General features: G+C 60.4%; 208 protein-coding genes (1 of these 208 cut by a window edge). 88 read left to right on the top strand and 120 right to left on the bottom strand.

What is annotated here, in order from left to right:
* The 12 genes in view from tssH to tssA are tightly spaced (at most 57 nt apart) and all read right to left on the bottom strand, a layout consistent with a single transcriptional unit that may run on beyond the window.
* On the bottom strand, window positions 1-1,514 hold the 5' portion of the coding sequence (gene tssH, locus N8H71_RS04830; protein ID WP_262193136.1) for a type VI secretion system ATPase TssH. It extends 1,144 nt beyond the left edge of the window; the window shows 1,514 of its 2,658 coding nt (coding positions 1-1,514); it begins with the start codon at window positions 1,512-1,514; its stop codon lies off the left edge, out of view.
* A gap of 11 nt (window positions 1,515-1,525) precedes the next feature.
* Window positions 1,526-2,533 carry a type VI secretion system baseplate subunit TssG gene (gene tssG, locus N8H71_RS04825; protein ID WP_007954381.1) on the bottom strand — a complete coding sequence of 336 codons (1,008 nt, stop codon included), beginning with the start codon at window positions 2,531-2,533 and terminating at the stop codon, window positions 1,526-1,528.
* A complete protein-coding gene (gene tssF, locus N8H71_RS04820) occupies window positions 2,497-4,284 on the bottom strand; it encodes a type VI secretion system baseplate subunit TssF (protein WP_007954380.1) in 1,788 nt (595 codons plus the stop codon). The genes tssG and tssF overlap by 37 nt, the downstream gene beginning before the upstream one ends.
* A gap of 27 nt (window positions 4,285-4,311) precedes the next feature.
* A complete protein-coding gene (locus N8H71_RS04815; RefSeq protein WP_279309524.1) occupies window positions 4,312-4,743 on the bottom strand; it encodes a hypothetical protein in 432 nt (143 codons plus the stop codon).
* Window positions 4,744-4,760: 17 nt separating this feature from the next.
* Complete coding sequence (locus N8H71_RS04810) at window positions 4,761-5,204, bottom strand: hypothetical protein (protein WP_262193134.1); 444 nt, start codon at window positions 5,202-5,204, stop codon at window positions 4,761-4,763.
* A 49-nt stretch (window positions 5,205-5,253) separates the two neighbouring features.
* Window positions 5,254-5,667, bottom strand: a complete 414-nt coding sequence (locus tag N8H71_RS04805) for a hypothetical protein (protein ID WP_262193133.1) — start codon at window positions 5,665-5,667, stop codon at window positions 5,254-5,256.
* Window positions 5,664-6,632 (bottom strand): DUF6402 family protein, encoded by a 969-nt coding sequence (locus tag N8H71_RS04800; protein ID WP_262193132.1) that lies wholly within the window; start codon window positions 6,630-6,632, stop codon window positions 5,664-5,666. The genes N8H71_RS04805 and N8H71_RS04800 overlap by 4 nt, the downstream gene beginning before the upstream one ends.
* Before the next feature lie 57 nt (window positions 6,633-6,689).
* Entirely contained in the window at window positions 6,690-7,214 is a 525-nt protein-coding gene (locus N8H71_RS04795; protein ID WP_074689934.1) for a PAAR domain-containing protein, read from the bottom strand.
* An 11-nt stretch (window positions 7,215-7,225) separates the two neighbouring features.
* Window positions 7,226-7,633 carry a type VI secretion system baseplate subunit TssE gene (gene tssE / locus N8H71_RS04790; RefSeq protein WP_262193131.1) on the bottom strand — a complete coding sequence of 136 codons (408 nt, stop codon included), beginning with the start codon at window positions 7,631-7,633 and terminating at the stop codon, window positions 7,226-7,228.
* A gap of 9 nt (window positions 7,634-7,642) precedes the next feature.
* A complete protein-coding gene (gene tssC / locus N8H71_RS04785; protein ID WP_085708829.1) occupies window positions 7,643-9,118 on the bottom strand; it encodes a type VI secretion system contractile sheath large subunit in 1,476 nt (491 codons plus the stop codon).
* Between the two features lie 28 nt (window positions 9,119-9,146).
* The gene (gene tssB, locus N8H71_RS04780) at window positions 9,147-9,650 is read right to left on the bottom strand and encodes a type VI secretion system contractile sheath small subunit (protein WP_003229587.1); all 504 of its coding nucleotides are present in this window, start codon (window positions 9,648-9,650) and stop codon (window positions 9,147-9,149) included.
* A 32-nt stretch (window positions 9,651-9,682) separates the two neighbouring features.
* Window positions 9,683-11,245 carry a type VI secretion system protein TssA gene (gene tssA / locus N8H71_RS04775; RefSeq protein WP_007954369.1) on the bottom strand — a complete coding sequence of 521 codons (1,563 nt, stop codon included), beginning with the start codon at window positions 11,243-11,245 and terminating at the stop codon, window positions 9,683-9,685.
* A 715-nt stretch (window positions 11,246-11,960) separates the two neighbouring features.
* Here tssA and tssI point away from each other — a divergent pair.
* From tssI to N8H71_RS04750, 5 genes are all read left to right on the top strand, one after another.
* Window positions 11,961-15,302, top strand: coding sequence for a type VI secretion system tip protein TssI/VgrG (gene tssI, locus N8H71_RS04770; RefSeq protein ID WP_262193130.1), 3,342 nt, complete (start codon window positions 11,961-11,963; stop codon window positions 15,300-15,302).
* A gap of 10 nt (window positions 15,303-15,312) precedes the next feature.
* On the top strand, window positions 15,313-15,984 hold the full coding sequence (locus tag N8H71_RS04765; protein WP_431768301.1) for a DUF2931 family protein: 672 nt from the start codon (window positions 15,313-15,315) through the stop codon (window positions 15,982-15,984).
* A gap of 80 nt (window positions 15,985-16,064) precedes the next feature.
* Window positions 16,065-16,697, top strand: coding sequence for a CDP-alcohol phosphatidyltransferase family protein (locus N8H71_RS04760; RefSeq protein ID WP_262193128.1), 633 nt, complete (start codon window positions 16,065-16,067; stop codon window positions 16,695-16,697).
* Window positions 16,684-17,283, top strand: coding sequence for a lysophospholipid acyltransferase family protein (locus N8H71_RS04755; protein WP_217894436.1), 600 nt, complete (start codon window positions 16,684-16,686; stop codon window positions 17,281-17,283). The genes N8H71_RS04760 and N8H71_RS04755 overlap by 14 nt, the downstream gene beginning before the upstream one ends.
* Window positions 17,280-18,224: a phosphatidate cytidylyltransferase gene (locus tag N8H71_RS04750; RefSeq protein ID WP_262193127.1), complete on the top strand. Its 945-nt coding sequence runs from the start codon at window positions 17,280-17,282 to the stop codon at window positions 18,222-18,224. Before N8H71_RS04755 ends, N8H71_RS04750 begins: the two co-directional genes overlap by 4 nt.
* Before the next feature lie 99 nt (window positions 18,225-18,323).
* Here the strand turns inward: N8H71_RS04750 and N8H71_RS04745 are convergent, their stop codons facing one another.
* From N8H71_RS04745 to N8H71_RS04735, 3 genes are all read right to left on the bottom strand, one after another.
* Entirely contained in the window at window positions 18,324-18,599 is a 276-nt protein-coding gene (locus N8H71_RS04745; protein WP_003213368.1) for an HU family DNA-binding protein, read from the bottom strand.
* A 190-nt stretch (window positions 18,600-18,789) separates the two neighbouring features.
* On the bottom strand, window positions 18,790-19,938 hold the full coding sequence (locus N8H71_RS04740; protein WP_262193126.1) for an NAD(P)/FAD-dependent oxidoreductase: 1,149 nt from the start codon (window positions 19,936-19,938) through the stop codon (window positions 18,790-18,792).
* Between the two features lie 21 nt (window positions 19,939-19,959).
* Window positions 19,960-20,127 (bottom strand): rubredoxin, encoded by a 168-nt coding sequence (locus tag N8H71_RS04735; RefSeq protein WP_007954349.1) that lies wholly within the window; start codon window positions 20,125-20,127, stop codon window positions 19,960-19,962.
* Between the two features lie 199 nt (window positions 20,128-20,326).
* Between N8H71_RS04735 and N8H71_RS04730 the strand changes: the two genes are divergently transcribed.
* Window positions 20,327-20,878 carry a chorismate--pyruvate lyase family protein gene (locus N8H71_RS04730; RefSeq protein ID WP_262193124.1) on the top strand — a complete coding sequence of 184 codons (552 nt, stop codon included), beginning with the start codon at window positions 20,327-20,329 and terminating at the stop codon, window positions 20,876-20,878.
* A complete protein-coding gene (gene ubiA, locus N8H71_RS04725) occupies window positions 20,878-21,768 on the top strand; it encodes a 4-hydroxybenzoate octaprenyltransferase (protein ID WP_262193123.1) in 891 nt (296 codons plus the stop codon). The genes N8H71_RS04730 and ubiA overlap by 1 nt, the downstream gene beginning before the upstream one ends.
* Before the next feature lie 127 nt (window positions 21,769-21,895).
* Here ubiA and N8H71_RS04720 read toward each other — a convergent pair whose 3' ends face one another.
* On the bottom strand, window positions 21,896-22,279 hold the full coding sequence (locus N8H71_RS04720; RefSeq protein ID WP_007954346.1) for a COG4315 family predicted lipoprotein: 384 nt from the start codon (window positions 22,277-22,279) through the stop codon (window positions 21,896-21,898).
* 151 nt (window positions 22,280-22,430) lie between these two features.
* Between N8H71_RS04720 and phoB the strand changes: the two genes are divergently transcribed.
* From phoB to N8H71_RS04705, 3 genes are all read left to right on the top strand, one after another.
* Window positions 22,431-23,120 (top strand): phosphate regulon transcriptional regulator PhoB, encoded by a 690-nt coding sequence (phoB, locus tag N8H71_RS04715; protein WP_003229608.1) that lies wholly within the window; start codon window positions 22,431-22,433, stop codon window positions 23,118-23,120.
* Window positions 23,121-23,194: 74 nt separating this feature from the next.
* On the top strand, window positions 23,195-24,481 hold the full coding sequence (gene phoR, locus N8H71_RS04710; protein ID WP_262193240.1) for a phosphate regulon sensor histidine kinase PhoR: 1,287 nt from the start codon (window positions 23,195-23,197) through the stop codon (window positions 24,479-24,481).
* Between the two features lie 111 nt (window positions 24,482-24,592).
* Window positions 24,593-25,933, top strand: coding sequence for a hemolysin family protein (locus N8H71_RS04705; protein ID WP_007954342.1), 1,341 nt, complete (start codon window positions 24,593-24,595; stop codon window positions 25,931-25,933).
* Between the two features lie 113 nt (window positions 25,934-26,046).
* Here N8H71_RS04705 and N8H71_RS04700 read toward each other — a convergent pair whose 3' ends face one another.
* From N8H71_RS04700 to N8H71_RS04665, 8 genes are all read right to left on the bottom strand, one after another.
* Window positions 26,047-26,943: a M23 family metallopeptidase gene (locus N8H71_RS04700; protein WP_262193121.1), complete on the bottom strand. Its 897-nt coding sequence runs from the start codon at window positions 26,941-26,943 to the stop codon at window positions 26,047-26,049.
* A 209-nt stretch (window positions 26,944-27,152) separates the two neighbouring features.
* On the bottom strand, window positions 27,153-28,106 hold the full coding sequence (locus tag N8H71_RS04695; RefSeq protein ID WP_262193120.1) for a response regulator: 954 nt from the start codon (window positions 28,104-28,106) through the stop codon (window positions 27,153-27,155).
* A 189-nt stretch (window positions 28,107-28,295) separates the two neighbouring features.
* Window positions 28,296-29,057: a phosphate signaling complex protein PhoU gene (phoU, locus tag N8H71_RS04690; RefSeq protein WP_007954334.1), complete on the bottom strand. Its 762-nt coding sequence runs from the start codon at window positions 29,055-29,057 to the stop codon at window positions 28,296-28,298.
* A gap of 71 nt (window positions 29,058-29,128) precedes the next feature.
* Window positions 29,129-29,962 carry a phosphate ABC transporter ATP-binding protein PstB gene (pstB, locus tag N8H71_RS04685; RefSeq protein ID WP_065258233.1) on the bottom strand — a complete coding sequence of 278 codons (834 nt, stop codon included), beginning with the start codon at window positions 29,960-29,962 and terminating at the stop codon, window positions 29,129-29,131.
* A 143-nt stretch (window positions 29,963-30,105) separates the two neighbouring features.
* On the bottom strand, window positions 30,106-31,776 hold the full coding sequence (gene pstA, locus N8H71_RS04680) for a phosphate ABC transporter permease PstA (RefSeq protein ID WP_074689923.1): 1,671 nt from the start codon (window positions 31,774-31,776) through the stop codon (window positions 30,106-30,108).
* Between the two features lie 16 nt (window positions 31,777-31,792).
* A complete protein-coding gene (locus tag N8H71_RS04675) occupies window positions 31,793-33,826 on the bottom strand; it encodes an ABC transporter permease subunit (RefSeq protein ID WP_262193239.1) in 2,034 nt (677 codons plus the stop codon).
* A 477-nt stretch (window positions 33,827-34,303) separates the two neighbouring features.
* Window positions 34,304-35,305, bottom strand: coding sequence for a phosphate ABC transporter substrate-binding protein PstS (locus N8H71_RS04670; RefSeq protein ID WP_007954316.1), 1,002 nt, complete (start codon window positions 35,303-35,305; stop codon window positions 34,304-34,306).
* 231 nt (window positions 35,306-35,536) lie between these two features.
* Window positions 35,537-36,835, bottom strand: coding sequence for an MFS transporter (locus tag N8H71_RS04665; RefSeq protein ID WP_262193117.1), 1,299 nt, complete (start codon window positions 36,833-36,835; stop codon window positions 35,537-35,539).
* A gap of 378 nt (window positions 36,836-37,213) precedes the next feature.
* Between N8H71_RS04665 and N8H71_RS04660 the strand changes: the two genes are divergently transcribed.
* Together N8H71_RS04660 and N8H71_RS04655 are read left to right on the top strand one after the other, a co-directional pair.
* On the top strand, window positions 37,214-37,618 hold the full coding sequence (locus N8H71_RS04660; protein WP_003229628.1) for an acyl-CoA thioesterase: 405 nt from the start codon (window positions 37,214-37,216) through the stop codon (window positions 37,616-37,618).
* A gap of 57 nt (window positions 37,619-37,675) precedes the next feature.
* Window positions 37,676-38,575 (top strand): D-hexose-6-phosphate mutarotase, encoded by a 900-nt coding sequence (locus N8H71_RS04655; RefSeq protein WP_262193116.1) that lies wholly within the window; start codon window positions 37,676-37,678, stop codon window positions 38,573-38,575.
* A gap of 126 nt (window positions 38,576-38,701) precedes the next feature.
* Here the strand turns inward: N8H71_RS04655 and N8H71_RS04650 are convergent, their stop codons facing one another.
* The 4 genes from N8H71_RS04650 to purE form a co-directional block, all read right to left on the bottom strand.
* The gene (locus N8H71_RS04650) at window positions 38,702-39,238 is read right to left on the bottom strand and encodes a DUF3299 domain-containing protein (protein ID WP_102357864.1); all 537 of its coding nucleotides are present in this window, start codon (window positions 39,236-39,238) and stop codon (window positions 38,702-38,704) included.
* Between the two features lie 103 nt (window positions 39,239-39,341).
* A complete protein-coding gene (locus N8H71_RS04645; protein WP_003229635.1) occupies window positions 39,342-39,587 on the bottom strand; it encodes a GlsB/YeaQ/YmgE family stress response membrane protein in 246 nt (81 codons plus the stop codon).
* A 113-nt stretch (window positions 39,588-39,700) separates the two neighbouring features.
* Window positions 39,701-40,783: a 5-(carboxyamino)imidazole ribonucleotide synthase gene (locus tag N8H71_RS04640; RefSeq protein ID WP_262193114.1), complete on the bottom strand. Its 1,083-nt coding sequence runs from the start codon at window positions 40,781-40,783 to the stop codon at window positions 39,701-39,703.
* Window positions 40,784-40,793: 10 nt separating this feature from the next.
* Window positions 40,794-41,285: a 5-(carboxyamino)imidazole ribonucleotide mutase gene (gene purE / locus N8H71_RS04635; protein WP_007954291.1), complete on the bottom strand. Its 492-nt coding sequence runs from the start codon at window positions 41,283-41,285 to the stop codon at window positions 40,794-40,796.
* 514 nt (window positions 41,286-41,799) lie between these two features.
* On the opposite strand from purE, the gene N8H71_RS04630 reads away from it, so the two are divergent.
* A complete protein-coding gene (locus N8H71_RS04630) occupies window positions 41,800-42,414 on the top strand; it encodes a hypothetical protein (protein WP_262193112.1) in 615 nt (204 codons plus the stop codon).
* A gap of 98 nt (window positions 42,415-42,512) precedes the next feature.
* Here the strand turns inward: N8H71_RS04630 and N8H71_RS04625 are convergent, their stop codons facing one another.
* On the bottom strand, window positions 42,513-43,424 hold the full coding sequence (locus N8H71_RS04625; protein WP_262193110.1) for a LysR substrate-binding domain-containing protein: 912 nt from the start codon (window positions 43,422-43,424) through the stop codon (window positions 42,513-42,515).
* A gap of 180 nt (window positions 43,425-43,604) precedes the next feature.
* Here N8H71_RS04625 and aspA point away from each other — a divergent pair, with 180 nt between their 5' ends.
* The 3 genes from aspA to N8H71_RS04610 all read left to right on the top strand — a co-directional run bounded on the left by aspA (window position 43,605) and on the right by N8H71_RS04610 (window position 48,163).
* Complete coding sequence (gene aspA / locus N8H71_RS04620) at window positions 43,605-45,029, top strand: aspartate ammonia-lyase (protein WP_085716175.1); 1,425 nt, start codon at window positions 43,605-43,607, stop codon at window positions 45,027-45,029.
* Window positions 45,030-45,528: 499 nt separating this feature from the next.
* Window positions 45,529-46,974, top strand: a complete 1,446-nt coding sequence (locus N8H71_RS04615) for an alanine/glycine:cation symporter family protein (protein WP_262193108.1) — start codon at window positions 45,529-45,531, stop codon at window positions 46,972-46,974.
* Window positions 46,975-47,155: 181 nt separating this feature from the next.
* Window positions 47,156-48,163: an asparaginase gene (locus N8H71_RS04610; RefSeq protein WP_262193107.1), complete on the top strand. Its 1,008-nt coding sequence runs from the start codon at window positions 47,156-47,158 to the stop codon at window positions 48,161-48,163.
* A 73-nt stretch (window positions 48,164-48,236) separates the two neighbouring features.
* On the opposite strand, the gene N8H71_RS04605 is transcribed toward N8H71_RS04610, so the two are convergent.
* On the bottom strand, window positions 48,237-48,713 hold the full coding sequence (locus tag N8H71_RS04605; protein WP_262193106.1) for a hypothetical protein: 477 nt from the start codon (window positions 48,711-48,713) through the stop codon (window positions 48,237-48,239).
* A gap of 328 nt (window positions 48,714-49,041) precedes the next feature.
* Here N8H71_RS04605 and N8H71_RS04600 point away from each other — a divergent pair, with 328 nt between their 5' ends.
* From N8H71_RS04600 to N8H71_RS04585, 4 genes are all read left to right on the top strand, one after another.
* Window positions 49,042-50,040, top strand: a complete 999-nt coding sequence (locus N8H71_RS04600; protein WP_262193105.1) for an AraC family transcriptional regulator — start codon at window positions 49,042-49,044, stop codon at window positions 50,038-50,040.
* Between the two features lie 132 nt (window positions 50,041-50,172).
* Window positions 50,173-51,198 carry a histone deacetylase family protein gene (locus N8H71_RS04595; RefSeq protein ID WP_007954279.1) on the top strand — a complete coding sequence of 342 codons (1,026 nt, stop codon included), beginning with the start codon at window positions 50,173-50,175 and terminating at the stop codon, window positions 51,196-51,198.
* Entirely contained in the window at window positions 51,195-52,295 is a 1,101-nt protein-coding gene (locus tag N8H71_RS04590; RefSeq protein ID WP_262193104.1) for a polyamine ABC transporter substrate-binding protein, read from the top strand. The genes N8H71_RS04595 and N8H71_RS04590 overlap by 4 nt, the downstream gene beginning before the upstream one ends.
* A 146-nt stretch (window positions 52,296-52,441) precedes the next feature.
* Window positions 52,442-57,028 carry a dermonecrotic toxin domain-containing protein gene (locus N8H71_RS04585; RefSeq protein ID WP_262193103.1) on the top strand — a complete coding sequence of 1,529 codons (4,587 nt, stop codon included), beginning with the start codon at window positions 52,442-52,444 and terminating at the stop codon, window positions 57,026-57,028.
* An 18-nt stretch (window positions 57,029-57,046) separates the two neighbouring features.
* On the opposite strand, the gene N8H71_RS04580 is transcribed toward N8H71_RS04585, so the two are convergent.
* A complete protein-coding gene (locus N8H71_RS04580) occupies window positions 57,047-58,600 on the bottom strand; it encodes a PLP-dependent aminotransferase family protein (protein ID WP_262193102.1) in 1,554 nt (517 codons plus the stop codon).
* Window positions 58,601-58,692: 92 nt separating this feature from the next.
* Between N8H71_RS04580 and N8H71_RS04575 the strand changes: the two genes are divergently transcribed.
* The 5 genes from N8H71_RS04575 (at window position 58,693) to N8H71_RS04555 (ending at window position 65,303) form a co-directional block, all read left to right on the top strand.
* Window positions 58,693-59,316, top strand: coding sequence for an FMN-binding negative transcriptional regulator (locus N8H71_RS04575; RefSeq protein ID WP_262193100.1), 624 nt, complete (start codon window positions 58,693-58,695; stop codon window positions 59,314-59,316).
* Between the two features lie 10 nt (window positions 59,317-59,326).
* Entirely contained in the window at window positions 59,327-59,773 is a 447-nt protein-coding gene (locus N8H71_RS04570) for a GNAT family N-acetyltransferase (RefSeq protein ID WP_262193098.1), read from the top strand.
* A 12-nt stretch (window positions 59,774-59,785) separates the two neighbouring features.
* Window positions 59,786-60,457, top strand: coding sequence for a GNAT family N-acetyltransferase (locus N8H71_RS04565; protein WP_262193096.1), 672 nt, complete (start codon window positions 59,786-59,788; stop codon window positions 60,455-60,457).
* Between the two features lie 221 nt (window positions 60,458-60,678).
* Window positions 60,679-63,636 (top strand): autotransporter outer membrane beta-barrel domain-containing protein, encoded by a 2,958-nt coding sequence (locus N8H71_RS04560; RefSeq protein WP_262193095.1) that lies wholly within the window; start codon window positions 60,679-60,681, stop codon window positions 63,634-63,636.
* Between the two features lie 311 nt (window positions 63,637-63,947).
* The gene (locus N8H71_RS04555) at window positions 63,948-65,303 is read left to right on the top strand and encodes an autotransporter outer membrane beta-barrel domain-containing protein (protein ID WP_347710518.1); all 1,356 of its coding nucleotides are present in this window, start codon (window positions 63,948-63,950) and stop codon (window positions 65,301-65,303) included.
* Window positions 65,304-65,407: 104 nt separating this feature from the next.
* Here the strand turns inward: N8H71_RS04555 and oadA are convergent, their stop codons facing one another.
* Window positions 65,408-67,216 (bottom strand): sodium-extruding oxaloacetate decarboxylase subunit alpha, encoded by a 1,809-nt coding sequence (gene oadA, locus N8H71_RS04550; RefSeq protein ID WP_115079749.1) that lies wholly within the window; start codon window positions 67,214-67,216, stop codon window positions 65,408-65,410.
* Between the two features lie 11 nt (window positions 67,217-67,227).
* Entirely contained in the window at window positions 67,228-68,643 is a 1,416-nt protein-coding gene (locus N8H71_RS04545; protein ID WP_007954255.1) for an acetyl-CoA carboxylase biotin carboxylase subunit, read from the bottom strand.
* Between the two features lie 190 nt (window positions 68,644-68,833).
* Here N8H71_RS04545 and N8H71_RS04540 point away from each other — a divergent pair, with 190 nt between their 5' ends.
* Window positions 68,834-69,796, top strand: coding sequence for a LysR family transcriptional regulator (locus N8H71_RS04540; RefSeq protein ID WP_007954252.1), 963 nt, complete (start codon window positions 68,834-68,836; stop codon window positions 69,794-69,796).
* Here N8H71_RS04540 and N8H71_RS04535 read toward each other — a convergent pair.
* The 3 genes from N8H71_RS04535 to N8H71_RS04525 form a co-directional block, all read right to left on the bottom strand.
* Window positions 69,738-69,944, bottom strand: coding sequence for a PA3496 family putative envelope integrity protein (locus N8H71_RS04535; RefSeq protein ID WP_007954251.1), 207 nt, complete (start codon window positions 69,942-69,944; stop codon window positions 69,738-69,740). The two genes, N8H71_RS04540 and N8H71_RS04535, sit on opposite strands and share 59 nt — an antisense overlap.
* A 241-nt stretch (window positions 69,945-70,185) precedes the next feature.
* Window positions 70,186-71,052, bottom strand: a complete 867-nt coding sequence (gene hexR / locus N8H71_RS04530; RefSeq protein WP_007954250.1) for a transcriptional regulator HexR — start codon at window positions 71,050-71,052, stop codon at window positions 70,186-70,188.
* Window positions 71,053-71,202: 150 nt separating this feature from the next.
* Window positions 71,203-74,076, bottom strand: a complete 2,874-nt coding sequence (locus N8H71_RS04525) for a putative bifunctional diguanylate cyclase/phosphodiesterase (protein ID WP_262193094.1) — start codon at window positions 74,074-74,076, stop codon at window positions 71,203-71,205.
* A 258-nt stretch (window positions 74,077-74,334) separates the two neighbouring features.
* On the opposite strand from N8H71_RS04525, the gene uvrD reads away from it, so the two are divergent.
* The 4 genes from uvrD to N8H71_RS04505 all read left to right on the top strand — a co-directional run bounded on the left by uvrD (window position 74,335) and on the right by N8H71_RS04505 (window position 78,701).
* The gene (uvrD, locus tag N8H71_RS04520; protein ID WP_085686040.1) at window positions 74,335-76,518 is read left to right on the top strand and encodes a DNA helicase II; all 2,184 of its coding nucleotides are present in this window, start codon (window positions 74,335-74,337) and stop codon (window positions 76,516-76,518) included.
* A 142-nt stretch (window positions 76,519-76,660) separates the two neighbouring features.
* Window positions 76,661-77,101 carry an EamA family transporter gene (locus tag N8H71_RS04515; RefSeq protein WP_262193093.1) on the top strand — a complete coding sequence of 147 codons (441 nt, stop codon included), beginning with the start codon at window positions 76,661-76,663 and terminating at the stop codon, window positions 77,099-77,101.
* 175 nt (window positions 77,102-77,276) lie between these two features.
* Window positions 77,277-78,155 carry a Tim44 domain-containing protein gene (locus tag N8H71_RS04510; RefSeq protein WP_262193092.1) on the top strand — a complete coding sequence of 293 codons (879 nt, stop codon included), beginning with the start codon at window positions 77,277-77,279 and terminating at the stop codon, window positions 78,153-78,155.
* Between the two features lie 138 nt (window positions 78,156-78,293).
* Window positions 78,294-78,701, top strand: coding sequence for an SMI1/KNR4 family protein (locus N8H71_RS04505; protein ID WP_192562898.1), 408 nt, complete (start codon window positions 78,294-78,296; stop codon window positions 78,699-78,701).
* A 21-nt stretch (window positions 78,702-78,722) separates the two neighbouring features.
* On the opposite strand, the gene N8H71_RS04500 is transcribed toward N8H71_RS04505, so the two are convergent.
* The gene (locus N8H71_RS04500; RefSeq protein WP_262193089.1) at window positions 78,723-80,486 is read right to left on the bottom strand and encodes a cation:proton antiporter; all 1,764 of its coding nucleotides are present in this window, start codon (window positions 80,484-80,486) and stop codon (window positions 78,723-78,725) included.
* A gap of 282 nt (window positions 80,487-80,768) precedes the next feature.
* On the opposite strand from N8H71_RS04500, the gene N8H71_RS04495 reads away from it, so the two are divergent.
* Window positions 80,769-81,251: an acyl-CoA thioesterase gene (locus N8H71_RS04495; RefSeq protein WP_003229693.1), complete on the top strand. Its 483-nt coding sequence runs from the start codon at window positions 80,769-80,771 to the stop codon at window positions 81,249-81,251.
* 103 nt (window positions 81,252-81,354) lie between these two features.
* On the opposite strand, the gene pdxY is transcribed toward N8H71_RS04495, so the two are convergent.
* Window positions 81,355-82,227: a pyridoxal kinase PdxY gene (gene pdxY, locus N8H71_RS04490; protein WP_085686046.1), complete on the bottom strand. Its 873-nt coding sequence runs from the start codon at window positions 82,225-82,227 to the stop codon at window positions 81,355-81,357.
* Window positions 82,228-82,344: 117 nt separating this feature from the next.
* Here pdxY and N8H71_RS04485 point away from each other — a divergent pair, with 117 nt between their 5' ends.
* Window positions 82,345-82,758, top strand: coding sequence for a DUF3301 domain-containing protein (locus N8H71_RS04485; RefSeq protein ID WP_007954242.1), 414 nt, complete (start codon window positions 82,345-82,347; stop codon window positions 82,756-82,758).
* Between the two features lies 1 nt (window position 82,759).
* Here N8H71_RS04485 and N8H71_RS04480 read toward each other — a convergent pair whose 3' ends face one another.
* Complete coding sequence (locus N8H71_RS04480) at window positions 82,760-83,731, bottom strand: CobW family GTP-binding protein (protein WP_262193086.1); 972 nt, start codon at window positions 83,729-83,731, stop codon at window positions 82,760-82,762.
* 25 nt (window positions 83,732-83,756) lie between these two features.
* Between N8H71_RS04480 and N8H71_RS04475 the strand changes: the two genes are divergently transcribed.
* Entirely contained in the window at window positions 83,757-84,113 is a 357-nt protein-coding gene (locus N8H71_RS04475) for an NADH:ubiquinone oxidoreductase (protein WP_262193085.1), read from the top strand.
* Between the two features lie 4 nt (window positions 84,114-84,117).
* On the opposite strand, the gene N8H71_RS04470 is transcribed toward N8H71_RS04475, so the two are convergent.
* Both N8H71_RS04470 and zigA read right to left on the bottom strand, forming a co-directional pair.
* Window positions 84,118-84,768, bottom strand: coding sequence for a DUF1826 domain-containing protein (locus tag N8H71_RS04470; RefSeq protein ID WP_262193084.1), 651 nt, complete (start codon window positions 84,766-84,768; stop codon window positions 84,118-84,120).
* On the bottom strand, window positions 84,768-85,973 hold the full coding sequence (zigA, locus tag N8H71_RS04465; protein ID WP_262193083.1) for a zinc metallochaperone GTPase ZigA: 1,206 nt from the start codon (window positions 85,971-85,973) through the stop codon (window positions 84,768-84,770). The genes N8H71_RS04470 and zigA overlap by 1 nt, the downstream gene beginning before the upstream one ends.
* Window positions 85,974-86,196: 223 nt before the next feature.
* Here zigA and N8H71_RS04460 point away from each other — a divergent pair, with 223 nt between their 5' ends.
* Window positions 86,197-86,571: a glutamine synthetase gene (locus tag N8H71_RS04460; protein ID WP_262193081.1), complete on the top strand. Its 375-nt coding sequence runs from the start codon at window positions 86,197-86,199 to the stop codon at window positions 86,569-86,571.
* On the opposite strand, the gene N8H71_RS04455 is transcribed toward N8H71_RS04460, so the two are convergent.
* The gene (locus N8H71_RS04455; RefSeq protein ID WP_262193079.1) at window positions 86,568-87,767 is read right to left on the bottom strand and encodes an N-acetylmuramoyl-L-alanine amidase; all 1,200 of its coding nucleotides are present in this window, start codon (window positions 87,765-87,767) and stop codon (window positions 86,568-86,570) included. The genes N8H71_RS04460 and N8H71_RS04455 overlap by 4 nt on opposite strands.
* Before the next feature lie 84 nt (window positions 87,768-87,851).
* Between N8H71_RS04455 and folE2 the strand changes: the two genes are divergently transcribed.
* The 6 genes from folE2 to N8H71_RS04425 are packed head-to-tail and all read left to right on the top strand — an operon-like array spanning window position 87,852 to window position 93,064.
* Entirely contained in the window at window positions 87,852-88,748 is an 897-nt protein-coding gene (gene folE2, locus N8H71_RS04450) for a GTP cyclohydrolase FolE2 (RefSeq protein ID WP_262193077.1), read from the top strand.
* Window positions 88,745-89,413 carry a metal ABC transporter ATP-binding protein gene (locus N8H71_RS04445; protein WP_262193076.1) on the top strand — a complete coding sequence of 223 codons (669 nt, stop codon included), beginning with the start codon at window positions 88,745-88,747 and terminating at the stop codon, window positions 89,411-89,413. The genes folE2 and N8H71_RS04445 overlap by 4 nt, the downstream gene beginning before the upstream one ends.
* A complete protein-coding gene (locus N8H71_RS04440; RefSeq protein WP_262193075.1) occupies window positions 89,413-90,279 on the top strand; it encodes a metal ABC transporter permease in 867 nt (288 codons plus the stop codon). Before N8H71_RS04445 ends, N8H71_RS04440 begins: the two co-directional genes overlap by 1 nt.
* Window positions 90,280-90,290: 11 nt before the next feature.
* Window positions 90,291-91,166: a metal ABC transporter substrate-binding protein gene (locus N8H71_RS04435; protein ID WP_262193074.1), complete on the top strand. Its 876-nt coding sequence runs from the start codon at window positions 90,291-90,293 to the stop codon at window positions 91,164-91,166.
* Window positions 91,163-91,723 (top strand): carbonate dehydratase, encoded by a 561-nt coding sequence (locus tag N8H71_RS04430; RefSeq protein ID WP_262193073.1) that lies wholly within the window; start codon window positions 91,163-91,165, stop codon window positions 91,721-91,723. Before N8H71_RS04435 ends, N8H71_RS04430 begins: the two co-directional genes overlap by 4 nt.
* A gap of 3 nt (window positions 91,724-91,726) precedes the next feature.
* On the top strand, window positions 91,727-93,064 hold the full coding sequence (locus N8H71_RS04425) for a dihydroorotase (protein ID WP_262193071.1): 1,338 nt from the start codon (window positions 91,727-91,729) through the stop codon (window positions 93,062-93,064).
* Window positions 93,065-93,111: 47 nt separating this feature from the next.
* On the opposite strand, the gene N8H71_RS04420 is transcribed toward N8H71_RS04425, so the two are convergent.
* Window positions 93,112-93,630, bottom strand: coding sequence for a DUF3617 domain-containing protein (locus tag N8H71_RS04420; RefSeq protein WP_007954220.1), 519 nt, complete (start codon window positions 93,628-93,630; stop codon window positions 93,112-93,114).
* A 146-nt stretch (window positions 93,631-93,776) separates the two neighbouring features.
* On the opposite strand from N8H71_RS04420, the gene cls reads away from it, so the two are divergent.
* Window positions 93,777-95,216: a cardiolipin synthase gene (gene cls, locus N8H71_RS04415; RefSeq protein WP_262193068.1), complete on the top strand. Its 1,440-nt coding sequence runs from the start codon at window positions 93,777-93,779 to the stop codon at window positions 95,214-95,216.
* A gap of 2 nt (window positions 95,217-95,218) precedes the next feature.
* On the opposite strand, the gene cfaB is transcribed toward cls, so the two are convergent.
* From cfaB to hflK (N8H71_RS04390), 5 genes are all read right to left on the bottom strand, one after another.
* Window positions 95,219-96,403 (bottom strand): C17 cyclopropane fatty acid synthase CfaB, encoded by a 1,185-nt coding sequence (gene cfaB / locus N8H71_RS04410; protein WP_262193067.1) that lies wholly within the window; start codon window positions 96,401-96,403, stop codon window positions 95,219-95,221.
* A 177-nt stretch (window positions 96,404-96,580) separates the two neighbouring features.
* Window positions 96,581-98,488: a heavy metal translocating P-type ATPase gene (locus N8H71_RS04405; RefSeq protein ID WP_262193065.1), complete on the bottom strand. Its 1,908-nt coding sequence runs from the start codon at window positions 98,486-98,488 to the stop codon at window positions 96,581-96,583.
* Window positions 98,485-99,543, bottom strand: coding sequence for a protease modulator HflK (hflK, locus tag N8H71_RS04400; RefSeq protein WP_064600576.1), 1,059 nt, complete (start codon window positions 99,541-99,543; stop codon window positions 98,485-98,487). Before hflK (N8H71_RS04400) ends, N8H71_RS04405 begins: the two co-directional genes overlap by 4 nt.
* Window positions 99,540-100,586: a protease modulator HflC gene (gene hflC, locus N8H71_RS04395; RefSeq protein ID WP_262193063.1), complete on the bottom strand. Its 1,047-nt coding sequence runs from the start codon at window positions 100,584-100,586 to the stop codon at window positions 99,540-99,542. The genes hflK (N8H71_RS04400) and hflC overlap by 4 nt, the downstream gene beginning before the upstream one ends.
* Entirely contained in the window at window positions 100,583-102,529 is a 1,947-nt protein-coding gene (gene hflK, locus N8H71_RS04390) for a protease modulator HflK (RefSeq protein ID WP_262193062.1), read from the bottom strand. Before hflK (N8H71_RS04390) ends, hflC begins: the two co-directional genes overlap by 4 nt.
* A 210-nt stretch (window positions 102,530-102,739) precedes the next feature.
* On the opposite strand from hflK (N8H71_RS04390), the gene lpdA reads away from it, so the two are divergent.
* On the top strand, window positions 102,740-104,140 hold the full coding sequence (lpdA, locus tag N8H71_RS04385; protein ID WP_262193060.1) for a dihydrolipoyl dehydrogenase: 1,401 nt from the start codon (window positions 102,740-102,742) through the stop codon (window positions 104,138-104,140).
* Window positions 104,141-104,177: 37 nt separating this feature from the next.
* Here lpdA and N8H71_RS04380 read toward each other — a convergent pair whose 3' ends face one another.
* Window positions 104,178-104,651 (bottom strand): Lrp/AsnC family transcriptional regulator, encoded by a 474-nt coding sequence (locus tag N8H71_RS04380; protein ID WP_262193059.1) that lies wholly within the window; start codon window positions 104,649-104,651, stop codon window positions 104,178-104,180.
* Window positions 104,652-104,795: 144 nt separating this feature from the next.
* Here N8H71_RS04380 and N8H71_RS04375 point away from each other — a divergent pair, with 144 nt between their 5' ends.
* On the top strand, window positions 104,796-105,425 hold the full coding sequence (locus N8H71_RS04375; RefSeq protein WP_262193058.1) for a LysE family translocator: 630 nt from the start codon (window positions 104,796-104,798) through the stop codon (window positions 105,423-105,425).
* Here the strand turns inward: N8H71_RS04375 and N8H71_RS04370 are convergent.
* From N8H71_RS04370 to N8H71_RS04340, 7 genes are read right to left on the bottom strand one after another with little or no spacing between them, the layout of a single operon-like run.
* Window positions 105,422-107,557 (bottom strand): hypothetical protein, encoded by a 2,136-nt coding sequence (locus tag N8H71_RS04370; protein WP_262193057.1) that lies wholly within the window; start codon window positions 107,555-107,557, stop codon window positions 105,422-105,424. The two genes, N8H71_RS04375 and N8H71_RS04370, sit on opposite strands and share 4 nt — an antisense overlap.
* Window positions 107,544-108,737, bottom strand: a complete 1,194-nt coding sequence (locus N8H71_RS04365; RefSeq protein WP_262193056.1) for a DUF3142 domain-containing protein — start codon at window positions 108,735-108,737, stop codon at window positions 107,544-107,546. Before N8H71_RS04365 ends, N8H71_RS04370 begins: the two co-directional genes overlap by 14 nt.
* Before the next feature lie 48 nt (window positions 108,738-108,785).
* The gene (locus tag N8H71_RS04360; RefSeq protein WP_262193055.1) at window positions 108,786-109,604 is read right to left on the bottom strand and encodes a class I SAM-dependent methyltransferase; all 819 of its coding nucleotides are present in this window, start codon (window positions 109,602-109,604) and stop codon (window positions 108,786-108,788) included.
* On the bottom strand, window positions 109,598-110,752 hold the full coding sequence (locus N8H71_RS04355; protein ID WP_262193054.1) for an acyltransferase family protein: 1,155 nt from the start codon (window positions 110,750-110,752) through the stop codon (window positions 109,598-109,600). Before N8H71_RS04355 ends, N8H71_RS04360 begins: the two co-directional genes overlap by 7 nt.
* Window positions 110,749-111,645 (bottom strand): class I SAM-dependent methyltransferase, encoded by an 897-nt coding sequence (locus N8H71_RS04350; protein WP_262193053.1) that lies wholly within the window; start codon window positions 111,643-111,645, stop codon window positions 110,749-110,751. The genes N8H71_RS04355 and N8H71_RS04350 overlap by 4 nt, the downstream gene beginning before the upstream one ends.
* Window positions 111,642-112,946 (bottom strand): glycosyltransferase, encoded by a 1,305-nt coding sequence (locus tag N8H71_RS04345; RefSeq protein ID WP_262193052.1) that lies wholly within the window; start codon window positions 112,944-112,946, stop codon window positions 111,642-111,644. The genes N8H71_RS04350 and N8H71_RS04345 overlap by 4 nt, the downstream gene beginning before the upstream one ends.
* The gene (locus N8H71_RS04340) at window positions 112,940-114,487 is read right to left on the bottom strand and encodes a glycosyltransferase (protein WP_262193051.1); all 1,548 of its coding nucleotides are present in this window, start codon (window positions 114,485-114,487) and stop codon (window positions 112,940-112,942) included. The genes N8H71_RS04345 and N8H71_RS04340 overlap by 7 nt, the downstream gene beginning before the upstream one ends.
* 426 nt (window positions 114,488-114,913) lie before the next feature.
* On the opposite strand from N8H71_RS04340, the gene N8H71_RS04335 reads away from it, so the two are divergent.
* Genes N8H71_RS04335 through N8H71_RS04300 form a run of 8 tightly spaced genes read left to right on the top strand, consistent with a single transcriptional unit; the run spans window position 114,914 to window position 123,899 of the window.
* The gene (locus N8H71_RS04335) at window positions 114,914-115,828 is read left to right on the top strand and encodes a GDP-mannose 4,6-dehydratase (RefSeq protein WP_262193050.1); all 915 of its coding nucleotides are present in this window, start codon (window positions 114,914-114,916) and stop codon (window positions 115,826-115,828) included.
* Window positions 115,825-116,796: a GDP-mannose 4,6-dehydratase gene (gmd, locus tag N8H71_RS04330; protein WP_007954189.1), complete on the top strand. Its 972-nt coding sequence runs from the start codon at window positions 115,825-115,827 to the stop codon at window positions 116,794-116,796. Before N8H71_RS04335 ends, gmd begins: the two co-directional genes overlap by 4 nt.
* Window positions 116,797-116,799: 3 nt before the next feature.
* Window positions 116,800-118,242, top strand: a complete 1,443-nt coding sequence (locus tag N8H71_RS04325) for a mannose-1-phosphate guanylyltransferase/mannose-6-phosphate isomerase (protein ID WP_262193048.1) — start codon at window positions 116,800-116,802, stop codon at window positions 118,240-118,242.
* On the top strand, window positions 118,243-119,040 hold the full coding sequence (locus N8H71_RS04320; protein ID WP_262193047.1) for an ABC transporter permease: 798 nt from the start codon (window positions 118,243-118,245) through the stop codon (window positions 119,038-119,040).
* Window positions 119,040-120,290: an ABC transporter ATP-binding protein gene (locus N8H71_RS04315; RefSeq protein WP_262193046.1), complete on the top strand. Its 1,251-nt coding sequence runs from the start codon at window positions 119,040-119,042 to the stop codon at window positions 120,288-120,290. Before N8H71_RS04320 ends, N8H71_RS04315 begins: the two co-directional genes overlap by 1 nt.
* The gene (locus N8H71_RS04310; RefSeq protein WP_262193044.1) at window positions 120,287-121,654 is read left to right on the top strand and encodes a glycosyltransferase family 4 protein; all 1,368 of its coding nucleotides are present in this window, start codon (window positions 120,287-120,289) and stop codon (window positions 121,652-121,654) included. Before N8H71_RS04315 ends, N8H71_RS04310 begins: the two co-directional genes overlap by 4 nt.
* A complete protein-coding gene (locus tag N8H71_RS04305; RefSeq protein ID WP_262193043.1) occupies window positions 121,638-122,768 on the top strand; it encodes a glycosyltransferase family 4 protein in 1,131 nt (376 codons plus the stop codon). The genes N8H71_RS04310 and N8H71_RS04305 overlap by 17 nt, the downstream gene beginning before the upstream one ends.
* Window positions 122,769-123,899, top strand: coding sequence for a glycosyltransferase family 4 protein (locus tag N8H71_RS04300; RefSeq protein WP_115079783.1), 1,131 nt, complete (start codon window positions 122,769-122,771; stop codon window positions 123,897-123,899). It abuts the gene before it with no gap.
* Between the two features lie 4 nt (window positions 123,900-123,903).
* On the opposite strand, the gene N8H71_RS04295 is transcribed toward N8H71_RS04300, so the two are convergent.
* The 24 genes from N8H71_RS04295 to rpmH form a co-directional block, all read right to left on the bottom strand.
* The gene (locus tag N8H71_RS04295; RefSeq protein WP_262193042.1) at window positions 123,904-125,934 is read right to left on the bottom strand and encodes a pyridoxamine 5'-phosphate oxidase family protein; all 2,031 of its coding nucleotides are present in this window, start codon (window positions 125,932-125,934) and stop codon (window positions 123,904-123,906) included.
* Between the two features lie 37 nt (window positions 125,935-125,971).
* Window positions 125,972-126,598: a glutathione S-transferase family protein gene (locus tag N8H71_RS04290; protein ID WP_262193041.1), complete on the bottom strand. Its 627-nt coding sequence runs from the start codon at window positions 126,596-126,598 to the stop codon at window positions 125,972-125,974.
* Between the two features lie 104 nt (window positions 126,599-126,702).
* On the bottom strand, window positions 126,703-127,629 hold the full coding sequence (locus N8H71_RS04285) for a LysR family transcriptional regulator (protein ID WP_262193040.1): 927 nt from the start codon (window positions 127,627-127,629) through the stop codon (window positions 126,703-126,705).
* A gap of 72 nt (window positions 127,630-127,701) precedes the next feature.
* Window positions 127,702-129,534, bottom strand: coding sequence for a glutamine--fructose-6-phosphate transaminase (isomerizing) (gene glmS / locus N8H71_RS04280; RefSeq protein WP_262193039.1), 1,833 nt, complete (start codon window positions 129,532-129,534; stop codon window positions 127,702-127,704).
* A gap of 2 nt (window positions 129,535-129,536) precedes the next feature.
* Window positions 129,537-130,313: a DeoR/GlpR family DNA-binding transcription regulator gene (locus N8H71_RS04275; protein ID WP_262193037.1), complete on the bottom strand. Its 777-nt coding sequence runs from the start codon at window positions 130,311-130,313 to the stop codon at window positions 129,537-129,539.
* A 129-nt stretch (window positions 130,314-130,442) separates the two neighbouring features.
* Entirely contained in the window at window positions 130,443-131,810 is a 1,368-nt protein-coding gene (glmU, locus tag N8H71_RS04270) for a bifunctional UDP-N-acetylglucosamine diphosphorylase/glucosamine-1-phosphate N-acetyltransferase GlmU (protein ID WP_085612472.1), read from the bottom strand.
* Between the two features lie 118 nt (window positions 131,811-131,928).
* The gene (locus tag N8H71_RS04265; RefSeq protein WP_007954164.1) at window positions 131,929-132,354 is read right to left on the bottom strand and encodes a F0F1 ATP synthase subunit epsilon; all 426 of its coding nucleotides are present in this window, start codon (window positions 132,352-132,354) and stop codon (window positions 131,929-131,931) included.
* A gap of 45 nt (window positions 132,355-132,399) precedes the next feature.
* Window positions 132,400-133,776, bottom strand: a complete 1,377-nt coding sequence (gene atpD, locus N8H71_RS04260) for a F0F1 ATP synthase subunit beta (RefSeq protein WP_007954162.1) — start codon at window positions 133,774-133,776, stop codon at window positions 132,400-132,402.
* A 27-nt stretch (window positions 133,777-133,803) separates the two neighbouring features.
* The gene (gene atpG, locus N8H71_RS04255) at window positions 133,804-134,664 is read right to left on the bottom strand and encodes a F0F1 ATP synthase subunit gamma (RefSeq protein WP_007954161.1); all 861 of its coding nucleotides are present in this window, start codon (window positions 134,662-134,664) and stop codon (window positions 133,804-133,806) included.
* Between the two features lie 50 nt (window positions 134,665-134,714).
* Window positions 134,715-136,259, bottom strand: a complete 1,545-nt coding sequence (gene atpA, locus N8H71_RS04250) for a F0F1 ATP synthase subunit alpha (protein ID WP_230734420.1) — start codon at window positions 136,257-136,259, stop codon at window positions 134,715-134,717.
* A gap of 21 nt (window positions 136,260-136,280) precedes the next feature.
* The gene (locus N8H71_RS04245; protein WP_007911956.1) at window positions 136,281-136,817 is read right to left on the bottom strand and encodes a F0F1 ATP synthase subunit delta; all 537 of its coding nucleotides are present in this window, start codon (window positions 136,815-136,817) and stop codon (window positions 136,281-136,283) included.
* Window positions 136,818-136,829: 12 nt separating this feature from the next.
* Complete coding sequence (locus N8H71_RS04240; RefSeq protein WP_007954149.1) at window positions 136,830-137,300, bottom strand: F0F1 ATP synthase subunit B; 471 nt, start codon at window positions 137,298-137,300, stop codon at window positions 136,830-136,832.
* Window positions 137,301-137,358: 58 nt separating this feature from the next.
* The gene (gene atpE, locus N8H71_RS04235; protein WP_003097235.1) at window positions 137,359-137,616 is read right to left on the bottom strand and encodes a F0F1 ATP synthase subunit C; all 258 of its coding nucleotides are present in this window, start codon (window positions 137,614-137,616) and stop codon (window positions 137,359-137,361) included.
* Window positions 137,617-137,750: 134 nt separating this feature from the next.
* A complete protein-coding gene (atpB, locus tag N8H71_RS04230) occupies window positions 137,751-138,620 on the bottom strand; it encodes a F0F1 ATP synthase subunit A (RefSeq protein WP_085686128.1) in 870 nt (289 codons plus the stop codon).
* A gap of 16 nt (window positions 138,621-138,636) precedes the next feature.
* A complete protein-coding gene (locus N8H71_RS04225; RefSeq protein ID WP_003229783.1) occupies window positions 138,637-139,044 on the bottom strand; it encodes a F0F1 ATP synthase subunit I in 408 nt (135 codons plus the stop codon).
* 148 nt (window positions 139,045-139,192) lie between these two features.
* A complete protein-coding gene (locus N8H71_RS04220; RefSeq protein ID WP_007954145.1) occupies window positions 139,193-140,065 on the bottom strand; it encodes a ParB/RepB/Spo0J family partition protein in 873 nt (290 codons plus the stop codon).
* Window positions 140,066-140,074: 9 nt separating this feature from the next.
* The gene (locus tag N8H71_RS04215) at window positions 140,075-140,872 is read right to left on the bottom strand and encodes a ParA family protein (RefSeq protein ID WP_007954142.1); all 798 of its coding nucleotides are present in this window, start codon (window positions 140,870-140,872) and stop codon (window positions 140,075-140,077) included.
* Window positions 140,873-140,890: 18 nt separating this feature from the next.
* Window positions 140,891-141,535, bottom strand: coding sequence for a 16S rRNA (guanine(527)-N(7))-methyltransferase RsmG (gene rsmG, locus N8H71_RS04210; protein WP_262193034.1), 645 nt, complete (start codon window positions 141,533-141,535; stop codon window positions 140,891-140,893).
* Complete coding sequence (gene mnmG / locus N8H71_RS04205; RefSeq protein ID WP_262193033.1) at window positions 141,532-143,430, bottom strand: tRNA uridine-5-carboxymethylaminomethyl(34) synthesis enzyme MnmG; 1,899 nt, start codon at window positions 143,428-143,430, stop codon at window positions 141,532-141,534. The genes rsmG and mnmG overlap by 4 nt, the downstream gene beginning before the upstream one ends.
* Window positions 143,431-143,982: 552 nt before the next feature.
* Complete coding sequence (mnmE, locus tag N8H71_RS04200; protein WP_262193031.1) at window positions 143,983-145,353, bottom strand: tRNA uridine-5-carboxymethylaminomethyl(34) synthesis GTPase MnmE; 1,371 nt, start codon at window positions 145,351-145,353, stop codon at window positions 143,983-143,985.
* An 81-nt stretch (window positions 145,354-145,434) separates the two neighbouring features.
* On the bottom strand, window positions 145,435-147,117 hold the full coding sequence (yidC, locus tag N8H71_RS04195; RefSeq protein WP_074689782.1) for a membrane protein insertase YidC: 1,683 nt from the start codon (window positions 147,115-147,117) through the stop codon (window positions 145,435-145,437).
* Between the two features lie 2 nt (window positions 147,118-147,119).
* Window positions 147,120-147,365 carry a membrane protein insertion efficiency factor YidD gene (yidD, locus tag N8H71_RS04190; RefSeq protein ID WP_010465488.1) on the bottom strand — a complete coding sequence of 82 codons (246 nt, stop codon included), beginning with the start codon at window positions 147,363-147,365 and terminating at the stop codon, window positions 147,120-147,122.
* Window positions 147,358-147,759: a ribonuclease P protein component gene (gene rnpA, locus N8H71_RS04185; protein WP_011336726.1), complete on the bottom strand. Its 402-nt coding sequence runs from the start codon at window positions 147,757-147,759 to the stop codon at window positions 147,358-147,360. The genes yidD and rnpA overlap by 8 nt, the downstream gene beginning before the upstream one ends.
* 16 nt (window positions 147,760-147,775) lie before the next feature.
* Entirely contained in the window at window positions 147,776-147,910 is a 135-nt protein-coding gene (rpmH, locus tag N8H71_RS04180) for a 50S ribosomal protein L34 (RefSeq protein ID WP_003213577.1), read from the bottom strand.
* Window positions 147,911-148,478: 568 nt separating this feature from the next.
* On the opposite strand from rpmH, the gene dnaA reads away from it, so the two are divergent.
* From dnaA to dinD, 5 genes are all read left to right on the top strand, one after another.
* Window positions 148,479-150,002 (top strand): chromosomal replication initiator protein DnaA, encoded by a 1,524-nt coding sequence (dnaA, locus tag N8H71_RS04175; protein WP_007954132.1) that lies wholly within the window; start codon window positions 148,479-148,481, stop codon window positions 150,000-150,002.
* A gap of 39 nt (window positions 150,003-150,041) precedes the next feature.
* A complete protein-coding gene (gene dnaN, locus N8H71_RS04170; protein WP_007954131.1) occupies window positions 150,042-151,145 on the top strand; it encodes a DNA polymerase III subunit beta in 1,104 nt (367 codons plus the stop codon).
* A 14-nt stretch (window positions 151,146-151,159) separates the two neighbouring features.
* Window positions 151,160-152,263, top strand: a complete 1,104-nt coding sequence (recF, locus tag N8H71_RS04165) for a DNA replication/repair protein RecF (protein ID WP_003220208.1) — start codon at window positions 151,160-151,162, stop codon at window positions 152,261-152,263.
* Between the two features lie 5 nt (window positions 152,264-152,268).
* A complete protein-coding gene (gene gyrB, locus N8H71_RS04160; protein WP_011331734.1) occupies window positions 152,269-154,686 on the top strand; it encodes a DNA topoisomerase (ATP-hydrolyzing) subunit B in 2,418 nt (805 codons plus the stop codon).
* Between the two features lie 155 nt (window positions 154,687-154,841).
* Window positions 154,842-155,678: a DNA damage-inducible protein D gene (dinD, locus tag N8H71_RS04155; RefSeq protein ID WP_262193029.1), complete on the top strand. Its 837-nt coding sequence runs from the start codon at window positions 154,842-154,844 to the stop codon at window positions 155,676-155,678.
* A 39-nt stretch (window positions 155,679-155,717) separates the two neighbouring features.
* Here dinD and N8H71_RS04150 read toward each other — a convergent pair whose 3' ends face one another.
* A complete protein-coding gene (locus N8H71_RS04150) occupies window positions 155,718-156,437 on the bottom strand; it encodes a response regulator transcription factor (protein WP_085606320.1) in 720 nt (239 codons plus the stop codon).
* Window positions 156,438-156,603: 166 nt separating this feature from the next.
* Here N8H71_RS04150 and N8H71_RS04145 point away from each other — a divergent pair, with 166 nt between their 5' ends.
* Window positions 156,604-158,145: a sensor histidine kinase gene (locus N8H71_RS04145; protein WP_262193023.1), complete on the top strand. Its 1,542-nt coding sequence runs from the start codon at window positions 156,604-156,606 to the stop codon at window positions 158,143-158,145.
* 157 nt (window positions 158,146-158,302) lie between these two features.
* Here the strand turns inward: N8H71_RS04145 and N8H71_RS04140 are convergent, their stop codons facing one another.
* From N8H71_RS04140 to glyQ, 4 genes are all read right to left on the bottom strand, one after another.
* On the bottom strand, window positions 158,303-159,082 hold the full coding sequence (locus tag N8H71_RS04140) for a lysophospholipid acyltransferase family protein (protein WP_262193022.1): 780 nt from the start codon (window positions 159,080-159,082) through the stop codon (window positions 158,303-158,305).
* Between the two features lie 82 nt (window positions 159,083-159,164).
* Entirely contained in the window at window positions 159,165-159,704 is a 540-nt protein-coding gene (gene gmhB, locus N8H71_RS04135) for a D-glycero-beta-D-manno-heptose 1,7-bisphosphate 7-phosphatase (protein WP_164872121.1), read from the bottom strand.
* A gap of 4 nt (window positions 159,705-159,708) precedes the next feature.
* Window positions 159,709-161,763 carry a glycine--tRNA ligase subunit beta gene (gene glyS / locus N8H71_RS04130; protein WP_262193020.1) on the bottom strand — a complete coding sequence of 685 codons (2,055 nt, stop codon included), beginning with the start codon at window positions 161,761-161,763 and terminating at the stop codon, window positions 159,709-159,711.
* On the bottom strand, window positions 161,760-162,713 hold the full coding sequence (gene glyQ, locus N8H71_RS04125; protein ID WP_003187265.1) for a glycine--tRNA ligase subunit alpha: 954 nt from the start codon (window positions 162,711-162,713) through the stop codon (window positions 161,760-161,762). The genes glyS and glyQ overlap by 4 nt, the downstream gene beginning before the upstream one ends.
* An 81-nt stretch (window positions 162,714-162,794) precedes the next feature.
* Here glyQ and tag point away from each other — a divergent pair, with 81 nt between their 5' ends.
* Both tag and N8H71_RS04115 read left to right on the top strand, forming a co-directional pair.
* Window positions 162,795-163,352, top strand: a complete 558-nt coding sequence (tag, locus tag N8H71_RS04120; RefSeq protein ID WP_262193019.1) for a DNA-3-methyladenine glycosylase I — start codon at window positions 162,795-162,797, stop codon at window positions 163,350-163,352.
* 40 nt (window positions 163,353-163,392) lie between these two features.
* A complete protein-coding gene (locus N8H71_RS04115) occupies window positions 163,393-164,280 on the top strand; it encodes a lysophospholipid acyltransferase (RefSeq protein ID WP_064379631.1) in 888 nt (295 codons plus the stop codon).
* 51 nt (window positions 164,281-164,331) lie between these two features.
* Here N8H71_RS04115 and N8H71_RS04110 read toward each other — a convergent pair whose 3' ends face one another.
* From N8H71_RS04110 to def, 5 genes are read right to left on the bottom strand one after another with little or no spacing between them, the layout of a single operon-like run.
* The gene (locus tag N8H71_RS04110; RefSeq protein ID WP_262193017.1) at window positions 164,332-164,646 is read right to left on the bottom strand and encodes a tetratricopeptide repeat protein; all 315 of its coding nucleotides are present in this window, start codon (window positions 164,644-164,646) and stop codon (window positions 164,332-164,334) included.
* Window positions 164,647-164,666: 20 nt separating this feature from the next.
* Window positions 164,667-166,043, bottom strand: coding sequence for a Trk system potassium transporter TrkA (gene trkA, locus N8H71_RS04105; protein WP_085686154.1), 1,377 nt, complete (start codon window positions 166,041-166,043; stop codon window positions 164,667-164,669).
* A 22-nt stretch (window positions 166,044-166,065) separates the two neighbouring features.
* Window positions 166,066-167,376 carry a 16S rRNA (cytosine(967)-C(5))-methyltransferase RsmB gene (gene rsmB / locus N8H71_RS04100; RefSeq protein ID WP_262193016.1) on the bottom strand — a complete coding sequence of 437 codons (1,311 nt, stop codon included), beginning with the start codon at window positions 167,374-167,376 and terminating at the stop codon, window positions 166,066-166,068.
* The gene (gene fmt / locus N8H71_RS04095) at window positions 167,373-168,332 is read right to left on the bottom strand and encodes a methionyl-tRNA formyltransferase (RefSeq protein ID WP_262193014.1); all 960 of its coding nucleotides are present in this window, start codon (window positions 168,330-168,332) and stop codon (window positions 167,373-167,375) included. The genes rsmB and fmt overlap by 4 nt, the downstream gene beginning before the upstream one ends.
* Window positions 168,333-168,388: 56 nt before the next feature.
* On the bottom strand, window positions 168,389-168,895 hold the full coding sequence (def, locus tag N8H71_RS04090) for a peptide deformylase (RefSeq protein ID WP_007954104.1): 507 nt from the start codon (window positions 168,893-168,895) through the stop codon (window positions 168,389-168,391).
* Between the two features lie 169 nt (window positions 168,896-169,064).
* Here def and N8H71_RS04085 point away from each other — a divergent pair, with 169 nt between their 5' ends.
* From N8H71_RS04085 to N8H71_RS04075, 3 genes are all read left to right on the top strand, one after another.
* Window positions 169,065-170,090, top strand: a complete 1,026-nt coding sequence (locus tag N8H71_RS04085) for a LysM peptidoglycan-binding domain-containing protein (protein WP_011331746.1) — start codon at window positions 169,065-169,067, stop codon at window positions 170,088-170,090.
* Window positions 170,091-170,169: 79 nt separating this feature from the next.
* A complete protein-coding gene (gene dprA, locus N8H71_RS04080) occupies window positions 170,170-171,270 on the top strand; it encodes a DNA-processing protein DprA (RefSeq protein ID WP_262193012.1) in 1,101 nt (366 codons plus the stop codon).
* 54 nt (window positions 171,271-171,324) lie between these two features.
* A complete protein-coding gene (locus tag N8H71_RS04075; RefSeq protein ID WP_085686163.1) occupies window positions 171,325-171,882 on the top strand; it encodes an L-threonylcarbamoyladenylate synthase in 558 nt (185 codons plus the stop codon).
* 104 nt (window positions 171,883-171,986) lie between these two features.
* Here N8H71_RS04075 and N8H71_RS04070 read toward each other — a convergent pair whose 3' ends face one another.
* Window positions 171,987-172,964 carry an NADPH:quinone reductase gene (locus N8H71_RS04070; RefSeq protein ID WP_262193011.1) on the bottom strand — a complete coding sequence of 326 codons (978 nt, stop codon included), beginning with the start codon at window positions 172,962-172,964 and terminating at the stop codon, window positions 171,987-171,989.
* 147 nt (window positions 172,965-173,111) lie between these two features.
* On the opposite strand from N8H71_RS04070, the gene hemF reads away from it, so the two are divergent.
* Window positions 173,112-174,026, top strand: coding sequence for an oxygen-dependent coproporphyrinogen oxidase (gene hemF / locus N8H71_RS04065; RefSeq protein WP_007954079.1), 915 nt, complete (start codon window positions 173,112-173,114; stop codon window positions 174,024-174,026).
* Window positions 174,027-174,035: 9 nt separating this feature from the next.
* The gene (gene aroE, locus N8H71_RS04060; RefSeq protein ID WP_262193010.1) at window positions 174,036-174,857 is read left to right on the top strand and encodes a shikimate dehydrogenase; all 822 of its coding nucleotides are present in this window, start codon (window positions 174,036-174,038) and stop codon (window positions 174,855-174,857) included.
* A gap of 105 nt (window positions 174,858-174,962) precedes the next feature.
* On the opposite strand, the gene N8H71_RS04055 is transcribed toward aroE, so the two are convergent.
* The 3 genes from N8H71_RS04055 to betC all read right to left on the bottom strand — a co-directional run bounded on the left by N8H71_RS04055 (window position 174,963) and on the right by betC (window position 179,082).
* Window positions 174,963-176,531, bottom strand: coding sequence for a SulP family inorganic anion transporter (locus N8H71_RS04055; protein ID WP_262193008.1), 1,569 nt, complete (start codon window positions 176,529-176,531; stop codon window positions 174,963-174,965).
* Between the two features lie 102 nt (window positions 176,532-176,633).
* Complete coding sequence (gene choX, locus N8H71_RS04050) at window positions 176,634-177,551, bottom strand: choline ABC transporter substrate-binding protein (protein ID WP_262193006.1); 918 nt, start codon at window positions 177,549-177,551, stop codon at window positions 176,634-176,636.
* Window positions 177,552-177,567: 16 nt separating this feature from the next.
* The gene (gene betC / locus N8H71_RS04045) at window positions 177,568-179,082 is read right to left on the bottom strand and encodes a choline-sulfatase (protein WP_262193005.1); all 1,515 of its coding nucleotides are present in this window, start codon (window positions 179,080-179,082) and stop codon (window positions 177,568-177,570) included.
* Between the two features lie 114 nt (window positions 179,083-179,196).
* Between betC and N8H71_RS04040 the strand changes: the two genes are divergently transcribed.
* A complete protein-coding gene (locus N8H71_RS04040; protein WP_262193004.1) occupies window positions 179,197-180,147 on the top strand; it encodes a choline sulfate utilization transcriptional regulator in 951 nt (316 codons plus the stop codon).
* 4 nt (window positions 180,148-180,151) lie between these two features.
* Here N8H71_RS04040 and N8H71_RS04035 read toward each other — a convergent pair whose 3' ends face one another.
* The gene (locus tag N8H71_RS04035) at window positions 180,152-180,811 is read right to left on the bottom strand and encodes an NAD(P)-dependent oxidoreductase (protein ID WP_127796488.1); all 660 of its coding nucleotides are present in this window, start codon (window positions 180,809-180,811) and stop codon (window positions 180,152-180,154) included.
* An 84-nt stretch (window positions 180,812-180,895) separates the two neighbouring features.
* Between N8H71_RS04035 and N8H71_RS04030 the strand changes: the two genes are divergently transcribed.
* A complete protein-coding gene (locus N8H71_RS04030; RefSeq protein ID WP_262193003.1) occupies window positions 180,896-181,222 on the top strand; it encodes a DOPA 4,5-dioxygenase family protein in 327 nt (108 codons plus the stop codon).
* Here the strand turns inward: N8H71_RS04030 and N8H71_RS04025 are convergent, their stop codons facing one another.
* A complete protein-coding gene (locus N8H71_RS04025) occupies window positions 181,223-181,624 on the bottom strand; it encodes a GFA family protein (RefSeq protein ID WP_262193002.1) in 402 nt (133 codons plus the stop codon).
* Between the two features lie 324 nt (window positions 181,625-181,948).
* On the opposite strand from N8H71_RS04025, the gene N8H71_RS04020 reads away from it, so the two are divergent.
* The 9 genes from N8H71_RS04020 (at window position 181,949) to N8H71_RS03980 (ending at window position 192,312) form a co-directional block, all read left to right on the top strand.
* Window positions 181,949-183,256 (top strand): CitMHS family transporter, encoded by a 1,308-nt coding sequence (locus N8H71_RS04020; RefSeq protein WP_007954069.1) that lies wholly within the window; start codon window positions 181,949-181,951, stop codon window positions 183,254-183,256.
* A 71-nt stretch (window positions 183,257-183,327) separates the two neighbouring features.
* A complete protein-coding gene (locus N8H71_RS04015) occupies window positions 183,328-184,095 on the top strand; it encodes a TerC family protein (protein ID WP_262193001.1) in 768 nt (255 codons plus the stop codon).
* A 214-nt stretch (window positions 184,096-184,309) separates the two neighbouring features.
* Window positions 184,310-185,968: a Na/Pi cotransporter family protein gene (locus N8H71_RS04010; protein WP_221534975.1), complete on the top strand. Its 1,659-nt coding sequence runs from the start codon at window positions 184,310-184,312 to the stop codon at window positions 185,966-185,968.
* A gap of 169 nt (window positions 185,969-186,137) precedes the next feature.
* Window positions 186,138-187,526: a M16 family metallopeptidase gene (locus N8H71_RS04005; RefSeq protein WP_262193000.1), complete on the top strand. Its 1,389-nt coding sequence runs from the start codon at window positions 186,138-186,140 to the stop codon at window positions 187,524-187,526.
* A gap of 194 nt (window positions 187,527-187,720) precedes the next feature.
* The gene (locus N8H71_RS04000) at window positions 187,721-188,749 is read left to right on the top strand and encodes a DUF2914 domain-containing protein (RefSeq protein WP_262192999.1); all 1,029 of its coding nucleotides are present in this window, start codon (window positions 187,721-187,723) and stop codon (window positions 188,747-188,749) included.
* 66 nt (window positions 188,750-188,815) lie between these two features.
* Window positions 188,816-189,949 (top strand): ABC transporter permease, encoded by a 1,134-nt coding sequence (locus tag N8H71_RS03995; RefSeq protein ID WP_262193238.1) that lies wholly within the window; start codon window positions 188,816-188,818, stop codon window positions 189,947-189,949.
* Complete coding sequence (locus N8H71_RS03990) at window positions 189,946-190,749, top strand: ABC transporter ATP-binding protein (protein WP_007954063.1); 804 nt, start codon at window positions 189,946-189,948, stop codon at window positions 190,747-190,749. Before N8H71_RS03995 ends, N8H71_RS03990 begins: the two co-directional genes overlap by 4 nt.
* A gap of 1 nt (window position 190,750) precedes the next feature.
* The gene (locus N8H71_RS03985) at window positions 190,751-191,689 is read left to right on the top strand and encodes an MlaD family protein (protein WP_262192998.1); all 939 of its coding nucleotides are present in this window, start codon (window positions 190,751-190,753) and stop codon (window positions 191,687-191,689) included.
* Window positions 191,686-192,312 carry an ABC-type transport auxiliary lipoprotein family protein gene (locus N8H71_RS03980; protein ID WP_262192996.1) on the top strand — a complete coding sequence of 209 codons (627 nt, stop codon included), beginning with the start codon at window positions 191,686-191,688 and terminating at the stop codon, window positions 192,310-192,312. The genes N8H71_RS03985 and N8H71_RS03980 overlap by 4 nt, the downstream gene beginning before the upstream one ends.
* A 117-nt stretch (window positions 192,313-192,429) precedes the next feature.
* Here the strand turns inward: N8H71_RS03980 and N8H71_RS03975 are convergent, their stop codons facing one another.
* From N8H71_RS03975 to N8H71_RS03955, 5 genes are all read right to left on the bottom strand, one after another.
* Window positions 192,430-193,659, bottom strand: a complete 1,230-nt coding sequence (locus N8H71_RS03975; RefSeq protein ID WP_262192995.1) for a nucleoside recognition domain-containing protein — start codon at window positions 193,657-193,659, stop codon at window positions 192,430-192,432.
* A 102-nt stretch (window positions 193,660-193,761) separates the two neighbouring features.
* Window positions 193,762-195,093, bottom strand: coding sequence for a glutamate/aspartate:proton symporter GltP (gene gltP / locus N8H71_RS03970; protein ID WP_007954055.1), 1,332 nt, complete (start codon window positions 195,091-195,093; stop codon window positions 193,762-193,764).
* Between the two features lie 696 nt (window positions 195,094-195,789).
* Window positions 195,790-196,254, bottom strand: a complete 465-nt coding sequence (locus N8H71_RS03965; protein ID WP_085690412.1) for an inhibitor of vertebrate lysozyme family protein — start codon at window positions 196,252-196,254, stop codon at window positions 195,790-195,792.
* 2 nt (window positions 196,255-196,256) lie between these two features.
* Complete coding sequence (locus N8H71_RS03960; RefSeq protein WP_003177151.1) at window positions 196,257-196,421, bottom strand: DUF1328 domain-containing protein; 165 nt, start codon at window positions 196,419-196,421, stop codon at window positions 196,257-196,259.
* Window positions 196,422-196,488: 67 nt separating this feature from the next.
* On the bottom strand, window positions 196,489-196,773 hold the full coding sequence (locus N8H71_RS03955) for a hypothetical protein (RefSeq protein WP_007954051.1): 285 nt from the start codon (window positions 196,771-196,773) through the stop codon (window positions 196,489-196,491).
* A gap of 427 nt (window positions 196,774-197,200) precedes the next feature.
* Between N8H71_RS03955 and algB the strand changes: the two genes are divergently transcribed.
* Both algB and N8H71_RS03945 read left to right on the top strand, forming a co-directional pair.
* On the top strand, window positions 197,201-198,547 hold the full coding sequence (gene algB / locus N8H71_RS03950; protein ID WP_025112294.1) for a sigma-54-dependent response regulator transcription factor AlgB: 1,347 nt from the start codon (window positions 197,201-197,203) through the stop codon (window positions 198,545-198,547).
* 10 nt (window positions 198,548-198,557) lie between these two features.
* Window positions 198,558-200,348, top strand: a complete 1,791-nt coding sequence (locus N8H71_RS03945; protein ID WP_262192993.1) for a KinB sensor domain-containing domain — start codon at window positions 198,558-198,560, stop codon at window positions 200,346-200,348.
* On the opposite strand, the gene N8H71_RS03940 is transcribed toward N8H71_RS03945, so the two are convergent.
* The 7 genes from N8H71_RS03940 to N8H71_RS03910 form a co-directional block, all read right to left on the bottom strand.
* Window positions 200,345-201,958, bottom strand: coding sequence for an EAL domain-containing protein (locus N8H71_RS03940; RefSeq protein ID WP_262192992.1), 1,614 nt, complete (start codon window positions 201,956-201,958; stop codon window positions 200,345-200,347). The genes N8H71_RS03945 and N8H71_RS03940 overlap by 4 nt on opposite strands.
* A 75-nt stretch (window positions 201,959-202,033) precedes the next feature.
* Window positions 202,034-202,813, bottom strand: a complete 780-nt coding sequence (locus N8H71_RS03935; protein ID WP_262192991.1) for an N-acetylmuramoyl-L-alanine amidase — start codon at window positions 202,811-202,813, stop codon at window positions 202,034-202,036.
* 101 nt (window positions 202,814-202,914) lie between these two features.
* On the bottom strand, window positions 202,915-205,005 hold the full coding sequence (locus N8H71_RS03930; protein ID WP_262192989.1) for a GGDEF domain-containing protein: 2,091 nt from the start codon (window positions 205,003-205,005) through the stop codon (window positions 202,915-202,917).
* Window positions 205,002-205,880, bottom strand: a complete 879-nt coding sequence (locus tag N8H71_RS03925; RefSeq protein ID WP_262192988.1) for an endonuclease/exonuclease/phosphatase family protein — start codon at window positions 205,878-205,880, stop codon at window positions 205,002-205,004. The genes N8H71_RS03930 and N8H71_RS03925 overlap by 4 nt, the downstream gene beginning before the upstream one ends.
* Window positions 205,881-205,894: 14 nt before the next feature.
* Window positions 205,895-206,536 (bottom strand): thiol:disulfide interchange protein DsbA/DsbL, encoded by a 642-nt coding sequence (locus tag N8H71_RS03920; RefSeq protein WP_007954043.1) that lies wholly within the window; start codon window positions 206,534-206,536, stop codon window positions 205,895-205,897.
* A 200-nt stretch (window positions 206,537-206,736) separates the two neighbouring features.
* Window positions 206,737-207,348: a c-type cytochrome gene (locus N8H71_RS03915; protein WP_262192987.1), complete on the bottom strand. Its 612-nt coding sequence runs from the start codon at window positions 207,346-207,348 to the stop codon at window positions 206,737-206,739.
* A 32-nt stretch (window positions 207,349-207,380) separates the two neighbouring features.
* Window positions 207,381-207,686: a c-type cytochrome gene (locus N8H71_RS03910; RefSeq protein WP_045121721.1), complete on the bottom strand. Its 306-nt coding sequence runs from the start codon at window positions 207,684-207,686 to the stop codon at window positions 207,381-207,383.
* A 191-nt stretch (window positions 207,687-207,877) separates the two neighbouring features.
* Here N8H71_RS03910 and yihA point away from each other — a divergent pair, with 191 nt between their 5' ends.
* The gene (gene yihA / locus N8H71_RS03905; RefSeq protein ID WP_039764859.1) at window positions 207,878-208,522 is read left to right on the top strand and encodes a ribosome biogenesis GTP-binding protein YihA/YsxC; all 645 of its coding nucleotides are present in this window, start codon (window positions 207,878-207,880) and stop codon (window positions 208,520-208,522) included.
* A 411-nt stretch (window positions 208,523-208,933) separates the two neighbouring features.
* On the opposite strand, the gene polA is transcribed toward yihA, so the two are convergent.
* Window positions 208,934-211,738 carry a DNA polymerase I gene (gene polA / locus N8H71_RS03900; RefSeq protein WP_262192986.1) on the bottom strand — a complete coding sequence of 935 codons (2,805 nt, stop codon included), beginning with the start codon at window positions 211,736-211,738 and terminating at the stop codon, window positions 208,934-208,936.
* A gap of 74 nt (window positions 211,739-211,812) precedes the next feature.
* On the opposite strand from polA, the gene N8H71_RS03895 reads away from it, so the two are divergent.
* Entirely contained in the window at window positions 211,813-212,109 is a 297-nt protein-coding gene (locus tag N8H71_RS03895; protein WP_011331780.1) for a DUF2782 domain-containing protein, read from the top strand.
* Between the two features lie 61 nt (window positions 212,110-212,170).
* Complete coding sequence (locus N8H71_RS03890) at window positions 212,171-213,124, top strand: homoserine kinase (protein WP_262192985.1); 954 nt, start codon at window positions 212,171-212,173, stop codon at window positions 213,122-213,124.
* A gap of 41 nt (window positions 213,125-213,165) precedes the next feature.
* On the opposite strand, the gene N8H71_RS03885 is transcribed toward N8H71_RS03890, so the two are convergent.
* Complete coding sequence (locus tag N8H71_RS03885; protein WP_201819634.1) at window positions 213,166-214,095, bottom strand: zinc ABC transporter substrate-binding protein; 930 nt, start codon at window positions 214,093-214,095, stop codon at window positions 213,166-213,168.
* Window positions 214,096-214,152: 57 nt separating this feature from the next.
* Here N8H71_RS03885 and zur point away from each other — a divergent pair, with 57 nt between their 5' ends.
* Genes zur through N8H71_RS03865 form a run of 4 tightly spaced genes read left to right on the top strand, consistent with a single transcriptional unit; the run spans window position 214,153 to window position 216,952 of the window.
* Complete coding sequence (gene zur, locus N8H71_RS03880; RefSeq protein ID WP_011331783.1) at window positions 214,153-214,635, top strand: zinc uptake transcriptional repressor Zur; 483 nt, start codon at window positions 214,153-214,155, stop codon at window positions 214,633-214,635.
* Window positions 214,635-215,420, top strand: a complete 786-nt coding sequence (gene znuC, locus N8H71_RS03875) for a zinc ABC transporter ATP-binding protein ZnuC (protein WP_085690422.1) — start codon at window positions 214,635-214,637, stop codon at window positions 215,418-215,420. The genes zur and znuC overlap by 1 nt, the downstream gene beginning before the upstream one ends.
* Entirely contained in the window at window positions 215,413-216,201 is a 789-nt protein-coding gene (znuB, locus tag N8H71_RS03870; RefSeq protein ID WP_007954005.1) for a zinc ABC transporter permease subunit ZnuB, read from the top strand. Before znuC ends, znuB begins: the two co-directional genes overlap by 8 nt.
* 37 nt (window positions 216,202-216,238) lie before the next feature.
* On the top strand, window positions 216,239-216,952 hold the full coding sequence (locus N8H71_RS03865) for a PA5502 family lipoprotein (protein ID WP_064592487.1): 714 nt from the start codon (window positions 216,239-216,241) through the stop codon (window positions 216,950-216,952).
* Between the two features lie 92 nt (window positions 216,953-217,044).
* Here N8H71_RS03865 and katE read toward each other — a convergent pair whose 3' ends face one another.
* Window positions 217,045-219,186: a catalase HPII gene (gene katE, locus N8H71_RS03860; protein WP_262192983.1), complete on the bottom strand. Its 2,142-nt coding sequence runs from the start codon at window positions 219,184-219,186 to the stop codon at window positions 217,045-217,047.
* Between the two features lie 259 nt (window positions 219,187-219,445).
* On the opposite strand from katE, the gene N8H71_RS03855 reads away from it, so the two are divergent.
* The 3 genes from N8H71_RS03855 to N8H71_RS03845 all read left to right on the top strand — a co-directional run bounded on the left by N8H71_RS03855 (window position 219,446) and on the right by N8H71_RS03845 (window position 221,975).
* Complete coding sequence (locus tag N8H71_RS03855) at window positions 219,446-220,453, top strand: methionine ABC transporter ATP-binding protein (RefSeq protein ID WP_207984536.1); 1,008 nt, start codon at window positions 219,446-219,448, stop codon at window positions 220,451-220,453.
* Window positions 220,453-221,127: a methionine ABC transporter permease gene (locus N8H71_RS03850; RefSeq protein WP_007953997.1), complete on the top strand. Its 675-nt coding sequence runs from the start codon at window positions 220,453-220,455 to the stop codon at window positions 221,125-221,127. The genes N8H71_RS03855 and N8H71_RS03850 overlap by 1 nt, the downstream gene beginning before the upstream one ends.
* 74 nt (window positions 221,128-221,201) lie before the next feature.
* On the top strand, window positions 221,202-221,975 hold the full coding sequence (locus N8H71_RS03845; protein ID WP_262192982.1) for a MetQ/NlpA family ABC transporter substrate-binding protein: 774 nt from the start codon (window positions 221,202-221,204) through the stop codon (window positions 221,973-221,975).
* A gap of 172 nt (window positions 221,976-222,147) precedes the next feature.
* Here N8H71_RS03845 and N8H71_RS03840 read toward each other — a convergent pair whose 3' ends face one another.
* From N8H71_RS03840 to N8H71_RS03820, 5 genes are read right to left on the bottom strand one after another with little or no spacing between them, the layout of a single operon-like run.
* On the bottom strand, window positions 222,148-222,783 hold the full coding sequence (locus N8H71_RS03840) for an SCO family protein (RefSeq protein WP_262192980.1): 636 nt from the start codon (window positions 222,781-222,783) through the stop codon (window positions 222,148-222,150).
* The gene (gene cyoE, locus N8H71_RS03835; protein WP_262192978.1) at window positions 222,780-223,679 is read right to left on the bottom strand and encodes a heme o synthase; all 900 of its coding nucleotides are present in this window, start codon (window positions 223,677-223,679) and stop codon (window positions 222,780-222,782) included. Before cyoE ends, N8H71_RS03840 begins: the two co-directional genes overlap by 4 nt.
* Window positions 223,667-224,746, bottom strand: a complete 1,080-nt coding sequence (locus N8H71_RS03830) for a COX15/CtaA family protein (RefSeq protein WP_262192976.1) — start codon at window positions 224,744-224,746, stop codon at window positions 223,667-223,669. Before N8H71_RS03830 ends, cyoE begins: the two co-directional genes overlap by 13 nt.
* A gap of 10 nt (window positions 224,747-224,756) precedes the next feature.
* Window positions 224,757-225,350 carry a hypothetical protein gene (locus tag N8H71_RS03825; protein ID WP_262192975.1) on the bottom strand — a complete coding sequence of 198 codons (594 nt, stop codon included), beginning with the start codon at window positions 225,348-225,350 and terminating at the stop codon, window positions 224,757-224,759.
* Window positions 225,316-226,056 (bottom strand): SURF1 family protein, encoded by a 741-nt coding sequence (locus N8H71_RS03820; protein ID WP_262192974.1) that lies wholly within the window; start codon window positions 226,054-226,056, stop codon window positions 225,316-225,318. Before N8H71_RS03820 ends, N8H71_RS03825 begins: the two co-directional genes overlap by 35 nt.
* A 72-nt stretch (window positions 226,057-226,128) precedes the next feature.
* On the opposite strand from N8H71_RS03820, the gene N8H71_RS03815 reads away from it, so the two are divergent.
* Window positions 226,129-226,332 (top strand): twin transmembrane helix small protein, encoded by a 204-nt coding sequence (locus tag N8H71_RS03815; RefSeq protein WP_064592503.1) that lies wholly within the window; start codon window positions 226,129-226,131, stop codon window positions 226,330-226,332.
* Between the two features lie 9 nt (window positions 226,333-226,341).
* Here the strand turns inward: N8H71_RS03815 and N8H71_RS03810 are convergent, their stop codons facing one another.
* From N8H71_RS03810 to coxB, 4 genes are all read right to left on the bottom strand, one after another.
* Window positions 226,342-227,229, bottom strand: a complete 888-nt coding sequence (locus N8H71_RS03810) for a cytochrome c oxidase subunit 3 (protein WP_011331798.1) — start codon at window positions 227,227-227,229, stop codon at window positions 226,342-226,344.
* Between the two features lie 25 nt (window positions 227,230-227,254).
* A complete protein-coding gene (locus N8H71_RS03805) occupies window positions 227,255-227,806 on the bottom strand; it encodes a cytochrome c oxidase assembly protein (protein ID WP_011331799.1) in 552 nt (183 codons plus the stop codon).
* A 126-nt stretch (window positions 227,807-227,932) separates the two neighbouring features.
* Entirely contained in the window at window positions 227,933-229,525 is a 1,593-nt protein-coding gene (gene ctaD, locus N8H71_RS03800) for a cytochrome c oxidase subunit I (RefSeq protein WP_007953983.1), read from the bottom strand.
* A gap of 82 nt (window positions 229,526-229,607) precedes the next feature.
* Window positions 229,608-230,686 (bottom strand): cytochrome c oxidase subunit II (gene coxB / locus N8H71_RS03795; protein WP_279309518.1); only part of this gene is annotated, 1,079 nt, incomplete at its 5' end.

Here is a 230,686-nt window from a genome sequence, read left to right as displayed (position 1 = left end):
TCTTCAACGGTGACCACCGGCTCGACCGCAGCCGCTTCACGGGCCTTGGCCAGTTGCTGACGCAGTTCCAGCAGGCGCTCGGCCAGTTGTTTCTGCTCGGTCCACAGGGTTTCCAGTGCGACCATTTCGGTTTCGGCTTCGTCCAGACGCGCTTCCAGTGCATCCAGCGCTTCGTGGTCGATCAGCAGACCGGCTTCGGCATCGCGGCGCAGGGCCTGACGCTGACGGCCACCTTCAGCCAGTTCGCCACGCAGGCGCTCCAGGCTTTCCGGGGCGGCGGCGAGGCTGATGCGAACGCGGGCGCACGCGGTGTCGAGCACATCGACAGCCTTGTCCGGCAGTTGGCGACCGGCCAGGTAACGGGCGGACAGTTCCGCCGCCGACACCACCGCGTCATCGCGCAGGTAGATGCCGTGGCTCTTCTCGTAGACCTGAGCCAGGCCACGCAGGATGGTCACCGCTTCGCTCACGGTCGGTTCGTGCAGCTGAACCGGCTGGAAACGACGGGCCAGCGCCGGGTCTTTCTCGAAGTATTTCTTGTACTCGGCCCAGGTGGTCGCGGCGATGGTGCGCAGTTCGCCGCGAGCCAGTGCCGGTTTCAGCAGGTTGGCCGCATCGGAACCGCCGGCATTGCCGCCTGCGCCGATCAGGGTGTGGGCTTCGTCGATGAACAGGATGATCGGCTTCGGCGAGGCTTTGACCTCGTCGATCACGCCTTTCAGACGACGCTCGAATTCACCTTTGACGCTGGCGCCGGCCTGCAACAGGCCCATGTCCAGCGACAGCAGCTCGACGCCCTTGAGTACTTGCGGCACTTCACCGGCAGCGATGCGCGAGGCCAGGCCTTCGACGATGGCGGTTTTACCGACACCGGCTTCACCGACCACGATCGGGTTGTTCTTGCGGCGACGGGCGAGGATGTCGACCATCTGGCGGATCGCGCCATCGCGGCACAGCACCGGGTCGAGTTTGCCGTCGCGGGCCTGTTGGGTCAGGTTGTGGGTGAAGCGCTCCAGCAGCGATTCGCCCTGGGCGGCCGGTTGGCCGTTGGCCGCTGCCTGAGGCTGTTGCGACAGGGCAAATTCCTTCAGGCGATCGATGTTCAGTTTGGCGAGCAACGGCTGGTAGCGGCTGCCGGCGTAGCGCATCGGGTTGCGCAGCAGCGCGAGGATCAGCGCCGCGTCTTCGACCGAGGTCTGGCCCAGTTCAAGGTTGGCCACCAGCAGCGCGTCTTGCAGCCATTGCACCAGCTCCGGGGCGAACACCGGGTTGCGCGAAGCGCTGTGCTCGACCCGCGATTGCAGGGCGGCGCTCAGTTCGCCGGCATCAACGTCGGCATCCTGCAGTGCGCGGGAGAGCAGACCGTTCGGACGCTCCAGCAGGCCGAGCAGCAAGTCTTCGACCAGAATCTTGCTGCCGCCACGGGCCACGCAGCGCTCGGCCGAACGCTCCAGATCGCGACGGGTTTCGGCGTCCAGCGCCTGGATGAGTTGTTGCAGGTCTACGTTGATCATGGCTCACGTCCTTAATGAATTTTGCTGCCCAGGGTCACCACGCCGTCTGCTTTTTCGCAGCCCAGCCAACTGGTCCACCCCAGGCGACAGTCGTTCTTCTCGCCAATGCGCAGTTCGCGGATTTCTTCCGGGCGCAGCACCAGGCGAATGTCGTAATCGAGCGGGTCACGCAAGGTGAACCGCACCAGCGCGCAGAGCGGCTGGTAACCGAAACCGATGGGCAGGAATTCGTGGAATCGCTCCCAGTCGAGTTCGGTGATGTGAATGCGGAACTTGCCGCTGCGGTCGCGCACGTGTTCGCCCAGCACCAGGTCTTCACCCAGCACGCTGTTGGCGAAGCCGAGGCGGTTGCGCTGTTCTTCGAGGATCTCCACGCGGCGCTCGATGCATTGCTCGATGACCAGGTCTTCGTGCTTGAAGTAGTAACGCAGTACCGCTTCGATCAACGCCGCCGAGTGCGCCCGCAGGCTGAGCAGGCCGAGGTACGGCAGCAGGCGCTTCCAGTTCAGCTCCTTGGCCTTGCGGATCTCGTCGCCGCCGAGGCCGATCAGGGCGAACAGCTGCGACGAGAACGGGTCGACCGCGCCGCTCTGGAAGCTCGCGCGATAGCGATACTTGCGCCAGATCGGCAGCATCAGCCGTTGCAGGCGATGGTGGAACAGGTCGAGGAAGTTTCGCGTCGGGTTGCCGTCTTCGCTGTCGCCCAGGGCTTGCTCGCCATAGAACGCCGGCAGCGGCGAGCCGGAACCGACCAGGCCGATCAGGTTGAACCGCAGGCGCGCGCGCATCTGCCCGTGCTCTTCGAAAAACTCCACGCGATCGACATCGCTGCGCGGAAATCCGAGGCTCGGGTTGGCCTGGAATTCCAGCTGGTCGTACAGGTCGTCTTCGCTCAGGTACGGGTGCGCATCGCGCAGCCGGTCGATCACCAGCAGCACGGCCTGAAACAGCGAGTACTCGCGTATTACCTTCGTCAGCCCGCTTAAAGCAGGGGCTGCAGGCCCATACGTGGTGTCCATTGGTACACCTCTCCCTGTGTGCTTTTTACCCGCAGCTCGTGGAATGAATTGAGACTGGCGTAAAGCGCGAAAAACTCGTTGAGAACCGAGGCGAAGACGAACAGGTCGCCCTCACCGATATACCCTTCCGGGTCGATGGTCAGTTCGGTGCGCAAACCGCGCACCGGCAGACCACGGTGCAACCGGTCCACGTGGTGATGTTTGATCAGTTTCAGACCGCCGAGCAGGCGTTTGCTGACCTTCTCCGCGTGCTGGTCGTAGTAGCGCGGCAGGTCGTAGGTTTCGAGAATCACCTTCAGTGCATTGACGTCGGCCAGCGACAGATAGTTAAGCGACATGTTGCTGATCAGCTTCCACAGGAAGTCACGGTTCAGCGGCGGCGCAAAACTGGAAGTGGCCGGGGTGATGTTGCGGAAACTCAGGAACTCCGGAGTCTCTTCGCAGGCCATGCAGATCTGCCCGAGCTTGAGTTTGCGCGGCAGGTTCTGGTTGGTGCAGACCAGTTCGATCGACAGCGTTTCGTGGGCTTCGGTGTGGCGGATGCCGAAGCTCAGATAAGTGTCGAGGCCGTCATGCAGCAGCGAGGAGCGCTGGCGGATGCTGTAATGCGGCCGGCTGTTGGGCACGTCGAAGCTCGGGTCGTGCTCGAAGGATTCGAACGGCACGTACTCCTGATAACCGAGGCCGCCGGGCTTCCAGCCGGTCACGGTTTCCACCGAGAACACGCCGCAGTTTTCCAGATCGAACTCCGCCGGCAGCAGCAGGTATTCGTCCTGCTTGCCGTCGAGGCGGATCGGCAGTGCGTCGTGCTTGAACAGGTTGACGATCGGCGTGCAGAACAGCTTCACGTTATCCGTCGTCGGACGCATGCGCATGATGCCGCTCTTGCGGATGTCGAAGCGCAATTCCAGGCCACGCATCTGCTTGAGGGTGTCTTCCGGCAGCGCCTTAAGAATGTCCAGGCCGTGGACGTCGACGAACAGGAACTTGTCCTGGAAAGCGAAGTATTCCTGCAGGTAGCGATAGCCCCGGAAGGTGTTCAGCGGATACGGGATCAACGCCTCTTCTTCGGCAAAGCCTACCGGTTTGACCCGGTCGCCCGGAATCTTGAACGCCATCGGCTTGCCGCTCACGCCATCGATCGGCTTGCCGGCGCCGTCGAGCGGGATCAGTTCGATGCCGTCGAGGTTGCGCAGCAGGCTCAGGTAGAGCATCTGACTGATGTAACGCTCGCCGGCAAAGTGCAGGCGCAGCTTGCTCAGCTCCAGCTCGCCGAGGTGACCGTCGGCACTCATCTCAAGACGCAGGCTGAGTAGCGAACCGTCGCCCTTCACCGAGTAGTTCAGCGCGGCCAGGTCCAGCGCCATGACTTCGGTCGGGTAGCAGGTGCGGAAACGGCAACGCACGTCTTCGATCGGCACGCTCTCGATCGGCGTATCACGCTCGACCTTCAGCGCAGGCCCCGAACGCTTGAGCGGATCGAACTGCAGAATGCTGAACGCCGGCAGCGGGCGCATGTAGTTCGGCCACAGCAGCTGCATCAGGGAATGGCTGAGCTCCGGCAGCTCGTCATCGAGCTTCTGGCGCAGCCGCCCGGTCAGAAACGCAAAGCCTTCCAGCAACCGCTCCACGTCCGGATCCCGCCCGGCCTGCCCCAGGAACGGCGCCAACGCCGGACTACGCTCGGCGAAACGGCGGCCCAGTTGGCGCAGTGCGGTGAGTTCGCTTTGGTAGTAGTGGTTAAAGGACACGGGTTACCTGCCTGGTAGTGGAACTCATCAAAAAAATATCCTGTAGAGCGCGACCGTCACGCCGGCACACACGTAACCGCCGATCAGGAGGTACGGCACGAGCAGGATCCAGCTGTAGGCCATGAAAGCACTGTAGAACGGCCCGGCGACCACACTGCACAGTCCATAAAGCATCCAGGGCACCGCGTAGAAAGGGATGAACTTCAACGGCGCCAGCCAGACCATCCGCAGCGCCTGCTGCACATTGCGGCTCTTCGCGGCCCGCGAGCCCCACAGCGCAAACAACAACAGTCCGGGCATGCCGAACCACAACAGATACACCCAGTGGGTCTCGGACGAATCGAATGTCGAATAATCGCCAATCCACAGGCCATAGGATGAAAACGCCAGCATGGCCAAGAATGGCGTCCACAAGGCACCCATGAAAAAACTCAGCTGCGCGCGGCTGAGGATGGGCATCTGGTTCGACACACCGATCACGGGCAGGTCCTCATCTTCGAAACCACGTCCTGCGAAGCAATCGCAGGCAATGCCTGCCGCATCAACGCGCGCTTTTCCAGGCGCAGCTCAATGACCTGCGTGGCCAGAATCGCCAGTAACGTCACCCCGCCCTGAGCCACGGTGTAGAACAGCGCCCGCAACGGGTTGTCGGGCACCATCATGAATAGAATCCAAGCGACCATCAGCGCGAGCAGGCCGAGTTTTGCCCATAGGTTCGGGAACACAGCAGCCAGTGCGTTCACCGCGAAAAAAATATAAATGAACATGTAATGTGCGATGCCGATGCCCACGCCACGGGTGGTGAAGCCGCCGTTGAATGCTTTGTAGGCAACGACCACTGCGTCGTTCAGGAAAGCGTACGCAACGCATCCAGCGGCATGGAAAGCCAGGTTCATGGCAACGCGGGCGTAGATGTTCATGCCGGCTTCACATTCCCGTACCAAATACCTGCACCATGAATTGCGACCTTCAATTTTCCAAAACCTTGTAAGGGGTATTGCTAATAAAGAAATCCATCCAGTGCTTTCGTGGATTGGACAATGCCAGCGTGAACTGCTTACTTTTCTTGCTGAGCGCTATGAAGATAACGCCCACCGTTTCTTCATCCTCATCCGCACTCATATCCAACGAAACATCTGAAAACAGAGGAGTACGATAAACACGACCAGGGTCATTTAAATCTGTGAAACGCAAATAAACTGAATCTCTTGGAGTTAAAATTGAACTCGCAGGAACAGACTCTATAAGGTACTGTCCGGACGGACTTTTTTTAGAGACATCAGACGCACGACTCAAAACACCATTTACAATGAAAGCAACAGAAATTACCAAACTAGCAAAAAGCGCTACAAAGCTTATAAAAGTATTACGCCATGAATTCATTTGGAAAGGACCTCAATAGGCGCGACTGATACAGCTTCGTACAAGATGTCCGAATAAACGCGAAAGTCTCCGCCTTTTTTATTTTTATCCCGATAATCACGAAAATCGCTATTTTGAACAAGCATGTAATGTTTGCCTTCCAGTTCTCTATAACGACGTATGGCTTCTTCTTTTTGCTGAGGGGATTGCTGCCCCGTTACCTGCTTGTACGTTGACTCGGCCACCACAGAATTCATTTCAGCGGCCAGCTTTGCGTTTGTTTTAAAACCGACGGCGGGATCAGTAATCAATTTATCAAAGTTCCAGTAGCCTAGAACCTGACTAAAAAGAGTAATTCCATCATTAAAGTCGTAAGCATCTTCAATATAAAAACCAATTTTTGATGGCGTAAAAACAATGCTCTTGCCTGTAACGACCACTGAGCCTTCGGCGATGACACGCAAATTAAAGTTAGCGAGTGCTGCTCGAAGCTCGTTTACGTCATCAGCACCGGTCTGCTCGAACTCGACAACTTTATTATTGGAGTAACCAAATTTTTCAGCAGCACTGGCCACTCCATTGAAAGCCAGTGGATAACAACCAGGAGCACTATTGGAAAAAGCCTTGCGCAATCTCTGCTTTATCAGATCGGTTCCAAGGGGACTATTCCAATTTGCCTTGAGTTGTTTGAATGCGGTATTTGCACGCTCAAACCCAAGGACCCAGCTCATTTTTACTATGGACTCTTCGATGTACTCTGCCGGTGCAAAAGCTTCATGCCTTTTAACAGCATCATCCATCCCACCACTTTCGTTTGGCCACGGTTTGCCATTGAACCAATGGGCCATCAGATCCGCTGCAACAGGCCAGTTGAGTTTTCTCATCGTATTCGGAATATCAGTAATCTTGAACTGACGTGCAGTAGCAGTCTGGCCGGACTTGTTACTCGCCGGAGTCATTGTCGTTGCTACTGTCGTTGCAGCCATCTTCACATCCCTCTGATATCACTTCACGCAAATTTCGCCAGTTTTAAAGTTCAACAATTAAGCGAGAACAACCCTACTCTGTGGCTCTATGATCAGCTCAACCGCTTCTGCAGTAGTGGAAAACACTTTTTGAGTTTTCCCGTCGGCACCTGTCACACCGTTTATGATTTTCCCCGAAGCTGTTTTAAGTGTGTATTCCACCCCAGCTAGCGGCTTGCCTGTCTCTTCGCAATTAATCACGAAGTGCTCGTTAAATGGCCATTTGAGTTCAACCGGCAACGGCGGCACAAACGGCGCTGGTGAATGCGAATTGCCGATAATCACCGTCCCGGAACCGGCGGTGACTTTGTTGCCGTGGGAGCCCACGGAATCAACGGTGACAGCAGACTTGCCGTTGATTTTCACCGTCGTGGCCAAACCGCCGACCATCGCACCACCACACGCGGAGGCATCGCCTTCGCGGGCGGCCGGGAGGCCGTCGAAGAACACGTCGCCGGAACCGGCGGCGATCGGGTTGGTGCCGTGGCCGGGGAGCGGGCAAGCGGTGGGGTCGGATACACGTGCTGCGGGTTTGCCAGACATCGGGGTTCTCCTTAGGTGACCTTCACTTGACCGCTGCCATCCAGGCGCGCGGCGAAACTGACCTGACGCTTGAATCCCTCGACTTCCAGCAGGCCTTCGATGCTGAAGGCCAGGCGGAGCTGGTCGTGGTCTCGCGGCAGGGAAATGACACGCACGTTGCTCAGGCGCGGTTCGTAGGCTTCGATAAAGCTTTCGATGGCCAGGCGGGCCTGACTCAGGGAGTCGTGCAGGCTCAGGCGCATGTCATTGAGATCGGGCAACCCGTAGTCGGACAGCGTTTGCACGCTGCCGGCCCGGGTGCTGAGCATTTTGGCCAGATGGGCAGCCACCGACGCCATGGCAGAAGCCTCGAGGCTCGTGCCCTTGCGTAGTTCCGCGTCGCCGTTGAGGCGTTCGAAGAGGCTGCCGTATCCGTCCATGAGTCGCTCTTACTCTTTGTCCAGCTTGCCAACCAGCGACAGGGTGAAATCGGCACCCATGTACTTGAAGTGCGGGCGCACGTTCAGGCTGACGCGGTACCAGCCCGGCTCGCCTTCAACGTCGCTGACGATCACTTGCGCAGCGCGCAGCGGACGACGGCCACGTACTTCGGCGCTCGGGTTTTCCTGGTCGGCCACGTACTGGCGGATCCACTTGTTCAGTTCCAGCTCGAGGTCGGTACGCTCTTTCCACGAACCGAGTTGCTCGCGCTGCAGCACTTTCAAGTAGTGAGCCAGACGGTTGACGATCATCATGTACGGCAGTTGGGTGCCGAGCTTGTAGTTCAGCTCTGCCGCCTTGCCTTCTGCGCTGATGCCGAAGAACTTCGGTTTCTGCACCGAGCTTGCGGAGAAGAACGCCGCGTTGTCGGAGCCTTTACGCATGGTCAGGGAGATGAAGCCTTCCTCGGCCAGTTCGTATTCACGACGGTCGGAAACCAGAACCTCGGTAGGAATCTTGGTTTCGATTTCGCCCATGCTTTCGAAGTGGTGCAGAGGCAGGTCTTCAACCGCGCCGCCGCTCTGTGGGCCGATGATGTTCGGGCACCAGCGGAACTTGGCGAAGCTGTCGGTCAGCTTGGTGCCGAACGCGTAAGCGGTGTTGCCCCACAGGTAGTGCTCGTGGCTGTTGGCAACGTTTTCCTTGTACACGAACGATTTGACCGGGTTTTCTTCCGGGTCGTACGGGTTACGCAGCAGGAAACGCGGAACGGTCAGACCAACGTAGCGGGAGTCTTCCGAGGTACGGAAGCTCTGCCATTTGGTGAACTGCGGGCCTTCGAAGTGATCTTTCAGATCCTTCAGGTCCGGCAGACCGGTGAAGCTTTCCAGACCGAAGAATTTCGGGCCGGCCGCGGCGATGAACGGCGCGTGGGACATGCAGGATACGCTGGCCACGTACTGCATCAGTTTCACGTCCGGCGAGCTTGGGGACAGGTAGTAGTTGGCGATGATCGCGCCAACCGGCTGACCACCGAACTGGCCGTATTCAGCGGTGTAGATGTGCTTGTACAGGCCCGACTGCATCACTTCCGGCGAATCTTCGAAATCGTCCAGCAGGTCGTCCTTCGAGACGTTGAGGATTTCGATCTTGATGTTTTCGCGGAAGTTGGTGCGGTCGACCAGCAGTTGCAGGCCACGCCACGACGATTCCAGCGCCTGGAAGTCCGGGTGGTGCAGGATTTCGTCCATCTGACGGCTGAGCTTGGCATCGATCTCGGCGATCATGCGGTCAACCATGGCTTTCTTGACCGGCTCACCGTTGTTCTGCGGCTTGAGCAGCTCTTCGATGAACGCCGACACACCGCGCTTGGCGATGTCGTAGGCTTCGTCGTCCGGCGTCAGGCGGGTTTCGGCGATGATGCTGTCGAGGATGCTGTACTCGCCGTTTTCTGCGGCGTTCTGTTGTGCTGCGCTAGTGCTCATTGTGTTGGCTTCCTTGGCTGCTGGAGTCTCAAGCGTCCGGGGCTGCGGCGTTCAGGCCCAGCTCACCGAGTACGCGACCGCGGGATTCGTCGTCGGCGAGCACGCCTTCGATGGCTTTACGGAACGCAGGTGCGTTACCCAGCGGGCCTTTGAGGGCCACCAGCGCGTCGCGCAGTTCCATCAGTTTTTTCAGCTCAGGCACTTGCTCGACCAGGCTGGCCGGGTTGAAGTCCTTCATGGAGTTGACGCGCAGTTGCACAGCCAGCTCGTCGGCCTCGCCATCTTCCTGCAGACGGTTCGGCACGCTCAGCGTCAGACCCAGCTCTTGCTTGGCCAGCACTTCGTCGAAGGTCATCTTGTCGATGCTGATCGGCTTGCGATCCTCGATCTTGCGATCGTCCTTGCGGTGGGTGTAGTCACCGATTGCCAGCAGCTTCAGCGGCAGTTCAATCTCTTCCTGAGCACCGCCGGTGGCGGGTTTGAAGGTGACGTTGATGCGTTCCTTGGGGGCTACCGAGCCTTCTTTGGCCATGGCTTTTCTCCTTGCGGTTGTGGCCCTGGGGCCTATTCGAGTACCACTTCGAGATCGAGGTGGCACAGCCTGCGATAAATCTCTTCCTTGCGTTCACGTACGGCATGGTTCTGCGGTAACAACTCGCAGCAACTGTGCAGCAGGTGCAGCACTTCCAATGCAAGATCGGGCTCCCAGGCGTGCAGGCCTGAGTCCTGTAATGTCTGATCGAGGGTTTCGAGCTGGTTCTTGGCGAGTTCGTATTTCTTGGCCAGGAAGCACAGCCGCGCGAGGGCGAACTGCCAGAAAAAGCGTTCGCGACCGCCGTGTGCCGATTGCAGGCCCTGCTTGAGGATCTGCACGGCAGGCTTGAGGCCTTCCTTGCGCAAGATCGGCTGGACTTCTTCCAGGGCCTTTTCCCAGGCCGGTTGGGTTTCGACGTTCTCGGTCTCGACCTTGCGCGGCGCGCTGGCGCTTTGCAGGTGCGGCATGACGTTGCCGGCGATCCACGCCCGGGTGGACGGATCGGCGAACGGTGCGCCGTCATGGAAACGCAGTTCGATGATGCCGGGCAGGCGCTGAATCAAAAGCGCGAAGTGGATTTCCACTTCGCGCATGGCCAGCTCGGCGTTGAGGTTCTGGAGACACTCCCAGACCATCCTCTGGCCATCGAACCAGAACGGCGCCTTCGCCAGGCTCGCCTCCAGTTCCACCAGCAGGTCGGCGTATTTGCCCTGATCGAAACGGTCCTGATACTGCTTCAGCTTGTCGACCGGCAACCCGCGCAGCACGGTGATCTGCTCGGCATTGCGCTCAGGCACAGCGTCGATCGTCATCCACAGCAAGGTGCGGTTGAGGCGCAGGGCGCGCAGGTCGGTGGCTTTCTGCTTGAGCCACCAGGCGCACAACGGGCGGGCGCTTTCCTGCTGGGCGCGCAGAGCCTTGTGGGCTTCTTTCTCGTTGTCGATCGGCGCGCCGGGCGCCAGCAACTGGCTGGCGGCCTGCTTGACCTGCGCCACAGCCGCGCCCACCACGCCGGGGGCCGGCTGGTTGTCGGCAGCGCGCTGGATCATGGTTTTCAGTCGGCGGGAGAGCGGCAGCAGCAGCGGCGCATCATCGCCCAGATGTTCAGTGCAGGCAGCGTCGAGACCGGACAGGTGCTCGGACAACTGCCGGAACATCGGCAGCTGTTCCTTGATCGCGATGTTTTCGGTGATGACCTGCTCAAGACGCGGCACCAGCCAGCCAATGGCGGCGGCTCGGGTGCGGGGTTTGAGCGGATGAACCTCGGCCCAGTTGTTTTCCGACAAGTGGTGCAGCAAACCGAGGCCGGCCAGCAGGCCGGGGAAGGATTCACGCTGGTAAAGCGACCAGGTCAGCCAGGCACCGACACGCAAATCCTTGGATTGGGTACGCAGGAGATTTTCGCTGTTTTCGCGAATTTTCAGCCAGTCGATCTGCCCGCTTTCGTGCATCGACGAGGCTTTGGCCAGCTCGCTTTCCAGGGCCTCGAATTCGCTCGAGAAACGAACGTCTTCGCCCGCAAAATTCTCTTTGGAAACAGAGACTTTAGCGAGTTCGAGGTAATGGGCGGAAAGTTTGCTTGAGTAGGACATCCATGGCCTTTATTTGGATTACGGTCGTGCGCCTATTGGAATTGCAGCGGCGCGGGACAGTATCGAAGAGCAGTGAGAAGACTCATCCAATTGAGTGTGTGCTCTTTCAAGTGGGCGCATCGTAATCACTATGATGGCCACTAGCAAGCATCTGATTAAACAACAAGACGAAGTGTTCATTGGGTTCTGTAGGAGATCGCCCTATATGTGACAAGGGTTTCCCTGATACCCGCTTATATTTCGCGCTCGTGCCACGCCACCCCAAAACCATTGGCCCAGAGCGGCTGGACAATCCAACCAAAAGCATTTGCACGACCGTCCCATAAGTAAGAGAAGAAAGCATGACAAAACCGGAAAAAAAATGAAGTAGGACGCTTCCGAAAATACACCGTCATCTATTAACAAATGACTGGCGACATCTGAGAACAATAAAAGTGCCATCAGATTGATGGCACCTTATATATTTAATTGTGTTTGAGCCCTTGCCGATCAGGATTATTGCACTGGTTCTTAATCACCATCAGTCACTTTCCCACAGCCATTTCCCACATTTTCGCGCAGTTTTACAACGCGGAACGATCTGACTTAAACAAGCGATTCTTCTTACATAAATCTGTTTCATGCCTTGTTAGCGTGCCGGCCAATGTTCGCGTGCGCTGACCAGGGAGGGTTTCGACATCACGCCGGTTTTCCCTCTCTGCTTAAGGACAAGCGTATGTCTGAAGCTGTCAGTTCTGCGCACTTTTCACTGCAGATACCTGCCATTCGACACACCTTCAAAGTACTGTTTTTCGAAGGCGCTGAAGTCATCAGCACCCTTTATGCCCTTCGCGTCGAGCTGGTCAGCGAAGACCCTGATCGCGACATGGAAAGTCTGCTCGGTCAGCCGGCCTTCCTGCGGTTTGGTCTGAAAGGCGAAGGCATTCACGGGCGCATCGAAGAAGTGCTGACCGGTGAATCGGGCAAGCGGTTGACCCGATATTGCCTGACGCTGGTGCCGAGCCTTCACTACTTGCAGTTCAGTCACGATCAGCGGATCTACCAGGGTCAGACCGTCCCGCAGATCGTCACGCAAATACTGAAGCGGCACGGCATCCTCGCCGATGCGTTCACCTTCCATGTCCAGTCCGTTGCGGTGCGCGACTACTGCACCCAATACGGCGAAAGCGATTTCGAATTCATTCAGCGTCTGTGTGGCGAAGAGGGGATCGCATGGCACCACCAGCACTCGGTACAAGGCCACTTGCTGGTGTTCACCGATGACGTGGTCTTCTTGCCGACATTGCGCTCCACGCCTTACCGACGAGACAGCGGGATGGTCCCGGAGCATCCGGTGGTCAACGGGTTTTTCCTGCGCGCCACCACCCGGACAAGCCAGGTCACACGACGTGCTTACGACCTGAAGCGACCGACGCTTCTGCTCGAAAGCCGCTTCAGCGCCGGGTTCACGCCGACGCTTGAGGACTATCGATACCCGTTACCGCTGGAAAACCAGAAGCGCGGCAAGCAACTGGTCCGTCAAGGCCTGGAACGACATCGTGCCGACTATGAACTGGCCGAGGGTCAAAGCAACCAGACGACCCTGCGCTGCGGCCACCTGTTCGAGCTGACCGAACACCCGCGCCAGAAATGCAACGCTCTGTGGCTGCTCCTCGGCGTCACCCATATCGGGCGCCAGCCCCAGGTGCTGGAGGAAGACGCCAGCCTCGAAATCAAATCCGCCGATGGCTTTACCCAGGGTTATCGCAACACCTTCCGGGCGATTCCGGCCGAGGTGGTTTTCCGTCCGCCATTGCCTGCGCGCCGGCCCCCGTTGGTCAGCCAGACGGCTCGTGTCACAGGGCCCAAAGGCGAAGAGATCTACTGCGATGAATTCGGTCGGGTAAAAGTCGAATTCCACTGGGATCGCGCAGAGTTCAACAGTGAACGCAGCAGTTGCTGGGTTCGGGTGTCGTCGAGTTGGGCCGGAAACGGCTTTGGTGCGGTCACCCTGCCCCGCGTCGGCATGGAAGTGGTGGTGACCTTTCTGGAAGGTGATCCGGACCAACCGCTGATTACCGGCTGCGCAATCAACAAGGTCACGCCCGCGCCTTACAAGCTGCCCGAGCACAAGACCCGAACCGTTTTGCGCAGCCGCAGTTCGCCCGACTCCGGCGGCTACAGCGAACTGACGATTGAGGACCGCGCCGGACTGGAACTGATCTACCTGCGCGCCCAGCGCGACATGGAGCGCCAGATTCTCCACGACAGCCGGCTGGAGGTCGGGCGCGACCGATGGGAAACCATCAACTGCAGCAGCCAGACGACTGCGGGAAAAGTCATCTCCGTCGAGGCGGGCCAACAGGTGCAGATCAAGGCCGGCGCCAGCGTAGTGCTGGATGCGGGCGCCAGTATCACGCTGAAAGCGGGCGGTCATCACATCGTGATCGACAGTGACGGGATCTTCAGCAGTACCGAGATTTTGCCGGGCGGCAAGTCATCCGCCAGCGGAGCCGCTGACCATCCAGAAGCCGCAATGGCGGGAACCTTGGCGGCCGGACTGACGGCTTCCTCCAATAAAGACCCGGAAGTCGCCGAACTCGAAGAAGAGGAGGAAGAGGTCGAACTGGAGGATGAAACGCCTGCCGGCATCACCTTGCGGATCGGCGTGTTTTTCGATGGGACGGGGAACAATTTGTTCAACAGCGAACAGGTGAAAGGTTGCTATGCGCGGGATGTGAATCTTGAGAAGGAAGCCGAGGACATTCAACGGTTCTGCCAGATGCATGGTTATGACGGACAGGGCAATGTGCCGGATAACAGTTACGGGAATGATGCGAGCAATATCGCGAGGTTGTATGGGTTGTATAAAGATGATCAGAACCGGCAACTGTCTGAGGACGAAACTATCGCATACATCCCGATCTACCTTGATGGCATCGGTACAAGCGGTAATCAGGACGACTCGGTTTTCTCGCAAATGACCGGCACAGGTGCACAAGGAGTATTGGCGAAAGTCAAACAGAGCCCAGCGCGCATCTTTGAAGGAATTGATATTTTCAAGTCGGAAAACCCAATCCGGAAGGTTAAGACAGTTCAGTTCGACATCTTCGGCTTCAGTCGCGGCGCGGCTGCCGCGAGGCATTTTGCCAATGAAGTGATGAAGGGCGAGCAAAGTCCACTGGCACAGTTAATACCGGCAAACTCGTCATTGTTCCTTGAGGGTTTCGCTTGGCGGACGAACATTGACGTTAGCATCAACTTCATCGGCATCTTCGACACCGCTGCCGCCATAGGCAGCATGGCTGACGGCGATTTCAGCGTCCATGACGCCAACAACCCCGGCGTCAATCTGTATCTGGCGCCGGACATTGCGAAGAAAGTTGTGCACCTGGTTGCCCGGGACGAACGCCGTCACAACTTTTCGCTCAACAGCGCCGGAAACGCCGACATTGTGTTGCCGGGCGTCCACTCCGACTTGGGCGGCGGGTACTTACCGAATCTTGTCGAACGGGTACTGCTTAGCAAGCCGCGCTGCAGTCGCGACGTGGACTTTAATACCCCTTCATCGTCGACCAACGCTTATCGATTGGCTGAGCAAGAACTCGGCAGGCTTCAGGACCAACTGCATCACTATGGGCTGACGCTTCAGGTTAAAACCTGGGCGGTGGAAACGGTCAGCAACGTCAAGGGCGATCGGCGCAAATCAAAAAATGTCTATGCAGCGGTCTACAGCGAACGAGTCGTGCGCAATGACCTGTCTCTGATTTACCTGCGAATCATGCGGGAGCTGGCGACCCGGCACGGGGTCGAGTTCCAGACAATTGATGAAGAAGATCAGAAATACGTGTTGCCAGAAGAGCTCAAAGGTATCGCCAAGAAATTGATGACATATGCGCTGGGCGAAACCCGCAGTATCGATCTGAGCCTGAACGAACAAGCGCTACTCGCTCAACGCTACATTCATCTGTCATCCAACTGGAATGCTGCAAAGGGATTCAACGAAACCGGGCTGAACATCCTGTTTATCAATCGCCCCGCCGACAAGTCTGCTCGTGTGGTGCACCCCAATGCGTGAGAACTCGTACATGCTAAAGATTTTCTTTGCGCTGACATTGGCTGTGTTGCTCGGCGGCTGCGCGTTCGCCGACAGAAAATCACTGCCTTACGACGGCTGGATGCTCAGATTTTTTGCTCCCGATTACATGGAGGTCTGGATCGAAACTGCCGACGTTGTGGACGTCAACAAGCACGTGTTTCGAGGCGCAGCCTTTGGAATTCCGGCCATTTCCTACCCTCGGCCACTCAGTAAAGGTGTACCCGCCAAGTTTCGGGGGAAACCGATAGGGTGGCCGGAAAGTGCGGCAGGTAAAGGCCGATATGTCACCGGCGCCGCACTGCCACGTCTGGTCTACGTGCGCTGGCAGTCCATGGCCGAGCCGCAAACCTACGAAGCCTACATAGAGATCCCGGAGTCGGCGCGCCAAGTCATGCTCAAGAGTGAAAAAGCTTTCTGTGGGGCAGACGGCAAATGGATTACGGATTACCGAAACATGGTGGTCATCGGCCTCGCGCCAGGCGGTATCGCCAAGGTCTGGTTACGCGGTCGATGTCTTCGGTCAACCGAAATCATGCGAGTCCAGGCCACGATCAACCCCAAAGGCCCCTACGATGGGAGGTCCAACGGAAGACATCGACCGCTCCATGAAGAATCCAAGGCCTACATCGAAAAATACGGCATCCCCTACGACTCCTGGTGACCTCGATTGCCGAGCATCGTCTACCGCCAGCGACCACAATACAACCCATTGCAACTCATCACTGATACGGACATTGGTAAATGGATGAAAACAGACGGCCCATCAAGACCCGCTCGGCGGGCTGGGCGAAACGCTTCACGGATGAACTGGTCAAGCGGGACATTTCTCCCAACCAGATCTCCGTCATCAGCATGCTCTTCGCGCTGTTCGGCGCGGTGACGCTGTACATCGACAACGGCGTGGCCGGTTCGATCTTGTGCATCGTCGGCATTCAACTGCGGCTGCTGTGCAATCTGTTCGACGGGATGGTGGCGATCGAAGGCGGCAAGCAATCGGCCGTTGGCAGCCTGTACAACGAGTTTCCGGATCGGGTCGCGGACAGCCTGCTGATCGTCGGCTTGGGTTTTGCCATCGGCCAGTCCGACCTTGGCTGGTTCGCAGCATTGGCCGCTGCGCTGACAGCGTATGTCCGTGTGTTCGGCGGCGCTCTAGGGCTCACGCAGAGCTTCATAGGGCCGATGGCCAAGCAGCACCGGATGGCGGTGATGACCGTGGCGCTGCTGTTGAACGTGTTCGAAACCATTTACTACGCGACCCACTACGCTTTGCTGATCGCGCTGGTGATCATCGCCCTTGGCTCCGTCGCCACCTGTGTGACGCGCACCCTGGCCATCGCCAGACAACTGAAGGGGAATGCCCATGTGGATCAGTAATGCGCTGATTTCGGTGCTGCGCTTCTTGATCGGCGTGACCGCCCGCTGGGAAAGCCCGCCGGACCTCACGCGCCAGCGTATCTACTACGCCAACCACACCAGCCACATGGACACGCTGGCGATCATCGCCGCATTGCCGCCGGAAGCCCGGTTGAACGTGAAACCGGTGGCGGCCGCCGACTACTGGGGCAAGAACCGCTTTCTGTCGTACATCTCGCAGAAAGGCCTGAACGCAGTACTGATCGAACGCAATCCGGCACCGGGCACCAATGTGCTGGAGCCGATCTTCGATGTGGTACGGGCCGGCCACTCGATCATCATTTTCCCCGAAGGCACCCGTTCCACCCAGGCGCTGCCGGGGGAATTCAAATCCGGAATCTTCCGCCTGGCCGAGACCTTTCCCGACGTCGATCTGGTGCCGATCTATCTGGAAAACCTGCATCGCTCGATGCCAAAAGGCAAACATGTGCCGCTGCCCATCATCTGCACAATCCGCATCGGCGATCCGCTGCAAAGGATAGAAGGCGAGGAAAAACAGGTGTTTCTGGAACGGGCGCGTGACGCCATCGTGAGGTTGTCGAAATGAGTCTGGAAACCAAGTTCCTGTGGTTCTTCGCGGCCATCGCCGGGTTGCTGGCGGTGGCTTCGCTCATTGGCGGCGTACTGGCCAGACGCGCCAAGAGCGAAAGCTCGATCGCGACCATCGAAAACCTCAACCAGCGCGTGAACGCGTGGTGGGGGATGGTGATTATCTTCTTCGTCTCCTGGCTGCTGGGCCCAAACGCGACGGTGGTGCTATTCGGCTTCATTTCACTGTTTGCGCTACGCGAGTTCATCACCCTGACACCCACGGCGCGCGGTGACCATAACGCGCTGTTTTCGGCGTTTTTCATTCTGATCCCGCTGCAATACCTGCTCATCGGCACCCATTGGTACTCGATGTTTACGCTGCTGGTGCCGGTCTATGCGTTCCTGCTGCTGCCGGCGATCGCCGTGCTGAGCCAGGACACCGAGGGCTTTCTGGAGCGCACGGCGAAGATTCAGTGGGGGGTGATGATCTGCATCTACTGCATCAGCCATGCGCCGGCGCTGTTGTTGCTGGATCTGCAGGGGTTCCAGGGTCAGAACGCCCTGCTGCTGTTCTACCTGGTGTTCGTGGTGCAGATGAGCGACGTGTTGCAGTACGTGTTCGGCAAGCTCTTCGGCAAACGCAAGGTTGCGCCGCTGGTGAGCCCGTCCAAGACCGTAGAAGGGCTGGTTGGCGGAGGGCTGTCCGCCACGCTGATCGGCGGCTGCATGTTCTGGATGACACCGTTCAACTTCTGGCAGTCACTGCTGATGTCGCTGGTCATCGTGGTGATGGGGTTCCTCGGCGGCCTGGTCATGTCGGCGATCAAACGCAGCCTGAGCGCCAAGGACTGGGGCACGATGATCAAGGGCCACGGCGGGATGCTCGACCGGATGGACTCGATCTGTTTCGCCGCGCCGATCTTCTTTCACCTGACACGTTACTTCTTCTCGGTCTGATCCAGCCCCAATCATCGGGCACAAAAAATGGGCATCCGACCGCAATCGGTATGCCCATTTTTTATACAGCGCACCCGGTTGACCGGGCATTCGCTGCAATTATGGATTGACGCTGTCTTTCAACGATTTGCCTGGCTTGAACGCAACGGTGTTGCTGGCCTTGATCTTCACCGGTTCACCGGTTTGCGGGTTTTTGCCGGTGCGGGCACCGCGGTGGCGTTGCAGGAAGGTGCCGAAACCGACGAGCGTGACGCTGTCCTTGCGGTGCAGGGCGCCGGTGATTTCTTCGAGAACGGCGTTGAGAACGCGGTTGGCCTGCTCTTTGGTCAGATCCGCTTTTTCAGCGATTGCAGCGGCGAGTTCTGGTTTACGCATTAGTGAAGCCCCTTTGACGGTTTTTTGTTGTTATGTCCGTGCTGTTCTCGTTGGAACAGCGCCCAAGGCGCCGCAGGCTCTACTCTGCGGCAGACGGGAGTGAGGATGGCACGCGGTTAAGGGCGGCGCCAGTCTCCCCGAGACCTTTGTGGGGGCAAAAGCGGGGTGATTCCGACAGAACGACCGGTATTTACGCCAGAAGGGCCGGAAGCTGTTTGTTCAACGCGAGTTTTTCCATCACCGCCGCGCCGGTCAGGGCATAACCGAGCAATTGCCCTTGCGCGTCGTGGCACAGCACCTTCACGTCGGCCCCCTGCCCTTCGACCGTCCAGACACCCTCGCGGCCCCGTGGCGGCGGGGAAACCACCAGCGGGCAGACCGGAGTTTTCACGGTGATCGGCATCGGCCCGTAGTTCACCACGGTCGGGTTGCCGGCCAGGGTTTGTGCCAGCGCTCGCGCACAACTCATGAGGGGCATGACGTACAGAAGATTCAGCCCGTCGACCTCGGCGCAGTCGCCCAGGGCGTAAATATTGGCGTGAGAGGTTTGCAGATGACGGTCAACCACCACGCCGCGATTGGTCTGGATACCGGCAGCCGCCGCCAGATCGATCCGCGGGCGCAAGCCGATGGCCGAGACCACCACATCGCAAGGGATAACCTGGCCGTCGGACAGGTGCGCTTCCAGCCCATCCACGACTTTTTGCAGGCGGGTCAGCACCGGGCCGAGGTGGAATCGCGCACCGAGGCTTTCCAGTCCGGCCTGCACCGCAGCGGCCGCAGCGGGATGCAGCAGGGTCGGCATCACCTGTTCGCAGGGTGCAACCAGTTGCACTTCGTAGCCGCCCAGAATCAGGTCATTGGCGAACTCGCAGCCGATCAGCCCGGCACCGAGCAGCAGCACCCGGCGCTTGCCGGCCGCAGCAGCGCGAAAGCGCGCGTAGTCTTCGAGATCGTTGATCGGGAACACCAGATCCCCGCCGTCGCCTTCGATCGGCACGCGCACGGTTTCGGCGCCCCAGGCGAGGATCAGGTCGCGATAGCTCACCGCTTCCTCGCCAATCCACAACCGCTTGTGGCCCGGATCGATGCCGCTGATGCGGGTGTGGGTGCGGACTTCGGCCTTCAACTGCTCGGCCATGGCGCCCGGCTCGGCCATGCTCAGGCCGTCGGCGTCCTTGTTCTTGCCGAAGCCGGTGGACAGCATCGGCTTGGAGTAGGAGCGACCGTCATCGGCAGTAATCAGCAGCAACGGGGTTTCGCCATCGAGTTTGCGAAACTCGCGGGCCAGGTTGTAACCCGCAAGCCCGGTGCCAACGATTACGACAGGTGCGCTCATGCCCTACTCCTCAGTGTTTTCTCAGTTGATTTCGATCATTTCGAAGTCCATCTTGCCGACACCGCAGTCCGGGCACAGCCAGTCTTCCGGCACGTCCTGCCACAGGGTGCCCGGCGCGATGCCGTCGTCCGGCCAGCCGTCGGCTTCGTTATAGATCAGGCCGCAGACCACACATTGCCACTTTTTCATTCAGGTACTTCCTCAGGGTTCAGGCTTTAGCCGGCGCGGACGGTCGATGGTGCAGCGCTGCCGTCCGGCTCAGGGCGTTTTGTACTGATCGGGCCGGGCAGATGCAAGCCTGTTCGGCGCAGCGGCGACCCGGATCAATCAAACTCGCGGCTCGCCATGGTAAGCTCGCCGCCTCATTTGCTGCCAATAATGACTCATTGTGCAACACACAAACGCTCCGCTGTGGCGCCCGCAAAGCGAACTGACACCCCTCCCCGACACATCCACGCTCGACTGGCTGTTCGACGAAGGCTCCCTGACCCGCCGGCTGACGCGCCTGTCCGATGACGGCTTCAGCGTGACGCCACTGTTCGAAGGCTGGCAGACCCTGCGCGACGACGAATGCTCAGCGCTGGACCTGGCCGAAGGCAGCGAAGGCTGGGTGCGCGAGGTGTACCTGCGCGGGCATGGCGAGGCCTGGGTGTTCGCCCGCAGCGTGGCGTCGCGCAGTGCCTTGCAGGGCGACGGCTTGCACATGGATGAACTGGGCAGCCGCTCGCTGGGTGAACTGCTGTTCTGCGATCATGCCTTCCAGCGACGCGCCATCGAAGTCTGCCATTACCCCGAACACTGGCTGCCAGAAGGTTCCCGGGCTGCTGGCCTGTGGGGACGGCGTTCGCGTTTCGACCGTGGTGCCTTGAGCGTACTGGTGGCGGAGATTTTCCTGCCTACGCTGTGGGAGGCCGTCCGCGCCCGTCCGGAGAACTGCTGATGTACCAAAGCCTGCTCAAATCCCTGAATCGCCTGAACCCGCGCGCCTGGGACTTCATCCAGCTGACCCGGATGGACAAGCCGATCGGCATTTACCTGCTGCTGTGGCCGACGCTCTGGGCGCTATGGATTGCCGGTAAAGGTTCGCCATCCCTGGCCAATATCGTGATTTTCGTCCTCGGCGTGGTGCTGACCCGTGCCGGTGGCTGTGTGATCAACGACTGGGCCGACCGCAAGGTTGACGGCCACGTCAAACGCACTGCGCAGCGGCCTATCGCTGCCGGCAGGATCAGTTCGAAAGAGGCGCTGGTGTTCTTCGCCCTGCTGATGGGCGTGAGTTTCCTGCTGGTGCTGTGCACCAACGCGGCGACGATCTGGCTGTCGCTGGGCGGTCTGGCGCTGGCGTTCACCTATCCGTTCATGAAGCGCTACACCTATTACCCGCAGGTGGTGCTGGGTGCGGCGTTTTCCTGGGGGATGCCGATGGCGTTCACCGCTGAAACCGGTGAGCTGCCGGCGACGGCGTGGCTGCTGTGGATCGCCAACCTGCTGTGGACGGTGGGCTACGACACTTATTACGCGATGACCGACCGCGACGATGACCTGAAGATCGGCGTGAAATCCACGGCGATCCTGTTCGGCGAAGCGGACCGAGTGATCATCCTGACCTTGCAGGTACTGTCGCTGGGCTGTCTGCTACTGGCGGGGTCGAAATTCGAGCTGGGGATCTGGTTCCACCTCGGCCTGCTGGTGGCGGCCGGGTGCTATGCGTGGGAATTCTGGTACACCCGCGACCGGGACCGGATGCGCTGCTTCAAGGCGTTTTTGCACAACCACTGGGCCGGGCTGGCGATTTTCGTCGGGATCGTGCTGGATTACGCGTTGCGCTGATCCACAGAACCTGTGGGAGCGAGCTTGCTCCGGGCGGCGATCCGACGAAAGCGTTGGGTCAGTTGCCACATAGGCTGACTGAAAAGACGTCTTCGCGAGCAGGCTCGCTCCCACAGGGGATTTGCGTTTATTTGTGCTCGTGAACCACGTGCCACACGTCCTTCATCTTGTCGCCGGTCATATCGCCCGGCTTGGCATCCTTCACAAAGGTGTACAGCGGCTTGCCGTCGTAGGCGTACTGCATCATGCCGTCATCACGTTTGATGACTGTCCATTTGCCTTCAGCCTTCGCGTCCGCCGGCGCCATCAGCGGTGGCCAGTTCTTGGCGCAATCGCCGTTGCACATCGACTTGCCGCCACTGTCCTTGTCGAACGTGTAGAGCGTCATGCCCTTGTGGTCGACCATCATGCCGTCTTTCATCATGGCCGGCTCGGCCGCCATCGCCAGTCCAGGCAGAGTCAGGGCGGCAGCCATCAACAGAGCTTTAAAGGAAGCAGTCATTTGAGTCATGGAAACCTTCTCTTGTGGTTGTCAGGATTCGGACTTAGAGCTTAGTTCAGGATTTGCACAATCGCCGCCGGACTAAAATACTGTCACACGACTGCAATAATTCCGTTATCTAATGCGGCGCAAGACAGTTAAATGACAAGAGGATTAAGGCATGGTTGGCAGGAGCATTCTGATCGTCGACGACGAAGCGCCCATTCGCGAAATGATCGCCGTTGCGTTGGAAATGGCCGGCTATGACTGCCTCGAGGCAGAGAACTCGCAGCAGGCGCACGCCATTATCGTCGACCGTAAACCGGACCTGATCCTGCTCGACTGGATGCTTCCCGGCACCTCCGGCATCGAGCTGGCCCGCCGCCTCAAACGTGACGAGCTGACCGGGGACATCCCGATCATCATGCTCACCGCCAAAGGCGAAGAGGACAACAAGATCCAGGGTCTGGAAGTCGGCGCCGACGACTACATCACCAAACCGTTTTCCCCACGCGAACTGGTGGCACGCCTCAAGGCCGTGCTGCGTCGCGCCGGCCCGACCGATGGCGAAGCGCCAATCGAAGTCGGCGGCCTGCTGCTCGACCCGATCAGCCACCGCGTGACCATCGATGGCCGCCCGGCCGAGATGGGCCCGACCGAATACCGTCTGCTGCAATTCTTCATGACCCACCAGGAACGCGCCTACACCCGTGGCCAGTTGCTGGACCAGGTCTGGGGCGGCAACGTCTATGTTGAAGAGCGCACCGTCGACGTGCACATCCGGCGCCTGCGCAAGGCTCTCGGCGACGCCTACGAAAATCTGGTACAAACCGTGCGCGGCACCGGCTACCGGTTTTCCACCAAAGCCTGAGCCGAGCGCCAGCCCCGCAGACAAGGACCGCATTTTCCGTGAACCAAAACTGGCATGGCACCCTGATTCGCCACATGCTGTTGCTGGTCACCGGCTGCCTGGTGATCGGCCTGATCACCGGCTACTACGGCTGGAGCCTCGCGGCAGGACTGGGCCTGTACCTGGCCTGGACGCTCAAGCAACTGCTGCGCCTGCACGAATGGCTGCGCCTGCACCAACCCGATGAAGCCCCGCCCGACGGCTACGGTCTGTGGGGTGAGGTGTTCGATAGCATCTACCACCTGCAACGCCGCGACCAACGGGTACGCGGGCGCCTGCAAGCGGTGATCGACCGCGTTCAGGAGTCCACCGCCGCGCTGAAAGACGCGGTGATCATGCTCGACAGCGACGGCAACCTGGAATGGTGGAACCGCGCCGCCGAAACCCTGCTCGGCCTCAAGACCCCGCAGGACAGCGGCCAACCGGTGACCAACCTGGTGCGTCATCCGCGTTTCAAGGAATACTTCGAGCAGGAAAGCTACGCCGAACCGCTGGAAATCCCCTCGCCGACCAACGATCGCGTACGCATCCAGCTGTACCTCACGCGCTACGGCAACAACGAACACTTGATGCTGGTGCGCGACGTCACGCGCATCCATCAGTTGGAACAGATGCGCAAAGACTTCATCGCCAACGTCTCCCATGAGCTGCGCACCCCGCTGACGGTGATCTGCGGCTACCTGGAAACCTTGCTCGACAACGTCGAGGAAGTGAACCCGCGCTGGAGCCGCGCCCTGCAGCAGATGCAGCAACAGGGCGGACGCATGCAGACCCTGCTCAACGATTTGCTGCTGCTGGCCAAGCTGGAAGCCACCGATTACCCGTCGGACAACCAGCCGGTGCACATCGACACTCTGCTGCAGTCGATCAAGAGCGACGCCCAGCAGTTGTCCGGCTCAAAGAATCAGCGCATCACCCTGGAAGCCGACACCAGCATCCTGCTCAAGGGCAGCGAGGCGGAACTGCGCAGTGCGTTTTCCAACCTGGTGTTCAACGCCGTCAAATACACCCCGGCAGAAGGCAATATCCGCATCCGCTGGTGGGGCGACGATCAGGGTGCGCACCTGAGCGTGCAGGATTCCGGGATCGGCATCGACAGCAAACACCTGCCGCGCCTGACCGAACGCTTCTACCGCGTCGACTCCAGCCGCAACTCCAACACCGGCGGTACGGGCCTGGGCCTGGCCATCGTCAAACACGTGTTGCTGCGCCATCGCGCGCGGATGGAGATCAGCAGCGTGCCCGGTCATGGCAGCACCTTCACCTGCCATTTCGCCCCGGCGCAGGTTGCTCAGGCACGGCTCATCAGCGCCGCTGAGTAATGCCGGACTAGGCAATCGCCAGGTCAGCCGCTACATTGGCTGACTTGCGCCTGCCTTTCAGGTGCGGATTTTTCTTTCCTTCGAATCACACGGAACCCGCAAAACTCCATCATGGACCCTTCCCCTGGCTTGTCCCTCGCAACAATATTCGCCGATTTCGGCATGATTCTTTTCGCTCTGATCCTGGTTTTGCTCAACGGCTTCTTCGTTGCGGCGGAATTCGCCATGGTCAAACTGCGCTCGACCCGGGTCGAAGCCATCGCTGAGCAGCACGGCTGGCGCGGGCACATCCTGCGCACGGTGCACAGTCAGCTCGATGCTTACCTCTCGGCGTGCCAGCTCGGTATCACCCTCGCCTCCCTCGGCCTGGGCTGGGTCGGCGAGCCGGCGTTCGCGCACATCCTCGAACCGCTGCTGAGCGCGGTCGGCGTGCAGTCGGCCGAGGTCGTCAAAGGCATCTCGTTCTTCACCGCGTTCTTCATCATTTCCTACCTGCACATCGTGGTCGGCGAGCTCGCACCCAAATCCTGGGCGATCCGCAAACCCGAATTGCTGTCGCTGTGGACGGCGGTGCCGCTGTATCTGTTCTACTGGGCCATGTACCCGGCGATCTACCTGCTCAACGCCAGCGCCAACACCATCCTGCGCATCGCGGGTCAAGGTGAACCCGGCCCGCACCACGAGCACCATTACAGCCGCGAAGAACTGAAACTGATCCTGCACTCCAGCCGTGGCCAGGACCCGAGCGACCAAGGCATGCGCGTGCTGGCCTCGGCGGTGGAAATGGGCGAACTGGAAGTGGTCGACTGGGCCAACTCCCGGGAAGACCTGATCACCCTCGAATTCAACGCCCCGCTGAAAGAAATCCTGGCGATGTTCCGTCGCCACAAGTTCAGCCGTTATCCGGTGTACGACAGCGAGCGCAAGGAGTTCGTCGGCCTGCTGCACATCAAGGATCTGCTGCTGGAACTGGCAGCGCTGGATCACATTCCCGAGTCGTTCAACCTCGCCGAACTGACCCGTCCGCTGGAGCGTGTGTCGCGGCACATGCCGCTGTCGCAGCTGCTGGAACAGTTCCGCAAGGGCGGCTCGCACTTCGCCGTGGTTGAAGAAGCCGACGGCAACATCATCGGCTACCTGACCATGGAAGACGTGCTGGAAGTGCTGGTCGGCGACATCCAGGACGAACACCGCAAGGCCGAGCGCGGCATCCTCGCCTACCAGCCGGGCAAACTGCTGGTACGGGGCGATACGCCGCTGTTCAAGGTCGAGCGCCTGCTGGGGATCGACCTGGACCACATCGAAGCCGAAACCCTCGCCGGGCTGATCTACGAAACCCTGAAACGGGTGCCGGAAGAGGAAGAAGTGCTGGAAGTCGAAGGCCTGCGGATCATCATCAAGAAGATGAAAGGTCCGAAGATCATTCTGGCCAAGGTGCTGATGCTGGATTGATTGGCTGATCCCAAACCCAGTCGATCCCTTCGCGAGCAAGCTCGCTCCCACTAGTACGATGCAAGACCTGTGGGAGCGAGCTTGCTCGCGAAGGCGTCAGATCAGACACCCCATCACTGCTTGCCCAACGCAAAGTTGGGCAACGCCCCCAGCGGCCGGTTGAACTGATACGGAATCGACACCAGCCCCATCCCGGTATTGCGCTGCACGACGAAGTGCAGGTGCGGGCCGCTGCTGTTGCCGGTGTTGCCGGACAGCGCCAGCGGGCTGCCCACCGCCACTCGCTGACCTTCCCGCACACTCACCGACCCTTGTTTGAGATGCAGGTACACGCCCATCGTGCCGTCGTCGTGCAGGATCCGCACGAAGTTGCCGGACGGATCGTTGCCGCGCCCGTTCTGGGAATTTTCGGTTTTCACCACCACCCCGGCCCGCGCCGCGATGATCGGCGTGCCGACCGGCATGGCGATGTCCATCGCGTATTTGTTCTTCGGCCCGAAGTGGCTGTAGTCGCCATTGGCGCCCTGACTGAGGCGAAACGGCCCGCCCCGCCACGGAAACGGATAGCGATAGCCCTGAGCCGCGCCAGCCGGGTCACCGAGGGAATAATGGAACTGCGGCGTGTACACCAGCGGCTTGCCACCGGACACCGCCGTCAGCAGCGCCAACCGCGTATTGCTGCGCGCCGGCAACACCCGGCGGATCGTTTGCGCTGGTGCGCCGCGCACGTTGCTCATCCCGGTAAACGCCAGTGCAACCTCGACCGGCGCGTACAGGTCGTTGCGCACGAACACGACGTCCGCGCCCTTCTGCTTCTTGATGTCGAGATAAACCTGGCGCTCGAGGCGCTCGACCATCCGGTCCTGAAACACGAACACCTGAGAGCCTTTGCTCGGACGGTCGCTGTACGAAACCACTCCGTTGGCATCGGTGGATTTGTAGATCGTCACGGCCACAGTCGAGGTGGAGGCCATGAACAGACCACAGAAAAACAGCAGGCGCAGGAGCATGGGCAAAAGTTCTGTCGAGTAAGGCCTGGGAATGAGCCTAGCAGCTGAAGCAGACCAGGCTAGTCGACAGATGTTTCAAATTGGGCAGACTGGAAATTGATGATGCAAGTGATGCCCCCTTCGCGAGCAAGCTCGCTCCCACAATTGGAACGCATTTCAAATGTGGGAGCGAGCTTGCTCGCGAAAGCGGTCTATCAGGCGATAGTAAATTACGCGCCCGGAACGAAGTGCTTCTGCGCCGTGCCGCGGGCGATCAGGCGGGAGATGTAGTCGAGCTTCTGCGCGTCCTGGTCGACGAAGCGGAAGGTCAGTTGCAGCCAGTCGCTGTCGGGTTTCGGCTCGTGGGCGACGACGGCGTGCAGGTAGCCGTTGAGGCGGGCGATTTCGGCGTTGTCGCCCTGCTCCAGGTCCAGCACGGCGCTGTCGAGGATCTGCGGCAGGGTGTCGGTGCGTTTCACCACCAGCAGCGCTTCCTTGATGCTCAGGGCCTTGATCACGCATTGCTGGGTGCCGCTCGGCAGGCGCAGTTGGCCCTGACCGCGACCACCGGCCGGAGCGCTGGAGGCTGGGGCTTTCACCGGCGGGCTGTTGAGCAGGCCACGCTGTGGCGCCGCGGCAGGTGCCGGGGCCGCAGCGGCAGGCTTGGCAAACGGATTGGCTGCCGCAGCGGTCGGTGCGGAACCGACGACCGCAGCCTTGCCACCGGTCAACGCGCTCAGGGAGTCGTTGCCGAACGCCGAGTTCATCTTGGTCGGGGCGCTGTTCATCAGGGTGTCGAGCTTGCCGACCTTGTTCAGGGCCTGCTTGACCTTGGTCAGCAGTTGCTCGTTGGTGAACGGCTTGCTGACGTAACCGGTGACGCCGGCCTGGATCGCCTGCACGACGTTTTCCTTGTCGCCCCGGCTGGTGACCATGATGAACGGCATGGTCTTGAGGTTGTCCTGCTCACGGCACCAGGTCAGCAGTTCGAGACCGGACATTTCCGGCATTTCCCAGTCGCACAGCACCAGATCGAAGGCTTCCTTGGCCAGCATGGCCTGGGCCTTCTTGCCGTTGATAGCGTCCTCGGTGCGGATCCCCGGGAAGTAATTACGCAGGCACTTTTTTACCAGGTCACGAATGAACGATGCATCGTCCACGACCAACACACTGATCTTGCTCATCCAACACCCCTATTAAAATCCCGGCAAGCATAACGCTGGCTGATGGCACATTGCCAAAACTCTTCAGTCACGCCGGGACTTTTCGTTCGCGGGTGCTGCTTTTTAATTCGCTTTCCAATTCGGATCTGCCCATGAAAAGCAGAAACAAAAACGCCCGGCCAAAGGGCCGGGCGCTTTTCTCAGGCAATCTTACTTATCGTCAGCATCGCCCGGAACATTAGCGGTTTCGCCACTTGTCCCTTCAACTTCTTCCTTCATGCGCTTGAGGCCCATGTGGCGCACATCGGTGCCGCGTACCAGGTAAATCACCAGCTCGGAGATGTTGCGCGCGTGGTCGCCGATCCGCTCCAGCGAACGCAGCACCCAGATAATGCTCAAGACCCGCGAAATAGAGCGCGGGTCTTCCATCATGTAGGTCGCCAGCTCGCGCAGGGCGGTCTTGTATTCGCGGTCGATGATCTTGTCGTACTGCGCCACCGACAGCGCCAGATCGGCGTCGAAGCGGGCAAAGGCGTCCAGCGCATCGCGGACCATGTTGCGCACCTGGTCACCGATATGACGCACTTCGACGTAACCGCGCGGCGCTTCACCTTCTTCGCATAGCTGGATCGCGCGGCGGGCGATCTTGGTCGCTTCGTCGCCGATGCGCTCAAGGTCGATCACCGACTTGGAGATGCTGATGATCAGACGCAGGTCGGAGGCCGCCGGCTGACGACGAGCCAGAATGCGCAGGCATTCTTCGTCGATGTTGCGTTCCATCTGGTTGATCTGGTCGTCGATCTCGCGCACTTGCTGGGCCAGGCCCGAGTCGGCCTCGATCAGCGCGGTGACCGCGTCGTTGACCTGTTTCTCGACCAGCCCGCCCATGGCCAGCAGGTGGCTGCGCACTTCTTCCAGTTCGGCGTTGAACTGCGCGGAAATGTGATGGGTAAGGCCTTCTTTACTAATCATGTTGGCGTCCTTGGAGCGTCCGGTAAGGTGCGGCGGGCCGCAGCGTCAATTCTGTGAATAACCCGCAACTGTCAGCCGTAACGACCGGTGATGTAGTCTTCGGTCTGCTTCTTGGCCGGATTGGTGAACAGGGTATCGGTGTCGCCGAATTCCACCAGTTTGCCCATGTACATGAACGCCGTGTAGTCGGACACCCGCGCCGCCTGCTGCATGTTGTGGGTCACGATGACGATGGTGAACTTGGATTTGAGTTCGTAGATCAGCTCTTCGACTTTCAGGGTCGAGATCGGGTCGAGGGCCGAGCACGGTTCGTCGAGCAGCAGTACTTCCGGTTCCACGGCGATGGTACGGGCGATCACCAGACGCTGTTGCTGACCGCCGGACAGGCCGAGGGCCGAGTCATGCAGACGGTCTTTCACTTCGTCCCACAGTGCCGCGCCTTTCAGTGCCCACTCGACGGCTTCGTCGAGGATGCGCTTCTTGTTGATGCCCTGGATGCGCAGGCCGTAGACCACGTTTTCGTAGATGGTTTTCGGGAACGGGTTAGGCTTCTGGAACACCATGCCGACCCGGCGACGCAGCTCGGCCACGTCTTCGCCCTTGCGGTAGATGTTGTTGCCGTACAGGTTGATCGCGCCTTCGACGCGGCAGCCGTCCACCAGATCGTTCATGCGGTTGAAGGTGCGCAGCAGCGTGGACTTGCCGCAGCCGGACGGGCCGATGAAGGCGGTCACGCGCTGTTTCGGGATGTTCATGCTGACGTCGTACAGCGCTTGTTTCTCGCCGTAGAACAGGCTCAGGCCCGGCACTTCGATGGCCACGGTTTCCTGTTCGAGGTTCAGGCTCTGCTTGTCGCGGCCCAGGGCAGACATGTTGATGCCGTGGGTATGTGTTTCGTGCTGCATGGGAGATCCCCTGTGCTAACAAATTCGGTTCGTTTTTTGTGGGAGCCAGCCTGCTGGCGATTCAGGCAACGCGGTGTCTCTGTGAATCCGCGGTGATGCCTTCGCGAGCAAGCTCGCTCCCACATAGAAATCAGTGCTGCAAATCAGCTGTCCAGCGCCTTGTACTTCTCGCGCAGGTGGTTACGGATGTACACCGCCGACAGGTTCAGGGTGGCGATCACCAGCACCAGCAACAGCGCCGTGGCGTACACCAGCGGCCGCGCAGCCTCGACGTTCGGGCTCTGGAAGCCGACATCGTAGATGTGGAAGCCCAGGTGCATGATCTTCTGATCCAGGTGCAGGTACGGGTAGTTGCCGTCCACCGGCAGCGATGGCGCCAGTTTCACTACACCCACCAGCATCAGCGGCGCCACTTCACCGGCGGCGCGAGCCACGGCGAGGATCATGCCGGTCATCATGGCCGGACTGGCCATCGGCAGAACGATCTTCCACAGGGTTTCAGCCTTGGTAGCGCCCAGAGCCAGCGAGCCTTCACGCACGGTGCGCGGGATACGCGCCAGACCTTCCTCGGTGGCCACGATCACCACCGGCACCGCCAGCAGCGCCAGGGTCAACGAAGCCCAGAGCAGACCCGGCGTACCGAAGGTCGGTGCCGGCAGCGCTTCAGGGAAGAACAGACGGTCGAGCGAGCCACCCAGTACGTAGACGAAGAAGCCCAGACCGAACACGCCGTAAACAATCGCCGGAACACCCGCCAGGTTGTTCACCGCGATCCGGATAACCCGGGTCAGGGTGTTCTGCTTGGCGTATTCACGCAGGTACACCGCTGCCAGCACGCCGAACGGGGTCACGATCATCGCCATGATCAGAGTCATCATCACGGTGCCGAAGATCGCCGGGAAAATCCCGCCTTCGGTGTTCGCTTCACGCGGGTCGTCGGACAGGAACTCCCAGACCTTGCTGAAGTAGAAACCGATCTTGGTGAACGTACCCATCGCGTTCGGCTGGTAGGCGTGAACCACTTTGCCCAGGCCGATTTCGATTTCCTTGCCGTTCGCATCACGAGCGGTCAAGGCGTCACGGTTGAACTGCGCGTGCAGGTCGGCCAGACGGGCTTCGATGTCCTGATAGCGGGCGTTCAGCTCGGCGCGCTCGGATTCCATGTCCGCTTGCGCGGTGGCGTCGAGCTTGCCTTCCAGCTCCAGCTTGCGACCGTGCAGACGGATGCGCTCGAGGCCGGCGTTGATCGCGCCGATGTCGGTTTTTTCCAGCGACTTGAGCTGCGAGGCGAGGCCGTTCACACGGTTGATCCGCGCTTGCAGCTCTGGCCAGGCGGCTTCGCCTTCGGCGATCACCTTGCCGTCCTGTTTGACGTTGACCAGGTAGCCGTAGAAGTTGCCCCACTCACGACGCTCCAGCGCCATCAGTTCCACCGGCGTGGTCTGGTTGGTCAGCCACTCGCCGACGATCCAGGTGAAGTCGTTGCCGTTCAGGTCACGGTTGCCGACCTTGATCAGCTCGCGGGTCATGAATTCCGGACCTTCGTCCGGCACCGGCAGGCCGGCGCTCTTCAGACGGGCGCGCGGTACTTCTTCTTTCTGCACCACTTCGCCCACGACCAGATGCTGGCCCTGGCCCGGTACGTCATAGCTGGCGTGGATCAGATCCGCCGGCCAGAAGTGACCCAGACCGCGCACGGCGATCACCGCCAGCAGGCCAATGGTCATGATGACCGCGATGGACACCGCGCCGCCGCTGATCCAGACGCCGGGGGCGCCGCTCTTGAACCATCCTTTCAGGGAGTTCTGTTTCACAGACTTCTACCTTTGCTTAAAGCGACGAGTATTTCTTGCGCAGACGCTGACGAATCAGTTCCGCGAGGGTGTTCATGACGAAGGTGAACAGCAGCAGCACCAGCGCCGAGAGGAACAGCACGCGGTAGTGGCTGCCGCCGACTTCCGACTCCGGCATTTCCACCGCGACGTTGGCGGCCAGGGTGCGCAGGCCTTCGAACAGGTTCATTTCCATGACCGGGGTGTTGCCGGTGGCCATCAGCACGATCATGGTTTCGCCGACCGCACGGCCCATGCCGATCATCAGCGCCGAGAAGATGCCCGGGCTGGCGGTCAGGATCACCACGCGAGTCATGGTCTGCCACGGCGTGGCACCGAGGGCCAGCGAGCCCAGGGTCAGGCCGCGCGGCACGCTGAACACGGCGTCTTCGGCGATCGAGTAGATGTTCGGGATCACCGCAAAACCCATGGCCAGACCGACCACCAGAGCGTTGCGCTGGTCGTAGGTGATGCCCAGGTCGTGGGAGATCCACATGCGCATGTCACCGCCGAAGAACCAGTTTTCCATGAACGGGCTCATGTACAGCGACAGCCAGCCCACGAACAGGATCACCGGGATCAGCAGCGCACTTTCCCAACCGTCCGGGACTTTCAGGCGGATCGACTCAGGCAGGCGGCTGAAGGTAAAACCGGCAATCAGAATGCCGATCGGCAGCAGCATCAGCAGGCTGAAGATGCCCGGCAGATGCCCCTCCACATACGGTGCGAGGAACAGGCCAGCGAAGAAGCCGAGGATCACCGTCGGCATCGCTTCCATCAGCTCGATCACCGGTTTGACCTTGCGGCGCATGCCCGGGGCCATGAAGTACGCGGTGTAGATCGCAGCGGCGACGGCCAGCGGTGCAGCCAGCAGCATCGCGTAGAACGCGGCTTTCAGGGTGCCGAAGGTCAGTGGCGACAGGCTCAGTTTCGGTTCGAAATCGGTGTTGGCCGCAGTCGATTGCCAGACGTATTTAGGCTCGTCGTAGTTCTCGTACCAGACCTTGCTCCACAGCGCGCTCCACGAGACTTCCGGGTGCGGGTTGTCGAGCAGCAGCGGTTGCAGCTTGCCGCCGGCTTCGACGATCACGCGGTTGGCCCGCGGCGACAGACCGAACAGGCCCTGGCCTTCGACGACCTGATCGACCAGCAAGGTGCGGTGCGCGGTGCTGTGGAACACGCCGAGCTTGCCGCTGGCATCCAGGGCCAGGAAGCCCTTGCGACGTTCTTCGGCGGAAATTTCAACGATCGGCGTAGTGCCCATCTGGAAGGTGCGGATCTGCTTCAGGCGCAGCTCGCCATCGGTATCGCGGGCCATGAACCACTGGGCCAGGCCACCTTTCGAATCACCGACGATCAGCGAAATGCCACCCACCAGTTGCGTGGCGGCGGTGACTTCGGCTTCGCCGTTTTCAAGCAGCTTGTATCGACCGTTGAGGCTCTTGTCGCGCAGGCTGAACACGTCGGCCTGGGCACGACCGTTAACCACGTACAGCCACTGCTGGCGCGGGTCGACGAAGATGTTTTTCACCGGCTCGGTCATCTGCGGCAGATCGATACGCTTCTGCTCGTTGGTGACTTCGCCGGTCATAATGTTTTCTTCGCTGGTCAGCGACAGCACATTGAGTTGCGAACCGGTGGAACCGACCAGCATCAGGGTCGAATCGGTAGCGTTGAGGCTGACGTGCTCCAGCGCACCGCCGCTTTCATTCAGCGCAATCGGTGCATCGCCATACGGATACTCGATGGCCGGGGTGATGGTTTTCTTGCCATCCGGGTAGCTGACTTTATAAGTGTGACGGAACACCAGCGCCTGACCGTTGGACAGGCCCACGGCCACCAGCGGATGGCCCGGCTGGTCTTCGCCGATGGAGGTCACACTGGCGCCTGCCGGCAAGGGCAGATCGACGCGCTTCAATTCAGCGCCACTGTCGATGTCGAAGAACAGCGCCTGGCCCTTGTCGGAAACGCGCATGGCCACCTGATTCTGCTCTTCGAGCGAAATCATCAGTGGCTTGCCGGCGTCCTGCATCCAGGCCGGGGTGATTGCATCTTTCGCGCTCAGGTCAGCACCTTTGAACAGCGGCGCGACCACGTAGGCGAGAAAGAAGAAGATCAGGGTGATGGCTGCCAGCACCGCCAGACCGCCGACGAGGACGTACCAGCGGGTGAAGCGATCCTTGAGCGCGCGAATGCGGCGCTTGCGTTGCAACTCAGGCGTATTGAAGTCAATGCGCTTGGGAGGGTTCGTAGTCATTTTGGAATTGGCCAGATCATTCATGCGCACACCCTAGCGATCCTGTATGACAGAAAGATGACAATGCAGTGACGCACCAAATCCGCCGCCAGCAGGGCACTGGCAGTGGATAGAAGAATTCGGGGAGTGTGGGGGCGAACTTGCTCGCGAAAGTGCTGGTTCAGTCAACGAAAGTGTTGATTCTGAAGGCCTCTTCGCGAGCAGGCTCGCTCCCACAGGAGTCAGGCGGGATTCACCCCCTGACTCAGTTTGTTACTTTTTTGCGACTTCAGCGCCGCCTTCCTGCAGACCCAGGTCAGCCAGTGCTTTTGCAGCAACCTTGGCTGGCAGCGGGATGTAGCCGTCTTTCACTACCACTTCCTGGCCCTGTTTCGACAGAACCAGTTTCACGAACTCGGCTTCCAGCGGGGCCAGAGGCTTGTTCGGGGCTTTGTTGACGTAAACGTACAGGAAACGCGACAGCGGGTACTTGCCGTTCAGGGCGTTTTCTTCGGTGTCTTCGATGAAGTCAGTGCTGCCCTTCTTCGACAGAGCAACGGTTTTCACGCTGGCGGTCTTGTAGCCGATGCCCGAGTAACCGATGCCGTTCAGCGAGGAGCTGATCGACTGCACGACCGAAGCCGAACCTGGTTGTTCGTTGACGTTAGGCTTGTAGTCGCCTTTGCACAGGGCTTCTTCCTTGAAGTAGCCGTAGGTGCCGGATACCGAGTTGCGGCCGAACAGTTGAACCGGCTTGTTGGCCAGGTCGCCGGTCACGCCCAGGTCACCCCAGGTTTTCACGTCGGTCTTGGCGCCGCACAGACGGGTGGACGAGAAGATCGCGTCAACCTGTTCCATGGTCAGGTGCTGGATCGGGTTGTCCTTGTGAACGAAAACAGCCAGGGCGTCCACGGCAACCGGGATAGCGGTTGGCTTGTAGCCGTATTTCTGTTCGAAGGCTGCCAGTTCGGTGTCCTTCATCTTGCGGCTCATCGGGCCCAGGTTGGAGGTGCCTTCAGTCAGCGCAGGTGGCGCAGTGGCGGAGCCAGCGGCCTGAATCTGGATGTTTACGTTCGGGTATTCTTTTTTGTAGTTCTCAGCCCAGAGGGTCATGAGGTTGGCCAGGGTATCGGAGCCGACGCTGGACAGGTTGCCCGACACACCAGTGGTCTTGGTGTAGCTCGGGATAGCAGGGTCAACAGCGGCAACCGCGTTGGCAGTCGCAACGCCAGCAGCGACAAAAGTCATTGCCGCCATCAAACGCTTCAGTTTCATGCCTTACTCCTAGCAGATAGGGTGTGTTAAGTCGGGGCCAAGTATCAGCAGGCCGTGTGAACACTCTATGGCTGAAATATGACAATTGGATGAAAGGCCAGCATTGAGGTTTTACTGAATGATTCGGGCGGCCCAAATCGCGAGCAGGCTCGCTCCCACAGTTGAAATGCATTCCAGTGTGGGAGCGAGCCTGCTCGCGATGCGGCCGGTATTAGCGAAAAGAATTACGGATCAGCGCCCCTTGCTCCACAGCCACGCGCCGACCAGGATCCCCATCCCGCACAGCACCGCCACGTAATAGGCAGGCCCCATCGCGCTTTCTTTCAGCAGCAGGCTGACCACCATCGGGGTCAGGCCGCCGAAGATCGCGTAAGCGACGTTATAAGAGAAGGACAGACCACTGAAGCGCACCACCGGCGGGAATGCTTTCACCATCACATAAGGCACCGCGCCGATGGTGCCGACCAGGAAACCGGTCAGCGCATACAGCGGGAACAGCCAGTTCGGGTGATCGCCGAGGCTGTGATAGAAAGTCCAGGAACTGGCCAGCAAGCCCAGGCAGCCGAACACGAACACTCGACCGGCACCGAAGCGATCCGCCAGCGCACCGGAAATGATGCAGCCGAAGCTCAGGAACACGATCGCCAGGCTGTTGGATTGCAGCGCGGTGGTCGGCGAGAAGTGATAGACCGTTTGCAGCACGGTCGGGGTCATCAGGATCACCACGACAATACCGGCAGACAGCAACCAGGTCAGCAGCATCGACACTGCGATCGCCCCGCGATGGTCACGCAGCACAGCGCGCAACGGCACTTCTTCGGCCAGCGCCTTACGCTGTTGCAGTTCAGCGAACACCGGAGTTTCGTGCAGCCAGCGACGCAGGTAGACCGAGAACAGGCCGAACACGCCACCCAGCAGGAACGGGATCCGCCAGGCGTAATCCGAAACTTCCGTTGGCGTGTAGATGCTGTTGATCGCCGTGGCGACCAGCGAGCCGAGCAGAATGCCCGCCGTCAGGCCGCTGGTCAGGGTGCCGCAGGCGTAGCCGATGTGCTTGCCGGGTACGTGTTCGGAAACGAAGACCCACGCCCCCGGTACTTCACCGCCAATTGCCGCGCCCTGGATGACGCGCATCAACAGCAGCAGGATCGGCGCCCACAGGCCGATCTGCGCGTAGGTCGGCAGCAAGCCCATGATCAGGGTCGGTACGGCCATCATGAAAATGCTCAGGGTGAACATTTTCTTGCGCCCCAGCAGGTCGCCGAAGTGCGCCATCACGATCCCGCCCAGCGGCCGTGCGAGGTAGCCGGCGGCGAAGATGCCGAAGGTCTGCATCAGGCGCAGCCACTCGGGCATGTCGGCCGGGAAGAACAATTTGCCGACCACGGTGGCAAAGAACACGAAGATGATGAAATCGTAGAACTCCAGCGCGCCCCCCAGGGCCGATAGCGACAGAGTCTTGTAGTCATTGCGGGTCAACGGTCGTGCGGGTTGGTCGGGCTGCGCGAGGCTCGAGGGCGCTGTGGTCATGGCAAGGTCTTCTCTTATAGTCGGATCTGCCGCCACAACAACGCTGGCTGCGGCTCGGGCAGGTCCGGCACCATAGCAAATTGTTCGAAAAAGCACATAGAGGCGCGTATTTGCCGGTCGAAATGAGAACCGGACGGTCGTCGCGGAGTCTACCGACCGATATACTCGCAACCTTGCTCCGGTTTGTAAGGGGTTGCTGTGCGAAAACGTCGTTGGCCCGACCCTTGCTCGGGATTAGCCGGTTTCGCAGAGTTTCTCCTTAGGCGCCTGATGGAAAACGTGACGAACGTAGTATGTTCGGTGCTGAATCGTTTTTCCCGAAGACGGCTACCACCAGCAATACCCAACGAAGAGTCACGGGTCAGAGGCACCCCCGGCATGATAGAGCTCGAACAAGAAGATCCGATCCCGCAAGGCGACCTGGCCCTGCAAATCACCGCGCTTCCCCGCGAAACCAACGGCTTCGGCGATATTTTCGGCGGCTGGCTGGTGGCGCAGATGGACCTGGCCGGCACTGCGATGGCCAGCCGTGTTGCCGGTGGCCGTGTCGCGACCGTCGCCATCGATCGTATGGCGTTTCTGGTGCCGGTGGCTGTCGGCGCGCAATTGTCCTTTTATACCCAGACCCTGGAAATCGGCCGCAGCTCGATCCAGATGATGGTCGAGGTGTGGAGCGACGATCCGCTGTCCAGCGAGTGGCGTAAAGTGACCGAAGCGGTGTTCGTATTCGTTGCCATCGATGGCAGTGGCCGCACCCGTTCGGTTCCGCCACGCGCACGTTAAACCTCGCGGCCGTTTCACGGTCGATAGTCGTCCAAGTTGCTGATCGAGAGTTGTCCCATGAACACGCCCAACGTTGAAGCCGTGAAACTGGATGAACTGAACTGCTGGCGCATCCGCCACGGTCAGGCCGAAGTGCTGGTGGCCCAGCAAGGCGCGCACATCCTCAGTTATCAGGTGGACGGCCAGCCGCCGCTGATCTGGCTGAACGACAAGGCCGCGTTCAAGACCGGCAAGAGCATCCGCGCCGGCGTGCCGGTGTGCTGGCCGTGGTTTGGCGTCTTCGCCCGCAACCCGCAGAGCGTGCAGGCGATGCGCGTCAGCGAAGAACCGGCCGCCGCCCACGGGTTTGTCCGGGCGATGGATTGGGAACTGGGCGGCATCGAAACCGAAGGCGAAAGCCTGAAAGTGGAATTCAAGCTGCCCTACCCCGAGGGCGGTTTTCCGGAATGGCCCCATCAGGTCGACCTGACCTTGACTCTGCGCCTCGACGATCAGTTACACATCAGCCTGACCAGCCACAACCGTGGTGCCGACACCGTCAGCATCAGCCAGGCGCTGCACAGCTATTTCGCGGTCAGCGATGTGCGCAACGTGCGGGTCGAAGGCGTGGATGGCCTGGATTACATCGAGACGCTGGATGACTGGAAGACTCACACCCAGCAAGGTGACCTGCGTTTTTCCGGGGAAACCGACCGCATCTACCTCGATACCCCGCCGCAACTGAGCATCGTCGATCCGGCCTGGGAACGGCGCATCGTGCTGACCGCTACCGGTTCACGCACGGCGGTGATCTGGAACCCTTGGATCGACCGCGCCGCTGCGTTCAGCGACATGGACAACGATGGTTGGCAGCGGATGCTGTGCATCGAGACGGCGAACGTGATGAACGACGTGGTGAACCTGGCGCCGAATGCCAGCCACACCATGGGCGTCAGCGTCGGCAGCAAGCCGCTTTAACCAATACCGCAAAACAAAATGTGGGAGCGAGCCTGCTCGCGAATGCGTTATGTCAGCCACCATTTAAGTATCTGATACACCGCTTTCGCGAGCAGGCTCGCTCCCACAGTTGTTTTGGGGTGACTATTAAAGATCGGACTCTTGCACCACCCGCACTTTGTCCGCCTCCAGCGCATACGCCGCATCGGCGAGGTCATTGCTGACTTTCTCGATCTTCAGCGTGCCGGTCACCCACAGCGGCGTGTAGATGTCATCCAGCTTCAAGCCTTTCGGATAACGCACCAGCACCAGTTGATTCGGCGGCGGTGGCGGCACGTGGATGCACGCGCCCGGGTACGGCACGAGGAAGAACAGCGTGCTACGGCCCTTGGCGTCGGATTCCAGCGGCACCGGATAACCACCGATGCGGATGTGCTTGTCGTTCATCGACGCCACGGTCTTGGTCGAATACATCACCGCCGGCAAACCCTTGGCCTGCTTCATCCCACCCTTCTCGGTGAAGGTGCCGGTGGCTTCCGGGGAGTTGTGGTCGATTTCAGGCATGGCCTCGAGGGCTTTCTGATCCGACTTGGGCATCAGCTCCAGCCAGTCGGTTTCCGGCAGATCGCCGGCGTGGGCCAGACCGCTGCCCAGCAAAAGGAGAGTCAACAGAAGACGGCGCATGAAGGTGCTCGGTAAAGGATGCTCGAATAAGGAGGGAACGCTGAATCGCCGAGCATTCTAGCCCTCCCCGCCGGATTGGCAGAGAGGGCTTTGTCGCTTTGGATCAGTTCTTTTTGATCAGGCCGTAGATCACCAGCAACACGATCGCGCCGACCAGCGCGCCGATGAAGCCGGCGCCCTGACCTGCCTGATAGATGCCCAGGGCCTGGCCGCCGTAGGTGGCTGCCAGCGAACCGCCGATACCGAGCAGGATGGTCATGATCCAGCCCATGCTGTCATCGCCCGGTTTCAGGAACCGCGCCAGCAGGCCGACGATCAGGCCGATAAAGATGGTTCCGATAATTCCCATGGCATTTCCCTCTGAATGGTAGATATGCGTTGAAGCCTAGTCAGACTTTCGCATCCTGCCATCAGAGAACGGCGGTCCCGCAATGGTTCCGCCGCTGCCAGATGAAACTGTCGTTACTCGGCGATCAGCGCTTCGACCTTGAGGATCTGCTCCTCGAGAGTCGCCTTGTCCTTGCAGCGCAGGTTGGCGTGACCGACCTTGCGCCCGGCCTTGAAGGCCTTGCCGTAGTGATGCAGGTGGCAATCGTCGATGGCAATGACCTTCTCGACCGGCGGAACCACACCGATGAAGTTGAGCATCGCGCTCTCGCCGACCTTGGCGGTCGAACCCAGCGGCAGACCGGCAACGGCCCGCAGGTGGTTTTCGAACTGGCTGCACTCGGCGCCTTCGGTGGTCCAGTGCCCGGAGTTGTGCACACGCGGGGCGATTTCGTTGGCCTTGAGGCCGCCGTCGACTTCAAAGAATTCGAACGCCATCACGCCGACGTAGTCCAGTTGCTTGAGCACGCGGCTGGAATAGTCTTCGGCCAGGGCCTGCAACGGGTGATCGGTGCTGGCGACCGACAGCTTGAGGATGCCGCTGTCGTGAGTGTTGTGCACCAATGGATAGAACTTCGTCTCGCCATCACGAGCGCGCACGGCGATCAGCGACACTTCGCCGGTGAACGGTACGAAGCCTTCCAGCAGGCAGGCAACGCTGCCCAGTTCGGCGAAAGTACCGACCACGTCTTCCGGCTTGCGCAGGACTTTCTGACCCTTGCCGTCGTAACCCAGGGTGCGGGTTTTCAGCACGGCCGGCAGACCGATCGACGCGACGGCGGCGTCCAGGTCGGCTTGCGACTGGATGTCGGCGAATGCCGGGGTCGGAATCCCCAGGTCCTTGAACATGCTCTTCTCGAACCAGCGGTCACGAGCGATACGCAGGGCTTCGGCGCTCGGGTAGACCGGCACGAATTGCGAAAGGAACGCCACGGTTTCAGCCGGGACGCTTTCGAACTCGAAGGTCACCAGATCGACTTCATCGGCCAATTGGCGCAGATGATCCTGATCGCCGTAATCGGCCCGCAGGTGTTCGCCCAGCGCAGCGGCGCAAGCGTCCGGCGCAGGGTCGAGGAAAGCGAAGTTCATGCCCAGCGGAGTGCCCGCCAGGGCCAACATGCGACCCAACTGGCCGCCACCGATTACACCGATCTTCATCTCAACAACCTCAGGCAATACGTGGGTCTGGATTGTCCAGGACGCTGTCTGTCTGCTCGGCACGGAAGGTTTTCAGTACCGCGTGGAATTGTGGATGCTTGGCGCCCAGGATGCTCGCTGACAGCAGGGCTGCGTTGATCGCACCCGCCTTGCCGATGGCCAGGGTGGCAACCGGAATGCCGGCCGGCATCTGCACGATCGACAGCAGCGAGTCGACGCCAGAAAGCATGGCCGACTGCACCGGTACGCCCAGCACCGGCAAGTGGGTCTTGGCCGCACACATGCCTGGCAGGTGGGCTGCGCCACCGGCACCGGCGATGATCACCTCGATGCCGCGGCCTTCAGCCTCTTCGGCGTACTGGAACAGCAGATCCGGGGTGCGGTGGGCGGAAACCACCTTGACCTCGTAAGGGATGCCGAGCTTTTCCAGCATATCGGCGGTGTGGCTAAGGGTGGACCAATCGGACTTGGAGCCCATGATCACGCCAACCAGTGCACTCATCGTCGCGCCTCTTCTCTCTGGGCGCCCGCAGGCGCGTCAAAAACAACAAGCCACGCAGGATGCGTGGCTTGTTGTAGGAAAAATGGCCGGACGAACCGGCCGAAGGCCGCGCAGTATACCGCAAAGAAAGCAATAAACAGCCCCCGTTGCGACCATCTGTCATCTGAACCTTGCCACACATTTTGCTGACTCGAGGTTCAAGAATATTGCTTCGTTTTTTTCACGCGGGAAACATGATCAACAGGTCGAATGGAGAGCGTGCTCAAATTTTCGCATGACTTCATGTAATAAAAATAAAAACATTCCCAAGAGCCAAAACAATACTTAGATGATATACAACCAAACATGAAATAAAAACAGAGCACCCACCAACAAATCAAAAACAAACAACTTATATTACACAGCAAAAAATCCATATTAAAAACACTTCCAAAACCGCAATGGCAGGACAGTCGGCACCATCACGCCTGCCCATCACTATCAAGTCAATTAAACTCATCCAAAGGATCCGAACATGGCCAAACAGCCTTTAACACTGAATGTCTTCATCCATGAGGACTTATCGGACGACAGCAGAAGAGGCTTGTACAGCACTTATTTTTCCTGGTTTACCGACGAAATCCAGGAACTCTCCGGCCGCAAGCTATCAGTCAATATGTTCAGCCCGTCAGAAGCAGAAACCTTGAGTAGCTTTGATTATAAAAAAATGTCTGCTTCCGGCTCTTTGGCTGCTTGGGCAGAAAAACTAAGAAACCATTTCGGCTCCCAGCTCCTGAAAGACTCACACACCAGATTCAACAAGTATCTACTGCTGACCCGCGACAATATAAATCAGAGCACAATGGGAATTGCACAAAAAAAGGGTTACGCAAGTTTAGCCTCGATAAGAAGCAACATGGTTCCTGCTCACGAAGCAGGCCACATGTTCGGCGCAACTCATGAAGACAGCGAAATCCTGTACAACGGCTGGTGGAGCGAAACAATCATGACGGATGATGACTTCTCACCACTTCGAAGCAATGCCAAGCGCTTCAGTGATAAAAATAGAGAAAACATTCGCAATTACCTGGACAAACCGATTGCACAGCGAGTCGTGCCGCGCCCCGTAGCCGACTGGGACGACAGTTGAGACTGATGCAAACCTGCCGCATCCCACGAGCTCCCGTATTTTAATCAAGCTCATCCGACTTGGCAGAGGCGAAACACAGGATTCGCCTCTGATTTCATTCAGTTATTGCCACTCGCCGCGCCACCCTCAAGCTTGCGCCACAGCAAGCGCACGTTGGCCTTGCGCACCAGTGCGCAGCGGTACAGGCGAATCTCCAGCGGCACATGCCATTGGGCACCACCGCAGACCACCAGCTCACCCCGGGCCAGCTCGGCCCGCACGCTCAGTTGCGGCACCCAGGCAATGCCGAGGCCTTCCAGAGCCATGCTTTTCAGGCTGTCGGCCATGGCGGTTTCATAGATCGTGGTGAAGCGCAGCTGACGCTGACGCAGCAAGCCATTCACAGACCGCCCTAGAAACGCCCCGGCGCTGTATGCCAGCAACGGCACACTGCCCTCGCCTTCCAGATCGAACAGCGGCTTGCCATTGGCATCTGCCGCACATACCGGAAGCATTTCGGTCTGGCCCAGGTGCAGCGACGGGAAGATCTCCGGGTCCATCTGCATCGCCGCGTCCGGGTCGTAGAACGCCAGCATCAGATCGCAGCCACCTTCACGCAGCGCGTGCACCGCGTCGCCGACGTTGGTCGCCACCAGCCGCGTGGCGATGTTCAGGCCTTCATTGCGCAGTTGCGCGATCCAGCGCGGGAAGAAACCGAGGGCCAGCGAGTGCGCCGCCGCGACCTGAATCACTTCGCCCTGTCCGCCTTCCAGATGATGAAGATGGCGCAGCACTTCGCCGAGCTGTTCGACCACGGTGCGCGCGGTCACCAGAAACAGTTGCCCCGCCGCCGTCAGCTCGATCGGTGTACGCGAGCGGTTGACCAGTGTCAGCCCGAGCGCAGCCTCCAGGCTACGAATCCGCCGGCTGAACGCCGGCTGAGTCACGAAGCGCCGTTCGGCCGCCTGAGAGAAGCTGCGGGTGGCAGCCAGAGCACTGAAGTCCTCGAGCCATTTGCTTTCCAGATTCATCACGTCCTCCCGGACACGCACCAAAACAGGTCACACGTCTGCCGCGCCCGCGGCGTCACACGGGCATTATGCCGAATGTGCATAGGGCAGTGTTTAACAGCATTGGCCCAAAAATTCCCACAAGCCTAGCATTCGCAGCGTTCCGGCACAGACCGGGTCCATATCGAGATGATTTCTATCATGTCCTCCGCTGCATCATTCCGCACAGAAAACGACCTGCTTGGCGCCCTCGAAGTCCCTGCTCAAGCGTATTACGGCATCCAGACCCTGCGAGCGGTGAACAACTTCCGCCTCTCGGGCGTTCCGATTTCGCACTACCCGAAACTGGTTGTCGGTCTGGCAATGGTCAAACAGGCCGCTGCTGACGCCAACCGCGAGCTGGGTCACCTGAGCGAAGCCAAGCACGCTGCCATCAGCGAAGCCTGTGCACGTCTGATCCGCGGCGATTTCCACGAAGAGTTCGTGGTGGACATGATTCAAGGCGGCGCTGGCACTTCGACCAACATGAATGCCAACGAAGTGATCGCCAACATTGCTCTGGAAGCAATGGGTCACCAGAAAGGCGAATACCAGTACCTGCACCCGAACGACGACGTGAACATGGCGCAGTCGACCAACGACGCCTACCCGACCGCAATCCGTTTGGGTCTGCTGCTGGGTCACGATGCGCTGCTGGCCAGCCTCGACAGCCTGATTCAGGCATTCGCGGCCAAGGGTGAAGAATTCAACCACGTCCTGAAGATGGGTCGTACCCAGCTGCAAGACGCCGTACCGATGACTCTGGGTCAAGAGTTCCGTGCTTTCGCCACCACCATGGGTGAAGACCTGGCCCGTCTGAAGACGCTGGCCCCGGAAGTCCTGACCGAAGTGAACCTGGGCGGCACCGCGATCGGCACCGGCATCAACGCCGACCCGCGCTACCAGGCCCTGGCCGTACAGCGTCTGGCCCTGATCAGCGGTCAACCGCTGGTTCCAGCTGCCGACCTGATCGAAGCCACCTCCGACATGGGCGCCTTCGTGCTGTTCTCCGGCATGCTCAAGCGCACCGCGGTCAAGCTGTCGAAGATCTGCAACGACCTGCGCCTGCTGTCCAGCGGCCCGCGCACCGGCATCAACGAAATCAACCTGCCGGCGCGTCAGCCAGGCAGCTCGATCATGCCAGGCAAGGTCAACCCGGTGATCCCGGAAGCCGTGAACCAGGTTGCGTTCCAGGTCATCGGTAACGATCTGGCGCTGACCATGGCAGCCGAAGGCGGCCAACTGCAACTGAACGTGATGGAGCCGCTGATCGCCTTCAAGATCCTCGACTCGATCCGCCTGCTGCAACGCGCCATGGACATGCTGCGCGAGCACTGCATCGTCGGCATCACCGCCAACGAAGCGCGCTGCCGCGAGCTGGTCGAACACTCGATCGGTCTGGTCACTGCACTGAACCCGTACATCGGCTACAAAAACGCCACCCGCATCGCCCGTATCGCCCTTGAAAGCGGCCGCGGCGTGCTGGAACTGGTGCGCGAAGAAGGTCTGCTCGACGAAGCCATGCTCGCCGACATCCTGCGCCCGGAAAACATGATTGCTCCGCGTCTGGTGCCTCTGAAGGCCTGATCCGACGCGTTACTTGTAGCACCGCTCACCAGGTCGAGGGACTAGACACCTCTCACCTTTTGAGGGCTTGGAGATCATTCTCCAAGCCCTTTTTTTTAACTATTGAGTAGCAAAATCGTCTTCTGTGGGAGCGAGCCTGCTCGCGATAAACGATTACGCGGTTTGCCTGTTGAACCGCAGCGTCTGCATCGCGAGCAGGCTCGCTCCCACAAGAGCCCGACGCCGGTAACGTCGGGTGTTTCAAAGCTTCGTTTCGTCGCTTGCACCACAACCGTGCAGACGGGCGCCGCACTGATCGGTATAGTGCCGCCCCTCTTCGCGTGAGCGGTCATCGGTAACGAGGCCATAACCCATGCGAAACCCGAACTAATAACAAACCCGCGATATGGATCCGGGACGAAACCCTCGCCTCGCCCGTTGTGCCGCGCGCACACCGGTGTAACGCGATGTTTCCGACCATCCAGCATTTGCTTACACAATAAACAGCGAGGAAAAATCCATGCTCGAAGTCATCAACGACTTCCTCTCAGGGAAAGTACTGATCGTGCTCATTGTCGGGCTCGGTAGCTACTTCACGATTCGCTCGCGTTTCGTTCAATTGCGCCACTTCTTCCACATGTTCGCGGTGTTCCGCGACAGCCTCAAAGGCAGCGCCGGTCAACTCAGCTCGTTCCAGGCCCTGATGCTCAGCCTCGCCGGCCGTGTCGGTGCAGGCAACATCGCCGGTGTCGGCATCGCCGTGACCCTCGGTGGTCCGGGTGCGGTGTTCTGGATGTGGGTGACCGCTCTGGTCGGCATGTCCAGCAGCTTCTTCGAATGTACCCTGGCCCAGGTCTACAAGCGCGCCGATGGCGACGGCCTGTACCGTGGTGGTCCGGCTTACTACATCCAGCACGGCCTGAAGCTCAAGGGCATGGCGGTGGTGTTCTCGATCCTGCTGCTGGTCACCTACGGCTTCGCCTTCATCGGCCTGCAGTCCTACACCGTGACCCACTCGCTGCAAAACGCCTTCGCTTTTGACCCGCAACACACCGGTATCGTCCTGGCAGTGCTGCTGGCCATTACCTTCATCGGCGGCATCAAGCGCATCGCGTCGGTGTCCGACCTGCTGGTACCGATCAAGACCCTGGCTTACATCGGCGTGACCCTGTACGTGATCGGCACCCAGATCGAACACGTGCCAGCCATGCTGGAAACCATCTTCAAGAGCGCCTTCGGTCTCGACCCGGCCTTCGGCGGCCTGCTCGGCAGCGCGATTGTCATGGGCGTGAAGCGTGGCGTGTTCGCCAACGAAGCGGGCCTGGGCAGTGCGCCGAACGTTGCCGCCGTGGCCGCCGTGAAGCACCCGGGCGCTCAGGGCGTGGTTCAGGCGTTCAGCGTGTTCCTCGATACCTTCGTGATCTGCACCTGCACCGCGCTGCTGATCCTGCTGTCGGGCTTCTACACCCCGGGCTTCGAAGGTGACGGCATCGTCCTGACCCAGAACTCGCTGGCCGCCGTGGTCGGTGACTGGGGCCGCATGTTCGTCAGCGTCGCGCTGTCGCTGTTCGTCTTCACTTGCATCCTCTACAACTACTACCTGGGCGAAAACAGCCTGCAGTTCCTCACCCGCAACCGCGCTGCGCTGATGACTTTCCGCGGCCTGGTGCTGGCGCTGGTGGTCTGGGGTTCGATGCAGGACCTGTCGACCGTGTTCGCCTTCGCCGACATCACCATGACCTGCCTGGCCTTCGTCAACCTGGTGGCCCTGGCGATGCTGTTCAAGGTCGGAATGCGCGTGATGCGCGACTACGACGCACAGCGCCGCGCCGGTGTTGACCAGCCAGTTTTCGACTCCAGCAAGTTCAGCGACCTGGACCTGGACCTGAAGGCTTGGCCTGCCAATCCGTCGGCCGGTACCCAGGTTGACTCTCAGCCGCAAGGCATCCCTGCAGCGCAACGCTGATGGATGAATGACGGGCGCATCCCCGCTCCCGTCAGTTACAGTTCGAAAAACTGTGGGAGCGAGCCTGCTCGCGAATGCAGTCGTTCAGTTGATACATATGCTGACTGACGCACCGCTTTCGTCGGATCGCCGCCCGGAGCAAGCTCGCTCCCACAGGACCTCATTGTTTCGGAGAATCCCCATGAATTCCTCGACCTACCCTGCCGCCCAGCACGTCATGGTGCTGTACACCGGTGGCACCATCGGCATGCAGGCCAGCGCCAACGGCCTGGCCCCGGCCTCCGGTTTCGAAGCGCGGATGCGCGATTACCTGCACAGCCAACCTGAGCTGGTGGTGCCACAGTGGCGCTTTCGCGAGATGTCGCCGCTGATCGACAGCGCCAATATGACCCCGGCCTACTGGCAGCAACTGCGTGAAGCAGTGGTCGACGCCGTCGATGTGCAAGGCTGCGACAGCGTGCTGATCCTGCACGGCACCGACACCCTGGCCTACAGCGCCGCCGCCATGAGCTTCCAGTTGCTCGGCCTGCATGCCCGCGTGTGTTTCACCGGTTCGATGCTGCCGGCCGGCGTCACCGACAGCGACGCCTGGGAAAACCTCAGCGGCGCACTGGTCGCCCTCGGCCACGGCCTGGCGCCGGGCGTGCATCTGTATTTCCACGGCGAACTGCTGGCGCCGACCCGTTGCGCGAAAGTGCGCAGCTTCGGCCGTCATCCGTTCAAACGCCTGGAGCGTCAGGGCGGCGGCGTGAAAGCCACTTCCCTGCCGGCCGCGTTGAACTACAACCAGCCCAAGCAACTGGCCAGGGTGGCGGTGTTGCCGCTGTTCCCGGGCATCGGCGCCGAGATCATCGACGGCTTGCTCGACAGCGGCATTCAGGGTTTGGTGCTGGAATGCTACGGCAGCGGCACCGGGCCGAGCGACAACCCGCAATTCCTCGCCAGCCTCGGCCGGGCGCGGGACAACGGCGTGGTCGTGGTTGCGGTCACGCAGTGCCATGAAGGTGGTGTGGAACTGGATGTGTATGAAGCCGGCAGCCGTTTGCGTGGTGTAGGCGTGCTGTCCGGTGGCGGCATGACTCGCGAGGCAGCGTTCGGCAAGTTGAATGCTTTGCTGGGCGCGGGACTTGAAATAACAAGCGTTCGGCAGTTCGTGGAACTGGATCTATGTGGAGAACTGTCTTTGTAAGTTGATCTGTTCTGCGGTCAACTCATCAATGAAGATAAAGACACCCCTCCTTACTGCAATGGAGGGGTATCGACTATTTTGCAGGCTTAACCACAAAGAGTTTCGCTTTTAATTTTGCCGTTTCCTGATTTTGGGGATCACCGCGGTAAAGAGTTGCGTCAACGTCGCACTGAAACCTTCCTGTGCTGGCATCAAAGGACACACCTGAAAACCTTGCTGTGTCCGCATGCCAACGGCTGGGATCATTATCAAAAACAGAATTAAAAAAATCGCCATAACCCATACGAAAATCATACATATCCGAGTATAAAGCTGATTGATTGACCTCCAGGTTAATACCGGAATCATTGCTTCTGAACAGGAGCAGCCACCTCTTTCCGTTTTTGTCTTCATGCTCCACCCATGAATCGGCCTCAGATTCAAAAGGCTGGTCATCCAGCGTCCCTTTCATGCTCCCCTCACCTACAGGATTCTTTCCTTTTCCGTATTTTTCCAATACGTTTTCAATATAAGTACGACGATCTTCGACTTCTTTGTTTTTCGAATTCATTTCTTCACTCCCCTTTATGAAACATTCCACACATTACGACTACAAACTGAGCGTAGACCCAGACAAACACAAATCAAACAAAAAGACTTAAATAAAGACAATTAGCAACTAATCGACAAACGGCGTCCATATACTTAAAAACCTGTTACTTCTGACAGTCGCCAAAACAACTATTTCGCATTAAGTTAAACAGGCGGGAGCCATGATCCTATATATGACAAACTAAAAAATGGCCGTCTCTATGAACATTAACTACCACAAACAATCGAGATCAACTTCTGGTATGTAATTTGCTTTCAAGGATATGTATTTCGCTCGGGACGCCTCTATGCTCCATTCCCACCTCACCACCCTCAACGCCGTCTCCCTGGTGCTCAACACCTTCCGGGATCAAGGCCTGTCCAGCGACGCACTGCTCGCCGGCAGCGGTATCAGCGCGGCGGATCTGAGCCGGGCCGACACCCGCATCACCACCAATCAGGAGATGCAGGTCTGCGCCAACGCGGTCGCGCTCAAGCATGACATCGGCCTGGAACTGGGCCGGCGCATGCACGTTTCCTGCTACGGCATTCTCGGTTACGCGCTACTGACCTGTGCCACCTTCGGTGACGCTTTGCGGCTGGCGATCCGTTATCCGGCGCTGCTGGGAACACTTTTCGAACTGAGCCTGGAGGACGACGGCGAGCGTGTCTGGTTCGTCGCCGCCGACTACCGCGAGAGTCCGTCAATGGCAGTGTTCAACGCAGAGTTCTGTCTGGTGTCGCTGAAAGTCATCTGCGACGACCTGCTCGGTCATCCACTGCCACTGCTCGCCACCCGCTTCGAACACTCCGCTCCGGATTACCGCGACAGCTACGCCGAACACTTCAAGGCGCCCCTGCAATTCGGCGCCAAGGACAACGCCTTCGCCTTCGACCCGCGCTGGCTCGATCAGCCGTTGCCGCTGGCCGACATCATTACCCACCAAGCCATGGCCGAACGCTGTCGCAAGCAGAACACCGAGTTCACCGGCCGTCAGGCGTGGCTCGGGCGCATCCGTCAATTGCTCAGCGCGCAACTCAATGCCGCGCCGGGGCTGGAAGGTCTGGCGCAACAAATGAACTGCTCGCCGCGCACCTTACGCCGGCATTTGAAGGACATGGGTTGCAGCTATCAGGAACTGCTCGACGAACTGCGTTTCGAACGGGCCAAGCAGATGCTTTGCGAAGATCAGCTGCCGATCTACCGCATCGCCGAAACCCTCGGTTTTAGTGAGACCGCGAGCTTCCGCCATGCCTTCGTGCGCTGGAGCGGCGTGGCTCCGAGTCAGTTCCGGCCACACGGTTAAACCGTCAAGGGGCGATATCAGGTCAGTATTTTTGGCCACATCGATCCCCTTTTGGCCTCTCTGGCCGTTCTCCGATTCGCCCCGCGCCGCAACACTGGAGCCAACCGAATCAGCCCCTGCGGAGAACAACAAATGCTGACGATCTACTCTGACGATCACCACCTGCACCATGGCCGCTGCGAATTGATCGACGGGCAACTCAAGCCTTGCTTCGAGATGCCTTCGCGCGCCGACCACGTGCTGCAACGGGTGAAAAATCAAAACCTCGGCCCGGTCGAGGCACCGAAGGATTTCGGCCTCGGGCCGATCGAGCGCATTCACAGCCGCGACTACCTCGACTTCTTCAAAGGCGCCTGGGCGCGCTGGACCGAATTCAATACCGACGGCGACTTGCTGCCTTACACGTGGCCGGCGCGCACGCTGCGTCAGGTCAAACCGACCAGCCTGCACGGCCAGCTCGGCTATTACAGCTTCGACGGCGGCGCACCGATCACCGCCGGCACCTGGCAAGCGGCGTACAGCGCAGCGCAAGTGGCGCTGACCGCACAAGCGGAAATCCAGCGCGGCGCCCGTGGTGCCTTCGCCCTGTGCCGTCCACCGGGACACCACGCGGCCGGCGATTTGATGGGCGGTTATTGCTACCTCAACAACGCCGCCATCGCCGCTCAGGCATTCCTCGATCAGGGCCACAAGAAGGTCGCGATCCTTGACGTCGACTACCACCACGGCAACGGCACCCAATCGATTTTCTACGAGCGCAGCGACGTGCTGTTCACCTCGATCCACGGCCACCCGGAAGCGGAATTCCCGTTCTTCCTCGGCTACGAAGACGAACGCGGCGAAGGCGCCGGTGAAGGCTTCAACTTCAACTACCCGCTGCCGGCCGGTTCCGGCTGGGATGTCTGGAGCGCGGCGCTGGATCAGGCCTGCCAGGAAATCGACAACTACGGCGCCGACATCATCGTCGTGTCGCTGGGTGTGGACACCTTCAAGGACGATCCGATCTCGCAATTCAAGCTCGACAGCCCGGACTACCTGGCCATGGGCAAGCGCATCGCGGCCCTCGGCAAACCGACCCTGTTCGTCATGGAAGGTGGCTACGCGGTGGAAGAAATCGGCATCAACGCGGTGAACGTGCTTGAAGGTTTCGAACAATGAGCAGACTCAAGCACCTCATCGCGCCAGCGTTGTGCGCGGCGCTGCTGAGCAGCGGCGCCCACGCGGAAGAACGCACCCTGCGCGTCTACAACTGGTTCGACTACATCACCCCCAAGGCACTGGAAAATTTCAAGGCGCAGAACAGCCAGACCAAACTGGTCTACGACATCTTCGACACCAACGAAGCACTGGAGGCCAAGCTGCTGACCGGCAACTCCGGCTATGACGTGGTGGTGCCGTCCAACGTGTTCCTCGCCAAGCAGATCGAGGCCGGGGTGTTCCAGCCGCTGGATCGCAGCCAGTTGCCGAACTGGAACCACCTCGACCCGAAACTGATGAAGCTGATCGAGGCCAATGATCCGGGCAACAAGTTCGCCGTGCCGTACATGTACGGCACCATCCTGATCGGCTTCAACCCGGCCAAGGTCAAGGCGGCGCTGGGCGACAACGCGCCGGTGGACAGCTGGGACCTGATCTTCAAGGAAGAGAACATCAGCAAGCTCAAGCAGTGCGGCGTCGCCCTGCTCGACTCGCCGTCGGAGATCCTACCGCTGGCCCTGCAACACCTAGGCCTGGATCCCAACAGCAAGAACCCGGCGGACTACGCCAAGGCTGAAGCGCTGCTGATGAAGATTCGCCCGTACGTGACCTACTTCCATTCGTCCAAGTACATGGCCGATATCGCCAACGGCGACATCTGCGTTGCGGTCGGCTATTCGGGCAGCTTCTCGCAAGCCGCCAACCGCGCCAAGGAAGCGAAGAACGGCGTGGTGGTCGACATGCGCCTGCCGAAGGAAGGTGCGCCGATCTGGTTCGACATGCTCGCGATCCCGAAAGGCGCGAAGAACCCGCAGGACGCCTACACCTTCGTCAATTACCTGCTGCAACCGCAGGTGATTGCGCCGGTCAGCGATTTTGTCGGTTATCCGAACCCGAACAAGGACGCCACCGCGCAGGTCGACCCGGCGATTCGCAACAACCCGAATCTGTACCCGACCGATGCGGCGATGAATACGCTGTACACCCTGCAACCGTTGCCACGGGATGCGGAGCGGGCACGGACCCGAGCGTGGACGAAGATCAAGTCCGGCACTTGAAACGAAAAACCTGAAACAACAGACCCGCACTCGCGGGTCTTTTTTTGCCTGCGGTAACTATGTATCGCCATCGTTTGTGCGGACCCGGATAGCGTGCGCTTATCCGAGGCGGGTTCCACCCCGTCCTTTCACGACGGGATCACGACATGACGCAAACAGCCGCCGGTGCGCCACCGACTGCCACACCTGCCCTGCTGAATCAAAGCCGACTGGTCGAGCTGTCCAGCCAGGGCACCACCTTGAATCAGGCTGCCTCGGCGCTGCTGAGGCAGGTACTGAATGAACGCTACCCCGATCTGCGACTTGATCCGGACCGGACGATGATCGCTACCCCGATCTGGACCGATGACGATCAATCACCCACTGCAGCAGGCCTGACATTTGAATCGTTGACCCATGCGCTCGTGCGCCACAGCTTCGACAAGACCAGGGCGGATCTGATCGAAGGCGAGCATTTCCTGACCGTGACACCGTATGCCAACCCGCCGACCCACCTGGCCGTTGGCATGGACGAAGTGACATCGCTACTGAACGATCACGGAGCCTTCTTCTTCCTCGCATTCGCGCAGCAGCAACTCGACTACTGGAATGAAACCGCCACGGACCGTCCTCGCTGGGAAGAACTGTCCGACGCCTTGAAAAACGCCCTGGATGTGCAATCAGCCACTGGCTGGAATACCGAAGAGTGCGCTCTGGCCCGGCAGGTCGCACAACAACCCGAACAAACCCTTCGGCAGACAACCCACGACGGTTTCAGCCACATCCGTGCATGCCTGCTGGACATCGATCTGGTCAATGGCACAGACGTTTCCCATCTGGTGATCTCCAGTGCGATTGTGCTGACCGCTACGTTTCAACAGCGCGAGCTGACCCTTATGTACACGATCGGCGCCAGCTACGAGTCCTTCCCGTCTCTGAAGGCATTGGGCGAATCCCTGCCGGAGCGTTTCGCGCTGCAATGGGGCACGCGAACACTCGAATGGCGACTGATCGAGCCACAGGAAAACATTTTCGACAGCTGCGCCTGGGCGTTGATCAACAGTCAGCTGGATGCCATCAAGGCGCTGGACCCGGCCACGCCTCCGATTGCCCTGCCTGAGAACACCAAGACCTCAGGAAATCGTCATTGGCACACAAGGGAGCGGGCCCGGCTCGACCGGCTCGAACAGGCCATTCCCGATTGGCTGCATGCCGGGTCGATCAGTGATTTCCAGACCTACAGCCGCCATATCGCCGAACTGGGTCGATTACGCGAAGAAGAAAAAGCGGACGGCGTGCAAGAAGCCGACCTGCCCGATATCAAGTCTTACGCTCAGCGCCAGATGCATGATGCGATTGTCGCCGACAAGGCGACACAGGGTGCCGCCTCTCTACCCTTGGACGACCTGTGGATCACAGTCACCAATAGCATTGAGGTGGCGGGGCTGGTGCTGCCGAATCCTCTGGATCAGGTACGCCAGAACCTCGGCGAATTCGCTCTGCAGAACACCCCGCCGTATCAAGCCAGCCTTGCGTTCGACGATGGCCGCACGGTGCCACCATGGCTGACAGTCGACTACCTGACCGGCATCGCCGAGCAGGTCGACATCGGGAAACATTATCCGAGAATGGTCAAAGACTCATTGATCGACGATCCGGAACAGTCCGCGCACCACCGGGCTCGCTACAGACTCCAGCTACCGGTTCTGCTGCCATTACTGGCACTTGAATGCAAACTCCGACATCGAGGGCGCGTCGATGAACGAGGCTATTCCTGTATCGCCCGGTTGATGGCATCGATCACCGGCGGGCAGCCCGACAGCGAACACCCGGTCACCCTGCGCCCGCTGGCATTCATGCCTCGGCATCGTCCGGGCCATTCGCCTGACACTGTCACCAACATGTACATCATCGGGACAAGCGATCCGGACGGGGGTCCTTGTCTGCTTTACCGGCCATTGCTCGAGCCGCCATTGATGCAATTCGCCTCTGCGCAAAACCTGCTGTACGCCATTTACCAGCCCGGAGAGCTGAGGGAGTCGGTACTGGCCTGGTTGCCCGGTCAGGCCCTGAGTTTCGAATATGCCCAGTACGTATTCTCCACAGGCATACCCTCACCCTGGATCATTCCCCAACTGGCGTTCGAGCCTTTCATTCACCTTGATTTGACCGGGCCGATCGAGCTGACGAACGCCCCCATGAGCGGCGATGTCCTGACGGCACTTTACGATGCCAACTGTCAGGCGCTGGCCGAGCTCGCCGACCGCCAATCCGTTTCCAACGCCGAACGCCGCCGAACCCTCCTGGCGGACAGTGGCTGGGCGCTGTTCGGTGTGGCGTCGAACTTTATCGGCGGTTCGGCGGGTACCGCGCTGTGGGTCTGGCAGACCCTTGATCAGATCCAGAACACCATCGATGCAAATGAACAGGGCAATACGCTCGTGGAATGGCGGTCGACGGGAGACATTCTGGTGGCTCTCGGAATTCTGCTTACCCAGCACGTCGCTGCCCGCCGCAACCGCTCGCCGCGTACTCTGCTGACGTCCCTTGCCACCCACCCCGAGCCGCCGGGAAAAATCCAGACCCTGACCACCGTCCAATTCTCGAAACCGCCCGCCCTCCCAACCATCAACTTCGATGCGAATACCGTCACCGATCAGATTCCCCTGCCACATTTGACAAGCGTCGAACCGCAGACACTGGCGCGACCAACGAGCGGTTCCGCCTTCATAGCCATGCTGGAACGCTTCCGGACTGCTGAACCGGATGCTTCCGCTCGTGCAATGTCCTCGCAAAGCCACCTCTATACCCTCGGAGAAAAATCCTTCGCTCAGGTCGGAGCACGCTGGTTTCAGGTTGCTGTCACTGAAGACGAGCCAGTCTGTATCGTCGATCCCGCCAACCCCTTGCGCACGGGCCTGGCCATCCGCTATGACGAGGCCTCCGCTCGATGGCACTGGGACCCGAGACTGCGCTTGCGCGGTGGTGGCCCCAAGGGCCGAATCAAGGCGCTGCAACGGGCCAAGGTGCAAAACAGGGAAAAAGCCTGGGCGGCACTGCACCAATTCATCGAAGGGGAAGCACAACGCAAACTCGAAGTACGCAAAGCGTTGCTCGATCTGCCGCTGCATGACACCGAGAGCGAGTTCGAAGTCCGGGCCCGGCTCTATCTGACCAAAGCTGGCGCGCTGGGCGAAGGTTACACCCAGGCCCTTGAGCAACTTGAAGCCTGGCGCGAGGCAGGAGGCGGAGGCGTATTCCATCAGTCGCAGTTGTTGCGCATGACGGCGGAGCAGCACCGTTGCCTGGGTGGGTCACTGCGTTTGCAGATGCGCGTATACGCGCAGATGACCGAAAAATTCGTCACCGGAGCCCATAACCCTGCTCCGGTACCACGCCAGGAACAGATCGATATTGCCACCCGGGCCACCGCATTGAGCGACGAGATGATCTCGCGACAGCAGTTGCTGCGTCACTCTATGGAAACACTGAGCCAGCACTCAGGTTTGGCGGCCAAAGTGGCCCGTAATCTGGAACGCTTGTTCCCGGCGTTCACCGAACTCGATCTCAAGGCCAACGAAATCAGCATGTCTTACGAACGATGTGTACGCGAACAACCCGGCGCGGCCATGGAGGATGCCCGGATAGCCATCAGCGCCCTCACCGACAGCGCCTCGAATGCGAGTCATGAACTGATCTCCCTGACAAAGCTCAAGCCCTCCGTCGATGCACAGGCCACCCGGATCGAGCGTCTGGAGCGCTTGAGCGACCGCTTCGCCAGCCTCGAACAAGAGCTGGAACAGCTTCCGTCAGCCTACCCCGGCCAACTTGTTCAGATCCGGCTTGACCGGGTACGCGATCTGGTCGGCGAATTCCGTGCACTGGCCGGCAGATGCCTGGTCGCTGAACTTCCAGAACGCGAGGAGCAGCCCGCCCACGTCAGTCCAGAGCCGAAACCATCCACTTCGCAGGCCAGAGTCAGGATCAGCAAAACTCGCCCCCGGCAAAGTGCAGGCGAAATCGCTAGCCCGGAGGAAACCAGCGACGCCATCGAGGAAATTCCCTTCATCAAATTGACGCCGGCGCGTCCGCGCAAGGTATCCGATGCCGTCGATGTTCTTGCGGCGGCGATGGAATCCAACCTGAAAGTTGACGAATTCAACAAAAAGACCCGAGACGACGCCAGGCGTGCCGGTCGAATCCCGGCGGACATTCGCGACATCTTCGAACAGCAATCGACCAGACTTCTGCAATTGGCCAGCGATGTCGACAAGACTCTGGAGGCACAACGCAAGGCCGGGCAGTCGCCCTCCCCCGTAGCCTCCCTTGCCCAGGAATTACGAGACGGCGCCAGACGAACCCAAGCCGAGGGCATCCAGTCCTATGCTGCGATGCTCAAGCTGCGCAAACCAAGGGAAACCTACCTGCGCTGGCTGCATGACCATGGGCAGATCGACGTGGTCAAGGATGAGCGTGGCCGCATTCGTACCCGGCAACGCGGGGACTATTTCCAGGAGTATCGGATTCTCGATAAATCCAGCGACAACAAAACGCTCTGGGTTGCGCATTTTCATTACGACAGCCGAACCGACCCCGACGAGCAGTACACGGCAGCACATCTCAAGTTCGAAGAAAGCTATCTGCAAACCTTCGATCCCAAGACACGTCAGGCGCTGAATACTTTCGACGCCGTTGATAACGCGCTACGGAAAATCGTCGACCCGGCGGTTCGGGATCTGTTCCTCAAACCTTGAGGCGCTGCGTCATGTTGCTCACTCTCGCCAGGCGAGTCGCAAGCGTGCCAGCGCCGACTCGATCGCTCGCTCCGGTACTGCGGCAAATCCCAGCACCAGGCCGGCGCGCTGATCGATCGGGGTCGTCGAGTGCGGCAGCCAGTATTTGCTCAAGCCATGGATCTCCACCTCCACGCTGGCGGCCTGCTCGATCAATTGTTGTTCGCGGCCCACACTGTCGACCGCCACGGTGAGATGGAGTCCGGCCGACACCGCCGGCAGCTCACCCACACCCGCCAATCCGCGCGGCCAACCGTTGATCAGGGCGTTACGCCGACTCAGCGCTGCCCGGCGCATGCGCCGGATATGCCGTTGAAAGTGCCCGGCCGCCATAAACTCGGCCATCACCGCTTGAGTACTCACTTCGGAATGCCGGACATCCACCGCACGCCTTTGCGCAAAGGCATCCACCAGTCCCGGCGGCAACACCAGATAACCCAGCCGCAGCGCCGGGAACGCGACTTTGCCGAAAGTGCCGACGTACAACACGCGACCCTGGCGGTCGAGCGCAGCCAACGGGGCCAAGGGCGCACCGGTGTAGCGATACTCGCCGTCATAGTCGTCCTCGACGATCCAGCCGCCGGTACGCTCGGCCCAGGCCAGCAGTTCCAGCCGTCGGGCCAGGCTCATCACCACCCCGGTCGGGTATTGATGAGACGGCGTGACATACGCCACCCGGCAATCTTCGGCGGCCGCCAGTGCCGCGCAGTCGATGCCCTCTTCATCCACGGCAATGCCATGCAATCGACCACCGGCCAGCGCGAACGCATGACCCGCTGCGCGATAGCCGGGATTCTCGATGCCCACCCCGGCGCCCGGCTCCACCAGCAACTGTGCACAAAGGCTGATTCCCTGTTGTGCGCCACTGGTGATCACAATTTGCTCAGCGGAGCACTGCATGCCGCGCGAACTGCGCAAATATGCGGCGATCAGGCCGCGCAGGCGCGCATCGCCCGCCGGGTCGCCATAACACAGTTGCTGCAAATCGGGTTTGCGCCAGAACGCCGCGTTCAGCTTGGCCCAGACGTCGAACGGGAACAAATCGAACGCCGGAACCCCGACCCGGAATGCTCGCGGCGGACCGCTCGGTGGCGTTGGTAAATGGTTCTGCTCAAGCCGCTGCAATGCACCACTGTGGATAACTTTGCTGGATAAATTCCCAGTGGAATTGGGCGAAATTGTGGATAAAGCTGTGGGTAAGCCTGTTGAAAACCCTGTGGATACTTTTGTGGATAATTTTTTCGCTGGTGTCACCGATTGCGGCAATTGCGCCACATAAGTGCCATCCCCGACCCGGCCTTCGATAAAACCTTCGGCATACAGCTGATCGTAGGCACGCACCACGCTGTTGCGTGAAATCGCCAGCGCCGCGGCCAGATCTCGACTCGCCGGCAAACGTGTTCCGCTGGCCAGACGTCCATCAAGCACCCGCAGGCGTAATGCCTGATAGAGCTGACGGCTCAGGCCTTTGCGGCGATCAAGTTCAATGCCAGCAGGGTTGAACGGCAGCGACAGCGTAGTCGAATCGGGCATGACAATGGACCTATGAAATTGGTCATCAATGGCTCTTACAACAGACCAATAGCCTGCCTACGATGCTGGTATTCGCCAAGGAAATTTTCTCCATGTACACGCCCCGCGCCTTTGCCATCGATGACTTGTCCCAACTGCACGAACTGATCCTCGCCACCCGTCTCGCCATCCTGGTAACCCATGGCGAACAAGGCTTGCAGGCCAGTCATGTGCCGGTGTTGCTGCATCGCGAACAAGGTCCGAACGGCACGCTGTACGGGCATCTGGCCAAGGCCAATCCGCAGTGGAAAGACCTGCGTGACGGCGCCGAAGCGATGGTGATTTTTCCCGGTGCCGATGCCTACGTCAGCCCGGGCTTTTACCCGAGCAAGGCCGAGCACGGCAAAGTCGTACCGACCTGGAACTACGTCGCCGTACACGCCTATGGCCACGCCGAAACCTTCAGCGATGGCGGTCGGCTGCTGGACATCGTCAGCACCCTGACTGATCGCCATGAAGCGGGCCGCGCCGAGCCCTGGTCCGTCGACGATGCTCCGCCCGATTACATCGACGGCATGCTCAAGGCCATCGTCGGGTTCGCCATTCCGATCGACCGGCTCGAAGGCAAGCGCAAGCTCAGCCAGAACCGCAGCGCCGAAGATATCGCCGGCGTGCGCGAAGGCCTGGCCGCCAGCCCCGACATCAACGATCAAACCCTCGCTCACTTGATGCGTTAAGGAAATCACCATGAGTCAGATCGACATCCGTCCGGTCAGCGCCGCCGATCACGCCGCCTGGCTGCCGCTGTGGCAGGCCTACCTGCGCTTCTACAACACTGAATTGCCGGACGCCGTCAGCCAAAGTACCTGGCAGCGCTTTCTCGACCCGAACGAACCAACCCACGCCTCTCTCGCCTGGGCCGACGGCAAAGCGGTGGGCATGGTGCATTTCATCTACCATCGTTCGAACTGGAGCATCGAAAACTCCTGCTACCTGCAAGACCTGCTGGTGGAGCCGCAAACCCGTGGCACCGGCGTCGGTCGCCTGCTGATCGAACACGTCTACGCCACGGCCAAGGCCGACGGTTGCTGCAAAGTGCACTGGCTGACCCACGAAACCAACACCACGGCGATTCAGCTCTACGAGCGCATCGCCGAGCGCCCGGGATTCATCCAGTTTCGCAAAGCCATTTAAGGACCCATGTGCATGACGATTTCTCTCGCTGACTGGAAAGGCGTGCCACCGCCTTCAACCACCCTGATCGAAGGTCGCTTCATCCGCCTCGAAAAACTCGACCCGGCGCGCCACGGCGACGACCTGTTCAATGCCCTGCAAGGCCCCGGCGCCGATCCTAAACTCTGGGATTACTTGCCCTACGGCCCGTTCCCGGAGCGCAGCGCTTTCAATGACTGGCTGAACAACCACGCGGCCCACAGCGATCCGTATTTCTTCAGCGTCATCGACAGCGTCAGCGGCCAGGTGCAAGGCATCCTCAGCCTGATGTCGATTGTCCCGGCCCAGGGCCGCATCGAAATCGGCCACGTCACCTTCGGTGCGCCGATGCAGCGCTCGCCGAAAAGCACCGAAGCGGTCTACCTGCTGGCCAAGGAATCCTTCGCCCTCGGCTATCGCCGCCTCGAATGGAAATGCAACAACGGCAACGCCCGGTCCAAATATGCGGCCGAGCGGCTGGGCTTCAGCTTCGAAGGCGTGTTTCGCCAGCACATGGTGGTCAAGGGCCAGAACCGCGACACCGCGTGGTACTCGATCCTGGACTCGGAATGGCCGGCGATTGCGGCGGGGTTCGAACGCTGGTTGAGCGATGAGAATCAGACGGCGGATGGGCAGGTGAAAGGGTTGGTTGAGTGCCGCGGTTGAGCCATTGAACTTAAAAGAGCGCAGCCTGTGGCATCTCATTCAAGCGATGTCCAAGGCTGCGATTTCGACTCTTCGCCACCGTCGAATCTGCAATGAATTGCAGATGAATGTCCAAATCTGAGGCCTGAACTGCAAAAGAATGCACATAGGCCAGACATCATTCTGTAAAAACCCTCCGCTATACAGGACGCCCCGCTTATAACAAAAAGGACGTTCACCTCATGCCCTTCCCGCCCCAGCGCCTGTCGCTTGCCATTGCCTTGCTGATCGCCACCAGCGCCGTCCACGGCAAGACCGTGCAGATCGACACCGCCACCACCGCGGCGCAGACACTGGGCGGCAGCGACACACTGACGATTTCGGCGCCGGGCAGCATTACCAACAGCGGCAAGGCTGTGAGCCTGAAGGACAAGACCAGCGGGGTCGGCGTGATTATCGATAACGCCGGCAAGATCATTTCCAGCGGCGGCCGGGCCATCGACAGCAGTGGCGACCTGACACAGGCGCGCAACTACGCCCTCTATAACCGCAGCGGCGGGCAGATTCTCGGCTCCAACGACGCGATTCGCATCGACAGCAATTTCGTCAGCGGCAGTCTGTTGATCGACAACAGCGGCACCATTCGCTCGACCACAGGCCAAGGGCTGGACCTGGACGCGTTGCGCAGCGACGGGGTGAAAACCACGATCATCAACCGTGCGGGCGGACTGATTCGTGGCGACGCCAGCGACGGCATGAAGACCGGTGCCAATGCGACTATCAGCAACTATGGCGAGATATCCACTGGCGACTCGCACAACGCCGATCAGAAGTTCGACGGCATCGATATCGACACCGCGACCGGCGTCAGCGTGACCAACCACGGCGTGATTTCCGGCGGCCGCCACGGCATCACCACCGACCTTGGCGCGACGCTGGTCAACTACGGGCAGATCACCGGGCGCAACGGCTCCGGTTTCGGTTCCGATGGTGACGGCACGGTGATTAACCACGGCACCATCACAGGCGCCTATTCCGGGTTGCAACCCAACGGCGACGGCGACGGCGTGGACATCGACAAGATCGCCCACATCGAAAACTACGGCACCATTCAGGGCGTCGGCGCCGGTGGTGTGGACAAAGGTGGTTTCGCCAATGGCAGCGAAGGCATTGCGCTGGGCGGCGGGTACATTCTCAACGCCAAGGATGCGCTGATCAGCGGCGCCAACAGCGCCATTCTGGTGGACGACGGCAGCGGCGGTTCGGGACTGGCGGCTACCACGCTGGAGAACTACGGCACCATTCAAGGGCTCGACGGTTTCGGGGTGAAGTTCGTCGGTGAGTTCGCCGACAACGTGATCAACGGCGGCACGATCAGCGGCAGCAACGGCCTGGCGCTGGACCTGGGCGGTGGCAACGACAGCCTGACCCTGCGCAACGGCAGCCGCTTTGTCGGCGTGGTCGATGGCGGCACCGGTTACGACCGGGTAGTGATGGACGACGCGGCGGGCGGCAGCTTCGGTGCCAGCCGCAATTTCGAATGGCTGGAGGTCAAACAAGGCGCCTGGACCCTCACCGGCAGCGGCGACTTCAGCGACGGCGGTGCCGTGCGCAACGGCGCCACACTGATCAATCAGGGCGGTATCGCCGGCAACCTGACCGTGGACGCCGGTGGTGTGTATGCGGGTGGTGGTTCGGTAGGCAACCTCAACGTCAATGGCACGTTGCGCACCGACACCCGCCTCGGCACCGCGACCGTCGTGCATGACTTGAACATGGGCAGCGCATCCACCCTCGCCTACGGCGTCAACGCCGACGGCAGCAGCGCGCCGGTCCAGGTCGGCGGCACGGCCAACCTCAATGGCGCGACGCTGGCAGTCAATCCCGGCAGCGGCACTTATCCGTGGCAGAGCCATTACACGGTGCTGCAGGCTGCGCGGGTCAACGGCACGTTCGGCGCGGTCACCAGCGACTACGCGTTCCTCACCCCGACCCTCGCTTACACACCGACTCAAGTCGACCTGACTTACACCCGCAATGACGTGGCGTTCAATGAGTTCGCCACCACCGGCAACGGCAGCAGCGCCGCCAACAGTCTGGCCTCGATCGGCAAGAACAATGCGCTGTACAACGCCTTGCTCAACACCACTCAAAGCAGTGCAGGCGCGGCCATCGAGCAATTGGCCGGCGCCAGCAACGCCAACCTTACCAGCGCCACCCTCGGCGCCAGCAGCCAGGTCGGCAGCAGCATGCTCTCGGCGATGCAGCAAATGGGCGGCAGCGCTGGCTTGATGGTCGGCCTCGATCAGCGTGAGACACCGATCCTCGCCACCAACGGCGTACCGTCCGAAGCGCGAAACCTGAATGACCCGAACGCCCGGGGCCGGCTCTGGCTGCAGGCCATCGGTGGCTACGGCAAGCTGGATGGCGAACACGGCAGCAGCGGTCTGGAACAACGCACCAAAGGCAGCGTGCTCGGTGCCGACTGGGCACTCAATCCACAATGGCGTCTGGGCGTGCTCGGCGGCTATTCGAAGACTGACCTGGACGCCACCGGCTTCGACGGCAATGTCGAGAGCTGGCACGCCGGCGTTTATGCGCTACATCAAAACGGCCCGATCGCCTTGCGCCTGGGTGCGGCGTACAGCGGCCATCAGGGCGAAAGCAAGCGCACCATCGCGTTCAATGGTTTCAGTGATCGTCCCAAAGGCGATTACGACGCCGACAGCCAGCAAGCCTTCGCCGAACTCGGCTATGCCATGGGCACTGGCCGAATGAGCGCCGAGCCGTTCGCCAGCTTCGGCTACCAGCGCTATCACCGCGACCGCTATCAGGAAAAGGGCGGCGCTGCGGCCTTGCAGGTCGACAGTCAGACCCAGGACAACTTCAGCAGTACCTTCGGCCTGCGCCTGGCGCACCTCAGCTCGCTGGACAATGGCATGAGCCTGACCCCGCGCATGGCCGCCGGCTGGAAGCACACCTACGGCGATGTCAGCAGCTCGACCCGTCAGGCCTTCGTCGTTGGCGGCACGGCGTTCAACGTCGATGGCAGTTCACTGGATCGTGACAGTCTGGTGCTGGAAGCGGGGCTGGATCTGGGCATTTCCGCGCGGCATACGCTGGGGCTGGGATACAGCGGCGAGATTGGCAGCAACAGCCGCAATCACGGGTTGATCGGGCAGTGGCAGATGAGTTTTTGAGATTTCGCCAATCCGGATTTCAGCGGGTGTTGTAGGTAAAGGCGTCTGGTCGATTGGGTAATCATGGCGTGTTCATTACTCGCCAGCGACCGGGCTACAAAAGCAGACGCCATCACCTGCATCCGACTCGGAATTGCCCGGCATCGGCGCACCCGCCTCGACTTTTACAGTTTGGCCTCATTTCACCTGAGACGAACTGAATGCCCATTCAATGCAAATACAAGCTCCAACATCTTGTCCTGGCGGTTGCGCTGGCAGTCGGTTGTGTAGAAATATCTCTGGCGGAGCAGTCGGAGCCCGACGCGCCCGTCATGGACGAAGTGAAACCCAAGCCTGCGCGCAAGAAGAAAGAAAAACCTGCTCCGCCCAGCCTCGCTCCAGAGCCACTGCTTGCAGAAAGTATTGCTCCCCCGCCAGAAACATTTCCGGTCAGCACCGAGATTCCAGCGGTACCCCTTCCTGCACCCGATGACATTCCCACCGAGAAAGTCGCCACGACAGAGAGCGGCAGCGCGCTCGAAGAAAGCCTGGAAAAACCAGCGCCCTTACCGGAACCCGTTCTGGCCGAAACGCCCGCAGCTAAACAAACTCAAGTGGTAGACCCGTCACCGTCAACGGACGCCCCTCCACCACCGGGCAACTCAGCCGTTGCGGCCCTGCTCGCTGCCGACGAAACCACGGCCGCCCTTGCCCTCGATCAACTGGCCGGCGGCAGCAACGCCAACCTCGCCAAGGCCACCTTGAGCAGCGTCACACCGGTCAGCGCCAGCCTGCTGTCGGCCATGCACCAACTCGACAACCTGCATGACACCCAACCAAACGCACCCCGCCATGCAGCCGGAAACGCCGAGAGCGGCAGGGTCTGGCTGCAGGCCCTCGGCCACAGCGGGAAACTGGATCGTGATGTGGAGCCCATGCAGCATTCCACCAAAGGGTTGCTACTCGGTGCGGACTGGCGCCTCAATGAAGCATGGCGCCTGGGCTTGATGGGCGGCACCTCCGACACGCGCATAGACAGCAAGGAGCTGGACGGCGACCTCGACAGTTGGCACCTCGGCGCCTACGCCTTGCGCCAGACCGGTCCGCTGTCACTTCGGTTAGGCGCAGCCTGGAGCCGTCATGAAGGCAGTACCCGTCGCAAAGTCGAGTTCGGTCGCTTCCACGACCGACTCAAGGGCAACTACCAGGCCAGCACCCAGCAAGCGTTCATCGAGTCGGGATATAACCTGGGTCGGGCCAACGTCAGCATCGAGCCATTTACCAGCCTCGGCTATCAACGCTACCAGCGCGACGGCTACACCGAAAAAGGCGGGGCGGCTGCGCTCAAGGTGGATGATCAATCCCAAGGCAACTTCAACACCACCGTCGGCCTGCGCATGGCGAAAGTCAGCACGCTGGATAACGGCATGCGCCTCACGCCACGATTCAGCGCAGGATGGAAGCACCTTTACGGCGAAATCTACACCAGCACCCGCCAACGTCTGGTTACCGGCGGCCGTGACTACACCGTTTATGGCGCAGAGCTGGATCGCAACAGCCTGACGCTCGACACCGGTCTTGATCTGGCCGTCTCGTCCAGCCACACACTCGGTGTTGGCTTGTCGGGTGAGATCGGTACGGACAGCCGAAACCACGGCGTATCCGGCCAGTGGCGAATGGCGTTCTGAGTCCAGACTGGGTGCTGCCGCACGTTGCGGCAGCAACCTGAAAGCAAAAAAAAGGGGAGCACATGCTCCCCCGAGGTTTAAAGCGTTGTATCGAGGCCGTTATCTCAGCCTTCGATCTCGATCAGGATTTCGCCCGGGTTCACCCGGTCGCCCTTGGCAACATGGATAGCGGTGACCTTACCGGCAATCGCGGCCTGAACTTCGGTCTCCATCTTCATCGCTTCGGTGATCAGCACGGCCTGGCCCGCCTTGACGGTGTCGCCTTCCTTGACCAGCACATCGACGATGTTGCCCGGCATGGTGGTGCTGACGTGGCCTGGTGCCGAAGCCTGCTTGCGCTTGCTGCTGCCGCCGCCGACGAATTCGTTGAGCGGTTCGAACACCACTTCTTCCGGCATGCCGTCGATGGACAGGTAGAAGTGACGCTTGCCCTCAGCCTTGACCCCGACACCGGTGATGTCCACGCGGTAGGTTTCGCCGTGGACGTCGATGACGAACTCGGTTGGTACGCCTTCGCCGCCGGCCGAAGCCACCTTGCCCGCTTCCGGGATCGGCAGCAGCACTTCCGGGGTGAGGGTGCCAGCGGCACGCTCTTCGAGGAACTTGCGACCGATGTCCGGGAACATGGCGAAGGTCAGCACGTCTTCTTCGGACTTGGCCAGAGCGCCGATATCGGCACGCAGCTTGGTCATTTCCGGCTTCAGCAGATCGGCGGGACGTACGTCGATCACCTCTTCGCTGCCGATGGCCTGACGACGAAGTTTTTCGTTTACGGTACCCGGCGCCTTGCCGTAGCCGCCCTGCAGGTAGAGCTTCACTTCGTTGGTAATGGTCTTGTAGCGCTCGCCGGCCAGCACGTTGAAGAACGCCTGGGTACCGACGATTTGCGAAGTCGGGGTCACCAGCGGCGGGAAACCGAGGTCTTCACGCACGCGCGGAATCTCCGCCAGCACTTCGGCCATACGGTTCAGAGCGCCCTGCTCTTTCAACTGGTTGGCCAGGTTGGAAATCATCCCGCCCGGCACCTGGTTGACTTGAACGCGGGTGTCGACGGCAGTGAATTCGCTTTCGAACTGGTGGTATTTCTTGCGCACAGCGTAGAAGTACAGGCCGATCTCTTGCAGCAGCTCCAGGTTCAGGCCGGTATCGAACTCGGTGCCTTTGAGCGCAGCTACCATCGACTCGGTGCCTGGGTGGCTGGTGCCCGAAGCGAAGCTGGAGATCGCGGTGTCGATGTGGTCGGCACCGTTTTCAATTGCCTTGAGCTGGCACATCGCTGCCAGGCCGGCGGTGTCGTGCGAGTGAATGAACACTGGCAGCGACTGCTCGGCTTTCAGTGCACGCACCAGTTCGCCGGTAGCGTATGGGGTCAGCAGACCGGCCATGTCCTTGATCGCCACCGAGTCGCAACCCATGGCTTCCATTTGCTTGGCCTGGGCGACGAACGCGTCGATGGTGTGCACCGGGCTGGTGGTGTAGGCGATGGTGCCCTGGGCGTGTTTGCCGGCAGCCTTCACCGCTTCGATGGCCACGCGCAGGTTACGCACGTCGTTCATCGCATCGAAGATACGGAACACGTCGATGCCGTTGACCGCGGCCTTGGCGACGAACGCCTTGACCACGTCATCGCTGTAGTGGCGGTAGCCCAGCAGGTTCTGGCCGCGCAGGAGCATTTGCAGACGGGTGTTGGGCAGCGCGGCGCGCAGTTGGCGCAGACGCTCCCATGGATCTTCCTTCAGGAAACGCACGCAGGCGTCGAAGGTCGCGCCGCCCCAGCACTCCAGCGACCAGTAACCGACCTTGTCGAGCTTGTCGCAGATCGGCAGCATGTCCTCGGTGCGCATGCGGGTGGCGAGCAGCGATTGGTGAGCGTCGCGCAGGATGGTGTCGGTTACAAAAATCTTTTTAGTCATTGTTCTATTCCTCACAGGCCTGCGTGGGCGGCGATGGCGGCGGCGATGGCCAGGGCCAGCTCTTCGGGTTTGCGCTTGATCGAGTAGTTGGTCAGTTCAGGGTGGCTTTCAACGAAGCTGGTATTGAACTGGCCGCTACGGAATTCCGGGTTGCGCAGGATTTCCTGGTAGTACGCGGCGGTGGTCTTCACGCCTTGCAGACGCATGTCGTCGAGGGCGCGCAGGCCACGATCCATGGCCTCTTCCCAGGTCAGCGCCCAGACCACCAGTTTCAGGCACATCGAGTCGTAGAACGGCGGGATGGTGTAGCCGGTGTAGATCGCCGTGTCGGTACGCACGCCAGGGCCGCCGGGGGCGTAGTAGCGCGTAATCTTCCCGAAGCTCGGCAGGAAGTTGTTTTTCGGGTCTTCGGCGTTGATCCGGAATTGCAGGGCAAAACCGCGATGCTGGATGTCTTCCTGCTTCACCGACAGCGGCAGGCCGGAGGCGATGCGGATCTGTTCGCGGACGATGTCGATCCCGGTGATTTCTTCGGTGATGGTGTGTTCCACCTGCACCCGGGTGTTCATCTCCATGAAGTAGACCTCGCCCTCGGCGAGCAGGAACTCCACGGTGCCGGCGTTCTCGTAACCCACGGCCTTGGCTGCGCGCACCGACAGGTCGCCGATGTAGGCCCGTTGTTCCGGGGTCAGCTGCGGGCTCGGGGCGATTTCGATCAGCTTCTGGTTGCGGCGCTGGATCGAGCAATCACGCTCGAACAGGTGCACGACGTTGCCGAAGCTGTCGCCGAGGATCTGCGCTTCGATGTGTTTCGGATTGACGATGCATTTTTCCAGGAACACTTCCGCCGAACCGAAGGCCTTGGTGGCTTCGGAAATCACGCGTGGGAAGTTCTGTTCGAGTTCTTCACGGCTGTTGCAGCGACGGATACCACGACCGCCGCCACCGGAAGTGGCCTTGAGCATCACTGGGTACCCGATGCGATCGCCCTCGCTCAACGCTTCTTCGATGCCCGAAACGTTGCCTTCGGTGCCCGGCGTGACCGGCACGCCAGCCTTGATCATGCTGCGGCGCGCTTCGGTCTTGTCGCCCATGCGGCGAATGACTTCCGCCGACGGGCCAATGAATTTGATGCCGCGTTCGGCGCAGATGTCTGCCAGTTCGGCGTTTTCCGAGAGGAAACCGTAGCCGGGGTGCAGCGCATCGCAGCCGGTTTCCACGGCCAGGTTCACCAGCTTGCGCGGGTTCAGGTAACCGGCCAGCGGCTCGGCACCAATGCTGTGGGCCTCGTCCGCACGCTTCACATGCAAGGCATGCCGGTCAGCGTCGGAATAGATCGCGACCGAGCGGATGCCCATCTCGGCGCAGGCACGCACGATTCGTACGGCAATCTCACCACGGTTGGCGATCAGGATCTTTGTTATCACTTGGAGGTTCCCTTGAGCCGGTGGCACCACGACCTGCTAGACCCAGGTCGGCACGTGACCAAATGTTTCAATCTGGTCTCGGCTCTACACTAGCGCTGCCAAGGGATTAACAAAAATGAATAAAAATTGGGTCAGGCATAAGTAAAGACTTATAGTCAACGCATCAGCCCGCGGCCAGAGTCGGTAGAAAATGCGTAAGTCCTTGATGCGTATGACATTGCGTCAATTGCAGATCTTCAACGAAGTGTGTGATTTGCGCTCCTACAGCCGCGCTGCCGAGGAAATGTCGCTCACACAACCGGCCGTCAGCCTACAGATTCGTCAGCTCGAAGAGCTGATCGGCCAGCCGTTATTCGATTATGTGGGCAAAAAACTCTACATGACCGAAGCGGCCGAAGCACTCCAGCGTGCCAGCCGGGACATCTTCGGCCGGCTGGAAAACCTCGACATGCAATTGTCGGACATGCAGGGTTCGCTGCAGGGCCAGTTGAAGCTGGCGGTGGAATCCAGCGCCAAATACTTCGTGCCACACCTGTTCGCAGCGTTCAAGCGCCAGCATCCGGAAGTGAATCTGCAACTGACGGTGGTCAACCGTGGCCAGGTGATTCGCCGACTCTCCGACAACCGCGACGATCTGGTGATCATGTCGATGGTGCCGCAGGACATGGGCCTGGAGTTCCTGCCGTTCCTCAACAACCCGATCGTCGCCGTGGCGCGGCCGGATCATCCGCTGGCACACATGGGCCCGCTGCGCTTGCAGGATCTGGAACCTTACACCTTGCTGATCCGCGAACCCGGTTCGGGCACGCGACTGGCCTGCGAGGAGTACTTCAAGGAGAAGCGCGTGCACTTCACCCAGACCCAGGAAGTGGCGTCGGCCGAAGCCCAGCGTGAATGCGTGGTGGCGGGTCTGGGCCTGGCGCTGTTGACGCGCCACGCCCTGAACCTGGAGCTGGCGACCGGCGGCCTGGTCGAGCTGCCGGTCGAAGAGTTGCCACTGTTTCGCAGCTGGTGCCTGGTGCAAGCCAAAGCCAAGCGGCTGTCACCGGTGGCGCACGCCTTCCTGGCGTTTATCCGCAGTGAACGGGTGCAGATCAGCGCGCTGGTTGAGCGCTTCGACGGGAAGCTGCCGGTGCTGCCTGCCAGTGATTGATGTCCTCGGGAAAATCGCCGATTTCGGCCTGAAGCTGGCGAAGTTCGAAGCGATCTTCGATGGCGCGGCGAAATTCCATGCGGCGCTGGTCTTCCTGCTGACGGCGGGTTTTCGCGGCGCTGTTGCGTTCTTCGTAAGGCTGAGCCATTTCGAGTCTCCCAAGGCGATTACGGGAGTTTCACGATAGGCCCGGGGGATGACGGTTTGGCTGCGAGGGGATGACAGTGCCATGAAACTTGCAAATGGCGAGGGTGTTTTTTGAGGCCGCCATCGCGAGCGGGCTCGCTCCCACATTTGATTTCGATATGACACAGAGTTTGTGTACGTAGAAAATCCCCTGTGAGAGCGAGCCTGCTCGCGATCAAGGTCGGAACGACCTTGCGATGACGTCAGTCATCCAGCGCTTTCACCGACTTTGGCGACAAGCGCAAGCTGCGCAGGCTGCGCTTGACGCTCTTGAGGTGGTTGACCAGGCTCGGCCCGCGCGCCATGGCCACGCCCATCGCCAGTACGTCGATCACCACCAGGTGAGCGATACGCGAAGTCAGCGGCGTGTAGATTTCGGTGTCTTCGTGAACGTCGATCGCCAGGTTGACGGTCGACAGCTCGGCCAGCGGTGTCTGGCTCGGGCACAAGGTGATCAGCGACGCACCGCTCTCGCGAACGAGGTTGGCGGTGATCAGCAGGTCTTTGGAGCGGCCGGACTGGGAAATGCAGATCGCCACGTCGGTGGGCTTCAGCGTCACCGCCGACATCGCCTGCATGTGCGGGTCGGAATACGCGGCCGCCGTCAGCAGCAGACGGAAGAACTTGTGCTGCGCATCCGCCGCCACCGCGCCCGACGCACCAAAACCATAGAACTCGACGCGCTGGGCCTGGGACATCAGCGTCACCGCCCGTTGCAGCTCCAGAGGATCGAGCTTTTCGCGAACCTCCATCAGCGTGTGCAACGTGGTGTCGAAAATCTTCAGGCTGTAGTCGGCGACAGAGTCGTCTTCATGGATCGCGAACTGACCAAAGCTGGCGCCGGCCGCGAGGCTTTGCGCGAGCTTGAGTTTCAGATCCTGGAAACCGGAACAACCGATGGCCCGGCAGAAGCGCACGATGGTCGGCTCGCTGATGCCGACGCTGTGGGCCAGGTCGGCCATGGAACTGTGCATCACTGCCGCAGGGTCAAGCAGCACGTGGTCGGCGACCTTGAGCTCCGACTTGCGTAACAGGTGACGTGACTGGGCGATGTGTTGCAGCAGATTCAAGGGGCTGGACTCTTGTTATGGAAAGATGAGTTATGGCCAGATGCCGGGGATGTAGCAAGCTTGTAGTTATACTACATGAATCGGCTTTTTGCCTGCTCAATGCATAACTCGATGCCCCTGTAACAGGCGATATGCACCTTATGTAGCCCTTTAAGACGGTTTTTCCTGTTGATGCAACAACGCTGCAAGACCTGCCGCCTCGACAGGCCGACTGATCAGGTACCCCTGCACTTCATCACAACCTTCAGCCTTCAGAAACTCCAGTTGCTCGGGCCGCTCGACACCTTCGGCGACCACCTTCAGCGACAACCCGTGAGCCATGGCGATAATCGCCCGGGTAATCGCCGCATCCTCAGTGCCCTCACCCAGTCCGCGAATGAATGCCTGATCGATCTTCACGTAATCCACCGGAATCCGCTTCAGATAACTCAGCGACGAGTACCCGGTTCCGAAATCGTCAATCGCCAGTTTCACGCCCAGATCCCGCAACTGTTGGAACGTGGCAATGATGTGTTCGACGCTGTCGAGCAACTGGCTTTCTGTCAGTTCCAGTTCGAGGCAGTGCGGCGCCAGTCCGGTTTCCTCCAGCACCTGACGTACCAGACTGACCAGTTTTCCCTGGCGCAGTTGATGAACCGACAGGTTCACCGAAACACGGATCGGCGTCAGTCCCTGAAGCTGCCACTCACAGGCCTGCAAACAAGCCTGGCGCAATACGAACTCACCGATGGGGCCGATCAATCCGGTTTCTTCGGCCAGACCAATAAAATCCCCCGGCGGCACGCGCCCCATGACTGGATGATCCCAGCGCACCAAGGCCTCGGCGGCATTCAGGCGGCCAGTCGCAAGACACAGCTTCGGCTGGTAGAAGACGTGCAGTTGCTTGTCCTCGATAGCTTTACGCAACTGGTTTTCCAGTTGCAGGCGCTCCAGCGTGCTGGCCTGCAGACTGTCGGTGTAGAACTGGAAGTTGTTGCCACCCAGGTGTTTGGCATGCTGCATGGCCATGTTCGACTGGCTGACCAGCGCGGAAATCTCCCGCGCATTGTCCGGCAGCATGCTGATACCCATCGAGGCACTGACGACCAGTTCATGCCCTTCCACGGTCAACGGCAGACGTAGCTTGGTCGACAGTCGCGTGGCGACCCGCGCCAGGCTCGACAGGTTGCCGTAGGCGTCGAACAGCACCGCAAACTCGTCGCCGGACAGCCGGGCGATGGTGTCGGCCTCCGGCAGGGCGTTGACCAGCCGTCTAGACATCTTTTGCAGCAACTGGTCGGCGATCTCGTGGCCGAGGCTGTCGTTGAGCAATTTGAAGCGATCCAGATTGATGTGCAGCAGCGCCAGACTCCTGCGCCCGCCCTGCCGCACGCGCTGATGAGCTTCGTGCAGGCGTTCGCGGAACAGCGAGCGATTGGCCAGCCCGGTGAGCTCGTCATAGTGGGTCAGGTAGCGCATGCGCTCTTCGGACTCACGGCGCGCCGACAGATCGGCGAAGAAGCCGACGATATGACTCACATTTCCCCGACTGTCGCGCACGGCATTCAATTGCAGCCACTGCGGATACAGCTCGCCGTTCTTGCGGGTTTCCACCAGTTCGCCCTGCCAGCTGCCGTGCTGTTCCAGCGCATGGCGGATCGCGACGTAGTGCCGGCGAGCGTCGCGGCTGCACGGCAGTTCGACGACGTTGCGCCCGAGCATGTCGTCGATGTCATACCCGGTGACCCGGCTGAAGGCCTGGTTGATAGCGATCAGCGAATAATTCGGGTCAAGGATCACGATGCCTTCGCTGGCGGCCTCGAATACTGTCGCCGCCAGTTGCTGTTGGGCTTCCAGGCTTTTGCTGACGCTGATGTCGCGCCGGGTACCGACCATGCGGATGACCCGCCCGCTATCGTCGCGCTCCACCGCGCGTCCGCGGTCTTCGATCCAGACCCAGTGGCCATCGCCGTGGCGCACGCGGTATTCGATCTGATAATCCTCGGTTCGCCCTTTCAAATGCTCGATCAACGCACGCTTGAGCGGCGGCACGTCCTCCGGGTGCAGCCGGGGTCGTAGATGCCTGAGCAGTCCGGTGACGTATTCCGGGTCAATGCCGAACAGTTCCTGAATCTGTGTGTGGTGAACTTCATCGGTCTGCAGATTCCAGTCCCACAACCCCAACTCGCTGGCCTTCAGCGCCAAGGCCAGGCGCGCTTCGCTTTTGCTGAGAGCCTGGTTGGCGACGTCCAGCTCTCGGCTGCGCTGGGCGACCCGGTCTTCCAGTTCGACCTGTGCTTCACGCAGCTTGCCCTCGGCGCAACGCCGGTGCTCGATTTCCTTCGCCAGCTCCTGATTGAGCTGTTCGCTGCGGGTTTGCGCTTGTTGCAGGTGTTCGATCAAGTGCTGATTCTGGAAGCGCCGCAGCAAACCACGATCAATCAGTCGATTGACCTGCCACGCCACGACGCTCAGAGAGCCGAGCAGGATCAGCCCGAGCCAGCCCCAACCGCGCGCCAACTCATCACCGCCCCAGAACAGGTAGCCGATGGCCGGCAGCAGGCATGGCAAGGTAAAGGAGAGAAAGGCCGGAATACTCACGGCGTAGGCCACGCTGGCCGACAGGGTCGCGGCGCCGATCAGGCCGAACACCCAGGCCTGCTGCATGAAGTTGTCGGCGGGGACCAGAGCGATGCCGGCGCCAGCGAGGGTCAGGCCGGTCATGGTCGAGCCAAGCAGGAACATCCGGCCCCAGATCGGCTGGGCCTGGCGATCTGGGATCGCCGAATCGAATGCCGCGACCTGAATCACTCGCAGCGCCACCAGAGACAGCAGCCACACCAGCCAGACGCTGACCACGAAGTAACGCTGCGGACTCCAGAGCAGGCCGGCGCAGACCAGACCATTGATCAACATGAACAGGGTGGGCAACAGCGAACCCTGATAAAGAAGGCGCGTGCGCTCGACCGCCATCTGGGTGGCGTAATGCTTGCGGATCACCCGGGGTTCCACGGAGGGGCCCGACAGGTCGAAGCTGAGGGTCATAGGCAACGTTCTTGTTCTTATAAGTGTGAGCATGCGCCCGGAAACGTTGACGGAGCATACACAAGCCGATCCCGTTGCCAAACTGCTCCAGATCATAATTTGAGCGAAACTTTCCCCGCCCGATCACCGGCAAAACTCGCAGAGCGAGGCGGGCCAAAGCCTGTAGCCAGTGACCGACCAGTCGTCATTGGCGGCACTTTCATCGGCTAATGCAAAGCTCGGTTTGCCCGGGCCTGCGGCGCACCCTAGAATGCCCCGATGCGCGATGATCTCTCCCTTCTGCTGAACTCCCTCAACGATGCCCAACGCCAGGCCGTAGCGGCTCCCGTTGGTCGTCAATTGGTCCTGGCCGGTGCCGGCTCCGGCAAAACCCGAGTGCTGGTGCACCGTATCGCCTGGTTGATCCAGGTCGAAAACGCCTCGCCCCACTCGATTCTGTCGGTGACCTTCACCAATAAGGCCGCTGCCGAGATGCGTCACCGCATCGAGCAATTGCTGGGCATCAACCCGGCCGGCATGTGGGTCGGCACCTTCCACGGCCTGGCACACCGCCTGTTGCGGGCGCACTGGCAGGAAGCCGGGCTGAGCCAGACCTTTCAGATTCTCGACAGCGACGACCAGCAACGCCTGGTCAAGCGGGTGATCCGCGAGCTGGGGCTGGACGAACAGCGCTGGCCGGCCCGTCAGGCCCAGTGGTTCATCAACGGGCAGAAAGACGAAGGTCTGCGTCCGCAACATATTCAAGCCAGCGGCGATCTGTTCCTGGCCACCATGCGCGGCATTTATGAAGCCTACGAGGCTGCGTGCCAGCGTGCCGGCGTTATCGATTTCTCCGAACTGCTGCTGCGTGCCCTGGACCTGTGGCGCGACCACCCGGGCCTGCTGGCGCACTATCAGAAGCGTTTCCGACACATTCTGGTGGACGAATTCCAGGACACCAACGCCGTGCAGTACGCCTGGTTGCGCCTGCTGGGCAAGGGCGGCGACAGCCTGATGGTGGTCGGCGATGACGACCAGTCGATCTACGGCTGGCGCGGCGCGAAAATCGAGAACATCCACCAGTACTCTTCGGACTTCCCGGACTCGGTGACCATCCGTCTGGAGCAGAACTACCGCTCCACGGCCGGCATCCTCAAGGCCGCCAACGCCCTGATCGCCAACAACACCGGACGTCTGGGCAAAGAACTGTGGACCGACGGCGGCGATGGCGAAGCGATCAACCTCTACGCCGCGTTCAACGAACACGATGAAGCACGCTACGTTGTCGAAACCATCGAAAGCGCGCTGAAAACCGGCCTGGCTCGCAGCGATATCGCGATTCTCTACCGCTCCAACGCCCAATCGCGCGTTCTGGAAGAAGCCTTGCTGCGCGAACGCATTCCGTACCGCATCTATGGCGGCCAGCGCTTCTTCGAACGGGCGGAAATCAAGAACGCCATGGCCTACCTGCGTTTGCTGGAAGGTCGCGGCAACGATGCGGCGCTGGAGCGGGTGATCAATGTCCCGGCTCGCGGCATCGGCGAGAAAACCGTCGAAGCGATCCGCGAACATGCCCGTCACAGCGACGTGTCGATGTGGGAAGCCATGCGCCAACTGGTGGCCAATAAAGGCCTGACCGGTCGCGCGGCCGGTGCGCTGGGCGCGTTTATCGAGCTGATCGAGAACCTCGCTGCCAAATGCGCCGAGATGCCGTTGCACCTGATGACCCAGACCGTCATCGAGCAATCCGGATTGATCGCCTACCACGAAGCGGAAAAAGGCGAAAAAGGCCAGGCCCGGGTGGAAAACCTTGAGGAACTGGTCAGCGCCGCGCGCAACTTCGAGAACACCGAAGAAGACGAGGAGCTGACGCCACTGGCGGCGTTCCTTGGTCACGCTTCGCTGGAGGCCGGTGACACTCAGGCCGACGAACACGAAGACAGCATTCAGTTGATGACCCTGCACAGCGCCAAGGGCCTGGAATTCCCTTACGTGTTTCTGGTGGGCATGGAGGAAGGCCTGTTCCCGCACAAGATGAGCCTGGAAGAGCCGGGACGCCTTGAGGAAGAGCGGCGTCTGGCTTATGTCGGCATTACCCGGGCGATGCAGAATCTGGTGATGACCTATGCTGAAACCCGACGCCTCTACGGCAGCGAAACCTACAACAAGGTGTCGCGTTTCGTACGGGAGGTACCGAAAGGCCTGATTCAGGAAGTGCGCCTGTCCAACAGCGTCAGCCGACCGTTCGGCGGCAACCAGTCGATGGGCGGCAGCAACCTGTTCAGCGGCAGCGAGATTCCGGAAACCGGCCTGAGCCTTGGCCAGGCTGTCCGTCACTCGATATTCGGCGACGGCGTGATCCTCAACTTCGAAGGCGCCGGCGCCCAGGCCCGGGTGCAGGTGAACTTCAGCGAAGGCAGTAAGTGGCTGATGCTCGGCTACGCGAAGCTGGAAGCGATCTAGACGCCGGTTCTGCTGTTCTGTGGGAGCGAGCCTGCTCGCGAATTGGAGCGCTGCGGTTTACCTGATAAACCACGGTGCAGCCATCGCGAGCAGGCTCGCTCCCGCATGGATTTATGCAACCCTTACCGACAGGACACCATGCATGGGCTCGGGCTTCTTTTCTTCCTGGACATTCTGGGCCCTGCTCTCGGCCACTTTCGCCGCGCTGACGGCCATCTTCGCCAAGATCGGCATCGAAAACGTCAACTCCGACTTCGCCACCCTGCTGCGCACAATCGTCGTATTGGTCAGTCTGGCCTTGATTTTGTACGCCACGGGCCAATATCAGTCCTTGGGATCGATCTCCGCCAAGAGCTATCTGTTCCTGCTGTTGTCGGGGCTGGGTACCGGCGCTTCGTGGCTGTGCTACTTCCGGGCGTTGAAAGTCGGCCCGGCATCGCTGGTCGCCCCGGTGGACAAGCTCAGCGTGGTCTTCGTGGCGGTGCTCGGTGTGATCCTGCTGGGCGAGAAACTCGACCTGCGCCAGTGGGGCGGTATCGGCCTGATCACTGCCGGCGTGGTGGTGCTGGCCTTACGGCGCTGATCCATTTCCTGCTGAACCTATCACCTTTTCCTACACACAAAAGTACATGGCCTTATTGCCCCGACCGAGCTGAACGTAACCTGTCAGGCAAAAGCCCGAAACACTCTCTCGCTAGCCAGTAACACTTCAGCTGTGCAACATGGCGCGCGTGTCTCCACAAACGGGAATTCCCTTTATGAAACGTTTTCTTAGCATCGCCATGGCGTTGTGCATCGGCCTGACGATGAGCCTCGACGCCAACGCCAAGCGCTTTGGTGGTGGCAAAAGCGCCGGCGCTGCGCCGACGCACCAGACCAGCCAGATGGCTCCTTCTTCCCCAGGCATGGGCGGCGCTGCAGCGACCGCCGGTGCTGCCGGCGCCGCTGGCGCCGCCGCTAAGGCCGGCGGTGCTTCGAAATGGCTCGGCCCTCTGGCCGGCATCGCGGCCGGTGGCCTGCTCGCTTCCATGCTCATGGGCGGCGGCTTCGAAGGCATGCAGATCTTCGACATCCTGATCATGGCCGTGATCGCGTTCGTGATCTTCCGCTTCATCGCCGCCCGTCGCCGCAAGCAGCAGGAGCAATTCGCTCCGGCGGGCGCGCCAATGCAGCGTGAAGTGTTCGAACAGAAGCCTGCCGCAATGGGTTCGATCTTCGGTGGTTCGGCCGCACCTGCTGCTGCCCGTCCGGTGATCAACGCACCGGCCTGGTTCAACGAACAGCGCTTCCTCGAAGCCGCCCGCAGTCACTTCCAGGCGCTGCAGCAGCACTGGGATGCCAACGAAATGGACAAGATCGCCGAGTTCGTTACCCCGCAAATGTTCGAGTTCCTCAAGCGTGAGCGCGCGGAACTGGGCGACGCCTTCCAGTCCACCTACATCGACAATCTCCAGGTGCAACTGGATGGCGTGGATGACCGTGCCGACAAGACCATCGCTACCCTGACCTTCAGCGGCGTGTCGAAAACCTCGCGTTTCGACCAGCAGGGCGAAGTGTTCAGCGAAAGCTGGAACATGGAACGTCCACAGGGCGATAACCAGCCTTGGTTCGTAGCCGGTATCCGCCAGAACGGCTGATCACCTCCGACGTTTTAGCTGCAGCATTAAAAACCCCGGCCTCGGCCGGGGTTTTCTATTTCGCGGTTGCATCTATAGCGAGCTACTGTATAAACCGGCCCATATAAACCGCGCCATTCAAGCAAGAGGATCCCGGACGTGGAAGAAATCATCGAACAACTGCGCGAAGCCAACGAACCCGTACCGGTTCCCCTGGAGTTGCCCGACGAAGACCAGTTGGTGGAAGTCGAAGAAGAGCTTTTCATCAACATCCCGTTCGTCTTCAAAGAGTTTCTGCTGACTGTCAGTGATGTGGTTTACGGCAGCCTGGAGCCGGTGACAGTCACCGACCCGCAATCCCACACCTACCTGCCGGACGTTGCCGCCAACGCCTGGGATGCCGGTGTGCCGCGCGACCTGATCCCGATCTGCCAGGACGGCGACGACTATTACTGCGTCGAAGAGGACGGCACTGTGGTGCTGTGGTCGGGCGAAGAAGAGCTGATCACCGAAGAGTCCTGGGAATCGGTCTGGCACTGGGCGCGGGACGTCTGGCTGGAAAGCTGAAACGCCCCACACCCTGGGCGGTCAGTGCCCCGACGGCTCCTTGTGGTTGTCGAGGGTTTCCAGCAAAGCCACCTGCATCCGCGTGTGCACCCGGATGAACCAGCGCCAGAGCAGCGCCGCCACGGCGGCCGCGACCACGGCGATCAGCACCAGCAACTTGTTGGTCGGCAGGATACTGGCCGACAAGGCTGCCAACAGCAGGAAAATCACCAGCAGCGAGATGATCGGGATCACTTCGGCGATCACCCGGCGTACTCGCTGTGTGTGACGCCCCGCCATCTCCGGCTTCACGCCCATCTCCGCCAGCAGCATCGACAGCGCCTTGAGCTTGCGATAGGCCGCGATCAGGAACGGCAACGACACCAGCAACGCCCCGCCCCAGATCAACGCTTTCTGCCAGCTTGGGTCGCTGATCCAGTCCTGCATCCAGATCGAGAGGCGTCCGGCAAAGAAAGCGCCGGCAAAGAAGATCGCGATCACCAGCGCCAGATTGACACCGACCTGCAGCAGGATTCGCCGGATCATCGACGCCAGCATCGCGCCCTCACCCTGCGGTTGAATGCTGCGCAACCACTCGCCGTACATCCCGAACACTCGACCGAGGCGCTGCGGCATCGCGGCGGACAGTTTGATCGACAGCGGATCGGCAGCCCGGATCAGGTACGGCGTCAGCAACGTGGTAATCACCGAAACCGCCACGGCCACCGGATACAGGAAGTTGCTGGTGACCTGCAGGGTCATCCCCAGCGCCGCGATGATGAAAGAAAATTCGCCAATCTGCGAAAGCCCCATCCCGACCCGCAGTGAGGTGCGTCCGTCATTGCCGGCGATAAAGGCACCGAGGCCGCAGGACAACATCTTGCCCAGCACCACGGCGACGGTAATCACCGCAATCGGCCACGCGTATTGCAGAAGGATCATCGGATCGAGCATCAGGCCGATGGCGACGAAGAAGATCGCACTGAACAGGTCACGAACCGGCTCGATCAGGCGCTCGATTTTCAGCAATTGCCGGGACTCCGCCATGATCGCGCCGATCAGGAACGCCCCGAGTACCATGCTGTACTCAAGTTTGACCACCAACAGGCAGAAGCCGAAACACAGGCCCAGTACGGTGATCAGCAGCATCTCGTTGCTTTCGAATTTCGCCACGTAGGACAACAGTCGCGGCACCAGCAGAATGCCGATTACCAGCGCGACGATCATGAACAGTGAGAGCTTGCCGACCGTGGAAAACACTTCGCCGGAACTTACCGTGCCGCTGACCGCAATGCTCGACAGCAAGGCGATGATGCCGATGCCGAGAATGTCCTCAACGATCAATACGCCGAAAATCAGCTGCGCGAAGCGCTCGTTTTTCATCTTCAGGTCGTTGAGCGCCTTGACGATGATGGTGGTCGAGGAAATCGCCAGGATCGCACCGAGGAACAGCGAGTCCATGGTGTTCCACTCGAACCAGCGACCGATTTCGTAGCCGATCCATATCATCAGCACAATTTCGAGAAACGCCGCGATGAATGCCGTGGCGCCGACCTTGAACAACTTGCGCAGGCTGAACTCCAGGCCCAGGCAGAACATCAGGAAAATCACCCCCAGCTCGGCAAGGGTCTTGATGGTTTCTTCGTCGTGGATCAGTCCGAACGGCGGTGTGTGCGGGCCGATAATGAAACCGGCGACGATGTAGCCGAGCACCACCGGCTGCTTGAAGCGGTGGAACAGCACGGTCACCACACCTGCGACCAACATGATCACCGCCAGATCCTGAATAAAGCTGATGGCATGCATGGTGTGGGCTCCTTGAATGACGAGGCTCACGCAGACATGGGAAATGTCTGGGCGAGCTGAGTAAAAATCCGCTTTGGGTGTAGGAATCGCCCTTGGGGAGGCGCTTTTGCAGGGTAACACCGCGACTTCCGGCTGAAAGGCGGTGCAATATATGGAAACAGATCGATTCGGGCGTGACGGCGGCCAGTTGCCTGGCGTCCCGATAACGGTGCTTTTGAAAAGCGACCAGGCACCCGCAGAGGTGTTTCTTCCAGCAACCCTGCCTTGACCCGTGAGAACGTTATGGAACCCGGAAACGCCCAGCTGTCGATGACGGTACTGATGACCCCCGACATGGCCAACTTCTCTGGCAATGTCCATGGCGGCACCCTGCTCAAATACCTCGACGAAGTAGCTTACGCCTGCGCCAGCCGTTATGCCGGCCGCTACGTGGTGACCCTGTCGGTGGATCAGGTGATTTTCCGCGAGCCGATTCATGTCGGCGAGCTGGTGACCTTCCTGGCGTCGGTGAACTACACCGGCAACACCTCGATGGAAGTCGGTATCAAAGTGGTCACCGAGAACATCCGCGAACGCTCGGTGCGTCACACCAACAGCTGCTTCTTCACCATGGTCGCGGTGGACGATCAGCGCAAACCCGCCGCCGTACCGCCGCTGCAACCGCAGAACAGCGAAGACAAGCGCCGCTACATGCAGGCGCAGCAACGTCGGCAGATCCGTCAGGAACTGGAAAAGCGCTATCAGGAAATCAAGGGCGACGCCTGAGATTTTTAGCGGTCTGACGACCGCTGTCGCGAGCAGGCTCGCTCCCACAGGTGATGTTTTATCCGTGGGAGCGAGCCTGCTCGCGATTGAAGCCGACGCGGTATCAGAGGCTGATCGGCGTAGCCTCGAACTTCACCCGCGGATGCGCAATCCGGTCCTGCGCCCGCACCAATTGCAGCTCATAACTGGCGCAGGCCTGGGTTTCCAGCAGCACTTCATGCACCGCTGCTGCGGTGAATTCAAAAGCCGCCACCAGGCTGTCGCCGAGCAGCACTCTCGCCAGGAACAGGCCGGACGTCAGATCGCCCACCCCCACCGGCTGACGCGGAAACGCCAGCAGCGGACGCCGCAGATGCCAGCTGCCCTCGGCCGTTACCAGCAACATTTCAAAGCCGTCCGCCGGTTTGCCCGGATAATCCAGATGTTTGACCAGCACCGCTTTCGGCCCACGTGCCAGCAGCGCCCGCGCCATCGCCAGGCAATCGAACAACGACTGCGGCTTGCGTCCGGAGAAGCTGTCCAGCTCCAACTGGTTCGGGCACATGAAATCCGCAACGGCAGCGGCCTCTTCCAGCAGGAAATCACTGACTTCAGCAGGAACGCTGCAGCCCTTTTCCGGATGCCCCATCACCGGGTCGCACAGATAAAGGGCTTTCGGGTTGACCGCCTTGATCCGCTCGATACCACTGAGAATCGCCCGGCCCTGCGCCGCGCTACCCAGATAGCCGGACAGCACTGCATCGCAATTGCCCAGCTCACCGATGGCGGCGATGCCTTCGACCAGTTCGGGGATGCGGTGCGGCGCCAGCACTTCTCCGGCCCACTGGCCGTACTGTGTGTGGTTGGAGAACTGCACCGTATTGAGCGGCCAGACATTCACCCCGACCCGCTGCATCGGAAAAACCGCAGCGCTGTTGCCGGCGTGGCCGAACACCACATGGGACTGGATGGCGAGCAGATGAGGCGTACGTTTCATTCGGGTTTTTCCGTAAAACGATTGAAATTCAAGCCGCGCAGTATGCGACGAAACGCAGCCTGTACGACAGACCGGCGACGCAGTTAAGCTGACGCCATCATTTGGAGTTTCGTGTTGATGCTCACCCTGGAAAACATTTTCGTGCTGATGCTGTTCGCCGTCGCCGGTGCGTGGCTTTGGCACAATCACGGCTTGCGCGAGCGGGCGCTGGAGCGGGTCAAACAGCATTGCGTGAATGTCGGCGTCGAGTTGCTCGACGGTAACGTGGCGCTGAAGAAGATCGGCTTGATCAAGGACGCCAGCGGTCGGCGACGTCTGGCCCGGGTCTACAATTTCGAATTCACCGTGACCGGCGAGACCCGGCACAACGGCACCATCACCCAATTCGGTGCGCACAGCGCGCAGATCGAACTGGCGCCCTACCCGGCGCCATTCGATGACACACCGCCCGTGGTGGAAGTGACCAAGCCGCGTGGTGAAGTGATCGAGCTGAGCCAGTGGCGTCAGGAACACACCAAGTGGAAGCCTTGAATCAGCCTGCCTGAAGCCGACACCGGGCCAGTCCGGCCTGTAACTCACCGACCATCTGCGGCTCGTCGAAAATCAGCTCGATCCGGGAATCCTTGCGCCATTCACTGGGCAGCCAGCTGAGCTCGGCATTGTCCAGCGCATTGGCTGACTGCCAGCCGCCCGGGCTGTGAATCACCAGTTTGGCCCGGCGCCAGTTCAGGCTTTTCAGCCATTGGGTTATCCCCGACACGTCGAACACCTGACTCGGATGCCAGCGCCAACCGATGCTCCAGCCACCCTCCTGGGCCTGACTCTGGCAGATCGGCAATGCCGGATCGCTCCAGATGGCCGGCATTTGCACCAGCCCCTGAGGCACGATCAACTTATCCACACCTGCTTGCGCCTGCACCGCCAGACCCGGCAATTCGCTCAGCGGCAACATCGCCTGTTGCGTCCAGATCAGTCGGACAGACGGCAACTGTCGGGTGATTCCCTCACACGTGGTCTCATCGAGATTTTCTGCCTTGTTCAACAGCAGCAGGCCCGCGCTGGACAAGGTTTCCTGCTGCGCATCCGGCAGCGGTTTTCCAGCGGCGAGGGCCTGGGCGTCCAGCACCAGTACGCAAGGTTGTACAGCGAGTACGCCTGACCACGGCGCCTCGTTCAGCTGCTTCAGCAACTGCGCCGGATGCCCCAGCCCGGAGGGCTCGATGAACAAGCGATCCGGCCGCGCCTTGCGCAACAAGCGCCCCAGACCAATCTGGAACGGCGCACCGTTCACGCAACATAAACAGCCCCCGGCCACTTCGCCCAGTGCGATACCATCGGCGTCGCGGGTCAACAGCGCAGCGTCGAGCCCGATCTGGCCGAACTCGTTGATCAGCACCGCCCAGCGCTCGCCCGTCGGTCTCTGGGACATGAGCTGGCGGATCAGACTGGTCTTGCCCGCGCCCAAAGGGCCGGCGATGACGTGGGTGGGAATGTTCTGCAACATGATCAAGGTTTTCTGGAGGTCGAAGATGCGGTGGACGGGATGGTCGTTGTTGCTGGCGCTGGTGTCGGGCGAGGCGTTGGCACAGGCCTGTGTGGTGCACAGTCAGGCGGAGCGGCTTGACGTGAAAGTCTGCCAGCTGAACCGCAACATCCCGGAAAAACTGTTCAGCGACGGCTTCTGCCAGCCGACCCTGGCCGGGCAGAAAGTCGAGGTTCAATACGTCGACCAGTGCCCCGCCGGCGCATTCGGCGTGTGCAGCAACGCGCAAGTCGCCAATATGCCTTATCGCCAGGATATCCACTATTACGGCGTGGCCACCGATGCGGCGTATTTGCAGCCCTATTGCGAGGCCCAGAGCCAGGGGAAATGGCTCAAGCCCTGAGGCGCTATCCGAGCCAGTCTAGGGTCAGCATCAGCCGCCGCTCGCCCGACGCCGGTTGTGGCGAGCGATGGATCAGCCCGAAACCTTCGTTGCCGTGCCATTTTTCGCCCTTGAGCAATGCCACCTCCCCTCGATTCAATTGCTGAATCCGTGACGCTTCCTGCGGTTCGGCTTGCGGCTGTCCCAGTTGCCGACGGTCCATCACCCCTTCCCTTAGCCATTCACTGCCAACACCTGCGTACGTGGTGATCAACCGCACCGGCACATGATCGACGTGAAAACGCGGACACATGGCCTTGTCCAGCACCCGCAGGCGCAGGCCGATCCGTCGCGCACCCAGCAGGCAGGCGAAGGCACTGACCAGCCATTTCAAGTCGGCGATAAACCCTTCGTAGCCTTCCAGATCGCGAAAGCCGCTGGCCAGTCCCGTGAGATCCGGCTCTGCGTCTTCGTCCGGCAATTCCAGGCACAGCGCCTCGGCGTAAGGCTCGTTCAGAGACAGCAACAAGTCCGCGAATTCGGCAATGTGCAGCGGAAGCTGTCGCTGCCAGACCGCGAGGTTGGTCTCGTCCTCAAGAATGCTCGCCAACGCCTGCGGGGTCTGGCCGAAAGACTGATGACGCGTGCTGCCTGACAGCGGTTTCAGGGCGAGCATCAGGCGACCTCATCGTGCCAGGAGCCAAACGGATCGCGCAGTTGTAGCCAGCCTTGAGTACCGAGCGCCATTTCGGCATCGGTCAGCAGGCAATCATCCAGTTCCGACGACAGCTGAGCGAAATCGATGTTCTGCCCGATAAACACCAGCTCCTGACGACAATCGCCTACGCTGGCGATCCAGTTTTCCATGATTGCGGCGGTACTTTCCTGATCCAGCGGCCACTGTTCCTTTGGCACGAAGCGCCACCAGCGCCCGGCGAAACCGTGGCGCATCAGGCCACCTGCCTGGGACCAGCTACCGGCATCCGTGGGTTTGCTGGCCAGCCAGAAAAAGCCTTTGGAGCGCAGCAGTTTGCCGTTTACCCAAGGGCGATCGATGAAGTCGAAAAAACGCTGTGGATGAAAGGGCCGGCGTGCCCGATAAGCCGTGGAAGCGATGCCGTACTCCTCGGTTTCCGGCACATGTTCCCCGCGCAACTCCTGCAACCAACCCGGGGCCTGGGCGGCCTTTTCGAAGTCGAAACGACCGGTATTGAGAATTTTCTCCAGCGGTACTTCACCCATGACCATCGGGATGATCTCGGCCTGAGCGTTGAGACGTCTGAGAATGGCCATCAGCTCTTCCCGCTCGCGGCTGCTGATCAGGTCGATCTTGCTGATCAAAAGGACGTCGGCGAACTCGATCTGTTCGATCAACAGGTCGGTAATCGAGCGCTCATCCTCCTCACCGAGGAATTCGCCACGAGAAGCGAGATTTTCAGCAGCCTGGTAGTCAGGCAGGAAGTTCATACCGTCGACTACAGTGACCATCGTGTCGAGGCGAGCGATGTCGGCGAGGCTTTGCCCCTGTTCATCACGGAAGGTGAATGTCTCGGCTACGGGTAACGGCTCGGAGATTCCCGTGGATTCAATCAGCAGGTAATCAAAGCGGCCTTCACGGGCCAACTGGCTGACCTCTTCAAGCAGGTCTTCACGTAACGTACAGCAGATACAGCCATTGCTCATTTCCACGAGCTTCTCTTCAGCACGGTTCAGGCTCACATCACGCTGGACTTCGCTGCCATCGATGTTGATCTCGCTCATATCGTTGACGATAACGGCGACGCGCAGATCATCTCTGTTACGTAGTACGTAATTCAAAAGTGTACTTTTTCCGGCACCGAGAAAGCCGGACAAAACGGTCACGGGAAGTCGGGAAGACATTGGATAAACCTCATCAGACGGTCGCTAAACAGCGCTGGAGGCTCTCGGGGCGAGCGTTCTTGGGCTTCGACGGAATCACCAGAGAAGCGGACGCTTGAAAAGGAAGCCACGGAAAGCCTTGTCCGATTAATGTTATAGTATAACAACAGAGTCAATCCACTCTCTTCTTGCCCAAAGTGACAAAGGGCCGGAAGCTGTAATCAGGTCGTCTCCGAGTTACGTCATGAAAACCGCGTTCAAATACTCGTTTATCTGTCTGGCATTGCTGACGCTGAATGCCGAAGCACAAGTGCCGGGGCTCGCCGATTGCACGCGCAGTGCGAACCTGTTGGCGTGCATTGATGCCGACGGCAACGCTTATAGCGTCAACACCGTCGGCAGCACGATTTACCTGCGCGGATTTGAAAAAGCGGGAAACCGCTATTGGGTACAAACCAACAGCCGCTACGGGCAACTGACATTCTTCACCGGCATCGCTTCTGATGGAGAAGCCTGGGTTGGCTACAACCGGCGAGTGGGCTGGACCACGATCAATCGCTTCTCCAGCTCCGGCGGCAGTAGCGCGAAGTTCACCTGCAGCCGGATCACTGGCTGCTAAACCTGTGATCCTTTCTGCTCCTGTTGCCAGGCCATGTAGCTGTCGACAGGCGGATTCTTCTGGAAGTAACGCTGCAAGCCCTCAAACAAACCGTCTGCCACGGCCTGCTGATGACGCGCGTTCACCAGACGCTGGCTGTCCCGCGCGTTGGAAATAAACCCGGTTTCCACGAGGATTGACGGCACATCCGGCGATTTCAGAACGGCAAATCCAGCCTGTTCCACACGCTTTTGGTGCAGCGTGGTGATGCCGGCCAGGCTGCCCAGCACTGTGCTTCCGAGCTGCAAACTGGCGGCGATGGTTGCGTTCATCGACATGTCGAGTATCACGCCAGCGAGCATCGGATCCTTGTCTTTCAGATTGAGCAAACTTGTAGCTCCGAGCAGATCCACACCATTTTCCCGCTGCGCCATAAACCGCGCGGTGGCGGACGTTGCGCCGCCTTCGGACAAGCAATATACCGACGCTCCCGAAGCCGTCAGACGCGGCGCCGCGTCGGCGTGCACCGAGATGAACATGTCCGCCTTGTGCTGACGCGCAATCTCCACACGCTTGCGCAACGGGACGAAGAAATCGTCGTTACGAACCAGCTTTACATCAAAGCCTTTCTCTCGTTTAAGCCGACGTGCGAGCAATTGCGCAATGGACAAAACCACATCCTTTTCCCGCTCGCCCTTGGCGCCGATTGCACCCGGATCCTTTCCGCCATGCCCGGGGTCGACCACCACCATGATGTCGCGCTTGGGGTGAGATTTTTCCTGGGGTGTTTCACGTGGAACGCTCGCCGGGAGCCCTGCTGAAGAGTTCATCAGGTCCAAAACCAGGCGATGTCCTTGCCCATCCTGAGGCGCCAACAAGAATGAATTGAGCTGAACCGGACTGCTTAGATCCAGCACGATCCGAGTATTCCCTTGGCCAAAATGGCCAGAGCGAATTGAGCGAATCGGGGTGCCGGATAACGCCAGCTGACCGAAATCACCCTCCAGGCTGGCCCCGCTCAAATCGATGATCAATCGCTCGGGTGTGCTCAAGGTGAATGTCTTGTAGCTCACGGGACCACTCAGATCGAACACCAGCCGAAGCTTGTCATCCGAACGCCAAAGCCGCGCATTGCGTATCTGCGTGGCGGACACCGAAAAAGGCAAAACAAAGGCCGCGCTGGCCAGCATCAGGTTGAGCAAGTGGCGTCTGTGCATATGAAAGCCTGTTCATGAAAAAGGCATCGTGGTTTGAATTGTTATAATGTAACATCAAATTCAATCACCATTATGGAACTGCTCATGAACGCGCTGACTTTGCCGGATGTCGCGGCTCAAGCCGCCCGCCAGGCCCTGCCTCTCGAATGGGTGGGAATGTGCGGCATTGCTTTACCTGTGTTTATCGAAGGCCAACGACTGGCTGCCAAAGCGGATGCGGGCGTCAGTCTTGATGATGGAGACGCCCGCGGCATTCACATGTCCCGGCTCTATCTGGGGCTGGAAGCGCTGGAGCAGCAGAACCTTTCTCCCGCCCTTTTGCGTCAAGTTTTGCAGCGTTTTCTCGACAGCCACGAAGATCTGTCCGAAGGCGCCTATCTGAATATCCATACTGATTTTCTGTTGAGAAGGCCGGCATTGGTCAGTCCGTTGGCAGGATGGAAAACCTATCCCGTCACCGTTTCAGCCCAGCTAAAAAACAAAGTGTTCCACGTGGAACTGAAAATCGACGTGGCATATTCCTCAACTTGCCCTTGTTCTGCGGCATTGGCGAGGCAGTTGATCCAGCAACAATTCGTCGACGATTTCGCCAACAAACCGCTGCAACACGCCGATGTGTTGGCGTGGCTGGGCTCGACCCAAGGCATCGTGGCCACACCTCACAGCCAACGCAGTACCGCCCAGTTGCATTTGCACCTGGACGAATTTGTCGACGAACTACCCCTGACGTCCATCATCAACGACGCCGAAGCAGCCCTCGGCACCGCCGTGCAAACCGCTGTGAAACGTGCCGACGAACAAGCCTTCGCCCTCGCCAATGGCCAAAACCTGATGTTCTGCGAAGACGCTGCACGACGCCTTAATCTGGCACTGCTTCGCTCACCCGGTGTCAGCGAATTCCACGTACGAGTCATCCACGCCGAAAGCCTTCATGCTCACGACGCCGTCGCCGAGAGTCATTGGCGCCGGGAGCAGCCATGATTCGCTGCCAAAACCTGAGCTGGGGAGCTCCCGGCCAGCCGCTCACCACACCGCTTAACATGAAGCTGGAAAGCGGCAGCCTGACAGCAATCATCGGCGTCAACGGCAGCGGCAAAAGCAGCCTGCTCAAAGTCATCGCCGGGTTACAGCGTCCACTGACCGGAAAGGTCGAGTTAGGTGTTCCACGCCAAAGCGGCTTGTCCTTCCTGCCTCAACAACAGCATCTGGATCGACAATTCCCGATCAGCCTCCAGGAATTGGTGGCAGCCGGTTTCTGGGGACGCCGACTGTCATCGCAACTCAGGGCCCAACGTCTCGAATCCGCACTGGAGAACTGGCACCTGAGCGGACTGGAACATCGTCCCCTGATGGCCCTCTCCGGCGGAGAACTGCAACGCGCCCTGCTCGCCCGTTTGAGCCTGTCCGACACACCGTTGCTGCTGCTCGACGAACCCCATGCCGCGCTCGACGAACTGGGTCAGACATTGTTGTGGCAACACCTGCACGCCTGGCATGAACGAGGACGAACCCTGGTCGTGGTTTGCCATGACCTCGCCGCCGTGCGCCTACACATTCCACAGACCCTGCTGATCAAACCGAGCGGCTGCGCATTCGGCAGCAGCGTCGATCTCATCCAGCAAACACCTCACACGCAGGTGGCCTGATGCTCACGCTGAGCCATTTATGGCAACCGTTCCACGAGTTCGTCTTCATGCGCCGGGCCCTGCTCGGCGGTCTGGTCCTGGCGTGCAGCACGGCACCACTGGGCGTGTTTCTGATCCTGCGCCGGATGAGCCTGATCGGCGACGCCGTTGCCCACGGCATCCTCCCCGGCGCCGCGTTGGGGTTCTGGTTCGCCGGGTTGAGTCTGCCGGCGCTGACCCTCGGCGGCCTCGGTGCCGGCCTGAGCATGGCCGGACTCGCCGCGTGGATCACCCGACGCACCGGCCTGCGCGAAGACGCCAGCCTCGCCGCGATCTATCCCATCTCGCTGGCCAGCGGCGTGCTGATTCTCGGCATCGCCGGCAAGCGACTCGATTTGCTGCACCTGCTGTTCGGCTCTGCCTTGGCGGTGGACGGGCCGACCCTCAACGGCATGTTGTGGGTATCGGCACTCAGCCTGATGGCCATGGCGCTGATCTACAAACCGTTGTTGCTCGACACCCTCGATCCGTTTTTCCTGCGCACGGTCAGTCGACTCGGCCCAGTCGCCCATGGCGTGTTCCTGACGCTGGTGGTGCTGAATCTGGTGATCGGCTTCCAGGCGATCGGCGCCCTGATGGTGGTCGGCCTGATGATGCTGCCCGCCGCCGCTTCACGCTTCTGGAGCCGGCGCCTGCCGATCCTGATCGCCATCGCCGCGCTCATCGGTTGCGCATCGGTATGGCTTGGTCTGTTGCTGTCGTTCTACTACTCGCTACCCAGCGGCCCGGCCATCGTGCTGGTCGCCGGTGTCGGTTACTTGCTGTCCGTGGTGTTCGGACCGGTTCACGGTCTGTTGCGCCGCCCGCCTTTGCTCACATCCCAATGAGGTGTTTCCCGATGCGCGCTCTACTCGTGCTGTTCAGCCTGATGCTGTCGATGTCGTTATCGGCGGCGGAAAAACTGCCGGTGGTCACCAGTTTCAGCATCCTTGCCGACATGGTGCATCAGGTCGGCGGCGAGCATATCCAGATCACCAACATGGTCGGCCCTGACGCCGATGCCCACACTTACGAACCGACACCGGATGACGCCAAGGCTCTGCTCAAGGCGAAACTGATCGTCAAGAACGGACTGGGGTTCGAACCCTGGCTGGATCGGCTGGTCGCCAGCACCGACACCAGAGCCCCGGTGATCAGCGCCAGTCGCGGCGTGATTCCGCGCTCGCTGGACGAGGACGGCGAAACCGTTCCCGACCCTCACGCCTGGCACAACCTGGCGAACGCCGAGTTGTATGTCGCCAACATCACCAAAGCATTGATCGCCGCTGACCCGGAAAACAAAACCGACTACGAGCGCAACAGCCAGGCTTACCTGAAACAGATCTACGCCCTCCTCGCCCAAGCGAAAGCCAAGCTCGGTTCATTGCCACCTGGCAACCGTAAGATCGTTACCAGCCACGACGCCTTCGGTTATCTCGGACAGGCCTACGGCATCGACTTCATGGCACCACAAGGTCTGTCCACCGAACGCGAACCTTCCGCTGCCGAAGTCGCCGCGCTGATCACCCAGATCCGCCAGGCGAAGGTCAAAGCGGTGTTCATGGAAAACATCAAGGACGCGCGCCTGCTGAAACAGATCGCCGACGAAAGCGGTGCCCACATCGGCGGCACGCTGTACTCCGATGCTCTTGCTGCCAGCGGCCCGGCCAGCACCTTCACGGGCCTGTTCGATTACAACCTCAACACTCTCTACCAAGCCCTGAGCCAACCATGATCCGTAAAAATCCTTCCGGTGATTTGCCGCAGATTGCCGAGTCTGCCTACGTCGATAAAACCGCGATCATCTGCGGCAAAGTGGTGGTCGGTGAAAACGTGTTCGTCGGCCCGTACGCGGTCATCCGCGCCGATGAAGTGGACGCCACGGGCGAGATGGAGCCGATCACCATCGGCGCCAATTCGAACATCCAGGACGGGGTGGTGATCCACTCCAAATCCGGCGCCGCGGTGACCATCGGCGAATTCAGCTCCATCGCCCACCGTTCGATCGTGCATGGCCCGTGCACGGTCGGCAACCGGGTGTTCATCGGCTTCAACAGCGTGTTGTTCAACTGCGTGGTCGGCAACGGTTGCGTGGTGCGGCACAACTCGGTGGTCGACGGCCGGGACCTGCCGGACGCGTTCTACGTGCCCTCCACCACCCGCATCGGGCCGGGCACCGACCTCTCGCAATTTCCGCCGGTGAGCGTCAGCGCTTCGGAGTTTTCCGAAGACGTGGCGCGCACCAACGTCGACCTGGTACGTGGCTACAAAGCCCTGCAGAACGAGTTTTGAATCATGAGCAGTGTGTTGATTCGCAATGCGCGGCTGGTGAACGAAGGGCGCGAGTTCGACGCCGATCTGTTGGTCAGCAACGGGCGCATCGTCAAGATCGCCGGCAGCATCGAAGGTGAAAACGCGACCCGTGAAATCGACGCCAACGGCCAATGGCTGCTTCCGGGAATGATTGACGACCAGGTGCATTTTCGCGAGCCGGGTGCGCCGGCCAAGGGCAGCCTCCACACCGAATCCCGTGCAGCCGTGGCCGGTGGCATCACCAGTTTCATGGACATGCCCAACACCAACCCTGCCACCCTGACCCTTGAGGCGCTGGCCGATAAAAAGCGCCGGGCAGCGATCAATTCGGTGGCCAACTACGGTTTTCATTTTGGCGTCAGTCACGACAATCTGGACACCGTCGCTGCACTCAATCCGAGCGAGGTGGCCGGTGTCAAAGTGTTCATGGGCGCGTCCACCGGCAACATGCTGGTGGACGACCCGCACACCCTCGAGCGGCTGTTCGCTGAAGTGCCGACGATTCTGCTGGCCCACTGTGAACACACGCCGACCATCGAGGCGAATGCCGCGAACCTGCGCGAACGCTTCGGCAACCAATTGCCACCCGACGCCCATGCGCTGATCCGCAATGCCGACACCTGCTTTCGCTCATCGTTTCTGGCGGTGGATCTGGCCCGACGTCACGGCACTCGTCTGCACGTCCTGCACCTGACCACGGCCCGCGAGCTGGCCCTGTTCGAAGACAAACCGCTGACGCAAAAACGCATCACCGCCGAAGTCTGCCTGCACCACTTGCTGTTCGATGACCGTGACTACCCGAACCTCGGCAACCTGATCAAATGCAATCCGGCGATCAAGTCCCAGAGCGATCGTGACGCCCTGCGCCATGCACTGCTGAGCAATCGACTGGATGTGATCGGCAGCGATCACGCACCGCACACCTGGGCGGAAAAACAGCAAGCGTATGAACAGGCACCATCCGGGCTACCACTGGTGCAGCACGCGCTGCCGGCGTTGTTGGAACTGGTGGCGGATGGCGTGCTGCCGATCACCACGCTGGTGGCCAAGACCAGCCACCGGGTGGCGGATCTGTTTGCCATTCCGGATCGCGGTTATTTGCGTGAGGGGTATTGGGCGGACCTGGTGTTGATTCAACCGGAGCCCAAAGGTGTCGCGGTGTCACGTCAGCCGGTTCTGTCGCAATGCGGCTGGACGCCCTTCGTTCAGTGCAGCTTCCGGCATCGGGTCAGCACAACGATGGTGTCGGGGCAGATTGCATGGCATGACCATCGCATCCATGACAACTGCCAGGGATTGCCGCTACGGTTCATGCGCTGAAAAGAAAACCGCCTCCACTCGAGGTGGAGGCGGTTTCGATTATGACGTTACGCTCTCGGTTTGACCGTACCGCAATCCTGACCCAGCCAGACTGCCCGGGTTTCCAGACTGCCCTTCTGGTTGATCCCGATGGCATTGAAGGTGCCATTGGCGACGGTGGTGAACTCACGGTCACTGAGGAACGTGGCGACGCCGGTGCCTTGGGCTTTCGGGCAACTGAAGCGGAATTTCCACTGGTTGCCGACACGCTCGGTGATCTGCTGTTTGCAGCCCGACTGCGGGTCCGCCAGCGGAATATCGTTGGTGGCCACCTGCTGCGGCGTCAGGCAGGCGCGGATGCCCTTGCCGCCGATGTTGATCCCCTGCTTCTCCAGTTCCGCCCGCTGTTGCGGGGTGATCTGGCCCTGAATCTGGCCGAGGATCGATTGCACATCCATCACCTGATCATCGACCTTCACATTGCTCGACGTCATTTCCCACAACCCCGGCTGCAGCATTTGCGCCTGAGCAACCACCGGCAAGGCCAAACCCAGGCCCAGCGCCAAACCCAGCAGACGAACGTTCATTGAAAAACTCCTGATCAGTAGTGGCCGTTAGACGCCGGCCACCAGTTTCGGTTCATGGCTGGCGTTCGTGACTTGAAAGTAATTAGCGACAATCACCATGGAACATGGTCTGTTAAGCATTGAATCTTCAGGAGCAAGGTTGCCCCATGGATTATTTCGGACCGCACATTTTCGGTTATCTGATCGCCCTGATACACACCCTCGGCTCGATCGCCGCGATCCATGCCGTATTGACCGTACGCACCGCCCAAGGCGCGATCGCCTGGGCGCTGTCGCTGATCTTCATTCCTTATCTGACGCTCATCCCCTATCTGGTGTTCGGCCGCAGCACTTTCGATGGTTACATCAAGGCCCGGCGCCAGGCCAACGAACAAATGCGCCAGGCCGTTTCCGAACTGAACTGGCGGCCCTGGGTGGAGGAAGCCCTCACTGCCCGCGCGTCGAACGCCTATGACTCACTACGAGCGATGCCGAAATTGGGTCGCATGCCGTGCCTGGCCAACAATGAAGTGCGATTGCTGATCAATGGAGCCGCCACCTTCGAGGCGATTTTCCACGCAATCGACCAGGCGCGGGAAGCGGTGCTGATCCAGTTTTTCATCATTCACGACGATCGTCTCGGTCAGCGCCTGCGTGACCTGCTGTTGAAGAAAGCCGCCGAAGGCGTAGTGATTCACTTGCTCTACGACCGCATCGGCAGTCACGCCCTGCCCCATAGCTACGTGCAAGCGCTGCGCGATGGCGGCGTCGAGGTCAAAGCGTTCGCCACCCGCAGCGGCTGGCTCAATCGTTTCCAGGTGAATTTTCGCAACCACCGCAAGATCGTGGTGGTCGACGGGCTGATCGGGTTTGTCGGCGGCCACAACGTCGGCGACGAATACATGGGTGAAAAACCACCGCTGGCACCGTGGCGCGACACTCACGTCCAGGTGCGTGGCCCCGTGGTGGCCTGCATGCAGGAGTCATTTGCCGAAGACTGGTTCTGGGCCGCGCGGTCATTGCCGCCGCTGATCCTGCCGGACGCGTACCCGGAGGACGGCGTGCTTTGCCAGTTGCTCGCCAGCGGTCCGGCGGATGCCTACGAAACCTGCTCGCTGTTCTTCGTCGAAGCCATCCACGCCGCCACCGAGCGCGTGTGGATCACCAGCCCCTACTTCATTCCCGACGAAGCCGTGTTCGCAGCATTACGCCTCGCAGTGTTGCGCGGAGTTGACGTGCGCCTGCTGCTGCCTTCGCGCCCAGACCATCGCATCGTCTACGCCGCCTCCAGCCTGTACGCTTTCGAAGCGGTGCGCGCCGGCGTGCGGGTATTCCGCTACGAGCCGGGTTTCCTGCATCAGAAAGTGGTGTTGATCGACAGCGAAATCAGCGCCATCGGCAGCGCCAATCTGGACAACCGTTCGTTCCGGCTGAATTTCGAGGTGATGCTGCTGACCGTCGACAGCGAATTCGCCGCCAGCGTGGAACAGATGCTGAACGATGACTTCGCTCAGGCCTACGAAGTCGCCAAAGAAGAAAGCCGGGAGATCCACCGCCTGCAACAGGTCGGCATGCGGATCGCCCGGCTGATTTCGCCGATTCTCTAGGTTCAAGGGTTGTAGATGTCGTCCCTCGTCCACGGCAGTTCATGGCTGCCGTCAGCATGGGCCTTCACGGCGAGGATCTGGTGCAGATTGATCCAGCCGCGGGCGAACGCGTAAGCGCAGCCCGCGAGGTACAGACGCCAGATGCGCAGCGCCTGGTCCGGGACGAGTTTCGCGGCGGCTTCAAGGTTGTCCTCCAGCCGTTCGCTCCAGTGATCCAGCGTACGCGCGTAGTGCAGGCGCAGACTCTCGACGTCGACGATCTCCAGACCCGCCTCACTGATCTCGGCCGAGATCATCGCCAGGTGCGGCAACTCGCCGTTGGGGAACACGTACTTCTCGATGAAATCCCCGGCGCCGCGTCCCACCGGACGGCCATCGGTGTGCTTGGCGGTGATGCCGTGGTTCATCACCAGGCCGCCCTCTTTCACCGCGCCGAACAGGATCCTTGCGTATTCGGCGAGGTTGGCGTGGCCGACGTGTTCGAACATTCCGACGCTCACGACTTTATCGAACCGACCGTCCTGCGGCAGATCGCGATAGTCGAGCAACTGTAGTTCGATCTGCTCCTCAAGACCTTCATCCTTTACCCGCTCTCGAGCCAATGCCAGTTGTTCCTTGCTCAGGGTGATGCCAAAAACCCTGGCGCCGAACTCCCGCGCGGCAAAACGCGCCAACCCGCCCCAACCACAGCCGACATCCAGCAGATACTCGCCGGGCTGCAAGCGCAACTTGCGGCACAAATGGCGAAACTTGGCTTCCTGAGCCTGCTCAAGCGATTCGCTACCGGTTTCAAAATACGCACAGGAATAGACCATGTTGCTGTCCAGCCACAGCTGATAGAACGCGTTGGACAGGTCGTAATGGTAGGAAATGGCTTTGGCGTCGGTTTCCTTGTCGTGCACGGTACGCACCGGCTGACTGTCCACGTCCCCAAGCAAGGCTGTGCTCAATTCATCGCAAACCCGGATGACCTCGCTGATAGAGCCTTCGAGTTCGAGTTTGCCCTCGACGAACGCCGCCCCCAGCGCGTCCAGGCTTGGATGGGTGAACTGGGTGACCATCTGCGGGTCCTTGACCACGATGGTGACGCTGGGCGTCGGGCCCAGATTGAATTCATGGCCGTCCCAGAGTCGCAGACGAAGCGGAAGCTGCAGATTCTGTAAGGCCGGTGGAAGTTGCGCGAGCATGGAATATCCCCCTGGTTTCAGACGTCTGATCTGAGGGTAGACCATCCTTGAAAATTAGCAGGCTATCGATTTGATAGCCGCCGACTATCAGCCGCAGAGGCTGTAATGACGCTGTCATCCTTGCTTCAGTGCGCCTTCTCAAAAGACTTCGAGAGCGGCGCACAGTTCGAAAAATGATCAGTCCGGCGCCTTCAGCTTCAACAGCGGCTCCTGAAAACGCAGCAGGCGACCGGCATTGCCCAGCACCAACAACGTGCTCAGGTTGTGCAGCAATGCAGCGATCATCGCGCCCGCCGCACCGAGCCAGCCGAAAGCCGCGAATACGACGATGGCCAGCGTCCAGCCCAGGCCGATGATCACGTTTACCTGCAAGGTCCGTCGGCACTGACGGCTGAGGCGCACGCAGGTGCCGAGCCGACGCAGGTCACTGCCGATCAGCACGATGTCGGCCGAGGCCAGCGCAATGTCGGCACCGCCCGCTCCCATCGCCACACCGACGACGCCCGCTTTGAGTGCCAGCGAATCGTTGATCCCGTCGCCGACCACCATCGGCCGGAAGCCGTTGTCGATTTCCTTGAGCACTCGGTTGAGTTTGTCTTCGGGCAACGCCTGGGCTTCGACTTCGTGCAGGCCGACTTCCTGGGCCAGGGTCTGCGCGACGCTTTGCCGGTCACCGGTCAACAGCAGTTGCCGCCCCAGCCCGAGGTCACGCAATTCACCCAGCGCAAATCGCGCTTCCGGTTTGACGGTGTCGGCCAGCAACAGCCAGGCAAGAAATTCGCCGTTCAGCGCCAGTCCGGCAATCGGGCCATCGTGTTCGGGGATCGCCGTGGTCGGGATGCCCAGCTGCGCGAACAGCTCCGGACGCCCGAGTGCTGCTTCGCCTTGCGCGGTTTTGGCCACTACGCCCAACCCCTGCCGCTCGTGAATGTCGGTCAGTACCAGCACCTCTTCCGCGCTGACCAATCCGGCCAGCGCGCGGCTGACCGGATGGCTGCTCGCCGCACCCAGACTTGCAGCCAGCGCCATCACCGCCCCGTGATCCGCTCGCGGGCTGTTGATCGACTGCAAGCGCAGCGTGCCGTAAGTGAGGGTGCCGGTCTTGTCGACCACCAGCGAAGTGAGGTCGGCCAGTTCCTCAAGGAATGCCGAACTGCGGATCAGTATCCCGTGCCGAGCCGCCACCGCCACCCCGGCAATCGCCGTGGCCGGTGCCGACAACACCAGCGCGCATGGGCATGCCGCCACCAGCACCGCGAGCATCGCCTGTGCATCGTTGGTGATGAACCAGGTCACCGCCGCGAGCAGCAACACCAGCACCATGTAGCTGCCGGCATAGCGTTCGAGCAAACGGGTGATCGGCGGCTTGGAGCGTTCGGCGTTCTGCATCAGCGCGATGACCTTGCCGAGGGTCGATTCATCCCCGGTACGGGTCACTTCAATTCGCAGCAACCCGTCGAGGTTGATCGTGCCGCCGAACACCGCCATGCCGACACCCGCCTCGACCGGCACCGACTCACCGGTGATCGACGCCGTATCGAGGCTGGCCTGGCCGGATAAAATCCGACCGTCCGCCGGCACCCGATCCCCGGCGCGCACTTCGACTTTGTCGCCAGCCTTGAGCGTGCCGTTGTCGACTTCGATGATCGAGCCGTCCGCCTGCACCTTGCGCGCATGGCTGCGCGTGAGTTGGCCGAGAGCATGAATCGCTTCCTGGGAACCGATCACACTGCGCTCCTCCAGCACATGGCCGAAGATCATGATGATCGGCAAAAGCGCGGCCGTGAGCAGATCGCCCGTGGCCCAGGCCCCGATCATCGCCAGGGCGATCAACTGATCGGTGATGCCGTGCAGGCTCGGATAACGCAGGCTGAACCACGCCGAGCGCATCACGGGCACCGCGACTAATAAAGAAGCGAATCCGAGCAGCAACTGACTGACGCCAGTTTGCTCCGGCATCAGCCAGCGCCAGATCAGCCCTAAACCGAGCAAGCCGAGGGCAAGCATCGCCAGGGTCAACTGGCGGGCGGCGCGGCGTTGTTCGGCCGAGGACAACAGGCTCGGAGTTGAGGTGGTGGCAGTCATTTGCTGGCTCCCTGAATGATCAGGCGTGAATCGTCTTTCGGATCGACCGTGGTCACCGAACCGGCCTGACCGAGAATCTTCGGCATCCGCTCGCGGTACAGACGCAACAGCATTTGCGGGTCAGTGCCCTGCTGTTGCGCCTTGGCCAGGCTCAACACCGTCGCCGTGTCGGCGGAGGCTTTGGCCAGCCGCTCACCGGCCTGGGCATGGGCGACTTGCAGCGTGCGGTCGGCCTGCTCGTTGGCGGACTGAGTGAGTTTTTCGGCCTCAGTGCGGGCATTGGCGACTGCTTTGTCGGCTTGCTGGCTGGCAGTGAGGACGGCGTTGAACGCACTGACCGCAGGTTCCGGCAGACTCGATTGCACATCAACCCGCGCCACTTCGATGCCGATGCCCTGCCCGCTCGCCTTCAACTCGGCGAGACGACGGTTGATGCCTTGCACCAGATCGCCACGCAGCCGTTCGCGACGTTCGGCGGCCTGATTATCAGCGCCGATCAACTCCGGCCGCGCCACCAGAATGGTGTCCAGATCTCGCGCCGCCGTCAGTGCCACTGCGCTACGCGTCACCAATCGATCCAGCGCCGGCAGCACATGTTCGCCTTGCAGCACGAAGTCATAGGGATCGGTGACCTTGTAGAACACCCGCACATCCAGCTGCACAACACCGGCGTCACCAGTAAGCAGATATCCGGAGCCAGCCAGCGCATCACTCAGCGGCGTGGCGAAGGTGGCGACGCGATCCGCCTGCAAGGCCTGATCGCTGCGCAGCAGATTTTCCACCCGCCGCTCGATGACCCGATCTGCCGCCGGCAACAAAACCACCTGTTCGAACGGCTGCGGCCAGGCCAATAACAAGCCGGCATTCTGAATGCGGTCCAGCGCTCCGAAATGCAAAACCACCGCGCGGTTTTGTGGGTCGATCTGCCGGACATTGGAAAACGCCCAAGCCAACGCCGCCAGCACTGTCACCGCGTACAGCGCGAAAAACGCCAGACGTCCCGCTTGAATCCACGGACTGTTCAGCGAATGTGTTCCACGTGGAACTTCATTCATGGCTGCGATCCGCTCTTGCTGTCGAGATTCGGTGGCCCGTCGACCAACACCCGGAATGGCGCGGCGTCGGTGCGCAGGATCAGTTTGGTGTCTGGCGAAACGATGGTGCCGAGGGTGTCCAGCGAGCGCAGCAAGTTGTATAGCTGCGGCGAACCGGCGTAAGCACGTCCGTAAATCTGCGCCGCTTCCACCCGCGATTGGGCTTCGATATCGGCGGCTTTCACCGTGGCATCGGCTTGTACGATTCGCGCATCGCGTTCGGCGGCGGAGCGGATTTGCGCCGCTTCACGTTTGCCGATGGCGGTGCGTTCGGTGGCGATGGTTTCACGCTCGGCACGCATCCGGTCGACCGTTGCGGTCAGGGTCACCGATGGCAATGTCAGACGCTCGATGCCCACCTGCACCACGCGCACGCCGTAAGTCGCGAGCAGTTGCTGATCGATTTGCTGACGCAACTGCGCTTCAAAATCGGCGATGCGAACCTGGCTTGCATCAGTATTCACCAGATTCGCCAGATCGAAACTGCTGGCCGTGGTTTCCAGCGCCGAGCCGACAAACGTCCGAATCTGGCGCGCCGCTTCGTCCGGCTGATTCTGCACGGCGCGCATGAAGCGTTGCACGTTGTCGGGATCGCCCTGCACCTGCCAGGCCACGTACGCCTGAACGATGATGCGCAAACCGTCGCGAGTGCCGACGTCCTGCAAACCGCTGGAAGTCGTGCGTAAACGCAGATCCACCGGAATCGCCGCTTCGAACGGTGCCGGCCAACGCCAGCTCAGACCCGGTTCCAGCAACACGCGGGACGGATTGCCGAAACGGGTGATGACCGTGGCTTCACCAGAGCGCACTTGCACCAGGCTCGCCGCCGCGATGGCGAACGCCACCAGCAACGCTGCCCAGCCCATACGTCTCCACGGAAAAGGCCCCGCCTCTTCCGGCGCACCGTGGTGATGGTGATGATGCCCGTGATGGTGATGACCGCCGCCATGAGCATGATCGTGGCCGCTGTGGTCATGGTGATCGTGAGTGTGCGACTGGCTCAATGGGTGGCTCCTGGCTGAGCGGTGGTGCGCGCCGGATCTGCCGGCAGCGTGAACGTACGCAGGTCGATGGTCGGTGCGTTACTGCTGCCGCCCAGGCGATGGTCGAGTACCAGCAGTTTGGCTTTGCTCAAACCCTGGCTGAGTTGGCTGAGGTATTGCTCCAGCACGAAGGCCTGGCCGGCGCTGGCGTAGGCCTTTTGTTCGGCGCTGAATTTCAGATCCGCCGCCCGGGCCGTGGCGTTGATTTCATGGGCGTTAGCACTGGCCTGATCCCGCGCGAGGCTGGCCTGCAACTGCGCCTGATTACTGGCTTCGGCAGCAGCACCGCGCTCACGGGAGATCAACGCCTGAGCGCCGATCTGCGCGGCTTGCACGCTGTGATAGGCATTGGCCGCCCCTGCCGGCGGGTGAATCGCTTCGACCACCGTGGCGAGAATTTCCACGCCGCTGTCGAGCTTCTGCAGATCGCTTTGCACGGCGCGTCCGATTTCTTCGGCGAGCCCGGTCCTGTCCTCGCCGAGCAATCCGTCGAGAGTGCGCGAGCCAAAGTCATGCACCAGAATCCGGCTGGCGGTACTGCGGATCAGAGTAGGCACATCGGCACTGTTGTAGGTCGCGGCCAGCGCGGCCTGATCCGTCAGGCCGATACGATAGACGAAGCGCACGTCCATGTTGACGATCTGAAAGCTCTGCTGATCGCCACGGCTGCTGGCGATAACCTGGGACTTGTCATTGACGTGGCTGGCGTCCCACAGACGGTTGGCGGTGAATGGCGCCGGGCCTTCTGCCGGGTCCAACTGCATGGGCGCCGGGTTTTCGCCGACGCTGGTCGCAAGCTCATGCACCACACCGTTTTCAACATTCAGCACACGCCCCAGCGGCCAGGGTAAACCGGCGTGTAAACCCGGCCCGAAAACCTGCACCGGCTTGCCGAAGCGTTCGTAGATGCCACGGCTTTGCATCGGTATTTCGTGAATACCGGTAAGCAGCCAGCCCACCGCCGCCACCAGCAACAGCACCGGCAAGAACGCGCGACGCATGTAACTGAAGGCCCAGATCTGACGCAGATCGATGCCGAAGCGGTTGTGCAATTCGTGCTGCAACGCGAGCAACGGTTGTGGCGGCCAGCGCAGCAGGTCGGCGACGAAACTGCGCGCAAGCAACGCCGGTTCGAGTTGTTCGCGGCGCGGGCTGAACAGCGACAGCAGCGCACGCAACAGTAATTCCAGAGCGACCAGACCCGGCAGAAGGCCCATCAACACCGCCAGACGTACCGGCCAGATTGCACTGTCACTGGCGAACAACAGACACAACGCGCCCAGCACCAGACTGATGAGTGCCACCCGCGTTAGTTGCGCCAGCACCCCGGCCTCGGGCCATTGCGCCGGGTTTTCCTGCGCCAGCTGTCGCTCCAGCACCAGCAGAGCGAACGCCAGCAGCAGAGCTATGGCCGCGCCGACCGTGGCGGACAACCCCACACCCGCCGCCGACAGCGTCAGATTCCACATTTGCTCGATGCTTAACAGCACCAGCACCGACCACCCGCCCAGCCACAATGTGGGCGCGCCGATCTGCCCGAGCAGGTGCAGACTGCGCTGGCTCATGCGATCCAGCAGCCGCTCGTACCAGCCTTCCGGCGCAGGTTCCTCAGCAGCCGAAACCGGCACGACGGGATTGATCACCTGCGCTCGCCATTGCGTCACCCACACCGCCGATTGCAGTCCGGCCACCAGCACCAGCAACGCCGCGCTCTGATTGACCAGCAACGCGGGCCAAAGCGATTGCGGCGCAAACAGCCCGACAAAAAACGCCAGCACCCACCCTGCCCCGGCCAATGCGCCCAGACCGATCGCCAGGCGACGCAAACGCCGGCCCTGCGTTGCCGCTTGCTGAAAGCGCGGCAACCCGGTCACCGGCGTGCCTTCATCCAGATCGACTTGCATATCCCCCCAAAACCCTTGGCTCACTGCACATATCGTTACGATATAACAAAAGTCGTGAAATATTTGTACTCATTTGCGCCATTCAAAGATGCGCAACCTGTCGCTTGCCTGAAGCCTTGACCGAAATGTCTGGAAACGCACATATTACGTTCATAATTTTCAGTGCGAACTACTTTTACCGATTCGCATCCTTCAGCCAGGAGTAAGAGCATGAGCAACTATGACGTGGTGATTCTGGGCGGCGGCCCCGGCGGTTATAACGCAGCGATCCGCGCTGGCCAGCTGGGCCTCAAGGCCGCTTGCGTCGAGGGCCGCGCCACGCTGGGTGGCACCTGCCTGAACGTCGGCTGCATGCCGTCCAAGGCGCTTTTGCATGCGTCAGAACTCTACGAAGCGGCGCTGGGCGCGGAGTTCGCCAACCTCGGCATCGAGGTCAAACCCACGCTCAACCTTGCGCAGATGATGAAGCAGAAAGATGAAAGCGTGAGCGGCCTGACCAAAGGCATCGAATTCCTGTTCCGCAAAAACAAGGTCGACTGGATCAAGGGCTGGGGCCATATCGACGGTCCCGGAAAAGTCAGCGTGACCGGTGATCAGGGCAGCCGGATCGAGCTCACCGCCAAGGACATCGTCATCGCCACCGGCTCCGAGCCCACTCCCCTGCCCGGCGTGGAAATCGACAATAAGCGCATCCTCGACTCGACCGGTGCGCTGTCCTTAAGCGAAGTGCCCAAGCATCTTGTTGTGATCGGCGCAGGCGTAATTGGCCTCGAACTCGGCTCGGTCTGGCGCCGGCTCGGCGCGCAGGTAACGGTGGTGGAATACCTCGACCGCATCTGCCCCGGTGTCGACGGCGAAGCCGGCAAAACTCTGCAACGCTCACTGACCAAGCAAGGCATCAGCTTCAAGCTGAGCTCGAAAGTGACCAGTGCCACTTCCTCGGCCACTGGCGTACAGCTCAGCGTCGAACCCGCCGCTGGCGGCAGCGCGGAAATCCTAGAAGCCGATTACGTGCTGGTGGCCATCGGACGTCGTCCGTACACCCAGGGCCTGGGCCTGGAAAACGTCGGCCTGAGCACCGACAAACGCGGCATGCTCGCCAACAAACAGCATCGCACCGAAGCGCCCGGCGTGTGGGTGATCGGCGACGTGACGTCCGGGCCAATGCTCGCGCACAAGGCCGAAGACGAAGCCATGGCCTGCATCGAACAGATCGTCGGCAAGGCCGGTGAGGTCAATTACGACCTGATTCCCAACGTGATCTACACCCGCCCGGAGCTGGCCAGCGTCGGCAAGACCGAGGAGCAGCTGAAGGCCGAAGGCCGGGCGTACAAAGTCGGCAAATTCCCGTTCACCGCCAACAGCCGGGCGAAGATCAATCACGAGACCGAAGGCTTTGCCAAAGTCATCGCCGATGAGCGCACCGACGAAGTCCTCGGCGTGCACCTGGTCGGCCCGAGCGTCAGCGAAATGATCGGCGAGTACTGCGTGGCCATGGAATTCAGCGCCTCGGCCGAAGACATCGCGCTGACCTGCCACCCGCATCCAACCCGCTCCGAAGCGTTGCGTCAGGCGGCGATGAATGTCGAAGGGATGGCGACGCAGATGTAAGCACTGTGCTAATACTTCCCGCGCAATGCGGGAAGTATCAGGTCGGCAGATGCCCCAGCGGCAACGCGCCGGGTGTCTTCACCGTGTGGATCGCAAAATTGCTGCGAATATCGCTCACCCCCGGCAGCTTCAACAGGCACCCGGTGAGAAAGCGGTCATAGGCGCGCAGATCCGGCACCACCACTTGCAGCAGAAAGTCCGATTCCCCGGACACCAGAAACGCCGAAATCACCTCAGGCAACGCCATCACCGCCCGATGAAACGCCTCGGCCTGTTCGTCGTTGTGGCGCTCGACCTTGACCCCGACAAACACCGTCAGCCCCAACCCCACTTCGTCGCGATCCAGATTGGCCTGATATCCGCGAATCACCCCGGCCTCCTCCAGCATGCGCACCCGACGCAGACACGGCGATGCCGACAGACCGATTTCGTCGGCCAGCTGCACATTGCTCAGACGCCCGTCCCGTTGCAGCGCGGCGAGAATCTTGCGGTCGAAGGCATCCAGTTTCATGGTTGGCAGATCCCGATGATTTAAGCGGTAAAAGATCGCAGATTATGCCAATTCAGCGGCCTTTAGAAGCTGACTACGCAACCACCTGCCCTGCTCTTCGGCCCTAGACTGAGGCGACCGAATCGACAACGAAAGGGGTGCGACATGGCGAGTCTCTGGCTGTTTTTCCTGGCATTGGCGGTGGTCTATCTGCTGCCCGGCCCGGACATGATCCTGCTGTTGCAGACCGGCGCCCGCCAGGGTCGCGGCGCAGCGCTGGCCACCGCAGCGGGCCTGGCGATTGCCCGAGGCTGTCATGTAGCGCTCGCGGCATTGGGGTTGGCGGCGCTGTTCAAGGCGGCGCCGTGGACGTTCGATGCCGTGCGGATTGCCGGGGCAGCGTACTTGCTGTGGATCGGCATTCAATGCCTGCGCACCACGCTGCTGCCGGATCTGAACGCCGGTACCGGAACGGACAGTCATGCGCAGTGGTACGCAGCCATCCGTCGCGGCCTGCTGACCAACCTGCTCAACCCGAAAGCACTGCTGTTCTGTTCGGTGCTGCTGCCGCAGTTCATCGTGGCAAATGGCGCACCGGTTCTGACCCAATTCGCTGTGCTCGGCGCGATGCTGGTGGGCGCAGGTCTGCTGTTCGACAGCGCCTACGCCCTGACCGGCGCCGCGCTGGGCCGCTGGCTGAAACACAGCCCGACAGCCCAGCGAGTGCAGCAGTGGTTGTTCGGCAGCCTATTGATTGGCTTTGCCGTGCGCCTGACCTTCGTTCAGCAGGCTTAAGTCTTGCGAGACTTACGCTGGCGGCGAGTAATCAGCAGCAATGCCACAGCAGTGAAGGCCACGATCGCACCGATCTGAACCGGCCACTTGTACGGCCGCAGTGTCGAACGCACCGAATCGGTCACCTGAGTGACGTAGCGCTTGTCGGCGTTTTCGAAATCCGGGTACGGGCACTGGTTGCCGAAATCGACTGCCCATGGAACGTACGGGCCTTCTTTGACGTAACGCTGATACAACGCGCTCTGTTCTTCCAGGCTGCTGTTCCAGCCGGCAGCGTTGCACAACACAGCGGCAAACGCCTGACTGCTGTGCGGCAGATTGTCGGCCGCACGACTGGCCAGCGCCGTGGCCACAAAGCGGTAGTGGAAACGCTGGTCAGGCTGCGCCTGGCTGGCCTTCTGGCGTTGCAGTTCGGCGTCGGCCACCAGCGGGCCGACTTGCAACTCGGCGCTTTCCAGGCTGAAGCCACCGCCGAACACCGCGTAATCCGGCGCCATCTCGTAACCGAGGATATCCATGCCCCACTCGCGCGCCGTCCACGCCGCGTTGTACAGCGCACCGGCGCGTCGGGTCGGCCACCAGGCGCTGTCGGCTTTCAGCCTTTGCTCGCCGTAGAGGCGGGCCTGATTCTGCAGACTTTCCTGGAAGTAACCGACCGCGTCCGCGTAATGCCCTTCGCGCAACAAACGTCGACCGAGCAGATTGCGCAGTTTTTGCGCCGAGCGATGTTGCTCGTAATGCTCCTGCCCTTCCTGCAGCGGTTCTGGCGGGGCCGGCACGTTCCCGTCAACGAAATGTTTGAGTTCATCGACGGTCAGCACGCGCTCGGCGACTGTCGCAGCGTCGAACCAATAGATGTCATTGCTGCGATACAACTGCACAAAGGCTTGCAGGTATTCGCCACGTTGCAGCGCAAGAATCGCGCTCTCGCCCTCGACGCGGCATTTCGGCTGGACGGGTTCATAGGCCCAGTCCGACGTGCGTCGGTAACCCCAGTCTTCGTTCTGCGGGAAGGCTTGCGCAGCTTTGGCATAGGCTGCGGCCGCAGCATTTTTGTCGCCGTCACGCACCGCCAGTTTGGCTCGCAACCACCACGCGAGCCCGCCGTCACCGGCGTTTTCGAGGAAGGCTTTGGCGCTGGCGTAATCGCCCCTTTGATAATTCATCGCCGCCAGCCGATCCGCGTTGTCGAGGCTGCCACGGGTGCTGTTTTGCAGGAGTCGGGTGAGTTTTTTCTCGTTCGGCGGCTCTTCGCCAAACGACCAGCCCACCCGGCTGACCAGCGAAGCCGTGACCAGTTGCTGCACCGCTTTGTGATCAAGCAACTTCGCCAGTTCTGCGTCGGGCAGCTCGGCCAGCTCATTCATCAATTGCCTGAGCGATGTATTGCCCACTGCTGAACCGTGCAGGTTTTGCGCTTCGTAAAGCTCGATGGCGCCGCTCCAGTCACCGGCGGAGCGCAGGATACGCGCCTCTTCGCCGAGGCTGGCGACACCCAGCTCCAGTGGATCGCTGAAACCGTCGATGCTCATCTGACGAGTCTGACGGAACGCCTCGCGCGAGTGCTCCAACGCGTCGATCGCGTCATCGACTTCACGGCTCATGGCAAACCAGGTGCGGCCCAGGGAGTACGCCGCCCAGGTGCTGCGCAATGGCCGCTGATCGACCGGCAGCGCCAGCAGCTTGTCAAAATACTCGACGGCCAACGGATGATCCCCGGTAGCAAACGCCACGGCGCCGGCCACATACAAACGGATCTCCGCCGGCAGGCTTGCGCCCTGCGCTTCGACCTGACGGGCATCGGTCAAACCACGCAATTGTTTGACCAGCGCCAGCTGCTCGGGAGTCAGACCAGCCTGCTCAGCCTTTTCCCGCGCTTGGGCCAACTCGTGCGATTCGCTGTAGTAGTCATCGGGATTGTGCGTCGCCGCCGTGACATTCTTCAGCCCGGCAATGGTTTTACCGAGGCGGCCGATCTCGAAGTTGAAGTTGCCCTCGGGCAAATCGGCCAGTGTCTGCCCGCGATTGTCGAGCAGACGCAACGGGAAATCCGGCCCGCAGGCGACAGCCGACCCCAGCGGCAGGCTGAGGCTCAGGCATAGCAGATGGCGGGGCCAGTTACGGGTCAACATGCGAACCTCCTTGATCAATATTTGCGCAACGTGCCCAACCGATCGCACGCTGCCCGCCCGCCAACAATCGGCCGTCGCGCAGGCGGGTGAAGGTAAGCAGATCCGCCGTCTGTTGCAACGCATAACCGGCGAGCGCATCGGCACCTTCGCAGCCCCGGGCCTTGATGGTGATGCGGGCGGGCCAGGCACTGTCGAGGTTACCGACGTTACGCAGGGCGATGTCTTGCAGGCCGTTCTGTTCGGTGAACGTCAGGCCGAGCTGGCTGCTCAGTGCATCGCCACGGGCAACCGCACGCAGAGTGCTCAGGCTCCAGGCTCTGCGGTCGTTGGCCAACGGCAGACGAAACCAGATCAGACCGGCCAGATGCGCCGGGCGATCCTTGCGTAATTCATTGGCCAGTAGACCCAGTTGTTGCGGATCGGCGAGCAATTCGCGTCGCTGACCACCGCGTTCGAGCGGCACTTCGCTTTCCACCAGCGGGGCGCCATCGGCATCCGCCAACAACGCCACGCCATAGGCCGGCAGCGCCAGATAAAACGGTTTGTCGGTCACTCGCCCCCAGGCCTTGACCCAGCGCTGTGCCTGCTCGGGATCGAACAGACCGCGACGCGGATCGCTGACGGCATGCACCTGCAACACACTGCTGTCGACGGTTGCCAGCAGTGCCGGCAATTGCGGACTGTCGAGCCAGGCAGGCAACGCGGTGATACTCAGAGGCAGGTTGGCCGGCAATGCGCCGCGCAGGTGAGCGAGGAATTCGGTGTAGGCCGATAGTCGGGCACTGCCGGCGTCATGGTCGATCTCGACCCCGGCCAGCGTGAGTCCCTGGCCTTTCCAGTCAGCGAGCACTTGAAGGATTTGCGCCATGACCGCTTGTGAGTCGAGTGCCTTGAGCTGACCATCGAGGCGAATTACCGCGATCAATGGCCGCGCATCGCGTTTCAGCAACGCAGAATCGACGCGTGCCCGACTCCATCCGGCATTCGGGAAAGCCTGCAACGCCAAGACCCGCAGAGTCGAAAAGTCGTTGCGACTGTCGTTCAGGGCGGGTTCATGGGCCGGCGTCCATTGCCGTTGCCAGACGTAAAGCTGCTGATCGAGCGGCACTGCGTCCTGTCGTTCACAAGCACACAGCAACAACACAGCCACCATGGCTGACCACCCGATGATAAAGCGCATACCTTGCAGATCCCTGAGACATCAGGCTGCAAGGTTACACAAAAGCACTCAGGGCTTGCGGGCAATGATGACCTGACTTTTTGCCACCACCGCATCCAGCGCCTGCTTGATCTGCGCGCCTCGCGGCGAGTCGAGCACCGCTTGCCAGGTATCGGCCCAATGGTTGAGCAGCGGATGATCCGGGTTGCTGAAATCGACCTTGGCCTCCCAGAACAACATCATCCACATCGACCAGTAAAAGCCGTACTGGCTATGGCTGATGATCTCGAGTCCCGCCTCGCTGACCATCGCCTTGAACTGCTCTTCGCTGATGATGCGAATGTGGTTGGGCTTCTGGAAATACTCCGGCGCGGCAATGTCCTTTTGCAGGTCTTCGGAGCTGGGGTGTGGCACGCTCAGCAAATACAGCGCGCCCGACTGACCGACACGCACCAGTTCGGCAAGGAACTGCGCCGGATCGTCAACGTGCTCGATGACTTCAGTGGACACCACGCGAGTGGCGGTGCCATCGGCGATCGGCAGCGGATTGCAGTCGGTCACATGGCATTCGACGCCACGCGCCGGCGTATCGCTCAGGCGCTGGCGGGTCGCTTCGACCTTGGCGCCGTCGATGTCGGCAATGATGATCTTCGCCCCACGCATGCCGCAGAAATGCACGTTGCCACCGTCGCCGCAGCCAACGTCCAGCAAGGTGTCATCGGCGGTCACCGGGAAGCCTTTGAACAGCTCACCGGTTTGCTGGTTGAACCAGCCGCTGAGCATCGCGTCGTGCAAGCCGAGCATATAAGGGTCCACCTTGTCGGCGACCGGTGCGACAGCTTGTGCAGGGGCCGGAGCCGCCGTGAGTTTTTTCAAAAGGCTCAGCATGAGGTGGCTCCAGAGGACGATACGACGGTTCGCGAGGTGGCGAGGCGTTTCACCAGCGTGGCGCCTCGATTGCGCATAGGCATTTCAATAAAGCGGTAATTGAGTTCGCTGAGCAGCACGATCAGGCCACCGGCAATCAGCAGCGTCACGATCGGATGCCCCGCCGGGCTCGGCAGACCGGCGCTCTGCAAACGAAAGGTCAATTCCCGCACCAGTTGATAGGCCGGAATGTGGATCAGGTAAATGCCGTAGGAGCGGCTGCCGATCCATGCCATCAGTCGTTGCAGGCCACCGGCCGGCAGCAGGTAATTGCGGTCGTATGAAGCAATCCACACCAGCATGGCGCTGAGCACGGCGATAGACCCGATGCGGTAACCGGCAAAGGTGAAACGGTCGGTGGCCATGAAGCTCAGCAGCGCTCCAAGACCGACCAGCGCGCACAATCCGGCCCATGGCCGACGCAGGAATACGGGCTCCCAACGGCGGTAACCCGGCTGCACGCTCCACATGGCCAACAGCACACCCAGCGCCAGCGCATCGGTACGAATCACCATCAGCAGCGGCGTGCGCACAGTGAACAATTGCACCGCCACCAGTGCCAGCAACGCCCACACCAGGTGTTTGCGGCAGACCATGATCAACAGCGGGAACAGCAGGTAGAACTGCTCCTCCAGCGCCAGACTCCAGTAGACGAAACTGCTGCCGTATTCGTAATGAAAGAACGCATCGGCAAAACGGAAATTGGCGTACTGCAGCACCCCTGCCAGGGTGGCCTGGACATTGGCCGACCACGTGCCGAACGCGCCTGATCGATTCAGAAACACACACGCCAGCAGCATCAACGCCAGCCACAGCCAGGCCGACGGCAACAGACGAAACACCCGACGCAGCCAGAAATTGCGCGTCTGCTCCCAGTATTCCTGGCGACTGCTGCAGCCACGCAGCGCCGGAATCAGGCTGCGGGCGATGACAAACCCGGATATCGCAAAAAACAGATCAACACCCCACCACGGCTGCGCCCAGGCATGGATCTTTTCAAGCAACGGCACCGGGTCGGTGAACAGGCTGCCCTGCAAGTGATGAAACAGCACCCCGAGTACTGCGATGGCGCGCAGCACTTCGATGTCCATGATCCGCTTGCCGCTCATGACACACGTCCTGCATCGAGCGGTTTGCGGGCGATGATCACCTGACTCTTGGGCATGAACCTGTCGAGCATCTGCTTGATCGCCAAGCCATCGGGCTGCGCCAGTAAGTCCTGCCAGGTTCTGGCCCAACTCTCCATCAACGGTGGATACGGTGCCTGGATCCGGTCGCGCACGGCACCGCCCAAGTCACGTCCGGCAGCCCGTTCGCTGGCCCAGAAAAAGATCATGCCCATGACCCAGAAAAAACCCGTGGCCTGACGATGCTCGATCACCAGGCCGGCATCCTCCACCAGTGCCGCGAAGCGTTCCGGGGTAAAGATCTGCACATGATTGGGTGACTGGTAATAACCCGCCGGGGCAATGCCTTGCTGCAAATGCTCACCGACCGGCGCCGGGACACTGAGCAGGTACAACGCACCGGGACGGCCCATGCGCACCAGCTCGGCCATGAACGGCTCGGGCTGATCGATGTGCTCCAGCACTTCCATGCACACGACCTTGCTCGCACAGCCGTCGCTCAGCGGCAGTGGCAGGCTGTTGCTGACCAGGCCGAGACTGGCCTTGCGGCTCTGCGCTTCGACTTGCCGGGCGAGGTCGCGCACCTTGTCGTGTTCGCTGTCGGTGAAGATCACCGAGGCGCCTTGGCGCACGGCAAAGAGCGTCGCCACGCCCTCACCGCACCCCACATCGAGCAGGGTGTCGTCCGCATCGATGGCAAAGCCCTTGAGCAACTCGCCACTGTCGCCGTGAAACCAGCCGTCGAGCATGGCGTCGTGCAGGCCTACGTCTCGCGGCGACACGCTGGCAGCCAGCGGTTCAGGCGCAGAAACCGGCAAAGAGACCGGCACCGATCGCGCAACCGGACGCAAACGCCTCAGCAATGCGCGGATCATGTGCCCGTGGCTTCCGTTGCAGCGACAGCGCGACACGCCTGCACTTGAGCGAGGAAATCACGCAAACGCTGCTCGGCCACCGCCTGACTGCAGAACGCCTGAAGACTGGCAACGGCCTGCGCCGACATTTGCGCATAACGCCCGGGATCGTTCTTCGCCACCTCATAGCTATCGCGATAGGCCACACAGACCGACGCCCAGTTGGTCATGTAGCGCAACGTGCGGAACGCCTTGCGCGGATCGTGAGGCCAGGCGGTGAGTTCATCAGTGGACTCGACCAGGAAAGCGTTGTCGGTGTTCAGGTAATCGATCATCGCCGTGGTGCGCGGCGCCACGGCCGGTTTGCCGCAAGACATGAATTCCATCAGCGGCAGGCACTGGCCCTCGCCGTAGGAAGTGTTCACCACGTAACGGGTGGCCTGCACCAGACGTTCATAGTCCGCGTCCGCGAGGTAGCCATAAATCAACACGATGCGGCAGCGGTAGGACTGGTTTTTATACAGATGATGAAGAATGTCGCTGAGCGCTTCTTCGGCATCGTGGTGCGTGAGCTTGAGCACCAGCGTCGCGTCCTCGATGTCGCGAAACGTCACGCAGAATGCGCTGAGCATGTCTTCCCAGTTCTTGCGTCCGTCACCGGGATTGAACACCGATGTGTAGACGACACCGTCCAGCAGCAGCTCTTGCTCGCGCACCGGCGCCTGGAAATCGATGCCTTGGCCACGGCGCAGGTGTTTCGGACCAAACGCATTGAGATCCAGCTGACGACTGTCAGCGACCAGCCCCTTGATCGTCAGGCGCACCGGCCCTGTCGAGGGCTGCCCCTGAAGCTGCGCGCCCCTGGCCGCGAAGCGATCCCATACCGGCGCCGGGACCGCGACAATCGGGTAATCGGCGCCCATGGCCTCGCGCACGGCATTGACCGTGTAGCTGGAATGGGTGATCGCCGCGCCGCAGGCCCGGAGCACCGTGCGCCAGTCATTGCGCGGCTCGTTGTCGAAGGGTTCGTTGGGGATGGTGCTGAACTCCCAGGCGAACACCGGCAGCGTCGGGCATGCCAGGTGGATCGGCGTGCGGTGCGGTGGCGAGAACGATAGAAACACGCACGGCTCGCCACGGGACAGGCATTCCAGATACAACGCATCGACTTCGCGCGCCGGATCGACGACTTCCACCACACGCCCAAGGCGTTCGAGTACCGGGCGGTATTCCTTGAGCACGAAGTAATAGCTGTACTCCGAACGCCCCAGGTTCTGCGCGATGGTGTGCTGGTTGGTTTCCGAGTGAATGATGATCAGCATGAGGCGTTGTCCGTCACGGGGGCGGCATCGGCAGCCAGCGGCACGAGGCCGAAAAAGTCCGCCATGCGCCGTTGCACCGGGGCGAACGCGCAGTAGTCATGCATGCGTTCGACAGCGGCGGCAGACATGCGCGCGTATTCCTGCGGCTGCACCTTGGCCATCCGGTAGCTGTTTTCGTAGGCGCTTTTGAGCGAGGCCCAGTCAGGTCGATAACGCAGCGTGCGGTAAATAATCCGCGAGTCCTGAGGCCAGATCGTCAGCTCCTCGCTGGAGCGGACGACAAAGGCCACCGTGTCATCGATGTAGTCTTCCATGGCTGTATGATCCGGAGCGATCACCGGTTTGCCGCTGGACATGAACTCCATCAACGGCAGGCACAGGCCCTCGCAGCGTGAGGCGTTCACGTAGAAACTGGCAGCCTGGTAGAGCCGCGCGTATTGCGCGTCGTCCAGATAACCATGCATCACCAGCACCCGGCAGGCGAAAGGTGTCAGTTGCGCGAGCAGAGTCATCAGTTCGCTGTAGTAGGACGCCAGATCGTTCTGGGTAATTTTCAGCACCAGCGTCGCGTCAGGCGTTTCGCGAAAGGCCCAGCAGAACGCAGTGATCAGGTGGTGCCAGTTCTTGCGGCCGTCTTTGGGGTTGAACACCGTGACGTAAATCACGCCTTCCACCGCGGTCTCGACCACCGAGGAGGTGTCCGGCAAATCCAGCGGGGGTGACTCGACCACAGCCACCGCATGCGGAGCGGCGATGGCCGGGAAACGTTTTTCAAGCCAGGCGTGTGCGCTGTCCGGCAGCAGATCCTGCACACCTTCCCAGTACCAGTGGTGCAGGTATTTCACCCGCTCTTCACCCGCACTCAGCATCCACAGGCGCAGATAATGACGGGCAATGACCAGGCGTCGTTTGAACGTCAGCGGCGGCGGGCGCAGTGCCTCGATTTCGGCCAGTTGCTCGGCAGTCAGCGGCTTGGGCAACAGGTCATCGGCGCAAAGGCCCAGCGTGCGGCTGTCGAAAATGCAGCCTTTGATCGCCAGGGTCGCGCCGGGATTGATCGGCGCACTGACGTGCTGCTCACGAATGGCGGCGAAGTTTTCCCACAAGGGCGTCGGCAGCACGAGGACCGGAAAGTCCTCGCCCATGGCGCGGCGAATCGCACGGGCGGTGTGGCTCGACAACGTGATGGCCCGTCCCTGTCGTGCGAGCATCTGCGTCCAGTCGTGGCGCGGATCATCGTCCCACGACTCGTCGGGGATCGAATCGAACTCCCATGCGATCACGCAGATCGTCGGGCACTCGAGGTCGGTCGGGGTATTTTGCGGCGGCGTAAAAGACAGAAACACAGAGGGCTCACCGGCGGCGAGCAGCTGCCGATGGAGTGGATCGACCTCGGCGCGGTCGGACACCACATGCACCCGACCCAGGCTTTCCAACACCGGGCGATAGGCCTTGAGCACGAAGTAGTAGCTGTATTCGGGACGCCCGAGACTCTGGCTGATGGAGCGGTCGTTGACGTCCGAGTAGAGAATGAAATTCATGGCATCCCACGGTGAATCCGCCATCCCGGCAGCTTCACGCTATGACGGCCGGGCGTCGGATCGAACCGGTATCAGCGGTGTTCGTCCTGCGTCATCGGGCACGTCTCTGTTCTTGTTTTAATGTTCGGTTTTACCCTGTCGCACGATCCTTGCGAAAAGCCGCCGGGGATCGCGACGAGGGGCATTCTAAACACATCCGCCAAGGATTCGGGAACCGCCCGGCGAGAAAAACCCGGCTACTCTGACGAGAACTGACCAGTCACGATTTGCCCGGTTGAAATTGCTGCGCAATTGGCACAGATTGGCAGCCAAACAACTACAACAACGACTTCACCCGTTGTCTCGACCGGATTTTCTCTCGGTCTGACAGACATTCCCTTAAAGCCTGTGGGAAGAGGTGAAAGTTAAAGACCAAGGGGTCGCTGTTTGAAAAAAAGTCTGTTCATCACGGGCCTCAGCGGGTTCGTAGGACAACACATCCAGTCACGTCTGCAAGGGGAAGACGCGTCGTGGCAACTGCTGCCTGCCGCTTCACCTTACGACCTGACAAAACCGGACAGCCTCACCGATCTGTGGCCGCAACTGCCCGATGCGGTCATTCACCTGGCTGGCCAGACCTTTGTCCCCGAAGCTTTCCGCGACCCAGCACGTACCCTCGACATCAACCTGCTTGGCACCTTGAACCTGCTGCAGGCCCTCAAGGCCCGCGGCTTCAAGGGCACGCTCCTGTATGTCAGCTCGGGCGACGTCTACGGCCAGGTCGAAGAATCCGCGCTGCCGATCACCGAACAACAACCGCCCTGCCCGCGCAATCCTTATGCCGTGAGCAAACTGTCGGCCGAATTCCTCAGCCTGCAATGGGGGTTGAGCGAAGGCTGGCCGGTGCTGGTGGCGCGCCCGTTCAACCACATCGGCACCGGGCAGAAGGACAGTTTCGTCATTGCCAGCGCCGCGCGACAGATCAACCGCATCAAACAAGGCCTGCAGGCGCCGCAACTGGAAGTCGGTGACATCGATGTCACCCGCGATTTCCTTGACGTCGGCGATGTGGTCTCGGCCTATTTCGCGCTGCTGGAAAAAGGCACGCCGGGACAGGTCTACAACATTTGCTCAGGCCATGAGCAAAGTATCCGCCGTCTTATTGAAGAACTGGCCGATCTGGCTGAAGTCGAGCTGCAACTGGTTCAGGATCCGGCACGCATGCGGCGCGCCGATCAGCGTCGCGTCTGCGGCAGCCATCAACGGCTGGCCCGGACCACAGGATGGACGCCGCAAATCACTACACAACAATCCCTGCAGGCGATCCTGTCCGACTGGGAGACGCGAGTACGACAAGAATGACAAAAAGTGCATTGATCACAGGGATCACCGGCCAGGACGGCGCCTATCTGGCCAGACTGCTGCTCGACAAGGGTTACAAGGTTCACGGCCTGGTGGCGCGACGCAGCAGCGATTCGCGCTGGCGCCTGCGCGAGATGGGCGTTGAAGCCGACATCGTTTACCTGGACGGCGACATGGCCGACGCCTGCTCGGTGCAGCGCGCGGTGATCAAGTCCGCACCGGACGAGGTGTATAACCTGGCGGCCCAAAGCTTCGTCGCCGCCTCATGGGATCAACCGGTGACGACCGGCATCGTCGATGGCCTGGGCGTGACTCATCTGCTCGAAGCGATCCGCCAGTTTAGTCCGCACACGCGCTTTTATCAGGCGTCCACCAGCGAAATGTTTGGTCTGATCCAGGCCGAGCAACAGGACGAGAACACCCCGTTCTACCCGCGCAGTCCTTACGGCGTGGCCAAACTCTATGGCCACTGGATCACCGTCAACTACCGCGAAAGCTTCAACCTGCACGCCAGCAGCGGCATCCTGTTCAACCATGAATCGCCACTGCGTGGCATCGAGTTCGTGACCCGCAAGGTCACCGACGCGGCAGCCCGGATCAAACAGGGCAAACAGCAGGAGCTGGCCCTGGGCAACATCGACGCCAAGCGCGACTGGGGCTTCGCCGGCGATTACGTCGAAGCCATGTGGCTGATGCTGCAACAGGACAAACCCGACGATTTCGTGGTCGCCACCGGCGTCACCACCACCGTACGCGAAATGTGCCGCATCGCCTTCGATCACGTCGGCCTGAACTACCGGGATTACGTGAAGATCGACCCGGCGTTCTTCCGCCCGGCCGAAGTCGAAGTGCTGCTCGGCAACCCGGCCAAGGCCCAACGTGTGCTGGGCTGGAAACCCAAGACCGACCTCGACACCCTGATCCGCATGATGATGGATGCGGACATGAAACGCGTCGCCAAGGAGTAGGCCATGCTGATCCCCGTGATTCTGTCCGGCGGTGCCGGCACCCGTTTGTGGCCGGTGTCCCGCGAGGGCCATCCCAAGCCGTTCATGACCCTGCCCGACGGCCAGTCGCTGCTGGGCAAGACCTATCGGCGCGCCGCCGCGCTGCTGGACGGCTGGGGCGACATCGTCACGGTGACCAACCGCGAGTACTACTTCCAGAGCAAGGATCACTACCAGGCCGCACGTCTGTCCCGGCATCGCGGGCATTTCCTGCTCGAGCCTACCGGGCGCAACACCGCGCCGGCCATCGCGGCGGCGGCGCTGTCGCTGCAGGCACTGCACGGCGATGCGGCAATCATGGTGGTCATGCCGGCCGACCATTTGATCGTCAATGAAGACGCGCTAAAAAGTGCCGTCGAGCACGCGGTCAATCTGGCAAAGGATGGTTATCTGGTGACCTTCGGCGTGGTGCCGACCGCCCCGGAAACCGGCTTCGGCTACATCGAGACCGGGGCGCCGCTGGATGACCGGGGTGCTGCCAAAGTACAGCGTTTCGTGGAAAAACCCGACCTGCAAACCGCCACCCACTACCTGGAAAGCGGCAACTTCCTGTGGAACTCGGGAATGTTCTGCTTCTCCACCGCGACCCTGATCGCCGAGCTGGAGCTGCATGCACCCGAGCTGCTGGCACAGACCCGCGCCTGCATGGCTGCCAGCGAACCGGTGGAAACCGCCGGCTGCCTGCAACAGGAACTGTCCGCGCAGCTGTTCGCCGAGATCACCGACATTTCCATCGACTACGCGTTGATGGAGCGCTCCGAGAAAGTCGTGGTGGTACCCGCCGGTTTCGACTGGAGCGACATCGGTTCGTGGGGCGCTGTCGCCGCACTGGTGCCGGCGGACGCGGATAACAACCGTGCGAGCGGCGAAGCGATCTTCATCGACAGCCGCAACAACTTCGTTCAAAGCGAAGGCCGGCTGGTGGCCGCCGTGGGTGTTGAAGACCTGATCGTCATCGACACCGCCGACGCCGTGCTGGTGGCCCATGCCGACCGTGCGCAGGATGTGCGACGGGTGGCCAAGCAGCTCAAGGATAAATCCCACGAAGCCTATCGCCTGCATCGTACGGTCAGCCGTCCGTGGGGCACCTACACCGTGCTCGAAGAAGGCCCGCGTTTCAAGATCAAGCGCATCGTGGTCAAACCCGGTGGCAAGTTGTCACTGCAGATGCACCATCACCGCAATGAACACTGGGTGGTGGTCGAAGGCATGGCCAAGGTCACCAACAACGGCAGCGGCACGACCCTGGTGGCGAAGAACGAATCGACGTTCATCGCCGCCGGTCACAAGCATCGTCTGGAGAACCCCGGCGTGATCGATCTGGTAATCATCGAAGTGCAAAGTGGCGAATACCTGGGAGAGGACGACATCGTCCGCTTCGAAGACCAATACGGCAGGACGGTGTGAATGCTGCTTTCCCTGTACCGCTCGCTGCACGACTATCGGGGTTTCATCCTCGGTAGCGTCAAGCGGGAGTTTCAAGCGCGGTATCGCAATTCGCTGTTCGGCGCGCTGTGGACGGTACTCAACCCGCTGTCGATGATCATCGTGTACACGGTGATCTTTTCCCACATCATGCGCGCCCGTCTGCCCGGCGTGGACGACGGCATGGCCTACAGCGTCTACCTGTGCGCCGGGCTGCTGACCTGGGGCCTGTTCTCGGAAATCACCCTGCGCAGCCAGAACATGTTTCTGGAGAACGCCAACCTGCTGAAGAAAATCAGCTTCCCGCGCCTCTGCCTGCCGGTGATCGTGCTGCTCAATGCCGGCATCAACTTCGCGATCATCATCGGCCTGTTCCTCGGTTTTCTGTTGATCACCGGACGCTGGCCGGGCATGGCCCTGTTGGCACTGGCGCCGCTGCTGGCGCTGCAAGTGCTGTTCTGCGCCGGGCTGGGGATGATCCTCGGCGTGCTCAACGTGTTCTTTCGCGATGTCGGGCAATTGTTCGGCATCTGCCTGCAATTCTGGTTCTGGCTGACGCCGATCGTGTACCCGCTGAGCATCCTGCCCGAGTGGGTGCAGCGCCTGTTGCAGCTCAATCCGCTGACCAACCTGATCGGCAGTTACCAGAACCTGTTTCTCTACGGTCAGTGGCCGGTGTGGAGTTCGCTGCTGCCGATCTTCGTGATCGGCCTGCTGTTATGCGCGGTCGGCCTGCGACTGTTCCGCCGCCGGGTCGGTGAAATGGTGGATGAACTCTGATGGGGCACATACGCGTCACCGGTCTGGGCAAGGCCTACAAGCAGTACCCCACTCGCTGGAGTCGCCTGGCCGAATGGCTGATTCCGTTTTCACCGATCCGCCATCGCCAGCACTGGGTGCTGCAGGACGTCAATTTCGAAATCGCCCCCGGTGAAGCGGTGGGCATTGTCGGAGTCAACGGCGCCGGCAAAAGCACCCTGCTGAAAATGATCACCGGCACCACTCAACCGACCTGCGGCCAGATTCAGCTCGAGGGTCGGGTCGCGGCGCTGCTGGAACTGGGCATGGGCTTTCACCCGGACTTCACCGGTCGGCAGAATGCGGTGATGGCCGGGCAACTGCTGGGCATGCAGGTCGAAGATATTGAAGCACTGATGCCGGACATCGAACGCTTCGCGGAAATCGGCGAGGCCATCGATCACCCGGTGCGCACCTATTCCAGCGGCATGCAGATGCGCCTGGCTTTCAGCGTTGCCACCGCGCGCCGTCCGGACATTCTGATCGTCGACGAAGCGTTGTCGGTGGGCGATGCCTACTTCCAGCACAAAAGCTTCGACCGCATCCGCAGCTTCCGCAAGGCCGGTACCACGCTGTTGATCGTGTCCCACGACCGCTCGGCGATCCAGTCGATCTGCGACTCGGCGATCCTGCTCGAAGGCGGCCACATGGTCATGCACGACAAGCCCGAAGCGGTCATGGATTACTACAACGCCTTGCTCGCCGAACGCGAAGGCCAGACCGTGCGCCAGGAGCTGCTCGACGGCGGCCAGGTGCGCACCGTGTCCGGCACTGGTGAGGCCGGGATACTCAGCGTGCGCCTGCTCGATGAACGCGAGCGCTCGATCGACGCCGCCGAAGTCGGTCAGCCGGTGACACTGGTAGTCGAGGTAGAGATCCGCCAGGACATCGAACGGCTGGTGCTCGGCTTCATGATCAAGGATCGCCTGGGCCAGGCCATGTACGGCATCAATACCCACCGCCAGAATCAGGCGCTGGAAGACCTGCGTGCGGGCGAGCGCATCACCTATCGCTTCGCGTTCGTCATGGGCCTGGGCAAGGGCAACTATTCAGTCGCCCTGAGCCTGTCGCGGCTGGACTCGCACCTGGATCGCAACTTCGAATGGCGTGACTACGGTCTCGTGTTTCACGTGATCAACAACCGCGAGGAAGATTTTGTCGGCTGTTCCTGGCTGGGCGCCCGCACCTCGATCACTCGCCATTCGGACAGCCTCGCGGAGCGCGCACCATGACTCGCCTGCTGGTCGAATGCACCCACGTGTTCAAACACCCGAAGGTCAATTCGGGGATTCAGCGGGTGGTGCGCAACGTCATCAAACAGCTTGCGCCAAGTGCTGAAGGGGTCGAATGCGTGCCGGTGGTCTTGCTCAAGGGCCAGCTATACCGTGTGAAGCGTCTGGCACCGCTGGATTCGCCGCTGTTCAATGCCATCGTCACGTTTGGCGAACGCCTGGAACGGCTGGCTCATCGCTTCTGGCAACTGCATCAGCGACTGGACACGCGTTGCCGCACAAAACTGGCACGACGCCTGTTGTACGTCGGCTATCGCCTGACCTCGTTCGGTGCATTCGGAATACCGTTACGGCTGGTCGGGCAGATCAATCGCTATCAATTGCCTCAACGCTGCGAGCCGCTGCAACACCAGCCGGGCGATCAACTGGTGCTGCTGGATTCGTCCTGGCACTCGGACTTTTTCCTTCATGCCGAGCGACTCAAGCAGGAAGGTCTGGGCATCGTTGCGGTGGTCTACGACCTGATTCCCCTGTCCCATCCGCAGTTTTACGACACGCGGCTGGTCGAGGTGTACAGCGAGTGGTTCGACTGGATCGCCCGCAATGCCGACGGCTTCATGGCGATTTCCGCCACGGTGCGCGATCAGGTGCGTGCAGAACTGCAACGTCGCCTCGGATCGGCACAAGTCGGCAAACGCTGGTTCGACTACTTTCACCTCGGTTCTGAGCTGGATCTGCGGAGCGTCGAAGCCGCCGTCGAACCGCGTTTGCAACGGATGTTCGCAACACAGGAGCCGGTGTTCCTGATGGTCAGCACCATCGAGCCGCGCAAGAACCACGACTATCTGCTGGATGCCTTCGACCATGCCTGGGCGAACGGCTCGAACGCCCGGTTGTGCATCGCGGGGCGCATTGGCTGGAAGTGCGATGCGCTGCTTGCCCGGATCCGCAATCATCCAGAACTGAACCGGCGCCTGTTCATGTTCAACGACTTGAGCGACACCAGCCTCGAACACGCCTACGCCCATGCCAGCGCGCTGGTGTTTCCTTCGTTCGTCGAAGGTTTCGGCCTGCCGCTGGTGGAAGCCATGCAGCGCGGGCTGCCCGCGATGGGCAGCGACATCCCGGTGTTCCGCGAGATCGGTGGCGAGTTCATGGCGTATTTCGATCTGCAATCGCCGCAAAGTCTCGCCGAGCTGGTGCAGACCTTTGAACGCAGCGGTCAATTCCCGGCCGCCCGCGATGTCAGCGACTGGCAATGGATCGGCTGGCGCGAAGCCAGCGCGCAACTGGCCGAGCGTACCGCGCGCCATGTGCTGGAGACACCTGAGGTGTCAGCGAGGCAACATGCGCATAGCCCTTAACGCCCGTATTCTCCAGGCACCGCGCACCGGCATCGGCCATTACGTGGCTGAGCTGGTGAATGCCTTGCACGCTGAAACCGATATCGAGGTGGCGCTGTTCCATGGCTGGGGCTGGAGCTCGCAACTGCCGGAAGCGGCGATGCCCGGTTATTCGCGCCTGACGCCGCTGCTGCGGCAGATCCCCGGCGCCTATCAGGCACGCCGCTGGCTGGAGCAGAAACGCTTTGATCAGGGCCCTGCGCAACCGGTCGATCTGTATCACGAACCGAGCCTGTGGCCGCTGGCCTTCGACGGCCCGACCGTGATTACCCTGCACGATCTCACGCACCTGCATTTCCCCGAAACCCAGCCGCCGGCACGGCTGCGGGAAATCGAAAGGAGGCTCGCCGACGGCGTACGCCAGGCGCGGATCATTCTGACCGACTCACAAGCCATCGCTGACGAGGCTCGGGACTATTTCGGATTGCCCGCCGAGCGCTTCGTGGTCGCGCCGCTGGGTGTCGCCGAGCGTTTCCATCCGCGCGAGCCGAAAGCCATCGACACGGTACTCAAGGCCCACGCGGTCGATTACCGGGAATATTTCCTCTGCGTCGGCACCCTGGAGCCGCGCAAGAACCTGAACCTGGCCCTGCGTGCCCACGCGCTGTTGCCTGATCTGGTGCGCCAGCGTTTCCCGCTGCTGATCGTCGGCATGGCCGGCTGGCAGCGCGACCAGTTCAGTGAAGAATTGCAGCAGGCGCTGGCTTGCGGGCACGTGTGTCTGCTCGGCTACTTGCCCGACGAGCAAGTCGCGCAATTGCTGGCCGGCGCCCGGGCGCTGATTTTTCCGTCGCTATATGAAGGATTCGGCCTGCCGGTGCTGGAAGCGATGGCCAGCGGCACGCCGGTGGTGCTCACCCGCTCTTCGGCCATGCCGGAGGTCGCGGGGGACGCCGGCAACTATATTGAAGCTGACGATCCAGACGGCTTGCGTAACGCGATGAGCCGACTGATCGATGATCAAGCGCACTGGCAGGCATGCCGGGAAGCCGGATTGCAGCAGGCACGGCTTTTTTCCTGGAAGCGTTGCGCGCAGGCCACGGCCGGCGCCTACCACCAGGCCATGGGAGGTTGAATGCGAGTTCTCCATTTTTTCAAGACGTACCTGCCTGACTCGGTCGGCGGTATCGAGCAAGTCATCTTTCAACTCTGCGAGAGTGGCGCCCAGCACGGCATCGAAGGCCAGGTACTGACTCTCAGCGCCAACCCCGAGCCAGCCGTGGTGCGTCTCGGTCAACACGAAGTGCATCGCGCCAGACTCGACATCCAGTTCGCCTCCACGGGGTTTTCCTGGAGCGTGTTCAAGCAGTTTCGCGAACTGGCCGCCGAAGCCGATGTGATCAACTACCACTTCCCGTGGCCGTTCATGGATCTGGTGCATTTCGCCAGCGGCGTGAACAAACCGACGGTGGTGACGTACCACTCGGACATCATTCGCCAGAAGCACCTGCTCAAACTCTATCGCCCGCTGATGAACCGCTTTCTCGCAAGCGCCGACCGGATTGTCGCGGCTTCACCGAACTACCTGCACACCAGCGATGTGTTGCAGCAATTCCAGGACAAGACCCGCGTCATCCCTTATGGCTTGAACAAGGCGGGTTATCCACAGCCGGACGTTGAGCGCATGAACCGCTGGCGTCAGCAGCTTGGGGATAAGTTTTTCCTGTTTGTCGGGGTGATGCGCTATTACAAAGGCCTGCACATCCTGCTCGACGCCTTGAAAGACGTGGACTACCCGGTGGTGATCGTCGGCGCCGGCCCGCTGGAGCAGGAACTGCATGCCCAGGCTGCTGCGCTGGGTTTGCGCAACATTCATTTCCTCGGACGTCTGAGCGATGAAGACAAGGTCGCGCTGCTGCAACTGAGCTACGCCATTGTCTTCCCGTCGCACCTGCGTTCGGAAGCGTTCGGCATTTCGCTGCTGGAAGGCGCGATGTACGGCAAGCCGATGATCTCCAGCGAGATCGGCACCGGCACCAGCTACATCAATATCCACAACGAGACGGGACTGGTGGTGCCACCGAGTCATCCACAGGCGTTTCGCGAAGCGATGCGCACCCTGTGGGAAAACCCGGCCCGCGCAGCGGAAATGGGCCTCAAGGCTGAGGCCCGCTACCGGCAGTTATTCACAGCCGATGAAATGGGCCGAAAGTGGACCGAGTTGTATCAAGAGCTGCTGGAGGAAAAGGCGTTGTCCTACGCCTGATCCGTTACAGATCCAGCACCAGCGGCTGGGCACTCTGTGCCGGTACCGCACAGCAGATCAGCACATGTCCATCCTCCGGCATATCCGCCGGAGGCTGTGGATAATTCACCGCGCCGCTGACCAGTCTCGTCTTGCAAGTACCGCATGAACCACCACGGCAACTGAATTCAGGACGCAAGCCACGGCTTTCCGCCAGCTCCAACAGACTGCCGCCATCAGGCTGCCAGCGTGCTTCCTTGGCTGAGCGTTCGAAGACTACCGGCACCGACGTCGTAGCGGCCGGCAACTGCTCGATCACGATTGCATCCGGATCAGCTTGGCGCTTGAGCGTCGAAGGACCGAAGGTTTCTGCGTGGATTTGCGAATCGCGCACATCCAGTTCGCGCAGAGTGTCGTAGATTCCCTGGGTAAAACCGCCTGGACCACAAAGAACGAAGTCGACCTGATCGAAGTCCTCGTCAGTCAGCAGGTTCTTCAGCAGATCACCATCGATGCGGCCGCGAATATCAAAATCCTCGCCTTCCACCAGATCATCTTCCGGCTGACTGAGAACCCGAACCACTTTCACGGCATCACCAGCGTCCTCAAGCAACCGGTCCAGCTCCGCGCGAAACGGTTGATCGGCGAGACTGCGGGAACTCTGCACAAACAGGGTCGGACGAATCCGCCGCGTGCGCAGGCCCTGATACACCACCTCGCGCAGCATCGACAGCAACGGCGTGATACCAACCCCGGCGGCCAGCAGCACCAACGGCCGGCGCTCCAGTGCCGCCACGGTGAAATGCCCCTGAGGCAGTCGCGCCTCCAGCACATCACCGACTTGAATCTGCTCGTGCAGGTGCGTCGATACACGGCCCTCGCGCTTCACGCTGATACGGAAGAAGTCGTCCGACGGCGCCCCCGACAAACTGTAGGTACGGATATGTGTCTCACCCTCGAGGTTGAAACGCAGCGGTAGATGCTGCCCGGCGAGAAACACCGGCAGCCCCGCTCCATCATTCGGCTCCAGATAGATCGAGCGAATGTGGCGGCTTTCCATCTCGATCCGCGCGACACGCAACGGGCGCCACGCATCCCCCAGCGCCTTGGCCTGCAAACGTGCATCGGCCTGGGCCCAGTTGCCGGTCAGCAGGCTGGTGGGCGACATACCGTCGAAACGCCAGCGCAGAGCCAGTGCCGCAGGGCGTCGAACCAGTTTCTCAACCTCAAATGCCCATAGCCGTTCGGCGCCCTGGAACGCTTCAATCTGCGGCCCTTCGAGAATGACCTCGGTACGACCGCTGAGCTGCAACACATCGCCTGTGGAAAAGTCGATGAACAGCAAGCCGGCCCGGGGATTGAGCAACAAGTTGCCGAGGGTGTTGAAGTGCAGGTTGCCGGCAAAATCCGGGATGGTCAGGCGATTGCCCTCCACCCGCACGAAACCAGCCTGACCACCACGATGGGAGACATCCACCGAGCGCTCGCCATCGACATCGACGTAACTGGCGACAAAAAAGGTATCGGCACTTTCGATCAACGCAATGGCCGCATCATCCAGACCGTCATGGCGTTCGGCAGGCCGCGTGGCGGGATCCGTCAGCACTACCCGCTGAAACTGGCGCAATTGAATGTACTGCGGGCAGTTGCCGAATGCCTGATCCACCTTCAATTCGAAACCGCTGGCGTCAAAGCTGCCAATATGACCATTGATCCGGTTACGCCGACGGGTATGCAGTTCGATTCCGAGCAGACCGATCGCGTCCCCGGCGTGCAACTGCGCCGGGTCATCGCCAGCGGGCAGGCTATCGAACCGTAATTGTGTCGGCTCCGGAGAATGGGCGAAACCCGGCTCACCTTCCAGCACGCTGGCCCATGGACGACCTTCTGCATCCACCGCGCCGTACAGCATGAAGGGCAATTGCTGATAGAACTGACGGTGCTGATCCGGCATCCAGGTGCGAATCACCTTACGACCGAACTCCTCCATGCGTTCGGCAACGCCGACATGGGCCTGCAATTGTTGCTCGCCAGCGTGCCACGGTGAACGTTCCATCACGGTCTCCCCCTGCGCCGTCGGCACAGATTGAATATCAGGCGGTGGTTTGCAGGCCGGCAATGGTGCGCGGCATGCCGACAAAACCGGGCAATGCCTCAATGCGCGTCAGCCAGGCGCGAACGTTAGCGTAGTCGTCCAGCGAAACATTGCCTTCCGGCGCATGGGCGATATAGCTGTAGGCAGCCACATCGGCAATGGTTGGCTCAGTGCCGGCCAGATAAGGGGTTTCAGCCAGTTCCTGATCCATCACCTTGAGAAAGTTGTGCGCACGGGTAATAACTTCCTCGGCATTGAATTTCGCCCCGAATACTGTGATCAGGCGTGCGGCGGCGGGTCCGAAGGCAATCGGCCCGGCGGCGGCCGACAACCAACGCTGCACGTGAGCAGCACCGACCGGATCGTTTGGCAGCCAGCGGCCATTGCCGTATTTCTGTGCCAGATAAACGAGAATCGCGTTGGAGTCCGCCAGAATCACGCCATTGTCATCAATGGCCGGCACCTGGCCAAAGCTGTTGATGGCCAGATAGGCCGGTTGTTTGTGCTCACCTTTGGCGAGGTCGACGAAGATCAGTTCAGTGGGCAATTGCAGCAGGGACAGCATCAGCTCGACGCGATGGGCATGGCCGGAACGCGGGAAGTTGTAGAGTTTGATCGCTTGCATGGTCGACTCCGCTGAACGAATGCGCCGTTCAGGATGGACGGCGGCCGTGGCAGCCATCTTCCACCTATCGCGAAAACAACAGAATCACCAACAAATGCAATCCATTATTTCTTTGAGTGAAATAAAGCCGCATTTTTCAACGCCGGATGATCACGCAATGCATTCACGATGAAGTCGACAAAACTGCGTACCCTCGCGGGCGCCTTGCGCCCGCCCTGATACACCACGTGGATCGGCAGCGCAGGCAGTTCGAACTCGGCGAGGACGATTTCCAGCTCGCCCGATGCAACCTTGCTGGCCACCTGATAAGACAGCACCCGGGTCAGCCCCAGACCCAGCGACGCTGCCGTAATCGCAGCCTGATTGGCGGTGACCACCAGACGCGGCTCCGGTTTTACGCCAATGAGTTCACCGTGTTCCATGAACGGCCAACTGCGCTGCTGGCCGATGGCCGACGTCGCCACCACCGGTGCCCCGGCCAAGGCCTGTGGATGAGTCGGTCGGCCATGAACTGCAAAGTATTGCGGCGAGCCACAAATCACCCGCCGCACCTCACCGACCCGGATCGCATGCTGATTGCTGTCCGGCAATTCGCCGATACGTACCGCGACGTCGACACCCTCCTCAACCATGCTCACCACCCGGTCGAGCAACAGGGCGTTGATGGAAACGTCCGGGTATTGCGTCAGATAACGCGTCATTACCGGTGTGACAAACTGCTCACCGAATAAAACCGGCGCCGTCACCGTCAACTGCCCACGGGGCTGGGTATGACTGCCGGCAGCGGAGTCCTCCGCTTCCTGCACCTCGGCGAGAATTCTCCGACAGTCCTCCAGATAACGCAGACCCGCTTCGCTCAAATGCACGCTGCGGGTGGTACGGATCAACAACTGCGTACCGATCCGCTGCTCCAGTGCCGCCACCGCCCGGGTCACGCTGGCCGCCGACAGACCCAGACGCCGCGCAGCAGCGGAAAAGCCCTGCTCCTGGGCGACGATGGCGAAAACCTGCATTTCCTGGAAACGATCCATGGTGTCCTCGATCCGGATAAAAAAATCGCAGCCGAAGCTGCGATTTTATTGGGGTGACCCACTGTGGATAACTTATTCCACCGTCACCGACTTCGCCAGGTTACGCGGCTGATCCACGTCAGTGCCCTTGAGCACGGCGACGTAGTACGACAGCAGTTGCAGCGGAATGGTGTAGAGGATCGGCGACAGGATGTCGTGGATGTGCGGCATCTGCACCACGTGGGTGCCTTCACCGTTGGTCATCCCGGCTTTTTCGTCGGCGAACACGATCAGTTCGCCGCCGCGGGCGCGGACTTCCTGCAGGTTGGACTTGAGCTTTTCCAGCAGCTCGTTGTTCGGTGCGACGGTCACGACTGGCATGTCGTTATCCACAAGCGCCAGCGGGCCGTGTTTCAGTTCGCCGGCCGGGTAGGCTTCGGCGTGGATGTAAGAGATTTCCTTGAGCTTCAAGGCACCCTCCATCGCCACCGGGAATTGCGCGCCACGGCCCAGGAACAACGTGTGGTTCTTCTCGGCGAACAGCTCTGCGATTTTTTCCACGGTACTGTCCATCGCCAGGGCTTCGCCCAGGCGAGTTGGCAGGCGACGCAGCTCTTCGACCAGAGTGGCTTCAACGCCTTTGCCCAAAGTACCGCGCACTTGGCCCAGGGAAAGAGTCAGCAACAACAGACCGACCAGTTGCGTAGTAAAGGCTTTGGTCGAGGCCACGCCGATTTCGCGACCGGCCTGGGTCAGCAGGGTCAGGTCGGATTCGCGTACCAGCGAACTGATGCCGACGTTGCAGATCGCCAGGCTTCCCAGAAAACCCAGTTCCTTGGCATTGCGCAGGGCGGCCAGGGTGTCGGCGGTTTCACCGGACTGGGAGATGGTGACGAACAGGGTGTCCGGCTGCACCACCACCTTACGGTAGCGGAACTCACTGGCGACCTCGACCTGGCAAGGAATGCCGGCCAGTTCTTCGAGCCAGTAACGGGCAACCATGCCGGCGTGGTAACTGGTGCCGCACGCCACGATCTGCACGTTGCGCACTTTGGCGAACAGTTCGGCCGCTTGCGGGCCGAACGCCTGCACCAGCACCTGATCCGAGCTCAATCGACCTTCCAGGGTGCGCTGCACCACGGATGGCTGCTCGTGGATTTCCTTGAGCATGTAGTGGCGGAACTCGCCTTTGTCGGCGGCTTCGGCGCCATCGGTGTACTGGACGGTCTGGCGCTCGACGGCTTTGCCGGTCACGTCCCAGATCTGCACCTTGTCACGCTGGATTTCGGCGATATCGCCCTCTTCCAGGTACATGAAACGATCGGTGACCTGACGTAGGGCCAGCTGGTCGGAAGCAAGGAAGTTTTCGCCCAGACCCAGGCCGATGACCAATGGGCTGCCGCTGCGAGCTGCGACCAAACGATCCGGTTGCAGCGCGTGGATGACCGCCAGACCGTAGGCGCCATGCAGTTCCTTGACCGCAGCCTTCAGAGCATCGGTCAGGTCCGGCAGCGTCTTGAGTTTTTCAGTCAGCAGGTGAGCGATGACTTCGGTGTCGGTATCGGAGCTGAAGACGTAGCCCTGCGCCTTGAGTTGTTCACGCAGCGCCTCATGGTTTTCGATGATGCCGTTGTGCACGACGGCAACGTCACCGGAGAAATGCGGGTGGGCATTGCGTTCGCTCGGTGCACCATGGGTGGCCCAGCGGGTGTGGGCAATACCGAGACGGCCGACCAGCGGATGTTCGGCGAGCGCCGCGTCTAGTTCGCTGACCTTGCCCACACGACGGGTGCGTTCCAGCGTGCCGTCATTGGTGTACACCGCCACACCGGCACTGTCATAACCCCGGTATTCCAGGCGCTTGAGGCCTTCGACCAGAATGGCGGTGATATTACGTTCAGCTACCGCGCCGACAATTCCACACATGCTTATTTCTCCTGACTGACAGTCGCGCAAATCAAGTTGATACCGCGAGCCTGAATCTGGTCGCGTGCCTCAAGGGGCAGGCGATCATCGGTAATTAGGGTATGGACGCTGCTCCATGGCAGCTCCAGGTTGGGAATTTTGCGGCCGATCTTGTCGGCCTCGACCATCACGATGACTTCCCGCGCCACTTCCGCCATCACCCGGCTCAGGCCGAGCAATTCATTGAATGTGGTGGTACCACGCACCAGGTCGATGCCATCGGCACCGATAAACAACTGGTCGAAGTCGTAAGAGCGTAGTACCTGCTCGGCGACCTGGCCCTGAAAGGATTCCGAGTGCGGATCCCAGGTGCCCCCGGTCATCAGCAGCACAGGCTCGTGTTCGAGTTCGCTCAGGGCGTTGGCCACGTGCAGGGAGTTGGTCATCACCACCAGTCCCGGCTGTTGGCCAAGCTCGGGGATCATGGCGGCAGTGGTGCTGCCGCTGTCGATGATGATGCGGGCGTGCTCGCGGATGCGTGAGACGGCAGCGCGGGCGATCGCCTGTTTGTATTTGGAAACGTTGAGGCTGGTGTCTGCCACGAGTTCATGCGGCATGGTGATTGCACCGCCGTAGCGACGCAGCAGCAATCCATGACTTTCCAGAGCAGCGAGATCCTTGCGAATCGTAACTTCCGAAGTTTCGAAGCGCTTGGCCAGTTCATCCACACTCACTTCGCCCTGCTCACTGAGCAAAGCCAGAATGTTATGACGGCGCTGAGGTGTGTTGCGTTTCGACATGGCTGATTAAGTTTCGATTCGAAAGATAACGGAAGCAATCAAAACCTATCAGCTGCAAATCGTCAAGCCGACGCCCATAAAAAAAGACCGCTGGCGGCGGTCTTTTTTGATTCGAGCATTGTGGATAACTCAGCTCTTCTTGATTTTCTCTGGCCGCTTCCAGCCATCGATGTTCTTCTGCCGGGCCCGGCCAACCGCCAACTGGGCGTTATCCACATTCTGGGTGATGGTCGAACCGGCCGCAGTGGTTGCACCGGCGGAGATATCCACAGGCGCGACCAGCGAGTTGTTGGAGCCGATGAACACATCTTCGCCCAACACGGTTTTCCACTTGTTGGCGCCATCGTAGTTGCAGGTGATGGTGCCGGCGCCAATGTTAGTACGGGCGCCGATCTCGGCGTCGCCCAGGTAAGTCAGGTGTCCAGCCTTGGCGCCCTCGCCCATGCGGGCGTTTTTCAGTTCGACGAAGTTACCCACATGGGCGCGGGCCTCCAGCACAGTACCCGGACGCAGACGGGCAAACGGGCCGGCATCGCTGCCTTCGCCCAGCACCGCACCTTCGATGTGGCTGTTGGCCTTAACCACCACGCCTTTGCGCAGGGTACTGTCCTTGATTACGCAGTTCGGGCCGATCACTACGTCGTCCTCGATGACGACCTTGCCTTCGAGAATCACGTTGATGTCGATCAGCACATCGCGACCCACGGTCACTTCGCCACGCACATCAAAGCGGGCCGGATCGCGCAGGGTCACGCCCTGAGCCATCAGGCGACGGCCGGCGCGCAACTGATAGTGGCGCTCCAGTTCGGACAACTGTTTGCGATCATTGGCGCCCTGCACTTCCATCGGGTCGTGCGGTTGTTCTGTGGCGACGGTCAGGCCGTCGCTGACTGCCATCTCGATCACATCGGTCAGGTAGTATTCGCCCTGAGCATTGTTGTTCGACAGACGACTCATCCAGTCCGCCAGACGATTGGCCGGCACTGCCAGGATGCCGGTATTGCCTTCAGTAATCGCCCGTTGTGCTTCGCTGGCGTCCTTGTGCTCAACGATGGCGGCAACCTTGCCGTCGGCGTCACGCACGATGCGGCCATAACCGGTCGGATCGTCCAGCTCGACAGTGAGCAAACCCATCTGCCCGGGCACAACATGCTTGAGCAGACGTTGCAGGGTTTCGACTTCGATCAACGGCACATCACCGTAGAGAATCAGTACGGTATCGGCCGTGATGAAAGGAACAGCTTGTGCCGTAGCGTGGCCGGTCCCCAGTTGCTTGTCCTGCAACACGAAATTCAGATCGTCGGCAGCCAGTCGCTCGCGCACCACATCGGCACCATGGCCAATGACTACGTGAATGCGCTGTGGATCAAGTTGGCGGGCGCTGTGGATAACATGACCAAGCATGGAGTCGCCGGCAATCGGGTGCAGCACCTTTGGCAGCGCAGAACGCATACGGGTGCCTTGACCGGCCGCGAGAATAACGATTTCGAGTGACATGACTGGCTACCAATCCTGGGTGGTCAGCAACTGCGACCGGGTTTGTAGAATTCTGAAAAGAAAAAAGGGTAGCCGAGGCTACCCTTTTTTATCAATCGCACAACAAGTGGCTGACGGATTAACCGCCAAACTTCTTGCGGATCTGCTGGACGGTGCGCAGCTGAGCTGCAGCCTCGGCCAGACGTGCGGACGCAGCTCCGTAGTCGAAATCTGCGCTCTTCTCGTGCAGAGCAGCTTCGGCAGCCTTGAGAGCTGCTTGAGCCTGAGCTTCATCCAGGTCGGCGGCACGTTGCACGGTATCGGCAAGCACCTTGACCATGTTCGGCTGAACCTCGAGGAAACCACCGGAGATGTAGAACACCTCGGCTTCCCCGCCTTGCTTGATCAGGCGGATCGGACCTGGCTTCAGATTAGTGATCAGCGGCGCGTGGCCCAGAGCGATACCAAGATCACCCAGAGCACCGTGCGCAATCACCATCTCGACCAGGCCGGAAAAGATTTCTCCTTCCGCGCTGACGATGTCGCAATGGACTGTCATAGCCATCTGATTGCCTCAACCTAAATTAGCGCCCGTTGCCGGGCGCCTGGATTACAGTTTCTTGGCTTTCTCGATCGCTTCTTCGATGCCGCCGACCATGTAGAACGCTTGTTCTGGCAGGTGGTCGTAGTCACCGTTGAGGATGCCTTTGAAGCCAGCAATGGTGTCTTTCAGGGAAACGTATTTACCCGAAGCACCGGTGAAGACTTCAGCCACGAAGAACGGCTGCGACAAGAAGCGCTGGATCTTACGAGCACGGTTTACCAACTGCTTGTCGGCTTCCGACAGCTCGTCCATACCCAGGATCGCGATGATGTCCTTCAGCTCTTTGTAACGCTGCAGCACGTACTGAACACCACGAGCGGTCTCGTAGTGATCGTTACCGATCACGTTCGGGTCCAGCTGACGCGAGGTCGAGTCCAGTGGGTCTACCGCCGGGTAGATACCCAGGGAAGCGATGTCACGGGACAGAACGACGGTGGCGTCCAGGTGAGCAAACGTGGTCGCTGGCGACGGGTCAGTCAAGTCGTCCGCTGGTACGTATACGGCCTGGATCGAAGTAATCGAACCTTGCTTGGTCGAAGTGATGCGCTCTTGCAGCACGCCCATCTCTTCAGCCAGGGTTGGCTGGTAACCTACTGCCGAAGGCATACGGCCCAGCAGTGCGGATACTTCGGTACCGGCCAGGGTGTAACGATAGATGTTGTCGACGAACAGCAGAACGTCGTTACCTTCGTCACGGAACTTCTCGGCCATGGTCAGACCGGTCAGCGCTACGCGCAGACGGTTTCCCGGTGGCTCGTTCATCTGACCGTAGACCAGGGCTACCTTGTCGAGAACGTTGGAGTCCTTCATCTCGTGGTAGAAGTCGTTACCCTCACGAGTACGCTCACCCACACCGGCGAACACGGAATAACCGCTGTGCTCGATGGCGATGTTACGGATCAGTTCCATCATGTTTACGGTCTTGCCTACACCGGCACCACCGAACAGACCGACTTTACCGCCCTTGGCGAACGGGCAAACCAGGTCGATAACCTTGATGCCTGTTTCCAGCAGCTCGTTGCCACCAGCCTGTTCAGCGAAGGAAGGAGCGGCGCGGTGGATACCCCAGCGCTCTTCTTCGCCGATCGGGCCAGCTTCGTCGATCGGGTTGCCCAGTACGTCCATGATCCGGCCCAGAGTCGCTTTACCGACCGGTACGGAGATGGCTGCGCCAGTGTTGTTGACGTCCAGACCGCGCTTCAAGCCTTCGGTGGAGCCCATCGCAATGGTACGAACCACGCCGTCGCCCAGCTGCTGCTGAACTTCCAGAGTGGTTTCGGCGCCTTGAACCTTCAAGGCGTCGTAGATGCTCGGTACGCTGTCGCGTGGAAATTCCACGTCGATAACGGCGCCGATGATTTGAACGATACGTCCGCTACTCATAGCTGGATCCTCTGAATATTTGAACCGTTAAACCGCGGCAGCGCCGCCGACGATTTCCGAGATCTCTTGGGTGATCGCAGCCTGACGCGCCTTGTTGTAGATCAGCTGCAAATCGCTGATCAAATCACCGGCGTTGTCGGTAGCGTTCTTCATCGCGATCATCCGCGCAGCCTGTTCAGCCGCGTTGTTCTCGACCACCGCCTGGTACACCTGCGACTCCACGTAACGCACCATCAAGCCGTCAAGCAGCTCTTTGGCGTCTGGTTCGTAGAGGTAGTCCCAGTGGTGCTTGAGTTCTTGATCCGGGGTCGCCACCAGTGGAATCAACTGCTCCACGGTAGGCTGTTGCGTCATGGTGTTGATGAACTTGTTGGATACCACGGACAGGCGGTCAATACGGCCGTCCAGATACGCATCCAGCATCACCTTGACGCTGCCGATCAGATCATTGATCGACGGCTCTTCCCCCAGGTGGCTGATAGCTGCAACGACGTTACCGCCGAAGTTGCGGAAAAAGGCCGCACCCTTGCTACCAACGACACACAGATCGATCTCGACGCCGTTTTCGCGGTTTACCGCCATGTCCTTGACCAGGGCCTTGAACAGGTTGGTGTTCAAGCCGCCGCACAGACCGCGGTCACTGCTCACGACGACATAACCGACGCGTTTTACTTCGCGATCGATCATGAACGGGTGGCGGTATTCCGGGTTGGCGTTGGCCAGATGCCCAATTACCTGGCGGATACGCTCCGCATAAGGACGGCTAGCAGCCATGCGCATTTGTGCCTTGCGCATTTTGCTGACCGCCACTTTTTCCATGGCGCTGGTAATTTTTTGCGTGCTTTTGATGCTCGCAATCTTACTGCGAATCTCTTTTGCGCCTGCCATGTAACACCTATCAGGTTAGCAAGCGGGAGCCTTGCGGCTCCCGCTGCGGCTTACCAGGTTTGGGTGGCCTTGAACTTCTCGATACCAGCCTTCAGGCCAGCGTCGATTTCGTCATTGAAGTCACCTTTAACGTTGATCTTGGCCATCAAATCGGCGTGATCGCGGTTGAAGAAAGCGATCAGCGCTTGTTCGAAGCTGCCGATCTTGGTGATTTCGATGTCGGTCAGGAACCCACGCTCAGCGGCATACAGCGACAGCGACATGTCGGCGATCGACATTGGCGCGTATTGCTTCTGCTTCATCAGCTCGGTAACGCGCTGACCATGTTCAAGTTGCTTGCGGGTCGCTTCGTCCAGGTCAGAAGCGAACTGGGCGAATGCCGCCAGTTCACGGTACTGAGCCAGAGCGGTACGGATACCACCGGACAGCTTCTTGATGATCTTGGTCTGAGCGGCACCACCCACACGGGATACCGAAACACCGGCGTTCACTGCTGGGCGGATGCCCGAGTTGAACATGGCCGATTCCAGGAAGATCTGACCGTCGGTGATGGAAATCACGTTGGTCGGAACGAACGCGGAAACGTCGCCAGCCTGGGTTTCGATGATCGGCAGTGCGGTCAGGGAACCGGTTTTGCCGGTCACTGCGCCGTTGGTGAACTTCTCTACGTATTCTTCCGAAACGCGGGATGCGCGCTCCAGCAGACGGGAGTGGAGATAGAACACGTCGCCTGGGTAAGCTTCACGGCCTGGTGGACGGCGCAGCAGCAGGGAAATCTGGCGGTAAGCCACTGCTTGCTTGGACAGATCGTCATAAACGATCAGCGCGTCTTCACCGCGGTCGCGGAAGAATTCACCCATGGTGCAACCGGAGTACGGAGCCAGGAATTGCAGTGCTGCAGATTCCGAAGCGCTCGCTGCAACGATGATGGTGTTAGCCAGTGCACCGTTTTCTTCCAGCTTGCGAACCACGTTGGCGATGGTCGATTGCTTCTGACCGATTGCCACGTAGACGCAGAAAATGCCGCTGTCTTTCTGGTTGATGATCGCGTCGATCGCCAGAGCGGTCTTACCGATCTGACGGTCACCGATGATCAGCTCACGCTGGCCACGGCCGACAGGGATCATGGCATCGACAGCCTTGTAGCCAGTCTGTACAGGCTGGTCTACCGACTTACGCCAGATCACGCCCGGAGCAACTTTCTCGACCGCGTCGGTCTCGGTGTTGCCCAGTGGACCTTTGCCGTCAACAGGGTTACCCAGTGCGTCGACAACGCGACCCAGCAGTTCCTTACCAACCGGAACTTCGAGGATGCGGCCGGTGCACTTGGCGCTCATGCCTTCAGCCAGACTGGTGTATGCGCCCAGTACAACGGCACCTACGGAGTCTTGCTCCAGGTTGAGGGCCATACCGTAGACGCCGCCCGGAAACTCGATCATCTCGCCGTACATGACGTCGGCCAGACCGTGAATCCGCACGATACCGTCAGATACGCTGACGACAGTGCCTTCGTTACGGGCTTGGGAGGTCACATCGAGCTTTTCGATGCGGCCCTTGATAATTTCACTTATTTCGGAAGGATTGAGTTGCTGCATTGCTCTGCTGCCCCTTCAAACTCAAGATTTCAATGCTTCGGCAAGTTTCGCGATTTTGCCGCGAATCGAGCCATCGATAACCAGGTCGCCGGCGCGGATCACGACACCACCTATAAGGGCAGCATCCTCCGCAACTTGCAGGCGCACTTCCCGGTTGAGTCGTGCACTGAGAACCTTGGCGAGTTTGTCTTGCTGTTCTTGGTTCAATGCAAAAGCACTGGTCACTTCAACGTCTACCGATTTCTCTTGTTCGGCCTTGTACAGGTCGAAAAGAGCGGCGATCTCCGGCAGAAGCGGGAGACGGTCGTTTTCGGCAACGACATTGATGAAGTTCTGTGCCTTGGCATCAAACTTGTCGCCGCACACGTCAATGAACGTGGCGGCCTTTTCTGCGCTCGTCAGTCGCGGGGCCTTGAGCACGCGCTGCATGGTGTCATCTTGTGACACCGCTGCAGCCAGGCCGAGCATGGCTGACCAATTGGCCAGTTGCTGGTGGGCCTGAGCGTGCTCGAAGGCCGCCTTAGCGTAAGGTCGGGCCAACGTGGTCAGTTCTGCCATGATCGCCCTCGCTTAGATTTCAGCAGCCAGTTGGTTAACCAGCTCTGCGTGCGCGTTTTGATCGATTGTGGCACCCAGGATCTTCTCGGCGCCGCCGACAGCCAGCAAGCCCACTTGGGCGCGCAGCTTGTCTTTGACACTGTTCAGTTCCTGTTCGATCTCGGCTTGAGCCTGAACCTTCACACGGTCAGCGTCGACGCGGGCCTTTTCAACGGCCTCTTCGACAATCTGGTTACCGCGTTTCTTGGCTTGCTCGATGATTTCAGCTGCCTGAGCTTTCGCTTCGCGCAGTTGCTGACCCGCTTTTTCTTGGGCCAACTCCAGGTCGCGAGCTGCACGGCTGGCAGCGTCCAGACCATCAGCGATCTTCTTTTGACGTTCGTGCAGAGCCGCGATGACCGGAGGCCATACGAACTTCATGCAGAACAGTACAAAAATCAGGAACGCAACGGACTGGCCAATCAGGGTCGCATTAATGTTCACGCCAACACCTCGCAGTTACGTTGTCCATCACACCAAATCACTCGGAAAATCCGAATGATTAGCCAGCGATTTGACCAACGAACGGGTTCGCAAAGGTGAAGAACAGAGCGATACCAACACCGATCATGGTTACGGCGTCGAGCAGACCGGCAACGATGAACATTTTAACTTGCAGCATTGGAACCATTTCTGGTTGACGCGCTGCGCCTTCCAGGAACTTGCCGCCCAGCAGGCCGAAACCAATTGCGGTACCCAGTGCGCCCAGGCCGATCAACAGTGCAACAGCGATAGCAGTTAGACCAACTACAGTTTCCATCTTTCCTCCCGACTTTTACGTCGTATGGTTTAGGTTTTTTAGATTAAAGCGGTAAAACAAATCGTTTCATGGTGCCCCGTGAGGAGCCCCTTCCCGTTTGACCGGGAAGGACATCAGACTAGTCGAGACTGGTCTTAATGGTTTTCTTCGTGCGCCATCGACAGGTAGACGATGGTCAGCATCATGAAGATGAACGCCTGCAGGGTGATGATCAGGATGTGGAACACAGCCCACGCCCACTGCAGGACAACGCCCAGGCCGCTCAGCCAGAGCAGGCCGCTGCCGAACATCACAGCGATCAGGATGAACACCAGCTCGCCGGCATACATGTTGCCGAACAGACGCAGAGCCAGAGAGATCGGTTTGGCGATCAGGGTCACGAATTCCAGCAGGAAGTTCACCGGGATCAGCAGGGCCTGAACGAAGATGTTCTTGCTGCCGAACGGGTGCAGGGTCAGCTCGCCGATGAAGCCGCCGAGGCCCTTGACCTTGATGCTATAGAAAATGATCAGTGCGAAAACCGAGAACGCCATGCCCAGGGTCGCGTTCGGGTCGGTAGTCGACACGGCGCGGAACGGGATGTGGTGGTCGCCGGAGATCAGGATGGCCAGCTGAGGAATCCAGTCGACCGGTACCAGGTCGACGGCGTTCATCAGGAACACCCAGACGAAGATGGTCAGTGCCAGCGGTGCAATCACCGGGCTACGGCCATGGAAGCTGTCTTTCACGCTGCCATCGACGAATTCGACCAGGACTTCAACGAAGTTCTGCAGTGCACCCGGCTGACCGGAAGTCGCCTTCTTGGCCGCCATGCGGAAAAGAATGACAAAGATCAGACCCAGCGCGACCGACCAGCCGAGAGTATCGACGTGGAAAGCCCAGAAGCCCATTTCCTTGGCTTCTGCTGCGGTGTGGGCAAAGCCCCAGCCGCCGTTGGGTAGCTGACCGAAGGTCAGGTTCTGCAAGTGGTGCTGGATATAGCCCGAAGCGGTTGTTTCTGCCATGGTTGCCTCAAACGCCCTAAGGTCTCGAAAGTCTTGTTCTCATCAGCAGGGGAGCGAACCAGCTGACCGACTGAGTCAGCACGAAGGCGCCGAATACAGCGATCGGCGCCAGTGGCTTCACACCTGCAAACACCAGTGCAAACAGCACTGCCGTCAAAATCAGTTTGCCTGCCTCGCCGGCATAGAAAGACCGGACGATGGACTGGGCTGCTCGGGCGCCGGAAAACCGAAATGCCTTGTGAGCGAAATATACATTGGGCAGCAAGGCTATCAGGCCTCCGCAAAGTCCCGAGTATCCGGCAACGACTCCGTGCCATTGCCAGAGCGCCAAAGCGGCGATCAGCAAAATGACAAATTGAGCCATCAACACCGGAAAAACCGCCAGGCGATGGAACGGCAGGCGGTTTGGCTTGCGGGTTTCCATCACTATTGCTCTCCAATGGTCGGCTGCCGAAATTCAATAACTTGGCATAATTTGTGCCGACAAAATGCGCGCAGAGTATAGGGGCGGTTCTGCCCCTATTCAACTGTCAGGTAGTGATTTCCGACTGCGCGCTACAAGAGCAATTGTTTCAGCGGATGTGTGCGAGCACACCTTGGAGCTCGTCGAGGGAGTTGTAACCGATCACCAACTGGCCTTTACCCTTCTTGCCGTGGCGAATCTGCACCGCAGAGCCTAGGCGCTCGGCCAGACGTTGCTCGAGGCGAGCGATATCCGGGTCGGGTTTGGACGGTTCGACCGGCTCCGGTTTGCCACTCAACCACTGACGAACCAGTGCCTCGGTTTGGCGCACGGTGAGGCCGCGTGCGACAACATGTCGCGCCCCTTCCACCTGCTGATTGTCCGGCAGACCGAGCAATGCACGGGCATGACCCATTTCCAGGTCACCGTGGGACAGCATGGTCTTGATGACTTCCGGCAGGGCAATCAGGCGCAAAAGGTTGGCCACGGTGACGCGGGACTTACCCACAGCCTCGGCCACTTGCTGCTGGGTGAGCTGAAATTCCTGTTGCAAGCGCTGCAGGGCCACCGCTTCTTCAATCGGGTTCAGGTCTTCGCGCTGGATGTTTTCGATCAACGCAATGGCGATCGCGGTTTCATCCGGCACGTCGCGGACCATCGCAGGAATGGTTTCCTGGCCGGCCTGCTGACTTGCGCGCCAGCGACGTTCGCCGGCGATGATTTCAAAACGACCACCGCCAATCGGGCGAACCACGATCGGCTGCATCACACCCTGGGCCTTGATCGACTGCGCCAGCTCTTCCAGCGCCTGCGGATCCATGTCCCGGCGTGGCTGATACTTGCCGCGTTGCAGCAGGTCCAGTGGCAGGTGCTGCAACTCACGGCTGTCAGCCTGTGCCGCCTGTTCTTCCAGCGCGCTGACAGTCGGACCGCTCAGCAGTGCATCCAGTCCTCGTCCGAGACCTCGTTTCTTGACGGCCATGGGGATTCCTTAAGTTGGCTGGGCAGCGGCGATGCGTGAATTTTTGCGTTGACGGCGAACCATCTCGCCCGCCAGGGCCAGATAGGCCAGCGCGCCACGCGATTGCTTGTCGTAGGCCAGCGCCGGCATGCCGTAGCTAGGGGCTTCAGCCAGACGGATGTTGCGCGGGATCACCGTGTCGTACAGCTGATCGCCAAAGTGTTCCTTGAGCTGGGCCGAAACGTCGTTCATCAGGCTCAGGCGCGGGTCATACATGGTCCGCAGCAGGCCTTCGACTTTCAGGTTCGGGTTCAGCAGCTCGGCGATGCGCTTGATGTTATCCACAAGGTCGCTCAGACCTTCGAGCGCAAAGTACTCGCACTGCATGGGGATAATCACCCCATCAGCGGCAACCAGTGCATTCAACGTGAGCATCGACAGCGACGGCGGGCAATCGATCAGGATGTAATCGTAGTTTTCACGGATCGGCGCCAGCGCGCTGCGCAGACGGCTTTCCTTCATCTGCATTTCCAGCAGAACGACTTCGGCCGCCGTCAGGTCGCGGTTGGCCGGCAGCAGTTGATAACCGCCGTGTTCCGAATAGTGCATGGCCTGGGCCAGATCGCATTCGCCGATCAGCAGGTCGTAGACCGAGTTTTCCAGGCCATGTTTATCCACACCGCTACCCATGGTGGCGTTGCCCTGTGGATCGAGATCGATCAACAGCACCCGGCGCTTGGTCGCGACCAGGGATGCTGCGAGGTTGATGCAGGTGGTGGTCTTGCCCACACCACCCTTCTGGTTCGCTATCGCGAATACCTTAGCCATTCTTGCTTGTGTTCCCAATCATGCCGTGCGGCGCAGTATCAGCAGATGGCGTTGGCCTTGGCAACCGGGTACGGCCAGGGCGTGTTCGCTATCGAGTTTGAAGTCTGCCGGCAATGCTACCAGCTCATCGGCCGGATGAACGCCCTTCATTGCCAGCCAGCGCGTATCGGCGTCACCGAGGTGGCGAGTCCAGTTGGTGAAGTTCTCCATGCTGCTGAACGCCCGGGAAATGATCCCGTTGAGTGGCTGTGCAGGCTGGAACGCTTCGACGCGACTGTGGATAACTTGCAGGTTATCCAGTTTGAGTTCGAGTTTGACCTGGGTCAGGAAGCGGGTTTTCTTGCCGTTGCTATCCAGGCAGGTCACTTGCGAGTCCGGATACAGGATCGCCAAAGGGATCCCCGGCATGCCGCCGCCGCTGCCGACATCCAGCCAGCGGCCGTTTTCGATGAACGACATCACGCTGAGGCTATCGAGCAGGTGACGGGAAACCATTTCGTCCGGATCGCGAACGGCGGTCAGGTTGTAGGCCTGGTTCCATTTGATCAACAGGGCCAGATAACCCAGCAGCAATTCGTGCTGGGCTTCAGTGAGATTGACACCGAGCGCGCGGGCTCCTGTGGATAACTCTTCGGCGTGTTGCGAAGTGACCTTAGAACTCAAGCGCTTTGCTCCAACTGACGGCCCGCGCCGCGTTTTTTCAAATGAATCATCAACAGCGAAATCGCTGCCGGGGTCACACCCGGGATCCGCGAAGCCTGGCCCAGCGTCTCGGGACGAGTCGCGCCAAGCTTGCTCTGGATCTCCTTGGAGAGACCGGAAATGTTGGTGTAATCGATATCCACAGGCAATTTCGTGTCTTCACTGGCGCGCAGACGGGCGATTTCGTCCTGTTGACGGTCGATGTAACCGGCGTATTTGGTCTTGATTTCGACCTGTTCGGCGACCTGTGGATCTTCGGCGCCCTGCCCGGTCACTTCGACCAGACCAGCGTAGTCGATTTCCGGACGGCTCAAGAGATTGAGCAAGTTGTATTCGTGAGTCAGCGGCGTGCCGAATTTTTCAGCAATCGCATCCCCCTGCGCAGTGCCCGGGCGAACCCAGGTACTTTTCAGGCGTTGCTCTTCGAGTTCGATGTTTTCGCGTTTCTTGCAGAACGCCGCCCAACGCGCGTCATCGACCAGACCCAGTTCGCGACCTTTTTCGGTCAGACGCAGGTCCGCGTTGTCCTCACGCAGGATCAGGCGATACTCGGCACGGGAAGTGAACATGCGGTACGGCTCTTGGGTGCCTAGGGTAATCAGGTCGTCGACCAATACCCCGATGTACGCTTCATCGCGACGCGGGCACCAGGCTTCTTTGCCTTTCGCACGCAGTGCCGCGTTCGCGCCAGCCAGCAAACCCTGGGCGCCGGCTTCTTCGTAACCGGTGGTGCCGTTGATCTGGCCAGCGAAGAACAGACCGCCGATGACTTTGGTTTCCAGGCTGTACTTCAGATCACGCGGATCGAAGTAGTCGTACTCGATCGCATAACCCGGACGCACGATGTGTGCGTTTTCCATGCCGCGGATCGATTGCACGATCTGCAATTGCACGTCGAACGGCAGGCTTGTGGATATCCCGTTCGGGTACAGCTCATGGGTGGTCAGGCCTTCCGGCTCGATGAACACCTGATGGCTTTCCTTGTCGGCAAAGCGGTGGATCTTGTCTTCGATCGACGGGCAATAGCGCGGACCGATACCTTCGATCTCGCCTGCTGCGGAATACATCGGCGAACGGTCGAGGTTCGCCGCGATGATTTCGTGGGTGCGGGCGTTGGTGTGGGTAATCCAGCAACTGACTTGCCGTGGATGCTGTTCCTTGTTGCCCATGAACGACATCACCGGGATCGGCGTATCGCCTGGCTGCTCGGTCATCACCGAGAAATCCACAGACTTGCCGTCGATACGTGGTGGCGTACCGGTTTTCAGTCGACCAACACGCAGCGGCAGGTCACGCAGACGGTGTGCCAGGGCAATCGATGGTGGATCACCGGCACGACCGCCGGAAAAATTCTGCAAACCGATGTGGATAAGTCCGCCCAGGAATGTACCAGTGGTCAACACCACGGAATCCGCGAAGAAACGCAGACCCATTTGTGTAACGACACCGCGTACTTGTTCTTGCTCGACGATCAGATCGTCGGCGGCTTGCTGAAATATCCACAGGTTCGGCTGGTTTTCCAGAATTTCGCGGACAGCAGCCTTGTACAAAATCCGGTCGGCTTGCGCACGGGTCGCACGTACGGCCGGGCCTTTGCGGCTGTTCAACACGCGAAACTGGATGCCACCCAGATCGGTAGCGATGGCCATCGCGCCGCCGAGGGCGTCGATTTCCTTGACCAGATGGCTTTTGCCAATGCCACCGATGGCCGGGTTGCAACTCATGGCACCGAGGGTTTCCACGTTGTGCGTCAGCAGAAGGGTTTTTGCACCCATGCGTGCTGAGGCCAGTGCTGCCTCGGTACCGGCATGACCGCCGCCGATGACGATCACTTCAAAACGGGAAGGGAAATCCACCACGCACCTCGTGCCTGCTTAAGTAGGTAATTCAGGAATAGTTTGAGATCAGGTTTCTGGACCTGGTCGGCAAGTATAGGGACTTCGCCCTTCCTAAAGAACCCTTTGCACAAAATTTAACCAGCTGTGGAGAACTCGCGGTTAAAAGAATAAAAAAGAGAGAAATTTATAAAACCTTTGTTTTAAAGCTTATTCTTACTGCCCATGATTTCTGTGGATAGATTTCTACAGGCCTTTAATTTCAATGTGTACAGGGATTCAAAACTCTGTGTTCATGTGGCCATGAGGCCCTTGGATAACCGGTGTAAGCCTGTGGATGAATGAGGCTGTTATCCACAGAGGCAGTTATGTTCAGTTTTCAGGCCCTGTTATCAACTGGCCTCAGCGGCAGTTATTCACAGGGCTTAATCCACAGAAATCGGACGAATGAAGGAACCGCGGATACGGAAAATCCGCTCAGGAACAGAAAATCTGTCCGGCACTGGAGGAAGGGAATTCAAAGAGGAAGGACAGACAGGTCTCGAACGGACCTGTCTGTGGACAACGGAAGGATTATTTACCGATGCAAAAGCTGGAAAAGATCCGTCCCAACAGATCATCGGAGCTGAAGGCTCCGGTGATTTCCCCAAGAGACTGCTGGGCCTGACGCAGGTCTTCGGCCAGCAATTCACCAGCACCCGCCAACGTCAGTTGGGCCCGTCCATGTTCCAGGGCATCACTGGCATGACGCAGGGCTTCCAGGTGCCGGCGGCGCGCGCTGAAGCTGCTTTCCGATGTTTGTTCATAGCCCATGCAGGCCTTGAGGTGATCACGTAGCAGATCCAGGCCCTCACCAGCGGATTTGGCGCTCAGACTGATCGTTACATGGCCATCGTCACTGACTTCCAGGGCAATAGGCTCACCGGTGAGATCGGCCTTGTTGCGGATCAAGGTGACCTTCGCTGGATCTGGCCGGGTTTCAAGGAATTCTGGCCACAGCGCGAACGGATCGGCGGCCTCAGGCGCAGTGGCATCAACGACCAGCAGCACTCGGTCAGCTTCGCCGATGGCTTTCAACGCTCGTTCAACACCGATCTTTTCCACATGGTCATCGGTATCGCGCAGACCAGCGGTATCCACAACGTGCAGCGGCATGCCGTCGATGTGGATATGTTCACGCAGAATATCCCGGGTAGTGCCGGCGATCTCCGTCACGATCGCAGCTTCTCGACCGGCCAATGCATTCAGCAAGCTGGATTTTCCGGCATTCGGACGACCGGCAATCACCACAGTCATGCCGTCACGCAACAACGCTCCCTGCCCGGCTTCACGCAACACAGTGGATAACTCGCTACGAACCTTGTCGAGCATGCTGAGGACGTGGCCATCGGCGAGGAAGTCGATTTCTTCTTCCGGGAAGTCGATAGCCGCCTCGACATAGATCCGCAAGCCGATCAGCTGTTCGGTGAGATTATGCACACGCTGTGAAAAGGCTCCCTGCAGAGAGCGCAAGGCATTGCGCGCAGCCTGTGCAGAACTTGCCTCGATCAGATCGGCAATCGCTTCAGCCTGAGCCAGATCCAGCTTGTCATTGAGGAAGGCCCGTTCGCTGAATTCGCCGGGACGGGCCAGGCGGCAACCCAGTTCCAGACAACGCTTGAGCAACATGTCGAGGACGATCGGGCCGCCGTGGCCCTGCAGTTCCAGAACGTCTTCGCCGGTGAACGAGTTCGGCCCGGGGAAATACAGCGCCAGACCTTCATCCAGCACCTGTTGATCGTCACTGAAGAACGGGCCGTAGTGGGCAAACCGTGGTTTCAGTTCACGGCCGCTGATGGCTTTGGCCGCAACGCTGGCCAGCGGCCCGGAAATTCGAACGATGCCCACGCCGCCACGGCCCTGGGCGGTAGCGACGGCGGCGATGGTTTCACGAGGTGCGCTCATAAACCGGTATCCAGACAAAAATGGCAGATAGCAAAACGCCCCACTAGGGGGCGTTTTGAGTGGTGTTATCCACAGAGTAAGTTACGCCTCGGCTTTTTTCGTCGCCGCTTCGATCTTACGCGTGATGTACCACTGTTGGGCAATCGACAGGCAGTTGTTCACAACCCAGTACAGCACCAGACCCGCCGGGAACCACAGGAAGAAGAAGGTGAAAATGATTGGCATCATTTTCATTACCTTGGCCTGCATCGGATCCGGAGGTGTAGGGTTCAGACGCTGCTGGATGAACATGGTCGCACCCATGATGATCGGCAGGATGAAGAACGGATCCTTGATCGACAGGTCGGTAATCCACAGCATGAACGGCGCTTGACGCATTTCCACGCTTTCTAGCAGAACCCAGTACAGGGAAAGGAAAACCGGCATCTGCACCAGGATCGGCAAGCAACCACCCAGCGGATTGATCTTCTCTTTCTTGTACAGCTCCATCATGGCTTGCGACATTTTCTGCCGGTCATCGCCATGTTGCTCTTTCAGTGCAGCCAGTTTCGGAGCCACGGCGCGCATGCGGGCCATCGACTTGTAGCTGGCGGCCGACAGAGGGAAGAAGATCCCTTTGATCAGCATGGTCAGGAAGATGATCGACCAGCCCCAGTTGCCGACGATGCTGTGGATATGTTGCAGCAACCAGAAGATTGGCTGGGCAATGAACCACAGAATGCCGTAGTCGACAGTCAGTTCCAGACCTGGGGACAACTCTTTCAGCACAGCCTGGCTTTTCGGACCGGCGTAAAGAACAGCGCTGGTTTCTACTTTCGCACCCGGCGCAGCGGTCAGCGAAGGACCGGTGTACCCGATGATGTAGTTGCCTTTGCTGTCTTTACGGGTCTGGACGATGTTGTTTTCGCCCTTCGGAGCAACCCATGCAGTCACGAAGTAGTGTTGCAGCCAGGCTACCCAACCACCAGTGACAGTTTCCTTGAGCTGAGCTTTGTCCATGTCCTTCATGGACACTTTTTTGTACGGTTCGGAACTTGTCCACAGGGCGGCGCCCAGATAAGTCGCAGTACCGGTAGCAGTAGTCGACGAAGGATCGGCGCTTGCATCGCGTTTCAGCTGGGCAAACATCGAACCGGACCAAGGCTGAGCGCTCTGGTTGTCGATCAGATAGGTCACGGTCACGTCATACAGGCCACGTTTCAGAGTGAAACGCTTGATGTAATTGACGCCGTCCTTGCTGAATTTCAGGTCGACGACCAGTTGGTCCTGACCGTCAGCCAGTTGATAAGTCTTCTTCTCCGAGGAGTAGATCGGACGACCGGCCGGGTTTGCATCTGGACCGTTGGTGCCAATCAGACCGCTTTGTGCCAGATAAGTACGTTCGCCGCCGTTGTCGAACAGCTGGAACGGAACGTCCGGACGATCCTGACGACGTGGATACAGCGGCAAGGTCAACTGAGCAACATCGCCACCTTGTGGATCGATCGCGAGATCGAGCACGTCGGTCTTGATCTGGATCAGATCCTTGCTGACGGCGACCGGCGTTTCGGCAGGTGCGCTGGTATCGCTTGCGGCGCGCGGAATATCGTCACTGGCAGCAGCATTATTGCCAGTGGCGGTGTCCGGCAAACCGGATGTAGTCGTACTGGAAGCAACATTCTGAGTCGGCAGGGCAGCCTGACCATAGTCCTGGTTCCATTTAAGGACCATGACGTAGGACACGATTGCCAGGGCGACGATCAGGATCGTGCGTTTGATATCCATGATTACTCGGCCATCGAAGAAGAACGGGAGGTAGGGATAGGTGGAACCGGGTCATAACCACCGGGATTCCACGGATGACAGCGACCTAAACGACGAAAGGTCAGCCAGCCACCGCGCAGAAGGCCATGATTTTCGATGGCTTCATACGCGTAGCAAGAACAACTGGGGTAGAAACGACAGTGACTGGCCATCAGGGGACTAATGGCGTAGCGATAAAACTGGATCGGAACGAGTGCCAGTTTACGCATCTGGACTGTCTACCCCTACAGTTTCGGTTTTGACTGCCGGTACTGGCTTGTTGCGCGCCAGACGCTTCCAGAGTTTGCCGAAATGCTGAATCAATTCGGGGTTTTCTACATCGCCCAAACCTTTGCGCGCGACGATAACGATGTCCCAGCCGACCAGTGAATCCTGGTGCAGGCGAAACGATTCGCGCATAAGACGTTTGAGGCGATTGCGCTCGACGGAGAGCTTGACGCTCTTTTTCCCGATAACCAGCCCGAGACGGGGGTGATCGAGATCGTTGTTGCGCGCAAGGAGCAGGAGATTTTTCCCCGGAACCTTGCCGGTAGGGGAGTCAAAGACTGCCTTGAAATGCCGGGGTGTAAGCAGACGCTTTTCCCGACTGAAGTCCTGACTCACCTCCAGTGCCGGATTATCAAACTGCCAGACGTGCGCGGCCTTTGGCGCGACGACGCGACAGTACGGCACGACCGTTCTTGGTAGCCATGCGAGCACGGAAACCGTGGGTACGAGCGCGTTTGATAGTGCTTGGTTGGAAAGTACGTTTCATGTCGTGTTACCTGGTTCGTCCACAACGGGCCGGAATGGCCCCCGTTTTAAGAGACCGGGGATTCTAGAGAAAGCAAGCCAATAGGTCAATTTCCAACCAACGTTTCCTTATAAATAGATCTTCGGAGCTGCCAGGACCTGATTACCCGGTTTGCCAAAGATAAAAATAAAGAAGGGAATTATTTAAAGCTTTTCTGTAAAGCTTGTAAAAGCTAGGCACCCCCTTCTCTGTGGATAACTGGCTTGAGGCCTTGCTTCAAGCGGTGTACAGAGAATGACAACTACAGTGGAAAACCGTGTTCAGCCTGTGCTTCGCTGTCGGATAACCTGTGTGTGGAATAGGTGGTTATCCACAGGCTGGTTATCCACCGACTTTCGCCCCCAGTTGTCCAGTGTGCTCAGATAGGGTTATCCACAGAGCTTATGCACACACCGTCGGTCGCCTTTTTCGCGTTTAACGCATTGATAAATCATGTCCACCGGGCAACCTGCATGTGGATAAGTGGACGACTGGCCGCTACAATGGCCGCTTGTTTTTGCCTCACCGGCTTTCAACTTAGGGGATATCCGTGTCAGTGGAACTTTGGCAGCAGTGCGTGGAGCTTTTGCGCGAAGAGCTGCCTGCCCAACAATTCAACACCTGGATCCGTCCACTACAGGTCGAAGCCGAAGGCGACGAGTTGCGCGTCTACGCACCGAACCGTTTTGTTCTGGACTGGGTCAACGAAAAGTACCTGGGACGCGTCCTTGAACTGCTGGATGAGCATGGCAACGGTCTGGCACCGTCGCTCTCCTTATTAATAGGCAGCAAACGCAGTTCGGCGCCGCGTGCCGCACCGAATGCGCCATTGGCTGCTGCGCAAGTGTCCCAGGCTCAGGCCAATACCGCGCCGGCCAGTGCGCCAGCACCAGCTCCGACGCCTGCGCCGACCAAGCGCTCGACGCAGAAAACCGAAGAAATCAGTGAAGAGCCGTCACGCGACAGCTTTGATCCGATGGCCGGTGCCGCTTCGCAACAGGCCCCGGTGCGCGCCGAACAGCGCACCGTGCAGGTCGAAGGCGCGCTCAAGCACACCAGCTACCTCAACCGCACCTTCACCTTCGAGAATTTCGTCGAAGGTAAATCCAACCAGCTCGCCCGTGCGGCGGCCTGGCAGGTGGCAGACAACCCGAAGCACGGCTACAACCCGCTCTTCCTTTATGGTGGCGTGGGTCTGGGTAAGACGCACTTGATGCACGCGGTGGGTAACCATCTATTAAAGAAGAACCCGAATGCAAAGGTCGTGTACCTGCATTCCGAGCGTTTCGTGGCCGATATGGTCAAGGCGCTGCAACTGAACGCGATCAACGAGTTCAAGCGTTTCTACCGTTCGGTGGACGCCCTTCTGATCGACGATATTCAGTTCTTCGCCCGCAAGGAACGTTCCCAGGAAGAGTTTTTCCACACCTTCAACGCACTGCTTGAAGGTGGCCAGCAGGTCATTCTTACCAGTGACCGCTACCCGAAAGAGATCGAAGGCCTTGAAGAGCGCCTCAAATCCCGCTTCGGCTGGGGCCTGACGGTTGCCGTCGAGCCGCCGGAACTGGAAACCCGCGTCGCGATCTTGATGAAGAAGGCCGACCAGGCCAAAGTCGAGTTGCCACACGATGCGGCGTTCTTCATTGCCCAACGCATTCGCTCCAACGTCCGTGAGCTGGAAGGCGCGCTGAAACGCGTGATCGCCCACTCGCACTTCATGGGTCGCGACATCACCATCGAGTTGATTCGCGAATCCCTGAAAGACCTGTTGGCGTTGCAGGACAAACTGGTCTCTGTGGATAACATTCAGCGCACCGTCGCCGAGTACTACAAGATCAAGATCTCCGACTTGCTGTCCAAGCGCCGTTCGCGTTCGGTCGCTCGTCCGCGTCAGGTGGCCATGGCATTGTCCAAGGAACTGACCAACCACAGCCTGCCGGAAATCGGCGATGTGTTTGGCGGCCGCGACCACACGACCGTGTTGCACGCCTGCCGCAAGATCAACGAACTTAAGGAATCCGACGCGGACATCCGCGAGGACTACAAGAACCTGCTGCGTACTCTGACCACTTGATGAACACCAGCGCAGCTTATTAAGGCAAGGGACTAGACCATGCATTTCACCATTCAACGCGAAGCCCTGTTGAAACCCCTGCAACTGGTCGCAGGCGTCGTCGAGCGCCGACAGACCTTGCCGGTACTGTCCAACGTGCTGCTGGTTGTCGATGGCCAGCAACTGTCGCTGACCGGTACCGACCTGGAAGTCGAGCTGGTCGGTCGCGTGCAACTCGAGGAGCCGGCTGAAACAGGTTCCATCACTGTGCCTGCGCGCAAGCTGATGGACATCTGCAAGAGCCTGCCGAACGATGCGCTGATCGACATCAAGGTCGACGAGCAGAAGCTGGTGGTGAAAGCCGGCCGTAGCCGTTTCACCCTGTCGACCCTGCCGGCCAATGACTTCCCGACTGTGGAAGAAGGCCCGGGTTCGCTGACCACCAGCCTGGAACAGAGCAAGCTGCGTCGCCTGATCGAACGCACCAGTTTCGCCATGGCTCAACAGGACGTGCGTTACTACCTCAACGGTATGTTGCTGGAAGTGTCGACTGGTGTGATCCGTGCCGTGGCTACTGACGGTCACCGTCTGGCCATGTGCTCGATGCAGGCCGACATCGGTCAGCAGGAACGCCATCAGGTGATCGTGCCGCGTAAAGGCATTCTCGAACTGGCACGTCTGCTCACTGAGCCGGACGGCAATGTCAGCATCGTCCTGGGACAGCATCACATCCGTGCGACCACCGGCGAATTCACATTTACTTCGAAACTGGTCGACGGCAAGTTTCCGGACTACGAGCGCGTTCTGCCGAAGGGCGGCGACAAACTGGTACTCGGCGATCGTCAGGCGCTGCGTGAGGCATTCAGCCGTACCGCGATTCTGTCCAACGAGAAGTACCGCGGTATCCGTCTGCAACTGGCAAGCGGTCAGCTGAAGATCCAGGCCAACAACCCGGAGCAGGAAGAAGCGGAAGAAGAAGTCGGCGTGGAATACAACGGCGGTTCCCTGGAGATCGGCTTCAACGTCAGCTATCTGCTGGACGTGCTGGGCGTGATGACCACTGAGCAGGTTCGTCTGATCCTGTCCGACTCCAACAGCAGTGCGCTGGTGCAAGAGTCCGACAATGACGATTCGGCTTACGTTGTCATGCCGATGCGTCTGTAATCAGCTGACTCTGGATGTCGCTAAGTCGCGTCTCGGTCACCGCGGTGCGCAATCTGCACCCGGTGACCTTCTCCCCCTCCCCCCGAATCAACATTCTTTACGGCGCCAACGGCAGCGGCAAAACCAGTGTTCTGGAAGCCATTCACCTGCTGGGGCTTGCCCGTTCGTTTCGTAGCACGCGGCTGTTGCCGGTCATTCAGTATGAACAGCTTGCCTGTACCGTATTCGGTCAGGTGGAGCTCGCCGAAGGTGGCCATAGTGCATTGGGCATATCCCGCGACCGTCAGGGCGAATTCCAGATCCGCATCGACGGTCAGAATGCCCGCAGCGCTGCGCAACTGGCGGAGATCCTGCCGCTGCAGTTGATCAACCCCGACAGCTTCCGCCTGCTGGAAGGCGCGCCGAAGATTCGCCGGCAGTTCCTCGACTGGGGCGTGTTCCACGTCGAGCCGCGGTTCATGGCCACCTGGCAGCGTTTGCAGAAGGCCTTGCGCCAGAGAAACTCCTGGCTGCGGCATGGTACACTTGACGCCGTTTCGCAAGCGGTTTGGGACAGGGAACTGTGCCAGGCCAGCGCTGAAATCGATGAATACCGCCGCGCTTACATCAAAGCCTTGAAACCAGTCTTTGAACAAACCTTGAGCGAACTGGTTGAGCTCGAAGGTTTGACGCTCAGCTATTACCGAGGCTGGGACAAGGATCGGGAATTAAGCGCCGTACTTGCCGGATCCGTGCAACGGGACCAGCAAATGGGTCATACCCAGGCCGGGCCACAACGGGCTGACTTGCGTCTTAGATTGGGCGCACACAACGCCGCGGACATCTTGTCCCGGGGGCAGCAGAAGTTGGTGGTCTGTGCGTTGCGGATTGCCCAAGGGCATCTGGTGAGTCAGGCCCGACGCGGCCAGTGTATTTATCTGGTGGATGACTTGCCGTCCGAGCTGGACGAGAGCCACCGTCGCGCGCTGTGCCGCTTGCTGGAAGACTTACGCTGCCAGGTCTTTATCACCTGTGTAGATCACGAATTATTGAGGGAAGGCTGGCAGACGGAAACGCCAGTCGCTCTGTTCCACGTGGAACAGGGCCGTATCACCCAGACCCACGACCATCGGGAGTGAAGGCATTGAGCGAAGAAAATACGTACGACTCATCGAGCATTAAAGTGCTGAAAGGCCTGGATGCCGTGCGCAAACGTCCCGGTATGTACATTGGTGACACCGACGATGGCAGCGGTCTGCACCACATGGTGTTCGAGGTGGTCGACAACTCGATCGACGAAGCCCTCGCCGGCCACTGCGACGACATCAGCATCATCATCCACCCGGATGAGTCCATCACCGTTAAAGACAACGGCCGTGGCATCCCGGTAGACGTGCACAAAGAGGAAGGCGTTTCCGCCGCCGAGGTCATCATGACCGTGCTCCACGCTGGCGGTAAGTTCGACGATAACTCCTACAAGGTATCCGGCGGTCTGCACGGTGTAGGTGTTTCGGTTGTGAACGCGCTGTCCGAAGAACTGGTCCTGACCGTTCGCCGTAGCGGCAAGATCTGGGAACAGACCTACGTCCATGGCGTGCCTCAGGCACCGATGGCGATCGTTGGCGACAGCGAAACCACAGGTACCCAGATTCACTTCAAGGCTTCCAGCGAAACCTTCAAGAACATTCACTTCAGCTGGGACATCCTGGCCAAGCGCATTCGTGAACTGTCCTTCCTCAACTCCGGTGTCGGTATCGTCCTCAAGGATGAGCGCAGCGGCAAGGAAGAGTTGTTCAAATACGAAGGCGGCCTGCGTGCGTTCGTTGAATACCTGAACACCAACAAGACTGCGGTCAACCAGGTGTTCCACTTCAACATCCAGCGTGAAGACGGCATCGGCGTGGAAATCGCCCTGCAGTGGAACGACAGCTTCAACGAGAACCTGTTGTGCTTCACCAACAACATTCCGCAGCGCGACGGCGGCACCCACCTGGTGGGCTTCCGTTCTGCACTGACGCGTAACCTGAACAACTACATCGAGCAGGAAGGTCTGGCGAAGAAGCACAAAGTCGCCACCACCGGTGACGATGCCCGTGAAGGCCTGACCGCGATCATCTCGGTGAAGGTGCCGGATCCGAAGTTCAGCTCCCAGACCAAAGACAAGCTGGTGTCTTCCGAAGTGAAGACCGCCGTCGAACAGGAGATGGGCAAGTACTTCTCCGACTTCCTGCTGGAAAACCCGAACGAAGCCAAACTGGTCGTCGGCAAGATGATCGACGCTGCCCGTGCCCGTGAAGCGGCGCGCAAGGCCCGTGAGATGACCCGCCGCAAAGGCGCGCTGGACATCGCCGGCCTGCCGGGCAAGCTCGCTGACTGCCAGGAAAAAGACCCTGCGCTGTCCGAACTGTACCTCGTGGAAGGTGACTCCGCGGGCGGCTCTGCCAAGCAGGGACGTAACCGCAAGACCCAGGCCATCCTGCCGCTGAAGGGCAAGATCCTCAACGTCGAGAAAGCACGTTTCGACAAGATGATCTCGTCCCAGGAAGTGGGTACCCTGATCACCGCGCTGGGCTGCGGTATCGGTCGCGAAGAGTACAACATCGACAAACTGCGCTATCACAACATCATCATCATGACCGATGCTGACGTCGACGGTTCGCACATCCGTACCCTGCTGCTGACCTTCTTCTTCCGTCAGTTGCCGGAGCTGATCGAGCGCGGCTACATCTACATCGCCCAGCCGCCGCTGTACAAGGTCAAGAAAGGCAAGCAAGAGCAATACATCAAAGACGACGACGCCATGGAAGAGTACATGACGCAGTCGGCCCTCGAAGATGCGAGCCTGCACCTGAACGAAGACGCCCCGGGCATTTCCGGCGAAGCGCTGGAACGCCTGGTGAACGACTTCCGCATGGTGATGAAGACCCTCAAGCGTCTGTCGCGCCTGTACCCGCAGGAGCTGACCGAGCACTTCATCTACCTGCCGGCCGTCAGCCTGGAAATGCTCGGCGACCACGCCAAGATGCAAGACTGGCTGGCCCAGTACGAAGTCCGTCTGCGCACCGTCGAGAAATCGGGTCTGGTCTACAAGGCCAGCCTGCGTGAAGACCGTGAACGTGGCGTGTGGCTGCCAGAGGTCGAACTGATCTCCCACGGCCTGTCGAACTACGTAACCTTCAACCGCGACTTCTTCGGCAGCAACGACTACAAGACCGTCGTCACCCTCGGCGCTCAACTGAGCACCCTGCTCGACGAAGGCGCGTACATCCAGCGTGGCGAGCGCAAGAAAGCGGTCACCGAGTTCAAGGAAGCCCTGGACTGGCTGATGGCCGAAAGCACCAAGCGCCACACGATCCAGCGATACAAAGGTCTGGGCGAAATGAACCCGGATCAGCTGTGGGAAACCACCATGGACCCAAGCGTGCGCCGCATGCTGAAAGTCACCATCGAAGACGCCATTGGCGCAGACCAGATCTTCAACACCCTGATGGGTGATGCGGTCGAACCTCGCCGTGACTTCATCGAGAGCAATGCTCTGGCGGTGTCCAACCTGGATTTCTGATCCCTTTCAGATTTCGGATGGAACTGAAGCCCCTGCTGACAGAGCGTCAACAGGGGCTTTTTGTTAGCAGATAAGTCCCTGCTGGCTGTGCAAAAGCAAAACGGTAACTATTGGAGTTGCACTCAGTACTTAAAGGCCAGCTGGGAGATTTTGAGATGAATGAGCGACACGAGTCATTTGAAGAGCTGAAAATGACTGATAACCAAGGTGCGGAATATTGGTCTGCACGACGCTTGGCCAAGCTGCTTGAGTACTCGGAATATCGGCATTTTTTACCGGTTCTGGCTCGAGCTAAAGAAGCTTGTCAAAACAGTGGTCAGGAAGCCGAAAACCATTTCGAGGATTCGCTCGGAATGGTTTCTATTGGTTCTGGTGCTCAAAGGGAGTTACAGGATGTAAAGCTTTCGCGCTATGCCTGCTATCTGGTGGTCCAGAACGGAGATCCCTCCAAACCGGTAATCGCTGCAGGGCAAACGTACTTCGCCGTTCAAACTCGTCGCCAGGAATTAGCTAACGATGGTTCGTTCCAGCAGTTGCGGGAAGACCAGAAACGGATTTTTCTACGTAATGAGCTGAGAGAACACAATAAACAGCTCGTGGAGGTCGCGCAGCAAGCAGGTGTCGAGTCGGGTCTGGATTTCGCCATCTTCCAGAACCACGGTTATAAAGGCCTTTATGGTGGACTCGATCAGAAAGCGATCCACCAGCGCAAGGGTTTGAAGAAAACACAGAAAATTCTTGATCACATGGGATCTACGGAGCTCGCCGCCAATCTATTCCGAGCAACACAAGCTGAAGATAAATTGGTTCGTGACAACGTTCAGGGAAAAGGAAATGCCAACCAAGTTCACTTTGAGGTTGGCAGGAAAGTCAGGGAAACCATCGTTGAGCTGGGGGGCACCATGCCTGAGGACCTCCCAGTCCCAGAAAGCAGCATCAAACAAATTGAATCAGCAGCGAAGAGGCTTAGAGATCCATCTTTGGATGAATGATTTAAAAATGAGAAGGTAAGCGTCCCGGCGCCTCCCTACTTATTCGGAGACTGCCGCAACACTCTCCAACCGATAGCCATACCCATAAATCGTCAGCAACTGCCAACCCCGATCCGCCGTCAGCCCGAGCTTGTTGCGCAGGCGATAGATATGGGTGTCCAGCGGTCGCGATGTCGACATCTCTTCATGGGGCCAGAATCGTTCGTACAGATAGTCCCGTGACAGCGGTCGTCCAAGGTTGCTGAACAAGCAATGGGCGAGACGATATTCACGTTCAGTCATGACGATCGGTTTCCCGTCGCGGGTGACGGTGAGTTCGGCGTCGTCGAACACCAGGTCGTTGAAACGCAGGACTTCGGCCGGGGCGCTTCGTTGCAGGCTGTGCCGGCGCAATACTGCCGCCACGCGGGCCTTCAGTTCATTGGGCCGAAACGGCTTGCTGACATAGTCGTCGGCCCCGGCATTCAGGGCCTGGACGATGTCGCTTTCACCGTCGCGGCTGGTGAGCATGATGGCCGCCGGCGGGGCTTCCATGTGTTCGCGGGTCCAGCGCAGCAGCGCCAGGCCAGTGAGGTCGGGAAGTTGCCAGTCGAGGATCAGCAAGTCGAAGGTTTCCCGGCGCAACTGTCGCAGCAGGTCTTCACCGCTTTCGAAGCTGTGCAGTGACCAGGGCTGTCCTCCGGCCTCGGCCATTTGTTGCAGGGTCTGCTCGACCCGGCGCAGTTCAGCGGGTTCATCGTCCAGTATCGCAACGCGCATACGCGGTGGTTCCTTGTCGCTCGGGCAATGGGTGCCGGTCTGATCGGCTGACTCCATGCAGTGAAAGTAAGCGGCACGCCGTGGGGTGAGCCGCTATGATTCTTCGGGTCTACGTCCTCAGACCGGCTGCCTATGAAACCATTCAACCCGCCCTGCCCTGTTTCCCATGAATAACCAACGCCGACACGAAAGCCGCGTACCCAGCCAGGTTCAGCGATTGTTCCGGCAACTGGTGCGCGAGTGGATGTGGATAAGTCTAGTGCTGTTGCCGCTGACTGCACTGCTTTCCTGGCGTGCGCAGATCAATTTGCATGACCCGGCCCCGTTGATGGGTGCAGGACTCTCGGTAGCGATGGTCGCGTGCGTACTTGGGTTGCTGCTGTGGCGTCCGCGTCTGGCGCTCTGGCTGACATTGGGCGGGATTGCCTGCGTGCTGTTGACCAGTGCAGGCCTGGCGGAAATGAGGCGTTGGTGGTCGCCGACGCCTGCGGCGCTGGGCATGCTGTTCGGCTATCTGATCTGGAACTGGCGGCGCCTGAGTGTGGTGCTGACCTACTTCGGCTGGGAGCTGGCGCGGCTGGACAGTGAACCGAAAGTCTTTCCCGAACGACGCCGGGCACAGTTCCCCAGCGCCGACCGCTTGCAGGGGCAGATCATGGCGCTTGAGCAAGCCATGAGCCGCACCCGCGATACCCGCCGATTCATTGCCGACGGGCTGGAGTATCTGCCGGTTGCGACCCTGATCAGCGATCCTCGGGGGCAAGTCTTGTTGGGCAACCGCAAGGCCCGAAGCCTGTTCGATCACAATCTGGTGGGCGAGGATGTGCTCGATCAACTGGCGAGCCTGGGCTATCCGGAGTTGTCCACAGAGGCGCGCCCGCCGCTATCCGAGCTGCCTCTGCTGGAGTTTCGTGACCACAAGGAACGTAGCCTGCGGCTGGAACGCGCCGCGTTGTTGCCGGTTGATGGAGACCTGCCGATCGGCTGGCTCCTGAGTCTCACTGACCTGAGCGCCGAACGGGCCGCCGAGGAACAGCGTGGCGTGTTGCTGCGCTTCTTGTCCCATGACCTGCGCGCTCCCCATTCGGCGATTCTTGCCCTGCTCGAGGTGCACCGACATCAGACGGGAACGGATTCACCGCTGTTCGAACAGATTGAGCGCCAGGTTCGTCGGGCACTGGAACTCACCGACGGCTTCGTTCTGTTGGCCCGGGCCGAATCGGAGGCCTATCAGTTTCAACCGAGCCTGTTCGGGATGCTGGTCATGGACGTGTTGGATCAGGCGTTGCCCCTCGCCCAGCAAAAGTGCATCGAGCTTTTGAGTGACATGGACGAACAATCCCAGGAGCGCCTGATCCTGGCCGATCAGGGCTTGTTGACCCGCGCGCTGTTCAACCTGCTGGAAAACGCAATCAAGTACAGCCCGGCCGGATCCACCGTCGAGATGCATGTCAGCTGCCACGATGACTGGCTGCGTTGTGAACTGACCGATCAAGGCAAAGGCATCGCTGCAGAGGAACTGCCCGACCTGTTCAGCCAGTACCGGCGCTTTTCTTCTGCACAAGGTATCGACGGCGTGGGCCTGGGGTTGTCGATGGTCAAAGCCGTGGTGGATCACCATGGCGGCCGGATCGAATGTGTGAGCGTGGTCGATCAAGGCACGGCGTTCCGCCTGGAACTGCCGCTGATTGCCGAAGAGCGGGCATAAAAAAACCGGCTATATGAACCGGTTTCCTTACTTCCGAAAAAAACTTATGCACCATTTACGGTGTTTTATCAGTTTCAGAAATATATAAATAAATCAGTCACTTAATTTGGTAATCCGGGATTTTGCGAACAAGCCGTACACAGGTTATCCACAAATCTCAGACAGCGATCTGATCGTTCGCAGCCGGTGCCTCAGGGGCGGGAGGCAGCGAGCCCATCTCCCGTTGGGTCTTCTCGTTCCACGCCTGCACCCGATCATTCAAATCGGCGATGGCGCGAGGGCCACTGCCCTCGGCGTACATCGGCTCACCAATCACCACAGTGATTACGCCGGACTTTTTGCCCCAACCGATTTTCGGCCAGAACTTGCCGGCATTGTGCGCAATCGGCAGTACCGGAAGCGAAGCATTCACCGCCAACGCGCTGCCACTGCGGGAGAACTTGCCGATGGTGCCGTGGGGAACGCGAGTGCCTTCAGGGAAGATCAGCACCCAGACATTGTCCTTAAGCAGCTCGTCACCTTTCGCCGCGACCTGTTTGAGGGCGGCTTTCGGGTTGTCGCGGTCAATCGCGATCGGTCGCAGCATGGCCATCGCCCAGCCGAAGAACGGCACATACAGCAATTCGCGCTTGAGCACCTGGCTCAAGGGCGAGAAATAAGCGGAGAGAAAGAACGTCTCCCAGGTGCTCTGGTGGTTCGATTGAATCACGCAGGGCTGGTCAGGCACGTTTTCCGCGCCTTTGATTTCGTAACGGATACCGAGGAACACCTGGGTCAACCACAAGGCGCAACGGCACCAGTACACGTTGATGAAGCGATAGCGCGCCTTGAACGGCAGAAAGGGCGCGATAAAAAAGCTCAGGCTGCACCACAGCAGAGCGGTGGTGCCCAGCAGCAGGTAAAAGAGGAAGATTCTGATGGCCTGCAGTATCGACATGGCGACGTTTACCGTTACGGGCAATGCCCGACTGTTCAAGCGCACTCCCGATCAATCCCTGGTCAGGAACTTCAGAAGTACTCTAGTTGTGGATAAGTTCTGCGGCAATCGCCGCGAGATCGTCAAAAATCAGGGTGCCCACCGGCAAGGTCTTGGCCTGAGTCTTTTCGCCTTTCCCGGTCTTTACCAAAACGGGCTGTGAATCGACGGCTTTGGCGGCCTCCAGGTCACCAAGGCTGTCGCCGACGAACCAGACATTCGTCAGCGCGACGTTGTAATGCTGCGCGATGGTTTTCAGCATGCCGGGTTTCGGCTTGCGGCAATCGCAACCTTCGTCCGGCCCATGCGGGCAATACACGATCAGCCCGACTTCACCGCCCTGCTCCGCCACCAGTTCGCGCAGGCGCGCGTGCATGGCGTCGAGGGTGGCGAGGTCGTAGTAGCCGCGAGCAATGCCCGACTGGTTGGTGGCGACCGCCACCGTCCAGCCGGCCTTGCTCAACTGCGCAATCGCTTCGATCGAGCCGGGCAGCGGAATCCACTCCTCCACCGACTTGATGTAAGCGTCGGAGTCGTAATTGATCACTCCGTCCCGATCGAGAATCAGCAGTTTCAACAGCAATCCCTCAACCCAGCAGCGAAATGTCGGCAACACCCAGGAACAGGCCACGCAGACGCGCCAGCAGCGCGTAACGGTTGGCCCGCACATTGGCGTCTTCGGCATTGACCATCACCGCGTCGAAGAACGCGTCCACCGGCTCGCGCAGGGCGGCCAGGCGTGCCAGCGATTCGTTGTACTGACGCGCCGCGGCCATTGGCTGTACAGCCTGGTCCGCTTGCTGGATCGCCGAGTACAGCGAGAACTCGTTGGCGTTGTCGAAGTACTTGGCCTGGACCTCGGTCGGCACCGAGCCTTCCACCTTGCTCAGCAGGTTCGACACACGCTTGTTCACCGCCGCCAGCGCTGCCGCTTCCGGCAGTTTGCGGAAGGCCTGAACTGCTTGCACACGCTGGTCGAAGTCCAGCGCCGAACCCGGCTTCAGGGCACGTACCGACAGGTAGGTGGCGACATCCACGCCTTCGTCTTCATAACGGGCACGCAGACGGTCGAAGATGAACTCCAGCACCGCGTCGTTCAGGCCGGCAGCCTTGACCTTGGCGCCGAACGCATTCACGGCGAACGCCACGGCGTCGTTCAGGTCCAGATCCAGTTGTTTCTCGATCAGGATCCGCAGCACGCCCAGTGCCGCACGGCGCAGGGCATACGGGTCTTTGCTGCCGGTCGGCAGCATGCCGATGCCGAAGATGCCGACCAGGGTGTCGAGCTTGTCGGCGATGGCCACGGCTGCACCGGTCAGGGTGGCAGGCAGTTCAGCGCCGGCACCGCGCGGCATGTACTGCTCGTTCAGCGCCAGGGCGACGTCTTCCGGCTCGCCGTCATTGAGGGCGTAGTAGTAGCCGGCGACACCTTGCATCTCCGGGAACTCGCCAACCATTTCGGTGGCCAGGTCGCACTTGGACAGCAGGCCTGCACGGGCAGCCCACGAAGCGTTGCCGCCGATGCGTGCGGCGATGTACGCGGCCAGTTTCGACACGCGCTCGGCCTTGTCGTAGACACTGCCGAGTTTTTCCTGGAACACCACGTTCTGCAGGCGATCGTTGAACGCTTCGAGCTTCTGCTTCTTGTCCTGCTTGAAGAAGAACTCGGCGTCGGTCAGACGTGGGCGAACCACCTTCTCGTTACCGGCGATGATCTGCTGCGGGTCTTTGGATTCGATGTTGGCCACAGTGATGAAACGCGGCAGCAACTTGCCGTCGGCATCCAGCAGGCAGAAGTACTTCTGGTTGTCCTGCATCGTGGTGATCAGCGCTTCCTGCGGCACGTCGAGGAAACGTTCCTCGAACGAGCACACCAGCGGCACTGGCCACTCGACCAGCGCAGTCACTTCGTCGAGCAGTTCCGGTGGCACGATCGCGGTGCCTTCCTGACGGGTCGCCAGCTCTTCGGTGCGCTTGCTGATGATCTCGCGACGCTCGTTGGCGTCGGCCAGCACGTAAGCGGCGCGCAGGTCGGCCAGGTAGCTCGACGGCGAACCGATGCGCACGCTTTCCGGGTGGTGGAAACGGTGGCCACGGGATTCACGGCCAGCCTTCTGCGCGAGGATCGTGCAGTCGATGACCTGGTCGCCGAGCAGCATCACCAGCCACTGGGTCGGACGCACGAACTCTTCCTTGCGCGCACCCCAACGCATGCGTTTCGGGATTGGCAGGTCGTTCAGCGAGTCTTCGACGATGGTCGGCAGCAGGCTGGCGGTCGGCTTGCCGGCGATGTTCTGGCTGTAGCGCAGTTTCGGACCGCTCTGGTCGATTTCGCTCAGCTCGACGCCGCACTTCTTGGCGAAACCCAGTGCCGCTTGAGTCGGGTTGCCTTCAGCATCGAACGCGGCCTGACGTGGCGGGCCGTCGAGGTTGATGCTGCGATCCGGCTGCTGGGTGGCCAGCGCGGTGATCAGCACAGCCAGACGACGCGGCGCGGCGTAGACGGTTTTGGTCTCGTAATTCAGGCCGGCAGCTTGCAGGCCTTTGTCGATACCGGCCAGGAACGCTTCGGCCAGGGTGTTCAGGGCTTTGGGTGGCAGTTCTTCGGTGCCCAGTTCAACCAGAAAATCTTGAGCACTCATTGTGCAGCCTCCAGCTTGGCCAGTACTTCGTCACGCAGGTCCGGGGTTGCCATCGGGAAGCCCAGCTTGGCGCGGGCCAGCAGGTAGGCTTGGGCGACGGAACGCGCCAGGGTGCGAACGCGCAGAATGTATTGCTGACGCGCAGTCACCGAGATCGCCCGGCGTGCGTCCAGCAGGTTGAAGGTGTGCGAGGCCTTCAGGACCATTTCGTAGCTTGGCAACGGCAGCGGCTGGTCGAGTTCGATCAGGCGCTTGGCTTCGCTTTCATAGAAGTCGAACAGTTCGAACAGTTTGTCGACGTTGGCGTGTTCGAAGTTGTAGGTGGACTGCTCCACTTCGTTCTGGTGGAACACGTCGCCGTAGGTCACTTTGCCGAACGGACCGTCAGCCCAGACCAGGTCGTAGACCGAATCCACGCCTTGCAGGTACATGGCCAGACGCTCCAGACCGTAGGTAATCTCGCCGGTCACCGGGTAGCACTCGATGCCGCCCGCCTGCTGGAAGTAAGTGAACTGGGTCACTTCCATGCCGTTCAGCCAGACTTCCCAGCCCAGACCCCAGGCGCCGAGGGTCGGCGATTCCCAGTTGTCTTCGACGAAGCGGATGTCGTGGACCAGCGGGTCCAGGCCGACATGCTTGAGGGAGCCCAGGTACAGTTCCTGGAAGTTGTCCGGGTTTGGCTTCAGGACTACCTGGAACTGGTAGTAGTGCTGCAGACGGTTCGGGTTTTCGCCGTAACGGCCGTCAGTCGGACGGCGGCTTGGCTGCACGTAAGCGGCGTTCCAGGTTTCCGGGCCGATGGCGCGCAGGAATGTCGCGGTGTGGAAAGTGCCGGCGCCTACTTCCATATCGTAGGGCTGAAGTACCACACAACCTTGCTCGGCCCAGTATTGCTGGAGCGCGAGGATCAAGTCTTGGAAGGTACGCACGGCTGGCGTAGGCTGGCTCACGAAATTCACCTGTTTCTTGGGCTGCGATTTAAAGAGCGGGAGTATACCCGATTCAGTCGCACCTCCACCCCCTGGAGCCTTATGCCACGCTGCTTTTGGTGCAACGAAGATCCGCTGTACATGGCTTACCACGATCAGGAGTGGGGCACGCCGCTACGCGATGCGCAGGGTTTGTTCGAGTTGCTTTTGCTCGAAGGGTTCCAGGCCGGGCTTTCGTGGATCACCGTGCTGCGCAAGCGCGAGCGATATCGCGAGGTGTTGTTCGGCTTCGACGTACAGCGCGTGGCGCAGATGAGCGACGCGGAAATCGACGAATTGATGCTCGATCCGGGGATCATCCGCAACCGCCTCAAGCTCAATGCCGCCCGGCGCAACGCCCAGGCCTGGCTGGCGCTGGAAGATCCGGTGGCCTTCCTCTGGTCGTTTGTGGATAACCGCCCGGTGATCAATCATTTCAAGGATCGCAGCGAAGTCCCGGCCATTACCCCGCAAGCCGTGGCCATGAGCAAAGGCCTGAAAAAAGCCGGTTTCACCTTCGTCGGCCCGACCATCTGCTACGCGCTGATGCAGGCCTCGGGGATGGTCATGGATCACACTCGGGACTGCGACCGCTACGCGCAGTTGGTCAACGCCGGTTAGAATGGCCGCCTCGCGCACAGCACAAGATCAGGAGTGACCTGTGGAAAAGTTTAAAGGCGCCATGCTGGTCGGCGCTCTGCGGCTGTTTGCCCTGCTTCCGTGGCGGGCCGTGCAGGCCGTGGGTTCGGCGATCGGCTGGATCATGTGGAAAACCCCCAACCGCTCCCGCGACGTGGTGCGGATCAACCTCGCCAAATGTTTTCCACAGATGGACCCGGCCGAACGTGAGCGTCTGGTCGGCCAGACCCTGAAAGACATCGGCAAGTCCCTGACCGAAAGCGCCTGCGCCTGGATCTGGCCGGCCCAACGTTCCATCGATCTGGTGCGCGAAGTCGAAGGGCTCGAGGTGCTGAAAGAAGCGCTGGCCTCGGGCAAGGGCGTGGTCGGCATCACCAGCCACCTGGGCAACTGGGAAGTGCTCAACCACTTCTATTGCAGTCAGTGCAAACCGATCATTTTCTACCGGCCGCCGAAGCTCAAGGCTGTGGATGAATTGCTGCGCAAACAACGTGTGCAACTGGGCAACAAAGTCGCCGCGTCGACCAAGGAAGGCATCCTCAGCGTCATCAAGGAAGTGCGCAAAGGCGGTCAGGTGGGGATTCCAGCGGACCCGGAGCCAGCCGAATCCGCCGGGATCTTCGTGCCGTTCTTCGCCACCCAGGCCCTGACCAGCAAGTTCGTGCCGAACATGCTCGCTGGCGGCAAAGCCGTCGGGGTGTTCCTGCATGCACTGCGCCTGCCGGATGGTTCCGGCTACAAGGTGATCCTCGAAGCGGCGCCGGAAGCCATGTACAGCACCGACACCGAGACATCCTGCGCGGCAATGAGTCAGGTGGTCGAGCGCTATGTAGCGGCTTATCCGAGCCAGTACATGTGGAGCATGAAACGCTTCAAGAAGCGTCCGCCGGGCGAGGCGCGCTGGTACTGATCGGCGAGGGGCGTTTGTGGATAACCTGACAATACGGGTTATCCACAGCTGTCACGGCTTCTGCCGATCGAGCTTCTTCAGAAACACCGTCATTTCCTTCTCGGCCTGCTTGTCGCCATGGGCCCGGGCCGCTTCCAGCCCCTGCTCCCACGCCTGCCGTGCAGCAGCCAGATCACCCAGCGCCAACTGCGCCTTGCCCAACAATTTCCACGCCGCCGAATACTTCGGATCGAAGCCGACACACCGCTGCAAATGCTCGGCTGCCTTCGCGTTCTCCCCCTGATCCAGATAACCCTTGCCGAGGCCGAAGCGCAGCAGCGAGTTATCCACACCCTTGGCGAGCATTTTTTCCAGGGAATCGATCATCGGTCTCGCCTCTTGGTCGGTCAGAAGAAACTCAGGCCCACGTGGAACAGCTTCTCCACATCGCGAATATGCTTTTTATCCACAAGGAACAGGATCACATGGTCGCCCGCTGCGATCACCGTGTCGTCGTGGGCGATGATCACTTCTTCATCGCGGATGATCGCGCCGATGGTGGTTCCCGGCGGCAGCGCGATGTTTTCGATGGCCTTGCCGATGACCTTGCTCGACTTCGAATCGCCATGGGCCACCGCTTCAATGGCTTCAGCCGCGCCCCGGCGCAATGAGTGCACGCTGACGATATCGCCACGCCGCACGTGGGCCAGCAAGGTGCCGATGGTCGCCAGTTGCGGGCTGATGGCGATGTCGATGTCGCCGCCCTGGATCAGGTCGACGTAGGCCGGGTTGTTGATGATCGTCATCACCTTCTTCGCGCCCAGACGCTTGGCCAGCAGCGACGACATGATGTTGGCTTCGTCATCGTTGGTCAGCGCAAGGAAGATGTCCGCGTCGGCGATGTTCTCTTCCAGCAGCAGGTCGCGATCCGACGCGCTGCCCTGCAGCACCACGGTGCTGTCGAGGGTGTCGGAGAGATAGCGGCAGCGCGCCGGGTTCATCTCGATGATCTTCACCTGGTAACGGCTTTCGATGGCCTCGGCCAGTCGTTCGCCGATCTGCCCGCCGCCGGCGATGACGATGCGTTTGTAGGTTTCGTCGAGACGACGCATTTCGCTCATCACGGCGCGAATGTTCTCACGGGCGGCGATGAAGAAGACTTCGTCATCCGCCTCGATCACCGTGTTGCCCTGAGGAAGAATCGGCCGGTCGCGGCGGAAAATGGCCGCCACCCGCGTTTCCACATTCGGCATGTGTTCGCGCAACTGGCGCAGTTGCTGACCCACCAGCGGCCCGCCGTAATAGGCGCGCACCGCCACCAGTTGCGCCTGGCCTTCGGCGAAATCGATCACCTGCAAGGCGCCGGGGTGCTGGATCAGGCGCTTGATGTAGTTGGTGACGACCTGCTCGGGACTGATCAGCACATCGACCGGAATCGCCTCGTTCTGGAACAGTTGCTCCTCGCGGGTCAGGTACGACGCTTCGCGCACCCGGGCAATTTTGGTCGGGGTGTGGAACAGGGTGTGGGCGACCTGGCAGGCGACCATGTTGGTTTCGTCGCTGTTGGTCACCGCGACCAGCATGTCGGCGTCGTCGGCACCGGCCTGACGCAGAATGTTCGGCAACGATCCACGGCCCTGTACGGTACGGATGTCGAGGCGATCGCCAAGATCGCGCAGGCGGTCGCCGTCAGTGTCGACCACGGTGATGTCGTTGGCCTCGCTGGCCAGATGTTCAGCCAGCGAACCGCCGACCTGTCCCGCACCGAGGATGATGATTTTCATCCAGTCACTCCATTGAATCCGTTTAGCCGCGCGCGGCAGCGATCTTGATCAGCTTGGCGTAGTAGAACCCGTCATGCCCGCCCTGCCGGGCCAGCAATTGGCGACCATGGGGCTGCTTGATCCCGGCGGCGGTGGCCAGATCCAGCTCCCGTGCGCCCGGCGTACGCTCAAGGAACGCGGCGATCACTTCGGTGTTCTCGGTCGGCAACGTCGAGCAGGTGGCGTAGAGCAGGATGCCGCCCACTTCGAGGGTTTTCCACATTGCGTCGAGCAGTTCGCCTTGCAGTTGCGCGAGGGCGGCGATGTCGTCGGCCTGACGGGTCAGCTTGATGTCTGGATGGCGGCGGATCACGCCAGTGGCCGAGCACGGCGCGTCGAGCAGGATGCGCTGGAACGGCTTGCCGTCCCACCACGCTGCCGTGTCGCGACCGTCGGCGGCGATCAGTTCGGCGTTCAGACCGAGGCGTTCGAGGTTTTCCTTAACTCGCACCAGACGCTTGGCTTCCAGATCCACCGCCACCACGCCGGCCAGTGCCGGTTCGGCTTCGAGGATGTGGCAGGTCTTGCCGCCGGGCGCACAGCAGGCGTCCAGTACTCGCTGGCCCGGTGCGAGGTCGAGCAGGTCGGCGGCCAGTTGCGCGGCCTCGTCCTGCACGCTGATCCAGCCTTCGGCGAAACCCGGCAGGCTGCGCACGTCGGCAGCAGCGTCGAGGACGATACCGTCGCGGCTGAAAGTGCACGGCTGCGCGGCGATCCCGGCTTCAGTCAGCAGACCCAGGTACGCGTCACGGCTGTGATGACGGCGGTTGACCCGCAGGATCATCGGCGGATGCGCGTTGTTGGCTTCGCAGATGGCTTCCCACTGTTCAGGCCAGAAGGCCTTGAGGGATTTTTGCAGCCAGCGCGGGTGGGCGGTGCGCACCACCGGATCGCGTTCCAGTTCGGCGAAGATCGCCTCGTGTTCGCGCTGGGCATTGCGCAGTACGGCGTTGAGCAAGCCTTTGGCCCACGGCTTTTTCAGCTTGTCGGCGCAACCAACGGTTTCGCCGATGGCGGCGTGAGCCGGAACGCGGGTGTAGAGCAACTGATAGAGACCGACCAGCAGCAGCGCCTCGACATCGGCGTCCGCCGCCTTGAACGGTTTCTGCAGCAGTTTTTCCGCCAGCGCCGACAGCCGTGGCTGCCAGCGGGCGGTGCCGAACGCCAGATCCTGAGTGAAACCGCGATCGCGATCCTCGACCTTGTCCAGTTGCGTCGGCAGGGAGCTGTTGAGCGAAGCCTTGCCGCTGAGGACAGCAGCGAGTGCCTTGGCGGCGGCCAAACGCGGGTTCATTGCGCGTCCACCACTGCGCCCAGCACGGTGCCGGTGGCGAATTTCTCACGACGGCTGTTGAACAGGTCGCTGAAGTTCAGTGCCTTGCCGCCGGGCAATTGCAGACGGGTGAGGCACAGCGCCTGTTCGCCGCACGCGACGAGCAGACCGTCCTTGCTGGCGCCGAGAATCGTGCCCGGTACGCCTTTGCCTTCAGCCAGCGTCGCCGATAGCACTTTCAGCGCTTCGCCGTTGAGCGTGCTGTGGGTGATCGGCCATGGATTGAAGGCGCGGACCAGACGTTCCAGCTCGATGGCCGGACGGCTCCAGTCGATGCGCGCTTCATCCTTGTTCAGTTTGTGCGCGTAGGTGGCGAGCTCGTCGTTCTGCACTTCGCCTTCGAGGGTGCCAGCGGCCAGACCGGCAATCGCTTGTACGACGGCTGGCGGGCCCATCTCGGCGAGGCGGTCGTGAAGGCTGCCACCGGTGTCTTCGGCGCTGATAGGGGTCACGACCTTGAGCAGCATCGGCCCGGTATCGAGGCCGGCTTCCATGCGCATCACGGTCACGCCGCTTTCGGCATCGCCCGCTTCCACGGCGCGCTGGATCGGCGCCGCACCGCGCCAGCGCGGCAGCAGCGAGGCGTGACTGTTGATGCAGCCCAGGCGCGGAATATCCAGCACCGCTTGCGGCAGGATCAGGCCGTAGGCCACTACCACCATCAAATCCGGCTTGAGCGCAGCGAGCTCGGCCTGAGCGTCAGTGTTGCGCAGGGTCGGCGGCTGCAACACCTGAATATTGTTTTCCAACGCTAACTGTTTGACCGGGCTCGGCATCAGTTTTTGCCCACGACCGGCCGGGCGATCCGGTTGGGTGTAGACCGCAACGATCTCGTAAGGGCTGTCCAGCAGGGCCTTGAGGTGTTCGGCGGCGAATTCCGGGGTGCCGGCAAAAACGATGCGCAGTGGCTCAGTCATGGGGGAATCTCATAAAAAGAAAAAGGCTTGCCGCAGCAAGCCTTTGGAGAGGGGCATCAAGCGTTCTGGCGGTGCTGCTTTTCCAGTTTCTTCTTGATCCGGTCGCGTTTGAGCGTGGACAGGTAATCGACGAACAACTTGCCGTTGAGGTGGTCGCATTCGTGCTGGATGCACACCGCGAGCAGGCCCTCGGCGATCAGTTCGTAGGGCTTGCCATCACGGTCCAGCGCCTTGATTTTGACCTTTTGCGGGCGGTCGACGTTTTCGTAGAAGCCCGGCACCGAGAGGCAGCCTTCCTGGTACTGCTCCATTTCGTCGGTCAGCGATTCGAACTCGGGGTTGATGAACACCCGCGGTTCGGTGCGGTCTTCGGAAAGGTCCATCACGACGATACGTTTGTGCACGTTGACCTGGGTCGCGGCAAGGCCGATGCCCGGCGCTTCATACATTGTTTCAAACATGTCATCGACCAGCTGACGCACTTCGTCGTCCACTACAGCCACAGGTTTGGCGATAGTGCGCAGACGCGGGTCCGGAAATTCGAGGATGTTCAAAATGGCCATAAGCTTGATTGCTGCACGTGTGAGGTAAAGTCGGGCGATGGCCTGGCGGGTCCGAAGATGCAGGCTACCGTTGTGAAACGTAGCTCCTTGCTTTTAAGCATAGAGCAGGGAGCGAGCCACGGGGGCTCTGGCGTTTCACGCGAACGCACATAATAAAGGGATTCACCGCATGAGGAAATCACTACTCGCCCTGCTGTTTCTGGCCTCGGCCGGTGCCGCGCACGGGCAAGTGCAACTCAAGGAAGGTTTTCCACAGCAATACACGGTGGTTTCGGGGGATACGCTCTGGGACATCTCCGGTAAATATTTGCGCGAACCCTGGCAGTGGCCACAGCTGTGGCGGGCCAATCCGCAGATCGAAAACCCCAACCTGATCTACCCAGGCGACACGCTGACCCTCAGTTACGTCAACGGCCAGCCGCGTCTGACCGTCAATCGCGGCGAGTCGCGCGGCACCATCAAGTTGTCGCCGCGCATCCGTACCAGTCCGGTAGCGGAGGCAATTCCGAGCATCCCGCTCAAATCGATCAACAGCTTTCTGCTGAGCAACCGCATCGTCGACAAGGTCGAGGACTTCGACAAGGCGCCGTACATCGTCGCGGGCGATGCCGAACGGGTGCTCAGCGGCACCGGCGACCGGATCTTCGCCCGTGGCCATTTCGACCCGAATCAGCCGGTCTACGGGATCTTCCGTCAGGGCAAGGTCTACACCGATCCCCAGACCAAGGAGTTTCTGGGGATCAACGCCGACGACATCGGCGGTGGTGAAATCGTCGCCACCGAAGGCGACGTCGCCACCCTCGCCCTGCAACGCACGACCCAGGAAGTGCGCCTCGGCGACCGCTTGTTCAGCGGCGAAGAGCGTTCGATCAACTCGACCTTCATGCCCAGCGCCCCCACCACTGACATCAACGGCCTGATCATCGATGTGCCGCGTGGCGTCACGCAGATCGGCGCAATGGACGTGGTGACCCTGAACAAAGGCAAACGCGACGGCCTGGCCGAGGGTAACGTGCTGGTGGTGATGAAAACCGGGGAAACCGTGCGTGACCGGATCACCGGCCAACCGCTGAAAATTCCGGATGAACGCGCTGGACTGCTGATGGTGTTCCGCACCTACGACAAACTCAGTTACGGCCTCGTGCTGAACGCATCGCGCTCGCTGGCGGTGCTGGACAAGGTGCGAAATCCTTAGCTGGCTTCACAAGTTACCAACAGAGTTATCCACAGCTTGTTCCGAAAGGTTCGGGCCTTATAACGATCAAGGATGATCCATGATGATGCCTGTATCTCCGTCGGTTTCCCCGGCGGAACTGGAAGCGCGCCTGCGCCTGCACCGCTTGCCGGAAGTCGGTCCCAAGCGTTTCACCAAACTGCTCGAAGCCTTCGGCTCTGCCTCGAAGGCGATCAGCGCACCGGCCAGCGCGTGGCGCTCGCTGGGTTTGCCGGCGGCTTGCGCCGAGGCCCGACGCTGCCCCGAGGTTCGAGACGGCGCAAGCCATGCATTGCGCTGGCTAGAGCGTCCGGATCAACATTTACTGATGTGGGATCAGCCGGATTACCCGGCCTTGCTGGCGCAAATTCCTGATCCACCGCCGCTGTTGTTTGTCGCCGGGGATCCCCTGGTTCTGGAAAAACCGCAACTGGCGATGGTCGGCAGTCGCCGCGCTTCCCGTCCGGGCATGGACACTGCCATGGCGTTTTCCCGCAGCCTGGCGAGTGCAGGTTTTGTCATCACCAGCGGTCTGGCACTGGGCATCGATGCAGCGGCACATCAAGCAGCGGTGGATGTTGGCGGTAAAACCGTGGGCGTGCTCGGTACCGGCCTGGAAAACTTTTATCCACAGCGCAACCGGCGGTTGGCGGACGCGATGATTGCGTCCGGCAGTGCGGTGCTTTCGGAATTCCCTCTGGACACCGGGCCGACGGCGAGCAACTTCCCGAGACGCAATCGGATCATCAGCGGTTTGTCTCTTGGCGTGCTGGTGGTCGAGGCCAGTGTCGCCAGTGGTTCGCTGATCACAGCGCGGCTGGCGGCAGAACAGGGGCGCGAGGTATATGCGATTCCGGGTTCGATCCATCACCCCGGCGCCCGGGGCTGTCATCAACTGATCCGTGACGGCGCCGTGCTGGTGGAAACCATCGAGCACATTCTCGAAGCCCTGCGCGGCTGGCAGCATTTGCCCGTATCCACAGCCGCAGCGAATCCGGACAACCCGTTGTTGTGTCTGCTTCACGCCGCGCCGCAGACCAGCGAGGGCCTGGCCGACAGCAGTGGCTGGGCGCTGCCCAAAGTGCTGGCGGCACTCACCGAACTGGAGATGGATGGCCGCGCGGTGTGCGAAAACGGTCGCTGGTTTGCACGCCTAAGCTAGGTTTTACATTGAAGATCGGTAAACTGCGCGAAACCTGTTTGCGGAGAGTTTTTCATGGTCAACAGTTGGCGTGTGCAACAAGCCGCACGAGAGATTCGCGCCGGGGCGGTGATTGCCTATCCAACCGAAGCCGTCTGGGGGCTGGGGTGCGATCCATGGAATGAAGAAGCGGTGGATCGCCTGTTGGCGATCAAGAACCGTTCGGTGGACAAGGGGTTGATCCTGGTCGCCGACAACATTCGTCAGTTCGATTTTCTGTTCGAGGATTTCCCCCAGGACTGGATCGACCGCATGGCCAGCACCTGGCCGGGCCCGAACACCTGGCTGGTGCCGCATCAGAACCTGTTGCCGGAGTGGGTGACCGGGGTGCATGACACCGTGGCGCTGCGGGTCAGCGATCATCCCCAGGTGCGGGATCTGTGCTCGCTGGTGGGGCCGTTGATTTCGACGTCGGCCAATCCGCAGGGGCGGCCGGCGGCGAAGAGTCGCTTGCGGGTCGAACAGTATTTCCGTGGTCAGGTCGATCTGGTGTTGGGCGGAGCCCTCGGCGGGCGCAAGAACCCGAGCCTGATCCGGGATCTGGCTACCGGCAATGTGGTGCGCCCGGCTTGAAACCGAGGTGCATCCATCGCGAGCAAGCTCGCTCCCACAGGAGTAATGCATGCCAAATGTGGGGGCGACGGTGCGACGATTCGACCTGCTCGCGATGGGGCGCGTTATGGCAACAGAACAGTCGAGCCCGTCGTACGCCGCGCTGACAACTCAGTCTGCGCCTTCGCTGCATCCGCCAGTGAATAGCGCTGGCTGATATCCACTTTCAGCTTGCCGCTGGTGATCATCCCGAACAGCTCGTCGGCCATGCGCTGCAGGTTTTCGGCGTTGTTGGCGTAGGTCGCCAGGGTCGGCCGGGTCACGTACAGCGAACCTTTCGCCGCCAGAATTCCCAGGTTCACGCCGTCCACCGCCCCCGACGCATTGCCGAAGCTCACCAGCAGGCCACGGGGCGCCACGCTGTCCAGCGAAGCCGGCCAGGTGTCCTTGCCGACGCCGTCGTAGACCACCGGGACTTTTTTCCCGTCGGTCAATTCCAGCACCCGCTGGGCAACGTTTTCGTGGCTGTAATCGATGGTTTCCCAGGCGCCATGGGCCTTGGCCAGATCGGCTTTGGCTTTCGAGCTGACGGTGCCGATCAGTTTCACGCCCAGGGCCTTGGCCCATTGGCAGGCAAGCAGGCCGACACCGCCGGCCGCTGCGTGGAACAGAATGGTTTCGCCACCCTTGAGTTCGTAGGTCTGGCGCAGCAGGTACTGTACGGTCAGGCCCTTGAGCATCACGCCGGCGGCAGTTTCGAAGCTGATGGCGTCCGGCAGGTGCACCAGATTCGCTTCCGGCAGGACGTGGACGTCGCTGTACGCGCCCAACGGACCGCTGCCATACGCCACGCGGTCACCGACCTTGAACCGGGTGACCTCGCTGCCCACGGCCTCGACGATACCGGCGCCTTCCGCACCCACGCCCGACGGCAAGGCCGGTGGTGCGTACAGGCCGCTGCGGTAGTAGGTGTCGATGAAGTTCAGGCCGATGGCCTTGTTGCTCACGCGAACCTGCTGCGGACCGGGTTCGGCGGGTTGATAGTCAACGTACTCGAGCACTTCGGGGCCGCCGTGGGCGCGGAACTGGATTCGCTTGGCCATCTGCCTACTCCTTGGGTCATTTGGGAAGGTCCCTATCGAACGCTCATGCTTGATCTTCGTCAACTGCGGCGTGCCGGTTTGCGATGGTATGCTACGCGCCCATTTGCGCGGGGCGCCGCGCAGTTCCGCCCGATCCAAGGTGAAGCCATGACGACCCGCACCGACGCCGTAAAGGCCTATCTGCTCGACCTGCAAGACCGCATCTGCGCCGCGCTGGAAACTGAAGACGGCGGCACGCGCTTCGTCGAAGACGCCTGGACCCGTCCGGCCGGCGGTGGCGGTCGGACCCGGGTGATCGAGAACGGCACGGTGATCGAAAAGGGCGGCGTCAACTTTTCCCACGTCTTCGGCAGCGGTTTGCCACCGTCTGCCAGTGCCCATCGGCCGGAGCTGGCCGGGCGTGGCTTCGAAGCCCTCGGCGTGTCGCTGGTGATTCACCCGCACAACCCGCATGTGCCGACGTCCCACGCCAACGTGCGTTTTTTCATCGCCGAGAAGGAAGGTGAAGAACCGGTCTGGTGGTTCGGCGGTGGCTTCGACCTGACTCCGTACTACGGCAACGAAGAAGACTGCATCCATTGGCATCGCGTTGCCGAACAGGCCTGCGCGCCGTTCGGTCCGGACGTCTACCCGCGCTACAAGGCCTGGTGCGACACCTATTTCCACATCAAGCATCGCCACGAGCCGCGCGGCATCGGCGGGCTGTTCTTCGATGACCTGAACGAGTGGGACTTCGACACCAGTTTCGCTTTCATGCGCGCCATCGGCGATGCGTACATCGACGCTTACCTGCCGATCGTGCAGCGTCGCAAGAACGATGCGTTCACTGCCAAGCAGCGTGAGTTTCAGGAATTCCGTCGCGGCCGCTATGTCGAGTTCAACCTGGTTTACGACCGTGGCACCCTGTTCGGCCTGCAATCGGGCGGGCGTACCGAGTCGATCCTGATGTCGCTGCCGCCGCAAGTGCGCTGGGCCTACGACTGGAAAGCCGAGCCGGGCAGCGAAGAAGCGCGCCTGACCGAGTACTTCCTGCAAGATCGCGACTGGCTGGCCCAGGCCTGAGGATTTCTGATGGATCGTTACGTCGTTTTCGGTAACCCGATCGGCCACAGCAAGTCGCCGATGATTCATAAACTGTTCGCCGAACAGACCGGGCAAGGCCTCGACTACAGCACGCTGCTGGCGCCGCTCGACGATTTTTCCGGCTGTGCCACGGCGTTTTTCCAGGAAGGTCGCGGCGCCAACGTGACCGTGCCGTTCAAGGAAGATGCTTATCGCCTGGCCAACAGCCTGACCGCCCGTGCTCAACGCGCGGGTGCGGTGAACACCCTGAGCAAACTGGTCGACGGCAGCCTGCTCGGCGATAACACCGACGGCGCCGGTCTGGTGCGGGATTTGACGGTCAACGCCGGGTTCAGCCTCACCGGCAAACGCATTCTGTTGCTCGGCGCCGGTGGCGCGGTGCGCGGTGCGCTGGAGCCGTTGCTGGCGGAAAAACCAGCCTCGGTGATCATCGCCAACCGCACGGTGGACAAGGCCGAGCTGCTGGCCGAACTGTTCTGCGACCTCGGGCCGGTGTCGGCCAGTGGTTACGACTGGTTGCGCGAGCCGGTGGACGTGATCATCAACGCCACCTCCGCCAGCCTTACCGGCGACGTTCCGCCGATTGCCCCAAGCCTGATCGAACCTGGCAAGACCCTGTGCTACGACATGATGTACGGCAAGGAGCCGACTGCATTCTGCCGCTGGGCCAGCGAGCACGGTGCGGGCGTGGTGATGGACGGCTTGGGCATGTTGGCCGAGCAGGCTGCCGAAGCGTTCTTCCTGTGGCGCGGTGTGCGTCCGGACACTGCGCCGGTTCTGGCGGAATTGCGTCGGCAGTTGGCGGAATAATCCCTGTGGGAGCGAGCTTGCTCGCGATGACGTCGCCAGATCCAGCATCAATGTGACAGACAGACCGCCATCGCGAGCAAGCTCGCTCCCACAATGGGTTCTTCTTCAATCTTCAAAGCGGATCGGGCATTTCTCCGGCCCTTCGAGTTTGCGCAACTCCTCCACCACCTGTGGTCGCGCCTGACGCAAGGTCAGGCTGCGATCCTGGCGCAGCAGGCGCCGGGCTTCCTGATGGAGCATTTCCACGCCTGAATAGTCGATGAAGTTGATCTGCTGCGCCTCGATCACCACCCGCGCGCCATGCATCCGCTGCAGGCGCACTTGCAGGTAGTGGCTGGCGCCGAAAAAGATCGACCCGCCAACCCGCAACACATCGTCTTCGCCATCGCGCCAATGCTGCACTCTCGGCTGCGAGGTGCGCTTGAGGTAGAAAAACAGCGAGGCCAGCACGCCGGCATAGATCGCCGTCTGCAATTCCAGCAGCAACGTGGCAACGCAGGTCAGGCTCATTACCACGAACTCCGCACGGCTGACCCGCAGCAACGCGCGAATCCCGCGATGATCCACCAGGCCCCAGGCGATCAACAGAATGCTGCCGGCCATGGCCGGGATCGGAATGTGCGCGATCAGCCCGGCACCGAAGATCGCGAACAACGCCACCCACAACGCCGAAAACACCCCGGCCAGCGGCGAACAGGCCCCGGCCTCATAGCTCAGCCCGGAACGGGTGAACGAGCCGGCGGACAAGGATCCTGAAAAGAACGCCCCGACAATGTTCGAAAGACCCTGTGCGCGGACTTCCTGGTTGGCATCGAGCAGCTGTTGCGAGCGCGCGGAAATTGATCGGGCAATCGACAGGCTGGTGACCAACCCGAGCATGCCCACCGCCACGGCACTGGGCAGCAGGCGCAGAATCAGGTCCATATCCAGCGGTAACCCACTGAGCGGTGGCAAGCGCCCGACAAACGCACTGACCAGTTGAACGTGGCCGAACATTGCGGGCCATAACCACACCACCAGACTGCCAAGCACCAAGGTCATCAACAGCGTCGGCCAGCGTGGCAGCCATTGCTTGAGCAAAGCACCGACTACCACCGTGGACACACCGAGGGCCAGCGACGGTTTATCCACAGCCCCGAGATGGCGCAGCAAGTCCATCAGACTGGCGAGTGCAGTGGCTTTTCCTTGCAGATCCAGCCCCAACAGGTTCGGCAATTGACCAATGGCAATCACCACCGCCGCGCCGAGGGTGAAACCCAGAACCACGGAATGCGAGACGAAATTTACCAGCGCGCCGAAGCGCAGCAGGCCGAGCAGCCACTGGAAAATCCCGGCGAGGAAGGTCAGCAGCAGGATCAGGGTGATGTAGTCCTGTGATGCAGGCACCGCCAGCGGACTGACACTGGCGAACAGCACAATCGAAATCGCCGCCGTCGGGCCGCAGATCAGATGCCACGACGAGCCCCACAAACAGGCGATCAACACCGGAACGATGGCGGCATAGAGGCCGTATTCGGGTGGGAGACCGGCGATCAGCGCGTAGGCAATTGACTGTGGCAACGCGAGAATTGCCCCGCTGAGGCCGACGACCAGGTCCCGCCCGACACTGGCGCGGGACTGCCGGGGCAGCCAGGTCAGGAAGGGGAAAAGTGAGTGACGGCTGGGGAGGGCCATGGATCCTCTCGGGTGAAATTTTGCGCATTGTACGCAGCCCGGGACGCGGAGCGTCCATTGCGGCATTCCCACGCCGAGCGTGGGAACGATCGGCCCGCGCAGTTACAGTTTGGCTTTAACGGCTGGCAACGCATCCTTGCCGTCCACGGTCTTCACGCCATCGAGCCACTTGTCCAGCACCGCCGGATTCGCCTTGATCCACGCTTTCGCCGCATCGGCGTTGCTGACTTTTTTGTTCACCACCTCGGCCATGATGCTGTTCTCCATCTCCTGGGTGAACGAAAGATTGGTCAGCAATTTACCCACATTCGGACAGGCCTCGGCGTAGCCCTTGCGTGTCAGGGTATGGACGCTGCCGGTGTCGCCGAAGTACTTCTCGCCGCCCTTGAGGTAGTGCATTTTCAGCTGCACGTTCATCGGGTGCGGGGTCCAGCCGAGGAAGGTGACGAACTTCTGCTTCTTCACCGCCCGCGAGACTTCGGCGAGCATCGCCTGTTCGCTGGACTCGATCAGCTTCCACTGGCCCAGGTCGAAGTCGTTCTTCTTGATGATCTCTTGCAGCGAAATGTTCGCTGGCGCTCCGGAGCCGATGCCATAGATCTTCTTCTCGAATTTATCGGCGTATTTATTCAGGTCGGCAAAGTTATGCACACCCGCGTCCCACACGTAATCCGGCACGGCCAGGGTGAATTCGGTGCCGTCGAGATTCTTCGCCAGTTGCGTGACGTCACCGGTGGCGACGAATTTGTCGTAGAAGCCCTGCTGCGCCGGCATCCAGTTGCCGAGGAACACATCGACCTGGCCGTCCTTCAAGCCGCCGAAAGTGATCGGCACCGCGAGGGTGTCGACCTTGGCCTTGTAGCCCATGCCATCCAGCAGAAACCCGGTGATGGCGTTGGTCGCGGCGATGTCGCTCCAGCCGGGATCGGCCATCTTCACCGTATCGCAGCTCTCGGCGAACGCGGATGTGCTGCCCAGTGCCAGCAGACTGACCGTCACGACTGTGGATAACTTGACCATGGACTTCCCCTTAACATTATTGGTTTTGGCAGGGTTGTGGATAACGGGCCTTGCGCTCCAGGTCATCGAGGTCGATGTGGTTGCGCATGTACTGCTGACTGGCGTCCACCAGCGGCTGGTGATCCCAGCTCTTCAGCTTGCCGACGGTCAGCGCCTCGGCAACGAAGCGCCGACGACGTTGGCTTTCAAGTACATCACGGTGGATCGCCGGGATGTCCCACTTGGCACGTGCTTCGGCGAGAAAATCGTCGAACAGCTGGCGATGTTGCGGTGATTGGCTGAGTTCTTCCTGCTCGCGTGGATCGTTATCCACATCGAAGAGTAGGCAAGGGTCGGTTTCGCTGTAGATAAATTTGAAGGCGCCACGCCGAATCATCATCAGCGGGCTGACGGTGCCCTCGGCCATGTATTCGCCGAACACCTCGTCGTGACCGCCCTGCCCTTGCAGGTGCGGAACCAGCGAGCGGCCGTCCAGCGGCAGATTCGGTTCCAGGTTGCCCCCGGCCAGTTCGACAAAGGTCGGCAACAGGTCGGCGGTGGAGACGGCAGAGCTGACACGGCCCGATTTGAACTGACCGGGTGCACTTATCAACAGGGGCACCCGCGCGGCCATTTCGTACCAGTGCATTTTGTACCAAAGGCCCTTCTCGCCGAGCATGTCGCCATGGTCACCGGAAAATACGATGACGGTGTCGTCCATCAGCCCACAATCTTCAAGGGTTTGCAGAAGTTTGCCGACGTTGGCATCGATATAGCTGCAAGCACCGAAGTAGGCACGGCGGGCATCGCGAATCTTATCCACAGGCAGTGGGTTGTCCCACAGGTCGTAAACCTTGAGCAAACGCTGGGAGTGCGGGTCGAGTGAATGCTGATCCGGCGTCGTCGGAAGCGGGATATCCGCATCGTCGTACAAATCCCAGAACGCCTTGGGAATCGTGTACGGGTCGTGAGGGTGAGTCATCGACACGGTCAGGCAGAACGGCTGGTCGCCGTCCTCGCGAATGTGATCGAACAGGTATTGCTGCGCCTTGAACACCACCTCTTCGTCGAAATCGAGCTGGTTGGTGCGCACGCACGGGCCGGCCTGCAGCACCGAAGACATGTTGTGATACCAGCTCGGCCGCACATCGGGTTCATCCCAATTCACGGCCCAGCCATAGTCGGCCGGATAGATGTCACTGGTCAGGCGCTCTTCGTAACCGTGCAGTTGATCGGGGCCGCAGAAATGCATCTTGCCCGACAGTGCGGTTCGATAACCGAGACGGCGCAGGTAATGGGCGTAGGTGGGAATGTCGGCGGGGAAATCGGCGGCGTTGTCGTAGGCGCCGATCTTGCTCGGCAATTGGCCGCTGACCAGGGTGAAACGCGACGGTGCGCACAGCGGGCTGTTGCAGTACGCGGCATCGAACACCACGCCTTGTTCGGCGAGGCGGCTGAGATTCGGCAGTTTGATCGGCGACGGGCCGTAGAACGGCAACATTGGCGCGGCCATTTGATCGGCCATGATGAAAAGAATGTTCTTGCGCTTCATGTGATCGCGGCATTCCATAGTGAATATTTATGCGACATTGCTGCGATCGAGCATGGATTCCACGCAATATCCGGTAAAGCCCGCGCCGGACAATGACTAGGATAAGCACAGCTTATGTATGAAGCCCTCGGTGATTTGTCGCTCGACCTGCTGCGCTCCTTCGAGTCAGCAGCCCGTCATCGCAGCTTTACCGCTGCGGCGGTGGAGCTTGGTACGACCCAACCGGCCATCAGTCAGCAAATCAAACGGCTGGAAGAACAACTTGGCACACGGCTGTTCGATCGCATTTACCGGGGTATCGAACTGACCGAGGTCGGTTCGATCCTGTTCGAGCAGGTTACCCTCGGATTGCAGAATATAGACGCAGGATTGAGCGCGATCAGCGCACAACAGCAACATGAAGTGCTGCAGGTTGCTACCGATTTCGCCTTCGCCGCTTATTGGCTGATGCCGCGTCTGCATCGCTTTCACCAAGCTTATCCACAGGTGGACGTGAGCCTGGTCACCAGCGAGCGCAATCACAACATGCTGCGTCCGGATATCGACGTTGCCGTGCTGTTCGGCGACGGTCGCTTCAAACAGGGCGAAAGTCACTGGTTGTTCAGCGAAGAAGTGTTTCCGGTGTGCAGTCCGCAATTGCTCAAGGATCGCCCCCTGCCCTTGCCGGCCCAAGCACTTATGGAATTTCCGCTGCTGCACCTGCGGGGGGAAAACAGCAGCAACTGGTTCGACTGGAGCGGTCTGTTCCGCGCGCTGAACATCAGCACCCCGCCAGCCCCGGGCCAGCTGCGCTTCGACAATTACACGTTGCTGATTCAAGCGGCGATTGGCGGTCAGGGTGTGGCCATCGGCTGGCGGCACCTTGTGGATAACTTGCTCACCCAGGGTCTGCTGTGTCGGCCGATCGCCGAAACCACTCTTTCGCGCCTCGGTTATTACGTGGTGCTGCCGCAGCGCAAGCGCCGGGGCGCGCTGATCCAGACCTTCGTGGATTGGCTGATGGCCGAACAGGCCAGCAGCGCTGAATCTCTGGCCGGGCTGCCGTTGCCTTCGATTGCCGTGTAACGGATCAGGAGGCCGCGACAAAATCCACGTGCTGACGCAGATGCAGATTCAGCCGCAGCTCATCGGCAATCCCCACCGCCACCCGGTTCAGGCGTTCCAGCGGTTCGGCCAGACCCGGTTCAAGCGTGCGGCCGACCTGACTGAAATGCTCGATCGTCAGCCCGGCGACGCTGCGCGGTGCGTTCACCAGCGTCCAGTGCAGCGGGCTGCTTTGCAGGGCTTCGCGCACTTCCTCGGCGGCGTGGCGTTGCAGCGGGTCGGCATTTTCCGGATCGTCCAGAGCTTCGAATTCGCCGATGACAAACAGCCGCGAAACGTTCGCCGCGTGCAGTCCATCGATCAGCGCATCCACCGCCAGCACCTGTTCCACCGGCCCCAGCACCACGGATTTCTCGACATGATCGCTGCTCAGCGGCAAGCCCGGTGCATTCAGCAGGCAGATCACCGCCGAGCTGCCGGCCACGCTCTGATTGACTCGCTCGGCATCGAGCAAGTCGCCGCTTTTGGTGCGCAGCCCCGGCCGTGGCGCAAGCGCCGTCAGATCGTCGAGGATGGCGATGACTTCGTGCTGGCGACGCAGCAGTTCAGCCATCAACGCACTGCCCAGGCTACTCATGGCACCATAGAGCACCACTTTCACCGCCGGGGTTTCGGCATTTTTCATGGCTGAGGTCCCTTTTGTTTTCCCTTGTATGGCGTGTGACATACGGGCAACGCCGAGGGTTCGAACCGATTCAGAGGGTTTGCGATGCACACGATCAAGGGTTATCACGCCCACGTCTATTACGACGCCAGCACGATCGAACAGGCGCGGGCGCTGTGTGAGCAAGCGGCAGCGCTGTTTCCATTGAAGATGGGCCGCGTGCATGAACGCCCGGTCGGCCCGCACCCGGACTGGAGCTGCCAACTGGCCTTCGGCCCGGAGTTGATCGGCGACGTGCTGCCGTGGCTGGCACTCAATCGCAAGGGGTTGGTGGTGTTCCTGCACCCGGACACGGGCGATGATTTGCTGGACCACACCGAGCACGCAATCTGGATGGGTGCGATGCGGCCGTTGGATCTGTCTATTTTTTAATCAGATGGTTTCTTCGGGCTCGCCCGGCAAATGCTCGTCCAGGTGCAGCCATGGCAACTGGCTGTCGGTCCAGATATGCCGCTCGGCGGCGGCCTGCTCCGGGTGATCCAGCGTGGCAATCGTCAGATCGATGCTCTCGGTGCTGAGCAACGTCACCAGCGCCAGTTGTGCGCCGCAGTTCGGACAGAAGAACCGTGCACAACTGGTCGACGAGTCATAGCGCGAAGGCGTCCCCGCCAGCCACTGGAAGTTCGCCGCCGGCAGCGTGATCCAAGTGGTGACGATGCCACCGCTGACCTTTCGACAGATTGAACAATGACAGTGGGCAATGTCGTGCAACGCTCCGCTGAACTGATAGCGGATATGTCCGCAATGGCAGCCACCGCTGTGCAAATCAGTCATCGCCCTGCCCTCCGCTTCCCGTGTTCATTGACTCTAGCCCGCATCCGACGGCCGGTTGGCCGTTCGCCCAAAGCTTTCTTGCGCGAAAGGTAGCTGAAAGGTTCCCCGATTAGGATCGCCCCCACTGCCGGCAACAGACCGGTTGGCCAACGCGTGTGATTGCTCGCACGACAGGCCCAATTAACAACAACAATGGTGATTCTGATGTCCTCTGCAACCCGCCTCCTCGCTCCAACTCCGCCCGTACGTCTCGTGCTTCCCGTTCTGCGCTGATCCCGCCCGATCCGCTCACTTACCTAGCCGCGCTACGCCTGGAGTATTCCCATGCTGACTTTCCTTGGCTTCGCCATGGTCATCACGTTCATGTTCCTGATCATGACCAAGCGCCTGTCTGCGCTGATCGCTCTGATCATCATCCCGATCCTGTTCGCCCTGTTCGGTGGCTTTGCCCCGAAGATCGGCCCGATGATGCTCGAAGGTATTACCAAGCTTGCGCCGACCGGCGTGATGCTGATGTTCGCGATTCTGTATTTCGCCCTGATGATCGACTCCGGCCTGTTCGACCCGGCCGTGCGCAAGATCCTCAAACTGGTCAAGGGCGACCCGTTGAAGGTTTCGGTCGGCACCGCCGTACTGGCGCTCGTCGTTTCCCTCGATGGTGACGGCGCGACCACTTATATGATTTGCGTGGCCGCCATGCTGCCGCTCTACAGCCGCATCGGCATGAGCCCGCGAATCATGGCCGGTCTGATCATCCTCGCCGGCGGCGTGATGAACATGACCCCATGGGGCGGCCCGACCGCCCGTGCCGCCAGTGCGCTGCACGTGGACCCGTCGGACATCTTCGTGCCGATGATCCCGGCGATGGCTGCCGGTGTGGTGGCGATCCTGATCATTGCCTACTTCTACGGCAAACGTGAGCGTGCGCGTCTGGGTGAGCTGCACCTGATCGGCGACGAAATCGATCACAGCGAAATCAGCGTCTCGCAATTCCCGGATGCCCGCCGTCCGAAACTGATCTGGTTCAACGGCCTGCTGACCCTGGCCCTGATGTGCACCCTGATCGCCGGCCTGCTGCCGCTGCCGGTGCTGTTCATGGTGGCGTTCAGTATTGCAATGATCGTCAACTACCCTTGCCTGCAGATGCAGAAGGATCGCGTCGCAGCCCACGCCGGCAGCGTGCTGTCGGTGGTCAGTCTGATCTTCGCGGCGGGCATTTTCACCGGTATCCTGTCGGGCACCGGCATGGTCGATGCCATGTCGAAAAGCCTGCTGGCGGTGATCCCGGATTTCCTCGGCCCGTACCTGGCGGTGATCACGGCGCTGGTGAGCATGCCGTTCACGTTCTTCATGTCGAACGACGCGTTCTACTACGGTGTGTTGCCGGTGCTGTCCGAAGCGGCCAGCCATTACGGCATCACCGCAGTGGAAATGGCCCGAGCCTCCATCGTCGGCCAGCCGGTTCACCTGCTGAGCCCACTGGTGCCGTCGACGTACCTGCTGGTGGCACTGGCGGGCATCGAGTTCGGCGATCACCAGCGTTTCACCCTGAAGTGGGCAGTGCTGGTCTGCCTGTGCATACTGGTCGCAGCCTTGCTGTTGGGGACTTTCCCGCTGTTCAGCACGTTGTAACGGCACCAAACTCACCAGGACGCCAGCTGATTGCTGGCGTCCTGGTTTAACACTCGCTCAAAGGAATACACATGGAATGGCTGACCAACCCTGAGATCTGGGTTGCCTTCTTCACCCTGACCGCCCTGGAAATCGTTCTGGGCATCGATAACATCATCATGATTTCGATCCTGGTCAGCCGCATGCCCAAACACATGCAGCAGCGCACCCGGATCTTCGGTCTTGGCCTGGCCATGATCACCCGGATCCTGTTGCTGCTGTCGATCACCTGGGTCATGCGCCTCACCGCCGACCTGTTCGAAGTGTTCGGCCAGGGCATTTCCGGTCGCGACCTGATCCTGTTCTTCGGTGGCCTGTTCCTGCTGTGGAAAAGCTCCCAGGAGATGTACCACGCACTGGAAGGTGAAGACGAAAGCGACGAAACACCCGGTGGCAAGGGCGGCAATTTCCTCTACACCATCATCCAGATCGCGATCATCGACATCGTGTTCTCGCTGGACTCGGTGATCACGGCCGTCGGCATGGTGTCCCACGTTCCGGTCATGGTCGCGGCGATCATCGTTGCGGTACTGGTGATGATGCTGGCTTCGGGCAAGATCAGCGAGTTCATCGACAAGCACCCGTCGCTGAAAATGCTCGCGCTGTCGTTCCTGCTGGTGGTCGGCACCGTGCTGATTGCCGAATCGTTCGACGTGCACGTACCGAAAGGCTACGTCTACTTCGCCATGGCGTTCTCGCTGGCGGTCGAAGCGATCAACATCAAGATGCGCGGCGCAATCGCCCGCAAGAAGAAACAGCAGGATCCGGTGAAACTGCGCAAGGATATTCCGGGTCAGTAACCCGAACGCTGCGCAACAGATCAAAGGGCCTTCGGGCCCTTTTTTCATGGCTGCATGAACCTGTTTTCATGACACTTTTGTTTCAATCCCCGCTTTAGCTGTGCAATGCTGGCGCCCAGACCGTTAGCCAACTACAGCTTAAGTATCAGAACGTAGAAATTGCGCGGTACCGTCCACTTGCCCCTCTGGGGCGCTGCTATTACAGGGGGTCTGCATGCTCACCCTGCTCAATCTGCTCTCTGCCGTGGCCCTGCTGATCTGGGGCACGCACATCGTTCGAACCGGCATCCTGCGGGTGTACGGTACCAATCTGCGCCACGTGATCGGCCAGAACATGTCCAAACGCTGGCTGGCCTTTGTTGCCGGCATCCTCGTGACCGCGATGGTGCAGAGCAGCAATGCCACCGCGATGCTCGTGACGTCCTTTGTCGGTCAGGGCCTGATGGCGTTGACCCCGGCCCTGGCGACCATGCTCGGCGCCGACGTCGGTACGGCGCTGATGGCGCGGGTACTGACGTTCGACCTGTCGTGGCTGTCGCCGCTGCTGATTTTTCTCGGGGTGATTTTCTTTCTGTCGCGCAAGCAGACCCGACTCGGGCAGATGGGCCGTGTGGCCATCGGGCTGGGGCTGATCATTCTGGCGCTGCAACTGATCGTCGAGGCCGCCGCGCCGATCACCCATGCCCAAGGGGTGAAGGTGATTTTCGCCTCGCTGACCGGCGATATCCTGCTCGACGCCTTGGTCGGTGCGCTGTTCGCGATGATTTCCTATTCCAGCCTGGCGGCCGTGCTGCTGACTGCGACTCTGGCCGGCGCTGCGGTGATCAGTCTGCCGGTGGCGATCGGTCTGGTGATCGGCGCCAACATCGGCAGCGGCGTGCTGGCGTTCATGAGCACCAGCATGCAGAACGCCGCTGGCCGGCAGGTGGCGCTGGGCAGCCTGCTGTACAAACTGATCGGGTTGCTGCTGATCATTCCGGTGCTCGACCCGCTGGTGCACTGGATCGACAGCCTGGATTTCAGCCCGCAGGAAATGGTCATCGGCTTCCACCTGCTCTACAACACAGCGCGTTGCCTGATCCTGCTACCAAGCGTCGGGCCGATGGCGCGGCTGTGTGCCTGGCTGCTGCCGGAGCGCCCAGAGGTCAACGGCACCGCCAAGCCGCGTCACCTCGACGCTACCGCGCTGGTCACGCCGAGCCTGGCACTGGCCAACGCCGCCCGGGAAACCCTGCGCATGGGCGACCTGATCGACAACATGCTCGACGCGACCCTCGACGTGCTGCGGGGCAAACAGACCGCCGTCACCCAGGAAATGCGCAAGCTGACCGATGACGTCGAAGCGCTGTACAGCGCGATCAAGCTGTATCTGGCGCAAATGCCTCGTGAGGATCTCGGCGAGCAGGACAGTCGGCGCTGGGCGGAAATCATCGAGCTGGCGATCAACCTCAAACTGGCCAGCGACCTGATCGAACGCATGCTGCGCAAAGTGCAGCAGCAGAAGACTTCGCAACGCCGGTCGTTTTCCGAAGACGGGCTGGAAGAGCTGGCCGGCCTGCACCAGCAATTGATCGCCAACCTGCGGCTGGGGCTGTCGGTGTTTCTCAGCGGCGACAAGGAAAGTGCCCGCCAGTTGCTGCGCGAGAAACGTCGCTTTCGCGCACAGGAGCGGCGTCTGGCCCACGCCCATGTCAGCCGGTTGCAACGTAAGATCGTGCAGAGTATTGAGACCAGTTCGTTGCACCTGGAGTTGATTGCCGACATGAAACGCCTGAACTCGTTGTTCTGCAGCAGCGCCTACGTGGTGCTGGAAACTTCCGATACCGGCGCGTTGGCGGCGGACGATATGGCGGACATCACGCATTCGCCTTGAACGTCTGGGGTTGTGGTCAGTCAGTAACTCAGAGTTCAGTCTCCAGGGCGCCTTCGCGAGCAAGCTCGCTCCCACATTTGAAATGCATTCCTTTGTGGGAGCGAGCTTGCTCGCGAAAGCGATCTGACTGACGACACGGATCTCCAATTCAGCCGTATGGAAGCTCGTTATGCGTTGCCTGTTGTTCGCCTGTCTGTTGCTCGGTTCCCTGCCCGCCTTCGCCCTGGATCGTTTTCAGGTTGAAGGCTACGCGCTGCCCAACGGTTTGCAATTGCTGCTCAAGCCCGGCACCGAGCGTGGGCATGTGGCGATCCGGCTGGTGATCGGCGTCGGTCTGGACGATTTCGACTGCAATGAAAAAGAGCTGCCGCACCTGCTCGAACACTTGCTGTTCAGCGGCATCGACGCCACCGGCGAAGGTGGCCTCGAAGAACGCATGCAGGCCCTCGGCGGTGACTGGAACGCTTTCACCAGCAACGCCGACACCACGTTCGTCATCGAAGCCCCGGCGAAAAACCAGCGCAAGGTCCTTGACCTGCTGCTGGATCTACTGACCCAGACTCGCTTCGACGACAATGCGATCAACGCCGCCAAACGGGTGGTGGAGCGTGAGGACGGCGGTCATTACACCCGTCTGCAACGCTTTCTCGACCGGCAGGATCTCGGCCACACCGCGAGTAACCAACTGGCGGTCGAGCTGGGCCTCAAATGCCCGCAGCGGGCTGAGGTCGATGGCCTGACCCGCGAGCAGTTGGAGAAGGTGCGCAAGGCCTGGTACGCGCCGAACAACATGACCCTGATTGTCGTCGGTGACCTCGACAAACTGCTGCCGGCCTATCTGGAACGGGCGTGGGGCGCACTTGAAGCGGTCGATCCGAGCGAACACCGTCCATTGCCGGACATCCGTGCCAGCGCCGCTCACGAACGTACGATCACTCGCGGCTTCATCGGCAACAGCGCCAAGCTGCACTGGCTGGTGCCGGAGCCGGTGCTGGACGACCAGTACGACGAAACCTTCGACTTGCTCAAGGAATACCTGGAGTGGGCGCTGTATCGCCAATTGCGCTTGGACCACGGTTTGTCCTACGGGCCGTGGGCTGAACGCGAGGTTTTCGGCGGCGTGGGTTTCATGAGCCTCAACGCCGATCTGGATCGCGGGGACATCGCCGAAGCCGAACAAGTGCTGGAAGACCTCAAGGCCGACCTGCTGAAAAACGGCCTCGACGCCGACACCTTCAATCGCTTGAAACAAGCCGCCATCGCCCATCAGGCCTGGGCCGTGCAAGGCACCAGCGCCATGGCCGATTATTACTGGAGCGCCCTGGGCGACTACGAGGACGGGCGCTTTGCCGATCCTGCGCGGGAGCTGCAAGGCGTGACGCTGGAAGCGGCGAACAAGGCCATGCGCGAGTTGCTGCTGCAACCGGGCTATCTGCGGATCGAGAAACCGCTGCTCAGCGACGATCAGGTGTTGTGGCTGCTGGCGGGCGGGCTCGGTGTTCTGCTGCTGATCCTGCTGGGCTGGCGGCTTCACCGCCGTGATCCAGCCAAGCATTGAACCCTGTGGGAGCGAGCCTGCTCGCGATTGCAGTCTGTCATTAAACAGCTGTAGCACCGGATGTAGCCATCGCGAGCAGGCTCGCTCCCACAAGGAGTTGTGTATGGGGCTTTTACTGACCGGGAGCCTCGCCAGAGGCCGCGGCGGGCGGTACTCTGTCGGGGTTTTTTCCTCGACTGTCGTGAACCGCCCAAATGTCTAAATTGACCCTCCTGATCCAGCGCATTCTCGAACTGATGAAGCGCTACCCCGGGGTCATTGCGCTCGGCGGTTTCATCTCCGGGGTCGGCAGCTTCATTCTGGTCGACCGGCAACAGGGGCTGGCGAGCTGGATCACCACGATCATGCTGCTGAGCTGGATCTGGCTGATGCTGGAAAACAGCCTGACCAGGCTGTTCACGCGGATCTTCAAACGGGAAATCCCCCAGCCGTTGCTGCGTTACGCGACGCAGATGATCCACCAGGAAAGTCTGTTTTTCGTCCTGCCGTTCTTCTTCATCACCACCACCTGGAACAGTGGCCAGCTGTTTTTCACCGGGCTGCTGTGCATCGCGGCGCTGATTTCGATCGTCGACCCGCTCTACTACAAGTGGCTGGCACCAAGGCGCTGGGCGTTCCTCGCGCTGCACACCCTGACCCTGTTCGCCGCCCTGCTTACGGCGCTGCCGGTGATCATGCACCTGACCACCTCGCAAAGCTTCAAATGGGCGCTGGGAATTGCGGTGGTGTTGTCGTTCCCGAGCCTGGCGTCGATCTTACCGATCCGCACCGTGCGCAACGCGCTGGCGATCCTCAGCATTACCATCGGTATTGGCGGCGTAGGCTGGGTCCTGCGTTCGTGGGTGCCACCAGCAACGCTGTGGATGACTGACGTTGCGATCAGCACCCAGGTGCAGGACCGGGTTCCTGGCGCGAGCCTCAAGGAAGTCAGCGCCGAGCAGATCCGTGGCGGCGGGCTCTATGCCTACACCGCGATCAACGCGCCGCGTGGGCTCGATGAACGGATCTATCACGTGTGGCAGTTCAACGGCAAAGAGGTCGATCGCATCGCCCTCGACATTCACGGCGGGCGCAAGGAAGGCTACCGGGCCTGGACCCACAAGCAGAACTTCCCCGGCAACCCGGCGGGCAAGTGGCAGGTGCGGGTGTTGACCGAGGACGGTCAGGTGATTGGCGTGCTGCGCTTCGAGGTCACGGACAGCACACCGACCAAAGAAAAGTAATCCTGTTCGTGCTATTACGTAGGTTTGCGATATAGCCGAACAAGCACGGAGCTTATGACCAGCCCAATGACCGGCAGTGCCCGCCTGGACACCTCGATCACCCCTGCCCGCCTGCGGGTCACCGGGGACTGGACGCTTGCCCATTACGCCGACCTCAAGCAACTGAGCGAAACGCTCCACGGCCAGTACGACGCCAATACCCCCATCGACCTCAACGGCCTCGGGGCTCTCGACACTGCCGGCGCGTCGCTGCTGGTGGAGCTGCTCGGCTCCGAGCGGCTGGGCAAATCCGCCGAACACCCCGACTGCACGATTTCCAGCGCCGACCGCGCCTTGCTGCAAACCGTGTATCGCTCGCTGACCGACTTCTGTGTGCCGATCAAGGAACCGGAAATCAGCGTCAGCGTGCAACTGCTGACGCGTATTGGCCGGGCCGTCGATACGGTGTGGAAAGACACCCTGCAACTGCTCGGCTTCGTCGGTCTGATCCTCGAAACCATCGCCCGCAGCCTGTTCCGGCCCAAGCGCTGGCGAATCACGCCGATGATCGCGCACATCGAACAGACCGGCCTCGACGCGGCACCTATCGTGGCGTTGCTGACCTTTCTGGTGGGCGCGGTGGTGGCGTTCCTCGGGGCGACGGTGCTGGCCAGTTTCGGCGCCAGCGTGTTTACCGTGGATCTGGTGGGTTTCGCCTTTTTGCGCGAGTTCGGCGTGCTGCTCACGGCGATCCTGATGGCCGGCCGCACCGCCAGTGCCTTTACCGCGCAGATCGGCTCGATGAAGGCTAACGAGGAAATCGACGCTATCCGCACCCTGGGCCTCGACCCCATGGAACTGCTGGTAGTGCCGCGCGTGCTGGCCTTGCTGGTGGCGCTGCCAATGCTGACCTTTCTGGCGATGATCTGCGGGATCGTCGGCGGCGCGGTGGTCTGCGCGGTGTCGCTGGATATCTCGCCGGCGATGTTCCTGTCGCTGCTGCAAAGCGACATAGGGATTCAACATTTCCTGGTGGGCTTGGTCAAAGCTCCGATCTTCGCGTTCCTGATTGCCGCGATCGGCTGTCTGGAAGGCTTCAAGGTCAGCGGTAGCGCCGAATCGGTCGGCGCCCACACCACCTCCAGCGTGGTGCAATCGATTTTCGTGGTGATCGTGCTCGATGCGGTCGCCGCGCTGTTTTTCATGGAGATGGGCTGGTGAGTCGTCTACCCCGTGCGCCCTCCGAGGCGGTGATCGAAGTCCGTGGCCTGTGCAATCGCTTCGGCAGCCAGAGCGTGCACGAGAACCTCGACCTCGACTTGTACAAAGGCGAGATCCTGGCCGTGGTTGGCGGCTCCGGCAGCGGCAAATCGGTGTTGCTGCGCAGCATCGTCGGCTTGCGCCGGCCCAGCGAGGGCATGGTCAAGGTGTTCGGCCAGAACCTGCCGAGCTTGCCGGAGCATGAGCGTTCGCTGATCGAGCGGCGCTTTGGTGTCCTGTTCCAGAAAGGCGCGCTGTTTTCGTCGCTGACCGTCACCGAGAACGTCGCCCTGCCCCTCATCGAACACGCCGGCCTGAGCCGCGACGATGCCGAGCATCTGGCGGCGGTGAAGCTGGCGCTGGCCGGGCTGCCGCTGTCGGCGGCGGACAAGTACCCCGCCTCGCTGTCCGGCGGGATGATCAAGCGCGCGGCACTGGCCCGGGCGCTGGCGCTGGACCCGGACATCCTGTTTCTCGACGAACCCACTGCCGGCCTCGATCCCATTGGCGCCGCGCAGTTTGACCAGTTGATCCTGACCCTGCGCGATGCCCTGGGCCTGAGCGTGTTTCTGGTGACCCACGACCTTGACACGCTCTACACCATCACTGACCGCGTCGCGGTACTGGCGCAGAAGAAAGTGCTGGTGGCCGGTCCCATCGACGTGGTCTCGGAAACCGACGACGCGTGGATTCACGAATACTTCCACGGCCCTCGCGGCCGCTCGGCGCTGGACGCCGCCAAACAGCTCAACGAGGTCTGACATGGAAACCCGAGCCCATCATGTATTGATCGGCCTGTTCACGGTGATAGTGGTGGCGGGCGCCCTGCTCTTCGGTCTGTGGCTGGCCAAGTCCAGCGTCGACACCGAGTTCAAGGATTACGAAATCGTCTTCAACGAGGCGGTCAGCGGCCTGTCCCGGGGCAGCCCGGTGCAGTACAGCGGGATCAAGGTCGGTGATGTGGTCAGTCTGCGCCTCGACCCGCAGGACCCGCGCCGGGTGCTGGCGCGGATTCGTCTGGCGGGCGACACGCCGGTCAAGGAAGACACCCTGGCCAAACTGGCCCTGGCCGGGATCACCGGCACATCGATCATCCAGCTCAGCGGTGGCACGCCAGAGAGCCCGAAACTCAAGGGCCATGACGGGAATCTGCCGACCATCGTCGCCTCGCCCTCGCCGATCTCGCGGCTGCTCAATGACAGCAACGACCTGATGAGCGGAGTCAGCACGCTGCTGAGCAACGCCAATCAGATGTTCTCCGCCGACAACATCGAGCGCGTGAGCAAAACCCTTGAGCATCTGGAGCAGACCACCGGCTCGATCAACGATCAGCGCGGCGACCTGCGCCAGGCCATGCAGCAACTGGCGACGGTCGGCAAGCAGGCCGGCAACATGCTCGAACAGACGTCCGCGCTGATGCGCAACGCCAACGGACTGCTCAACGATCAGGGCAAGCAGGCCCTGGGCAGTGCTGAACAGGCGATGAAATCCCTGGAGCAAAGCAGCGCCACCATCAACGGCCTGTTGAGCAAGAACCAGAACTCCCTGGACAGCGGCATGCAAGGCCTCAACGGTCTGGCCCCGGCGATCCGCGAACTGCGTGAAACCCTGAACTCGCTGCGCGCCATTTCCCAACGCCTGGAGGCCAACCCCAGCGGTTACCTGCTGGGCAGTGACAAGAACAAGGAGTTCACGCCATGAAGCTGACTCGCCTCGCCCTCCTCGCCGGCTTCACGCTGATCAGCGCGTGCTCGATCCTGCCCGAGTCCGAGCCGCTGGACGTCTACCGTTTGCCAGCCGCACAGGCGCCCGCCTCGGCCGGTTCGGCGGCGGCTCAGCACTGGTCGCTGCGCCTGAACAAACTGCAGGCCAGTGAAGCGCTGAACCGGCCGAACATCGCGGTGATTCCTCAGGGTGACGTGATCAGCAGTTACAAGGCGTCGCGCTGGAGCGATCCGGCGCCGGTGCTGGTACGTAATCGGTTGCTGGATGGATTCCAGCGCGATGGCCGGGTGTCGCTGTTGAGTACCGACGACAGCAACTTCCAGGCGGATCTTGAACTGGGCGGCAGCTTGCAGGCGTTTCAGACCGAGTATCAGGGCACGCAGGCCAGCGTCGTGGTGCGTGTCGATGCGTTGCTGGTGCGCGGCTATGACCAGCGGATTCTCGCCAGTCGCCGCTTCGAAGAGCGTCAGCCGCTCAGTGATGTGAAGGTCCCGGCGGTGGTGGCCGGCTTCGGTCAGGCCAGTGATCGCCTCACCGCGAAGGTGGTGGCGTGGGCGGTGGAACAAGGCCAGAGGGTTGCGCCACAACCCCGACCTTGAGTCTTGTGCACAACATTGTGGGAGCCAGCCTGCTGGCGATAGCGATTGTTCAGGCACCCCTGGGGTGTAGGTCAGTTCGCCATCGCCAGCAGGCTGGCTCCCACATTTGAATTGTGATCAACCGAAGAACCAGTAGCAGACGCCAATAGCGCCCAGCACACCCGCGAGCTCCGCCAACAGCGCGCAACCCACGGCATGCCGGGCGCGCTGGATGCCCACCGCGCCGAAGTACACCGCCAGCACGTAGAACGTGGTCTCGGTGCTGCCCTGGATCGTCGCCGCCACCAGCGCCGGGAAACTGTCGACGCCGGAGGTCTTCATCGTTTCGATCAGCATCGCCCGGGCGGCGCTGCCGGAGAACGGTTTGACCATCGCGGTCGGCAGCGCATCGACGAAACGCGTGTCCCACCCTGCCCACTCCACCAGATGGCGGATGCCGTCGAGGCCGAAGTCCAGCGCGCCCGACGCGCGCAATACGCCGATCGCGCAGAGCATCGCCACCAGGTACGGCAGCAGGTTCTTGGCGACGTCGAAACCTTCCTTCGCACCTTCGACGAACGCCTCGTAGACCTTCACCTTGCGCAACGCGCCGATCACCAGGAACAGCATGATCAGGCCGAACAGCGTCAGGTTGCCGAGGATCGACGACAAGCCCGCCAGCGCAGTGGCCGACATCGTCGCGAGCAACGCCATGAAGCCGCCGAGAATCAGCGCGCCGGGAATCAGGTAGGCCAGCACCACCGGGTCCCAGACCCGCAGGCGCTGCATGAACGCCACCGACAGGAAACCCACGATGGTCGAGCAACTGGTGGCCAGCAGGATCGGCAGGAACACCAGCGTCGGATCCGGCGCGCCTTGCTGGGCGCGGTACATGAAGATCGTCACCGGCAAAAGGGTCAGAGATGACGCGTTGAGTACCAGGAACAGGATCTGCGCATTGCTGGCTATGGTCGAGCTGGGGTTGAGCTCTTGCAGCGCCTTCATGGCTTTAAGACCTATCGGCGTAGCGGCGTTGTCCAGCCCCAGGCCGTTGGCGGCGAAGTTCAGGGTGATCAGGCCGATGGCCGGGTGCCCCGCCGGCACTTCCGGCATCAGCCGCAGGAACAGCGGGCCCAGCGCTTTGGCCAGCCACTCGACGATCCCCGCCTTCTCGGCGATGCGCAAGAAGCCCAGCCACAGGGTCAGCGTGCCGAACAGCAGCACCATGACTTCGACCGACAGCTTGGCCATGGCAAAAATGCTTTCCACCATCGCCGCGAAGATCCCGGCGTTGCTGCCGATCAGCCATTGCCCCAGCGCCGAAACGGCTGCCACGATGAAGAAGCCAAGCCACAGGCCATTAAGCATCAGTCAAATCCCCCGGAAGATGCGGCGAATGATAGCGGGGTCGCCAGAAACGACAAACCCCGGATTTCTCCGGGGTTTGTCAGGGGGCCTGGCGGGCGGGGATCAGTTGTTGGAAACGTCACCGGCCGGCAGTTTTTCCTTGCTGCGCCAGTGCGGCAGCGAGTTCCAGTAGCGCTGGCCCTTGGCGTCGTCGTACATGCCTTCCCAACGGGCTATGACCAGTACGGCGAGGGCGTTGCCGATCACGTTGAGGGCGGTACGCGCCATGTCCATCACACGGTCGACACCGGCGATGAAGGCCAGGCCTTCCAGCGGAATACCAACGCTGCCCAGAGTGGCCAGCAGTACCACGAAGGACACGCCCGGTACGCCGGCGATGCCTTTGGAGGTCACCATCAGGGTCAGGACCAGCAGCAGTTGCTGGCTGATCGACAGGTCGATGCCATACAACTGGGCAATGAAGATCGCCGCGATGGACTGGTACAGGGTCGAACCGTCGAGGTTGAACGAGTAGCCGGTCGGTACCACGAAGCTGCAGATGGCTTTCGGTGCGCCGTAGGCTTCCATCTTCTCGATCACGCGTGGCAGCACGGTTTCCGAGGAAGCGGTGGAGTAAGCCAGCACCAGCTCATCCTTGAAGATGCGCATCAGTTTGATCACCGAGAAACCGAACATCTTGGCGATCAGGCCCAGAATCACGAAGGCGAAGAAGGCGATGGCGACGTAAACCAGGATCACCAGCTTGGCCAGCGGCAGCAGCGAAGCGAAACCGAAGTTGGCCACGGTCACCGCGATCAGTGCGAATACGCCGATCGGGGCGTAGTTCATGATCATGTGGGTGACTTTGAACATGCTTTCCGAGACGCCCTGGAACATCTTCACCAGCGGCTCGCGCAGGTCCGACTGCAGGCTCGACAGACCGAGACCGAACAGAACGGAGAAGAAGATGATCGGCAGCATTTCGCCGCGGGCCATGGCCGCGAAGATGTTCGACGGAATCAGGTTGAGGATGGTCTCGATGAACGCGTGTTCATGCTGCACTTCAGCGGCGGTCGCCTGGTACTTGGAGATGTCCACAGTGCCCAGGGTGCTCATGTCGATGCCGGCACCCGGATGGAACAGGTTGGCCAGCAGCAGGCCGACGACGATGGCGATGGTGGTGACGATTTCGAAGTAGATGATGGTCTTCAGGCCGATACGCCCGAGCTTCTTGGCGTCGCCCACGCCGGCGATGCCGACGATCAGGGAAGAGATGACGATCGGGATCACGATCATCTTGATCAGACGGATAAAGATATCGCCTGCCGGTTGCAGGACGTTGCTGATCCACCAGGCCTTCTCGGCACTGAAATGGTTGAGCAACGCACCGATTGCAATCCCCAACACCAGACCGATGAGGATCTGCCAGGCGAGGCTAAGCTTTGCCTTCTTCATTATCTTTACCCTTACTTGCGTTTGACTCAGGCACATGCAGGAACTGGAACGCTCTTTAGCGGAAAAGTCTGTGCATCTGCCTCCGTATAAGGTGCCCCGAAGCGCGTGTTTACGGCTCTCCGGCAGGCGAAAAAAGGCGCAACTATTCCGATGCAAGGTTGCGCCGTCTAATGCCGTAAACGCCTACCCTATGCCGAATCGGCATGAGCTTTTTTAAATGAAACTGGCGTCCCAACCGGTTCGAATACGACATTTCAGCAGGCATAAGTGCCGTGAACCGGCCATTACAGCGTAGGTTGGTTATTTTTTGAACGAGTGATTTCGACGAAAAATTTAGGAAAAAGCCTACGTTCGGAATCTAAAAGTCCGACTTACTTGATCAACTGTTTCTCGATATACGGTCGCTAAGAAACACCGCGAAATGCTTTCGCACGCAGTGTGAGCGATAAAAAAGACGAGCAGAACGCTCTGGATCAACGTTTTGTCACGTTGAAAGCCCAGCGCAAGTCCGTCGAACCGCTCCGGTTGGCGAACTTGCGTCGCAGCTTTACCCTGACCCGGCCCTCATCGCAGGCACTCCCTGTACCCGTAGGTCACTCCGACCCTGCAACAGTCAGAACGTCCCGGCCCCCTGGTCATGCGCCGGCCTTCCTCGGGTGGGCGCAATAGAAGGCAGCGTTTGGGCTGCCCTCATGTTCAATACCAGTTCGGATCTTTCTTCAGCGTTTCCATCAACAGATCCTGCATGCCCTGGTCGGGCTTGCCGAGGAAGCGGTAGGTGGCATGTCGCGTTGGCGACTTGTCGGCCGGCAGTCCTTCGGGCACATCGACCAGCATGGCGTAGGCATCTTTCTTGTCGAAGCTGAAGGCGACGATCAGGCGGTGGTTGAGGCACTTGTCCTGCGATTCGCAGAGCGGCCCCACCAGATACTGATCGCCATCTTCAGTCACGGCGTTCATCTGTTGGTCCGGCGCGCCGGAGAGGTTCATCACCCACTCCGGCAGGCGTTCTTCCTTCTTCACCACGCCTTCCCAGGTTTCCCTGTATTGCGGGTCGGAATTCAACAGCTCGTTGACCCGCGCCTGGCCGTCATTGGCCGCCATCGCCATGGCACTACCGCCCAGGAGCAGGGCGGCTGCCAGTGTCTTTAAACCCTTCATGTTCAACCTCGACCGCGACGGCCAAAGAAGAAGGAAGCGATAAACATCACCAGGAACACGACAAAGAGAATCTTGGCGATACCCGTGGCGGTGCCCGCGATACCACCGAAGCCCAGTACTGCAGCGATGATGGCAATGATCAGGAATGTGATTGCCCAGCTCAACATGGTGATTCTCCTTGCTTCTATTTAGGGGTGTTGCCGGTCTCGGCGCGGGGGCGCCCAGATTCGTTGATCAGAAAACCCAGCGTTCTTCACGGGGCATGTCGCCCAGTGGCTGTGGCTGGTCGACGTCCATCATGCGCATCGCACCGTTGTCGGCCTGGCTGCTGCTGACGGCGCTGAAGTGCGTTTGCGTCGCGTGTTGCATCGAGATCAGTGGCTCAGGTTGCTGACTCTGCTCCCAGCGCAGGTATTGCTGGCAGGCGATCAGCGTGATCAACAGCGCAAGTGCGCCAAACAGGGCCTGCTGCAAGTGCAGTGGCGAGATACGCATTTGGGCGGCACGTGGGCGAGTCATCCTGGGTTCCTCACTCTTATTCGGTTGGGGCAGTGCATTTCTGCCCGGTCTGAGAGAGCTATTGCAGCCTGCATGCCAGCTTTTTTGTTTGAAAAAACACAATAAAATCAAATAGTTACAGATGTTGTAAAAACTCCTGACGACGCATCCTGCACGATGACCCGCGCCGGGTCGTGCGTAATGCACGATTATTTCGTAGGAGAAATCATTCTTTTTGAATTGAGGGCAGGGTGCGGATGTCAGAAAAGGAGGCAGGAAACCGCCCTGGAACTGTGCGATGTTTAAAAAATCAACAAAATCAGCGGATTAGCCGTGAGGGCAGGAGAGAGCTACCCTGCTATGACTGGAATCGATCAGAATCAACCATGCAACTTGCCCGATTTTTCCGGGACTAACCCAAGACATTCACTTATGGAGCGTAGGAAAAATGGAATCAGCCACTGAGCACCAAGGCCGCATTCTGCTGGTGGACGATGAATCCGCCATCCTGCGAACCTTTCGTTATTGCCTCGAAGACGAAGGTTATACCGTCGCCACCGCCAACAGCGCGGCCCAGGCGGATGCATTGCTGCAACGTCAGGTGTTCGATTTGTGCTTTCTCGATTTGCGTCTGGGCGAAGACAACGGCCTGGATGTATTGGCGCAGATGCGCATTCAGGCGCCGTGGATGCGGGTGGTGATTGTCACCGCTCATTCGGCCGTCGACACTGCGGTGGATGCGATTCAGGCGGGCGCCGCCGACTATCTGGTCAAGCCGTGCAGCCCGGATCAATTGCGCCTGGCGACTGCCAAGCAATTGGAAGTACGCCAGCTATCGGCGCGTCTGGAGGCTCTCGAAGGCGAAATCCGCAAACCCAAGGACGGTCTCGATTCCCACAGCCCGGCGATGAAAGTCGTACTGGAGACCGCGCGGCAGGTGGCGAGTACCGACGCGAACATCCTGATCCTCGGCGAGTCCGGCACCGGTAAAGGTGAACTGGCCCGAGCGATTCACGGCTGGAGCAAGCGCGAGAAGAAATCCTGCGTCACCATCAATTGCCCGTCGCTGACCGCTGAACTGATGGAAAGCGAGTTGTTCGGTCACAGTCGCGGCGCGTTTACCGGGGCCAGCGAAAGCACGCTGGGGCGAGTCAATCAGGCCGATGGCGGTACTCTGTTTCTCGACGAGATCGGCGATTTTCCGCTGACATTGCAACCAAAGTTGCTGCGTTTCATTCAGGATAAGGAATACGAGCGGGTAGGGGATCCGGTTACCCGCCGCGCCGATGTGCGCATCCTTGCCGCCACTAACCTCAATCTTGAAGACATGGTGCGCGACGGGCGTTTCCGTGAAGACCTGCTCTATCGCCTGAACGTCATCACTCTGCATTTGCCGCCGTTGCGCGAACGAGCCGAGGACATCCTGACCCTGGCCGACCGTTTCCTCGCACGCTTTGTGAAGGAATACGCGCGCCCGGCCCGGGGTTTCAGTGACGAGGCCCGCGAAGCGCTGCTGGGTTATCGCTGGCCGGGCAACATCCGCGAGCTTCGTAACGTGGTTGAGCGGGCGAGCATCATTTGCCCACAGGAGCGTGTGGAAATCAGCCACCTCGGCATGGCTGAGCAACCGGCGAACAACGCGCCACGGGTTGGCGCTGCGCTGAGCCTCGACGAGTTGGAGAAAGCCCACATCGGCGCGGTACTGGCGACTGCTGGCACCCTCGATCAGGCCGCCAAGACCCTGGGGATCGACGCCTCGACTCTGTATCGCAAGCGCAAGCAGTACAACCTGTGAGTGCCCGCCGATGAAACTGGCGATGAAGTTGCGGACGCGCTTGTTCCTGAGCATTTCCGCGCTGATCACCGTGGCCTTGCTCGGGCTGATGCTCGGGCTGGTCAGCGTGATGCAGATGGCCGGGACTCAGGAAGCGCTGATCCGCAACAACTTCGTCACCCTCGATCTGGGGCTTAAATTGCGCCAGACCCTCGGCGATCAATTGATCATGATGCTTGCGGAAAAGCCCGACCCCGTGGCATTCGAAGCGTCCAAACAGCATTACTTCCAGCTGCTCGACGAGGGCATCGCCCAGGAACAGAAAGACGACGACCGCCAGTACGGGTTCAGTCAGGCCAAGGCCGACTACCTGAGCTTCCTCGAGGCGTTTGACGTGTCCCGCGATCCGGGCGCCGCTTTGAGTGGCGGGGGCGATTTGCGCGAACGTTTCAACATTCTGCGCAACGGTCTGATTTCCGAGCACAAGCACGCGCTGGACAACATCAATTCGGTACAGCATGCCGCTCGCGACCGCGCGCTGCTGATTTCCGGACTGCTCGGGCTGGTGGGACTGGCAGTGCTGATCATCGGCTTCATTACTGCCCAGGGGATTGCTCGTCGGTTCGGTGCGCCGATCGAGGAGTTGGCCAAAGCGGCGGACAAGATCGGCCAGGGTAATTTCGAAGTGACGCTGCCGGTGTCCTCGGCGATGGAGATCAACCTGTTGACCCGTCGCTTCGGGCTGATGGCCGAAGCCCTGCGCGAGCATCAGGCGACCAACGTCGATGAATTGCTGGCTGGCCAGCAACGTCTGCAAGCAGTGCTCGATAGCATCGATGACGGCTTGCTGATGATCGACCGTCAGGGACATCTGGAACATTTGAACCCGGTAGCCCAGCGCCAACTGGGCTGGGACAGTGATCGTTTCGGTGAGGGGCTGGGCACAGCGCTTCAACGTCCGGAACTGGATGCGCAGCTGCAACTGGTTTTGCGTGGTGGCAATCTTGAGCGGGCTCCGGAAGACTTGAGTATCGAGGTCGATGGTGAATCGCGTTTGCTGACTTACAGCCTGACGCCGGTCAGCCACACTCAGGGGCATATCCTCGGTGCGGTGATGGTGCTGCACGATGTCACCGAGCAGCGTGCTTTCGAACGGGTACGCAGCGAGTTTGTGTTGCGTGCGTCCCACGAATTGCGCACCCCGGTCACGGGTATGCACATGGCTTTCGGGCTGTTTCGCGAGCGGGCGAAGTTTCCCCCGGAGTCTCGCGAATCCGACCTGCTCGACACCGTGAATGAAGAGATGCAGCGTTTGATGCAGTTGATCAACGATCTGCTGAACTTCTCTCGCTATCAGAGCGGTTTGCAGAAACTCACACTGGCTCCGTGTTCAATCGAGGATCTGTTGGAACAGGCGCGTTTGCGTTTCGCCGATGCGGCGGCGCAGAAGGGCGTCGCACTGATTGTCGAAGCACAGGGCCCGCTGCCACGCTTGCAGGCGGATCAGGCGCAGCTCGATCGTGTCCTCGACAACCTGATCGACAACGCCTTGCGTCATACGGCGCGCGACGGATTGATCCGCTTGCAGGCCCGTCGCCATGGCGAGCGGGTGATCATCAGTGTTGAAGACAACGGCGAAGGCATTGCCTACGGTCAGCAAGGGCGGATTTTCGAACCGTTCGTACAGGTCGGCAGGAAGAAGGGCGGCGCCGGGCTTGGTCTGGCGCTGTGCAAGGAGATCGTCCAGTTGCACGGCGGGCGGATGGGCGTTTATTCGCGGCCGGGGCAGGGCACGCAGTTCTACATGGCGCTGGCGGTCTAGGCCTCGTCGTCGATCCGGCGGCCGGCGAGTCGCCTTCCACGTGTGATCAATTCGATAAATTGCACCGCGCTCAAGGCATGGGCGAACAGCCAGCCCTGTCCGAACTTTACCCCTTCGCTGCTCAGTAGTTCGGCCTGGGATTCGTATTCAATGCCTTCGGCGATCACTTTAAGATCCAGCGCCTGGGCCATGTGAATGATGTGCGGCGCGACACCGCTGCTGGCGGCGTCATGGCCGAGGGCATCGATGAATGCCTTGTCGATCTTCAGGCAATCCACCGGCAAGGTTTGCAGGTACGCCAGGCTGCAATAGCCGGTGCCGAAATCGTCGATCAGTACCTGATGGCCGACATCCCGCAGCGCTTGCAGGTTTTCCCGGGCTACCACCACATCGATCAGGCCGCGTTCGGTCACCTCGAAAGCAATCTGCCGTGCCGCGACCCGATGCAGGGTCAGCAGTCGCGCCATGACCTGGCCGATGCGCGGCACCATCACGTCGCAGGCTGCCAGGTTCACCGAGATGTACAGCTGCGGATTGGCCCTGAGCAACTGGCCTAGTTGTTCGAGTAAACGTTGCAGGACGAAATCGGTCATCTGGCGGATCTGCCCGGTATTCTCGGCCATCGGAATGAACAGATCGGGGCTGGTCAGCGTGCCGTCCGGTCTGCGCCAACGCAGAAGGGCTTCAGCACCGACGCAGTTGCGGCTGTCGAGATCGAAGATCGGTTGGTAGAGCACCTGCAACTCACCCCGGCGGATTGCTCCGTGCAGCTCGGCGTCCAGCGACTGGCGTTGGCGTACGATCCAGAACACCAGAACTCCGACAAATGCGCCGAGCACTACGCAAAAAGGCACCATCCACCACCAGAGCTCCGGAATGTGCATGCCGGTCCGTGGGCTGATCAGTACCAGTTGGTATTCCGGGTTGTCGGTGGGCATGCGATAGATCAGACGTGACTGAGTCACCTGCAACGCATCCGTATTTTTCGGCGGCCAGGGTTCTGCAGGTGGCCAGGCTTGTGGAACGCCGAGTACCGGAATTGCCCGGCTACCATGGTCCAGCACCACCAACAGGCTGCTGCCGGGCGAAAGGTCGACCATATCGGTCAAATGCCCGCGTGAGGTGGCCACGCGGAAGTTACCGCGACCCAACATCAACGCCGCGCGATTCTCATCAGGTTCAGTGGTGGTATTCAGCCAGTAGCTGTAAGTCGGGCCTTTGATGTCCGGTGGGCGAGCCACCGACAGACCTTCCTGGCGCGGACGGTTGGAGCAGACCCGTGTTGCGTCCCTGTAGGCGGCTTCGTAGACAAAACGATAGTTGAATGTCACTTGTTGCAAAGTGGCGATCATTTCGTCGTCGCAACTGCGCAAAGGTTGAGCTTCCAGGTCGTCGAGGCTTTCACGTAACTGGCCGAACAGCTGTTCAAGGCGTGCGAGAAAACGCTCGCCTTGAGCGTTCATTTCCTGGCTCTCGCTTTGTTCGACCTGGCGCATGGCGACGTACAGACCGCCAGCGATCAGCAGGCTCGCACTGAGGACAGCCGCGATCATCGCCAGAAACCAGGGGCGATAGAACCAGCTACGCAGCGTCTCTCGGGTAGCAACCATCATGGATATCCGAAGAATTACCAATGAGTTATAGCTGCTGATTACGTTTTCGCCCTGACCGTCGGGCGGGCGTCATTATTTTGTCTGATTCAACACTAGTAGCAATGCTGCCGTTTGCGCATCCGGCGTACCGTCGAAGCGCGTAGGGCGGTAGTGCATCTGGAAGGCTGCGAGCACATGACGGGTCGCCACATCCAGCTCACCGGTCTGCGGCGTCGAGTAGCCCAGACGCGCCAGTTGGCTCTGGAACCAGGTGATGCTCGGCAGCTCGGTGTCGAACTGCGTCTGCTGGCGTGCCACCGCTTGTTCGTTGGGCCAGAGGCCCAGCCCTTCGGCCGCCAAACGCTTCCAGGGAAACAGCGGGCCCGGGTCGAGCTTGCGCAGCGGTGCGATGTCGCTGTGGCCGATGATGTGGCGCGGGCTGATGCCCTGGCGTTTGCTGATGTCCTTGAGCAGAACAATCAGCGATTGCACCTGGGCTTCGCTGTAGGGATACCAGAGGCGACCGGTCGGTGTGTCCTTGAAGCCCGAATTGACGATTTCGATGCCGATCGAGCTGGAGTTAAGCCAGGTACGGCCTTGCCACTCGCTTTCGCCGGCGTGCCAGGCTCGCAGGTTTTCGTCCATCAGCTTGTAGATGGTGGCGTTCTTGTCGTCGCCGATCAGGTAATGGCTGCTGACTTCGCCGTGAGTCAGCAGTTGCAGCGAGCGCTCCAGCGAGGCGGAGGTGTAATGCACGATCACAAACTGCACGCGGCTGTCGTGATTGACCGAAGGATGGCTGGTGTCAAAACGCGGGCCGCTGGCACAACCGGCCAAGAGGATCAGCGACGCGAGCAGGGTAAAAAATTTCATGGCAGAGGGCAGTACACGCAAGTCGATAATGCAACAGTGTAACGTATCGCCTTGCGCTTCGACGCTTAAAGGGCTGATTTAAACAATATGGAACAATTGCCTCAGCCCAGCTCCACCCGGTTACGCCCTGCGTTTTTCGCCCGGTAAAGCGCTTGATCGGCTCTTTTGAGCACCAGATCGCTGTGTTCTCCCGGCCGAAACGCCGCCAGTCCCATGGAAACCGTGATCGTGACGCGCTCGCCCTTGAAGTGAAACGGGCAGGCTTCGATGGAAGCGCGAAGGGTTTCAAGGAGTTTGGCGCCGACCGCCGGCGGGGTGGCCGGAAGCAGCAGGACAAATTCCTCCCCGCCGAAACGTGCGATGAAGTCGCTGCCGCGTAGACGTTTGCGCAGCACTGTGGCGATGATCTTCAATACTTTGTCGCCAGCCAGATGCCCGTAGTTGTCGTTGATCCGTTTGAAGTGATCAAGGTCGAGCATGGCCAGGCTCAGCGTGTTGCCGTGCTGTTGCCATTGAGCGATTTCATGTTCGAGCCGCTCGGTCCAGGCCGCGCGATTAGGCAGGCCGGTGAGCGGATCGATCAGGGCTTTCTGGCGTTGCTCTTCAAGGTGTTCGCGATAGCCCAGCGCTTCCTGCTCCATGTGCGCGACTCGCTCGGCCAGGCTTTTCAGGCGTCCGGCGACTTCCTGTTCCCGGGCGTCACGCTGCTTCTGGTGCTGATCCATCGTGCCGAGCAGGCCTTCGAGGTGGTTTTCCAGTACCTGCTTCAGATCGTCCAGATCGGCTGCTTCTTGAACACTGGTCTGCAAGCCGTCGACCTGTTCGCGGATCTGCGTGTCCATTGCTCGCGCCGCAGAGCTGTTATCGGCGTGGCCGTCGCTGGCAGCTTGCAGGTTGCTCTGGAACGCCTCAAGGCGTTCATTGAGTTGCTGCAGATAGGCTTCGAATTCGTGCTGGCCGCTGTCGGTAATGGCCAGCATCAAAGTCGCCAGATCGTCGAGAATCGGCAGCAGTTCGTACCAGTTCAGACCGTTTTTCAGGCGATCACGCATGGCCTCGGCTTGCGGGCGGTGGCGCTCCGGCAGGGTCAGGTCGTCCAGCAATCCGATCAGCGTGTCTTCGATGTGTTTGGCGACCGAACTGTAGGAAGGCTCCGGCGAGTCCGGGAGGGCGTAGAGAATGTCGTGCTCGGATTGCTCCGGATCGATTGCAGCCAATGCCTGAGCGATGGGCTCGGGCAGGGGCAGGCTGTCGAGGATCACCGGCGGCGGAGTATCGCCGGGGTGGATCAGTTCGTCCGGGTTGATGGCTGTTGGCACTGCCGGCGCGAAAACCGGTGGAGGCGTGAAGGCCTGCGGTTCTGTTTCTGGCTCGGCGGGTTCTGGTTCGCTGGGGGTGGTGGGGGCTTCGGTGAGTATTCTGGCCGGCTCGAAGGCCACCACCTCCGACTCCGCATGGTAATCGTGGGTTGGCGCTGGAGTTTTCGCGGGTTCGGCCACGGGGGCGGCGACCGGTGCCTGGCTGACGGGCGCAGGGGCGATCGCTTCGACGGGCGTGACAGGCGCTTCCTGCAACGGCGCGGTTTGATGAGTGACGGGCAGTTGCTCTGGCTGTGCGGGCGGTGCGGCCACGGCAGGCTGGGTCGCCGTCACAGGCGTTTCCTCGCTGTCGCGGCTGCCGAACAGACGCTGCAACAATCCTGGGCGTCCCGGTTCCGCCGGCGTCTCCAGCTGGCTCAATGCCTTGCCCTGCAAGCCGCTGAGCTCGCTGAGCAGCAGCGGCATTTCCCTTGCCTGACTGACCCGGCCGTCCAGCTGCTTGGCGAATTTCTTCAACGGCTGGGCCACATCGCGGGGCAGGGGCAGTGATTGCAACTGAGTGACCAGCGCAGTCAGTGCGGTGCTGACCTGCTCGATCCGGGTTTCCCGACGCTGCTCGGAATCGAGCACGGCTTTTTCCAGGCGAGGCAGCAGGGCTGCGAGGCCGGCGTCCATGTCATCGGTGCGCACCACATCGCGCATCTCTTTCATGCACAGATCGACCACGCGGTCGGTGCCTTCCGCCGCCAGGGTGCTGCGCACCAGGCCACGGCGCAGCAGGTCGAGCCGGGCGTCCCATCGACGTTCGAGCTTTTCCTGTTGTTCGATGCTTTTGAGGTATTTCTCTTTCCAGCGCTGGGCTTCGTCGCTCATTCAGGGGTTCCGCGAAGGGCAGTGCTCAACGCGGGCAATGCATCGGCCGTGAGCGAACCCGGCAGACGAATCTCTACCGCGACCGGCAGGTGATCGGAAATCGGTTGTGCCAGCACTTCGACCTTTTCCAGGGTCAGGGTCGGGCTGAGCAGAATATGGTCCAGGCAGCGCTGCGGGCGCCAGCTGGGGAATGTTGCCTCGAGTTGCGGGGCCAGCAGGCCGAGGTCGCGCAACGGCGAGTGTTGCAGCAGATCGCTGGCGTGGGTGTTCATGTCGCCCATCAGCACCTGATGCTTGTAGTCGCCGATCAGCTCGCGAATATAGGCCAGTTGCATGCTGCGGGTCCGGGCGCCGAGCGCCAGGTGCATCATCACCACCACCAGTGCCTCGGGGCCTTCGCCAAAACGCACCAGAATTGCCCCGCGTCCTTTCGGACCCGGTAGCGGGTGGTCTTCGATCGCCCACGGCCGCAGGCGACTGAGCACGCCATTGCTGTGCTGGGCCAGTCGGCCAAGGTTGCGATTGAGTTGTTGATACCAGTAGGGGAAGGCACCGAGCTGGGCCAGGTGTTCGACCTGATTGACGTAGCCTGAACGCAGGCTGCCGCCATCGGCTTCCTGCAGGGCGACCAGATCGAAGTCGCCGAGCAGATTGCCGATCTTTTGCAGATTGGTGGAGCGCCCGGGGTGCGGCAGCAGATGCTGCCAGCTGCGGGTCAGGTAGTGCCGATAGCGTTCAGTGCTGATGCCGACCTGAATATTGAAGCTGAGCAAGCGCAGACGGCTGTCTGCGGGCAGGCCCGTCGAATCCAGATGATGCTCGTTGACCTGCGGTTCATGCAGGCCAACGAGTCGCTCGGCACCCCAGCGGCGCATGGCGAGTGCCGCGCTTAGTTGGCGGCTGCCTTGTTGGTCGCTCGCTCTTTGGCCACCAGTTGGTCAGCCAGTTTCAGCGCCTGTTCGGCGCCGCCGGCGGAGCCGATGTCGAAGCGGTACTTACCGTTGACGATCATGGTTGGAACGCCGGAGATTTCATACTTCTTGGCCAGTTCGCGGGCTTTCACGATCTGCCCTTTGATGGCGAACGAATCGAAGGTCGCCAGGAACTTGTCCTTGTCTACGCCTTGGGTGGCGAGGAAGTCGGCCATGTCGTTCTTGTCGGTCAGTTTTTTGTGTTCTTTCTGGATCGCGTTGAATACGGCAGCGTGAACGTTGTGCTCGACGCCCATGGCTTCCAGAGTCAGGAACATCTGGCCGTGAGCGTCCCACGGGCCACCGAACATTGCAGGAATGCGTACGAAGTTGACGTCGGACGGCAGTTTTTCAACCCATGGATTGATCACCGGCTCGAACGCGTAGCAGTGCGGGCAGCCATACCAGAACAGCTCGACCACTTCGATCTTGCCAGGCACGGCGACCGGTACCGGGTTGCTCAGTTCGACGTAAGGGGCAGCAGGGGCTTCGGCGGCCTGGGCGGTTACGCCGAACAGGCTGGCAGCGACGAGGGCGGCGCTGATGATCAGATTACGCATGCTTTACTCCTGGACAATTTTGGTCGCCTCGCGCGACCTGTTTTCAGACAGATCCTGGCGGGCATGAGTTCTGTAGTGTAACGGCAGCGGCCACAAAAAAGGGCGGCCAAAGCCACCCTTTTTATACTTCCTGCGACGGATTAATCGAGCGTTAACGTGGCAGGCGTTGGCCACTGCACGCAACGCTCGAATCGCGCGTCTTAGTGCAGGCCCTGAATGTAGCTGGAGACTGCCGCGATGTCTTCGTCGCTCAGCTTGCGGGCGATGGTGCGCATGGTCATCGCGTCGCCGTCGTTGTTGCGGCCGGCTTCTTCCTTACGGAAATCGGTCAGCTGCTTGGCGATATATTGAGCGTGTTGGCCACCCAGGTGCGGGAAGCCGGCGGCTGCGTTGCCGGCGCCGTTCGGCGAGTGGCAACCGGTGCAGGCTGGCAGGCCTTTCTCAAGGTTGCCGCCACGGAACAGGGCCTCACCGCGAGCGACGATCTTCGGATCGGCGGCGCCAACGCTGCCTTTCTGGCTGGCGAAGTAAGCGGCGATGTCGGCCAGGTCCTGATCGCTCAGGTTGGTCAGCAGGCCGGTCATTTCCAGAACGGTGCGCTTGCCCGACTTGATGTCGTGCAATTGCTTGGTCAGGTAGCGTTCACCCTGTCCGGCCAGCTTTGGAAAGTTTGGCGCCATGCTGTTGCCATCCGCGCCATGGCAGGCGCCGCATACGGCGGCTTTTGCCTGGCCTGCGGCTGCATCACCGGCAGCATGGGCGAAGCCTGAGATTCCCACGGTCAACAGCAGACTCACGATCAGTTTGTTCATCAGCTAATCCAACTACGGCTAAGGGTTAAGAGTTATGGACCGGGCTTACTCTCGCTCATCCAGAGGATGAGGGCCTGGTAATCCTCGGCACTGCAGTCCATGCACAAACCACGCGGCGGCATCGCCTTGAAACCCTGGGTCACGTGTTGCACCAGCGTCTCCATACCTTTCGCCAACCTCGGCGTCCAAGCTTCCTGATCGCCTCTTCTGGGCGCCATGGGTAGTTGGCCGGAATGACAGGCTCCACAAACACGGTTGTACACGGCTTCCGGATCCTGTGTAGCCTGTGCGCTGTAAAGCGGCATCAAGACTCCGGCAGCCAGCAGCCATTTCGTCATAAAACGACCTTTTCAGGGTTGAGAGCGTTCTGCGTTCTAATGCGCAATCAAGGTCTGTCGCTCTCGTGAACTTCATCCTTCGCTGGGACAAAGCACACACAAAATCTGCGGCATTATATACTGGCGTCACTGAAACGGAAGCGACACCGCGTTCCGCGCCTAATCCCGGCGCCGCCCACATCGGAAATCCCATGCAACTCAAGAATCCCATCCTCGGCCTGTGCCAACAGTCCACGTTCATGCTCAGTGCCGCCAAAGTCGATCAGTGCCCCGACGACGAAGGCTTCGAAGTGGCGTTCGCCGGTCGTTCCAACGCCGGTAAATCCAGCGCGCTGAACACTCTGACTCACGCCAGCCTGGCGCGCACCTCGAAAACCCCGGGTCGCACACAGCTGTTGAACTTCTTCAAGCTAGACGATGAACGGCGTCTGGTCGACCTCCCGGGCTACGGTTATGCAAAAGTACCGATCCCGCTCAAGCAACACTGGCAGCGTCACCTCGAGGCTTACCTCGGTGGCCGCGAGAGTTTGAAGGGTTTGATTCTGATGATGGACATTCGTCATCCAATGACCGACTTCGACCTGCTGATGCTCGACTGGGCCGTTGCCGCCGGCATGCCGATGCACATCCTGCTGACCAAGGCCGACAAACTGACCTATGGCGCAGCCAAGAACACCCTGCTCAAGGTGCAGTCGGAAATCCGTAAGGGTTGGGGTGATCAGGTAACGATCCAGCTGTTCTCCGCCCCAAAACGCATGGGCCTGGAAGAGGCCTACACTGTGTTGGCAGGCTGGATGGAGTTGGCGGATAAAGGCGCAGAAGCAGCGGCAGAGTAAGGGATTTCAAAACTGTCTGTGGTGCTGTCAGGCAAGGCAAAAGCATTGCTAAAAAGCGGAGTTTAGGGGACCTAAATGAGCATTTTTAGCAATGCTTTTAACGCAGTCTGGCGGCGCCACAGGCAGTTTTGAGGCAAAAAAAAGCCCCGGACTTCATATGGGGAGGGAGAAGTTCCGGGGTTTAAGTTCCGAACCGCTAGGGCGGGGTTCAGATATCTGCCAACACTTAACACAACATAGGAGCATCGAAGGGCTTCACCAGCCATTCAGTATCTCTGAGTGCCCTGTCGCAAGATTAGTTCAGAATCTTTTCAAAAAACTTTGGAATAAGTTCAAGAACGATCAGGCCTAAGCGCATTTCGATGCCTTTGCCGCGACGCTCGGTCGCGGCAAAACCCCGTCCCAGAGGCCTCAGTGCGCCTCGTCCCAGTTGTTGCCAACCCCGACTTCCACCAGCAACGGCACGTCCAGTTTTGCCGCCTCGCTCATGTGCACGCGAATTTCTTCGCGAACCTGATCGACCAGATCCTCGCGAACCTCCAGCACCAGTTCGTCGTGCACCTGCAGGATGACTTTGGCGTCCAGCCCCGAAGCGCTCAGCCAGTTATCCACCGCCACCATGGCTTTCTTGATGATGTCTGCTGCGGTGCCTTGCATCGGCGCGTTGATTGCCGTGCGTTCGGCGGCTGCGCGTTCCTGCGGCTTGTTGGAGTTGATGTCCGGCAGATACAGGCGACGACCGAAGATCGTTTCCACGAAGCCCTGATCCGCTGCCTGGGCGCGGGTGCGATCCATGTATTCACGAACGCCCGGGTAACGCGCGAAGTAGGTGTCGATGTAGGCCTTGGCGGTCTTGGTGTCGACGCCGATGTCCTTGCCCAGCTTCTGCGCGCCCATGCCGTAGATCAGACCGAAGTTGATCGCCTTGGCGCCCCGGCGCTGGTCCGAGGTCACCTCATTCAGCTCGACCTTGAACACTTCGGCCGCCGTAGCGGTGTGCACGTCCAGGTTGTTGCGGAAGGCGTTCATCAGGCCTTCGTCGCGGGACAGGTGGGCCATGATCCGCAGTTCGATCTGCGAGTAGTCCGCCGCCAGCAGTTTGTAGCCTTTCGGCGCAACGAAAGCCTGACGGATGCGTCGGCCTTCAGCGGTGCGCACCGGAATGTTCTGCAGGTTCGGATCGCTCGACGACAAGCGCCCTGTCGATGCCACAGCCTGATGATACGAGGTGTGAATACGCCCGGTACGCGGGTTGATCTGCTCCGGCAGGCGATCGGTGTAGGTGCTTTTCAGCTTGCTCATGGAACGGTGTTCCATCAGCACTTTCGGCAAGCGGTGATCGTCTTCGGCCAGTTTCGCCAAGACTTCTTCGGCAGTGGATGGCTGGCCCTTGGCGGTCTTCTTCAGTACCGGCAGGCCAAGCTTTTCGTAGAGGATTACGCCCAGCTGCTTCGGCGAACCGAGGTTGAATTCTTCACCGGCGATCTCGAACGCTTCACGTTCCAGCGCGACCATCTTGTTACCCAGCTCGATACTCTGGATGCCGAGCAGCTCAGCGTCGACGAACGCGCCCTGGCGCTCGATGCGAGCGAGCACCGGCACCAGCGGGATCTCGATGTCGGTCAGTACGCTGGCCAGGCTCGGGATGGCGCTGAGTTTTTCGAACAGCGTCTGGTGCAGGCGCAGGGTCACGTCGGCATCTTCGGCGGCGTATGGGCCGGCCTGTTCCAGAGCGATCTGGTCGAAGGTCAGCTGTTTGGCGCCTTTGCCGGCGATGTCCTGGAAGCTCACGGTGGTGTGATCCAGGTACTTCTGCGCCAGGCTGTCCATGTCGTGACGGGTGGCGGTGGAGTTGAGCACGTAGGACTCAAGCATCGTATCGAAGGCGATGCCGCGCACGGTGATGCCTTCGTTCTGATCGCCACCGATGGCGCAATTGGCCAGGATGTTCATGTCGAACTTGGCGTGCTGGCCGACCTTGAGCTTGTCCGGGTCTTCGAGGATCGGCTTGAGCGCGCGCAGCACGGTGTCGCGATCCAACTGCTCCGGCACGCCGATGTAGGAGTGGGTCAGCGGGATATAGGCCGCTTCGTTGGCCTGCACCGCGAAGGACAGGCCGACCAGTTGTGCCTGCTGCGCGTCGATACCGGTGGTTTCGGTGTCGAAGGCAAACAGCTTGGCGTTCTTCAGTTTTTCCAGCCAGACGTCGAAGCGTGCCTGATCGAGGATGGTTTCGTACGCGGCTTCAGTTGGAGCGGCAGGCGCTTCCTCCGCAGGCGCGCTGAACAGATCGCCGGCCGGCGCAGGCTCGGTGGCAGCGCTCAACTCCAGACGCTTGGCATCCCGCTCCAGATCATTGATCCAGCTTTTGAACTCCAGCAGGGTGTAGAGCTCAAGAAGTTTTGCCGGATCTTCGGCGCCCATTTGCAAGTCGTCGAGGCCGATATCCAGCGGCACGTCGACCTTGATGGTCGCCAGTTGATAGGAGAGGAAGGCCATCTCCTTGTGCTCTTCGAGCTTGGCCGGCAGGGTCTTGGCGCCACGAATCGGCAGGGTCGGCACGATGTCGAGCTGCGCATACAGCTCGGTCAGGCCACCGTTGACGCCGACCAGCAGGCCGGACGCGGTCTTCGGGCCGATGCCCGGAACGCCGGGGATGTTGTCGGAAGAATCGCCCATCAGGGCCAGATAATCGATGATCTGCTCCGGAGCGACGCCGAATTTCTCCTTCACGCCTTCGACGTCCATCGAACTACCGGACATGGTGTTGACCAAGGTAATGTGGCCGTCGACCAGTTGCGCCATGTCCTTGTCGCCGGTGGAGATGATCACCGGGCGATCGGCGGCCGCGCTGCTGCGGGCCAGGGTGCCGATCACGTCATCGGCCTCGACGCCTTCGACGCACAGCAGCGGGAAACCGAGGGCGATCACGCTCTGATGCAGCGGCTCGATCTGCACGCGCATGTCGTCGGGCATGCTTGGGCGGTTGGCCTTGTATTCGGCGTACATCTCATCGCGAAATGTCCCACCCTTGGCGTCGAACACCACGGCGAACGGGCTGTCCGGATACTGCTTGCGCAGGCTCTTGAGCATGTTCAGCACGCCCTTGACCGCACCGGTCGGCAGGCCTTTGGAGGTGGTCAGCGGTGGCAGCGCGTGAAAGGCGCGGTACAGGTAAGACGAACCGTCCACCAGGACGAGGGGGGCTTGGCTCATGAGCAGGATCAACCTTTTCGGCGGGTCCGGCGCTAGAATAGCGGGACCGTTGACGACAAAGGGACAAGGTTATCATGCGTACGTTAAATCGCTTGCTGCTGGTCAGTCTGATTGCTGTCTCACCGCTGGCCGCGATCGCGGCGGATGATGCGCCGTCGTCGGAGCCGGAGGTTACCATTAGCACGCACACGGAAGGCGACAAGGTCATTCAGGAATACAGCCGGAGTGGATTCGTGTATGCGATCAAGGTCACACCGAAGGGCGGCAAGCCCTATTTCCTGGTGCGCGCCGATGGTACGGACGCGAACTACATTCGGTCCGACCAGCCGGATATGCTGATTCCGTCGTGGGAAATCTTTACCTGGAAGTAAGTTTCCTGACTTTTAATCGGCGCCGTTTGATGGCGGCGCCAGAACTGAGCAGTTTTTAACCATGTCTGTGTTCACCCCCCTGGCTCGGCCCGAGCTGGAAACCTTTCTCGCCCCATACGGGCTCGGCCGTCTGCTCGATTTCCAGGGGATCGCCGCCGGCAGCGAAAACACCAACTTCTTCATCAGCATGGAAAAGGGCGAGTTCGTCCTGACCCTGGTCGAGCGCGGCCCGGTGCAGGAAATGCCGTTCTTCATCGACCTGCTCGACGTGTTGCACGAGGCCGATCTGCCGGTGCCTTACGCACTGCGAACCACCGATGGCGTGGCCCTGCGCGAGCTGAAAGGCAAGCCGGCGCTGCTGCAACCGCGCCTGGCCGGCAAACACATCAAGCAGGCCAACGCCCAGCATTGCGCGCAGGTTGGCGACTTGCAGGCGCATCTGCATCTGGCGACCCTGGGCGACAACATGATCAAGCGCAAGACCGATCGTGGCCTGGACTGGATGCTGGAAGAGGGCACGCAGTTTCTTTCGCATTTGAGCGATGAGCCGCGCGCGCTGCTGCAAACCGCGCTGGATGAAATCACCCGACAGAAAGAGAAAATTCTCGCGTTGCCACGGGCGAACATCCACGCCGACCTGTTCCGCGACAATGCGATGTTCGAAGGCACGCACCTGACCGGGCTGATCGACTTCTACAACGCCTGTTCGGGGCCGATGCTCTACGACGTGGCAATTGCCCTGAACGACTGGTGTTCGGACGATGACGGCCTGATCGACGGCCCACGTGCGCGGGCTTTTCTGGGGGCCTATGCGGCACTGCGTCCGTTTACGGCGGCTGAGGCCGAACTGTGGCCGACCATGCTGCGAGTGGCGTGCGTGCGGTTCTGGCTATCGCGCCTGATTGCGGCGGAATCGTTCGCCGGGCAGGACGTGTTGATTCACGATCCGAAAGAGTTCGAGCTACGCTTGGGCCAGCGTCAGCAGGTCAGCACACCGCTACCTTTCGCCCTGTAAAAGAAAAAACCGCAGCCTGTGCAGGCTGCGGTTTTTTTGTATCAGAGCGATTCCAGACAACCCGCCAGATCATTCCCCAGCTTCTCCAGCACTTGCTCGTAACCCTGAGCCGTCGCTGGCGTGTACCCGCCCAACGCATCCAGTTCCGCCAGTTTCACCGGCAGACCTGCCACCAGGGTCTCGGCCAGACGTGGACGCAGCGGCGGCTCACTGAACACGCAGGTCTTGCCGACTTCCTGCAAACGCGTGCGCATTGCCGCCACATGCTGGGCGCCGGGTTGCACTTCTGCCGCAACGCTGAACACGCCGGTGTGTTTCAAGCCGTAGGCGTCTTCGAAGTAGTCGAAGGCTTCGTGGAAGACGAAGTAGGGTTTGCCTTCAACACTGGCCAGACGTTTCTTCAAGCGCTGATCCAGTGCATCCAGACGCTCATCGAACGCCTTGGCGTTGCTCTGATAGCGCTCGGCATTGGCCGGGTCGGCGGCACTCAGGTCCGCAGCCATCTTGTCGGCAATAACCCGCGCGTTCACCGGCGATAGCCACAAATGCGCATCGAGGCTGCCCGGGCGGTGGTCGTGATCGTGTTCGTCGGCTTCTTCTGCGTGGGAGTGGCTGTCCGCAGCGAAGCGGCGCAGCTTCATGCCCGGCAGGTCCTGTACGGCAACGCTCGGCAGCGTACGACCGTTCAGCACGCGAGGCAGGAAGCCTTCCATGTCCGGGCCAATCCAGTACAGCAGGTCCACCGATTGCACCTTGCGCACGTCGGACGGACGCAACGCGTAGTTATGCGGCGAAGCGCCCGGTGGCAGCAGCACTTCAGGAATCGCCACGCCGTCCTGCACCGCAGCGGCAATCAGTTGCAGGGGCTTGATGCTGGTGAGGACTCTGACCTCGGCCTGAGCCGGACCGATCAGCAGAAAACCGGTGATGAATACGACAAAAACAGAAAAAAGTCGGGACACGATGACCACTCAATGAGGCGAGAACGGGTAACATAATAACGTCTCTAACCAAACTCGTCGCCGCTCATGCCTATTACACCGATTGCCAGCCGTCCCCACGACCACTCGCACTGCGTTCACAGCGCGCTGTCCGAGGCCGATGCCCTGTGTGCACAGAAAGGCCTGCGCCTGACCGCGTTGCGTCGGCGGGTGCTGGAACTGGTCTGGCAGAGCCACAAGCCGCTGGGTGCCTACGACATTCTGGCGGTACTCAGCGAGCAGGATGGCCGCCGCGCTGCGCCGCCAACCGTGTACCGGGCGCTGGATTTCCTGCTGGAAAATGGCCTGGTGCACCGCATTTCCTCGCTGAACGCCTTCGTCGGCTGCGTTCACCCGAAGCATTCGCACCAGGGTCAGTTCCTGATCTGTCGCGAATGCCATGCCGCCATCGAGCTTGAGCAAAAAACCATCAGCGACGCCATCGTCCACAGTGCCAAGGATGTCGGCTTCATTGTCGAGGCCCAGACCGTCGAAGTGGTCGGCCTCTGCTCCGGTTGCCGGGGGGCTTGATGAGCGATGCGCTGATCCGTCTGGAGCAGGTGGCGGTCCGGTTTGCCGGGCAGAACGTGCTGGACAACATCCACCTGAGCGTCGAGCCGGGGCAGATCGTCACCCTGATCGGCCCCAATGGCGCGGGCAAGACCACGTTGGTGCGTGCCGTGCTCGGGCTGCTGAAACCCGACAGCGGCAGCGTCTGGCGCAAGCCGAAACTGCGCGTCGGCTACATGCCGCAAAAACTTCACGTCGATCCGACCCTGCCCCTTTCGGTGCTGCGCTTCCTGCGGCTGGTGCCGGGCGTCGATCGCCCGCGTGCGCTGGCGGCACTCAAGGAAGTCGGCGCCGAGCACGTCATCGACAGCCCGGTGCAAAGCGTTTCCGGCGGTGAAATGCAGCGCGTGCTGCTGGCCCGGGCGCTGCTGCGCGAGCCGGAATTGCTGGTGCTCGACGAGCCGGTACAGGGCGTCGACGTTGCCGGGCAAGCCGAGCTGTACAGCCTGATCACCCGCTTGCGTGACCGCCACGGCTGCGGCGTGCTGATGGTGTCTCACGATCTGCATCTGGTGATGAGCACCACCGATCAGGTGGTGTGCCTCAACCGTCACGTCTGCTGCTCCGGGCATCCCGAGCAGGTCAGTGGCGATCCGGCCTTCGTCGAGCTGTTCGGCAACAACGCGCCGAGCCTGGCGATCTATCACCACCATCATGACCACGCCCACGACCTGCACGGTTCGGTGGTCAAAGGGCCCCTTTCGGCTCAACCTCACGTTCACGGAGATAGCTGCAAGCATGGCTGATTTTCTGTTCTACGCCCTGCTTGCAGGTCTGGCGCTAGCGGTGGTCGCGGGGCCGCTGGGCTCGTTCGTGGTCTGGCGGCGCATGGCCTATTTTGGCGACACGCTGTCCCACGCCGCACTGCTCGGCGTGGCGCTGGGTTTTCTGCTGGATGTCAGCCCGACCGTGGCGGTGACCGTTGGCTGCCTGTTGCTGGCGGTGCTGCTGGTGACCTTGCAGCAGCGTCAGCCACTGGCGTCCGACACGCTGTTGGGCATTCTTGCGCCTAGCACGCTCTCTCTCGGGCTGGTGGTACTAAGCTTCATGCATGAAGTGCGGATCGACCTGATGGCCTATCTGTTCGGCGACCTGCTGGCGATCAGTCCGACCGACTTGGCGTGGATCCTCGGTGGCAGCGCGGCGGTGCTGGTGTTGCTGGTGACGCTGTGGCGACCGCTGCTGGCGATCACCGTGCACGAAGAACTGGCCAAAGTCGAAGGCCTGCCGGTGGCCGGGTTGCGCATGGCGCTGATGCTGCTGATCGCAGTGGTGATCGCCGTGGCGATGAAAATCGTCGGTGTGTTGCTGATTACTTCGCTGTTGATCATCCCGGCGGCTGCGGCACAACGTCACGCCCGTTCGCCGGAGCAGATGGCACTGGGCGCGAGCGTGCTGGGCATGCTCGCCGTGTGTGGCGGGCTGGCGCTGTCCTGGTTCAAGGACACCCCGGCCGGCCCGTCAATCGTTGTGACGGCGGCCGCACTGTTTCTGCTGAGTTTTGTTCTGCCCCGTCGAGGGGTGTAGACTTGCTCGTTTTTTGCGCAAATAGAGAGTCGCAGGAATGAAGCCGTTCGCCTCCCGTTATCTGCTCCTTGTGGCCTTTTCAGTGCTGCTGGGCGCCTGCCAAAGCACGCCGCCGGTGGCCGAAGTCCCCGATGCGCGGGCCACGGCCATCGCACAGCTGGAGCAAAGCCTGGCCAGCAGCGAACTGGCCACTGCCGAAGACCAATTGGCAGCCTTGCAGGCCGAAACACCCAACGATCAATCCCTCGAGCAATACCAGCGTCAGTTGGCCGAAGCCTATCTGCGCCGTAGCCAGATCGTCCTGCAGAAGGGCGATGTGAATGCGGCCGCAACCGCGCTGGCCCGTGCCCGCGTGCTGATGCCCAAGGCCCCGGCGCTGACCGGTGGCGTCAATGGCGCGATCACCGAAGCGCGCAAGGCCGAGCTGGAGAAAGCCGAAGCAGCGCTGCAAGCCGCTGAAGCCAAGCCGAAAGCCAAGGTGATCGATCCGACCGCCGAAAGCACCACGGTTGCGCTGAACATCACCGATAGCCGCAAACTTCGCCGCCAACTGGATGCGATTGCCGCCGATGTGGTGAATTACGACTGTGCGGTGAGCATTCAGGCCCCGCGCACCAATGATTACCCATGGCTGGCGACGTTGATCACCAAGCGCGTGAAGAAGCTTGATCCGGATTTCGATCTGCAAATCAAAAAGCAGATTCTGCGCAGCGTTCCTGCTCAAGTAGTCTTGAGTCCTCGCAAGCCATAAGAAATCGCGAGCAGGCTCGCTCCCACAGGTACAACATGATTCCTGTGGGAGCGAGCCTGCTCGCGATGACTATTTCAGGCATTACAAAACTATCAGGCCGGAATCGCCTTGGCCTTGGCTTCCCTATCCCAAACCCGATGCTGCCCGATTGCGGCAAAAAACGGCTTGGTTAGCGCCGATACATCCTTGCCCTCCAGTAATCCCGCATCCACCTCCAGCTTCAACACATCCAGCAACTGTTTGGCCTCGCCATGCAGTGCAATCGCCTTCAAATGCTTGTACGCCTCCAGCAGGTAATGCAACGCCACGCCGTCACCGCTCAATGCCTTGACCGACGCCGCGCCACCCGGCACGAACACCGCGTCGAACGCTACCGAAGGCAAACCTTCCATCGACGCATCCACCGCCAGGCTTTTGCCATCGGCAGTCTTCACTGGCGCCGAGGTCGGGCCGAGCAGTTTGGCGTGCGCTCCTTCTGCCTCCAGCGCCTTCTTCATCGCTTCAATTGCAGCACCATTGACGCCGTTGGCCGCGAGGATCGCGACTTTCCGTGTCTTGATGTTTTCCGGCAACAGGTTGGCCTGACTCAACGCCGGCGAGCGCTCCAGTGATGTTTTCGGCACGTCCACAGTACCTTTGCCTGGCGCTGGCAGACCCAGGTTGGCCGCCACGCGTTTGGCCAGATCCAGATCGATGTTGGCGAGAATCTCGTTCACTTCCCGCGCCCGGATGAACTCACGCTCAACCTTGCCCAACTCGAAGCTGTAGGCAGCGATGATGTGCTCTTTCTCGTGCGGGCTCATGCTGTTGAAAAACAGGCGCGCCTGGGAAAAGTGGTCGCTGAACGACTCGCTGCGCTGACGGATCTTGTTGGCGTCGATACGCTCCGGATAGCTCTCGAACCCGCCGTCCTGCGCCGCCGGTGGGGTTTCTTTCGGCCAGCCGCCATCGATGGAATTCGGCTCGTATGACGCGCGGCCCTTGTCGATCACCGTGCGGTGCTGGGCATCGCGCTGGCCGTTGTGGAAAGGTGCGACCGGGCGATTGATCGGCAGCTCATGGAAGTTCGGCCCGCCGAGTCGGCTGATCTGCGTGTCCGTGTAGGAAAACAACCGGCCTTGCAGCAGCGGGTCATTGGAGAAGTCGATCCCCGGCACGATATGGCCGGGGCAGAACGCGACCTGTTCGGTCTCGGCGAAGAAGTTGTCCGGGTTGCGGTTGAGGGTCATCTTGCCCAGTGGTGTGATCGGGACGATTTCCTCGGGAATCAGTTTGGTCGGGTCGAGGATGTCGAAATCGAAGTCGTGCTCGTTTTCCTCCTCGATGACCTGTACGCCAAGTTCCCATTCCGGGTAGTCCCCGGTCTCGATGGCCTCCCAGAGATCGCGCCGATGGTAGTCGGTGTCTTTACCGGCGAGCTTCTGCGCCTCGTCCCACACCAAGGAGCAGGTGCCGGCAGTAGGGCGCCAGTGGAATTTGACGAAGCGTGATTTGCCTTCGGCGTTGATCAGCCGGAAGGTGTGCACGCCGAAGCCCTGCATACTGCGCAGGCTTTTCGGGATGGCCCGGTCGGACATGGCCCAGATGACCATGTGCGCCGATTCCGGCACCAGCGAAACGAAGTCCCAGAAGGTATCGTGGGCCGAGCCGCCGGTGGGGATTTCGTTGTGCGGCTCGGGTTTTACGGCGTGGACGAAGTCGGGAAACTTGATCGCGTCCTGTATGAAAAATACCGGCATGTTATTGCCGACCAGATCGAAGTTGCCTTCGTCGGTGAAGAACTTCACGGCAAAACCACGCACGTCACGCACCGTATCGCCGGAACCACGTGGCCCCTGCACCGTGGAAAATCGTACGAACACCGGGGTTTTCTTCCCCGGATCCTGCAGGAAACCGGCCTTGGTCAGCGTCGAATGGTTCTCGTAGCTCTGAAAGAAACCATGGGCGCCGGTGCCGCGGGCGTGGACGATGCGCTCCGGAATCCGCTCATGGTCAAAGTGCGTGATCTTTTCACGCATGATGAAGTCTTCCAGCAGCGACGGCCCGCGAGCACCGGCCTTGAGGGTGTTCTGGTTGTCCGCAACCTTCACGCCCTGATTGGTGCGCAGGGCCTGGCCGGTGGCGTCAGAGCGAAATTTTTCCAGGCTGTCGAGTTTGGCGTTGGTGTTGGCGCGATCCGGAGTGTCGGTTCCGGCCAGCTCACTTTTGGAAGGGACAGGTTTTTTGCTGCTCATCAGACGTAAACTCCTCGTTTGACCTCGGTGTTGCCGAGGCTCTTGAGTGGTTCCCGGGCACGGCGCCCGGAGTTTCAAGTCGCTTACTTAGTGACTGATGAGGGTTTTGGCCGTTCCTTTTTTATGACCTTTGATCGCGTTATTGCCAAATGAAAGGTTGAATGCGGAATAAATGCTAATAACCTCTATACGGACAGGCTAAAATGCGCGCCCGGCTAACCGCTGATCCTTTTCCAACGCGCCCCACAAGGTTCGCTACGTGATCGAGTTTCAAAACGTCCATAAGACTTACCGCGTCGCCGGTAAGGACATCACCGCGCTGCACCCGACCAGCTTCTCCATCGAGAACGGTCAGGTGTTCGGCCTGATTGGCCATTCCGGTGCGGGAAAAAGTACCCTGCTGCGTCTGATCAATCGCCTGGAGCAATCCAGTGGCGGCAAGATCATCGTCGACGGCGAAGAAGTCACCGCGCTGGACGCCAACGGCCTGCGCCGTTTCCGTCAGCAGGTCGGGATGATCTTCCAGCACTTCAACCTGCTGGCGTCCAAGACCGTGGCCGACAACGTAGCGCTGCCGCTGACCCTGGCCGGTGAACTGTCCCGTGCCGAGATCGACCAGCGTGTGGCCGAGTTGCTGGCGCGGGTCGGTCTGTCCGATCACGCCAAAAAGTACCCGGCACAGCTGTCCGGCGGTCAGAAGCAGCGCGTCGGCATCGCCCGTGCTCTGGCGACCAAGCCGAAGATCCTGCTGTGCGACGAAGCTACCAGCGCCCTCGACCCGCAGACCACGGCGTCGGTCCTGCAATTGCTGGCCGAGATCAACCGCGAGCTGAAGCTGACCATCGTCCTGATTACTCACGAGATGGATGTGATCCGCCGCGTGTGCGATCAGGTCGGCGTGATGGACGCCGGTGTGATCGTCGAGCAAGGTTCGGTGGCTGATGTGTTCCTGCATCCGAAGCACCCGACCACCAAGCGTTTCGTGCAGGAAGACGAACAGATCGACGAAGGTGAGCAGCGCGATGACTTCGCTCACGTGCCGGGCCGCATCGTGCGTCTGACCTTCCAGGGCGAAGCGACCTACGCGCCGTTGCTCGGTACCGTCGCCCGGGAAACCGGTGTGGACTACAGCATCCTGGCCGGTCGTATCGACCGCATCAAAGACATTCCTTACGGGCAATTGACCCTCGCCGTCACCGGTGGCGACATGGAAGCGGCTTTCGCCCGCTTCACCGCCGCTGACGTTCACATGGAGGTGTTGCGCTAATGGAAGACCTGATGAGTTTCTTCACCAATATCGACTGGTACGAAATCTGGCTCGCCACGGGCGACACCATGATGATGCTCGGCGGTTCGCTGCTGTTCACCGTGCTGCTCGGCCTGCCGCTGGGCGTGTTGCTGTTCCTGTGCAGCCCGCGTCAGTTGCTCGAAGCCAAAGGTGTGTACGCCTTGCTGTCGCTGGTGGTGAACATCCTGCGTTCGCTGCCGTTCATCATTCTGTTGATCGTGATGATCCCGTTCACCGTGCTGATCACCGGCACCTCGCTGGGCGTGGCCGGTGCGATTCCGCCGCTGGTAGTAGGTGCAACGCCGTTCTTCGCGCGGCTGGTGGAAACCGCCCTGCGTGAAGTCGATCGCGGCATCATCGAAGCGACCCAGTCGATGGGCGCGACCACTCGCCAGATCATCATGAACGCCTTGCTGCCGGAAGCCCGTCCGGGCATCTTCGCAGCGATTACGGTGACGGCGATTACACTGGTTTCCTACACGGCGATGGCCGGTGTGGTCGGCGCCGGTGGCCTGGGTGACCTGGCGATCCGTTTCGGCTATCAGCGGTTCCAGACCGACGTGATGATCGTGACCGTGGTGTTGCTGCTGATTCTGGTGCAAGTGCTGCAAATGGTTGGCGACCGACTGGTCGTACACTTCTCGCGCAAATAACCGGTTTTGTAATGACATGAGCCGGCCATTCGCTGGCAGGCGCCAGACGGGCGCCGTAAAAAGGAGTTAGCTGAATGAAAAAACTGATCGTTGCCCTGGCTGCCGTTGCAGCGTTCTCGGCCCACGCCGACGAAACCCTGACCGTTGCTGCCACCCCGGTGCCGCACGCGGAAATCCTCGAGTTCGTGAAGCCGGTACTGGCCAAAGAAGGCGTGGATCTGAAGGTCAAGGTCTTCACCGACTACGTTCAGCCGAACGTACAGGTGGCCGAGAAGCGTCTGGACGCCAACTTCTTCCAGCACCAGCCGTACCTCGATGAGTTCAACAAGGCCAAGGGCACCAGCCTGGTTTCCGTGACCGGCGTGCACCTGGAACCGCTGGGCGCCTATTCCAGCAAGTTCAAGAAAATCGAAGAGCTGCCAGGCGGCGCCAACGTGGTGATCCCGAACGACGCCACCAACGGCGGCCGTGCGCTGTTGCTGCTGGCCAAGGCTGGCGTGATCACCCTGAAGGATCCGACCAACATCCTGTCGACCGTCAAGGACATCGCCCAGAACCCGAAAAACCTGAAGATCCGTGAACTGGAAGCCGCGACCATCCCGCGCGTGCTGACCCAGGTGGACCTGGCGCTGATCAACACCAACTACGCGCTGGAAGCCAAGCTCGATCCGTCCAAGGATGCGCTGGTCATCGAAGGCAGCGACTCGCCTTACGTGAACATCCTGGTGTCCCGCGCGGACAATAAGGACAGCGACGCCATGAAGAAACTGGCCGCTGCGCTGCACAGCCCGGAAGTGAAGAAATTCATTACCGAGAAGTACAAGGGCGCGGTATTGCCGGCGTTCTGATCTGGTTTTGCTGCAAAAAAGGGGCGCATTCAATGCGCCCCTTTTTTGTGCTTGAAACACCGTCCCTGTGGGAGCGAGCTTGCTCGCGAAAACGGTGTGTCAGTCAATACAGATGTTGAATGTGCTGGCCTCTTCCCGAGCAAGCTCGCTCCCACATTGGACTGTGTTGGTCTTACTTGCGGTTCAACATCACCGGCAACTGCGCCACCAGCTTGGCGTTGTTCAACGGCGCACGAATAAACCCGCGTTGCGTCCCGTCCGGCCCGATCACTGCCAGATTGCCGCTGTGATCCACCGTGTAATTCGGCTTGCTGGTGTCCGCCGGAATGAACGGAATGCTCACCGCGTTCGCCACCTTCTGCAGCTCATCGATCGACTTCGGCGTCAGGCCGATGAACTGTGGATCGAAGTAACCCAGATACTGCTTCAACTGCGCAGGGTTGTCGCGGTTAGGGTCGACGCTGACCAGCACGATCTGCAATTTATCCACAGCGTCCTTCGGCAGCTCGCTCTTGATCTGGCGCAGCTGGGCGAGGGTGGTCGGGCAGATGTCCGGGCAGAAGGTGTAGCCGAAGAACAGCAGGCTCCACTTGCCCTTGAGCGCGTTGACCGTGACCGGCTGGCCGTCCTGATTGGTCATCGTCACTCCCGGCAGGTTACGGCTCTGCGGCAGCAGGATGATGCCGGCGTCGATCAGTGCGGTCGGGTCGCCCTGGCCCTTGCCGCTCAGCACTTTGTTGACGGTCAGGCCGAGGATCAGCGCGATCACGGCGACGAGGATGAAGACGGTTTTCTGGGTTCGAGTCATAGGTTCAACAGTAAGTAGTGGTCTACGAGCAGGGCGATGAACAGCAGAAACAAGTACCAGATAGAGTACTTGAAGGTGTTGATCGCCGCGTGCGGCCGAGTGCCACGGTACAGCACCACGGCCCATTGCAGAAACCGCGCGCCCAGACCGAGCGCGCAGATCAGGTACAGCAGGCCGCTCATGTGGATCACATACGGCAGCAGGCTCACCGCCAGCAGGGCGAAGGTGTACAGCAGAATGTGCACCTTGGTGTAGCGCTCGCCGTGGGTGACCGGCAGCATCGGAATGTCGGCCTTGGCGTATTCCTCCTTGCGATGGATGGCCAGCGCCCAGAAGTGCGGCGGGGTCCAGGCGAAGATGATGAGCACCAGCAGCAACGGTTCGGCGCTGACGTGTCCGGTAGCGGCGGTCCAACCAAGCAGCGGCGGGGCAGCGCCAGCAAGACCGCCGATGACGATGTTCTGCGGCGTCGCGCGCTTGAGGAAACCGGTGTAGATCACCGCGTAGCCGAGCAGAGAAGCCAAAGTCAGCCACGCGGTCAGCGGATTGGTGAAGGTCAGCAGCAAGGCCTGGCCGAGCAGCGCCAGCACCAGCGCAAAGGTCAGTGCTCCTGTGGGTGAAACCCGGCCCTCGGCCAGCGGCCGTTTATGGGTGCGGGCCATGACCGCATCGATGCGCCGATCCACGACATGATTGACCGCCGCCGCGCCACCGGCACACAACGCGATCCCCAGGTTGCCGAACACCAGCACCGTCCACGGCACCCCGGCGCGGGTCGCGAGGAACATGCCCACCAGAGAGGTGATCAGCATCAGCACCACGACTTTCGGTTTGGTCAGCTCCAGGTAATCACGCCACAGCGCCTGCGCCGGACGTTCGCCGATCAGAATCGCCATGGCGTCTCTCCTTTAATAGTGATGGGCGCCGCCGAGTGTTTGCGCGGGCTCAGGCGCCAGCGCGCGATCATCGGCTGCTTGACCCGAACCAGGCTGGTCCGCGCGTGATAGTTGACCAGCACCATCGTCAGCAGCAGCGCTGCGCCGCCGGCGTTGTGCGCCACGGCCACCGGCAGCGGCAGATGAAACAGCACATTGCTGATGCCAAGGGTAATCTGCGCGGCGAGGGCGATCAGCACCAGCCCGGCCAGTCGCGTCATGCCCACCACTTTCAGTTGCCACGCCAGACCAAGCAGGACGATCGTCACCAGCAACGCGCCGATGCGGTGGGTCAGGTGAATCGCCGTGCGCGCATCGCTGTCGAGTTGCCCGCCGAGGTAATTGGGGCCGATGTGCTGGGTCAGGTGAAAACCGTTGGCGAAATCCGCCGGCGGCAGCCATTGGCCGTGGCAGGTCGGGAAGTCGATGCAGGCCACCGCCGCATAGTTGGAGCTGACCCAGCCGCCGAGAGCAATCTGGCCGATCACCAGCAACAGGCCGGCAGTCGCCCAATATTGCAGACGCTTGGGCACGGTCAGCGCCGGCAGCACGCCGGACAGTCTTAACGTCAGTAGAAACAGCAGGCTCAAGGTCGCGAAGCCACCGAGCAGATGCCCGGTCACCACTTGCGGCCAGAGCTTGAGCGTCACCGTCCACATGCCGAACGCCGCTTGGGCGAACACCACAGCCAGCAGAAACAGCGGTAGTTTCAGCGGTTGCCCGGGATGACGGCGGTTCACCCACGCCCTCCCGGCCAGTACTGAAATCAGCATGCCGAGGGTGCCGGCAAAGTAGCGGTGGATCATCTCGTTCCAGCCTTTGTGCGCCTCTACTGGCGAGTCGGGGTAATGCAGTTCGGCATGGGCCAGTTGGGCTTCGCTTTTTGGCACGCTGATGAACCCGTAGCAGCCCGGCCAGTCCGGACAGCCGAGGCCGGCGTGGGTCAGGCGGGTGTAGGCGCCGAGCAGCACCACGATCAGTGCCAGCAGGGTGGCAAACAGCGCGAGGCGAAATCCAGGTTTGGCCATGACGATGCCCTTATCCGATGTTCGACAGTTTCAGCAGGTGGCGCAGGTCGTTGAGCAGATCCTTGCCCTTGACGCTCGGGTCGTAGCGCAGCACGAGGTTGCCGTGGGGGTCGATGATCCACAGCTGCGGCGTGGCTTTGTCGCCGGTAGCTTTGCTGAACGCGGCGCTATCTAGCGGGTAACGTTGCAGTTGCGGATATTCGCGGCTCAGTTTGGCTTCATAGTCGGCGGTCAGTGGTTGCGCGGCAGCGAGTGCATGGCTGGCGCGCCCGGCTTCGCGGCCCAGGCCGATCTGGATCTGCCGCGCCAGGTACACCAGTTGCTGGCAATCCACCGCGCAGTCCTTCGGCGCGGTGACCAGCATTTGCCAGCGCATTTCGTCAGCCTGGATGCCGAGGTCGGCGCGGGTCTGGCCGTTGCCGATCAGTTCGCCGTGATAGCTGCGACCTTCCGGCACCCAGAACTGCAACTTGTACATGCCGGTGGCGAGGATCATCGGACCGACCACGCCAAGCACGATCAGCAGCAGCTGGATGCGTCCGCGGCGGCGACTGGCCGGGGCTTTTGCTTCAGACATGCTGGGTGGATTCATGGCCGCTCCCATGGTGTTTCTCCTTTGCGTTGTGCCAGCCGAGATAGAGGTAAAGACCGAACAGGGCGGTGGCCATGGCGAACCACTGCACGGCGTAACCGAGGTGTTTTTCCGGGCCCATCGCGACCACCGGCCAGTCGGCCTGATAGCTGGCCGGGCCGGGTTCGGCGCGTAATTCGTAGGCGAAGCCGTCGCGTTCGAGGGTTTTCCACAGCTTCGCGGGCTCGACGGCGGTGACGGTTTGCGGCCAGCTGCTGCTGACCGGATCGGCATGCAGCTGGAAGGTGGCGCCGGGGGCGACATACACCCAGGCATCGACATTCACGGCATCGGTCGGTGTGTTGAATTGCGGGGCCGTGCGCCGGTCCGGCCACGGCAGCCAGCCGCGATTGACCAACAGCCACTGGCCGCTGCGTTGATCCTGAAACGGTTGCAGCAATTCGACGCCGACCTTGCCGTTGCGCTGACGGTTGTCCAGCAACAGGCTGTGGGCGGCATCGAACTGGCCGTGCAGATGCACCCGGCGAAAGGCCGGGTCGGCGCTGTGCAGCAACTCGGTGCTGGCCATTGGTTCGGCGGCGCGGCGCTCGGCGTAGCTGGCGAGCAGGGCGGTTTTCTCCGCGCCCCGGCCCAGTTGCCAGAAGCCTAGCGAAATCAGCAACGGTAGCAGCAGGCCGACCACCAGTGTCGGCACCACGCCCGGCCGGAAGCGCTTCATGGTCGCGCCAGAAAATCAGTGAGTGCGATCGCTATACTCAAGTGCATCGCTTGTTCCCCCGGAGTTCTTCCCATGCTCAAAGCAGCCATCGTCCTGATGCTGATTGCCACGGTGGTCAGCCTGTTCAGCGGCCTGTTTTTCCTGGTCAAGGACGACAGCAGCTCGAATCGGCTGGTGATCGCCTTGAGTGTTCGGGTGACGTTGGCCGCTGTCACCGTCGGCTTGATTGCCTGGGGTTTCTACAGCGGCCAACTGGTGTCGCACGCGCCTTGGTAGCTCTGTTCCTCAGAGCACGTAAACGAAGATGAACAAGCCGATCCACACCACGTCGACGAAGTGCCAATACCAGCTCGCCGCTTCAAAACCGAACTGATGTTCGTTGTCGAAGTGGCCCTTCATGATGCGCATCAGCATCACGAACAGAATGATCGTGCCGATGGTCACGTGGGCGCCGTGGAAACCGGTGAGCATGAAGAACGTCGCGCCGTAGATGCCCGAGCCGAGGGTCAGCCCCAGTTCGTGGTAGGCGTGGATGTATTCTTCGGCCTGGAAGCCGAGGAACGCGCAGCCCAGCAGCACGGTGATCGCCAGCCACAGTTTCAGCGCGCCGCGATGACCTTTCTTCAGCGCGTGGTGGGCGATGGTGATGGTCACGCTGGAACTTACCAGCAGGATGGTGTTGATCAGCGGCAGGCCCCAGGGGCTGATGACTTCCTTGGGCGGCGGGAACAGTTTCGGATCCGGCGTGTGCAGCAGCGGCCAGGTGAACTGGAAGTTCGGCCAGAGCATGTGGGCGATGCCTTTGGTGCCTTCGCCGCCCAGCGCCGGGCCGGAAATGTGCCGCACGTAGAACAGCGCACCGAAGAAGGCGATGAAGAACATCACCTCGGAGAAGATGAACCAGCTCATGCCCCAGCGAAACGAGCGATCCAGCTGCGGGCTGTACAACCCCGCGCGGCTTTCCTTGATCACCGTGCCGAACCAGCCGAACAGCATGTACGCCAGCAACAGGCCGCCGACGAAAAAGATCAGCGGGCCGTGGGATTCCGGACGCGCTGCCTTCAGATCGTTGAACCAGGTCGCCAGACCGTACACGGTGACGAACATCCCCACCGTGGCCACGATCGGCCACTTGCTCTGGGCCGGGACGTAATAGTGCTCATGAGTTGCCATTTATTGTTCTCCTTATCGGGCACGCTTAACCGCCAGTGTTTGCAGCCACCGGAGGATGTCGGGCGGTGATATCGAACAGCGTGTAGGACAGCGTCAGGTGCTTCACGTCCTTGGGCATGTCGCGGTCAACGATGAAACGCACCGGCATCTCGATCTGCTGACCGGGCTGCAGCACCTGCTGGGTAAAGCAAAAGCATTCGGTCTTGTGGAAATACGCGGCCGCATTGCTCGGCGCGATGCTCGGCACCGCTTGCGCGCTCATCGGTTTGTCGGTGGGATTGCGCGCGATGAAGATCATCTCGTTCACCGCGCCGGGGTTGGCCGTCAGTTCGTCATGCTTGGGATAGAAGTCCCACGGCATGTCGGCGGTGTTGGTCGACAGAAACTGCACCCGCACCTGCCGCGAAGCATCGACGGTCTGCTCGCCCTCGTACTGCCCGGCGGTCTTGCCGTTGATGCCGAACGCCTTGCACATCACGTCGTAGATCGGCACCAGGGCAAAACCGAAGACGAACATCGCCACCACCACACCGAGCAGTCGGGTGACCAGCTTCTTCATCGAAATCGAGTCAGCCATGATTAATGTCTCTACCGAGAGCCCTTGTGGGAGCGAGCCTGCTCGCGATGCAGGCGCTACGGTCTAGCAGGCAGACCGCGTCATCGTTCATCGCGAGCAGGCTCGCTCCCACATAGGGTTGGATTTTCATTTCACTTCCGGCGGCGTGGTGAAGGTGTGATACGGCGCCGGTGACGGCACGCTCCATTCCAGACCTTCGGCGCCATCCCACGGTTTGGCCGGTGCCGGCTCGCCGCCACGGATGGTCTTGATCACGATGAACAGGAAGAAGATCTGCGTGGCACCGAACATGAACGCGCCGATCGACGAGACCATGTTGAAGTCGGCGAACTGCAGGTTGTAGTCCGGAATCCGCCGAGGCATGCCCGCCAGGCCCACGAAGTGCATCGGGAAGAACGTCAGGTTCATGCCGACGAAGGACAGCCAGAAGTGCAGCTTGCCCAGGGTTTCGTCGTACATGTGGCCGGTCCATTTCGGCAGCCAGTAGTAGGCAGACGCGAAAATCCCGAAGATCGCCCCCGGCACCAGCACGTAGTGGAAGTGCGCAACCACGAAGTAGGTGTCCTGGTACTGGAAGTCCGCCGGGGCGATGGCCAGCATCAGACCGGAGAAACCGCCGATGGAGAACAGGATCACGAACGCCACGGCAAACAGCATCGGCGTCTCGAAGGTCATCGAGCCTTGCCACATGGTGCTGGCCCAGTTGAACACCTTCACCCCGGTCGGCACCGCGATCAGCATCGTCGCGTACATGAAGAACAACTCCCCCACCAGCGGAATGCCCACCACGAACATGTGGTGCGCCCAGACGATGAACGACAGGAATGCGATGCTCGCCGTGGCGTAGACCATCGAGGTGTAGCCGAACAGCGGCTTGCGCGAGAAAGTCGGGATGATCTGGCTGACGGCGCCGAAGGCCGGCAGGATCATGATGTACACCTCGGGGTGGCCGAAGAACCAGAACACATGCTGGAACAGCACCGGGTCACCGCCACCGGCGGCACTGAAGAAGCTGGTGCCGAAGTGGATGTCCATCAGCATCATCGTCACGCACCCGGCCAGCACCGGCATCACCGCGATCAGCAGGAACGCGGTGATCAGCCAGGTCCAGACGAACAGCGGCATTTTCATCAGGGTCATGCCGGGGGCGCGCAGGTTGAGGATGGTCGCGATCACGTTGATCGCGCCCATGATCGAACTGATCCCCATCAGGTGGATGGCGAAGATGAAGAACGTCACGCTTTCCGGCGCATAGGTGGTGGACAGCGGTGCGTAGAACGTCCAGCCGAAGTTCGGCCCGCCACCGGGGGTGAACAGGGTCGAGACCAGCAGCAGGAACGCCGCCGGCAGCAGCCAGAAGCTGAAGTTGTTCATCCGCGGCAGGGCCATGTCCGGCGCGCCGACCATCAGCGGGATCATCCAGTTGGCGAGGCCGACGAACGCCGGCATCACCGCACCGAACACCATTACCAGACCGTGCATGGTGGTCATCTGGTTGAAGAACGCCGGCTCGACGATCTGCAGGCCGGGCTGGAACAGCTCGGCACGGATCACCATGGCGAACGAGCCGCCGAGCAGGAACATGCAGAACGCAAACCACAGGTACAGCGTGCCGATGTCCTTGTGGTTGGTGGTCAGCACCCAGCGCATCAGGCCTTTGGCGGGGCCGTGGGCGTGGTCGTGGTCGGCATGACCGTGGTCATCGATGACAGCGCTCATGGCCGGTCTCCTTCAAGAGAGTGGACTGGGCAAGCCGGGACGCAGAGCCCCGACCGGTTCACGAAGTACGCAATAGACCGGCTCATTTGCTTTCCGCCTGTTTCAGCTCCAGCACTTCTTTTGGCGTGACCATGTCGCCCTTGTTGTTGCCCCAGGCGTTACGTTCGTAGGTCACGACCGCTGCGATATCGACTTCCGACAGCTGCTTGCCGAACGCCGCCATGGCGGTGCCCGGTTTACCGTGGAACACCAGGCTCAGATGCGCCTCTTTCGGGCCGGTGGCGATTTTCGAGCCCTTGAGTGCCGGGAACATCGGCGGCAAGCCCTGGCCTTCCGCCTGGTGACAGGCGACGCAGGTGGTGTGGTAGATCTTGTCGCCGCGTTCCTTGAGTTCGTCGAGGGTCCATTCCTTGCTGGTCAGCTCCTTGAGCTGCAACGCTTCGGCCTTGCGCTCGGCGAGCCATTTTTCGTAGTCGGCCTTCTCTTTGACGTCGACCACGATCGGCATGAAGCCGTGGTCCTTGCCGCACAGTTCGGCGCACTGACCACGGTAGAGGCCGGGCTTGTCGATGCGGGTCCAGGCTTCGTTGACGAACCCGGGAATCGCATCGCGCTTGACCGCGAAGGCCGGCACCCACCAGGAGTGGATCACGTCGGCGGAGGTCACGAGGAAGCGCACCTTGGCCCCGGTCGGTAGCACCAGTGGCTTGTCGACCTCAAGCAGGTAATGCTCGCCCTTGGCTTCCTTGTTGTGGATCTGCTCGGCGGGGGTGGCCAGGTTGCTGAAGAACTCGACGTCCTGGCCCAGGTATTTGTAATGCCACTTCCACTGATAACCGGTGATCTGGATATCGATATCCGGCTCACTGGTGTCGTACATCTTGATCAGGGTCGCGGTCGCCGGAACGGCCATCGCCACCAGGATCAGCAGCGGGACGACGGTCCAGAGAATTTCGACGGTGGTGCTTTCGTGGAATTTTGCGGCGACCTGCCCGGTAGAACGGCGGTGCACCATCATCGACCAGAACATGGCGCCGAAGACGATGATCCCGATCACCACACAGATCCAGAAAATGGTCATGTGCAGGTCGAATACTGCGTGACTGATTTCAGTCGCTCCAGGCGCCATATTCACAGTCCAGGCAGCTTGCGCCGGGCTGA

Source organism: Pseudomonas koreensis (assembly GCF_025447595.1).
Taxonomy (GTDB): domain Bacteria; phylum Pseudomonadota; class Gammaproteobacteria; order Pseudomonadales; family Pseudomonadaceae; genus Aquipseudomonas; species Aquipseudomonas koreensis_H.
This window is presented reverse-complemented; position numbering and strand designations above follow the sequence as displayed.

Bases quoted from the DNA above. Each gene is read 5' to 3' on its own strand.
- tssG (WP_007954381.1), bottom strand. From the start codon at position 2,533: ATGGACACCACGTATGGGCCTGCAGCCCCTGCTTTAAGCGGGCTGACG.
- N8H71_RS04815 (WP_279309524.1), bottom strand. From the start codon at position 4,743: ATGCCCATCCTCAGCCGCGCGCAGCTGAGTTTTTTCATGGGTGCCTTG.
- N8H71_RS04810 (WP_262193134.1), bottom strand. From the start codon at position 5,204: ATGAACATCTACGCCCGCGTTGCCATGAACCTGGCTTTCCATGCCGCT.
- N8H71_RS04805 (WP_262193133.1), bottom strand. From the start codon at position 5,667: ATGAATTCATGGCGTAATACTTTTATAAGCTTTGTAGCGCTTTTTGCT.
- N8H71_RS04800 (WP_262193132.1), bottom strand. From the start codon at position 6,632: ATGGCTGCAACGACAGTAGCAACGACAATGACTCCGGCGAGTAACAAG.
- N8H71_RS04795 (WP_074689934.1), bottom strand. From the start codon at position 7,214: ATGTCTGGCAAACCCGCAGCACGTGTATCCGACCCCACCGCTTGCCCG.
- tssE (WP_262193131.1), bottom strand. From the start codon at position 7,633: ATGGACGGATACGGCAGCCTCTTCGAACGCCTCAACGGCGACGCGGAA.
- tssC (WP_085708829.1), bottom strand. From the start codon at position 9,118: ATGAGCACTAGCGCAGCACAACAGAACGCCGCAGAAAACGGCGAGTAC.
- tssB (WP_003229587.1), bottom strand. From the start codon at position 9,650: ATGGCCAAAGAAGGCTCGGTAGCCCCCAAGGAACGCATCAACGTCACC.
- tssA (WP_007954369.1), bottom strand. From the start codon at position 11,245: ATGTCCTACTCAAGCAAACTTTCCGCCCATTACCTCGAACTCGCTAAA.
- tssI (WP_262193130.1), top strand. From the start codon at position 11,961: ATGTCTGAAGCTGTCAGTTCTGCGCACTTTTCACTGCAGATACCTGCC.
- N8H71_RS04765 (WP_431768301.1), top strand. From the start codon at position 15,313: ATGCTAAAGATTTTCTTTGCGCTGACATTGGCTGTGTTGCTCGGCGGC.
- N8H71_RS04760 (WP_262193128.1), top strand. From the start codon at position 16,065: ATGGATGAAAACAGACGGCCCATCAAGACCCGCTCGGCGGGCTGGGCG.
- N8H71_RS04755 (WP_217894436.1), top strand. From the start codon at position 16,684: ATGTGGATCAGTAATGCGCTGATTTCGGTGCTGCGCTTCTTGATCGGC.
- N8H71_RS04750 (WP_262193127.1), top strand. From the start codon at position 17,280: ATGAGTCTGGAAACCAAGTTCCTGTGGTTCTTCGCGGCCATCGCCGGG.
- N8H71_RS04745 (WP_003213368.1), bottom strand. From the start codon at position 18,599: ATGCGTAAACCAGAACTCGCCGCTGCAATCGCTGAAAAAGCGGATCTG.
- N8H71_RS04740 (WP_262193126.1), bottom strand. From the start codon at position 19,938: ATGAGCGCACCTGTCGTAATCGTTGGCACCGGGCTTGCGGGTTACAAC.
- N8H71_RS04735 (WP_007954349.1), bottom strand. From the start codon at position 20,127: ATGAAAAAGTGGCAATGTGTGGTCTGCGGCCTGATCTATAACGAAGCC.
- ubiA (WP_262193123.1), top strand. From the start codon at position 20,878: ATGTACCAAAGCCTGCTCAAATCCCTGAATCGCCTGAACCCGCGCGCC.
- N8H71_RS04720 (WP_007954346.1), bottom strand. From the start codon at position 22,279: ATGACTCAAATGACTGCTTCCTTTAAAGCTCTGTTGATGGCTGCCGCC.
- phoB (WP_003229608.1), top strand. From the start codon at position 22,431: ATGGTTGGCAGGAGCATTCTGATCGTCGACGACGAAGCGCCCATTCGC.
- phoR (WP_262193240.1), top strand. From the start codon at position 23,195: ATGCTGTTGCTGGTCACCGGCTGCCTGGTGATCGGCCTGATCACCGGC.
- N8H71_RS04705 (WP_007954342.1), top strand. From the start codon at position 24,593: ATGGACCCTTCCCCTGGCTTGTCCCTCGCAACAATATTCGCCGATTTC.
- N8H71_RS04700 (WP_262193121.1), bottom strand. From the start codon at position 26,943: ATGCTCCTGCGCCTGCTGTTTTTCTGTGGTCTGTTCATGGCCTCCACC.
- N8H71_RS04695 (WP_262193120.1), bottom strand. From the start codon at position 28,106: ATGAGCAAGATCAGTGTGTTGGTCGTGGACGATGCATCGTTCATTCGT.
- phoU (WP_007954334.1), bottom strand. From the start codon at position 29,057: ATGATTAGTAAAGAAGGCCTTACCCATCACATTTCCGCGCAGTTCAAC.
- pstB (WP_065258233.1), bottom strand. From the start codon at position 29,962: ATGCAGCACGAAACACATACCCACGGCATCAACATGTCTGCCCTGGGC.
- N8H71_RS04675 (WP_262193239.1), bottom strand. From the start codon at position 33,826: ATGCAGGACGCCGGCAAGCCACTGATGATTTCGCTCGAAGAGCAGAAT.
- N8H71_RS04670 (WP_007954316.1), bottom strand. From the start codon at position 35,305: ATGAAACTGAAGCGTTTGATGGCGGCAATGACTTTTGTCGCTGCTGGC.
- N8H71_RS04665 (WP_262193117.1), bottom strand. From the start codon at position 36,835: ATGACCACAGCGCCCTCGAGCCTCGCGCAGCCCGACCAACCCGCACGA.
- N8H71_RS04660 (WP_003229628.1), top strand. From the start codon at position 37,214: ATGATAGAGCTCGAACAAGAAGATCCGATCCCGCAAGGCGACCTGGCC.
- N8H71_RS04655 (WP_262193116.1), top strand. From the start codon at position 37,676: ATGAACACGCCCAACGTTGAAGCCGTGAAACTGGATGAACTGAACTGC.
- N8H71_RS04650 (WP_102357864.1), bottom strand. From the start codon at position 39,238: ATGCGCCGTCTTCTGTTGACTCTCCTTTTGCTGGGCAGCGGTCTGGCC.
- N8H71_RS04645 (WP_003229635.1), bottom strand. From the start codon at position 39,587: ATGGGAATTATCGGAACCATCTTTATCGGCCTGATCGTCGGCCTGCTG.
- N8H71_RS04640 (WP_262193114.1), bottom strand. From the start codon at position 40,783: ATGAAGATCGGTGTAATCGGTGGCGGCCAGTTGGGTCGCATGTTGGCC.
- purE (WP_007954291.1), bottom strand. From the start codon at position 41,285: ATGAGTGCACTGGTTGGCGTGATCATGGGCTCCAAGTCCGATTGGTCC.
- N8H71_RS04630 (WP_262193112.1), top strand. From the start codon at position 41,800: ATGGCCAAACAGCCTTTAACACTGAATGTCTTCATCCATGAGGACTTA.
- N8H71_RS04625 (WP_262193110.1), bottom strand. From the start codon at position 43,424: ATGAATCTGGAAAGCAAATGGCTCGAGGACTTCAGTGCTCTGGCTGCC.
- aspA (WP_085716175.1), top strand. From the start codon at position 43,605: ATGTCCTCCGCTGCATCATTCCGCACAGAAAACGACCTGCTTGGCGCC.
- N8H71_RS04615 (WP_262193108.1), top strand. From the start codon at position 45,529: ATGCTCGAAGTCATCAACGACTTCCTCTCAGGGAAAGTACTGATCGTG.
- N8H71_RS04610 (WP_262193107.1), top strand. From the start codon at position 47,156: ATGAATTCCTCGACCTACCCTGCCGCCCAGCACGTCATGGTGCTGTAC.
- N8H71_RS04605 (WP_262193106.1), bottom strand. From the start codon at position 48,713: ATGAATTCGAAAAACAAAGAAGTCGAAGATCGTCGTACTTATATTGAA.
- N8H71_RS04600 (WP_262193105.1), top strand. From the start codon at position 49,042: ATGCTCCATTCCCACCTCACCACCCTCAACGCCGTCTCCCTGGTGCTC.
- N8H71_RS04595 (WP_007954279.1), top strand. From the start codon at position 50,173: ATGCTGACGATCTACTCTGACGATCACCACCTGCACCATGGCCGCTGC.
- N8H71_RS04590 (WP_262193104.1), top strand. From the start codon at position 51,195: ATGAGCAGACTCAAGCACCTCATCGCGCCAGCGTTGTGCGCGGCGCTG.
- N8H71_RS04585 (WP_262193103.1), top strand. From the start codon at position 52,442: ATGACGCAAACAGCCGCCGGTGCGCCACCGACTGCCACACCTGCCCTG.
- N8H71_RS04580 (WP_262193102.1), bottom strand. From the start codon at position 58,600: ATGCCCGATTCGACTACGCTGTCGCTGCCGTTCAACCCTGCTGGCATT.
- N8H71_RS04575 (WP_262193100.1), top strand. From the start codon at position 58,693: ATGTACACGCCCCGCGCCTTTGCCATCGATGACTTGTCCCAACTGCAC.
- N8H71_RS04570 (WP_262193098.1), top strand. From the start codon at position 59,327: ATGAGTCAGATCGACATCCGTCCGGTCAGCGCCGCCGATCACGCCGCC.
- N8H71_RS04565 (WP_262193096.1), top strand. From the start codon at position 59,786: ATGACGATTTCTCTCGCTGACTGGAAAGGCGTGCCACCGCCTTCAACC.
- N8H71_RS04560 (WP_262193095.1), top strand. From the start codon at position 60,679: ATGCCCTTCCCGCCCCAGCGCCTGTCGCTTGCCATTGCCTTGCTGATC.
- N8H71_RS04555 (WP_347710518.1), top strand. From the start codon at position 63,948: ATGGACGAAGTGAAACCCAAGCCTGCGCGCAAGAAGAAAGAAAAACCT.
- oadA (WP_115079749.1), bottom strand. From the start codon at position 67,216: ATGACTAAAAAGATTTTTGTAACCGACACCATCCTGCGCGACGCTCAC.
- N8H71_RS04540 (WP_007954252.1), top strand. From the start codon at position 68,834: ATGCGTAAGTCCTTGATGCGTATGACATTGCGTCAATTGCAGATCTTC.
- N8H71_RS04535 (WP_007954251.1), bottom strand. From the start codon at position 69,944: ATGGCTCAGCCTTACGAAGAACGCAACAGCGCCGCGAAAACCCGCCGT.
- N8H71_RS04525 (WP_262193094.1), bottom strand. From the start codon at position 74,076: ATGACCCTCAGCTTCGACCTGTCGGGCCCCTCCGTGGAACCCCGGGTG.
- uvrD (WP_085686040.1), top strand. From the start codon at position 74,335: ATGCGCGATGATCTCTCCCTTCTGCTGAACTCCCTCAACGATGCCCAA.
- N8H71_RS04515 (WP_262193093.1), top strand. From the start codon at position 76,661: ATGGGCTCGGGCTTCTTTTCTTCCTGGACATTCTGGGCCCTGCTCTCG.
- N8H71_RS04510 (WP_262193092.1), top strand. From the start codon at position 77,277: ATGAAACGTTTTCTTAGCATCGCCATGGCGTTGTGCATCGGCCTGACG.
- N8H71_RS04500 (WP_262193089.1), bottom strand. From the start codon at position 80,486: ATGCATGCCATCAGCTTTATTCAGGATCTGGCGGTGATCATGTTGGTC.
- N8H71_RS04495 (WP_003229693.1), top strand. From the start codon at position 80,769: ATGGAACCCGGAAACGCCCAGCTGTCGATGACGGTACTGATGACCCCC.
- pdxY (WP_085686046.1), bottom strand. From the start codon at position 82,227: ATGAAACGTACGCCTCATCTGCTCGCCATCCAGTCCCATGTGGTGTTC.
- N8H71_RS04485 (WP_007954242.1), top strand. From the start codon at position 82,345: ATGCTCACCCTGGAAAACATTTTCGTGCTGATGCTGTTCGCCGTCGCC.
- N8H71_RS04480 (WP_262193086.1), bottom strand. From the start codon at position 83,731: ATGTTGCAGAACATTCCCACCCACGTCATCGCCGGCCCTTTGGGCGCG.
- N8H71_RS04475 (WP_262193085.1), top strand. From the start codon at position 83,757: ATGCGGTGGACGGGATGGTCGTTGTTGCTGGCGCTGGTGTCGGGCGAG.
- N8H71_RS04470 (WP_262193084.1), bottom strand. From the start codon at position 84,768: ATGCTCGCCCTGAAACCGCTGTCAGGCAGCACGCGTCATCAGTCTTTC.
- zigA (WP_262193083.1), bottom strand. From the start codon at position 85,973: ATGTCTTCCCGACTTCCCGTGACCGTTTTGTCCGGCTTTCTCGGTGCC.
- N8H71_RS04460 (WP_262193081.1), top strand. From the start codon at position 86,197: ATGAAAACCGCGTTCAAATACTCGTTTATCTGTCTGGCATTGCTGACG.
- N8H71_RS04455 (WP_262193079.1), bottom strand. From the start codon at position 87,767: ATGCACAGACGCCACTTGCTCAACCTGATGCTGGCCAGCGCGGCCTTT.
- folE2 (WP_262193077.1), top strand. From the start codon at position 87,852: ATGAACGCGCTGACTTTGCCGGATGTCGCGGCTCAAGCCGCCCGCCAG.
- N8H71_RS04445 (WP_262193076.1), top strand. From the start codon at position 88,745: ATGATTCGCTGCCAAAACCTGAGCTGGGGAGCTCCCGGCCAGCCGCTC.
- N8H71_RS04440 (WP_262193075.1), top strand. From the start codon at position 89,413: ATGCTCACGCTGAGCCATTTATGGCAACCGTTCCACGAGTTCGTCTTC.
- N8H71_RS04435 (WP_262193074.1), top strand. From the start codon at position 90,291: ATGCGCGCTCTACTCGTGCTGTTCAGCCTGATGCTGTCGATGTCGTTA.
- N8H71_RS04430 (WP_262193073.1), top strand. From the start codon at position 91,163: ATGATCCGTAAAAATCCTTCCGGTGATTTGCCGCAGATTGCCGAGTCT.
- N8H71_RS04425 (WP_262193071.1), top strand. From the start codon at position 91,727: ATGAGCAGTGTGTTGATTCGCAATGCGCGGCTGGTGAACGAAGGGCGC.
- N8H71_RS04420 (WP_007954220.1), bottom strand. From the start codon at position 93,630: ATGAACGTTCGTCTGCTGGGTTTGGCGCTGGGCCTGGGTTTGGCCTTG.
- cls (WP_262193068.1), top strand. From the start codon at position 93,777: ATGGATTATTTCGGACCGCACATTTTCGGTTATCTGATCGCCCTGATA.
- cfaB (WP_262193067.1), bottom strand. From the start codon at position 96,403: ATGCTCGCGCAACTTCCACCGGCCTTACAGAATCTGCAGCTTCCGCTT.
- N8H71_RS04405 (WP_262193065.1), bottom strand. From the start codon at position 98,488: ATGACTGCCACCACCTCAACTCCGAGCCTGTTGTCCTCGGCCGAACAA.
- hflK (WP_064600576.1), bottom strand. From the start codon at position 99,543: ATGAATGAAGTTCCACGTGGAACACATTCGCTGAACAGTCCGTGGATT.
- hflK (WP_262193062.1), bottom strand. From the start codon at position 102,529: ATGCAAGTCGATCTGGATGAAGGCACGCCGGTGACCGGGTTGCCGCGC.
- lpdA (WP_262193060.1), top strand. From the start codon at position 102,740: ATGAGCAACTATGACGTGGTGATTCTGGGCGGCGGCCCCGGCGGTTAT.
- N8H71_RS04380 (WP_262193059.1), bottom strand. From the start codon at position 104,651: ATGAAACTGGATGCCTTCGACCGCAAGATTCTCGCCGCGCTGCAACGG.
- N8H71_RS04375 (WP_262193058.1), top strand. From the start codon at position 104,796: ATGGCGAGTCTCTGGCTGTTTTTCCTGGCATTGGCGGTGGTCTATCTG.
- N8H71_RS04370 (WP_262193057.1), bottom strand. From the start codon at position 107,557: ATGTTGACCCGTAACTGGCCCCGCCATCTGCTATGCCTGAGCCTCAGC.
- N8H71_RS04365 (WP_262193056.1), bottom strand. From the start codon at position 108,737: ATGCGCTTTATCATCGGGTGGTCAGCCATGGTGGCTGTGTTGTTGCTG.
- N8H71_RS04360 (WP_262193055.1), bottom strand. From the start codon at position 109,604: ATGCTGAGCCTTTTGAAAAAACTCACGGCGGCTCCGGCCCCTGCACAA.
- N8H71_RS04355 (WP_262193054.1), bottom strand. From the start codon at position 110,752: ATGAGCGGCAAGCGGATCATGGACATCGAAGTGCTGCGCGCCATCGCA.
- N8H71_RS04350 (WP_262193053.1), bottom strand. From the start codon at position 111,645: ATGATCCGCGCATTGCTGAGGCGTTTGCGTCCGGTTGCGCGATCGGTG.
- N8H71_RS04345 (WP_262193052.1), bottom strand. From the start codon at position 112,946: ATGCTGATCATCATTCACTCGGAAACCAACCAGCACACCATCGCGCAG.
- N8H71_RS04340 (WP_262193051.1), bottom strand. From the start codon at position 114,487: ATGAATTTCATTCTCTACTCGGACGTCAACGACCGCTCCATCAGCCAG.
- gmd (WP_007954189.1), top strand. From the start codon at position 115,825: ATGACAAAAAGTGCATTGATCACAGGGATCACCGGCCAGGACGGCGCC.
- N8H71_RS04325 (WP_262193048.1), top strand. From the start codon at position 116,800: ATGCTGATCCCCGTGATTCTGTCCGGCGGTGCCGGCACCCGTTTGTGG.
- N8H71_RS04320 (WP_262193047.1), top strand. From the start codon at position 118,243: ATGCTGCTTTCCCTGTACCGCTCGCTGCACGACTATCGGGGTTTCATC.
- N8H71_RS04315 (WP_262193046.1), top strand. From the start codon at position 119,040: ATGGGGCACATACGCGTCACCGGTCTGGGCAAGGCCTACAAGCAGTAC.
- N8H71_RS04310 (WP_262193044.1), top strand. From the start codon at position 120,287: ATGACTCGCCTGCTGGTCGAATGCACCCACGTGTTCAAACACCCGAAG.
- N8H71_RS04305 (WP_262193043.1), top strand. From the start codon at position 121,638: ATGCGCATAGCCCTTAACGCCCGTATTCTCCAGGCACCGCGCACCGGC.
- N8H71_RS04300 (WP_115079783.1), top strand. From the start codon at position 122,769: ATGCGAGTTCTCCATTTTTTCAAGACGTACCTGCCTGACTCGGTCGGC.
- N8H71_RS04295 (WP_262193042.1), bottom strand. From the start codon at position 125,934: ATGGAACGTTCACCGTGGCACGCTGGCGAGCAACAATTGCAGGCCCAT.
- N8H71_RS04290 (WP_262193041.1), bottom strand. From the start codon at position 126,598: ATGCAAGCGATCAAACTCTACAACTTCCCGCGTTCCGGCCATGCCCAT.
- N8H71_RS04285 (WP_262193040.1), bottom strand. From the start codon at position 127,629: ATGGATCGTTTCCAGGAAATGCAGGTTTTCGCCATCGTCGCCCAGGAG.
- glmS (WP_262193039.1), bottom strand. From the start codon at position 129,534: ATGTGTGGAATTGTCGGCGCGGTAGCTGAACGTAATATCACCGCCATT.
- N8H71_RS04275 (WP_262193037.1), bottom strand. From the start codon at position 130,313: ATGTCGAAACGCAACACACCTCAGCGCCGTCATAACATTCTGGCTTTG.
- glmU (WP_085612472.1), bottom strand. From the start codon at position 131,810: ATGTCACTCGAAATCGTTATTCTCGCGGCCGGTCAAGGCACCCGTATG.
- N8H71_RS04265 (WP_007954164.1), bottom strand. From the start codon at position 132,354: ATGGCTATGACAGTCCATTGCGACATCGTCAGCGCGGAAGGAGAAATC.
- atpD (WP_007954162.1), bottom strand. From the start codon at position 133,776: ATGAGTAGCGGACGTATCGTTCAAATCATCGGCGCCGTTATCGACGTG.
- atpG (WP_007954161.1), bottom strand. From the start codon at position 134,664: ATGGCAGGCGCAAAAGAGATTCGCAGTAAGATTGCGAGCATCAAAAGC.
- atpA (WP_230734420.1), bottom strand. From the start codon at position 136,259: ATGCAGCAACTCAATCCTTCCGAAATAAGTGAAATTATCAAGGGCCGC.
- N8H71_RS04245 (WP_007911956.1), bottom strand. From the start codon at position 136,817: ATGGCAGAACTGACCACGTTGGCCCGACCTTACGCTAAGGCGGCCTTC.
- atpE (WP_003097235.1), bottom strand. From the start codon at position 137,616: ATGGAAACTGTAGTTGGTCTAACTGCTATCGCTGTTGCACTGTTGATC.
- atpB (WP_085686128.1), bottom strand. From the start codon at position 138,620: ATGGCAGAAACAACCGCTTCGGGCTATATCCAGCACCACTTGCAGAAC.
- N8H71_RS04225 (WP_003229783.1), bottom strand. From the start codon at position 139,044: ATGGAAACCCGCAAGCCAAACCGCCTGCCGTTCCATCGCCTGGCGGTT.
- N8H71_RS04220 (WP_007954145.1), bottom strand. From the start codon at position 140,065: ATGGCCGTCAAGAAACGAGGTCTCGGACGAGGACTGGATGCACTGCTG.
- N8H71_RS04215 (WP_007954142.1), bottom strand. From the start codon at position 140,872: ATGGCTAAGGTATTCGCGATAGCGAACCAGAAGGGTGGTGTGGGCAAG.
- mnmE (WP_262193031.1), bottom strand. From the start codon at position 145,353: ATGAGCGCACCTCGTGAAACCATCGCCGCCGTCGCTACCGCCCAGGGC.
- yidC (WP_074689782.1), bottom strand. From the start codon at position 147,117: ATGGATATCAAACGCACGATCCTGATCGTCGCCCTGGCAATCGTGTCC.
- yidD (WP_010465488.1), bottom strand. From the start codon at position 147,365: ATGCGTAAACTGGCACTCGTTCCGATCCAGTTTTATCGCTACGCCATT.
- rpmH (WP_003213577.1), bottom strand. From the start codon at position 147,910: ATGAAACGTACTTTCCAACCAAGCACTATCAAACGCGCTCGTACCCAC.
- dnaN (WP_007954131.1), top strand. From the start codon at position 150,042: ATGCATTTCACCATTCAACGCGAAGCCCTGTTGAAACCCCTGCAACTG.
- recF (WP_003220208.1), top strand. From the start codon at position 151,160: ATGTCGCTAAGTCGCGTCTCGGTCACCGCGGTGCGCAATCTGCACCCG.
- dinD (WP_262193029.1), top strand. From the start codon at position 154,842: ATGAATGAGCGACACGAGTCATTTGAAGAGCTGAAAATGACTGATAAC.
- N8H71_RS04150 (WP_085606320.1), bottom strand. From the start codon at position 156,437: ATGCGCGTTGCGATACTGGACGATGAACCCGCTGAACTGCGCCGGGTC.
- N8H71_RS04145 (WP_262193023.1), top strand. From the start codon at position 156,604: ATGAATAACCAACGCCGACACGAAAGCCGCGTACCCAGCCAGGTTCAG.
- N8H71_RS04140 (WP_262193022.1), bottom strand. From the start codon at position 159,082: ATGTCGATACTGCAGGCCATCAGAATCTTCCTCTTTTACCTGCTGCTG.
- glyS (WP_262193020.1), bottom strand. From the start codon at position 161,763: ATGAGTGCTCAAGATTTTCTGGTTGAACTGGGCACCGAAGAACTGCCA.
- tag (WP_262193019.1), top strand. From the start codon at position 162,795: ATGCCACGCTGCTTTTGGTGCAACGAAGATCCGCTGTACATGGCTTAC.
- N8H71_RS04110 (WP_262193017.1), bottom strand. From the start codon at position 164,646: ATGATCGATTCCCTGGAAAAAATGCTCGCCAAGGGTGTGGATAACTCG.
- trkA (WP_085686154.1), bottom strand. From the start codon at position 166,043: ATGAAAATCATCATCCTCGGTGCGGGACAGGTCGGCGGTTCGCTGGCT.
- rsmB (WP_262193016.1), bottom strand. From the start codon at position 167,376: ATGAACCCGCGTTTGGCCGCCGCCAAGGCACTCGCTGCTGTCCTCAGC.
- fmt (WP_262193014.1), bottom strand. From the start codon at position 168,332: ATGACTGAGCCACTGCGCATCGTTTTTGCCGGCACCCCGGAATTCGCC.
- def (WP_007954104.1), bottom strand. From the start codon at position 168,895: ATGGCCATTTTGAACATCCTCGAATTTCCGGACCCGCGTCTGCGCACT.
- N8H71_RS04085 (WP_011331746.1), top strand. From the start codon at position 169,065: ATGAGGAAATCACTACTCGCCCTGCTGTTTCTGGCCTCGGCCGGTGCC.
- dprA (WP_262193012.1), top strand. From the start codon at position 170,170: ATGATGATGCCTGTATCTCCGTCGGTTTCCCCGGCGGAACTGGAAGCG.
- N8H71_RS04075 (WP_085686163.1), top strand. From the start codon at position 171,325: ATGGTCAACAGTTGGCGTGTGCAACAAGCCGCACGAGAGATTCGCGCC.
- N8H71_RS04070 (WP_262193011.1), bottom strand. From the start codon at position 172,964: ATGGCCAAGCGAATCCAGTTCCGCGCCCACGGCGGCCCCGAAGTGCTC.
- hemF (WP_007954079.1), top strand. From the start codon at position 173,112: ATGACGACCCGCACCGACGCCGTAAAGGCCTATCTGCTCGACCTGCAA.
- aroE (WP_262193010.1), top strand. From the start codon at position 174,036: ATGGATCGTTACGTCGTTTTCGGTAACCCGATCGGCCACAGCAAGTCG.
- N8H71_RS04055 (WP_262193008.1), bottom strand. From the start codon at position 176,531: ATGGCCCTCCCCAGCCGTCACTCACTTTTCCCCTTCCTGACCTGGCTG.
- choX (WP_262193006.1), bottom strand. From the start codon at position 177,551: ATGGTCAAGTTATCCACAGTCGTGACGGTCAGTCTGCTGGCACTGGGC.
- betC (WP_262193005.1), bottom strand. From the start codon at position 179,082: ATGAAGCGCAAGAACATTCTTTTCATCATGGCCGATCAAATGGCCGCG.
- N8H71_RS04040 (WP_262193004.1), top strand. From the start codon at position 179,197: ATGTATGAAGCCCTCGGTGATTTGTCGCTCGACCTGCTGCGCTCCTTC.
- N8H71_RS04035 (WP_127796488.1), bottom strand. From the start codon at position 180,811: ATGAAAAATGCCGAAACCCCGGCGGTGAAAGTGGTGCTCTATGGTGCC.
- N8H71_RS04030 (WP_262193003.1), top strand. From the start codon at position 180,896: ATGCACACGATCAAGGGTTATCACGCCCACGTCTATTACGACGCCAGC.
- N8H71_RS04025 (WP_262193002.1), bottom strand. From the start codon at position 181,624: ATGACTGATTTGCACAGCGGTGGCTGCCATTGCGGACATATCCGCTAT.
- N8H71_RS04020 (WP_007954069.1), top strand. From the start codon at position 181,949: ATGCTGACTTTCCTTGGCTTCGCCATGGTCATCACGTTCATGTTCCTG.
- N8H71_RS04015 (WP_262193001.1), top strand. From the start codon at position 183,328: ATGGAATGGCTGACCAACCCTGAGATCTGGGTTGCCTTCTTCACCCTG.
- N8H71_RS04010 (WP_221534975.1), top strand. From the start codon at position 184,310: ATGCTCACCCTGCTCAATCTGCTCTCTGCCGTGGCCCTGCTGATCTGG.
- N8H71_RS04005 (WP_262193000.1), top strand. From the start codon at position 186,138: ATGCGTTGCCTGTTGTTCGCCTGTCTGTTGCTCGGTTCCCTGCCCGCC.
- N8H71_RS04000 (WP_262192999.1), top strand. From the start codon at position 187,721: ATGTCTAAATTGACCCTCCTGATCCAGCGCATTCTCGAACTGATGAAG.
- N8H71_RS03995 (WP_262193238.1), top strand. From the start codon at position 188,816: ATGACCGGCAGTGCCCGCCTGGACACCTCGATCACCCCTGCCCGCCTG.
- N8H71_RS03985 (WP_262192998.1), top strand. From the start codon at position 190,751: ATGGAAACCCGAGCCCATCATGTATTGATCGGCCTGTTCACGGTGATA.
- N8H71_RS03980 (WP_262192996.1), top strand. From the start codon at position 191,686: ATGAAGCTGACTCGCCTCGCCCTCCTCGCCGGCTTCACGCTGATCAGC.
- N8H71_RS03975 (WP_262192995.1), bottom strand. From the start codon at position 193,659: ATGCTTAATGGCCTGTGGCTTGGCTTCTTCATCGTGGCAGCCGTTTCG.
- gltP (WP_007954055.1), bottom strand. From the start codon at position 195,093: ATGAAGAAGGCAAAGCTTAGCCTCGCCTGGCAGATCCTCATCGGTCTG.
- N8H71_RS03965 (WP_085690412.1), bottom strand. From the start codon at position 196,254: ATGAAGGGTTTAAAGACACTGGCAGCCGCCCTGCTCCTGGGCGGTAGT.
- N8H71_RS03960 (WP_003177151.1), bottom strand. From the start codon at position 196,421: ATGTTGAGCTGGGCAATCACATTCCTGATCATTGCCATCATCGCTGCA.
- N8H71_RS03955 (WP_007954051.1), bottom strand. From the start codon at position 196,773: ATGACTCGCCCACGTGCCGCCCAAATGCGTATCTCGCCACTGCACTTG.
- algB (WP_025112294.1), top strand. From the start codon at position 197,201: ATGGAATCAGCCACTGAGCACCAAGGCCGCATTCTGCTGGTGGACGAT.
- N8H71_RS03945 (WP_262192993.1), top strand. From the start codon at position 198,558: ATGAAACTGGCGATGAAGTTGCGGACGCGCTTGTTCCTGAGCATTTCC.
- N8H71_RS03940 (WP_262192992.1), bottom strand. From the start codon at position 201,958: ATGGTTGCTACCCGAGAGACGCTGCGTAGCTGGTTCTATCGCCCCTGG.
- N8H71_RS03935 (WP_262192991.1), bottom strand. From the start codon at position 202,813: ATGAAATTTTTTACCCTGCTCGCGTCGCTGATCCTCTTGGCCGGTTGT.
- N8H71_RS03930 (WP_262192989.1), bottom strand. From the start codon at position 205,005: ATGAGCGACGAAGCCCAGCGCTGGAAAGAGAAATACCTCAAAAGCATC.
- N8H71_RS03925 (WP_262192988.1), bottom strand. From the start codon at position 205,880: ATGCGCCGCTGGGGTGCCGAGCGACTCGTTGGCCTGCATGAACCGCAG.
- N8H71_RS03920 (WP_007954043.1), bottom strand. From the start codon at position 206,536: ATGCGTAATCTGATCATCAGCGCCGCCCTCGTCGCTGCCAGCCTGTTC.
- N8H71_RS03915 (WP_262192987.1), bottom strand. From the start codon at position 207,348: ATGAACAAACTGATCGTGAGTCTGCTGTTGACCGTGGGAATCTCAGGC.
- N8H71_RS03910 (WP_045121721.1), bottom strand. From the start codon at position 207,686: ATGACGAAATGGCTGCTGGCTGCCGGAGTCTTGATGCCGCTTTACAGC.
- yihA (WP_039764859.1), top strand. From the start codon at position 207,878: ATGCAACTCAAGAATCCCATCCTCGGCCTGTGCCAACAGTCCACGTTC.
- polA (WP_262192986.1), bottom strand. From the start codon at position 211,738: ATGAGCCAAGCCCCCCTCGTCCTGGTGGACGGTTCGTCTTACCTGTAC.
- N8H71_RS03895 (WP_011331780.1), top strand. From the start codon at position 211,813: ATGCGTACGTTAAATCGCTTGCTGCTGGTCAGTCTGATTGCTGTCTCA.
- N8H71_RS03890 (WP_262192985.1), top strand. From the start codon at position 212,171: ATGTCTGTGTTCACCCCCCTGGCTCGGCCCGAGCTGGAAACCTTTCTC.
- zur (WP_011331783.1), top strand. From the start codon at position 214,153: ATGCCTATTACACCGATTGCCAGCCGTCCCCACGACCACTCGCACTGC.
- znuC (WP_085690422.1), top strand. From the start codon at position 214,635: ATGAGCGATGCGCTGATCCGTCTGGAGCAGGTGGCGGTCCGGTTTGCC.
- znuB (WP_007954005.1), top strand. From the start codon at position 215,413: ATGGCTGATTTTCTGTTCTACGCCCTGCTTGCAGGTCTGGCGCTAGCG.
- N8H71_RS03865 (WP_064592487.1), top strand. From the start codon at position 216,239: ATGAAGCCGTTCGCCTCCCGTTATCTGCTCCTTGTGGCCTTTTCAGTG.
- katE (WP_262192983.1), bottom strand. From the start codon at position 219,186: ATGAGCAGCAAAAAACCTGTCCCTTCCAAAAGTGAGCTGGCCGGAACC.
- N8H71_RS03850 (WP_007953997.1), top strand. From the start codon at position 220,453: ATGGAAGACCTGATGAGTTTCTTCACCAATATCGACTGGTACGAAATC.
- N8H71_RS03845 (WP_262192982.1), top strand. From the start codon at position 221,202: ATGAAAAAACTGATCGTTGCCCTGGCTGCCGTTGCAGCGTTCTCGGCC.
- N8H71_RS03840 (WP_262192980.1), bottom strand. From the start codon at position 222,783: ATGACTCGAACCCAGAAAACCGTCTTCATCCTCGTCGCCGTGATCGCG.
- cyoE (WP_262192978.1), bottom strand. From the start codon at position 223,679: ATGGCGATTCTGATCGGCGAACGTCCGGCGCAGGCGCTGTGGCGTGAT.
- N8H71_RS03830 (WP_262192976.1), bottom strand. From the start codon at position 224,746: ATGGCCAAACCTGGATTTCGCCTCGCGCTGTTTGCCACCCTGCTGGCA.
- N8H71_RS03825 (WP_262192975.1), bottom strand. From the start codon at position 225,350: ATGGGAGCGGCCATGAATCCACCCAGCATGTCTGAAGCAAAAGCCCCG.
- N8H71_RS03820 (WP_262192974.1), bottom strand. From the start codon at position 226,056: ATGAAGCGCTTCCGGCCGGGCGTGGTGCCGACACTGGTGGTCGGCCTG.
- N8H71_RS03815 (WP_064592503.1), top strand. From the start codon at position 226,129: ATGCTCAAAGCAGCCATCGTCCTGATGCTGATTGCCACGGTGGTCAGC.
- N8H71_RS03810 (WP_011331798.1), bottom strand. From the start codon at position 227,229: ATGGCAACTCATGAGCACTATTACGTCCCGGCCCAGAGCAAGTGGCCG.
- N8H71_RS03805 (WP_011331799.1), bottom strand. From the start codon at position 227,806: ATGGCTGACTCGATTTCGATGAAGAAGCTGGTCACCCGACTGCTCGGT.
- ctaD (WP_007953983.1), bottom strand. From the start codon at position 229,525: ATGAGCGCTGTCATCGATGACCACGGTCATGCCGACCACGACCACGCC.